153 protein-coding genes, 2 tRNA genes, 1 other RNA gene and 2 pseudogenes (1 of these 158 only partly in view) are annotated in these 163,428 nt (G+C 56.8%); 66 read left to right on the forward strand and 92 right to left on the reverse strand.

Going from position 1 to position 163,428, the window contains the following annotated elements; genetic code table 11:
• On the forward strand, nt 1-503 hold the 3' portion of the coding sequence (locus tag ACJTMZ_RS10075) for an SDR family oxidoreductase (protein ID WP_032649406.1). 382 nt of this gene lie to the left of the window's left edge; the window shows 503 of its 885 coding nt (coding positions 383-885); its start codon lies off the left edge, out of view; its stop codon occupies nt 501-503.
• A 102-nt stretch (nt 504-605) separates the two neighbouring features.
• On the opposite strand, the gene ACJTMZ_RS10080 is transcribed toward ACJTMZ_RS10075, so the two are convergent.
• The 6 genes from ACJTMZ_RS10080 to ACJTMZ_RS10105 form a co-directional block, all read right to left on the reverse strand.
• Complete coding sequence (locus tag ACJTMZ_RS10080) at nt 606-2,588, reverse strand: alkyl sulfatase dimerization domain-containing protein (RefSeq protein WP_252010996.1); 1,983 nt, start codon at nt 2,586-2,588, stop codon at nt 606-608.
• Nucleotides 2,589-3,216: 628 nt separating this feature from the next.
• Nucleotides 3,217-3,828: an outer membrane beta-barrel protein gene (locus tag ACJTMZ_RS10085; protein ID WP_017692718.1), complete on the reverse strand. Its 612-nt coding sequence runs from the start codon at nt 3,826-3,828 to the stop codon at nt 3,217-3,219.
• Between the two features lie 100 nt (nt 3,829-3,928).
• Nucleotides 3,929-4,558 carry a winged helix-turn-helix transcriptional regulator gene (locus ACJTMZ_RS10090; RefSeq protein ID WP_047057541.1) on the reverse strand — a complete coding sequence of 210 codons (630 nt, stop codon included), beginning with the start codon at nt 4,556-4,558 and terminating at the stop codon, nt 3,929-3,931.
• 63 nt (nt 4,559-4,621) lie between these two features.
• Nucleotides 4,622-5,797: an OmpP1/FadL family transporter gene (locus ACJTMZ_RS10095; protein ID WP_086524034.1), complete on the reverse strand. Its 1,176-nt coding sequence runs from the start codon at nt 5,795-5,797 to the stop codon at nt 4,622-4,624.
• Nucleotides 5,798-6,019: 222 nt separating this feature from the next.
• Complete coding sequence (locus ACJTMZ_RS10100; RefSeq protein WP_047057538.1) at nt 6,020-6,688, reverse strand: isochorismatase family protein; 669 nt, start codon at nt 6,686-6,688, stop codon at nt 6,020-6,022.
• Nucleotides 6,689-6,947: 259 nt separating this feature from the next.
• The gene (locus ACJTMZ_RS10105) at nt 6,948-7,091 is read right to left on the reverse strand and encodes a hypothetical protein (protein ID WP_015571788.1); all 144 of its coding nucleotides are present in this window, start codon (nt 7,089-7,091) and stop codon (nt 6,948-6,950) included.
• Between the two features lie 511 nt (nt 7,092-7,602).
• Between ACJTMZ_RS10105 and ACJTMZ_RS10110 the strand changes: the two genes are divergently transcribed.
• Nucleotides 7,603-8,028 (forward strand): hypothetical protein, encoded by a 426-nt coding sequence (locus ACJTMZ_RS10110; RefSeq protein ID WP_017382883.1) that lies wholly within the window; start codon nt 7,603-7,605, stop codon nt 8,026-8,028.
• A gap of 251 nt (nt 8,029-8,279) precedes the next feature.
• Here ACJTMZ_RS10110 and ACJTMZ_RS10115 read toward each other — a convergent pair.
• Nucleotides 8,280-8,353: transfer RNA gene (locus ACJTMZ_RS10115), tRNA-Gly, on the reverse strand.
• An 80-nt stretch (nt 8,354-8,433) separates the two neighbouring features.
• Nucleotides 8,434-9,174 (reverse strand): amidase activator ActS, encoded by a 741-nt coding sequence (actS, locus tag ACJTMZ_RS10120; protein WP_047733994.1) that lies wholly within the window; start codon nt 9,172-9,174, stop codon nt 8,434-8,436.
• Nucleotides 9,175-9,337: 163 nt separating this feature from the next.
• On the opposite strand from actS, the gene idi reads away from it, so the two are divergent.
• On the forward strand, nt 9,338-9,880 hold the full coding sequence (idi, locus tag ACJTMZ_RS10125; protein WP_003863454.1) for an isopentenyl-diphosphate Delta-isomerase: 543 nt from the start codon (nt 9,338-9,340) through the stop codon (nt 9,878-9,880).
• Nucleotides 9,881-9,928: 48 nt separating this feature from the next.
• On the opposite strand, the gene lysS is transcribed toward idi, so the two are convergent.
• The 5 genes from lysS to xerD form a co-directional block, all read right to left on the reverse strand.
• Complete coding sequence (gene lysS, locus ACJTMZ_RS10130) at nt 9,929-11,446, reverse strand: lysine--tRNA ligase (protein WP_003863452.1); 1,518 nt, start codon at nt 11,444-11,446, stop codon at nt 9,929-9,931.
• Between the two features lie 9 nt (nt 11,447-11,455).
• Nucleotides 11,456-12,554 (reverse strand): peptide chain release factor 2 gene (prfB, locus tag ACJTMZ_RS10135; protein WP_096147815.1). Its coding sequence is split into 2 segments (ribosomal slippage): nt 11,456-12,478 and nt 12,480-12,554, totalling 1,098 coding nucleotides; the frame shifts between segments, so codons are not numbered across the junction.
• A 90-nt stretch (nt 12,555-12,644) separates the two neighbouring features.
• On the reverse strand, nt 12,645-14,378 hold the full coding sequence (gene recJ, locus ACJTMZ_RS10140) for a single-stranded-DNA-specific exonuclease RecJ (RefSeq protein ID WP_017382886.1): 1,734 nt from the start codon (nt 14,376-14,378) through the stop codon (nt 12,645-12,647).
• 5 nt (nt 14,379-14,383) lie between these two features.
• Nucleotides 14,384-15,097 (reverse strand): bifunctional protein-disulfide isomerase/oxidoreductase DsbC, encoded by a 714-nt coding sequence (gene dsbC, locus ACJTMZ_RS10145; RefSeq protein WP_033487627.1) that lies wholly within the window; start codon nt 15,095-15,097, stop codon nt 14,384-14,386.
• 28 nt (nt 15,098-15,125) lie between these two features.
• Nucleotides 15,126-16,022, reverse strand: a complete 897-nt coding sequence (gene xerD, locus ACJTMZ_RS10150) for a site-specific tyrosine recombinase XerD (RefSeq protein WP_003863442.1) — start codon at nt 16,020-16,022, stop codon at nt 15,126-15,128.
• 101 nt (nt 16,023-16,123) lie between these two features.
• Between xerD and fldB the strand changes: the two genes are divergently transcribed.
• The gene (gene fldB, locus ACJTMZ_RS10155; RefSeq protein ID WP_015571793.1) at nt 16,124-16,645 is read left to right on the forward strand and encodes a flavodoxin FldB; all 522 of its coding nucleotides are present in this window, start codon (nt 16,124-16,126) and stop codon (nt 16,643-16,645) included.
• A gap of 1 nt (nt 16,646) precedes the next feature.
• On the opposite strand, the gene ACJTMZ_RS10160 is transcribed toward fldB, so the two are convergent.
• Together ACJTMZ_RS10160 and sdhE are read right to left on the reverse strand one after the other, a co-directional pair.
• Nucleotides 16,647-17,057 (reverse strand): protein YgfX, encoded by a 411-nt coding sequence (locus ACJTMZ_RS10160; protein ID WP_023295382.1) that lies wholly within the window; start codon nt 17,055-17,057, stop codon nt 16,647-16,649.
• Entirely contained in the window at nt 17,038-17,304 is a 267-nt protein-coding gene (sdhE, locus tag ACJTMZ_RS10165; protein WP_003863437.1) for an FAD assembly factor SdhE, read from the reverse strand. The genes ACJTMZ_RS10160 and sdhE overlap by 20 nt, the downstream gene beginning before the upstream one ends.
• Before the next feature lie 294 nt (nt 17,305-17,598).
• Between sdhE and ygfZ the strand changes: the two genes are divergently transcribed.
• The gene (gene ygfZ, locus ACJTMZ_RS10170) at nt 17,599-18,579 is read left to right on the forward strand and encodes a tRNA-modifying protein YgfZ (RefSeq protein ID WP_017692714.1); all 981 of its coding nucleotides are present in this window, start codon (nt 17,599-17,601) and stop codon (nt 18,577-18,579) included.
• A 111-nt stretch (nt 18,580-18,690) separates the two neighbouring features.
• On the opposite strand, the gene ACJTMZ_RS10175 is transcribed toward ygfZ, so the two are convergent.
• On the reverse strand, nt 18,691-19,350 hold the full coding sequence (locus tag ACJTMZ_RS10175; RefSeq protein ID WP_003863433.1) for a PAQR family membrane homeostasis protein TrhA: 660 nt from the start codon (nt 19,348-19,350) through the stop codon (nt 18,691-18,693).
• A gap of 266 nt (nt 19,351-19,616) precedes the next feature.
• Here ACJTMZ_RS10175 and ACJTMZ_RS10180 point away from each other — a divergent pair, with 266 nt between their 5' ends.
• The 6 genes from ACJTMZ_RS10180 to ACJTMZ_RS10205 all read left to right on the forward strand — a co-directional run bounded on the left by ACJTMZ_RS10180 (nt 19,617) and on the right by ACJTMZ_RS10205 (nt 25,534).
• On the forward strand, nt 19,617-20,348 hold the full coding sequence (locus ACJTMZ_RS10180) for a MurR/RpiR family transcriptional regulator (RefSeq protein ID WP_015571796.1): 732 nt from the start codon (nt 19,617-19,619) through the stop codon (nt 20,346-20,348).
• Nucleotides 20,349-20,464: 116 nt separating this feature from the next.
• A complete protein-coding gene (gene bglA / locus ACJTMZ_RS10185) occupies nt 20,465-21,898 on the forward strand; it encodes a 6-phospho-beta-glucosidase BglA (RefSeq protein WP_017382891.1) in 1,434 nt (477 codons plus the stop codon).
• Nucleotides 21,899-22,022: 124 nt separating this feature from the next.
• Complete coding sequence (locus ACJTMZ_RS10190; protein WP_032660255.1) at nt 22,023-22,382, forward strand: hypothetical protein; 360 nt, start codon at nt 22,023-22,025, stop codon at nt 22,380-22,382.
• A gap of 48 nt (nt 22,383-22,430) precedes the next feature.
• Nucleotides 22,431-24,440, forward strand: a complete 2,010-nt coding sequence (locus tag ACJTMZ_RS10195) for a protein-disulfide reductase DsbD (RefSeq protein WP_045141944.1) — start codon at nt 22,431-22,433, stop codon at nt 24,438-24,440.
• Between the two features lies 1 nt (nt 24,441).
• The gene (locus ACJTMZ_RS10200; protein WP_032669266.1) at nt 24,442-25,044 is read left to right on the forward strand and encodes a DsbA family protein; all 603 of its coding nucleotides are present in this window, start codon (nt 24,442-24,444) and stop codon (nt 25,042-25,044) included.
• The gene (locus tag ACJTMZ_RS10205) at nt 25,034-25,534 is read left to right on the forward strand and encodes a protein disulfide oxidoreductase (protein WP_017382895.1); all 501 of its coding nucleotides are present in this window, start codon (nt 25,034-25,036) and stop codon (nt 25,532-25,534) included. The genes ACJTMZ_RS10200 and ACJTMZ_RS10205 overlap by 11 nt, the downstream gene beginning before the upstream one ends.
• Before the next feature lie 2 nt (nt 25,535-25,536).
• On the opposite strand, the gene ACJTMZ_RS10210 is transcribed toward ACJTMZ_RS10205, so the two are convergent.
• The 8 genes from ACJTMZ_RS10210 to ACJTMZ_RS10245 all read right to left on the reverse strand — a co-directional run bounded on the left by ACJTMZ_RS10210 (nt 25,537) and on the right by ACJTMZ_RS10245 (nt 35,568).
• Nucleotides 25,537-26,280, reverse strand: a complete 744-nt coding sequence (locus ACJTMZ_RS10210) for an SDR family oxidoreductase (protein WP_015571798.1) — start codon at nt 26,278-26,280, stop codon at nt 25,537-25,539.
• Between the two features lie 70 nt (nt 26,281-26,350).
• Nucleotides 26,351-29,224, reverse strand: coding sequence for an aminomethyl-transferring glycine dehydrogenase (gene gcvP / locus ACJTMZ_RS10215; RefSeq protein WP_062938553.1), 2,874 nt, complete (start codon nt 29,222-29,224; stop codon nt 26,351-26,353).
• Between the two features lie 125 nt (nt 29,225-29,349).
• A complete protein-coding gene (gcvH, locus tag ACJTMZ_RS10220) occupies nt 29,350-29,739 on the reverse strand; it encodes a glycine cleavage system protein GcvH (protein ID WP_006811885.1) in 390 nt (129 codons plus the stop codon).
• Between the two features lie 23 nt (nt 29,740-29,762).
• On the reverse strand, nt 29,763-30,857 hold the full coding sequence (gcvT, locus tag ACJTMZ_RS10225; protein ID WP_003860107.1) for a glycine cleavage system aminomethyltransferase GcvT: 1,095 nt from the start codon (nt 30,855-30,857) through the stop codon (nt 29,763-29,765).
• Between the two features lie 397 nt (nt 30,858-31,254).
• Entirely contained in the window at nt 31,255-32,457 is a 1,203-nt protein-coding gene (gene ubiI, locus ACJTMZ_RS10230; RefSeq protein WP_252010997.1) for an FAD-dependent 2-octaprenylphenol hydroxylase, read from the reverse strand.
• Nucleotides 32,458-32,469: 12 nt separating this feature from the next.
• Complete coding sequence (gene ubiH / locus ACJTMZ_RS10235; protein ID WP_032669263.1) at nt 32,470-33,648, reverse strand: 2-octaprenyl-6-methoxyphenyl hydroxylase; 1,179 nt, start codon at nt 33,646-33,648, stop codon at nt 32,470-32,472.
• Nucleotides 33,645-34,958: a Xaa-Pro aminopeptidase gene (gene pepP, locus ACJTMZ_RS10240; protein ID WP_131631758.1), complete on the reverse strand. Its 1,314-nt coding sequence runs from the start codon at nt 34,956-34,958 to the stop codon at nt 33,645-33,647. The genes ubiH and pepP overlap by 4 nt, the downstream gene beginning before the upstream one ends.
• 31 nt (nt 34,959-34,989) lie before the next feature.
• Nucleotides 34,990-35,568 (reverse strand): YecA family protein, encoded by a 579-nt coding sequence (locus ACJTMZ_RS10245; RefSeq protein ID WP_003860099.1) that lies wholly within the window; start codon nt 35,566-35,568, stop codon nt 34,990-34,992.
• Between the two features lie 167 nt (nt 35,569-35,735).
• Here ACJTMZ_RS10245 and zapA point away from each other — a divergent pair, with 167 nt between their 5' ends.
• From zapA to ACJTMZ_RS10260, 3 genes are all read left to right on the forward strand, one after another.
• Nucleotides 35,736-36,065: a cell division protein ZapA gene (gene zapA, locus ACJTMZ_RS10250; RefSeq protein WP_003860096.1), complete on the forward strand. Its 330-nt coding sequence runs from the start codon at nt 35,736-35,738 to the stop codon at nt 36,063-36,065.
• A gap of 41 nt (nt 36,066-36,106) precedes the next feature.
• Nucleotides 36,107-36,290, forward strand: a non-coding RNA gene (gene ssrS, locus ACJTMZ_RS10255) — 6S RNA.
• A 24-nt stretch (nt 36,291-36,314) separates the two neighbouring features.
• The gene (locus ACJTMZ_RS10260; protein WP_193041488.1) at nt 36,315-36,911 is read left to right on the forward strand and encodes a 5-formyltetrahydrofolate cyclo-ligase; all 597 of its coding nucleotides are present in this window, start codon (nt 36,315-36,317) and stop codon (nt 36,909-36,911) included.
• 256 nt (nt 36,912-37,167) lie between these two features.
• Here ACJTMZ_RS10260 and serA read toward each other — a convergent pair whose 3' ends face one another.
• On the reverse strand, nt 37,168-38,400 hold the full coding sequence (gene serA, locus ACJTMZ_RS10265) for a phosphoglycerate dehydrogenase (protein ID WP_015571805.1): 1,233 nt from the start codon (nt 38,398-38,400) through the stop codon (nt 37,168-37,170).
• 266 nt (nt 38,401-38,666) lie between these two features.
• Nucleotides 38,667-39,326, reverse strand: a complete 660-nt coding sequence (rpiA, locus tag ACJTMZ_RS10270) for a ribose-5-phosphate isomerase RpiA (protein ID WP_003860091.1) — start codon at nt 39,324-39,326, stop codon at nt 38,667-38,669.
• Nucleotides 39,327-39,453: 127 nt separating this feature from the next.
• Between rpiA and argP the strand changes: the two genes are divergently transcribed.
• On the forward strand, nt 39,454-40,347 hold the full coding sequence (gene argP, locus ACJTMZ_RS10275) for a DNA-binding transcriptional regulator ArgP (protein WP_252010998.1): 894 nt from the start codon (nt 39,454-39,456) through the stop codon (nt 40,345-40,347).
• 43 nt (nt 40,348-40,390) lie between these two features.
• Here the strand turns inward: argP and ACJTMZ_RS10280 are convergent, their stop codons facing one another.
• A complete protein-coding gene (locus ACJTMZ_RS10280) occupies nt 40,391-41,113 on the reverse strand; it encodes an oxidative stress defense protein (protein WP_022649323.1) in 723 nt (240 codons plus the stop codon).
• A 92-nt stretch (nt 41,114-41,205) separates the two neighbouring features.
• Nucleotides 41,206-41,841, reverse strand: a complete 636-nt coding sequence (gene argO / locus ACJTMZ_RS10285; protein ID WP_126543286.1) for an arginine exporter ArgO — start codon at nt 41,839-41,841, stop codon at nt 41,206-41,208.
• Between the two features lie 200 nt (nt 41,842-42,041).
• Here argO and ACJTMZ_RS10290 point away from each other — a divergent pair, with 200 nt between their 5' ends.
• Complete coding sequence (locus ACJTMZ_RS10290) at nt 42,042-43,100, forward strand: ABC transporter substrate-binding protein (protein WP_252010999.1); 1,059 nt, start codon at nt 42,042-42,044, stop codon at nt 43,098-43,100.
• Between the two features lie 46 nt (nt 43,101-43,146).
• Here ACJTMZ_RS10290 and mscS read toward each other — a convergent pair whose 3' ends face one another.
• The 5 genes from mscS to tkt all read right to left on the reverse strand — a co-directional run bounded on the left by mscS (nt 43,147) and on the right by tkt (nt 49,942).
• Nucleotides 43,147-44,001, reverse strand: coding sequence for a small-conductance mechanosensitive channel MscS (gene mscS / locus ACJTMZ_RS10295; RefSeq protein ID WP_040118073.1), 855 nt, complete (start codon nt 43,999-44,001; stop codon nt 43,147-43,149).
• A gap of 188 nt (nt 44,002-44,189) precedes the next feature.
• Nucleotides 44,190-45,269, reverse strand: coding sequence for a class II fructose-bisphosphate aldolase (fbaA, locus tag ACJTMZ_RS10300; RefSeq protein WP_017692704.1), 1,080 nt, complete (start codon nt 45,267-45,269; stop codon nt 44,190-44,192).
• Nucleotides 45,270-45,361: 92 nt separating this feature from the next.
• Nucleotides 45,362-46,525, reverse strand: a complete 1,164-nt coding sequence (gene pgk / locus ACJTMZ_RS10305; protein ID WP_003860077.1) for a phosphoglycerate kinase — start codon at nt 46,523-46,525, stop codon at nt 45,362-45,364.
• 49 nt (nt 46,526-46,574) lie between these two features.
• A complete protein-coding gene (epd, locus tag ACJTMZ_RS10310; protein ID WP_015571810.1) occupies nt 46,575-47,594 on the reverse strand; it encodes an erythrose-4-phosphate dehydrogenase in 1,020 nt (339 codons plus the stop codon).
• 356 nt (nt 47,595-47,950) lie between these two features.
• Nucleotides 47,951-49,942, reverse strand: coding sequence for a transketolase (tkt, locus tag ACJTMZ_RS10315; protein ID WP_252011000.1), 1,992 nt, complete (start codon nt 49,940-49,942; stop codon nt 47,951-47,953).
• Nucleotides 49,943-50,212: 270 nt separating this feature from the next.
• Here tkt and ACJTMZ_RS10320 point away from each other — a divergent pair, with 270 nt between their 5' ends.
• Both ACJTMZ_RS10320 and ACJTMZ_RS10325 read left to right on the forward strand, forming a co-directional pair.
• On the forward strand, nt 50,213-50,971 hold the full coding sequence (locus ACJTMZ_RS10320; protein ID WP_119936175.1) for a M48 family metallopeptidase: 759 nt from the start codon (nt 50,213-50,215) through the stop codon (nt 50,969-50,971).
• 210 nt (nt 50,972-51,181) lie between these two features.
• Nucleotides 51,182-52,450 carry an OprD family outer membrane porin gene (locus ACJTMZ_RS10325; RefSeq protein WP_126498780.1) on the forward strand — a complete coding sequence of 423 codons (1,269 nt, stop codon included), beginning with the start codon at nt 51,182-51,184 and terminating at the stop codon, nt 52,448-52,450.
• An 88-nt stretch (nt 52,451-52,538) separates the two neighbouring features.
• On the opposite strand, the gene ACJTMZ_RS10330 is transcribed toward ACJTMZ_RS10325, so the two are convergent.
• The 14 genes from ACJTMZ_RS10330 to ACJTMZ_RS10395 all read right to left on the reverse strand — a co-directional run bounded on the left by ACJTMZ_RS10330 (nt 52,539) and on the right by ACJTMZ_RS10395 (nt 65,234).
• Complete coding sequence (locus ACJTMZ_RS10330) at nt 52,539-54,179, reverse strand: thiamine pyrophosphate-binding protein (RefSeq protein WP_252011001.1); 1,641 nt, start codon at nt 54,177-54,179, stop codon at nt 52,539-52,541.
• Nucleotides 54,180-54,192: 13 nt separating this feature from the next.
• Nucleotides 54,193-55,662, reverse strand: coding sequence for an aldehyde dehydrogenase (locus ACJTMZ_RS10335; protein ID WP_015571820.1), 1,470 nt, complete (start codon nt 55,660-55,662; stop codon nt 54,193-54,195).
• Nucleotides 55,663-55,671: 9 nt separating this feature from the next.
• Nucleotides 55,672-56,442: an aspartate dehydrogenase gene (locus ACJTMZ_RS10340; RefSeq protein ID WP_015571821.1), complete on the reverse strand. Its 771-nt coding sequence runs from the start codon at nt 56,440-56,442 to the stop codon at nt 55,672-55,674.
• 9 nt (nt 56,443-56,451) lie between these two features.
• Nucleotides 56,452-57,246, reverse strand: coding sequence for an SDR family oxidoreductase (locus tag ACJTMZ_RS10345; protein WP_015571822.1), 795 nt, complete (start codon nt 57,244-57,246; stop codon nt 56,452-56,454).
• Nucleotides 57,230-58,000 carry an alpha/beta fold hydrolase gene (locus ACJTMZ_RS10350; protein WP_047719208.1) on the reverse strand — a complete coding sequence of 257 codons (771 nt, stop codon included), beginning with the start codon at nt 57,998-58,000 and terminating at the stop codon, nt 57,230-57,232. Before ACJTMZ_RS10350 ends, ACJTMZ_RS10345 begins: the two co-directional genes overlap by 17 nt.
• Nucleotides 58,001-58,010: 10 nt before the next feature.
• Complete coding sequence (locus ACJTMZ_RS10355; protein ID WP_015571824.1) at nt 58,011-58,541, reverse strand: cupin domain-containing protein; 531 nt, start codon at nt 58,539-58,541, stop codon at nt 58,011-58,013.
• A gap of 10 nt (nt 58,542-58,551) precedes the next feature.
• Nucleotides 58,552-59,808, reverse strand: coding sequence for an MFS transporter (locus ACJTMZ_RS10360; protein ID WP_015571825.1), 1,257 nt, complete (start codon nt 59,806-59,808; stop codon nt 58,552-58,554).
• A gap of 25 nt (nt 59,809-59,833) precedes the next feature.
• Complete coding sequence (locus tag ACJTMZ_RS10365; protein WP_015571826.1) at nt 59,834-61,021, reverse strand: NAD(P)/FAD-dependent oxidoreductase; 1,188 nt, start codon at nt 61,019-61,021, stop codon at nt 59,834-59,836.
• Nucleotides 61,018-61,944, reverse strand: coding sequence for a VOC family protein (locus ACJTMZ_RS10370; protein ID WP_015571827.1), 927 nt, complete (start codon nt 61,942-61,944; stop codon nt 61,018-61,020). The genes ACJTMZ_RS10365 and ACJTMZ_RS10370 overlap by 4 nt, the downstream gene beginning before the upstream one ends.
• Nucleotides 61,945-62,022: 78 nt before the next feature.
• Nucleotides 62,023-62,811, reverse strand: coding sequence for an IclR family transcriptional regulator (locus tag ACJTMZ_RS10375; protein ID WP_026094260.1), 789 nt, complete (start codon nt 62,809-62,811; stop codon nt 62,023-62,025).
• Nucleotides 62,812-62,823: 12 nt separating this feature from the next.
• Nucleotides 62,824-63,573, reverse strand: a complete 750-nt coding sequence (locus tag ACJTMZ_RS10380) for an SDR family oxidoreductase (protein ID WP_015571829.1) — start codon at nt 63,571-63,573, stop codon at nt 62,824-62,826.
• Nucleotides 63,573-64,595, reverse strand: a complete 1,023-nt coding sequence (locus tag ACJTMZ_RS10385) for an aromatic ring-hydroxylating dioxygenase subunit alpha (RefSeq protein ID WP_017692695.1) — start codon at nt 64,593-64,595, stop codon at nt 63,573-63,575. The genes ACJTMZ_RS10380 and ACJTMZ_RS10385 overlap by 1 nt, the downstream gene beginning before the upstream one ends.
• Nucleotides 64,596-64,605: 10 nt before the next feature.
• Nucleotides 64,606-64,914 carry a recombinase-like helix-turn-helix domain-containing protein gene (locus ACJTMZ_RS10390; RefSeq protein WP_003860045.1) on the reverse strand — a complete coding sequence of 103 codons (309 nt, stop codon included), beginning with the start codon at nt 64,912-64,914 and terminating at the stop codon, nt 64,606-64,608.
• Nucleotides 64,911-65,234 (reverse strand): non-heme iron oxygenase ferredoxin subunit, encoded by a 324-nt coding sequence (locus ACJTMZ_RS10395; RefSeq protein WP_003860044.1) that lies wholly within the window; start codon nt 65,232-65,234, stop codon nt 64,911-64,913. The genes ACJTMZ_RS10390 and ACJTMZ_RS10395 overlap by 4 nt, the downstream gene beginning before the upstream one ends.
• A 415-nt stretch (nt 65,235-65,649) precedes the next feature.
• Here ACJTMZ_RS10395 and ACJTMZ_RS10400 point away from each other — a divergent pair, with 415 nt between their 5' ends.
• A complete protein-coding gene (locus ACJTMZ_RS10400; RefSeq protein ID WP_026094259.1) occupies nt 65,650-66,861 on the forward strand; it encodes an MFS transporter in 1,212 nt (403 codons plus the stop codon).
• Between the two features lie 3 nt (nt 66,862-66,864).
• Here the strand turns inward: ACJTMZ_RS10400 and speB are convergent, their stop codons facing one another.
• The 3 genes from speB to yqgB all read right to left on the reverse strand — a co-directional run bounded on the left by speB (nt 66,865) and on the right by yqgB (nt 70,176).
• A complete protein-coding gene (gene speB / locus ACJTMZ_RS10405) occupies nt 66,865-67,785 on the reverse strand; it encodes an agmatinase (protein WP_017692694.1) in 921 nt (306 codons plus the stop codon).
• Between the two features lie 274 nt (nt 67,786-68,059).
• Nucleotides 68,060-70,036: a biosynthetic arginine decarboxylase gene (speA, locus tag ACJTMZ_RS10410; protein ID WP_017382922.1), complete on the reverse strand. Its 1,977-nt coding sequence runs from the start codon at nt 70,034-70,036 to the stop codon at nt 68,060-68,062.
• Between the two features lie 8 nt (nt 70,037-70,044).
• A complete protein-coding gene (yqgB, locus tag ACJTMZ_RS10415) occupies nt 70,045-70,176 on the reverse strand; it encodes an acid stress response protein YqgB (RefSeq protein ID WP_057979949.1) in 132 nt (43 codons plus the stop codon).
• A gap of 660 nt (nt 70,177-70,836) precedes the next feature.
• On the opposite strand from yqgB, the gene metK reads away from it, so the two are divergent.
• The 8 genes from metK to ruvX all read left to right on the forward strand — a co-directional run bounded on the left by metK (nt 70,837) and on the right by ruvX (nt 77,976).
• Nucleotides 70,837-71,991, forward strand: a complete 1,155-nt coding sequence (gene metK / locus ACJTMZ_RS10420) for a methionine adenosyltransferase (protein WP_003860037.1) — start codon at nt 70,837-70,839, stop codon at nt 71,989-71,991.
• A 416-nt stretch (nt 71,992-72,407) separates the two neighbouring features.
• Nucleotides 72,408-73,805 (forward strand): galactose/proton symporter, encoded by a 1,398-nt coding sequence (gene galP, locus ACJTMZ_RS10425; protein ID WP_015571832.1) that lies wholly within the window; start codon nt 72,408-72,410, stop codon nt 73,803-73,805.
• Nucleotides 73,806-73,863: 58 nt separating this feature from the next.
• Nucleotides 73,864-74,361 (forward strand): SprT family zinc-dependent metalloprotease, encoded by a 498-nt coding sequence (locus ACJTMZ_RS10430; RefSeq protein ID WP_015571833.1) that lies wholly within the window; start codon nt 73,864-73,866, stop codon nt 74,359-74,361.
• A 94-nt stretch (nt 74,362-74,455) separates the two neighbouring features.
• Nucleotides 74,456-75,163, forward strand: coding sequence for a deoxyribonuclease I (gene endA, locus ACJTMZ_RS10435; RefSeq protein ID WP_003860034.1), 708 nt, complete (start codon nt 74,456-74,458; stop codon nt 75,161-75,163).
• 51 nt (nt 75,164-75,214) lie between these two features.
• Complete coding sequence (rsmE, locus tag ACJTMZ_RS10440; RefSeq protein WP_017692692.1) at nt 75,215-75,946, forward strand: 16S rRNA (uracil(1498)-N(3))-methyltransferase; 732 nt, start codon at nt 75,215-75,217, stop codon at nt 75,944-75,946.
• A 31-nt stretch (nt 75,947-75,977) separates the two neighbouring features.
• Nucleotides 75,978-76,925, forward strand: coding sequence for a glutathione synthase (gene gshB / locus ACJTMZ_RS10445; RefSeq protein WP_015571835.1), 948 nt, complete (start codon nt 75,978-75,980; stop codon nt 76,923-76,925).
• A gap of 74 nt (nt 76,926-76,999) precedes the next feature.
• A complete protein-coding gene (locus ACJTMZ_RS10450) occupies nt 77,000-77,560 on the forward strand; it encodes a YqgE/AlgH family protein (protein ID WP_006811924.1) in 561 nt (186 codons plus the stop codon).
• Nucleotides 77,560-77,976 (forward strand): Holliday junction resolvase RuvX, encoded by a 417-nt coding sequence (gene ruvX, locus ACJTMZ_RS10455; RefSeq protein WP_006811925.1) that lies wholly within the window; start codon nt 77,560-77,562, stop codon nt 77,974-77,976. The genes ACJTMZ_RS10450 and ruvX overlap by 1 nt, the downstream gene beginning before the upstream one ends.
• A 9-nt stretch (nt 77,977-77,985) precedes the next feature.
• Here ruvX and ACJTMZ_RS10460 read toward each other — a convergent pair.
• Nucleotides 77,986-78,971, reverse strand: a pseudogene (locus ACJTMZ_RS10460) (type IV pilus twitching motility protein PilT).
• 17 nt (nt 78,972-78,988) lie between these two features.
• Between ACJTMZ_RS10460 and ACJTMZ_RS10465 the strand changes: the two are divergent.
• From ACJTMZ_RS10465 to ACJTMZ_RS10490, 6 genes are read left to right on the forward strand one after another with little or no spacing between them, the layout of a single operon-like run.
• Nucleotides 78,989-79,690: a YggS family pyridoxal phosphate-dependent enzyme gene (locus tag ACJTMZ_RS10465; RefSeq protein WP_045347340.1), complete on the forward strand. Its 702-nt coding sequence runs from the start codon at nt 78,989-78,991 to the stop codon at nt 79,688-79,690.
• Between the two features lie 21 nt (nt 79,691-79,711).
• Nucleotides 79,712-80,278 (forward strand): YggT family protein, encoded by a 567-nt coding sequence (locus tag ACJTMZ_RS10470; protein ID WP_015571838.1) that lies wholly within the window; start codon nt 79,712-79,714, stop codon nt 80,276-80,278.
• Complete coding sequence (gene yggU, locus ACJTMZ_RS10475; RefSeq protein WP_252011003.1) at nt 80,275-80,571, forward strand: DUF167 family protein YggU; 297 nt, start codon at nt 80,275-80,277, stop codon at nt 80,569-80,571. Before ACJTMZ_RS10470 ends, yggU begins: the two co-directional genes overlap by 4 nt.
• Before the next feature lie 3 nt (nt 80,572-80,574).
• Nucleotides 80,575-81,168, forward strand: coding sequence for an XTP/dITP diphosphatase (locus ACJTMZ_RS10480; RefSeq protein WP_045327517.1), 594 nt, complete (start codon nt 80,575-80,577; stop codon nt 81,166-81,168).
• The gene (hemW, locus tag ACJTMZ_RS10485) at nt 81,161-82,309 is read left to right on the forward strand and encodes a radical SAM family heme chaperone HemW (RefSeq protein ID WP_017382926.1); all 1,149 of its coding nucleotides are present in this window, start codon (nt 81,161-81,163) and stop codon (nt 82,307-82,309) included. Before ACJTMZ_RS10480 ends, hemW begins: the two co-directional genes overlap by 8 nt.
• 56 nt (nt 82,310-82,365) lie before the next feature.
• Nucleotides 82,366-82,719, forward strand: coding sequence for a DUF559 domain-containing protein (locus tag ACJTMZ_RS10490; protein ID WP_252011004.1), 354 nt, complete (start codon nt 82,366-82,368; stop codon nt 82,717-82,719).
• Between the two features lie 67 nt (nt 82,720-82,786).
• On the opposite strand, the gene ACJTMZ_RS10495 is transcribed toward ACJTMZ_RS10490, so the two are convergent.
• Genes ACJTMZ_RS10495 through trmB form a run of 3 tightly spaced genes read right to left on the reverse strand, consistent with a single transcriptional unit; the run spans nt 82,787 to nt 84,606 of the window.
• The gene (locus ACJTMZ_RS10495) at nt 82,787-83,503 is read right to left on the reverse strand and encodes a DUF2884 domain-containing protein (RefSeq protein ID WP_003862419.1); all 717 of its coding nucleotides are present in this window, start codon (nt 83,501-83,503) and stop codon (nt 82,787-82,789) included.
• 57 nt (nt 83,504-83,560) lie between these two features.
• Nucleotides 83,561-83,887, reverse strand: coding sequence for a YggL family protein (locus ACJTMZ_RS10500; protein WP_003862421.1), 327 nt, complete (start codon nt 83,885-83,887; stop codon nt 83,561-83,563).
• On the reverse strand, nt 83,887-84,606 hold the full coding sequence (gene trmB / locus ACJTMZ_RS10505; RefSeq protein WP_015571843.1) for a tRNA (guanosine(46)-N7)-methyltransferase TrmB: 720 nt from the start codon (nt 84,604-84,606) through the stop codon (nt 83,887-83,889). The genes ACJTMZ_RS10500 and trmB overlap by 1 nt, the downstream gene beginning before the upstream one ends.
• 144 nt (nt 84,607-84,750) lie before the next feature.
• On the opposite strand from trmB, the gene mutY reads away from it, so the two are divergent.
• The 4 genes from mutY (at nt 84,751) to ACJTMZ_RS10525 (ending at nt 88,843) form a co-directional block, all read left to right on the forward strand.
• Nucleotides 84,751-85,803 (forward strand): A/G-specific adenine glycosylase, encoded by a 1,053-nt coding sequence (mutY, locus tag ACJTMZ_RS10510; RefSeq protein ID WP_169805287.1) that lies wholly within the window; start codon nt 84,751-84,753, stop codon nt 85,801-85,803.
• Nucleotides 85,804-85,829: 26 nt separating this feature from the next.
• Nucleotides 85,830-86,102, forward strand: a complete 273-nt coding sequence (locus ACJTMZ_RS10515) for an oxidative damage protection protein (protein WP_003862425.1) — start codon at nt 85,830-85,832, stop codon at nt 86,100-86,102.
• A 124-nt stretch (nt 86,103-86,226) separates the two neighbouring features.
• Nucleotides 86,227-87,303: a membrane-bound lytic murein transglycosylase MltC gene (gene mltC, locus ACJTMZ_RS10520; RefSeq protein WP_017382930.1), complete on the forward strand. Its 1,077-nt coding sequence runs from the start codon at nt 86,227-86,229 to the stop codon at nt 87,301-87,303.
• Nucleotides 87,304-87,586: 283 nt separating this feature from the next.
• Nucleotides 87,587-88,843: a nucleoside permease gene (locus ACJTMZ_RS10525; RefSeq protein WP_015571846.1), complete on the forward strand. Its 1,257-nt coding sequence runs from the start codon at nt 87,587-87,589 to the stop codon at nt 88,841-88,843.
• A 79-nt stretch (nt 88,844-88,922) separates the two neighbouring features.
• On the opposite strand, the gene citG is transcribed toward ACJTMZ_RS10525, so the two are convergent.
• From citG to ACJTMZ_RS10565, 8 genes are read right to left on the reverse strand one after another with little or no spacing between them, the layout of a single operon-like run.
• A complete protein-coding gene (gene citG, locus ACJTMZ_RS10530) occupies nt 88,923-89,726 on the reverse strand; it encodes a triphosphoribosyl-dephospho-CoA synthase CitG (RefSeq protein WP_023304409.1) in 804 nt (267 codons plus the stop codon).
• Nucleotides 89,704-90,243, reverse strand: a complete 540-nt coding sequence (gene citX, locus ACJTMZ_RS10535; RefSeq protein ID WP_022651835.1) for a citrate lyase holo-[acyl-carrier protein] synthase — start codon at nt 90,241-90,243, stop codon at nt 89,704-89,706. Before citX ends, citG begins: the two co-directional genes overlap by 23 nt.
• Nucleotides 90,240-91,763: a citrate lyase subunit alpha gene (gene citF, locus ACJTMZ_RS10540; RefSeq protein WP_252011005.1), complete on the reverse strand. Its 1,524-nt coding sequence runs from the start codon at nt 91,761-91,763 to the stop codon at nt 90,240-90,242. The genes citX and citF overlap by 4 nt, the downstream gene beginning before the upstream one ends.
• A gap of 10 nt (nt 91,764-91,773) precedes the next feature.
• A complete protein-coding gene (gene citE, locus ACJTMZ_RS10545; protein ID WP_047726770.1) occupies nt 91,774-92,649 on the reverse strand; it encodes a citrate (pro-3S)-lyase subunit beta in 876 nt (291 codons plus the stop codon).
• Entirely contained in the window at nt 92,646-92,939 is a 294-nt protein-coding gene (citD, locus tag ACJTMZ_RS10550) for a citrate lyase acyl carrier protein (protein ID WP_047062725.1), read from the reverse strand. The genes citE and citD overlap by 4 nt, the downstream gene beginning before the upstream one ends.
• Nucleotides 92,940-92,955: 16 nt before the next feature.
• Nucleotides 92,956-93,978: a [citrate (pro-3S)-lyase] ligase gene (citC, locus tag ACJTMZ_RS10555; RefSeq protein WP_032671991.1), complete on the reverse strand. Its 1,023-nt coding sequence runs from the start codon at nt 93,976-93,978 to the stop codon at nt 92,956-92,958.
• Between the two features lie 13 nt (nt 93,979-93,991).
• Complete coding sequence (locus tag ACJTMZ_RS10560; RefSeq protein WP_015571851.1) at nt 93,992-94,855, reverse strand: fumarylacetoacetate hydrolase family protein; 864 nt, start codon at nt 94,853-94,855, stop codon at nt 93,992-93,994.
• A gap of 17 nt (nt 94,856-94,872) precedes the next feature.
• A complete protein-coding gene (locus ACJTMZ_RS10565) occupies nt 94,873-96,234 on the reverse strand; it encodes a 2-hydroxycarboxylate transporter family protein (protein WP_015571852.1) in 1,362 nt (453 codons plus the stop codon).
• Nucleotides 96,235-96,579: 345 nt separating this feature from the next.
• Here ACJTMZ_RS10565 and ACJTMZ_RS10570 point away from each other — a divergent pair, with 345 nt between their 5' ends.
• Both ACJTMZ_RS10570 and ACJTMZ_RS10575 read left to right on the forward strand, forming a co-directional pair.
• Nucleotides 96,580-98,217 (forward strand): sensor histidine kinase, encoded by a 1,638-nt coding sequence (locus ACJTMZ_RS10570; RefSeq protein WP_015571853.1) that lies wholly within the window; start codon nt 96,580-96,582, stop codon nt 98,215-98,217.
• Nucleotides 98,207-98,899, forward strand: a complete 693-nt coding sequence (locus ACJTMZ_RS10575; RefSeq protein ID WP_252011006.1) for a response regulator — start codon at nt 98,207-98,209, stop codon at nt 98,897-98,899. The genes ACJTMZ_RS10570 and ACJTMZ_RS10575 overlap by 11 nt, the downstream gene beginning before the upstream one ends.
• Nucleotides 98,900-98,975: 76 nt before the next feature.
• On the opposite strand, the gene ACJTMZ_RS10580 is transcribed toward ACJTMZ_RS10575, so the two are convergent.
• Nucleotides 98,976-101,114 carry an ornithine decarboxylase gene (locus tag ACJTMZ_RS10580; RefSeq protein WP_252011007.1) on the reverse strand — a complete coding sequence of 713 codons (2,139 nt, stop codon included), beginning with the start codon at nt 101,112-101,114 and terminating at the stop codon, nt 98,976-98,978.
• A gap of 181 nt (nt 101,115-101,295) precedes the next feature.
• Between ACJTMZ_RS10580 and ACJTMZ_RS10585 the strand changes: the two genes are divergently transcribed.
• Together ACJTMZ_RS10585 and ACJTMZ_RS10590 are read left to right on the forward strand one after the other, a co-directional pair.
• Nucleotides 101,296-102,009, forward strand: coding sequence for a DUF554 domain-containing protein (locus ACJTMZ_RS10585; RefSeq protein WP_017692680.1), 714 nt, complete (start codon nt 101,296-101,298; stop codon nt 102,007-102,009).
• Nucleotides 102,010-102,104: 95 nt separating this feature from the next.
• Nucleotides 102,105-102,180, forward strand: a tRNA-Phe gene (locus ACJTMZ_RS10590).
• 76 nt (nt 102,181-102,256) lie between these two features.
• Here the strand turns inward: ACJTMZ_RS10590 and ACJTMZ_RS10595 are convergent.
• The gene (locus ACJTMZ_RS10595) at nt 102,257-104,041 is read right to left on the reverse strand and encodes a hybrid sensor histidine kinase/response regulator (RefSeq protein ID WP_023304413.1); all 1,785 of its coding nucleotides are present in this window, start codon (nt 104,039-104,041) and stop codon (nt 102,257-102,259) included.
• The gene (locus ACJTMZ_RS10600; protein ID WP_017692678.1) at nt 104,038-104,670 is read right to left on the reverse strand and encodes a response regulator transcription factor; all 633 of its coding nucleotides are present in this window, start codon (nt 104,668-104,670) and stop codon (nt 104,038-104,040) included. The genes ACJTMZ_RS10595 and ACJTMZ_RS10600 overlap by 4 nt, the downstream gene beginning before the upstream one ends.
• A 175-nt stretch (nt 104,671-104,845) precedes the next feature.
• On the opposite strand from ACJTMZ_RS10600, the gene ACJTMZ_RS10605 reads away from it, so the two are divergent.
• Together ACJTMZ_RS10605 and ACJTMZ_RS10610 are read left to right on the forward strand one after the other, a co-directional pair.
• Complete coding sequence (locus tag ACJTMZ_RS10605) at nt 104,846-105,160, forward strand: lipoprotein (protein WP_017382737.1); 315 nt, start codon at nt 104,846-104,848, stop codon at nt 105,158-105,160.
• A 116-nt stretch (nt 105,161-105,276) separates the two neighbouring features.
• A complete protein-coding gene (locus tag ACJTMZ_RS10610; protein ID WP_252011008.1) occupies nt 105,277-108,324 on the forward strand; it encodes an autotransporter domain-containing protein in 3,048 nt (1,015 codons plus the stop codon).
• 61 nt (nt 108,325-108,385) lie between these two features.
• Here ACJTMZ_RS10610 and ACJTMZ_RS10615 read toward each other — a convergent pair whose 3' ends face one another.
• On the reverse strand, nt 108,386-108,913 hold the full coding sequence (locus tag ACJTMZ_RS10615) for a LuxR C-terminal-related transcriptional regulator (RefSeq protein ID WP_045324834.1): 528 nt from the start codon (nt 108,911-108,913) through the stop codon (nt 108,386-108,388).
• 668 nt (nt 108,914-109,581) lie between these two features.
• On the opposite strand from ACJTMZ_RS10615, the gene pgaA reads away from it, so the two are divergent.
• From pgaA to pgaD, 4 genes are read left to right on the forward strand one after another with little or no spacing between them, the layout of a single operon-like run.
• Nucleotides 109,582-112,020: a poly-beta-1,6 N-acetyl-D-glucosamine export porin PgaA gene (gene pgaA / locus ACJTMZ_RS10620; protein ID WP_252011009.1), complete on the forward strand. Its 2,439-nt coding sequence runs from the start codon at nt 109,582-109,584 to the stop codon at nt 112,018-112,020.
• Between the two features lie 8 nt (nt 112,021-112,028).
• Nucleotides 112,029-113,966, forward strand: a complete 1,938-nt coding sequence (pgaB, locus tag ACJTMZ_RS10625; protein ID WP_252011010.1) for a poly-beta-1,6-N-acetyl-D-glucosamine N-deacetylase PgaB — start codon at nt 112,029-112,031, stop codon at nt 113,964-113,966.
• Nucleotides 113,959-115,290, forward strand: a complete 1,332-nt coding sequence (gene pgaC, locus ACJTMZ_RS10630) for a poly-beta-1,6-N-acetyl-D-glucosamine synthase (protein ID WP_015571860.1) — start codon at nt 113,959-113,961, stop codon at nt 115,288-115,290. The genes pgaB and pgaC overlap by 8 nt, the downstream gene beginning before the upstream one ends.
• Nucleotides 115,287-115,721, forward strand: coding sequence for a poly-beta-1,6-N-acetyl-D-glucosamine biosynthesis protein PgaD (gene pgaD / locus ACJTMZ_RS10635; protein ID WP_252011011.1), 435 nt, complete (start codon nt 115,287-115,289; stop codon nt 115,719-115,721). The genes pgaC and pgaD overlap by 4 nt, the downstream gene beginning before the upstream one ends.
• A gap of 52 nt (nt 115,722-115,773) precedes the next feature.
• Here the strand turns inward: pgaD and gss are convergent, their stop codons facing one another.
• Nucleotides 115,774-117,636, reverse strand: coding sequence for a bifunctional glutathionylspermidine amidase/synthase (gene gss / locus ACJTMZ_RS10640; protein ID WP_193042148.1), 1,863 nt, complete (start codon nt 117,634-117,636; stop codon nt 115,774-115,776).
• 183 nt (nt 117,637-117,819) lie between these two features.
• Between gss and yghU the strand changes: the two genes are divergently transcribed.
• Nucleotides 117,820-118,686, forward strand: a complete 867-nt coding sequence (gene yghU, locus ACJTMZ_RS10645) for a glutathione-dependent disulfide-bond oxidoreductase (protein ID WP_252011012.1) — start codon at nt 117,820-117,822, stop codon at nt 118,684-118,686.
• A 76-nt stretch (nt 118,687-118,762) separates the two neighbouring features.
• Nucleotides 118,763-119,524, forward strand: coding sequence for an L-fucose operon activator (fucR, locus tag ACJTMZ_RS10650; RefSeq protein WP_015571863.1), 762 nt, complete (start codon nt 118,763-118,765; stop codon nt 119,522-119,524).
• Here fucR and ACJTMZ_RS10655 read toward each other — a convergent pair.
• The gene (locus ACJTMZ_RS10655) at nt 119,514-121,061 is read right to left on the reverse strand and encodes a methyl-accepting chemotaxis protein (protein WP_032649517.1); all 1,548 of its coding nucleotides are present in this window, start codon (nt 121,059-121,061) and stop codon (nt 119,514-119,516) included. The two genes, fucR and ACJTMZ_RS10655, sit on opposite strands and share 11 nt — an antisense overlap.
• 151 nt (nt 121,062-121,212) lie before the next feature.
• Between ACJTMZ_RS10655 and ACJTMZ_RS10660 the strand changes: the two genes are divergently transcribed.
• A complete protein-coding gene (locus ACJTMZ_RS10660) occupies nt 121,213-122,253 on the forward strand; it encodes an aldo/keto reductase (protein WP_408626915.1) in 1,041 nt (346 codons plus the stop codon).
• Between the two features lie 104 nt (nt 122,254-122,357).
• Here the strand turns inward: ACJTMZ_RS10660 and ACJTMZ_RS10665 are convergent.
• The 3 genes and pseudogenes from ACJTMZ_RS10665 to ACJTMZ_RS10675 all read right to left on the reverse strand — a co-directional run.
• Nucleotides 122,358-122,555 (reverse strand): annotated as a pseudogene (locus ACJTMZ_RS10665) (YqhA family protein); the annotation flags it as partial.
• Entirely contained in the window at nt 122,531-122,989 is a 459-nt protein-coding gene (locus ACJTMZ_RS10670; protein WP_408626916.1) for a TIGR00645 family protein, read from the reverse strand. The gene ACJTMZ_RS10670 and the pseudogene ACJTMZ_RS10665, both read right to left, overlap by 25 nt.
• 43 nt (nt 122,990-123,032) lie before the next feature.
• Nucleotides 123,033-123,536 (reverse strand): ESA_00282 family adhesion-associated protein, encoded by a 504-nt coding sequence (locus ACJTMZ_RS10675; protein ID WP_023295431.1) that lies wholly within the window; start codon nt 123,534-123,536, stop codon nt 123,033-123,035.
• Between the two features lie 103 nt (nt 123,537-123,639).
• Here ACJTMZ_RS10675 and ACJTMZ_RS10680 point away from each other — a divergent pair, with 103 nt between their 5' ends.
• Nucleotides 123,640-124,044: a hypothetical protein gene (locus ACJTMZ_RS10680; RefSeq protein WP_032655029.1), complete on the forward strand. Its 405-nt coding sequence runs from the start codon at nt 123,640-123,642 to the stop codon at nt 124,042-124,044.
• 1 nt (nt 124,045) lies between these two features.
• The gene (locus ACJTMZ_RS10685) at nt 124,046-124,471 is read left to right on the forward strand and encodes a hypothetical protein (RefSeq protein ID WP_045344000.1); all 426 of its coding nucleotides are present in this window, start codon (nt 124,046-124,048) and stop codon (nt 124,469-124,471) included.
• Between the two features lie 80 nt (nt 124,472-124,551).
• Here the strand turns inward: ACJTMZ_RS10685 and exbD are convergent, their stop codons facing one another.
• Both exbD and exbB read right to left on the reverse strand, forming a co-directional pair.
• Complete coding sequence (gene exbD / locus ACJTMZ_RS10690; protein ID WP_001251472.1) at nt 124,552-124,977, reverse strand: TonB system transport protein ExbD; 426 nt, start codon at nt 124,975-124,977, stop codon at nt 124,552-124,554.
• Between the two features lie 4 nt (nt 124,978-124,981).
• Entirely contained in the window at nt 124,982-125,713 is a 732-nt protein-coding gene (exbB, locus tag ACJTMZ_RS10695; protein WP_003862482.1) for a tol-pal system-associated acyl-CoA thioesterase, read from the reverse strand.
• Between the two features lie 251 nt (nt 125,714-125,964).
• Here exbB and metC point away from each other — a divergent pair, with 251 nt between their 5' ends.
• Nucleotides 125,965-127,152 (forward strand): cystathionine beta-lyase, encoded by a 1,188-nt coding sequence (gene metC / locus ACJTMZ_RS10700; protein ID WP_003862484.1) that lies wholly within the window; start codon nt 125,965-125,967, stop codon nt 127,150-127,152.
• 142 nt (nt 127,153-127,294) lie between these two features.
• Complete coding sequence (gene yghB, locus ACJTMZ_RS10705) at nt 127,295-127,954, forward strand: DedA family general envelope maintenance protein YghB (RefSeq protein ID WP_015571869.1); 660 nt, start codon at nt 127,295-127,297, stop codon at nt 127,952-127,954.
• A 45-nt stretch (nt 127,955-127,999) separates the two neighbouring features.
• Here the strand turns inward: yghB and ACJTMZ_RS10710 are convergent, their stop codons facing one another.
• Nucleotides 128,000-128,899 (reverse strand): AraC family transcriptional regulator, encoded by a 900-nt coding sequence (locus ACJTMZ_RS10710; RefSeq protein ID WP_033487660.1) that lies wholly within the window; start codon nt 128,897-128,899, stop codon nt 128,000-128,002.
• A gap of 195 nt (nt 128,900-129,094) precedes the next feature.
• On the opposite strand from ACJTMZ_RS10710, the gene yqhD reads away from it, so the two are divergent.
• Both yqhD and dkgA read left to right on the forward strand, forming a co-directional pair.
• Nucleotides 129,095-130,258, forward strand: coding sequence for an alcohol dehydrogenase (gene yqhD, locus ACJTMZ_RS10715; RefSeq protein WP_408626918.1), 1,164 nt, complete (start codon nt 129,095-129,097; stop codon nt 130,256-130,258).
• Nucleotides 130,259-130,363: 105 nt separating this feature from the next.
• A complete protein-coding gene (gene dkgA, locus ACJTMZ_RS10720) occupies nt 130,364-131,191 on the forward strand; it encodes a 2,5-didehydrogluconate reductase DkgA (protein WP_047741518.1) in 828 nt (275 codons plus the stop codon).
• Nucleotides 131,192-131,277: 86 nt separating this feature from the next.
• Here dkgA and ACJTMZ_RS10725 read toward each other — a convergent pair whose 3' ends face one another.
• The 5 genes from ACJTMZ_RS10725 to ACJTMZ_RS10745 all read right to left on the reverse strand — a co-directional run bounded on the left by ACJTMZ_RS10725 (nt 131,278) and on the right by ACJTMZ_RS10745 (nt 138,736).
• Nucleotides 131,278-133,452, reverse strand: a complete 2,175-nt coding sequence (locus ACJTMZ_RS10725; RefSeq protein ID WP_252011013.1) for a YgiQ family radical SAM protein — start codon at nt 133,450-133,452, stop codon at nt 131,278-131,280.
• 130 nt (nt 133,453-133,582) lie between these two features.
• Nucleotides 133,583-134,995 (reverse strand): cell division protein FtsP, encoded by a 1,413-nt coding sequence (ftsP, locus tag ACJTMZ_RS10730; RefSeq protein ID WP_017384056.1) that lies wholly within the window; start codon nt 134,993-134,995, stop codon nt 133,583-133,585.
• Nucleotides 134,996-135,056: 61 nt separating this feature from the next.
• On the reverse strand, nt 135,057-135,794 hold the full coding sequence (gene plsC, locus ACJTMZ_RS10735; RefSeq protein WP_003862497.1) for a 1-acylglycerol-3-phosphate O-acyltransferase: 738 nt from the start codon (nt 135,792-135,794) through the stop codon (nt 135,057-135,059).
• A gap of 163 nt (nt 135,795-135,957) precedes the next feature.
• Nucleotides 135,958-138,216, reverse strand: coding sequence for a DNA topoisomerase IV subunit A (gene parC, locus ACJTMZ_RS10740; RefSeq protein ID WP_045341636.1), 2,259 nt, complete (start codon nt 138,214-138,216; stop codon nt 135,958-135,960).
• Between the two features lie 118 nt (nt 138,217-138,334).
• Nucleotides 138,335-138,736 (reverse strand): YgiW/YdeI family stress tolerance OB fold protein, encoded by a 402-nt coding sequence (locus ACJTMZ_RS10745; protein WP_032649546.1) that lies wholly within the window; start codon nt 138,734-138,736, stop codon nt 138,335-138,337.
• A 139-nt stretch (nt 138,737-138,875) separates the two neighbouring features.
• Here ACJTMZ_RS10745 and qseB point away from each other — a divergent pair, with 139 nt between their 5' ends.
• The 5 genes from qseB to lysM all read left to right on the forward strand — a co-directional run bounded on the left by qseB (nt 138,876) and on the right by lysM (nt 142,506).
• A complete protein-coding gene (gene qseB, locus ACJTMZ_RS10750) occupies nt 138,876-139,535 on the forward strand; it encodes a quorum sensing response regulator transcription factor QseB (RefSeq protein ID WP_017692662.1) in 660 nt (219 codons plus the stop codon).
• A complete protein-coding gene (gene qseC, locus ACJTMZ_RS10755; RefSeq protein WP_045906820.1) occupies nt 139,532-140,896 on the forward strand; it encodes a quorum sensing histidine kinase QseC in 1,365 nt (454 codons plus the stop codon). Before qseB ends, qseC begins: the two co-directional genes overlap by 4 nt.
• Nucleotides 140,897-140,985: 89 nt before the next feature.
• Nucleotides 140,986-141,567 (forward strand): NAD(P)H-dependent oxidoreductase, encoded by a 582-nt coding sequence (locus tag ACJTMZ_RS10760; RefSeq protein WP_015571876.1) that lies wholly within the window; start codon nt 140,986-140,988, stop codon nt 141,565-141,567.
• Nucleotides 141,568-141,597: 30 nt separating this feature from the next.
• Entirely contained in the window at nt 141,598-141,912 is a 315-nt protein-coding gene (locus ACJTMZ_RS10765; RefSeq protein WP_015571877.1) for a putative quinol monooxygenase, read from the forward strand.
• Between the two features lie 153 nt (nt 141,913-142,065).
• Nucleotides 142,066-142,506: a peptidoglycan-binding protein LysM gene (gene lysM, locus ACJTMZ_RS10770; RefSeq protein ID WP_014885249.1), complete on the forward strand. Its 441-nt coding sequence runs from the start codon at nt 142,066-142,068 to the stop codon at nt 142,504-142,506.
• Between the two features lie 32 nt (nt 142,507-142,538).
• Here lysM and ACJTMZ_RS10775 read toward each other — a convergent pair whose 3' ends face one another.
• Genes ACJTMZ_RS10775 through ACJTMZ_RS10785 form a run of 3 tightly spaced genes read right to left on the reverse strand, consistent with a single transcriptional unit; the run spans nt 142,539 to nt 146,866 of the window.
• Nucleotides 142,539-143,726 (reverse strand): glycoside hydrolase family 88 protein, encoded by a 1,188-nt coding sequence (locus ACJTMZ_RS10775; RefSeq protein WP_015571879.1) that lies wholly within the window; start codon nt 143,724-143,726, stop codon nt 142,539-142,541.
• Nucleotides 143,727-143,754: 28 nt separating this feature from the next.
• Nucleotides 143,755-145,020 carry an oligosaccharide MFS transporter gene (locus ACJTMZ_RS10780; RefSeq protein ID WP_015571880.1) on the reverse strand — a complete coding sequence of 422 codons (1,266 nt, stop codon included), beginning with the start codon at nt 145,018-145,020 and terminating at the stop codon, nt 143,755-143,757.
• A gap of 31 nt (nt 145,021-145,051) precedes the next feature.
• Complete coding sequence (locus tag ACJTMZ_RS10785; protein ID WP_252011014.1) at nt 145,052-146,866, reverse strand: DUF2264 domain-containing protein; 1,815 nt, start codon at nt 146,864-146,866, stop codon at nt 145,052-145,054.
• A gap of 166 nt (nt 146,867-147,032) precedes the next feature.
• Between ACJTMZ_RS10785 and ACJTMZ_RS10790 the strand changes: the two genes are divergently transcribed.
• Nucleotides 147,033-147,872 (forward strand): helix-turn-helix domain-containing protein, encoded by an 840-nt coding sequence (locus tag ACJTMZ_RS10790; protein ID WP_252011015.1) that lies wholly within the window; start codon nt 147,033-147,035, stop codon nt 147,870-147,872.
• A 41-nt stretch (nt 147,873-147,913) separates the two neighbouring features.
• On the opposite strand, the gene ACJTMZ_RS10795 is transcribed toward ACJTMZ_RS10790, so the two are convergent.
• The 5 genes from ACJTMZ_RS10795 to ACJTMZ_RS10815 are packed head-to-tail and all read right to left on the reverse strand — an operon-like array spanning nt 147,914 to nt 152,575.
• Entirely contained in the window at nt 147,914-148,789 is an 876-nt protein-coding gene (locus ACJTMZ_RS10795; RefSeq protein ID WP_015571883.1) for a MurR/RpiR family transcriptional regulator, read from the reverse strand.
• Nucleotides 148,786-149,736 (reverse strand): iron-siderophore ABC transporter substrate-binding protein, encoded by a 951-nt coding sequence (locus ACJTMZ_RS10800; RefSeq protein WP_015571884.1) that lies wholly within the window; start codon nt 149,734-149,736, stop codon nt 148,786-148,788. Before ACJTMZ_RS10800 ends, ACJTMZ_RS10795 begins: the two co-directional genes overlap by 4 nt.
• 9 nt (nt 149,737-149,745) lie before the next feature.
• On the reverse strand, nt 149,746-150,786 hold the full coding sequence (locus ACJTMZ_RS10805; RefSeq protein ID WP_017692658.1) for an iron ABC transporter permease: 1,041 nt from the start codon (nt 150,784-150,786) through the stop codon (nt 149,746-149,748).
• On the reverse strand, nt 150,783-151,766 hold the full coding sequence (locus ACJTMZ_RS10810; RefSeq protein WP_040118116.1) for an iron ABC transporter permease: 984 nt from the start codon (nt 151,764-151,766) through the stop codon (nt 150,783-150,785). Before ACJTMZ_RS10810 ends, ACJTMZ_RS10805 begins: the two co-directional genes overlap by 4 nt.
• A complete protein-coding gene (locus ACJTMZ_RS10815; RefSeq protein ID WP_017384046.1) occupies nt 151,763-152,575 on the reverse strand; it encodes an ABC transporter ATP-binding protein in 813 nt (270 codons plus the stop codon). The genes ACJTMZ_RS10810 and ACJTMZ_RS10815 overlap by 4 nt, the downstream gene beginning before the upstream one ends.
• A 384-nt stretch (nt 152,576-152,959) precedes the next feature.
• Here ACJTMZ_RS10815 and ACJTMZ_RS10820 point away from each other — a divergent pair, with 384 nt between their 5' ends.
• Entirely contained in the window at nt 152,960-155,089 is a 2,130-nt protein-coding gene (locus ACJTMZ_RS10820; RefSeq protein WP_015571887.1) for a TonB-dependent siderophore receptor, read from the forward strand.
• An 85-nt stretch (nt 155,090-155,174) separates the two neighbouring features.
• Here the strand turns inward: ACJTMZ_RS10820 and parE are convergent, their stop codons facing one another.
• From parE to nudF, 5 genes are read right to left on the reverse strand one after another with little or no spacing between them, the layout of a single operon-like run.
• Complete coding sequence (gene parE / locus ACJTMZ_RS10825; RefSeq protein ID WP_017384044.1) at nt 155,175-157,067, reverse strand: DNA topoisomerase IV subunit B; 1,893 nt, start codon at nt 157,065-157,067, stop codon at nt 155,175-155,177.
• 28 nt (nt 157,068-157,095) lie between these two features.
• Nucleotides 157,096-157,677, reverse strand: coding sequence for an esterase YqiA (yqiA, locus tag ACJTMZ_RS10830; protein WP_015571888.1), 582 nt, complete (start codon nt 157,675-157,677; stop codon nt 157,096-157,098).
• Nucleotides 157,677-158,504 (reverse strand): 3',5'-cyclic-AMP phosphodiesterase, encoded by an 828-nt coding sequence (gene cpdA, locus ACJTMZ_RS10835; RefSeq protein WP_017384043.1) that lies wholly within the window; start codon nt 158,502-158,504, stop codon nt 157,677-157,679. Before cpdA ends, yqiA begins: the two co-directional genes overlap by 1 nt.
• Before the next feature lie 27 nt (nt 158,505-158,531).
• On the reverse strand, nt 158,532-158,954 hold the full coding sequence (locus tag ACJTMZ_RS10840) for a DUF1249 family protein (protein WP_003862516.1): 423 nt from the start codon (nt 158,952-158,954) through the stop codon (nt 158,532-158,534).
• Nucleotides 158,951-159,583 (reverse strand): ADP-ribose diphosphatase, encoded by a 633-nt coding sequence (gene nudF / locus ACJTMZ_RS10845; RefSeq protein ID WP_017384042.1) that lies wholly within the window; start codon nt 159,581-159,583, stop codon nt 158,951-158,953. Before nudF ends, ACJTMZ_RS10840 begins: the two co-directional genes overlap by 4 nt.
• A 203-nt stretch (nt 159,584-159,786) precedes the next feature.
• On the opposite strand from nudF, the gene tolC reads away from it, so the two are divergent.
• The 3 genes from tolC to ACJTMZ_RS10860 all read left to right on the forward strand — a co-directional run bounded on the left by tolC (nt 159,787) and on the right by ACJTMZ_RS10860 (nt 163,288).
• Nucleotides 159,787-161,265, forward strand: coding sequence for an outer membrane channel protein TolC (gene tolC / locus ACJTMZ_RS10850; protein ID WP_023295455.1), 1,479 nt, complete (start codon nt 159,787-159,789; stop codon nt 161,263-161,265).
• A 194-nt stretch (nt 161,266-161,459) separates the two neighbouring features.
• Nucleotides 161,460-162,125: a DUF1190 family protein gene (locus ACJTMZ_RS10855; protein ID WP_003862522.1), complete on the forward strand. Its 666-nt coding sequence runs from the start codon at nt 161,460-161,462 to the stop codon at nt 162,123-162,125.
• Nucleotides 162,126-162,127: 2 nt separating this feature from the next.
• Complete coding sequence (locus ACJTMZ_RS10860; RefSeq protein ID WP_017384039.1) at nt 162,128-163,288, forward strand: glutathionylspermidine synthase family protein; 1,161 nt, start codon at nt 162,128-162,130, stop codon at nt 163,286-163,288.
• The last annotated feature ends 140 nt before the right edge of the window (nt 163,289-163,428 follow it).

The raw sequence follows: 163,428 nt of genomic DNA on the forward strand, positions 1-163,428 counted from the left end.
GGCTGGATATCCTGGTGAATAACGCAGGCCGCCAGCAGTACCGTGAGTCGCTGGAAGAACTGACCACGGAAGATTTTGACGCGACCTTTAAGACCAACGTCTATGCGCCTTTCTGGATCACAAAGGCGGCGTTGCGCCACATGAAAGCCCCTGCTTCCATCATTAACACCTCCTCCGTTCAGGCGGTTAAACCGAGCGCCGTACTGCTTGACTATGCGCAGACCAAAGCCTGTCTCGCGGTGTTCACCAAAGCGCTGGCGAAACAGCTGGGACCGAAGGGGATCCGCGTGAATGCGGTAGCGCCGGGTCCTTACTGGACCGTGCTTCAGCCCAGCGGTGGGCAGCCACAGGAAAAAGTGAAACATTTTGGCGAGAGTACCCCTCTGGGACGCCCGGGACAGCCCGTGGAGATCGCACCGCTGTATGTCACCCTGGCCTCGGATGAGTGTTCATACACCTCCGGGCAGGTGTGGTGTTCAGACGGCGGGGATGGCGTCATCTAGCGCTCAAGGCGCGCAGAGTGTAGGCCGGGTAAGGCGAAGCTGCCACCCGGCAAATTGTTGCAGGCGAAAGCTAAAGGGCTGCGAAAGCAGCCTTTTTTACGTTTAAGGGGTGACGACAGGAAACCAGAAGCTGAAGCTCTCCATGCAGCGCAGCATTTCGTTTACCTTCGCGGCATTGCCGACGATCGTCACCTCTCCTGCCTGTTGCGCCTTTTTCAACGTGGTCTCTTTGAGGATGATTTTATTCAGCGTTTCGCGGCTGAGCGTGATGGTTGCATCCGGATCTTCTGCCTGAGCGTTGGCGATATGGTTCAGCACGCCATTCTCCAGCTCCAGCTTGTACCTGCCGCCCTCGCGACCCAGATCAACGTTAAAAATCCCTCTGGCATTCGCAGCTCTGACGCCGTTAAGGTGAACGCCGAAGTAGTCAAAAATCATCTCAGTCGACATGGCACGAACCGCATCCGGGCTGGCGGTATTGGGCGTCGGCATCCTCTTCACCCCGTTACGCAACTCCTGCGCACCGGTGAGGTAGGCGTTACGCCAGGGTCCTGACTCGGCCTGGTATCCCAGCTGTTCAACCGCGTCCGCTTCCAGTTCGCGCGCCGTCTTATTATTTGGATCGGCAAAAACGACTTTACTCACTACCTGCGCCACCCAGCGGTAATTTCCCCGGGCATAATCAACCCGGGCTTTTTCAAGGATCGCGCGGGCTCCGCCCATGTAATCGACATATTTTTTCGCTGCCTCGACCGGAGGCAGTTCATTGAGCGTCGCCGGATTGCCGTCGAACCAGCCAAGATAGTAGACATAGGTGGCTTTGACATTATTACTTACCGAGCCGTAATAGCCACGGCCTGCCCAGGATTTTGCCAGCCCGTAAGGCAGGGCGAAATTAGCGGCTATCTCATCCCTCGTCAGCCCTTTATTCGCCAGCCTCAGCGTCTGGTCGTTGATATAGCGGTAGATATCACGCTGGCTTTTCATCAGCTTCACCACTTTCTTATTACCCCATGTGGGCCAGTGGTGCTGCGCGATAATAATTTCCGCTTTATCCCCCCAACGATCGAGGGCGTTATTGATGTATTTTGACCATGCCAGCGGATCGTGTATCTTCGCCCCGCGCAGCGAGTAAGTATTGTGCAGGGTGTGAGTGACGTTCTCTGCTGCTTCAATCAGCTTTTTCTCTTCCACATACCAGAGCATTTCAGACGGCGCTTCCGACCCCGGCGCCAGCATAAAATCATAGGTGAGACCGTCGATGATCTCTTTCTGCCCGTCTTCGGTAATGGCGTGAGTGGGCGCGATAAGCGTGACCGTCCCGGCTGAGGTGGTCGTCCCCAGACCCGCCCCTACCTGACCTTTTACATTGGCCTTTAACAGGTTTCCGTAGATATAACTGGCACGGCGGCTCATGGCATTTCCGGCCATGATATTTTCCGATACCGCCTCTTCCATAAAACCTGCTGGAGCATAGACTTTCACTTTGCCGGTTATCACTCCCGCTTCATCGACTACGCCACGCACGCCGCCATAATGATCGACATGACTATGGGTATAAATAACGGCAACAACCGGGCGTTTGCCACGATGTTGAACGTAAAGATCCATGCCCGCTTTGGCCGTTTCCGCAGACACCAGCGGATCGATAACCGTGATCCCCTCTTTGCCCTCTATAATCGTCATATTCGACAGATCGAGGTTACGGATCTGGTAGACGCCTTCCGTGACCTCAAACAGACCGCCAATATTATTCAGCTGCGCCTGACGCCACAGGCTCGGGTTGATGGTATCCGGCGCTTTTTGCCCTTCTTTGATAAAAGCGTATTTCTGGGGGTTCCAGATAACGGCGCCTTTTTCGCCTTTAATCACCGCGGGTGGCAGCGGGGCAATAAAGCCTTTGTGCGCATTTCGGAAATCCGTCTTATCAAAGAAGGGCAGTTGACCATAAAGTGCATCATTCATCTCTTTCGTATGGACAGTGGCTCTCTTCCCTTCCTTTTGTGCCAGGACAGGCAATGAGGTCAACGACACTAATAGCAGACCAGCAACGGCTATTGCGCTAACGAGAGTTTTAAATTTCATACTTCCTCGAGGAGTTATATTCACGCTGGCGGTACATGGGGGGAAAGGAGGCTATCACCAGGCTTATCTTTAACCTATGGAAATAACGTTTATAAATAAATTAGTTTATTCTTTCGTCGCTGCGTCCTTAAGGGATAATGCTGAGTCCAGTTATTTCCCCGGAGTGATTCGATGAAGAGCCTGCCGTTCTTTTTCGCTGTATTAACCCTCAGCACATTAACAGCCTGTAGTTCTCCCCAACCAGACAATGTTGAAAAAATTAATCATCTACAAATTCCACTGGTGTTGCCGGGGAAAAACCGCCGCAGGCACAGATATCGCATATCGCGTCTCTTTATCAGGAAAATAAACAGCAGATCGAGACCTTAACGCGCAGCGTAAAATCACAGTATCTACAGGACACCACCGCAAAAGAAATTTTTGTTGCGGACAGTGACGTTCAACGCGTCTATGCCTCGCTGACCAAACTGGAACAGTTAGATATGGTTAATCAGCAATACCTGAAAGATAATAATGTCACGGGCCTGCAAAATATTCATATCATTCTTGAACCGTTATTCACCAGCTGAAAATAAAAAACCCGGCAACATAAGCAGCCGGGTTTTTATTAATGGGCATATCACGGGCATCAGTCGTACTGACCAAAGCGATAGCTAAGCCCTGCGGTGACGGAACTCAGGTCGCTGCTCACGCCGATCTGGTTAACATTGCCCACGTTGCTTACCCACTGATATTCCAGGCGGCCCGCCCAGTTTTTATTGAAAGCGTATTCAGTACCCACGGCTGCAAGCGGGCGCACACCGGTTTCAAAACGATTGTGACCACTTACATCGGATTCAGCGCGATAGCCCATTGCGCCGGCACGGCCGTAAATATCCCAGTCATTGGTCAGGGCATAACTGGCCTTCAGAGACATTTGCAGGCCCTGCGTCTTCATTTGCGCCCCAGCGCCATGCTGACCTTTAATCTGCATGTTGCCTAAATAATCATAACCACCTTCTACCGCAAGCCATGGGGTAATCTGATAACCCGTATAAACACCCCCGCCGACATTATCATGGTTAAAATCGAAGTGATCGGAATGCGTGTTCTCAAACGCTTTTGAACCCATATTGGTATCAAAATAGTGAGACCAGCCGAATTTAGCCCCGCTATACCAGGTGCCCGCATCAGCGGCGGCGAACGCGGAAGTGGCGGTAAATGCATTAGCCATAATCAATGCGATAACTGTCTTTTTCATAAATATACCGTTTACTTGATAATGTTAAATCTGAGAAAGCAAACGATATAGAAAATTAACGGTAGCGTTAATTGCATTTCTGTTTAATTTTAAACTTCAGCTAGAATGACTCGGGTAAATGTCTGACCTCAAGCAGATATCCACCGCGCTTAAAGGCGATATATTCCCCCTGCTTAAGGGCAGATAATACATTGAGTATACTGCTGCGAGAGAGCAGAGTACGATCCTGGATATATTCCAGAATCGTGGTACGCAAACGCGTCTCTTCCGGGAGCAAAATCATTTCCTGAAGGTGGTTACGAATAACGGAATAGGTACGCTGCTGGAGTACCTGGGCATCACGGAATATTAAATAGGCCGTATGGTATGAGAGCAGCGCGGCGACATCCTCCCAGACGCCCTCGGCACGAAACAACTCAGCCGCCTTGTCCGCATCGAGACGTAAAATAGTCGACTCTCTTTCAGCACGGAGAAGGTGCCCCTGCGTAGGCTGGATCATCTCTGCAATACCAAACAAATGCGGCTCGTAAACGGTCACTACCACCAGTCCATCCGAAGCCCGCAGCAGGGACAGCTCTCCTTCCAGAAAGAGGTACATCTGCTGTTTCCCCTTCCGTAACCAGGTGAGTCGCTTACGCGGAACAACGTGCACTTTCTCCGCTAACGGCTCAAGGATGGCGGTCAGTCTTTCGATGGATTTTTCGGGTCGAACAGGCGGTAAAATATGCATGGTACAACCTTCTGACATTCAATATCTGCCATTATAGACCATATATTTTAAGCGGTTAGCCGATCAAAACTGATAGCTGTAGTTGACGCTGGCAAACCAAAGATAAGGATGATCGTAACTTCCGGCAAACGCCGTCGGGGATTTCACATGCGACGACTGCATATGAAGATACGACACGGCAATACCAATATTGCTGGCCGGGGTGATCTGATACTGGGCTCCCGTGCCAAATCGCCACTCATCCCCGGTGGGTAAAGTTAAGGCCACATCACTCTGACTCTCATACGGAGAGCTGTCGAACGCCACACCGGTATTCAGTCGCCACTGAGGTGTTGGACGATACTGCACGCCCACCGCGCCGTGCCATGTATCCTTCAGGCGGCTGACGTTGTTCAGTTGCCGATCCCCAACGACGATTTGCGGAGCACCGAACTGGCTCCAGTCCTGCCAGCCGAGATCGCCCATAACCGACCACCGAGGGTTAATATCATGCACAAGACTGAGCATGATTTGCTGCGGCGCGCTGATTTGTGCCGACACCGGGAGGTCGTAGGCACCATTCTGTACTCGAGCTTTGCCGTTAACAGAGTAGCGATAGTTCGTCTCGCTGTTCCATGTAATACCGGCTCGCGTCTGGTCGGTCAGTTGCATGAGTAGCCCAAGCCGATAGCTCATGGCCCAGTCCTCATCATGCTGCCGATAGTCATTATCATTAACGTTGCGGGTCAGCGAGAAATAACCGTAATTAACGTTGGCGGACGCCCCTATTGAGAGTAGGTCGTTGAGCTTGTATGCCAGTGACGGACTGAGCGTCATTGCAACCAGGGTACTCTTTTTAATCAGCCTGTCGCCCGCCCAGCTACCGTAATCGATCCCCAGACCGTAATTACCGTAAAGCCCGATCCCGGCATAAAGATCATCGTTTATCTTCTGGCTATAAAAGGCGCTGGCATTCGGGATGGTTTTCATCACGTCGCCGGGGCTTTGATGGGCATGGTTATCCAGCTGGTTGTCGATGGAGCCATCCATAACCTGTAACCCACCGGTGACCATATGATCCGGCAGGCGCGTCATGCCAGCAGGGTTGGTCATGATTGTCGAGGCGTCCTGCGCACGAGCCGCCTGCCCTGCTCCGGCAAGCGCGGTATCTTCGGTGCCGGCTTCATAAAAATAGAGGGCGCTGGCATGGGCACTGGAGGCGGCAAATAAGCCCGCGCACAGGAGGAGTCGTGTTTTCATCTGCGATCCGGGAAATAAAAAATTTGCCGACAGATATAACAGGGGCGCCTGATGACGTAAAAAGGAAGAGGGTTTAATTTTAAATTATGCGCGGTTCAGCCCCTCTTAATATCTCTGACAATTCAGCGACGTCCGGAATACGACGCCGCTACGTCCTGCACCTGTAATACGCTCAGGTACAGGACGATAAAATCCAGGAATTTTGTTCAGGTTTATCCGGCCTTACTTATAATGCTCCAGATTGGTTTCCGGGCCCGTTCTGGCAATTTCCTGAGCTTTGCCGAAACTTTCAATCAGGCACTTATATTCCGGACAGACATGCTCTGCCAGGATCGCAGCAAAGCGAGAACCTTCCGCGCGGTTCCAGGTTCTCATTAATTCAGCGACAATGGCAAACGTATCGGTAGGGATCGCTCCCGCCTGAGCCACGCGCGCGATGGTGGTATCGGTCGCGATTTTGGACCAGTTCCCCGAGGCATCCACAACACAGTAAACCTTATACCCCTCCTGGACAGCGCTAACCGCAGGGAACGCCATGCAGACGCTGGTGAGCGTGCCGGCAATAATCAGGGTCTTTCTGCCCGTCTTTTCCACTTCCTTCACAAACGCCGGATTATCCCAGGTATTAATCTGCCCGGTGCGTGGAACATACACGGCATGGGGTGCATATTTGTGAATTTCCGGGATGAGCGGGCCATTGGGACCGTCAGGAACAGAGGCCGTGGTGATCACCGGGATATTTAAAAGCGTGGCAACTTTGGCTATCGCTGTCACATAATTACGAAGGTCTGGTACAGGCACATCACGTACCGTGTTAAATAAGCCACTCTGATGGTCGATGAGTAAAATTACAGCGTCATCAGTATCAATCATACCGTTTGTAGCAGCCATATTTCTTTCCTCATGATTTCTTTTACATTGCCGTCAACTCTCCCGGCTCCGCGATTTTACATGCACATGGTCAGGGTATAATGCATTGATAAATCATAATGAATAGTAGTCCGATCCGGTCTGAATACCGCATCATTTCAGGACAATTTCTGGCACGGTACGCTGAGCCATCGACGCTGACGGAAAGCCCTCGTGAGGAGAAAAGATCTTTACAATGCCGTTATACGGCCATTCGTATTCGTTCGGCTGAAGGCAAGCGTTACTCACTACTGGGATCGCCCTTATCCTCCCGCATGGATTCGATAAACTCCCGTTGCTCCTCTGTGAGTTCAAGCTCATCCAGCAAGCGATCTAACTCTTCTTCAGGTGATTCCTTTTGGTTCTTTCTCTTCCCGGTAGCCATACTCACCCTTGAGTTATTAGGATTAATCTCAGGGTATCCAGGGTACAGGAAATGTGCAACTTAGCGTGTTATGCCGACAACCGATCATAACAATGAACGAAAGGGGGAAGCAGGTACGCCAGTACAGGAAAGACTGATAGGGGTATTCCTGTTCCGGCGATGAAAGATAGCCAATTGAAAGCCTTGCCAGATTACATACGGGCTTTGCAATAATCGAGAGGGTGCAATGCCTACCTTCCCTTTAGTTTAACTTAACTCAAATTTAATCACATTTAAATTAATGATTTTGTTAGATTTAATCGTTTATTGCCCTCTCACATATAGGTACACTTTCTCTATGGTTTTTTTTATAACAGCATGAGGAAAAAGTGAAAATGGCTATTCCAGCTTACCTATTGCTTAACGCAAAGCCGCGCAGGAACAACGGATCCGGCTTTTGGTGATTGGTTTGGCTCAACGCCTTACGGTGATGATCCTAACGACCAGTACTGGATAAGAGCGGGTATCGACTATGCAAAACGCACAGGTTTTTAAGAAGCGGTATCTACTTCTGATCCTGTTGGCTGTTGTCGCCTATGGGATATACAACTTGCTGCACTTTTCACCACTTGAGCAAGTGATTATTAAGAAGGCGAAAGTTAACAATCTGGCTAATCTTTACATCACAGAAGCGAGTGCAGGAGCCACCACAGGCTTTTCCTACCGTTTCTATCTCTATGATGTAACCAAAGATGATAAAGCGTTTATGGCGAGTCTGGAGAACGATCACCAGCCTTTCATGATCACCACGGACAAAGATGCATTGAAGAAGGTCGAGAATAATGCGATCTACCTTTCCGTGAAGGGAACCATTTACACCTTTCACAGCCCTGCGGATTATCTGGCAGGTGGCTCGATCTACTCCGTCCCTGTCTATTTAACCGCATCACCATACTAAAAACATAGCCAGCTGCCACGCTGGCTCTTTCTCTTCTGGTTTTAGACAACAGAAACCATTAAGCCCCTTAGAGGTTAGAAGACAAGCGTAGCACAGCGATTTCATAAGACTGTCAGAGGGTTACCTGCATTTCGTGTGCAGGGAGGACGTCAATGCTCTACAGGACATAACGCCTAAACAAGTTAGTCAGCGCTACTGAGCAACCTACTGAAATAAAGAGAGTTTTTGAACGGTTCTTCTTGGGGAAATTCTGGAGCGGGCGAAGGGAATCGAACCCTCGTATAGAGCTTGGGAAGCTCTCGTTCTACCATTGAACTACGCCCGCTTTGAGGTGCGTAAGGCATTATAGACCTTACGCCTCTTCATACAAGCCTTTCCCCCACTAAGTGGCGATTAAATAATCACTTAGCACTTCGGCTTACTGCCCTGCGCCGGAAGATAACGCTGCGGATCGATGGCCGTGGCCTTATAGCGGATCTGGAAGTGCAGCTTAACCATATCCGTCCCGGTACTGCCCATGGTCGCAATCTTCTGCCCCGCCTTCACGTTCTGCCCGTTATTGACCAACATCGTGTCGTTATGCGCATACGCCGTAATGTAGTCCTCACCATGCTTAATCATGATCAGGTTACCGTATCCACGAAGCTGGTTACCGACATAGACCACCTTCCCGGCCCCTGAAGCGTATACCGGTGTGCCGCGTGCGGCAGCGATATCAATACCTTTATTGCCACCTTCCGAGAGCGAGTACGGCGCAACCACTTTTCCGCTTGCAGGCCAGATCCAGCAGCGCTGACCGACCGGCGGCCAGGATGATTTAGGCACCTGATAGGATGGCGTGACTTTGGCTGTTTTACGCGTTGAGGACTTTTTCCCTGAGGAGGAACCGCCGTTAACCTTGAGCTTCTGCCCTACCTCAATAGTATACGGTGGAGAGATATTATTCAGGCGCGCCAGCTCCTTCACGCTGGTTCCCGTGGCGCGTGAGATGCGGTAGAGCGTGTCCCCGCGCTTAACGGTATAGACTGCACCGGAATAACTGCCCATATCCGAAGATTTACTCCCCGAGCATCCTGCTACAAGTAGCGTCAGCGTCAGGCAGAAAACGGCAATGATCGGGTTTCTCGTCAGGCTTCCTGCAAACAAAACAGCTCCTCGGTCAGCGTGAATGGCGCACTATGATAGCAGCCCAAACTGATGCCGGTCATGCCCTTTTCCGCTCTGTGGGCCAAACCGTTCGCATAAGAATGCAGTATAATAATTCCGCTGATGGTGCTGAACCATTAAGCATTTTGGCACTGGAGCATCAATGAGTATTCAAGAACACGTTATTTTGGTAAATGACCAGGGAAAGGTGATTGGCACTCAGGAGAAGTACGCCGCGCACACGTCACACACCCCGCTACACCTGGCCTTCTCTTCATGGCTGTTTAACGCTAATGGAGAATGTCTGATCACCCGGCGCGCATTAAGTAAAAAAGCCTGGCCCGGCGTATGGACCAACTCCGTTTGCGGCCATCCACAGGCCGACGAAGCGACAGAGCAGGCGATTATCCGCCGCTGCCGCTTTGAAGTCGGCGCCGAAATCACAGACATCACCCCCATTGCCCCGGAGTTCCGCTACCGTGAAGCCGACCCGTCAGGGATCGTTGAAAACGAAATCTGCCCGGTCTATGCCGCCCGCGTAACGAATACCCTCGCAATCAATGACGATGAAGTAATGGAGTATCAGTGGGTGGAGCTGGACGCGCTATTCCGCGCGCTGGACGCCACACCGTGGGCATTTAGCCCGTGGATGGTGCAGGAAGCGAACACCGCGCGTGAAAAACTCAGCGCCTTCGCGGCGCAATAAAAAAGCCCCGGCGATAAACGCACGGGGCTTTTTTTACGTCTTAAAGGCTTATTTCACCGGACGCATCGCCGGGAACAGGATCACGTCGCGGATGGTGTGGCTGTTGGTGAACAGCATCACCATACGGTCGATACCAATACCCAGGCCAGCCGTCGGCGGCAGGCCGTGCTCCAGCGCGGTCACGTAGTCTTCGTCGAAGAACATCGCTTCGTCGTCGCCTGCCGCTTTCGCGTTAACCTGATCCTGGAAGCGCTGCGCCTGATCTTCTGCATCGTTCAGCTCGCTAAAGCCGTTACCGATTTCGCGGCCACCGATGAAGAATTCGAAGCGGTCAGTGATTTCCGGGTTCTCGTCATTACGACGCGCCAGGGGAGACACCTCCGCCGGGTATTCGGTGATGAAGGTCGGCTGAATCAGGTGCGCTTCGGCCACTTCTTCGAAGATTTCGGTCACGATACGACCCAGGCCCCAGCTCTTCTCAACCTTGATACCGATGCTTTCAGCGATCGCTTTCGCAGAGTCGAAGTTATCCAGATCCGCCATGTTGGTTTCCGGACGGTATTTCTTGATCGCTTCGCGCATGGTCAGTTTTTCGAACGGCTTGCCGAAGTCGAACACCTCTTCACCGTAAGGCACCTGGGTGGTGCCCAGAATGTCCTGCGCCAGGGTGCGGAACAGGGATTCGGTCAGCTCGATCAGATCTTTGTAATCCGCATACGCCATATAGAGTTCCATCATGGTGAACTCTGGGTTATGACGTACGGAGATACCTTCGTTACGGAAGTTACGGTTGATCTCAAACACACGGTCGAAACCGCCGACCACCAGACGCTTCAGATACAGTTCCGGCGCGATACGCAGGTACATGTCCAGGTCCAGGGCGTTGTGATGGGTGATGAACGGACGGGCAGAGGCACCGCCTGGGATCACCTGCATCATCGGGGTTTCTACTTCCATAAAGTCGCGGTTAACCATGAACTGGCGAATACCGGCCATGATCTGGGAGCGAATTTTGAAGGTCTTACGGGATTCATCGTTAGAGATGAGATCCAGGTAACGCTGACGATAGCGCGCTTCCTGATCCTGTAAACCGTGGAACTTGTCCGGCAGCGGGCGCAGGGCTTTGGTCAGCAGACGCAGTTCGGTGCAGTGGATAGACAGTTCACCGGTCTTGGTTTTGAACAGTTTACCTTTCGCGCCCAGGATATCGCCCAGGTCCCACTTTTTGAACTGCTCGTTGTAGATGCCTTCCGGCAGGTCGTCACGAGAGACGTACAGCTGAATGCGGCCGCCAACGTCCTGTAAGGTCACGAAGGACGCTTTACCCATGATACGACGGGTCATCATGCGGCCCGCCACGGACACTTCAACGTTCAGCGCTTCCAACTCTTCGTTCTCTTTACCGTCGAAGTCTGCGTGCAGTTGGTCTGAGGTGTGGTCACGACGAAAATCGTTCGGGAACGGCACGCCCTGCTCGCGCAGCGCTGCCAGCTTCTCGCGGCGGGTTTTCAGTTCGTTGTTAAGATCGACTACCGCGTCAGCGCCCTGTGCTTGTTGTTCAGACATGTTGGTTCCTCATAACCCTGCTTTCAAACTTGCTTCGATAAATTGGTCCAGGCTGCCGTCCAGCACCGCCTGCGTGTTGCGGGTTTCAACCCCGGTACGCAGGTCTTTGATGCGGGAGTCATCAAGGACGTAAGAACGGATCTGGCTGCCCCAGCCGATATCGGACTTGTTGTCTTCCATCGCCTGCTTCTCAGCATTTTTCTTCTGCATCTCCAGCTCATAAAGCTTCGCTTTCATCTGCTTCATGGCCTGGTCTTTGTTCTTATGCTGGGAACGGTCGTTCTGGCACTGTGTTACCAGCCCGGTTGGAATGTGGGTAATACGCACCGCAGATTCCGTACGGTTAACGTGCTGACCACCCGCGCCGGATGCGCGGTAAACGTCGATACGCAGGTCCGCCGGGTTGATGTCGATATCGATATCTTCATCCACTTCCGGGTAGACAAACGCGGAGCTGAAGGAGGTGTGACGACGGCCGCCGGAATCGAACGGGCTCTTACGCACCAGGCGGTGAACGCCGGTTTCAGTACGCAGCCAGCCGTAGGCGTAATCGCCAATAATCTTGATGGTGACGGATTTGATACCCGCCACTTCACCTTCGGACTCTTCGATAATCTCGGTTTTGAAACCGCGCGCTTCCGCCCAGCGCAGGTACATGCGCATCAGCATGCTCGCCCAGTCCTGCGCTTCGGTACCGCCAGAACCTGCCTGAATATCGAGATAGCAGTCAGCGCTATCGTATTCGCCGGAGAACATGCGACGGAATTCCAGCTGCGCCAGCTTCTCTTCCAGCACGTCGAGCTCTGCCACGGCTTCGTTAAAGGTTTCTTCGTCGTCGGCTTCGACAGCCAGCTCCAGCAGCCCAGAAACATCTTCCAGACCCTGCGCCATTTGATCCAGCGTATCTACGATGGCTTCGAGGGAGGAACGCTCTTTACCCAGCGCCTGAGCGCGCTCAGGTTCGTTCCAGACATCCGGCTGTTCCAGCTCGGCGTTTACTTCTTCGAGACGCTCTTTCTTGGCATCGTAGTCAAAGATACCCCCTAAGAACGTCAGAGCGCTCCGTGAGGTCCTGAATGCGGTTTTTTACCGGATTAATTTCAAACATGGTCTGTTTTCTTTTATGAGCTTGTCAAAATGCGGTGATAAGAGCGGGATTGTACCGAATCCACGCCCTTTTTTATAGAGATTACTGACGCTAAATTGGCCAGATATTGTCGATGATGATCTGAAGGGAGCGGTTACCGCGGAACTCGTTAATATCCAGCTTATAGGCCAGCTCAACCTCGCGCACGCCGTTGTCCGGCCAGATGGAGGTATCAACGTTAAAGGCGATGCCATCGAGCAGCGGTCCGCCGCCGACCGGTTCCACCATCACTTTGAGATGGCGTTCGCCCACGATGCGCTGTTGCAGCAAACGAAAACGTCCGTCGAAAAGCGGCTCCGGGAACATCTGCCCCCACGGGCCAGCATCGCGCAGCATCTGCGCCACTTCCATGGTCATTTCAGCCGGTGAAAGCTCACCGTCAGAAACCACTTCACCCTGCAACAGAGCCGGATCGATCCACTCGGTGACCAGTTCGCCAAACAGACGCTGGAATTCGTCGAACTTCGCCTCTTCCAGCGACAGGCCTGCCGCCATCGCGTGACCGCCGAACTTAATCATCAGGTTCGGATGCAGCGTATCCAGACGCTCCAGCGCATCGCGCATATGCAGACCCTGAATGGAACGACCGGAGCCTTTCAGCGTGCCGTCCCCGGCGGGGGCGAACGCGATCACCGGGCGGTGGAAACGCTCTTTAATGCGCGACGCCAGAATGCCCACCACGCCCTGGTGCCATTCGGGGTGATACATCGCCAGCCCGCCCGGCAGGGTATCGCCGCTGCGCTCCAGCTTTTCGCACAGGGTCAGCGCTTCGGCCTGCATGCCCTGCTCAATCTCTTTACGGGTCTGGTTGAGTGCGTCCAGCTCACTGGCCAGCACGCGCGCTTCGCCGATGTTGTCGCACAGCAGCAGCGCAACGCCAACCGACATATCATCCAGCCGCCCCGCCGCGTTCAGGCGCGGGCCGAGGGCAAAGCCTAAATCGCTTGCCGCAAGCTTCAGCGGATCGCGGTTGGCAATTTCCAGCAGCGCCTTAATCCCCGGACGGCATTTACCTGCCCGAATGCGGCTTAAGCCCTGCCAGGTAAGAATACGGTTATTGGTATCGAGCGGCACCACGTCCGCCACGGTTCCCAGCGCCACCAGATCGAGATACTCCGCGAGGTTCGGCACGGCAATCCCGCGCGATTCGAACCAGCCCTTATCTCGCAGCAGCGTGCGTAACGCCAGCATCAGATAAAACGCCACCCCTACTCCGGCCAGCGATTTCGACGGGAAATCGCAGTCGCGCAGGTTCGGGTTAATGATGGCTTCGGCGGCAGGCAGAGTTTCGCCTGGCAGGTGGTGATCGGTGACCAGTACCGGGATCCCCAGCGCATGGGCATGATCGACCCCCGCATGAGAAGAGATCCCGTTATCCACGGTCATGATCATCTGTGCGCCACGGGCGTGGGCCTGATCGACCACTTCCGGGCTGAGGCCGTAGCCGTCTTCAAACCGGTTCGGCACCAGGTAAGTCACATTATCGCAGCCCAGCGCACGCAGGCTGAGCACGCTCAGCGCGGTACTGGTTGCGCCGTCGGCATCGAAATCGCCCACCACGACAATCCGCGTGCCTTCCCGGAACGCGTCGTAGAGCATTTCAGTCGCTTTTTCGATGCCACTCAGCGCTTGCCAGGGCAGCATGCCTTTGACGCTGCGCTCAAGATCGCTTGCCGTACGCACGCCACGGCTGGCGTACAGCCGCTTTAACAGCAGCGGAAGCGTGTCTGGTAAATCCGCGGTTTCACCCGCATCGCGGCGGCGCAGTTTTATCGGGGCTTTCACGCGAATTATTTACCACCCATCTGTTTCTGGTGCTCGTCGAGGAACGCTTTCATCTCTTTTGGCCCCTGGTAGCCCGGTACCACGTAGCCGTTACTCAGCACAATGGCTGGCGTACCGCTCACGCCAAACTGTACGCCCAGCGCGTAGTGGTTAGCGATGTCGATATCGCAGGACGCGGGCTTCACGCCTTTGCCGTTCATCGCGTCATCAAAGGCCTTGTTGCGGTCTTTCGCACACCAGATCGCTTTCATATCCTGCTCAGGCTGGCTCTGCACGCCGGCGCGTGGGAAAGCCAGGTAACGCACGGTAATGCCCAGCGCGTTGTAGTCTTTCATCTCTTCATGCAGCTTGTGGCAGTAGCCGCAGGTGATGTCGGTGAAGACGGTAATAACGTGCTTTTCCTGCGCCGCTTTGTAGACAATCATCTCTTTTTCGAGCGCGTTCAGGTTTTTCATCAGCAGCTGGTTAGTGACGTTCACCGGCTGCGCGCCGCTCACGTCGTACATAGGCCCCTGAATGATGTGCTTGCCGTCTTCGGTCACGTACAGCACGCCGCTGTTGGTCAGCACCGTTTTCATGCCAGCCACCGGCGCTGGCTGGATCTCGCTGCTGGCGACGCCGAGTTTCGTCAGAGACTGTTTAATGGCGGCATCGTCCGCATGGGCAATACCGGAAATCGAAGCTGCCAGCAGGGTGAACAGCGCTAAAGACTTTTTCATATTTGTTCCTGTAACAATTCGTCGGCACTCACGCGCGAGGGTGGTGCTGTTGGTGTAGCTGCCGCAGGCGTTCCGTCGCGACATGGGTGTATATTTGCGTCGTTGAAAGATCGCTGTGTCCAAGCAACATCTGCACCACGCGTAAATCAGCGCCGTGGTTTAACAGATGCGTCGCGAAGGCGTGACGCAAAACGTGCGGCGACAGCTTCTCACTGTCAATACCCGCCAGTGTGGCGTAATGTTTAATGCGATGCCAGAACGTTTGTCGCGTCATCTGCTGCGCGCGCTGGCTCGGGAACAATACATCGATGGAGACGCCGTTCAGCAGCCACGGACGCCCGTGTTCCAGATACGTCTCCAGCCAGTAGACCGCCTCTTCACCCAGCGGCACCAGCCGTTCTTTGTTCCCTTTACCGATAACGCGCACCACGCCCTGACGCAGGCTGATATCGCTCATCGTCAGGCCCACCAGCTCGGAAACGCGCAAGCCCGTGGCATACAATAGTTCAAGCATGGCTTTATCGCGTAACTCCAGCGGAAGGTCAACTGCGGGCGACTGTAATAATCTCTCAACTTGTGCTTCGCTGAGATCTTTTGGCAGCCGCTGAGGCAGTTTAGGCGATGCCAGCAGTGCGCTGGGGTCATCCGCGCGGATCTTCTCGCGGTACAGGTGCTGGAACAGGCGGCGCATGGCGCTCAGCAGACGTGCGGAGCTGGTGGCTTTGTACCCCCCTTCCATCCGCTCGGCCAGTAACCCTTGCAGGTCATCGCTTTGCGCGCTTTCAAGCGTCAGCCCACGATGCGCCAGCCACTCGACCAGCAGCGTGAGATCCCGACGATAGGCGCTGAGCGTATTTTCAGCGAGGTTTTTCTCCAGCCACAGCGCGTCGAGAAACTGTTCGATGAGTGCGAGATCCTTTTCCACATCAGCCCCTTTGGTTCTGCAATCTGGCCATTATGCCTGATTGCCATCGGTTTCTGGTACACTACGCGCAAAGTCATAGCAAGAATTGAGATAGTTACGCGATGAATATTGGTCTGTTCTATGGTTCCAGCACCTGCTACACCGAAATGGCGGCGGAGAAAATTCGTGACATCATTGGCCCGGAACTGGTGACGCTGCATAACCTGAAAGATGACGCGGTTGCCTTGATGGAGCAGTACGATGTGCTCATTCTGGGTATCCCTACCTGGGACTTTGGTGAGATTCAGGAAGACTGGGAAGCCATCTGGGATCAGCTCGATTCAGTCAATTTTGAAGGCAAAATCATTGCGATGTACGGCATGGGCGACCAGTTGGGCTACGGGGAGTGGTTCCTTGACGCACTCGGCATGCTGCACGACAAACTGGCGCCAAAGGGCGCGACCTTTATCGGCTACTGGCCTACGGAAGGCTATGAGTTCACCAGTCAAAAACCGATTATTGCCGACGGTCAGCTGTTTGTCGGGCTCGCGCTGGATGAAACCAACCAGTACGATCTTAGCGACGAGCGCCTCCAGAGCTGGTGCGAGCAGATTCTGGGTGAGATGGCCGAGCAGTTCAGCTGATTTACTCCTGCGTCGGCTGTTGCACGATCAACCGGCGCAGATCTCGCCACTCCGCGGGATCCATACTGTCTGCGGCCAGCCACAGGTGCTGGCGACGGTTATCCTCGACCCGACGCAGCCGTAGCATCATCCCGGTGTTAAGCATCCACGGCGCGCCCATCATCTCCCACTCTTTTCCCTGCCAGCGCAGGCGAGAATCCATCAGCAGCTTAATTTCACCCTGACGGGCGTTGATTCGACGCTGGCTGCGCACGCTGTCAAACACCACAAACGACAGCAATAGCAACCACAGAGGGGTATAGCTAAGCGGCCACGGCACCAATAACACCAGTGCCGCCACCAGACCGTGGAGCAGTAAGGACATCCACTGTGAGCGCCAGGAGACGCGAAGATCAGATTGCCACAGGACCACGTTCCTGATTCCGTGTTTGAATTAATTGCACCATCCGTTGCAACTCGGTGTCGGCGGGCTTGCCGTGATTCATCAGCCAGTTGAATAAATCCGGATCGTCAGACTCAAGCAGACGGACAAACAGGCGCTTATCGTCATCGCTTAAGCTGTCGTACTCATACTCGAAGAAAGGCATGATGGAGATATCAAGTTCACGCATGCCGCGACGGCACGCCCAGTGAATACGGGCCTTGTTGTTAATATCCATGTTCTGTTTCCTGCATTACGTTTGGCACAGTCGGTATCCCGTTTGGTATTCATTATTGCTCTCCGGGAACACCTGCTAGTGTAACGTGTTTTTGACCGTTTCTTTACTGGAATATTGCGAACCTCGAGCAGGCTCCCTGAATAATCCTTATAAAGACAGCGGATTACACTATTTTGCGTAGCGCCACGCATAACCGCGTAATGGCACGAATGGCCTGCTGAAAGCGCTTGCATTGAATACAGTCTCTTTTACCATTAGGTATTATCAAAGCGTTAAGCAATTCAGGACATCACTATGGCATTTACACCATTTTCTCCTCGCCAGCCCGCCGCCTCTGCGCGTCTGCCGCTGACGCTGATTACTCTTGATGACTGGGCACTGGCGACACTGACTGGTGCGGACAGTGAAAAATACCTGCAAGGTCAGGTCACGGCGGACGTGGCGCAGTTGACTGAGCACCAGCATCTGCTGGCCGCGCATTGCGATCCAAAAGGCAAAATGTGGAGCAACCTGCGTCTGTTCCGCCGTCAGGACGGATTCGCCTTTATTGAGCGCCGCAGCCTGCGTGACGCCCAGCTTAAAGAGCTGAAAAAATACGCGGTCTTTTCTAAAGTCACCATCGCCCCGGACGATGAACACGTTCTGCTGGGGGTCGCGGGTTTCCAGGCGCGTGCAGCGCTGAAAAACCTGTTTGCCGAGCTGCCGGATGCTAAAAAACAGCTGGTCAGCGAGGGAGCGACCTCCATTCTGTGGTTCGAACACCCGGCGGAGCGCTTCCTGCTGGTAACCGACGAAGCAACGGCGGAACGCGTCACTGACGCCCTGCGCGGTGAAGCACAGCTCAACAACAGCCAGCAGTGGCTGGCGCTGAACATCGAAGCGGGCCTGCCGGTGATTGACGCGGCAAACAGCGCGCAGTTTATCCCGCAGGCGACAAACATCCAGGCGCTGGGTGGTATCAGCTTTAAGAAGGGCTGCTACACCGGTCAGGAAATGGTGGCGCGTGCGAAATTCCGCGGCGCGAACAAACGCGCCCTGTGGACACTGGCTGGTCACGCCAGCCGTGTGCCGGAAGCGGGTGAAGATCTTGAGATGAAGATGGGCGAAAACTGGCGCCGTACCGGCACCGTGTTAGCCGCCGTCCAGCTCGATGATGGCCGCCTGCTGGTGCAGGTTGTCATGAATAATGATATGGAGCCCGACAGCGTGTTCCGCGTGCGGGATGATGCAAACACGCTCAGCATTGAGCCGCTACCGTATTCTCTGGAAGATTGATGCTGTATCGCCCGGTGGCGCTGCGTTTACCGGGCCTACGGTGTTGATATTCTCCCTCTCCCTGTGGGAGAGGGTCGGGGTGAGGGCATCAGACCGCACCTTACAAAAAAACTACACCTGCCCAACATACAGATAAATTGCCAGGAAGTGGCACACGCTGCCGCCCAGCACAAAGCCGTGCCAGATGGCATGGTTGTACGGAATACGCTTGCAGACGTAGAAAATAACGCCCAGCGAGTAGACCACCCCGCCCACCGCCAGAAGCGTCACGCCCCCCACCGCCAGCTTAATGGCTAACTGATACACCACAATCAGCGACAGCCAGCCCATTGTCAGATAGGTAACCAGCGACAACACTTTAAACCGGTGCGCAATAGTCAGCTTAAACAGGATCCCCAGCAGCGCCAGGCTCCAGATCACAATCATCAGGCCACGCGACAGCGGTGAGTTGAGCCCCACCAGCAAAAACGGCGTATAGGTACCCGCAATAAGAAGATAGATAGCGCAGTGGTCAAATTTCTTGAGCCATATCTTCGCCCGTTGATGCGGAATAGCGTGATACAGCGTTGAGGCCAGGAAAAGCAGGATCATACTCCCGCCATACAGACTGTAGCTGGTAATGGCCATCGCGCTGGCGTTGGTATCCACTGCCTGTACCAGCAATAACACTAAGCCGACAATCCCAAAAACCAGGCCAATGCCGTGGCTTATACTGTTGGCTACTTCCTCAGCCAGCGAATATCCCTGTGCGATTAATGGTCTGCTCACCATACTTAACTCCGGGAAAACAAAAGATGATTATTCATCGCCAGTCTATGCTAACTGAGAATGATTCCAGTGAACACCTGTTAGCTAAAATAAATCCACACTCAAGATTTATCCTTAAAAATCAGCATAATATAAAAACAATCCACCGCACAGGTGTAAATGATTTCATTAACATCTAAGTAATCAAGGAGATAAATCCGTCTCCCGCCCTTCGTCATCATGGTATGCTTCAGGAATAGTGTCCGACAGCGAGTTTAGCCATTGTGAGTATGTTCAGCCATTCCGCCATTGCCAGCCTCAACAATCTGGAAATGATGGTCTACAACTATGTCATTAAGAACCGCGATAAAGTGATGTACATGACCATCCGCGAGCTGGCGGATGCGGCGGGCGTTTCCACTACTACCATCCTGCGCTTCTGCCGCAAGCTTAACTGCGATGGCTACTCGGAATTTCGGGTGCGCTTTAAACTCTATCTGGAGCAGAACGAGCCGCAGCAGGCGAATTTTGGTGCCAGTGAAATTATCAGCTTCTTTAAAAGCGTAAATAACGAAGAGTTTGATGCGCTATTAGATAACGCGGTCGATATTATTTTATCATCTGAACGAATTATTTTTGTCGGTGCGGGCACCTCCGGATCGCTGGCAAAATATGGCGCACGTTTCTTTTCAAATATCGGGAAATTCAGTAACCATATCGACGATCCTTATTTCCCGGTCACTAACGACATGGCTAAAAATGCGCTGGCCATTGTACTCTCCGTCTCCGGCGAGACCGAGGAGATCCTGCGCTTCGCCAGCCAGTTCAGCCTGCACCACTGCAAGGTGCTCTCAGTCACCAGCCACGAACATTCACGTCTCGCAAAGCTGGCGGACTTTAACCTCTCCTGGCACGTACCGCAAACGCGCATTGGCGGCGTTTACGATATCACCACGCAAATTCCCGTCATCTATATTCTGGAATCATTAGGCCGGAAACTGGCGAAGAAATTAACAGAATAAAACATCCTGTTTTTTTGATGTGACAAATTACAATTTCCGCAAAATGTTATATCGTGACATTTAATTCCGCTTTGCTAGACTCGAAATCAATAAGTCCTGAATTGAGAATAGCAAAGATGAAAAAACTCACCTTACCGAAAGATTTTTTATGGGGCGGCGCGGTAGCGGCGCACCAGGTTGAAGGCGGCTGGAACAAAGGCGGCAAAGGGCCAAGCATCTGCGACGTGCTCACCGGCGGCGCACACGGCGTTCCGCGAGAAATCACGCAGGAAGTGATTGAAGGCAAATATTACCCCAACCACGAAGCCGTCGACTTCTACGGCCATTACAAAGAAGACATCAGGCTGTTTGCCGAGATGGGCTTCAAATGTTTCCGTACCTCCATCGCCTGGACGCGCATCTTCCCGAAAGGCGACGAAACTCAGCCAAATGAAGAGGGGCTGAAGTTTTACGACGACATGTTCGATGAACTGCTGAAGTACAACATCGAGCCGGTGATCACCCTCTCCCACTTTGAAATGCCGCTGCACCTCGTTCAGGAATATGGCGGATGGACCAACCGTAAAGTGGTCGATTTCTTTGTGCGCTTCTCGGAAGTGGTATTTGAGCGCTACAAAAATAAGGTCAAATACTGGATGACCTTCAACGAAATCAACAACCAGCGCAACTGGCGTGCGCCGCTGTTCGGCTACTGCTGCTCTGGCGTGGTCTATACCGAGCACGACAACCCGGAAGAGACCATGTACCAGGTGCTGCACCACCAGTTCGTGGCCAGCGCGCTGGCGGTGAAAGCCGCACGCCGCATTAACCCGGAAATGAAAGTCGGCTGCATGCTGGCGATGGTGGCGCTCTATCCGTACTCCTGCAAACCAGAAGATGTCATGTTCGCTCAGGAATCCATGCGCGAGCGCTACGTCTTTACCGACGTACAGCTGCGCGGCTACTACCCGTCTTACGTGCTGAACGAGTGGGAACGCCGTGGCTTCTCCATCAAAATGGAAGCGGGCGACGAGCAGATCCTGCGTGAAGGCACCTGCGATTACTTAGGTTTCAGCTACTACATGACCAACGCGGTCAAAGCGGAAGGCGGTACCGGTGACGCCATTTCCGGCTTCGAGGGCAGCGTGCCGAACCCACACGTCAAGGCGTCCGACTGGGGCTGGCAGATTGATCCGGTAGGCCTGCGCTATTCGCTGTGTGAACTGTACGAGCGTTATCAGAAGCCGCTGTTTATCGTGGAAAATGGTTTCGGCGCCTACGACACCGTGGAAGAGGACGGCAGCATCAACGATGACTATCGTATCGACTACCTGCGCGCCCACGTGGAAGAGATGATGAAGGCGGTGACCTGGGATGGCGTGGATCTGATGGGCTACACGCCGTGGGGCTGCATCGACTGCGTCTCCTTCACCACCGGCCAGTACAGTAAGCGCTACGGCTTTATCTACGTCAACAAGCACGACGACGGTACCGGTGACATGTCCCGCTCCCGTAAGAAGAGCTTTGAGTGGTATAAAACCGTCATTGCCAGCAACGGCGAAACGCTGTAATGGCTCGCCCTCTCTGCAAGCGGAGAGGGCAAACCGCTTATCTTCCAGACACTTCTTTACAGCTTTTGCGTTGCCAAAATATGTTCGCCCGATAATATAGGCGTCCTGAATATTTGAGGCGAACATGATCAAGCGACAACGCAACGCTATCCTGCTTGTAGCCCTGGCCTGCCTGGTGGTGCTGATATGCACCGCCCAGCGGATGGCCGGGATGCACGCGCTTGTCATGAACGTCACCACCACGAGCCAGTCTGTCCAGCAGGGACAGGAGAGTGCCGACGCACCGGTAACCCCGTGTGAGCTTAGCGCCAAGTCGCTGATGTCGGTCCCGCCTGTTTTATTTGAAGGCGCCCTGATTGCCGTCACCCTGCTGCTGGCGTTGCTGGCAGCCAGTCCACCGCGCCGCGAACGGCAGTGGCCTCCCCGCGTTATCTCCCCGCCCCGGTTAAGGGTGCATCTGCGATTATGCGTCTTCCGTGAATGAGCCTTCGCCTGTTACTTCAGGTTAATTCATCATTTACGGAGAAAATTTATGTTTACTGTATTCAGGCGACTGCTGGTCTGCCTGCTTTGGCTATGGCTGCCCCTCAGCCAGGCTGCCGACAGCGGCTGGCTGCGCGCCGCCGATAATCAGCACGCCAGCGTCAGGCTGCGTGCGCAACCCGAAAGCACTGGCGAAACCCGCCTGCTGCTGGACGTCGCCCTGCAAAAAGGCTGGAAAACCTACTGGCGCTCGCCGGGCGAAGGCGGCGTCGCCCCCGCGATTAAATGGCATCAGCCCGTCGAGGCGATCTGGCGCTGGCCTGTGCCGCAGCGTTTCGACGTCGCGGGCATCACCACGCAGGGCTACCACGGCGATGTCAGCTTTCCCATCACTCTGCGGGGCGACGTCCCGAAGATCCTGAGCGGCGTACTGACGCTCTCCACCTGTAGCAACGTCTGTATTCTTACCGACTACCCGTTTTCGCTGAACATGACCGCATCCGCAGGCGCCGGTTTTGATTACGATTTCAGTCGGGCCATGGGCACCCTTCCGCTCAGCGGCGGGTTGACCTCAACGCTTAACGCCACCTATGCCCCCGGCAAGCTGACCGTAACGGCGCAGCGTGACGCAGGCTGGCAGGCGCCGTCCCTGTTTATCGACGGTATGGATGATGTTGATTTCGGCAAACCGGCCCTCACCGTGCGCGGTGACTCGCTGGTCGCCACCGTGCCCGTGACGGACAGCTGGGGCGAGGCCGCGCCCAACCTCAGCGGCAAAACCCTGTCGCTGGTTCTGGCCGATAGCGGGCAGGCACAGGAGTCCAGCCTGAGCATTCAGCCGGGGAACGCCGCGCCGACGCTCTCGTTAGGCTGGGTGCTGCTGATGGCGCTGGCGGGCGGTCTGATCCTTAACGTCATGCCCTGCGTACTGCCCGTGCTGGCCATGAAGCTAGGCACGCTGATGCAAACCGAACGGCAGGCGCGGAGTCAGGTACGCCGACAGTTTCTTGCGTCGGTAGCCGGGATCGTGATCTCGTTCCTCGCGCTGGCGCTGATGATGACGGTTTTACGCTTAGGCAATCAGGCGCTCGGCTGGGGGATCCAGTTCCAGAATCCGTGGTTTATTGGCGCGATGGCGCTGGTGATGGTGCTTTTCAGCGCCAGCCTGCTGGGGTTGTTTGAAATCCGTCTCCCTTCCGGCGCCAGCACCTTCCTCGCCACGCGCGGCGGCAACGGGCTTGCGGGTCATTTCTGGCAAGGCGCGTTTGCCACGCTGCTGGCGACGCCCTGCACCGCGCCGTTCCTGGGTACGGCGGTCTCGGTCGCGCTGGCGGCGCCGCTTCCCCTGCTGTGGGGGATCTTCCTGGCGATGGGTATCGGCATGAGCCTGCCGTGGCTGCTGGTGGCGGCCTGGCCGGGGCTGGCCCAGCGGTTGCCGCGTCCGGGACGCTGGATGAACGTCGTACGCGTAGTGCTGGGGATGATGATGCTCGGCTCATCGCTGTGGCTGCTGAGCCTGCTGACGGTGCACATTGGCAGCCTGCCCGTCATCACGCTGGGCGTGTTCCTGATCCTTACGCTGCTGCTGGTCACCGCCTGGCGCTACCGCTGGCAAACGGCACTGCGCGCCGGGGTATTAGCTGTAGTGGTGGCCGGGGCGGTCGCGTTTGTATCCGGTTCCGGCGGCGAGGGTTCCCGCCGCGATCGTATTCACTGGCAGCCGCTCAGCGAGCAGGCCATTGCCCGCGCGCTGGCGGAGAACAAACGGGTGTTCGTCGACGTGACCGCCGACTGGTGCGTGACCTGTAAAGCCAATAAATACAACGTGCTGCTGCGCGACGACGTGCAGGATGCGCTCTCCGCCCCGGACGTTGTCGCCCTGCGCGGCGACTGGAGCCGCCCCTCAGATACCATCAGCCAGTTCTTAACCACGCGCGGCAGCGCCGCCGTGCCGTTTAACCAGATCTACGGACCGGGATTACCGCAGGGCCACGTGCTGCCTGCGTTGTTAAGCCGCGAAGCGGTGCTGAGCACCCTGTCCGATGCAAAAGGAAAATAACATGAGAGCCTTCGTTGCCTTACTTCTGCTGTCGTTATCAACGTTCGGTTTCGCCGCACCTTCTGATGACGCTTCCAGCGACCAGCTGGCAAAACTGCTGTTTAACGACCCCAACAGCCCGCGAACCGGCGCGACATCGCCGAAGCTGACCATCGTCTCCTTCACTGACTACAACTGCCCGTATTGCAAGCAGTTCGACCCAATGCTTGAGAAAATCGTGCAGGAAAATCCCGACGTGCAGCTCATCGTCAAACTGCTGCCGTTCAAGGGACAAAGCTCGGTAAATGCCGCGAAAGCGGCACTCTCAACGTGGCAGCAGGCGCCGGATAAATTCTGGGCGCTCCACCAGCGGCTGATGATGAAAAAGGGCTATCACGATGACGCCAGCATCGCCGCCGCGAAGGTAAAGACCGGAACGGACAGCATTAAAAAGGATGATAAAACCATGGACAGCCTAAAGATGAACCTCATCCTGGCGCAGGTGCTGAATATTCAGGGTACCCCGGCGACCATTATCGGCGACCAGATGGTGGCGGGCGCAATTCCGTATGACGACCTGGAGGGGCTGGTCAAAGAACAGCTGGCAAACGCCCGTGGCAAGTAAGCTTCCGCGCCTGCTGCGCGAGCTGGGCGTATGGCTGCTGATTGGCGTAGCCGTGAGCCTGGCGGTGGACTATTTCCGCCAGCCCGCGCTGCCGCAGAATTTCTCCGCGACGGCACTGCACACCCTCGACGGCCAGCCCGTCGATCTTATCGCCATGAGTAAGGAGCGACCGCTGCTGGTCTACGTCTGGGCGACATGGTGCGGCGTCTGCCGCTACACCACGCCGTCGGTGGCGGCGCTTGCCGCGGACGGGGGTAACGTGATGTCGGTTGCGCTGCGCTCGGGCGATAACGCGACGCTCGAAACCTGGATGAGGAAGAAGAAGGCGACGATGCCCACGGTCAACGACGCCAGCGGAGAACTGGCGCGTGAGTGGGACGTTAAGGTTACGCCAACGCTGGTGGTGATCTCTCACGGTGAGGTGAAGTCGATCACCACCGGCTGGACCAGCGGCTGGGGAATGCGCCTGCGGCTGTGGCTGGCGTCGTAGCGTTACTTCCCGCCAGCCAGCTCCAGGAAGCTACCGGTGACATAGGAGGCTTTGTCGCTCAGCAGCCAGACAATGGCCTGGGCGACCTCCTCCGGCTGACCGCCACGCTGCATCGGTAACATCGACTTCACCCGATCCACACGCCCCGGCTCGCCGCCGGAGGCGTGAATATCGGTATAAATCAGGCCTGGCCGCACGCCGTTAACGCGAATGCCCTGCGCCGCCACCTCCAGCGCGAGGCCGGTGGTCAGGGAATCCACCGCCCCTTTTGAGGCGGCATAATCCACATATTCCCCCGGCGCGCCCAGCCGTGATGCCGCCGAGGAGACATTCACAATCGCGCCGCCCTTGCCGCCGTGTTTATGCGACATGCGCTTAACCGCTTCACGGCAGCAGAGAAAATAGCCGGTGACGTTGGTAGCCAGCACGCGGTTAATACGTTCAGCGGAGAGGTTTTCGATGGTGGATTGTTCAAACAAAATCCCGGCGTTGTTCACCAGCGCGGCGAGCGGCTCACCTTCGCGATCGATGCTGTCGAACATCGCCATCACCTGCGCTTCATCGCTGATGTCCGCGCGTACGGCAAAGGCTTTACCGCCCGCGTCCACGATCTGATTAATGACGTCCGTCGCGGCTTTGATGTTGTGATGAAAATTCACCGCAACGGTGTAGCCTTCGCTTGCCAGCTGTAGCGCGGTGGCTTTACCAATACCCCGGCTGGCGCCGGTGACCAGTGCAATTGCCATTCTTTTCTCCCAATAAAAAAGCCGGGTAGCGGCTTCGCCTTACCCGGCCTACGTTACTACAGGAACAACGTTACTGGTATTCGCTCATCGGCACGCAGGAGCAGAACAGGTTACGGTCGCCGTAAACATCATCAAGACGTTTCACGGTTGGCCAGTATTTGTTTGCCACACCTGCCGGGAAGACAGCCAGCTCGCGGGTATAACCGTGGTTCCACTCTGCCACCAGTTCGTTCTGGGTATGCGGCGCGTTCACCAGCGGGTTATCTTCCAGCGTCCACTCGCCGCCTTTCACGCGGTCGATTTCGCTGCGGATCGCCAGCATGGCGTCGATAAAGCGATCCAGTTCCACCTTGCTTTCAGATTCGGTCGGCTCAACCATCAGCGTTCCCGCAACCGGGAAGGACATGGTTGGCGCGTGGAAGCCGTAGTCGATCAGGCGCTTGGCAATATCCAGCTCGCTGATGCCCGTCTCTTCTTTCAGAGGACGAATATCGAGGATGCATTCGTGCGCCACGCGACCGTCGCGGCCGGTATAGAGCACCGGATAGGCGTCCTTCAGACGCGTTGCGATGTAGTTGGCGTTGAGGATCGCCACCTGGCTGGCCTGCTTCAGCCCTTCCGCGCCCATCATGCGGATGTACATCCAGCTGATTGGCAGGATAGAGGCGCTGCCGAACGGTGCCGCGGAGACCGCGCCCTGACGGGTCAGCATGCCTTCAATCTGCACCACGCTGTGGCCCGGCACAAACGGTGCCAGGTGCGCCTTCACGCCGATTGGGCCCATGCCCGGGCCGCCACCGCCGTGCGGAATGCAGAACGTTTTATGCAGGTTCAGGTGCGACACATCCGCGCCAATAAAGCCCGGAGAGGTGATGCCCACCTGGGCGTTCATGTTTGCGCCGTCGAGGTAAACCTGGCCGCCGAACTTATGCACCACTTCACACACTTCACGGATAGTTTCTTCGTACACGCCGTGGGTGGACGGGTAGGTCACCATGATGCAGGAGAGTTTGTCGCCCGCCTGCTCGGCTTTGGCGCGCAGGTCGGCCAGATCGATGTTGCCGTTTTTGTCGCACGCCACAACCACCACTTCCATTCCTGCCATCTGGGCAGAAGCCGGGTTGGTACCGTGGGCAGAGCTTGGGATCAGGCAGATATCACGGTGGCCTTCGTTGCGGCTTTCGTGATAGTGACGGATCGCCAGCAGACCAGCGTATTCACCCTGCGCACCGGAGTTCGGCTGCATGCAGAGCGCGTCGTACCCGGTCAGCTTCACCAGCCAGTCGGAGAGCTGGTTGATCATCATGTGATACCCTTCCGCCTGCTCAGCCGGGCAGAACGGGTGCAGCTCAGAGAATTCAGGCCAGGTAATTGGGATCATCTCAGCCGCGGCGTTCAGCTTCATGGTGCAGGAGCCCAGCGGGATCATCGCCTGGTTTAGCGCCAGATCTTTACGTTCCAGAGAGTGCATGTAACGCATCATCTCGGTTTCGCTGTGATAGCGGTTGAACACCGGGTGAGTCAGGATCGCGTCGTCGCGCAGCATGCTTTCCTGAATGGAGCGGCTGTCGAGCGCAACCTCTTTGTCGAGCGTATCAACGTCCAGACCGTGTGCGTCACCCAGCAATACGTTGAACAGGGTCAGGATATCGTCACGGGTGGTGCTTTCGTCCAGCGTAATGCCGACCGCATTGTGAATGTCGCTGCGCAGGTTGATTTGCGCTGCCTCGGCGCGCGCCAGCACGGCCGCTTTGTCTGCCACCTCGACGCACAGGGTATCGAAATAGTGTTCATGACGCAGTCTGAGACCTTTCTGTTGCAGACCGCAGGCCAGGATATCGGCCAGACGGTGGATGCGGCTGGCAATACGTTTCAGGCCAGCCGGACCGTGGAACACCGCGTACAGGCTGGCAATGTTAGCCAGCAGCACCTGCGAGGTACAGATGTTGGAGTTCGCTTTCTCGCGGCGGATATGCTGCTCGCGGGTCTGCATCGCCATGCGCAGCGCGGTGTTACCGGCGGCATCTTTCGATACGCCGATAATACGGCCTGGCATGGAACGTTTAAATTCATCTTTCGCGCCAAAGAACGCCGCGTGCGGGCCGCCGTAGCCCATCGGCACGCCGAAACGCTGAGCTGAGCCGAAGACAATATCCGCGCCCTGTTTGCCTGGCGCCGTCAGCAGCACCAGCGCCATAAAATCAGCGGCGACGCTAACAATAACCTTACGGGATTTCAGCTCGGCGATCAGTGCGCCGTAGTCGTGCACTTCCCCGGTGGTGCCCACCTGCTGCAACAGCACGCCGAAGACGTCCTGGTGATCCAGCACTTTTTCAGCGTCGTCGACAATCACCTCAAAGCCGAAGGTTTCCGCACGGGTGCGCACCACGTCCAGCGTCTGGGGATGCACGTCCGCCGCGACGAAGAAGCGGTTGGCGTTTTTCAGCTTGCTCACGCGCTTCGCCATCGCCATCGCTTCGGCGGCGGCGGTGGCTTCGTCCAGCAGCGAGGCAGAGGCGATATCCATACCAGTCAGATCCAGCGTCACCTGCTGGAAGTTCAGCAGCGCTTCCAGACGGCCCTGGGAGACTTCTGGCTGATATGGGGTGTAAGCGGTGTACCAGCCCGGGTTTTCCAGCATATTACGCAGGATCACCGGCGGTAACTGCACGTTGGTGTAGCCCATGCCGATATAAGACTTATAGCGCTTGTTAAGGCCGGCGATGGCCTTCAGCTCCGCCAGCGCGGCGAACTCCGTCGTGGACTCGCCTACCTGCGGCGGCGTAGCAAGCTGGATGTCTTTTGGCACGATCTGGCCGATCAGTGCGTTTAATGAATCCGCGCCAACTGTCTTCAGCATCTCCTGCTGTTGCTGAGCATCCGGCCCAATGTGACGTTCAATGAAGGCGCCACGGTTTTCAAGCTGGCTTAAAGTCTGTGTCATGAGCGATGGTTCCTGAAACGTGCAGTGAATGTGTTTTCTCCCTCTCCCTAAGGGAGAGGGTTGGGGTGAGGGTGTCGTCTGTTCCCCTCACCCTACCCTCTCCCCAAAGGGGAGAGGGAAATGGCTTATTCGTCTTCCAGTAGTGCTTCGTACGCGGTCGCATCCAGCAGCGCGGCAACCTGCGCTTCGTCGCTGGCTTTGATCTTGAAGATCCAGCCGCCTTCATACGGTTCGCTGTTGACCAGCTCCGGGGAGTCGCTCAGCGCGTCGTTCACGGCAACAATTTCACCGCTTACCGGGGCGTAGATGTCAGAGGCCGCTTTAACGGATTCCGCCACCGCACAGTCGTCGCCTGCGCTCACGGTTGCGCCCACTTCCGGCAGATCAACAAACACCATGTCGCCCAGCAGCTCCTGCGCGTGCTCGGTGATCCCAACGGTGTAAGTGCCGTCCGCCTCTTTGCGCAGCCACTCGTGTTCTTTGCTGTATTTCAGTTCTGCTGGCACATTGCTCATTGAAGTTCTCCTGATAAAAATAGTTAGGCGACCGGCTTACCGGCGCGAACAAAAATCGGTTTGGTCACGTTGACCGGCATTTCGCGGTTGCGGATCTGCACCACCGCCGTTTCGCCAATCCCCGCCGGCACGCGTGCCAGGGCAATACTGTAGCCGAGCGTCGGGGAGAACGTTCCGCTGGTGATCACGCCTTCGCGATGATTGCCATCGGCATCGGTGAAGCGTACAGGCAGCTCGCCGCGCAGAACGCCTTTTTCTTTCATCACCAGGCCTACCAGCTGTTCAGTGCCCTTCTCGCGCTGCATCTCCAGCGCTTCACGGCCAATAAAATCACGGTCAGCCGGTTCCCACGCAATGGTCCAGCCCATGTTGGCCGCCAGCGGAGAGACGCCTTCGTCCATCTCCTGACCGTAGAGGTTCATCCCTGCTTCCAGACGCAGCGTATCGCGCGCGCCCAGGCCCGCAGGCTTCACGCCCGCCTCCACCAGCGCACGCCAGAAATCAGCGGCCTTCTCGTTTGGCATCGCAATTTCGTAGCCCGCTTCACCGGTGTAGCCGGTGGTGGCGATAAACAGATCGCCCGCCTGCACGCCGAAGAACGGCTTCATGCCTTCGGTGGCTTTGCGCTGCTCGTCGCTGAACAGAGAGGCGGCTTTCGCCTGGGCGTTTGGCCCCTGCACGGCAATCAGCGACAGATCGTCACGGACGGTGATGTCTATGGCGTAAGGTTCAGCGTGTTGGGAAATCCAGGAGAGATCTTTTTCGCGGGTGGCGGAGTTTACAACGAGGCGGAAGAAATCTTCGGTGAAGTAGTAGACGATGAGGTCGTCAATCACGCCGCCAGAGGCATTGAGCATGCCGGTATAGAGCGCTTTGCCCGGCGTTTTCAGTTTGGCGACGTCGTTTGCCAGCAGATAACGCAAAAACTCCCGGGTGCGGCTACCGCGCAGGTCGACAATCGTCATATGAGACACGTCGAACATACCGGCATCGGTGCGCACCGCGTGGTGCTCATCAATCTGCGAGCCGTAGTGCAGCGGCATCATCCAGCCGTGGAAGTCCACCATGCGGGCGCCGCACAACACGTGCTGTTCGTACAAAGGAGTCTGTTGAGCCATCTTTTCCTCGTTGAAAAATTCACCGTGAAACCCGGTGTCGGCCTCGCGATCGGGGGCCGACGCAAACGTTCTCTTTTACCTGAACTTACCACCGAAACCGGCGGTTAACCATAAGGTAAAACGGGTCATCACATTAGCTTATGACCAAAAATCGCTGAAAAGCCTACAGAGTTATTCACTGGGAAAATGCGATTAAACCCGCATAAAATTAACAATGATCTAACAGAATTTAGCAGATGGTGATATTTCGTGCGGAAAAACGGGCCGAATTTCCGTAACATAAAAATAGTAAGATTAGATTTTCTAATGCGAAAAATGACGTGAAATTAGATTATTTCAAACGAGGAAATTTCCCCGGCGCGGAGGCCGGGAAAATAAAGTGTGACGGGGATCGAGATTAACGTAACCAGTCGGGAAGATCGTTGAGGCCCATTGCCTGACGAAGAAGCTGCGGTTTTACGCCGGGAAGAGTGTCGGCCAGCTTGAGGCCAATATCGCGCAGCAGTTTTTTCGCCGGATTCGCTCCGGCAAACAGCTCGCGGAAACCCTGCATCCCCGCCAGCATCATCGCCGCACTGTGTTTGCGGCTGCGCTCGTAGCGACGCAGATACAGATGCTGGCCAATATCTTTGCCTTCCCGATGCAGGCGACGCAGCTCTTCAACCAGCTCAGCCGCGTCCATAAAGCCGAGGTTCACCCCCTGCCCGGCCAGCGGATGAATGGTATGCGCCGCATCCCCCACCAGCGCCAGACGGTGCGCGGCAAACTGACGCGCGTAGCGACCGGTTAACGGAAACGTCTGGCGTTCGCTTTCAAGCATGCACAGGCCCAGACGGTTATCAAACGCCACGCATAGCGCCTGACTGAAGGCATCCGGCGTCGCCTCCTGCATCTGCTGCGCTTTCTCCGGCTCTAAGGACCAGACGATGGAGCAGAGATGCGGATCGGCAAGCGGCAGGAAGGCCAGAATGCCGTCATTATGGAAAATCTGGCGCGCCACGCCGCCGTGCGGCTCTTCGGTGCGGATTGTGGCCACCAACGCGTGATGGCGGTAATCCCAGAAGGTCAGCGGAATATCCGCTTTGTTACGCAGCCAGGAATTGGCGCCGTCGGCACCCACCACCAGACGCGCGGTCAGCATGTCGCCACTTTCAAGAGTGATAAACGCGTCGTTTTCGCCCCACGCCACCTGCTGGAGTTTCGCCGGTGCGATCAGCGTGACGTCGCTGCACTGCTGTGCTTTCTGCCACAGCGCGTGGTGGATCACCGCGTTTTCAACGATGTGTCCAAGGTGGCTGTAACCCATGCTTTCATCGTCAAACGCGATATGGCCGAAGCTGTCTTTATCCCACACTTCCATGCCATGGTAACAGTTGGCACGCAGCGCCACGATTTCAGACCAGACGCCAAGGTGCGTCAGTAGCTTTTCGCTGGCGGCATTGATCGCCGAGACGCGCAGCTCCGGCGGTGCATCCTGCGCCACAGGCTGCGGCGCTTTTTGCTCAAGCACGGCCACGCGCAGGCCGCTGCCCTGTAAACCACAGGCCAGCGCCAGTCCTACCATTCCGCCGCCCACAATGGCGACATCAACATTTTGCACGGTCAATACTCCTTAACGCGCGACCCAACCCAGGGTCCGCTGCGCCAGCACGTCACGTGCCGGAATGAACAGTTCCATCGCCATCAGCCCAAGGTTGCGACCCGCAACCAGCGGTGCCCAGCGATTGGCAAACAGGTGGACTAAACCGTCGGTGACGCCAATGGTCGCCGCTTTGTCCGCCTGGCGTCGTTTCTGGTAATGGCTTAGCACCGAGTATGCGCCACAATCCTGTTGTTCGCTCCACGTCCGGGCCAGTAGCTCTGCCAGGCTTATCACGTCACGGAGGCCAAGGTTGAAGCCTTGCCCGGCGATGGGGTGCAGCGTCTGCGCGGCGTTGCCGACCAGGGCGACGCGATGGGAGACAGTCTGCGATGCGGTCGTCAGCGCGAGCGGATAGGCCACGCGTTTTCCGGCATGGGTGATGCGCCCAAGCCGCCAGCCGAAGGCTTTTTGCAGCTCGGAACAAAAACGTTCGTCGGACCAGGAGAGAACCTCATCGGCCCGATCCTGCGCATGGCACCATACCAGCGAGCAGCGCCCGTTCGACATCGGCAGCATGGCCAGCGGGCCGTGCTCCGTGAAGCGCTCAAATGCCCTGCCGTTATGCGCGCCAGCCGTAGAGACGTTAGCGATGACCGCCGCCTGCCCATAGGGTTCAGAGCGCCATTCGACGCCGCACTGCGTGGCGATCGCGGAGCGTGAACCATCTGCCGCCACCAGCAGTTGCCCCTCCAGCGTGGTGCCGTTGTCCAGCGTCACGCTGACGGCCTCGTCACGACGGCTAAAGCTGGCGACGCGCGCCGGACAGTGCAGCGTGACGCCAGGCGCGTCCTGTAACAGACGGAACAGCCGCAGCCCTACGTTATGCAGCTCGACAACCTGCCCCAGCGCCTCGATCCGGTAATCGTGGGCATCCAGCGTCACAAACCCGGCATGCCCGCGATCGCTGACGTGAACGGTGCCGATCGCCGTTGCGCAATCCGCTATCGCCTGCCAGATCCCAATACGCGCAAGCTGCTGACAGGTTCCCTGCGCCAGCGCGATAGCGCGGGCGTCGAAACCGGGATGATCGGCCGCCTGCGGCGCGACCGCCTCGACGAGATGCACCGGAAGCTGGCCCTGGGTTAACTGCGAAATAGCCAGCGCCAGAGTAGCGCCGGTCATGCCTCCGCCAACGATGATTACGCTCATCCGCGTGCCGCCGCCATCAGCGCCTCGATGTCGTCAGCTTTTTTCACCACGGTCGCGGTCAGGTTTTCGTTACCGGTTTCGGTGATGACGATATCATCTTCAATACGAATGCCGATCCCGCGGTACTGTTCCGGCACGTCGGCATCCGGCGCGATGTACAGCCCCGGCTCAACGGTCAGCACCATGCCAGGCTCCAGCACGCGCGAACGTTCCGGACCGTATGCCCCGACGTCATGCACATCCAGCCCCAGCCAGTGGCTCAGGCCGTGCATAAAGTACGGACGATGGGCGTTTTCGGTTATAAGGGTGTCCACATCGCCTTTCAGAATGCCGAGCTTCACCAGCCCGGTAATCATGATGCGCACCACCTCGCCCGTAACCTCCTGGATGGAGGTGCCAGGACGGAACTGCGTCAGCGCGGTCTCCAGAGACTCAAGCACGATGTCATAGATTTCACGCTGCGCGGAGGTGAATTTACCGTTCACCGGGAAGGTACGGGTGATGTCGCCCGCGTAACCCTGATATTCACAGCCGGCGTCAATCAGCACCAGATCGCCGTCGCGCAGTTCACTTTCGTTTTCGGTGTAGTGCAGAATGCAGCCATTTTCCCCGCCGCCTACGATGGTGTTATAGGACGGGAAGCGCGCGCCATGACGGTTAAATTCATGGTGAATTTCGCCTTCAAGCTGGTACTCGAACATACCGGGACGGCACTTTTCCATGGCGCGGGTATGCGCCAGGGCGCTGATTTCGCCCGCGCGGCGCATCACGTTCAGCTCTTCTTCAGACTTGAACAGGCGCATCTCATGCACCATCGGTCGCCAGTCCGTCAGGGTGGCGGGTGCAGACAAATTCTGACGTGAGCCTTTACGCAGCTTATCCAGCGCGGTGAAAACAATGTCATCCGCATACGCGTATTCGCCCTGCGCGTGATAGAGCACGTCCAGACCGTTCAGCAGTTGGTAGAGCTGCTGGTTGATTTCGCTGTAGGCCAGCGCGCGGTCCACGCCCAGTTTTTCTGGCGCCGCCTCCTGTCCTAAGCGGCGGCCAAACCAGATTTCCGCGGTCAGATCGCGCACGCGGTTAAAAATCACGCTGTGGTTGTGGGTGTCATTGCTTTTAATCAGCACCAGTACCGCTTCCGGCTCGTTAAACCCGGTGAAGTACCAGAAATCACTGCTCTGGCGATAGGGGTATTCGCTGTCGGCGCTGCGCGTCACTTCCGGCGCGGCGAAAATCAGGGCAGCGCTTCCCGGCTGCATTTTTGCCAGCAGCGCCTGACGACGGCGAGAATACTCTTGACTGGAGATAACCATGACACCCTCCTGTGCGTTATTTTTCTTAGTGTAATGTTGGCTTGCGAACTTCCGGCGCGGTCGGCTGCGAGCGCGTAAAGTTGTCGTGGCACAGCAGAGACGCCACGCGCACGTACTCGATAATCTCTTCGAGAGACATTTCCAGCTCTTCCTGGTCTTCGTCTTCATCGTAGCCGAGCTGAGCGATGTTTCGCAGATCGTCGATCGCTTCACCCGCTTCGCCGGTCACTTTATCCAGTTTAGGCTGGGTTACGCCCAGGCCAAGAAGATAGTGGTTTACCCAACCCGCGAGCGCATCAGCGCGATCGAAGACGCTGACATCGTCGCCTTCAGGCAGATAAAGCTGAAAAAGAAAGCCATCGTCTTCCAGGGAATCGCTGGTTGCGGCGTGCATTTTACGCAGCGCTTCCGCCAGTTCGTGGCCAAACGCCAGCCCTTCGTTGGTGAGGTCGTGGATCAGCGGCTGCCATGAGCTGTCGCTGTTTCCGCCGCACAGTATGCCGCTGATCAGACCGTGCATTTCGGCAGGGGTCAGACCGACTCCCTGCTGGTTCAGTAACTGGTTTAAATCCTTGTAACCAGGCATTTCGTTCTGTATAGACATACGCATTCGTCATCAAAGGGAGGATATTCATGATATGCTACCACTTTGGACCCTGGTGATACCAGAAAAGGGCTTGTATCTTCACATCAGGGTAGCTATAGTGTCGCCCCTTCGCAGCCCCCGGGGCAGTAAGCGAAGGCAGCGCAGTCAATCAGCAGGAAGGTGGCATGTCTGCACAACCCGTCGATCTCCAGATTTTTGGCCGTTCACTGCGAGTGAATTGTCCGCCTGAACAAAGGGATGCCTTGAATCAGGCTGCGGACGATTTGAATCAGCGGTTGCAAGATCTAAAAGAACGCACTAGAGTCACAAATACTGAGCAGTTGGTTTTCATCGCCGCGTTGAACATCAGCTATGAACTGACTCAGGAAAAAGCGAAGACCCGCGATTATGCGGCAAGCATGGAGCAGCGCATTAAAATGCTCCAGCAGACCATAGAACAGGCATTGCTTGATCAAGGTCGCAGTCCCGAAAGACCGGGACCAAAGTTTGAATAACACTTCTCAGTTGACTATGGTAGAGTAACTGTGAAGACAAAATTTCTCTGAGATGTTCGCAAGCGGGCCAGTCCCCTGAGCCGATATTTCATACCACAAGAATGTGGCGCTCCATGGTTGGTGAGCATGCTCGGTTCGTCCGAGAAGCCTTAAAACTATGACGACACATTCACCTTGAACCAAGGGTTCAAGGGTTACAGCCTGCGGCGGCATCTCGGAGATTCCCTCTCTTTTCTTCTACCGACTACCATGACTCAACTCCCTGAAGTTTCTGCTTCACGCCAGGACATCCGTCAGCTTATTCGCCAGCGTCGTCGCGCCCTAAGCGCCGAGCAACAGGCACAGTTTGCTCAGCAGGCCGCCGCCCGCATGATGGCCTATCCGCCTGTGGTGATGGCAAACACCGTCGCCCTGTTTCTCTCGTTTGATGGTGAGCTGGATACCCAACCGCTTATCGACCAGCTCTGGCGCGCCGGGAAAAAAGTTTACCTGCCGGTGCTGCATCCTTTTAGCCCGGGCAATCTGCTGTTTCTGCACTACCATCCGCACAGCGAGCTGGTGGTAAATCGTCTGAAAATCACCGAACCCAAACTCGACGTGCGCGACGTGCTCCCGCTTTCCGGGCTGGATGTGCTGATTGCGCCGCTGGTGGCGTTTGACGAGCAGGGCCAGCGATTAGGCATGGGCGGGGGGTTCTACGACAGGACGCTGCAAAACTGGCAGCAGTACGGGTTGCAGCCGGTGGGCTATGCGCATGATTGCCAGGGCGTGGAGGCATTACCCGTAGAGAAATGGGATGTGCCGTTACCGGCGGTAGTGACGCCCAGTAAAACCTGGACCTGGTAGAACAAAGCCGGGTGGCGGCTGCGCCTTACCCGGCCTACATAAATCCTCGAACATTGTAGGTCGGGTAAGCGTAAGCGCCACCCGACACACAGACCGCACGACCATTGTAGGTCGGGTAAGCGTAAGCGCCACCCGACACACAAACCGCACAACCATTGTAGGTCGGGTAAGCGTAAGCGCCACCCGACACACAGACCGCACGACAACTGTAGGTCGGGTAAGGCGCAGACGCCACCCGACGCCACAGACCGCACCATCAGTACAGCAGGCGCGCGCGAATCGTCCCCGGAATGGCCTTCATGCTCTGCAATGCTTTCTCGGCGATGTCTTCATCCGCTTCGATATCAATCACCACATAACCCATCTGCGAGTTAGTTTGCAGATACTGCGCGGCAATGTTAACACCCTGCTCGGCAAAGATCTGGTTGATGGCGGTCAGCACGCCAGGACGGTTTTCGTGGATGTGCAGCAGACGACGCCCACCGTGCAGCGGCAGAGACACCTCCGGGAAGTTCACCGCAGAGAGCGTTGAACCGTTGTCGGAATATTTGCTCAGCTTACCCGCCACTTCCAGGCCGATATTCTCCTGAGCTTCCTGAGTAGAACCGCCGATGTGCGGCGTCAGGATCACGTTGTCGAACTCGCACAGCGGAGAAGTGAACGGATCGCTGTTGGTGGCCGGTTCCGTCGGGAATACGTCAATCGCCGCACCCGCCAGATGCTTACGCTTCAGCGCGTCGCACAGCGCAGGAATGTCAACCACAGTGCCGCGCGCGGCGTTGATCAGCAGAGCGCCCGGCTTCATCAGCGCCAGCTCTTCCGCCCCCATCATGTTTTTGGTGGACGCATTTTCCGGCACGTGCAGGCTGACCACGTCACTCATATTCAGCAGATCAGAGAGATGCTGCACCTGCGTCGCGTTACCCAGCGGCAGCTTGCTTTCGATATCGTAGAAAAACACGTGCATGCCGAGGGATTCCGCCAGAATACCGAGCTGCGTACCGATATGGCCGTAACCGATAATCCCGAGCTTTTTACCACGCGCTTCGTAGGAGCCCGCGGCCAGCTTATTCCACACGCCGCGGTGCGCTTTAGCGTTAGCTTCCGGAATGCCGCGAAGGAGCAACAGCAGCTCGCCAATCACCAGCTCCGCCACGGAACGGGTGTTGGAGAACGGCGCGTTAAAGACCGGGATACCGCGTTTGGCGGCGGCATTCAGATCAACCTGGTTGGTGCCGATGCAGAAACAGCCAATCGCCACCAGCTTTTCCGCCGCAGCAATAACGTCTTCAGTCAGTTGGGTACGGGATCGCAGGCCAATGAAATGGGCATCACGGATGGACGCTTTCAGCTCTTCAGTGTCCAGCGCGCCTTTGTGAAATTCGATGTTGGTGTAGCCTGCTGCGCGAAGGCTATCGAGCGCTTTCTGGTGCACGCCTTCAACCAGCAGGAATTTAATCTTGTCTTTCTCCAGTGATACCTTTGCCATTTACCCGACCCTGTTTTTATCTGAACTGATGTTGTGCTGGATATAAATCCCGTGCAGCCAACATATCAAAAAAAACTATTGCAGCAATATGAACGTTTGCGTCGGCACTCTGAAGAAAAGTCATACAGAGCAAAATGGCAGAGGAAAATGCTGCGGAAAATTACGAACGTGGCAGGATCGGCAAAAGAGGCGGAAAAACGTGACACAAGTCACCGAATTTAGCTTTTCAAAATTTTTTTAGCGGGGGGAGCGTTCCCCCCGTCAGATCATTTTACGATGGTTTTTACACCGTCAGCCGTGCCGATCAGCGCCACATCCGCGCCACGGTTGGCAAATAACCCTACGGTAACAACGCCTGGAATGCCGTTGATCGCATTTTCCAGCGCAATGGCATCGAGGATCTCAAGGCCGTGAACGTCGAGGATCACGTTGCCGTTGTCGGTCACCACACCCTGACGGTATTCCGGACGACCGCCCAGCTTCACCAGTTGACGTGCCACGGCGCTGCGCGCCATCGGGATCACTTCGACCGGCAGCGGGAAATTCCCCAGAATGTCGACCTGCTTGGAGGCGTCCGCGATGCAGATGAACTTATCCGCAACGGAGGCAATGATCTTCTCGCGCGTCAGCGCCGCGCCGCCGCCTTTGATCATCTGCATATGGCCGTTGATTTCATCCGCGCCATCAACGTAAATGCCCAGACGGTCCACTTCGTTGAGGTCGAAAACGGTGATGCCGAGGCTTTTCAGCTTTTCCGTGGAAGCATCGGAGCTGGAAACCGCGCCCTCGATCTGCCCCTTCATCGTGCCCAGCGCATCGATAAAGTGCGCCGCCGTCGACCCCGTACCAACACCGACAATGGTGCCCGGCTGTACGTACTGGAGAGCGGCCCATCCTACTGCTTTTTTCAGTTCATCCTGCGTCATGATCGTTTTGCCTGTGGTGTGAAAACTCAGGGCGCATTATAGAACACGTCGAATGGATTTCGTCTGCCACGAAGGGAAAATTGTGTCATAGTGCAGATTAAGCAAAATTAAGGAGTCAGCCAGAGCAATGAAACGTCCGGACTACAGAACACTACAGGCACTTGATGCAGTTATTCGTGAACGCGGTTTTGAGCGCGCGGCGCAAAAGCTGTGCATCACCCAGTCCGCCGTATCACAGCGTATCAAACAGCTTGAAAACATGTTCGGGCAGCCGCTGCTGGTGCGTACCGTGCCGCCGCGTCCGACGGAGCAAGGGCAAAAGCTCCTCGCCCTGCTGCGTCAGGTTGAACTGCTGGAAGATGAGTGGCTGGGCGATGAACAGACCGGCTCCACGCCGCTGCTGCTGTCGCTGGCGGTGAACGCCGACAGTCTGGCAACCTGGCTGCTGCCGGCCCTTGCGCCGGTGCTGGCCGACTCCCCGATCCGCCTGAACCTCCAGGTTGAAGATGAAACCCGCACCCAGGAACGCCTGCGACGCGGCGAAGTGGTTGGTGCCGTCAGTATTCAGCCTCAGGCGCTGCCAAGCTGTCTGGTGGACCAGCTGGGGGCGCTGGATTATCTGTTTGTCGGTTCAAAAGCCTTTGCCGAGCGCTACTTCCCGAACGGTGTGACCCGCACCGCGCTGCTGAAAGCGCCTGCCGTCGCGTTCGACCATCTGGACGATATGCATCAGGCTTTCCTGCAACAAAACTTCGATCTGCCGCCGGGCAGCGTGCCGTGTCATATCGTTAACTCGTCCGAGGCCTTCGTACAGCTCGCGCGTCAGGGAACCACCTGCTGCATGATCCCGCATTTGCAGATTGAGAAAGAGTTGAAAAGCGGTGAGCTGATTGATTTAACCCCGGGGCTGTATCAGCGCCGGATGCTGTACTGGCACCGTTTTGCGCCGGAAAGCCGCATGATGCGCAACGTCACTGACGCGCTGCTGGCATTTGGGCATAAGGTTTTGAGGCAGGATTAAAAAGAAAAGCCGGGTGGCGGTTACGCCTTACCCGGCCTACGGGTTACTGAGCTGGCTTTTCAGTCGGTTCCAGCTGGAACACCACATCAACCTGATCGTCGAACTGAATGGTTGGCTGCTCGTAGGTTTCCTGAGCAGAAACCGGCGCGGCGTCCGCCTTCATCATCCGAACCATCGGGCTTGGCTGGTAGTTTGAAACGTGGTAGCGCACGCTGTAAACCGGACCGAGCTTGCTCTTAAAGCCGGATGCCAGCTGCTGCGCCTGATGAATGGCATCATCAATCGCCGCTTTACGCGCTTCGTCTTTATATTTCTCCGGTTGCGCAACGCCCAGCGAGACGGAACGAATTTCGTTCAGCCCAGCCTTCAGCGCACCATCCAGCAATCCGTTGAGCTTATCAAGCTGGCGTACAGTCACTTCCACAGTACGCACGGCGCGATAGCCTTTCAGGATGCTTTTGCCGTTCTGGTAGTCGTAATCCGGTTGGGTACGCAGGTTCGCAGAGCTGATGTCTTTTTTCGCGACACCGTTCTGTTCCAGGAAAGAGAGGTATTGCGCAACACGATCGTCTGCCTGTTTCTTGGCGGAAGCAGCATCTTTCGCCGCCACGTTCACTTCAATTGCCAGGGTTGCAACATCCGGTACCGCATCCACGCTTGCCGTGCCTGAAGTGACAATGTGCGGGCCGTTTGGCAGTTCATTCGCCTGCACCGACACCGCACCTAAACTTACTAATGCCGCCAGGGCCATCACCTTAAACTTCACTGTCATTCCTCCATGTTGCGAAGAGTGCCCCATCAACAGGGCTCATGCCAGCAAGCTTAGCGGGTCTTGTTCAGATGTCCATAAGACAACGCTTAGTTGAACAATCCCTGTACGTGATGAATCCCCTCTTTCGCCAGCTGGAAGGCAATAAACCACATCACTAGCCCCACCAGCGTGTTAATGATGCGCTGCGCTCTGGCAGTCCGCAGCCGTGGTGCCAGCCACGCCGCCAGGATCGCAAGACCGAAGAACCAGAGGAAGGAGGCGCTGACCGTACCGAGCGCAAACCAGCGTTTGGGCTCAACGTCCAGCTGTCCGCCCAGGCTGCCCAGCACCACAAAGGTATCAAGGTAGACGTGCGGGTTAAGCCACGTCACGGCGAGCATGGTGACGATAATCTTCCAGCGCCCCTGCTTCATCACTTCGGCGCTTGCCAGCTCAAGATTGCTGCTCATGGCCGTTTTCAGGGCGCCAAACCCGTACCACAGCAGAAACGCTACGCCGCCCCATGTCACCAGCGCCAGCAGCCAGGGCGACTGCATCAGCAGGGCGCTGCCGCCAAAAATCCCGGCGCAAATCAGTAGCAAATCGCTCACCGCGCACAGCAGGGCAATCATCAGATGATACTGGCGGCGAATGCCCTGGTTCATCACGAACGCATTTTGCGGGCCGAGGGGAAGGATCATGGCCGCACCTAATGCAAGCCCTTGAAAATAGTAAGTTAACATTGATAACTCTCAGGCAGTTTTCTCTACGTGCAGACTATACTGCGTGACCATCATTAGATAAAATTTAAAATTTTAATGATTTATTAGAATCACTAATAAAACCCAGCTGTATACAATATTAAGATTTTATAAAACCTGCCCTCTCGCGACCCGGCGTATGCTGTATTGCCCCAGGCCGAAAAATTCTCACAGGAAATCATATGAAACATCAAGGCGTTGCAATGGTCATCTCCGCCATATTTGCGCTCTTAACGGCATTTCCGGCCATAGCGAGTGCAGAAAAGATACTTCGCTACACGGACCACGAACCGTACGGCAATATGCGTACGCAATTTATCAAAAACGTTTTCTTTAGTGAGATTGAAAAAGAATCGCAAGGCCGCCTGAAAATTGAAGCCCACTGGAAAGGTGATATATCAAGTAGTTACAATGCGCTAAGTACGCTTGGCCAGGGCACCAGAGCTGATATTGGCATCGTTGTCCCTGAATATACAGCTGAGCAACTGCCGCTTCATCAAATATTCAAAAGCTTTCCCCTGGGGCCTGCAAACGGCGAGGCCCAGGTGCGCTTCTTTCATCGCGTGTTCCAGCAATATCCACAGTTTGCCCGCGAGCTTGGGCAGAATAACCTGGTGAATTTGCAGTTCTTCCTGGGTTATCCGGTCGGGTTCTTTACCCGTCAGCCAGACGTTAAGCTGAAGCAGCTAGAGGGAACAAAATGGCGAACCGCCAGCTTCTGGCACCAGTCATTTTTGCGCAATGCTGGCGGAGCTACCCTGGCAATGCCCTGGAATGACAAGATTACCGACGCGTTGCGCACGGGACAGTTGAATGGCCTTATGGTGAATCTCGACAGCGGAGATGACATACATGCGCAGCGCGCGGCGCCCTACATTCATTATTCTCCTGCGCTCTGGCTGGGGCATGTCTACCTTCTGGTTATAAATAAGGACACCTTAAACGCACTGGACGAGCGGGATCGTCTTGCTATTCGTCGTGCAGCCGAAACCACGGAGAAACAACTCGGTGCGGCGTTGGACAGCGGGCTGGCTTCTCTCACCACGCGTCTGGAAAACGAAGGCGCTAAGCTTCATCTTCTGAGCCGTGATGAGCAATTGGAATGGCAGAAAGCAACGCGATATCAAGAGGTTCAGGAGGAATGGGTACGGCAACAGGAAAGTAAGGGTAATACGGACGCAGGCAAATTGATGCACGAGCTACGCCTATTGCTGGAGGCTAACGCCCGGCAAAAGCGATAGGCTCAACGCCCGCATACAATGCGGGCGTTGTCTGAACTGACGGGCGTTAGTCAGCTTCTTTCACTTTTTTGAAGTTCACATCCATCTGCGGATAAGGGAAGCTGATACCGTTGGCGTCAAAGTCACGCTTGATGCGTTCCAGCACGTCCCAGTAAACGTTTTGCAGATCGCCACTTTTACTCCAGATGCGCACCACAAAATTAATGGATGACGCGCCCAGCTCGTTCAGGCGAACGGTCATTTCACGATCTTTAAGAATGCGGTCATCTGATTCGATGATATCGGTAATCAGCTTTTTCACCAGCTCAGTATCTGAATCATAGCCAACCCCGATAATGAGTTCATTACGGCGAACCGGCTCACGAGAGAAGTTAGTAATGTTGCCATCAATCACTTTCTTGTTTGGCACAATGACGATTTTGCCGTCTGCCGAACGCAGCGTGGTGGAGAAAATCTGCACGTTCAGCACGGTGCCCGCAGTGCCACCGAGATCAACATACTCTCCGGCACGGAAAGGACGGAACGTCACTAACAGTACGCCAGCCGCAAGGTTAGCCAGCGAGCCCTGAAGAGCGAGACCTACGGCCAGACCAGCGGCACCAAGTACAGCAATGACCGAAGCGGTCTGTACACCGACCCGCCCCATTGCCGCAATGAGGGTAAACGCAATAATCCCGTAACGCACCAGCGCAGAAAGGAAATCAGCAACGGTTGCATCGATATGACGGGATAGCATTACGCGATTAACGCCCCTGGAAACCGTACGGGCAATAATCATCCCCACGACAATGATGGCAATTGCTGCCGCAATATTCACAGCGTAACTAATCAGGAGAGCCTGATTGCGCACCAGCCAGGAGCCAGCGTTATTGATGCTATCTACAACACCGAGATCTTCCATTTATCTTTCCTTATGCTCATAAAAACCACTAAAAACCATCCCACAGAGAGACAGGCAGGTCAGTAAAGGGTAAACAAAAAGACATGATATTGCCAAACAGATCACAAAAACAGAGGCATCAGGCTATTGAAAAGGCATAAAAAAAGGCCCGCGTTTGCGGACCTTTCTGAGGCGTTTAGCAGCTCAAATTACAGAACGTCAACCGCGTTCAGTTCTTTGAATGCCTGCTCCAGACGAGTAATCATAGAAGTCTGGGCAGCGCGCAGCCATACGCGTGGATCGTAGTATTTCTTGTTCGGCTGGTCTTCGCCTTTCGGGTTGCCCAGCTGACCTTGCAGGTAAGCTTCGTTGGTTTTGTAGTATTGCAGGATACCGTCCCAGGTTGCCCATTGGGTGTCGGTATCGATGTTCATTTTCACTACGCCATAGCTTACGGAGTCTTTGATTTCCTGAGCAGAAGAACCGGAACCGCCGTGGAAGACGAAGTTCAGGCTGTTGTGCGGCAGGTTGTGTTTCTTAGACACGTATTCCTGAGAATCACGCAGGATGGTCGGGGTCAGAACCACGTTACCTGGTTTGTATACGCCGTGTACGTTACCGAAGGACGCTGCGATGGTGAAGCGTGGGCTGATTTTGCTCAGCTCGGTGTAAGCGTAATCAACGTCTTCTGGCTGAGTGTACAGAGCAGAAGCGTCCATGTGGCTGTTGTCCACACCGTCTTCTTCACCGCCGGTGCAACCCAGTTCGATTTCCAGGGTCATGCCCATTTTGGACATACGCGCCAGGTACTTAGAGCAGATCTCGATGTTTTCTTCCAGAGACTCTTCGGACAGGTCGATCATGTGAGAAGAGAACAGTGGCTTACCGGTTGCTGCGAAGTGTTTTTCACCTGCGTCCAGCAGACCGTCGATCCATGGCAGCAGTTTTTTCGCGCAGTGATCAGTGTGCAGGATAACCGGAACACCGTAGTGCTCAGCCATCTGGTGAACGTGATGTGCGCCAGAGATAGCACCCAGGATAGCAGCGCCCTGAGGAACGTCAGTTTTCACGCCTTTACCTGCGATGAACGCAGCGCCGCCGTTAGAGAACTGAACGATAACCGGTGCTTTAACTTTTGCAGCGGTTTCCAGTACGGCGTTGATGGAGTCGGTACCTACGCAGTTAACTGCTGGCAGAGCGAAGTTGTTTTCTTTAGCTACCTGGAACACTTTCTGTACGTCATCACCAGTGATAACGCCAGGTTTTACGAAATCAAAAATTTTAGACATGTTGCTTAGTCCTGTATCTTCGGCCGTTAGAAAAGGTGCGAGCTCTGATAAGCGCGCTGAAAATTGGGCAGGTTTCCCTGCCCCTGAATGGCTTACTTCTTAGCGCGCTCTTCGAGCATTGCTACTGCTGGCAGGACTTTACCTTCCACGAATTCGAGGAATGCGCCGCCACCAGTGGAGATGTAGGAGATCTTGTCAGCGATACCGAACAGATCGATAGCTGCCAAGGTGTCACCACCGCCTGCGATAGAGAACGCTTCGCTGTCTGCGATAGCGTTAGCCACGATCTCAGTCCCTTTGCGGAAGTTCGGGAATTCGAACACGCCGACAGGACCGTTCCACAGGATAGTTTTTGCGTTTTTCAGGATTTCAGCCAGTTTCTGTGCAGAAACGTCGCCCAGGTCCAGAATCTGCTCTTCATCTTTGATGTCGTTAACAGATTTCAGGGTTGCGGTAGCAGTTTCAGAGAACTCAGTTGCCACGCGAACATCAGTTGGAACCGGGATATCACAGGTGCCCAGCAGACGTTTGGCTTCGTCAACCAGATCCGCTTCGTACAGGGATTTACCCACGTTGTGGCCCTGAGCGGCAACGAAGGTGTTCGCGATACCACCGCCAACGATCAGCTGGTCAGCGATTTTGGACAGGGAATCCAGTACGGTCAGTTTGGTAGACACTTTAGAACCACCAACGATAGCGACCATTGGACGAGCAGGTTCTTTCAGAGCTTTACCCAGCGCTTCCAGTTCGTCAGCCAGCAGCGGACCTGCACAGGCGACGTCTGCGAATTTACCGATACCGTGGGTAGATGCCTGCGCACGGTGAGCCGTACCGAATGCATCCATCACGAATACGTCGCACAGCGCAGCGTATTTTTTGGACAGGGTTTCGTCGTCTTTCTTTTCGCCTTTGTTGAAGCGAACGTTTTCCAGAACAACCAGCTCACCTTCGGCAACTTCCACGCCGTCCAGGTAATCTTTCACCAGGCGAACCGGGCTGGACAGTTTGTCTTTCAGGTAATTAACAACCGGCAGCAGAGAGAACTCTTCGTTGTACTCGCCTTCAGTTGGACGGCCCAGGTGGGAGGTGACCATCACTTTAGCGCCCTGCTTCAGAGCCAGTTCAATGGTTGGCAGAGATGCACGGATACGCGCGTCGCTGGTCACTTTGCCATCTTTAACCGGTACGTTCAGATCGGCACGGATGAAAACGCGTTTACCTGCCAGATCCAGATCGGTCATCTTAATTACAGACATGGTGAATCCTCTCGTTGATTCTTAAAGTTTTGCAAGCGCAAGGTGCGCTCTACCTGAAACCTTTTGCGGCCATGGCTAACGTGGTGTCGAGCATTCGGTTAGCAAAGCCCCATTCGTTATCACACCAGACCAGCGTCTTGATAAGGTGCGCACCACTGACTCGCGTCTGCGTGCCATCCACGATGGCGCTGTGCGGGTCGTGGTTAAAATCTACTGAGACCAACGGTAATTCCGTATAGTCAACTATACCATGAAATGCTCCCTGTGCCGCTTTTTGCAGCAACAGGTTGACTTCACAGGCTTTTACCGGTTTTTTCACCGTCACGCTAAGATCGATTGCGGTGACGTTTATCGTCGGCACGCGCACGGCAATCGCTTCGAAACGGTCGTTAAACTGCGGGAAAATACGGGTGATCCCGGCAGCCAGTTTCGTATCCACCGGAATGATGGACTGGCTCGCCGCGCGAGTGCGCCGTAAATCCGGATGGTAAGCGTCGATGACCTGCTGATCGTGCATGGCGGAGTGAATCGTGGTCACGGTGCCGGATTCAATGCCATACGCATCGTCTAACAGTTTAATGACCGGAATAATGCAGTTGGTGGTGCAGGAGGCGTTGGAGACAATGCGGTGTTCAGCTTGCAGCTCGTGCTGGTTGACGCCAAACACGACGGTGGCGTCGAGGTCGTTACTGCCGGGATGGGAGAACAGCACTTTTTTCGCGCCAGCATTCAGATGCGCTTCGCCATGTTCACGGTTACCGTACACGCCGGTACAGTCCAGCACCACATCCACACCCAGTTCGCGCCAGGGCAGCCCTTCAATACTGTTCTCATGCAGCACGCGGATGGCATCGTCACCGACGAACAGCTGTTCCCTTTCCTGGCGAACGTCCCAGGCAAAGCGACCGTGGCTGGTGTCATATTTCAACAAATGCGCCATGCCCGCAGCATCCGCCAGTTCATTGATTGCCACCACGGTGATTTCCGCACGACGCCCGGATTCATATAAAGCACGAACCACGTTGCGTCCGATGCGACCGAAGCCATTAATCGCTACGCGTACGGTCATAGATCTCCTGCAAAGCTATCCCTGAGTTTGAGGTGGCTGAAAGAGTAATCCAGCGACGCCCGAAGGGGAATCCTTGCTGTCACAAACTGCGATTGATTGGTCAATTGTCGAACATTTAATCGACTGAAACGCTTCAGCAAGAATAAGCGAATCGGGGAATAAAAGGAATCTCTGTCCAGATGAATAAGCGAGCTATATGACTTGCATCACATTTTCGGTGGAATAATTTACAGAGCAGTTACATGTCTGAGGAATCGTGCATACAAAAAAGCCGGGTGGCGCTAACGCTTACCCGGCCTACATTTTATGCCATTTGTAGGCCCGGTAAGCGTTAGCGCCACCGGGCAAAACGGCAATTACAGCAGTTCTTTCGCCTTAGCGACAACGTTCTCAACGGTGAAGCCGAACTCTTCAAACAGCTGTTCAGCCGGCGCAGACTCACCAAACGTGGTCATACCGACGATAGCGCCGTTCAGGCCAACGTATTTGAACCAGTAGTCAGCGATACCCGCTTCCACTGCCACGCGAGCGGAGACCGCTTTAGGCAGTACGGATTCGCGGTACGCGGCATCCTGCTTGTCGAACGCATCGGTAGACGGCATGGAGACCACGCGCGCTTTCACGCCTTCGGCAGTCAGTTTTTCCCATGCGGCAACGGCCAGTTCAACTTCAGAACCGGTAGCGATGAAGATCAGCTCAGGCTGGCCTGCGCAATCTTTCAGCACGTAACCACCGCGCGCGATGTTTGCCAGCTGCTCTGGGGTACGCTCCTGCTGCGCCAGGTTCTGACGGGAGAGGATCAGTGCGGTCGGGCCATCATGACGCTCAACGCCGTATTTCCACGCCACCGCAGATTCAACCTGGTCACATGGACGCCATGTGCTCATGTTCGGGGTCACGCGCAGGGAAGCCACCTGCTCTACTGGCTGATGGGTAGGACCGTCTTCGCCCAGACCGATGGAGTCGTGGGTGTAGACCATCACCTGACGCTGTTTCATCAGCGCAGCCATACGCACGGCGTTACGTGCATATTCCACAAACATCAGGAAGGTAGAGGTGTACAGCAGGAAGCCACCGTGCAGAGCGATACCGTTGGCAATCGCGGTCATCCCGAATTCACGTACACCGTAATGGATGTAGTTACCGGCAGTATCTTCGTTGATTGGCTTAGATCCGGACCACAGGGTCAGGTTTGATGGCGCCAGGTCAGCGGAGCCGCCGAGGAATTCTGGAAGCAGAGGGCCAAACGCTTCGATCGCATTCTGAGATGCTTTACGGCTGGCGATCTTGGCTGGGTTCGCCTGCAACTTCGCGATGAATTCGTTCGCTTTCGCGTCGAAGTCAGACGGCATGTCGCCTTTCATACGACGGGTGAATTCAGCCGCTTCCTGAGGGAAGGCTTTCGCGTATGCCGCGAACTTCTCGTTCCAGGCCGCTTCTTTCGCCTGGCCCACTTCTTTCGCATCCCACTGAGCGTAGATTTCAGACGGGATTTCGAAGGCAGGGTGTTTCCAGCCAAGCGCTTCACGGGTCAGTGCAATTTCCGCGTCGCCCAGCGGTGCGCCGTGGGAGTCGTGAGTGCCCGCTTTGTTCGGAGAACCGAAGCCGATGATGGTTTTGCACATCAGCAGGGACGGTTTGTCGGTCACGGCGCGCGCTTCTTCTACGGCACGTTTAATCGAGTCAGCATCGTGGCCATCAACGCCGCGCACAACGTGCCAGCCGTAGGCTTCGAAACGTGCGGCGGTGTCGTCAGTGAACCAGCCTTCAACGTGACCGTCGATGGAGATGCCGTTGTCGTCGTAGAACGCAACCAGTTTGCCCAGCTTCAGGGTGCCTGCCAGGGAGCACACTTCGTGAGAAATGCCTTCCATCATGCAGCCGTCGCCCAGGAAGGCGTAGGTGAAGTGGTCAACGATGTCGTGGCCAGGACGGTTAAACTGCGCCGCCAGGGTCTTCTCTGCAATCGCCATACCTACGGCGTTAGCGATGCCCTGACCCAGCGGACCGGTAGTGGTTTCAACGCCAGCGGTGTAGCCCACTTCCGGGTGACCTGGAGTTTTGGAGTGCAGCTGACGGAAGTTTTTCAGCTCTTCGATTGGCAGATCGTAGCCAGTGAGGTGCAGCAGGCTGTAGATCAGCATAGAGCCGTGGCCGTTAGACAGCACGAAACGGTCGCGGTCTGCCCATGCCGGGTTCTGCGGGTTGTGGTTAAGGAAATCACGCCACAGGACTTCGGCGATGTCAGCCATGCCCATAGGGGCGCCCGGGTGGCCGGATTTGGCTTTCTGTACTGCGTCCATGCTCAGCGCACGAATAGCATTAGCAAGCTCTTTACGTGAGGACATTTTAACTCCAGATCGGACTGTTAAAGGCCATGCCCTTGACGACAGCGCGTTTTGGGCTACGCCGGAAAAAAGTGCCAACAATGTAACCCAAGCCGCAGGGCATGTACATGGACCATTCTTTTGCAGCTTAAGAAATCTCTGGATCATGCTCGCATGTTGCGCAATCTGCTCGCCCGCCCCTGTCGATATTCCTTATACTTAGCCTCACCGGCTTCGCTGACGGTGCACTTTTCGGATTTTATTCAGATTAACGAGTACGGAAGCAACATAATGAAAATGCGTGCAATAGTGCTGGCCCTGGGTACAACGCTCCTGCTGAGCGGCTGCCAAAATATGGATTCTAACGGTCTGATGTCGTCAGGGGCCGAGGCCTTCCAGGCGTATTCCCTGAGCGATGAGCAGGTTAAAACGCTGAGCGACCAGGCCTGTAAAGATATGGATGCAAAAGCCACCCTCGCCCCGGCTAACAGTACCTATACGCAGCGTCTGAATAAGATTGCTTCCGCCCTGGGCGACAACATCAACGGCCAGCCGGTGAACTACAAAGTCTACGTGGCGAAAGACGTGAACGCCTTCGCGATGGCAAACGGCTGTATCCGCGTATACAGCGGGCTGATGGACATGATGACCGACAACGAAGTCGAAGCGGTGATCGGCCACGAAATGGGCCACGTTGCACTGGGTCACGTGAAGAAAGGCATGCAGGTTGCGCTGGGTACTAACGCCGTTCGTGCGGCGGCGGCCTCCGCGGGCGGCATCGTCGGCAGCCTGTCTCAGTCTCAGATTGGCGACATGGGCGAGAAGCTGGTCAACTCGCAGTTCTCCCAGCGCCAGGAGTCCGAGGCGGACGACTACTCCTACGATCTGTTGCGCAAACGCGGCATCAATCCATCAGGTTTAGCCACCAGCTTCGAAAAACTGGCCAAGCTGGAAGAGGGCCGTCAAAGCTCCATGTTTGACGATCACCCGGCCTCGGTTGAGCGCGCGCAGCATATTCGCGACCGTATGGCGGCAGACGGAATTAAATAATTTCAGAAGGAGGCAGTTTTGCCTCCTTTTTATTTCGCATGAATTGTTAACTTAAAAGCACGTATCGATAAAACCCCTGAAAGCCCCGCCAACTCTGCCCTGTCACACTGAAATGTCTGGTCACATAATTATTGCAAAGGTAATTTTTTCCGGTAATTATCTCTTTCGCAGTTATTTAAATTAATATATCCAGACAGAGACGTTCCCTCCGTGAAAAAAGAATTATCATTAATTGCTTTAAGTTTATTTGCCGCATTACCTGCCGCCGCAAGCCAGCAATCCGACAGCAAGGGTTTTATTGACGACAGCCATCTGGATCTGTTTTTACGCAATGCGTATATCAGCCGCGACTACCACCAGGGCCAGCAGGACAAAGCCGAATGGGGTCAGGGGATCATCGCCACGTTTGCATCCGGCTATACCGAAGGGCTCGTGGGCTTTGGTGTGGACGGTATTGCTCAATACGGCGTGCGCCTGGACGGCGGCCGTGGAAAAAGCGGCGCAGGCGGCATCGACTTCTTTAAACAGGAAGATGATGGCCGGGCAAAATCCGATCTGGCAAAGTTTGGCGCAACCGCCAAAATGCGCATCTCGAATACCGTACTGAGCTACGGGAATCAGCGCCCTGAGCTGCCCATCGTGAATGCCGACAGCTCCCGCCTGCTGTTTGAAAGCTACACCGGCGCCATGCTGACCTCGAAAGAGATTGACGGTCTGGAAGTCAACGCCGGTTACTTCACCGACGAGCAGCGTAAAAGCGATGACCGCCACGACAGCGGACTGAAGAGCCTCTCCTTCGGCGGTGCGAGCTATCAGTTTAACGACCAGTTCAGCGGCGCGCTGTACGCCTCTCATAACGAAGAGGTGATGAACAAGCAGTACCTGGGCATGAACTTCAAACAGCCGTTCAGTACCGGGCAGCAGCTGGTGCTCGACTTCAACGGCTATAACTCCCGTCTCGACCAGGATTACGCGGACAGCCTCGACACGGGCCGCAGCAACACCATCTGGAGCCTGGCGGCGAGCTATATCTGGGACATTCACACGTTCAAAGTGGCGTACCAGCAGAGCAGCGGCAGTACCGGCTACAACTACGGCGGCTATCGCGACAAAGGCGGCGTGGGTGACGGCGGTAACACCATCTGGCTGGCGAACTCCTACTGGTCTGATTTCAACGGCGAAGATGAACGTTCCTGGCAGGCATCCTACGGTCTGGACTTTGGCGGCCTTGGCTTACCGGGCCTGAGCTGGACCACCGCCTACGTGCGCGGCGATAACATCAAAACCTCTGAAACCAGCAATGGCAAAGAGCACGAGTGGTTTAACCAGATCCAGTACCAGGTGCAGGATGGCCCGGCGAAAGATCTGAAGCTGAAGCTGCGCTACTCCGTACTGCGCGTCTCCAGCAACGCCAGCGAGTACAACGTGGGCGGGGACGAGATCCGCGCCTACGTGGAATACCCGTTTAACGTGTTCTGATGAAAAAAGCCGGGTGGCGGCTTCGCCTTACCCGGCCTACCGTTTTCTCCCTCTCCCTGTGGGAGAGGGTTGGGATCAGGGGAAACAGCTAGTAAAGCGTCTTCTGCGGCGGCCCCGCAAACTTAAGGGCGCCAATCTGCCCCATCCGCACTTCCACAACCGACGGCCCCGGCATCGCCAGCGCTTCCGTCATCACCGCATCAAAGTCCTCAGCCCGCTCAACGCTCCAGGCCTGTAGGCCAATCGCCTGCGCCAGCAGGGTAAAGTCCGGCGTATGCAGCGCGTTATAATACTGACGCCCGCCAAAATATTTATCCTGAATACCGCGCATCACCCCGTAGCCCCCGTCGTTCATGACCAGCAGCGTCACGTTGGCTTTCTCCTGCGCCAGCGTCGCCAGCTCGCCTAAATTCAGACTCAGGCCGCCGTCGCCCACCAGCCCCACCACCTTGCGCTGCGGGTTGGCAATCGCGGTGCCGATGGCCATCGGCAGCCCCATACCAATCGCCCCGGCGAGGGAGTGAATGTTCATCATCGGACCGTTAGCCCTGAACAGGCGGCTACCCCACAGGCTGCCGGACACGGTGATATCGCGCACCAGCAGGCCGTCTGTCGGCAGGGCTTTTGCTATGGCGTCGTTAAGCTTCGCATAGGCGCCGCACTGCTCGCGCAGCCCCTGTTCGGCTTGCCCGACCGCCTGCTGCACCTGCATATCCCACTGGGGACTGCCCCACTCGCGGCCCTGCACTTTTTCAGCCAGCGCGCCAAGCACCGCTGAACAATCGGCTATCAACGTGCTATCCATCAGGTAGTTACGGCTTGCCGCCGCCGGGTCGATATCGATCTGCACCCGCGGGGAAGGCAGCTCAAGCGTCCAGGAACGGGTTTCGTTGCTGCGCAGGCGTGAACCGGCGACCAGCGTAAAATCGCACTGCGCGATCAGCGCCTCAACCGACGGCGAGTTGTGGAACGCGCGAAGGCTGGCGCGGTGGCTGTCCGGCAGCACGCCGCGCGCATGGGTGCTGGAAATCACGGTGATGCCCGCATCCGCCAGCGTTTTAACCGCGTCTGCGCTGCCCAGCGCCCCGCCCCCCAGCCACAGCAGCGGCTGTTTCGCCTGTTTGAGCTGCGCCCACAGCGCGTCAACCATTTCGGTATCCACGGCTGGAACCGATGCCGGTTTAACCGGTTTAGTCACCAGCGACAGCGGAATTTTGGCGCCCTGAATATCAATCGGGATTTCCACCGAGACCGGTCCGCACGGCGGGGTCTGCGCGTCCTGGATAGCTTTATGCAGAATCGCTATCGCCTGATTCGCATTGCTGATGCGGTACGCCCGTTTTGAGCTGGCCTTCAGGAAGGTCAGCTGGTCACGGGTTTCATGGATAAACCCGGTGTCGGCGTCCAGCCAGGCTTTCTCTACCTGCCCGGTTAAATGCAGCAGCGGCGTGCAGGCATTCATGGCTTCCACCAGCGCGCCTACCGCGTTCCCGGCCCCCGCGCCGGTGCTGGTCAGCGCCACGCCGAGACCGGAAAAGCGCCCGTGGGCATCGGCCATGGTGACGGAACCGGCTTCACCGCGCGCAGGCACAAAGCGGATATGGCCCCGCTGCCCAACCGCATCCGCGATCGGCAGGTTGTGAATGGAGATGACGCCGTAGATGGCCTCAACCTGATACTGCTCCAGCGTTCTGGCGATGGCGTCGCCGACGGTTATCATTTCGCTCATTGCTCACCCTTTCTCAGTCGCACCAGTGGTTGACGCTGTTACCCGTCGCCAGATAAATGCTCTTTTGTTGCATCCAGGCTTTCAGCCCCTGAATACCCTTCTCGCGGCCCAGACCGCTCTCTTTAAAGCCCCCGAACGGGGTCGAAATCGCAAAAACCTTGTAGGTGTTGATCCACACCGTGCCTGCCTCCAGCTGCTCGCTGAGACGCAGGGCGCGTCCGGTATCGCGCGTCCAGATCCCCGCCGCCAGGCCGTAAACCGAGTCGTTCGCCTCGCGGATAAGCGTGGCTTCATCGCCAAACGGCATCGCCACCAGCACCGGGCCGAAGATCTCTTCCTGACAGGCGCGGGCGCTGTTGCTCAGCCCTTCGATAATCGTGGGCAGGAAAAAGCTGCCGTTTGCCAGAGCGGGATCGGCGGGTATCTCACCGCCGCACAGCACGCGGCCCCCTTCACGCTTCGCCAGTTCGACGTACTCGATCACGCTCTGGCGATGTTTTTCGCCGATCAGCGGTCCGACATGCACGCCGTCGGTAAACGGGTGTCCGACGCGCAGCCCGCGAGTTAATTCCAGCAGCCCCGCCATCAGCGGGGCGTAAATGCTCTCGTGGATAAACAGCCGCGACCCGGCGATACACGCCTGCCCCGCCGAGCTGAAAATGCCATAGCAGATCCCGCGCGCGGCCTGTTCGATATCAGCATCCTCCAGCACGATGGTCGGCGATTTGCCGCCCAGCTCCAGCGAGGCCGGGATCAGTTTTTCCGCCGCCACGTGCGCCAGATGACGGCCCGTGGTGGTACCGCCGGTAAAGGAAATTTTGCGCACGCGAGGATGACGCGCCAGCGCATCGCCAATCACCGAGCCTTTGCCCGGCAACACGCTCAGCAGCCCGGCGGGCAGCCCGGCCTGTTCAAAAATCCGCGCCAGCTCCAGCGCCATCAGCGGCGTGGCTTCAGCGGGCTTGAGGATCACCGCGTTCCCGGCGGCAATCGCCGGTGCGACCTTCTGCATTTCGCTGGCAATCGGCGAGTTCCACGGCGTGATGGCCGCCACCACGCCGAGCGGCTCATAGCGGCTCAGCGTCAGCAGATCCGGCTGGCGCGGCGTGGGCAGTTCCCCTTCCAGCAGCTCGCAGGCGGCGGCAAAGTAGCGCGCCGTTCCCGCCGCGCTCATCACCAGCCCGCGCGCTTCCGCCAGCGGCTTGCCGTTATCACGGCTCTGCATCTGCGCCAGCGCGTCGACGCGGGATTCAATGAGATCGGCAACCTTATACAGGATCTTCGCGCGCATATGCGGCAGGCTGTTACGCCATGCGGGATCGCGCCAGGCGCGCTCTCCGGCGTCTACCGCCTCCTCCAGGTCATCCAGACTGGCGGCGTTCAGCGTCGCGTTGATCGACCCGTCTGCCGGGAAGTGGCTCTGCATCGGGTTGCCGCCGCCGTGTCGCCACTGGCCGCCGATAAAAATCTTCAGATCGTCCATCGTCTCTCCTCAGCTCAGGGCCAGCTCGCGGCAGGCGCGCACCGCGCTCAGTGCCGCCAGGGTGGAGGTTTTAGGATTAGAAGCCAGCGGCAGTCCGCTCAGCTCCAGATGAAACTCGCCGAACAATCCTTCCACGTGGAGCGTGTGGGTGTTACGTTTCGTTGCCGGGTCAACCATCAGCTGCACGCGGGTGTCGTCCATCCCGACGCCGCCGAGCGCCACGGTCGCCGCCACGTTGGCGTTCGCCGGGAACAGGCGCGCCGCCTCGCGGGCGCTGCCCTCGAAGAAAACCTTTGCCTCTGACACCGCATTCAGATCGATAAGCTGCTCGGCATAGCTGCCGCGCCAGCTGGCCGGGCTTTTGCGCGACTGATAGGTAACGCGCTCAAGGCCGCCCTCTTTCGCCGCCGCCAGCCCGTCGATACCGGCCACCGCACCGGAAAGCAGGGTCAGTTTTCCGCCCGCAGCGAGCAGACGCTGCTCCAGCGCGCTGTCCGCCAGCGCGCCGGTGGAAATGACGGCCAGATGCCAGCCGCGACGCAGGATCTCTTCCCCGTACTGGGCCACCGCCTGCTGGCTGGCGCATTCCAGCACCAGATCCGGCGTTTGTGCGCACGCCATCGGCGACGTCAGCGCCTCGACCGCATTGCCAAACTGGTCGTGAATGGCGGCATGGTGAGACGCGCGCGCCACGATCCAGCCGATAGCCACGCCGGCGGGCAGGCGCTCAATCACCGCCTGCGCCATGGCGCCAAAACCAATCAACATTACCTTTTTCATGATGTGTCCTTACAGATGGCGGCAGAAGCCGCCGGAAACGTCCAGCGCCGCGCCGGTGGTAAACGAGGCCAGCGGCGAAGCGAGGAACAGCAGCGCCTGCGCGGGCTCCTGCGGCTTGCCGAGGCGCGCCATCGGAATTCCGCGCTTGCGCGCGATATCCGCCGTCCATTCCGGCCAGCTCTGGCTTTTGTCCGCCCGGTTTTCAAAGCGGCGCTGCCACTGGCCGGATTCCACCATGCCGAGCAGAATGGAATTGACGCGAATACCTTTGCCCACCAGCTCTTTCGACAGTGTCAGCGTCATGTTCAGCAGCGCGGCACGAGCGGCGGAGGTGGCGATCATGTGCTCCTCCGGCTGTAGCGCCAGCAGGGAGTTCACGCAGGTAACAGAGGCAATGTCGGACTGCTCCAGCAGAGGCTGAAACGCCTGCACCGGGTTAATCACCCCGAACAGTTTGAGTTCGGCTTCGTGCAGCCACGCCTCGCGCGGGGTGTCATGGAAGTGCGCCACGTAGCCCTGCCCGGCGTTGTTGATCAGCATATCCGCCGCGCCAAAACGCGCCTGCACCGCATCCGCGAAGGCCTGAACTTCGTCGGCGTTCAGCACGTCGCAGCGGTAAGCAAAAATCTCCCCGTGGGGAAATTCGTTTTGCAGCGTCGCATGGGCGCTGGCGAGCCGGTCCGGGTCACGGCCGCAGAAGGCGACTTTCGCCCCTTCACCCAGCAGCAGGCGCAGCGTTTCAAAGCCAATGCCGGAAGAACCGCCGGTAACGACCGCTACGCGCCCGTCAATTTGTGCATTCATCGCGCACCTCTTCGTTAATGCGTAAAAGCTGTTGGTTGAAAAACGCGTCGTTATCGAGATAGCTGGCGTGCCCGGCCTGCGGAATGGCGATAAACGGCATGCCGTAGCGCAGCGCCAGACCCTGAACAAGTTCCGGCTGGGTGATGGCATCCTGCTCGCCGCACCAGACTTCAAACGTGCCGGAGTAGCGTTTAAGCCAGCCGTGAATGTCGTCATGTGCCAGCATCCATGCGGCAGCGAGGTAGCCTTCCGGGCGCAGCGCCCGCATGCCCGCCGCGACGGTGGCGATATCTTCCGCGCGCGCGCCGGGGCGCAGCAGCTTCGCGGCGCGGGTCTGGGCGAGGATGTCGCCCCCCAGCGCCATCTGCTGCTCGCGGTTGCGCCAGACCTGCTCCCGCTGCTCCGGCGCGGCATTGCCGTACCCCTGCGCGGCGTCGGCCAGCACCAGATGGATGACGCGCTCAGGGAACTTCGCGGCAAAGGCGCTGGCCACCAGCGCCCCCAGGGAATGGCCGACCAGCACTGTCTGCCAGACACCGGCGCGATCCAGCATGGCCGCCAGCGCGTCGGCGTAATCCCCCGCGTTCGCCCGCGCTACGGCCAGCATCGGGCTTTCGCCGTAACCGGGCATGTCCCACGCCAGTACGCGAAAACCGTTCAGCGCCATCTGCTTGTGCCAGGAGGCGGCGCCGGAGCTGATCCCGTGCAGCAGCACCAGCGGTATGCCGCTTCCCTGTTCACGAAAACCCGTCATCATGCCCCCCTTAGTTCCGCTTCACTTTGGAAAGCGGATGGTCGGACGGATAGGTTGGGATTTCCGGCTTGTTGGTCCCCAGCATGACGCACATCAGCGCTTCTTCTTCGCCGTGGTTAAACAGCCCGCGATAGATACCCGGCGGAACGGAGATCAGATCACGCTCACGCAGCACGGTTTCGGTGTAGTTGTCGCCGTCCTGGATCATCAGCGTGATCTGCCCCTTGAGCATGAAGAACACCTCTTCCACGTCGTCGTGCAGGTGCAGCGGTCCTTCGCACTTCGACGGCAGCACCATGGTGGAGAAGGTAAAATGGTCCGCCTGCACGGTGTTGGTGTCGTTCGCGACGCCCGTTGCGCCGGTGCCGATGTAGCGCATCTGCGCCCGGCGGTATTTCGGGTCAAAATCGGCCTGGAACTTCAGCGCGTTCCAGTCGTATTTACGCCCTTCGAAGCGCGCGATGCGCGACTCGACCCACTCTTCCATCGTCAGGTGGTCAGGTTTGATGCCTGTTGTGTTGGTTACGGTTGAATCAGTCATGACACTCTCCTCAGTAACGTCTCAGCAGCGGCAGTAACAGGACGCAGCCCACCGCCGCCATCACCGCCAGAAAAATCAGCCCGGAATCCATGCTGTGGGTGAAGGCGATAAGCGCACCCATCACCGCCGGCGACAGCGCGCCCGCAAAGTTTCCCAGCCCGTTGAAGATACCGCCCGCCGTGGCGCTCACCCGGGGATGGGTGGCCTTCGCCAGCAGGGCGAAAATGTTGGGTGCGCCGGTGCCCCACATAAAGGTGCTGAAGCTCATCGCCGCGATGACGGCCAGCGGGGTATCAAGGTGCATCACCGCCGCCAGCCCGACGGCCGCCCCCGCCATGGAGATAAAGCATGCCGCCGCGCGCTTATCGACCCTGTCCGAGAGCCACGCGCCAATCACTTCCCCTGCCAGCATGGCGATGAACGGCATCGACGACAGCCAGCCCGCGTGCTCCAGATGAATGCCTTTGCCTTTGATCAGGTAGCCCGGCAGCCAGCCGTTGATGCCCCACAGATAGGTCAGGAAAGCGATGTTAAAGATGCAGATGATCCAGAAGTGCGGGCTGACGAACAGCTCACGCCGCGCCGCGCGCCGCTCGTCCCGGGACGCCTGCGAGGTGCCGGGTTTTGCCTCCAGGCGGATCCCGCGCAGACCAATGCGCACAAAGATAAGCACCGGCACGGTAAGCATGGCCATCACAAAGAAAGTGCTCTGCCAGCCAAAGGTGTTCAGCAGCCAGAGGGAAAGCGGGAAACCAATCGCCGCGCCCACCGGGGTCCCCAGCAGCCACAGCATGGTGGCGCGTGCCTGTAAATGCTGCGGGAAGTTGTGACGTACGATGGCGAAGGCCAGCGGGAACAGCGGTCCTTCCGCCACGCCCAGCAGAATACGCAGGACGATCATCAGCGTGTAGTTATGGGTAAAGCCCATCGCCACCATCAGCACGCACCACACCGCCATCATCCCGGTGAGCAGGCGCAGCGGCGCGATTTTGTCGCCTAAACCGCTTAAAAACACCGATGAGAAGCCATAGCTCAGCAGGAAAGCGCTCATCAAAATGCCGAGACGCGTGGTGTCGAAATCAATGCCCATCGCCTGCTGGAAATGGGTATCCGAAAAGAGCGCCGCGATGCTGATTTTGTCGAAAAACGCCAGCAGCACGCAGGCCAGCAGCGACAGCGGGATGGCCCAGCGCACCGCTTTTTCGGGCGTGCGGGTCCCCTCACCGCTCGCCTCAACCGGTGCGGTGTTAGTCTCGAGTGTGGTCATCTCTCCCCCTACGGGTGCGGGTTAGCTATCGCAGTGACATCAGTGAAAAGGTCGGGTCGGCGAGCGGCACGTCGGACAGATCCCGCCCCGCCGCCATCCAGCGCTTCGCCAGCTTGACGGTACGCGCATCGTCGAACGCCACCAGCTGCGTCAGCCTCCCGTTGTCGTCCAGCGAGAAGTACAGCGCCTCTTTACGCACGACCGTTCTGCTGCCTGGCTGCGGAATACCGAGGATCTGAATATTGTGCTGGTATTGATCCGACCACAGCCACGGCGCGTCGTCGTAGCCTGGCGCATCCGGGTTGAGCATCGCTTTCGCCGTCGCCACCGCCTGATTCTGGGCGAAGGCCCAGGACTGGATGCACAAGCCGTAGTGATGGTGCTGGGCGACATCTCCTGCGGCAAAGATGAATGGATCCGAGGTGCGTCCCTGGGCATCCACCACGATCCCGCGCCCGGTTTTCAGCCCCGCATCGCGCGCCAGCTCCAGATTGAGATCGACGCCGATCCCAACCACGACCGCATCAAAGGTTTCACGCTGGCCGTCGCAGTGGATGACCGGCAGGCCGCCGTCGTCCTCCAGCTCCAGCGCACCGCAGCCGGTACGGATCTCCACCCCCTGCTCGCGGTGGATGGCCTCCAGGCGCTGCGACACCTCGCCGCTCACCGAGCGCATGCAGAGCGCGGGCTGCTGCTCGAACAGGGTGACCGCCACGCCGCTTTTCCGCGCCGAGGCAGCAATCTCCAGTCCGATCCAGCCGCCGCCGACGATCGCCAGTTTTTTACTTTCCGCCAGACGACTTTTCAGGCGCTGCGCGTCCTGCCAGTGGCGCAGGGTATAGACCTGCGGATGGCTGGCCCACGCCTGCGAAGGCAGGCGCGCCCGACCGCCGGTAGCGATTAAAAGGATGTTGTAACTAAGCCGCTCGCCGTTGCTAAGAACGACTTTTTTCTCATCGCGATCGACAGATTCAGCGCGCAGCGGCCGGTACCAGGCCAGGTTCAGCGCCTGCTGCACCTCGTCGGTAAACAGCCTTGGGAGCGCCGCGTTCGGCTCCAGCAAAGACGCTTTCGACAGCGGCGGGCGCTCGTAGAAATCCCATTCTTCTTCCGCTACCACGCAAATCTCGCCGTCGAAACCCTCATCGCGCAGGGTTTTCGCCGCCCAGCCGCCCGCCTGACCGCCGCCGATAATGACAATGCGCGATGTCATACCGCCTCCGGCTTTTTCTGCTGACGGCGCGTGTCGTGGTCAATCCCGCCTTCCACCGCCCACTCGGTAAAGGAGACCAGCGAATGCTCCAGCTCGCGCGGCTGCCAGTTTTCCGTCAGATAATCATCGTTGGTGTAATACTCAAACGCCCCGCCGGTCGGGCTGTTGACGTACCAGAAGTACGCCGACGACACCGGATGACGGCCCGGCCCGATAAAGGTGCTCCAGTCATGTTTATTCATCGCGATACCGCCGCCGATCACCTCGTGGATGTCGCGCACGGTGAAGGCCACGTGGTTGAGGCCGCGCTTGCGGTTCGGCAGTTGCAGCAGGAACAGGTTGTGATGGCCGCCGCGCACGCCGCAGCGCAGGAACACGGCGCGGTTGATATAGCGGTCCGAGACCTGGAAGCCGAGCACCTCGCGGTAGAATTTCTCCACTGCCGCCAGCTCTTCCACGAAGAACACCACATGCCCCACGTTGATCGGCTGGGCGCGATCGTAAACCGGGCTGGGGGTGTCGATACGGCGGGCATCGCCCCACTGGTTAATCGGCTCGACGTTCAGCTCCACGTCAGTTTGCTGGGTCACCTGCACGCGCAGCGTCATGCCGTTCGGGTCCAGGCACTCCAGCGCGTCGCCCACTTCACGAAAACCTGGCTGTTGCGCCAGCTTCGGGCGCAGCGCGTCCAGATCAGACTGGCTGGCAACCGCCCAGGTCATGCGGCGCAGGGTGTTGCCCGCTTCAAACGCGGGCGGCAGGTCGGGGCTGTCGATCGGGTTAAGCTCCACGCGCGCGCCGCTCAGGGTGGTGAAACGCTGGCCGCTGGCATCGCCCGTCAGGCCAAAATCACGCATAAATTTGGCGCAGTGCGTCAGGTCTTCCACACCAAATTCCAGCTTTTCAATTCCGGTTACACTCATCGTTCGTTGCCTCATCTGGCCCAGATTGGGCGTAAAACATGCCCGACGCAGTCAAGCGCCTGACGTTAACTCACTGATTTAACTGGCCTGTGACAAATACCCTAAGAAGCCAGAAATTTTATCCGCCGCGAGGCGAACCTCGTTTTGCAGGCGCTCGCGGTCGCTCTGCGGGATCTCCTCCGACGGCACCAGAATGCTGACCACCGCCGCCACGCGGCCGCTTCGGTCATACACCGGGTAGACGATGGAAGAGATGCCGTGGCGGAAGAAGGATTCGCCGATGACATACCCGCGGGCTTTGTCCTGCTGCACCATCTGCCACAGGGCTTCGCGGTCGTGAAGCTGCCCCGGCGTGTTGCCCGGCAGACGCTCATGCGGGAACAGCTGTTCGAAATCAGCGCGGGAAATATCGGTCAACAGCATGCGGCCGAGCGAGGTGCAGTGCACCGGCAGACGGGTACCAATACTGACCTGGTTGATGCGCGACCCGGCGGCGCTGACGCGGGCGATGTAGATAATGTCGCGCCCGTCGCGGATCGCCAGATGGCTGCTGCACTGGCTCACGTCGCGCAATTGCTCGATCACCGGCTGGCCGACCTGCGCCACGTCCAGCGAGGCGATGTACTCAAAGCCCAGGCGCAGCACGTTCATGCCCAGCGAAAAGGTATTGGTGCGCGTGTTGCGCTCCAGAAATCCCATGAACTCCAGCGTCTGTACCACGCGGTAGGCGGTGGCCTTCGGCATATCCACCAGCCGGTGCAGCTCGGCAAAGGTCAGTTCGCGATGCTGCTCGCCAAAGGCCAACAGCAGCTGTAAACCGCGCTCCAGCCCCGGCACCAGATACTTCACTTCCCGATCGTTTGCCATCATCGCCCTACCTTAGTTAAAGACAAAACCGCCGTTGACCGGGATCAGCTGTCCGGTGATAAACCGCGACAGATCGCTTAACAGCCAGACCACGCTGCCGGTGACGTCTTCCGGCTGCTGTGCCCCGGTTAACGCGCGTCCGTTTTCGTAGAGCTGATGCCGTTCGGCGGGGACATATTCCGTCGCCTCGACGCGGGTTAGCCCTGGTGCGATGGCGTTGATACGGATACGTTTTTCCCCCAGCTCGCGCGCCATTGAGCGGGTCATGGCAATCACGGCCCCTTTACTGGCGACGTAGGCCATCAGGCGCGGCGCGCCCCACAGCGCGGTGTCGGACGCCACGTTCACAATGCCTGCCCCTTCGCGCAGCAGCGGCACGGCGGCGCGCGTCACCAGCCAGGTGCCTTTGACATTGACGCTCATCACCCGATCCCAGAGATCCGGATCGTAATCAAGCATGTTTTTGCCGCCGACGCCCGTCGCCATCGCCGCGTTGTTCACCAGGCCGTCAATCTGCCCCTGCTCGCCAATGGCGCTGAACACCTGGTCGATGGAGTGCTGATCGGCCAGATCAATAACGTGCGATTCGATCGCATAGCCCTGCTCGCGCAGCCGGTGGGCGCTCTCGGCCAGCTCGCCTTTGAGGATGTCGCACATCACCACCGCCGCGCCCTGCTCCGCGCAGGCCTGGGCAAAGTGGTAGCCCAGCCCGCGCGCGGCACCGGTCACCACGATGCGCTTGCCGCTCAGCAGCCCCTTCATCAGGCGGCTCCCTGCTGTGCTTCACGCATCGCCAGCTGCTCTTTGGCGGCTTTTTGCATCATGCGGCGCAGGCGCGAGAGGCCAACGTCGTGTTGATACAGGTATTCATGATCGCGCGCGTTTGGCGCCAGGCTCTCCAGCACCACGCGGTCCTGCTCCAGCACTTCCCAGTGCAGTTTTTCCAGCCGGTTGCGGTACATGAAGCGCCACATATCGCGCTGCCAGCCCTGTACGCGGCGGATGCGCCAGAAGAAGACGCGGCAGTTGTCGTTATCTTCCGGCACCACCATGCCGACGATAAAGAAGTGGCCGCCCGGTCCGAAGCGCTTCTTGTACGGAATGGAGAGGCGCATCCAGCAGGTGCCGCTGTTGCCCAGCTCCACCCAGTCAAAATTGACGCCGCTCTGCCCTTTTTTCTCGAAAATAAAGCCGGTTTTGGTCGGCTGGAGCACCATGTCGGCCTTGCGATCCCCTTCCGCCATCGAGTGCGACGAGGAGTGCAGATAGGTGCCGTGCATCGGGTCCATCACGTTTTCCAGCGCGTACTGGTAATTACATTTCCACGCGGCGGTGCAGAGGAAGTTGCTGAAGTTTTCCGTGTCGGCGAGTTCATCCGGGAAGGTCAGTTCGTCCGGCTGCTGGTCCGCGGTGACGCCAAACCACAGGAAGATGGCGCCGTGCGCCTCCTGCACGTTATAGCTGCGCACGCACTGCTGGCCGACCAGCGGACATTTATCCACGGCGGGCACGTCTTTCACTTCGCCGTTGCCCGCCACCTCTACGCCGTGATACCAGCAGGCAATGCGGTCCCCGAGGTTCCAGCCCATCGACAGGCGCGCGCCGCGGTGCGGGCAGCGGTCCTCCAGCGCCTGCACCTGGCCATCTTTATTGCGCCAGACCACAATCTGCTCGCCCAGGCGGGTGATGCCCACTGGCGCAGACTGCACTTCCCAGCTCGCCAGTACCGGATACCAGAGGCCGCGCAGACCTTTATCCAGATAATGTTGTACGGTCGTCGTCATCACGTTGCCCTCAGTAGCCGTTAACCTGTAAGAATGCCTGGAAACTGGCGTCGCTCCACGGCTCGCCCTGCTGATCGTGCATACGCACCGCGTTCAGCCCGCTTACCAGCTCCGGCAGGGTTTCAACGCCCTGCTCGAAGAGATCTTCCAGCGTCGCAATCAGCTTCACTTCCCAGCTTTCCGGCTCGCGGCTGCGGGTCTGCCAGATCAGGTTCTGGTACTCGCCCGGCTTGTGAATGGCGCCATTACCGCCCTCTGCCGGCGGGGTAAACTGGCGGCTTTCCGGCAGCGCCGGGTTGTAGTTCAGCGTGTCGCTCATGCCACGGTCTCCTCAACGAAGGTAATCTGAATCTGGTTTTCAAAGACCCGAACCGGGTATCGGTTGAGGTTGCGTCCTCCGGGGCCGTGCAGACACTGGCCGGTTTTGACGTCGAACACCGCCTCATGCAGCGGGCATTCCACCTTGCCGTCTTCCACGAAGCCCTGACTCAGCAGGGCATAGGCGTGCGGGCATACGTCCTCCAGCGCGTAATATTCACCGTCGATCAGGTAAACGCCGATCTCTTTACCGTCGACGTTGCCGCTAAAAGGGAAATCTTCCTGTACTTGCTCTGCGTCACATACGCCTATCCAGCTCATCACGATCCTCCAGGCTTTTGTTTCATATATGAAACTCTGTTTCTTATTTAATACGGTCAATATAAAAGCGATGAATGTTTCGTCAAGCGACAATGTGACGAATTTGTTAATCGATCGGCAATTAATTAACTAAGTGTGCAAGGGATCACGAAAAAATGCAGCGATATGAAATTTTCATTATTGCAGCGTGAGAAATAGGTTTTTTTAATGGTCTCTTATTTTCAATAAAACAGATTGACTTCTTTTCTTTTTACTCTCTAAAAATAAATGAACGTTACCTCTATCGCGTTTCACCCGTGAAACTTATTTTTTATTTATCTTTATTAAACAAAGAGTTTCACAGGCGAACCATTTTAGCTCCGTGACAATCACATTGATGAAAAATATAAGTTACAAAAAACGTAAGGCGGACATGATGACGGCAAGATGGCAAGGCACGATTGCGCTTTTATTACTCATTATTATTTCCTACGTCGATCGGGTAAATATCTCGGTAATGATTTTAAACCCGGAATTTGCCGAACATTTTCAGTTAAATGAAAACAGAATGTTACAGGGCCTGCTCATGACCTGCTTTCTTCTGGGTTATGGGTTTTCCGCTTTATTATTAACGCCAGTTATTGAAAGCAAACTTCATTATCGGCAAGGATTATTAAGCAGCATTGCGATTTGGGCCGCGGTCTGCGCGGCTTCACCTTTGCTCGGCTCGCTGACGGGAATGCTCATCGCCCGCGTGATTCTGGGGATCGCGGAGGGACCGCTTTTTTCACTGAAAACGCGCTTTATCAGCGATAACTTTAGCGCGCAAGAGATCGGCAAACCCAACGCCGTGACCGCGCTGGGCGTCTCGCTCGGGCTGGCCGTGGGCTTTCCGCTGGTGACCTGGCTGATGTCGCATCTGGGCTGGGCCGGGTCGTTTTACGCGCTGGCGGTGATGAATCTGGTGTTGGGCGGCGGGCTCATCTGGCGTTTTCTGCCCGCGCCACACAGCCCGGTGAAGATGAAAAAACCGGGGTTTGTTCACACCTTCACGCTGGCCTGGCAGACGCCGCTGCTGGGCTGGATCCTGCTGGTTGAAATCGCCACGCTGAGCTATCTGTGGGGCAGCAGCGCGTGGCTGCCCGCATGGCTGCGTGACGAGCACCACTTCTCGCTGCACGCGACGGGCATGCTTGCGGCGGTCCCCTTCCTGCTGAGCCTGGGGTCAAAGTTTCTGGGCGGCGTGCTGCTCGACAAAATGCGGCCGGAACAGGCGCCGGTACTGTTTGTGGTGGGCGGTACGTTGACGGCACTCTCCGTGATCGCACTGATGCTCAGCCATCAACCCGCATGGCTGGCGCTCTTTATGCTGTCTGCCAACGTGTTCTGGGGGCTTCAGGGAGCGGCTATTCCGGCGGTGATCCAGCATCACGCAGCGCGGGAAGCGGTGGGCAGCGCTTACGGCATTATCAATGGGATCGGCAATATCTGCGCGGCGTTTATTCCGCTGCTGATGGGGATGGTGATGAGATCGGTGGGGTCGGTCAGTTCAGGCTTTTCGGTGCTGGTCGTCTCGCAGGTTGTCACCCTGCTTGCCGGGGGAATGTTGCTGCTGCGCATGCGGCGCGCAGCAGCAATCAGCGCGTAAGGCTTATTCGCCTTTTTTCGCCGCCTGGATGTAGAGCATTTCCAGCGCCAGGGTCGCCGCGGCCAGCGCGGTGATCTCGGACTGGTCATAGGCCGGAGCCACTTCCACCACGTCCATCCCGACGATGTTCAGATCCTTCAGGCCGCGCACCAGCTTGATGGCGCGGTCTGATGACAGGCCGCCGATCACCGGCGTACCGGTACCCGGTGCGAATGCCGGATCCAGGCAGTCGATGTCGAAGGTCAGATAGACAGGCATGTCGCCGACGATCTGCTTAACCTGAGCCAGAATATCGTCCACGCCGCGATCGTTCACCTGGCCCGCGTCGAGTACGGTGAAGCCGTTGTCTTTGTCGAACTCGGTGCGGATGCCGATCTGCACGGAGTGGTTTGGATCGATCAGGCCTTCTTTCGGCGCGGTATAGAACATGGTGCCGTGGTCGAATTCACAGCCGTTCGCGTAGGTGTCGGTGTGCGCATCGAAGTGCACCAGCGCCATTTTGCCGAAGTGCTTCGCGTGGGCGCGCAGCAGCGGCAGGGTCACGAAGTGGTCACCGCCAAAGGAGAGCATGCGTTTACCGGCCGCCAGCAGCTTCTCAGCGTGCGCCTGCAATTTTTCGCTCATTTCACGCGCGTCACCGAAGGCGTACACCAGATCGCCGCAGTCCACCACGTTCAGGCGCTCGCGCATGTCGAAGTTCCACGGGAAGCGGTTGTGCTCCCAGGCCAGGTTAGTGGAAACCTGACGGATCGCCGCCGGGCCATGACGCCCACCCGCACGACCGGACGTTGCCATGTCGAACGGTACGCCGGTGATCACCCAGTCCGCATCGCTGTCGTACGGCTGGAAGTTCATCGGAAGGCGTAAAAAACCAAACGCGTTAGATACCAGAGAGTTATCGTACTGATGACCTAAAGTGCTCATGTCCTGACCTCTTATAAAGTCGATACATTAAAAACAGATGAAAAAAAATCCCCTCCGCGTCGTTAAACCCGACGAGGAAGGGATTGATTCGTAAATCGCATATTGGGGCGAATTATCGCCGTTAATTCATACGGGTTCAAGTGAGTATAGCATTCTGCCGGATGGCGGCTTCGCCTTCTCCGGCCTACATTCGTAGGCCCGGTAAGCGCAGCGCCACCGGGCATCGGCGGCACAGCGGCCTGATGCCCTCTCCCACAGGGAGAGGGAGGTTTTCTTACTCGTCTTCCAGATACGTATACCCGTACAGACCCGCTTCAAACTCTTCCAGGAACTGCTGCTGCAAGGCATCGTCCAGACCGGTGTTTTTCACCTGATCGCGGAACTGGGTGAGCAGTTTTTTCGGATCCAGCTGAACGTATTCGAGCATGTCCGCCACGGTGTCCCCTTCGTCGGACAGCTCAACCTCCACGCTGCCGTCAGGGAAGACAAACACGTCAACCGCTTCGGTATCACCGAACAGGTTATGCATGTTGCCGAGGATCTCCTGATACGCCCCCACCATAAAGAAGCCCAGCATTGGCGGGTTCTCCGGATCGTACTCCGGCATTGGCATCGTCGTTGCGATACCGTCGCCATCGACGTAGTGGTCAATTGCGCCATCGGAGTCACAGGTGATGTCCAGCAGCACGGCGCGGCGTTCCGGGGCGTGGTTCAGCCCTTCCAGCGGCAGAACCGGGAACAGCTGGTCGATACCCCAGGCATCCGGCATCGACTGGAACAGGGAGAAGTTGACGTACATTTTGTCCGCCATACGCTCCTGCAACTCGTCGATAATCGGACGGTGCGCGCGGTTGCTCGGGTCGAGCTGTTTCTGCACTTCGTGGCACATATTCAGATAGAGCTGCTCGGCCCACGCGCGCTCTTGCAGGCTGAAGGTGCCTGACGAGTAGCCGACGTGAATATCGTGCAGGTCCATCTGGCTGTCGTGCAGCCATTCGCGCAGGGAACGACGCGTGCCCGGCTCGTGCATCTCCTGCCAGGTTTCCCACATGCTTTGCAGGGAACGTGGGGCATCGTCTGCCGGAGGCGTGGCTTCGGTGATTTCGCTACGCTCAACGCCAATGATGTTAGAGACCAGTACCGTATGGTGCGCGGTGACCGCGCGGCCGGATTCGGTGATCACCGTCGGGTGCGGCAGGCCGTGCTCTTCGCAGGCATCGCCAATCGCCCAGATGATGTTGTTGGCATATTCGTTCAGGCCATAGTTTACCGAGCAGTCAGACTGCGAGCGGGTCCCTTCGTAGTCCACGCCCAGGCCGCCGCCCACGTCAAAGCACTGAATATTCACGCCGAGCTTATGCAGCTCAACGTAGAAACGCGCGGATTCACGCACACCAGTGGCGATGTCGCGAATATTGGCCATCTGCGAGCCGAGGTGGAAGTGCAGCAGCTGAATGCTGTCCAGACGACCGCGCTCGCGCAGAATTTCCACCAGCTGAAGCACCTGGTTCGCCGCGAGGCCGAACTTGGATTTTTCACCGCCGGAAGACTGCCATTTACCGGAACCCTGCGACGCCAGTCGCGCACGCACGCCAAGGCGTGGGATCACGTTCAGACGCTCGGCCTCTTCCAGCACGATCGCGATTTCGGTCATCTTCTCGATCACCAGATAGACCTTGTGGCCCATCTTCTCGCCAATCAGCGCCAGACGAATGTATTCGCGGTCTTTATAGCCGTTACAGACGATCACCGACCGGGTCATGCCCGCATGCGCCAGAACCGCCATCAGCTCCGCTTTAGAGCCTGCTTCCAGGCCCAGCGGCTCGCCGGAGTGGATCAGGGACTCAATCACGCGACGGTGCTGGTTAACCTTGATCGGGTAAACGAGGAAATAGTCGCCGTTATAACCATACGATTCCCGCGCGCGTTTGAACGCGGCGTTAATAGAACGCAGGCGATGTTGCAGGATCTGCGGGAAGCAGAACAGTGCAGGCAAGCGCTGACCCTGCGCTTCACGGGTTTTCACCAGTTTAGCGAGATCCACGCGCGCTTCCGGGACGTCCGGATCCGGGCAGACACTGATGTGGCCCAGCTCGTTAACGTCGTAGTAGTTATTGCCCCACCAGGCAATATTGTAAGTGCGCAGCATCTTGCTGGCTTCCTGGGAGCTCATCGCAACCTCCTGCATAGAACGTAGTACACCCTGTTCGCCTGCTGACGAAGGCGAAAGCGAAGACATGTCGTCAGACATAGCGAACCTCAACTCTTTGTATTAAGTGTAAAACAGTTGACTACTATCGCAGCGTTATACGGCGATAACAACCCATTAACGGCTCCATTTCCCAGCAGAGTATGCTGAAATCCAGACCGTGCGACCGGTTTCTTATTCATATCATTGTAAAACACGTATCCGAACTCTGTATGACAAGGTTCGGCGAAACCACGAGAAAACTCCTGTATTAACAAGAGCGCCCTTGTTCAGTTTTCACAAAGCGTGACCGGCTCTGGAATCCTGAGAAGCACCGAGATGGGTATAACATCGGCAGGTGTTTAGACCAGAAGTGCGGGTGGGAATCAAATGCGCGCCAGAACGGCTGCGCTGAATGAGCGGAAAACGATGGTTCATTATCTGGTATCACCTCCACGGCCGCCTCTGCTGAAACGGACCACAAGCCAAAGCTAAAAGTTCACTGCTTAACCCGGCTGGAAGTGGCGACACGATGTGTTCATCGAGCGCTTATTTTATATGAGCCGCGCGCCGCGTTTTATACCGAGAAGGTCGCTAAAAAGCAAAACAAAAATGCGCAGGTTGCCAGCGTCGTCAGGAAAAATTTCCAGCCGTGTTTTCAACGCAGTGAGAGGTGAGTCAAAAAAAACTGGAAATCGGGTGAAGAAGTGACCTAAAATAGACGTCCAGATGTTAATCCATCCATACCGATTAACACTCAGACTGCCAGTGTCAAAATCCTGTAGGCCTTGGTAGAATTATCTCCTATGGCTATTCCACACAGCAGCTTGAGCTAACCAAATTCCTCTTAGGTGAAATAAAACATGGCAAAACACCTGTTTACGTCCGAGTCCGTATCAGAAGGACATCCTGATAAAATTGCTGACCAAATCTCCGATGCGGTGCTGGATGCGATCCTCGCGCAGGATCCAAAGGCGCGCGTAGCGTGTGAAACCTATGTCAAAACCGGCATGGTTCTGGTTGGCGGTGAGATCACCACCAGCGCATGGGTTGATATCGAAGAGATCACCCGTAACACGGTGCGTGAGATTGGCTATGTACATTCTGATATGGGCTTTGATGCCAACTCCTGCGCCGTACTGAGCGCGATTGGCAAACAGTCTCCGGACATCAACCAGGGCGTTGACCGTGCCGATCCGCTGGAACAGGGCGCGGGCGACCAGGGCCTGATGTTCGGCTACGCAACCAACGAAACCGACGTGCTGATGCCAGCGCCGGTGACCTACGCCCACCGTCTGGTGCAGCGTCAGGCTGAAGTACGTAAAAACGGCACCCTGCCGTGGCTGCGTCCGGATGCGAAAAGCCAGGTGACCTTCCAGTATGACGACGGGAAAATCGTCGGTATTGATGCCGTGGTTCTTTCCACGCAGCATGCTGAAGAGATTGACCAGAAATCCCTGCAAGAAGCGGTGATGGAAGAGATCATCAAGCCGGTTCTGCCAACTGAATGGCTGAGCTCTGCGACCAAATTCTTCATCAACCCAACCGGACGCTTTGTTATCGGCGGCCCAATGGGTGACTGCGGTCTGACCGGTCGTAAAATCATCGTAGATACCTACGGCGGCATGGCACGTCACGGCGGCGGCGCATTCTCCGGTAAAGATCCATCTAAAGTTGACCGTTCTGCGGCGTACGCTGCACGTTATGTGGCGAAAAACATCGTTGCTGCCGGTCTGGCTGACCGCTGTGAGATCCAGGTTTCCTACGCTATCGGCGTGGCTGAGCCAACCTCCATCATGGTGGAAACCTTCGGTACTGAAAAAGTGCCTTCTGAACAGCTGACCCTGCTGGTGCGTGAGTTCTTCGACCTGCGTCCATACGGTCTGATTCAGATGCTGGATCTGCTGCACCCAATCTACCAGGAAACCGCAGCGTACGGTCACTTTGGCCGCGAACATTTCCCATGGGAAAAAACCGACAAAGCCGCCCTGCTGCGTGATGCTGCCGGTCTGAAATAATCGACTGCCAGTAGCTTAAACAGGCCAGCCTTTGTGCTGGCCTTTTTTATGTCGGGTGGCGGCTATGCCTTACCCGACCTACGGGTAGTGAGTTTTTGTAGGCCGGGTAAGGCGCAGCCACCACCCGGCAATGTTTGGAACCGTTTACACCTCACTCTCTATACCCCGCTTTCAGAATATTCTCTTTGCATGATCGCATTTCTTCTGCTGTTACATTCCCTTTCAGTTAAGTCTGAAATTTGTGCAAACGCGATGCACATCAATTAATTTACCTCTATATTTTCAAAGCTTTAATTATTTTTACGGTTACAAGCCAGTGTAACCGATTACACCGTTGTGATTTGACTCACATATTTTTATGAGCCGCTCACCTACTCTTAATATCGTAAAAACTGATAACCCAACTGGAGGGCATAATGCCTGACAATAATAAACAGGGGCGTACGTCCAATAAGGCAATGACGTTCTTCGTCTGCTTCCTCGCCGCTCTGGCAGGATTACTCTTTGGCCTGGATATTGGCGTAATTGCCGGTGCATTACCTTTCATCACCGATGAGTTCCAGATTAGCGCACACACTCAGGAATGGGTGGTTAGCTCCATGATGTTCGGTGCCGCCGTCGGCGCGGTCGGCAGCGGCTGGCTCTCCTTTAAGCTCGGGCGTAAAAAGAGCCTGATGATCGGCGCGATCCTGTTCGTTGCCGGCTCACTGTTCTCTGCCGCTGCACCTAACGTTGAAGTGCTGATCATCTCCCGCGTGCTGCTCGGTCTGGCAGTGGGCGTGGCGTCTTATACTGCCCCGCTGTACCTGTCTGAAATCGCTCCGGAAAAAATCCGCGGCAGCATGATTTCCATGTATCAGCTGATGATCACCATCGGTATTCTGGGGGCTTATCTCTCGGATACCGCATTCAGCTACAGCGGCGCATGGCGCTGGATGCTGGGCGTAATCATCATTCCAGCCATCCTGCTGCTGATTGGCGTCTTCTTCCTGCCGGACAGTCCGCGCTGGTTCGCCGCCAAACGCCGCTTCCATGATGCCGAACGCGTGCTCTTACGCCTGCGTGATACCAGCGCCGAAGCCAAAAACGAGCTGGAAGAGATCCGCGAAAGCCTGAAGGTCAAACAGTCCGGCTGGGCGCTGTTCAAAGAGAACAGCAACTTCCGCCGCGCGGTGTTCCTCGGTGTGCTGTTACAGATCATGCAACAGTTCACCGGGATGAACGTCATCATGTATTACGCGCCGAAAATCTTCGAACTGGCGGGCTACACCAACACCACCGAACAGATGTGGGGCACCGTGATCGTCGGCCTGACCAACGTGCTGGCGACCTTTATCGCTATCGGTCTGGTGGACCGCTGGGGACGTAAGCCAACCCTGACGCTGGGCTTCCTGGTGATGGCCGTCGGGATGGGCGTGCTGGGTACCATGATGCACATGGGCATTCATTCCCCAACGGCACAGTACTTCGCCGTGGCGATGCTGCTGATGTTTATCATTGGGTTTGCGATGAGCGCCGGTCCGCTGATTTGGGTGCTGTGCTCTGAGATCCAGCCGCTGAAAGGGCGTGATTTTGGTATCACCTGTTCTACCGCAACCAACTGGATTGCCAACATGATCGTCGGCGCAACGTTCCTGACCATGCTCAATACCCTGGGTAACGCCAATACCTTCTGGGTCTACGCCGGTCTGAACCTGTTCTTTATCGTTCTCACTATCTGGCTGGTTCCTGAAACCAAACATGTTTCACTGGAACACATTGAACGTAACCTGATGAAAGGTCGTCCTCTGCGCGAAATCGGCGCACACGACTGATCCTCCTGCGGGAGGCGCCTCTTGCGCCTCCCCGCTTCCCGCTTTATGCTCTGCCCCTATGAAAGCTCCCCGTCTCCCCATCGCCATTCAGCAAGCCGTCATGCGCAGCCTGCGGGAAAAACTCGCCCAGGCCAACCTGAAGCTCGGCCGCAATTATCCTGAACCGAAGCTGGTCTATCAGCAGCGTGGCACCGCGGCAGGCACAGCCTGGCTGGAGTCGTATGAGATCCGCCTGAATCCGGTGCTGATGATGGAAAACCAGCAGGCGTTTATCGACGAAGTGGTGCCGCACGAGCTGGCCCACCTTCTGGTGTGGAAGCACTTTGGCCGCGTCGCACCGCACGGCAAAGAGTGGAAATGGATGATGGAGGCGGTGCTCGGGGTTCCGGCCCGCCGCACCCATCAGTTCGAGCTGGAATCGGTACGCCGCAATACCTTCCCCTACCGCTGCCAGTGTCAGCAGCACCAGCTTACCGTCCGCCGCCATAACCGCGTGGTGCGCGGCGAAGCGACCTATCGCTGCGTTAAATGCGGCGAACCGCTGGTTGCGGAATAATCACTCGAACTTTCAGGAACTTTCCTGATCTGACTGATTGCATACGGGAACAACATTCGTTACGTTGCGGGCTCGTTTTGACACGGAGTGTAAGATGTCCCGTAATGTTTCTCTCGCGGTCGCTTTTCTGGCGACAGCGCTATCCGGCCATGCTCTGGCCGACGGTATTCACAGTTTCTCTCAGGCAAAAACCGCAGGCGTAAAGATTAACGCCGACGTACCGGGTGATTTCTACTGCGGCTGTAAAATTAACTGGCAGGGTAAGAAAGGGGTCGTGGATCTGGGATCCTGCGGCTATAAGGTGCGCAAGAACGAGAACCGCGCCAGCCGAATCGAATGGGAACACGTTGTTCCGGCCTGGCAGTTTGGCCACCAGCGCCAGTGCTGGCAGGACGGTGGACGTAAAAATTGCGCAAAAGATCCGGTCTACCGCCAGATGGAAAGCGATATGCACAACCTGCAACCCGCCGTGGGTGAGGTCAATGGCGACCGCGGAAACTTCATGTACAGCCAGTGGAACGGTGGCGAAGGCCAGTACGGTCAGTGCGCCATGAAGGTCGATTTCAAAGAGAAAGTCGCCGAACCGCCTGCCCGCGCACGCGGCAGCATCGCCCGCACTTACTTCTATATGCGCGACCGCTACGATCTCAATCTTTCCCGCCAGCAGACGCAGCTCTTCAATGCCTGGGACAAGCTCTACCCGGTGACGGACTGGGAATGCCAGCGCGACGAACGTATCGCCAAAGTCCAGGGGAATCACAACCCTTACGTCCAGCGGGCTTGCCAGGCGCAAAAGAGCTAACCTACACTACGGCAATTCGCTTATATCGCATGACACATGGAATTTCTGACTATGCGCATCCCTCGCATCTATCACCCTGAACTGATTACCCCAGGCGGCGAAATCGCCCTGTCTGATGATGCCGCAAACCATGTAGGCCGCGTGCTGCGCATGGGTGCAGGCCAGGCGATTCAGCTCTTTGACGGCTCTAATCAGGTTTTCGACGCTGAAATTACGCGCGCCGATAAAAAAAGCGTGCACGTGAAGGTGCTGCGTGGCGAGGTGGATGACCGGGAATCCCCGCTGCACATTCACCTGGGCCAGGTGATGTCGCGTGGGGAAAAGATGGAGTTCACCATTCAGAAATCCATTGAACTGGGTGTAAGCCTCATTACGCCACTTTTTTCTGAGCGCTGCGGCGTTAAACTGGATGCGGAACGTCTGAACAAAAAGATCCAGCAGTGGCAAAAAATTGCCATTGCGGCCTGCGAACAGAGCGGCCGCAACCGTATCCCGGAGATCCGCCCGGCGATGGATCTGGAGGACTGGTGTGCAGAAGAGGAGAGCGGGCTTAAGCTCAATCTTCATCCGCGCGCCAGCGCCAGCATCAATACGCTGCCGCTGCCCGTTGAGCGTGTACGCCTGCTGATTGGCCCGGAAGGCGGCCTGTCGGCTGACGAAATTGCCATGACGGCGCGTTACCAGTTTACTGATATTCTGTTGGGACCTCGCGTTCTGCGCACTGAGACAACGGCACTCACCGCCATTACCGCGCTACAGGTGCGATTTGGCGATCTGGGTTGAAGCAAAGCCTGACCCATAACCGGAGAAGAAGATGATTAAGCTCGGCATCGTGATGGACCCCATCGCAAACATTAACATCAAGAAAGACTCCAGCTTCGCTATGCTGCTGGAAGCGCAGCGTCGCGGCTATGAACTCCACTATATGGAGATGAACGATCTTTACCTGATCAACGGTGAAGCCCGCGCACGCACCCGCATCGTTAACGTCGAGCAGAACTACGAAAAATGGTACGAATTCGGCACCGAACAGGATATTGCCCTGGCCGACCTTAACGTGATCCTGATGCGTAAAGATCCGCCGTTCGACACCGAATACATTTACGCCACCTATATCCTTGAGCGTGCCGAAGAGAAAGGAACGCTGATCGTCAACAAGCCGCAGAGCCTGCGCGACTGCAACGAGAAGCTCTATACCGCATGGTTCTCTGACCTGACGCCGGAAACGCTCGTCACCCGCAGCAAAACGCAGCTGAAAGAATTCTGGCAGAAGCACGGCGACATCATCATGAAGCCGCTGGACGGCATGGGTGGCGCGTCGATCTTCCGCGTGAAAGAGGGCGATCCGAACATTGGCGTGATTGCCGAAACGCTGACCGAGCTGGGAACCCGCTACTGCATGGCGCAGAACTATCTGCCAGCCATTAAAGACGGCGACAAGCGTGTGCTGGTCGTAGACGGCGAGCCGGTGCCTTACTGCCTGGCGCGTATCCCGCAGGGAGGGGAAACCCGTGGCAACCTGGCGGCTGGCGGCCGTGGCGAACCGCGTCCGTTAAGCGAAAGCGACTGGGAAATTGCCCGCCGCGTCGGCCCTACGCTGAAAGCCAAAGGCCTGATCTTCGTCGGCCTCGATATCATCGGCGATCGCCTGACCGAAGTGAACGTCACCAGCCCGACCTGCATTCGTGAAATCGAAGCGGAATTCCCGATCTCGATCACCGGAATGCTGATGGACGCTATCGAAAAACGTTTACAGAAATAACCTGTGACAGCGCCTGTGTTTATCCCCATACTGGGCGCTGTCGCTTTTTAAACCAGGAAACAGTACCTCTGACAATGAATTTACAGCATCACTTTCTTATTGCCATGCCTGCTCTCCAGGATCCGATTTTCCGCCGCTCCGTGGTCTATATTTGCGAATACAACGAAGACGGCGCGATGGGGATTATCATCAATAAGCCGCTGGAAAACCTCCAGGTGGAAGGCATTCTGGACAAGCTGAAAATCCCTGCTGAAGCGCGGCTGCCGGAAATCCGTCTCGATAAACCGGTGATGCTCGGCGGCCCGCTTGCAGAAGATCGTGGTTTTATCCTGCATACCCCGCCGGTTTTCTCGTCCAGCATTCGTATCTCCGATAACACCGTCGTCACCACCTCTCGCGATGTGCTTGAAACGCTAGGCACTGCCAGTCAGCCTTCTGAGGTGCTGGTTGCGCTCGGCTACGCCTCCTGGGAAAAAGGGCAGCTGGAACAAGAAATTCTGGACAACGCCTGGCTGACAGCCCCTGCGGATATGAATATCCTGTTTAAAACCCCTATCGCCGATCGCTGGCGTGACGCGGCAAAACTGATTGGCATTGATATTCTGACCATGCCTGGCGTTGCGGGGCACGCGTAATGAGCGGCACCCTTCTCGCCTTCGACTTCGGCACCAAAAGCATCGGCGTCGCTGTGGGTCAACGAATCACCGGCACCGCTCGCCCGCTCACGGCGCTGAAAGCTAACGACGGCACGCCGGACTGGAACCTTATTGAGCGCTTGCTCAAAGAGTGGCAGCCGGACGACGTGATTGTCGGCCTGCCGCTAAACATGGACGGCACCGAGCAACCGCTTACCGCCCGCGCGCGCAAGTTCGCGAACAAAATCCATGGCCGCTTTGGCGTCTCCGTTAAGCTGCACGATGAACGTTTGAGCACCGTCGAGGCACGCGCTGGCCTGTTCGAGCACGGTGGCTTCCGGGCGCTGAACAAAGGCAGCGTGGATTCAGCTTCAGCCGTCATTATCCTCGAAAGCTATTTCGAACAGGGTTACTGAGCGCCGGGGCTACAGCCGCCCCTGCGCCCGTCGCTCCGCCAGACTCTGCTCAAAGTTCTGCATTCCCGCCTGCTGCCCCGTTTGAATAATGCCCGGCAGTTGCCAGGTTTTGCCTTCGCGGATCAGGTTTGCCGCCGCCGAGGTATTCACCAGTAGCTCATACAGCGCCACGCGCCCGCCCTGGACATCCTGACGTAGCTTCTGCGCCAGGACCGCACGCAGGCTTCCCGCCAGCTGATTACGCACCGGATCTTTCTCCTGCGCTGGAAAGGTGTCGACCAGGCGCTCGATCGCCTGCGCCGCGCCGCGCCGCGCGTATGCAGCGTGGCTAACACCAGATGGCCGGTTTCCGCCGCCGTCAGCGCCAGGCGTATCGTCTCGCTGTCGCGCAGCTCACCAAGCAGAATCACATCCGGATCTTCACGCAGCGCGCTGCGCAGCGCCTCGGCAAAGGACGGGCTGTGCTGGCCTATCTCCCGCTGCTGGATCAGGCAACGTTCGCTCTGGTACATAAACTCCACCGGATCTTCCAGGGTCAGAATATGCCCGTCCGTCTGGTGATTGAGGAAATCGACCATAGCGGCCAGGGTGGTCGATTTCCCACTGCCGGTGGCGCCGGTGACCAGAATCAGGCCATTGTCATTGGACAGTAGTTCCGGGATCGCTCGCGGCACACCTAGCGCAGAGAGCTGCGGGCACGTCAGCGGCAACAGCCGCAGCGCAATCGAAACGCCGAGCATATGCTTAAACGCACTGCCGCGCAGCCGCTGACGGTCTGCGAGGGTAACGGCAAAATCCACTTGCCCGTTTGCCCACCATGCGCCCTGCTGTTCGTCGTTGAGCCACGCTTTTAATAACGCCTCCACATCCGGGGGCGGAAACGGCGCAGGTTCAAGACGGCCTGACCTGCGCCAGCGCGGTGGCGAATCACTGCACAGGTGTAGATCGGAGACGTTATGCTTTACACTAAGGGCCACAATTTCTTCCACATCCATAGACTACTCCTCGGAAAATGAACGACATTGCGCATAACCTGGCACAGGTCCGGGACAAAATCTCAGCCGCGGCAACGCGTTGCGGCCGTGCTCCAGAAGAAATTACGTTGCTTGCAGTCAGCAAAACCAAGCCTGCGAGCGCCATCGCAGAAGCGATAGCCGCCGGTCATCGTGCCTTTGGTGAAAACTATGTGCAGGAAGGCGTGGATAAAATTCGCGCTTTCCGGGAACGGGGAAATACAGACCTGCAATGGCACTTTATCGGTCCGCTACAGTCGAACAAAAGCCGTCTGGTAGCAGAGCACTTTGACTGGTGCCACACCATCGATCGTCTGCGCATCGCTACCCGTCTGAGCGACCAGCGCCCTATGGAGATGCCAGCGCTTAACGTGCTGATTCAAATCAACATCAGCGATGAAAACAGCAAGTCTGGCATTACGCTGGGCGAACTGGAGGCGCTGGCGGCAGACGTGGCGGCGCTGCCGCGCTTAACCCTGCGCGGGCTGATGGCTATCCCGGCGCCAGAGTCAAGTTATGAAAGGCAGTTTGCCGTGGCACAGCAAATGGCTGTAGCATTTGAGGCGCTTAAGGCGCGCTATAACACGGTAGACACGCTTTCTCTGGGCATGTCGGACGATATGGAAGCCGCCATCGCGGCAGGCAGCACCATGGTGCGCATCGGCACGGCAATTTTCGGTGCGCGCGATTACCCCCAATAATAAGGAAACCTGAGGAACGCCATGAAGACGTTGACTTTCCTGCTTTCAACGGTCATTGAACTGTATACGATGGCGCTGCTGTTGCGCGTCTGGATGCAGTGGGCCCGTTGTGATTTTTACAATCCATTCTCACAATTTATCGTGAAAATCACGCAGCCCGTTGTGGGGCCGCTTCGCCGCGTCATTCCGGCAATGGGGCCAATTGACAGTTCATCTCTGCTGATGGCGTTTATTCTGAGCGTTATCAAAGCGATCGTGCTGTTTATGGTCATCACTTTCCAGCCGATTATCTGGATTTCAGCCGTTCTGATCCTGGTTAAAACCGTCGGCTCGCTGATCTTCTGGGTCCTGCTGGTGATGGCGATCATGAGCTGGGTAAGCCGGGGCCGTAGCCCGGTGGAGTACGCGTTGATTCAGCTGACTGAACCGTTGCTGCGTCCGATTCGTAGCCTGCTGCCTGCAATGGGCGGAATCGACTTCTCCCCGATGCTTCTCGTTCTGCTGCTGTACGTGCTGAATATGGGTATCGCGGAACTGTTACAGGCGACGGGTAATATGCTGCTGCCGGGGCTGTGGATGGCGTTATGAGTGCAGTTAGCCCCTGCGCCGACGGGCTGGTTTTGCGGCTGTACATTCAGCCGAAAGCCAGCCGCGACAGTATTGTTGGGCTGCATGGCGACGAGCTAAAAGTCGCCATCACTGCCCCGCCGGTTGACGGCCAGGCGAATGCGCATCTGACCAAATATCTGGCTAAACAGTTTCGCGTCGCTAAAAGCCAGGTCATCATTGAGAAAGGTGAACTTGGCCGGCATAAAAAGGTAAAAATCCTTAACCCGCAATCTATCCCGACGGAAGTCGCGGCTCTGAAAGAACAGGACTAAACCATGCAGAAAGTTGTTCTCGCCACCGGTAACGCCGGTAAAGTGCGCGAGCTGGCCTCGCTATTAAATGATTTTGGGCTGGACGTGGTGGCCCAGACCGAGCTGGGCGTCGAGTCCGCCGAAGAGACCGGCCTGACGTTTATCGAAAACGCCATTCTGAAAGCGCGCCACGCCGCGCAGATCACCGGACTGCCCGCGATAGCCGATGACTCCGGTCTGGCCGTGGATTTTCTGGGCGGTGCTCCGGGGATTTACTCCGCCCGCTATTCCGGGGTGGACGCCACCGACCAGCAGAATCTGGAAAAGCTGCTTGTGGCCCTGAAAGACGTCCCTGACGAACAGCGTACCGCGCAGTTCCACTGCGTGCTGGTCTACATGCGTCACGCGGAAGATCCCACGCCGATTGTCTGTCACGGCAGCTGGCCGGGCGTGATCACCCGTGAAGCGGCGGGCAACGGCGGCTTTGGTTACGACCCGATTTTCTTTGTCCCGACCGAGGGCAAAACCGCTGCGGAACTCACCCGCGAAGAGAAAAGCGCGATCTCCCACCGTGGACGCGCCCTGAAACTGTTACTGGAAGCACTGCGTAATGGCTAATTTGCCGCCTCTGAGTCTTTATATTCACATCCCATGGTGCGTGCAGAAATGCCCGTACTGCGATTTCAACTCGCACGCGCTGAAGGGCGAAGTGCCGCACGATGATTACGTCGCGCATCTGCTGGCCGATCTGGATGCCGATGTATCGTACGCACAGGGACGTGAAGTGAAGACCATTTTTATTGGTGGCGGTACACCGAGCCTGCTTTCAGGCCCGGCGATGCAGACGCTGCTGGATGGCGTGCGCGCACGCCTGAACCTGGCAGTGGATGCTGAAATTACGATGGAAGCCAACCCCGGTACCGTTGAGGCCGACCGTTTTGTCGAGTATCAGCGTGCGGGCGTGAACCGTATCTCTATCGGCGTGCAGAGCTTTAGCGAGCCAAAGCTGAAGCGTCTGGGGCGTATCCACGGCCCGGAAGAGGCAAAGCGCGCGGCAAACCTGGCAACGGGGCTTGGGCTGCGCAGCTTTAACCTCGACCTGATGCATGGCCTGCCGGATCAGTCGCTCGAAGAAGCGCTGGACGATTTGCGTCAGGCGATTGAACTGAATCCGCCGCATCTGTCGTGGTATCAGCTGACCATTGAGCCTAACACCCTGTTTGGTTCCCGTCCTCCGGTGCTGCCGGACGATGACGCGCTGTGGGATATCTTCGAGCAGGGCCACCAGCTTTTGACCGCGGCGGGGTATCAGCAATACGAAACGTCGGCGTATGCGAAGCCGGGCTATCAGTGTCAGCACAATCTGAACTACTGGCGTTTTGGTGATTATCTGGGAATTGGCTGCGGCGCACATGGCAAAGTGACCTTCCCGGACGGACGCATTCTGCGTACCGCCAAAACGCGTCACCCGCGCGGGTATATGGAAGGCCGCTACCTGGAGCGTCAGCACGACGTCGAGGCGGCGGATAAGCCGTTTGAGTTCTTTATGAACCGCTTCCGTCTGCTGGAAGCCGCACCGCGCGCGGAATTTACGCGTTATACCGGGCTGCCGGAGTCAGTGATTCGTCCGCAGATTGACGAGGCGCTGGCGCAGGGGTATCTGACCGAGTGTGATGAGTCCTGGCAGATCACCGAGCACGGCAAGCTGTTCTTAAACTCCCTTCTTGAGCTGTTCCTCGCTGAAAATCCTGAAGGCTGATTCAGAATTTTACATCCCGTTCTGCTGGCTGAGGGAAAGGCTGGCAGAGTGTGGGGATGGAAACAATTCGTTCATACGCAAAGCAGCTCAGACGCGAGCTGACACAGGAAGAAAGACGGCTTTGGTATTTACTGCGCAGCCGCCGTTTCGAAAATTATAAATTTCGCCGACAGCACCCGGTAGGTAACTACATTCTGGATTTCGCCTGTTGCGCGGCTCGGCTGGCCGTTGAGCTGGATGGCGGACAACATGATGAAAATCAGGAATACGATCGACAAAGGACATGGTGGTTAAACCATAAGGGCTGGCACGTCATTCGATTCTGGAACAACGAACTCTGGAATAACGAAGAGGCGGTGTTAGAAAGGATCCTTGAAGCGCTGCAACCCTCACCCCGGCCCTCTCCCTGAAAGGGAGAGGGGGCAAATCATCCCCTCGCCCCTTTGGGGAGAGGGTTAGGGTGAGGGGGGAAGTGAATTACTTCAGCGTCCCCACCAGCGCCTTCCGGCTGTCTTCCAGCGACACCACGCGTTTACACACGTCTTTGCCGAACTGCTGGAAATCGGCTTCCTGATTCTTCCACTCGTTCTGAATCGAGGTTTGCAGTCCGCCCAGGCTACCCAGTACACCCTGCAACGGATTACCGCCGCCCTTCAGCACCGCTTTGGCGCCCATCTCGTTGATGCTGTCCTGGAGAATGCCGCCCATCGCCTGGTTCACCAGCTGCTGGCCGTCGGCACGCACCTGATCGATCGCCTTATAGTGGAACGTCAGGCCATCAGAGCGCGTCTCGATAATACGGTTCATCTGCTCTTTCAGCTGTTTATCCAGCTTCGTCAGGCGGGTGCGCATATTGCTGCTCTCCCCCACCTCTTTGGTGATGATTTTATCCAGCGCCACGCGGCTCTTTTCGACGCGGGTCAGCGCGCCATCGTTGATCCAGGGCAGCGCGGTACGCAACTCGGCCTGGTAGTCCATCGCCTGCTCGCGCTGGGCGGCCGTCAGGTTTTGCGGTTTGCCGTTAAAGGTCACGTTGCCATCCGGCGTAATCACCAGATTGCCATTCTCGCCCTTAACCTGCACGGTTTGCGGACTCAGCACCACGTCATCACGCGGGGTGACGCTACATTTATACTCCGCATGGGCGGTGGATCCTATTGCCAGTAAAGCAACAGCCAGCAACGTTTTGCGCATCTTAAACACTCCCTCAGACAAAATGGGCCAGCTAATGCTGGCCCCGTTCTTGCTTTATTAGTCCCACCAAACGTCGAAAAGTTCGCTAACGCGGACATCTTCCAGTTTGTGGTCTTCAAGCCATTTGCGTACCAGCGCCTGATGCTCTTCGGTGCATTTCCCCACTTCCTGGGTGCAAATCAGACCTTCCCACGCCAGATAGCCGCTACCGTCGAAGGCCAGCTTGTTTGGCTCGATCACCTCGTTGATGAACGCATCAACGTCTTGATCGATCTGCTCAACGCTGGTGCCTTCCGGGAAACGCCAGGCAACGGAGAAACCCACTTCCTGGAATTCTTCGATGTGCATCTTTTTACGCAGACGACGGCTACGATTCTTTGCCATTATTTCACCCTCTCGAACATTAAGTCCCATACGCCGTGACCAAGACGATGGCCACGTTGTTCAAATTTTGTCACCGGACGTGAATCCGGACGCGGTACGTAGTCGTTGCTTTCAGACTGATTTTTATACCCGTCCAGGGACGACATCACTTCCAGCATATGTTCCGCATAAGGTTCCCAGTCGGTTGCCATGTGGAAAACGCCGCCCAGCTTGAGCTTACTTTTCACCAGCTCGGCAAACGGCGCCTGAACGATACGGCGTTTATTATGACGCGCTTTGTGCCATGGGTCAGGGAAAAAGAGCTGAACCATGTTCAAAGAATTGTCAGGAATCATTTTGTGCAGCACTTCCACCGCGTCGTGACACATGACGCGCAGGTTCTCAACGCCCTCTTCGTGGGCCGTTGCCAGGCACGCGCCGACGCCCGGCGAGTGTACTTCGATACCGAGGAAGTTCTGCTCCGGGCGCGCTTTCGCCATAGTCACCAGCGAGGTGCCCATGCCAAAACCAATCTCCAGCGTCACTGGCGCGTCGCGGCCAAACAGGTCGGTGAAGTCGAGCGGTTGCTCGCTGAACTCAACGCCCATCACCGGCCAGTAGTTGTCCAGCGCGTGTTGCTGCCCTTTTGTCAGGCGCCCCTGACGGCGGACAAAGCTGCGAATACGGCGCAGCGGGCGACCGTTTTCATCAAATTCCGGTGAAATGACGTCGTTTTTCATAAAAGAGTTGTCTGCTTGTGAGAATGTTCGGGAAACGGGCATTATCCAAAGTTAAGGCTTCTATGCAAGCATGGGAAAGATCCGGTTTACAGCAGATTGACGCTGTGCTGCAATCTGCGTCCCTGATTAAGCGAATCGATGACCATGCAAGCCTCTCAATTTTCAGCCCAGGTGCTGGACTGGTACGACAAATACGGGCGTAAAACCCTGCCCTGGCAAATTGAAAAAACGCCTTACAAAGTATGGCTCTCCGAGGTGATGTTGCAACAAACGCAGGTCGCGACGGTCATTCCTTACTTCGAGCGTTTTATGGCGCGCTTCCCGACAATCACCGATCTGGCCAACGCGCCGCTGGACGAGGTACTGCACCTGTGGACCGGCCTCGGCTATTACGCCCGCGCGCGCAACCTGCACAAAGCCGCACAGCAGGTCGCCACCCGCCACAACGGTAAATTTCCGGAGACCTTTGACGAGGTGGCGGATTTGCCCGGCGTCGGGCGTTCAACCGCAGGCGCAATCCTCTCCCTCTCTTTAGGCAAACATTTCCCTATTCTCGACGGCAACGTCAAGCGCGTGCTCGCACGCTGCTACGCCATAGATGGATGGCCGGGCAAGAAAGAGGTTGAGAAACGCCTGTGGGAGATCAGTGAAGCGGTCACTCCGGCGAAAGGGGTGGCGCGTTTTAACCAGGCGATGATGGATCTGGGCGCGATGGTCTGCACCCGTTCAAAACCGAAGTGCGAACTTTGCCCGGTAAACAACCTCTGCATGGCCTATGCGAACCACACCTGGGCGCAGTATCCGGGGAAAAAACCGAAGCAGACGCTGCCTGAACGCACCGGGTACATGCTGCTGATGCAGCATGGCGACGAGGTGTTTCTCGCTCAGCGCCCGCCGAGTGGCCTGTGGGGTGGTCTATACTGCTTCCCACAGTTTGAGGATGAAGCCTCACTTCGGGCATGGCTTGAACAGCGCGGCATTGCGGCCGATACCCTGACGCAACTCAACGCGTTCCGTCATACCTTCAGCCATTTCCATCTGGATATTGTGCCGATGTGGCTTCCCGTGTCCTCATTCACGTCGTGCATGGATGAAGGCAACGCTCTCTGGTATAACTTAGCGCAACCGCCATCAGTCGGGCTGGCGGCTCCCGTGGAGCGCCTGTTACAGCAATTACGTGTCGGTGCAATGGTTTAGCATCGGCAAGACAAAGAGGAATGAGTATGGCCAGAACCATTTTTTGTACTTTCCTACAGCGCGACGCTGAAGGCCAGGATTTCCAGCTCTACCCGGGCGACCTGGGTAAGCGCATTTACAACGAGATCTCCAAAGAAGCCTGGGGACAGTGGCAGAAGAAGCAGACCATGCTGATCAACGAGAAAAAGCTCAGCATGATGAACCCGGAACACCGCAAACTGCTGGAGCAGGAGATGGTGAACTTCCTGTTCGAGGGTAAAGACGTCCATATCGAAGGCTATACGCCACCGGAAAAATAATACTCTGCGGCTGCTGCCCGGCGGCGATGCGCTTGCACGGGCCTACGGTTTTGTAGGCCGGGTAAGCGCAGCGCCACCCGGCAACAGCAACCCCAAAGCAAACACAACACGCACTCCCGGAATGATGAAAAAACTTTTAGCGCTAGCCCTTGTTGCGCCGTTGCTTGTGTCTTGTTCTTCCAAAAAAGGCGATGAATACAACGAAGCCTGGGTAAAGGACACCAACGGTTTTGACATTTTGATGGGGCAGTTTGCCCACAACATCGAGAACATATGGGGATTTAACGAAGTTCTTATTGCCGGACCGAAGGACTACGTTAAGTACACTGACGCCTATCAGACCCGTAGCCACATCAACTTCGATGACGGTACGATTACGGTTGAAACCATCGCAGGGACTGAACCTGCGGCGCATTTACGTCAGGCCATCATCAAAACCCTGCTGATGGGCGACGATCCGGGGTCTATCGACCTCTACTCTGATGCCGATGACATCACCATCTCCAAAGAGCCGTTTCTGTATGGCCAGGTCGTTGACCAGACCGGTCAGCCGATCCGCTGGGAAGGCCGCGCCACGAAATTTGCCGACTACCTGCTGCAAACGCGCCTGAAAAGCCGCACCAACGGCCTGAAAGTGATCTACAGCGTCACGATCAACCTGGTGCCGAACCACCTCGACAAGCGTGCGCATAAGTATCTGGGCATGGTGCGTCAGGCGTCGCGTAAGTATGGCGTGGATGAGTCGCTGATCCTGGCGATTATGCAGACCGAGTCCTCGTTCAACCCCTACGCGGTAAGCCGTTCCGACGCGCTGGGGCTGATGCAGGTTGTACAGCACAGCGCCGGTAAAGACGTGTTCCGCGCACAGGGGAAATCCGGCACGCCGAGCCGCAGCTACCTGTTCGATCCGCAAAGCAACATTGATACCGGTACGGCCTACCTGGCGATGCTGAACAATGTCTACCTGGGCGGGATTGATAACCCAACCTCACGCCGCTATGCGGTGATCACCGCCTATAACGGCGGGGCGGGCAGCGTGCTGCGCGTCTTCTCAAATGACAAAGTGCAGGCCGCGAACATCATCAACAGCATGGCGCCGGGGGATGTCTACTCAACCCTCACCACCCGCCACCCGTCTGCGGAATCACGCCGCTATCTGTATAAGGTGAATACGGCGCAGAAGAACTACCGTCGCCGCTAGAAAACTACCCCTCACCCTGCCCTCTCCCAGAGGGAGAGGGTATTCAAGTTCCCTCTCCCTCTGGGAGAGGGTTAGGGTGAGGGGACATCAGACCGCACCCATCTCACCCCATCCATACGAAAATGCTATTTGCATCACAATCCAGACTGCAAATTAATGTGGATTGCATTTTTTTGCGGGAGGTAACAAAACATATCGTTGCCAACTGATAGAATTGCATCAAATAACAACCCTGAATGTTCCCAAAACAACATATCTCCCGCTCACTTGTGAGGAAAGTAACATGAACCTTAAGCTGCAGCTTAAAATCTTGTCGTTTCTGCAGTTCTGCCTGTGGGGTAGCTGGCTGACTACACTCGGCTCCTATATGTTTGTGACGCTCAAGTTCGATGGTGCGTCGATCGGTGCCGTTTACAGCTCGCTGGGTATTGCGGCTGTTTTCATGCCAACGCTGCTCGGTATCGTGGCGGATAAATGGCTAAGCGCGAAATGGCTGTATATGCTTTGCCACCTGGTGGGTGCGGGGACGCTGTTTATGGCGGCCGAAGTGACCACGCCGGGGGCGATGTTCATGGTGATCCTGCTTAACTCGCTGGCCTATATGCCAACGCTTGGCCTGATCAACACCATCTCCTACTATCGCCTGAAATCTGCCGGTCTGGATATCGTCACCGACTTCCCGCCAATCCGTATCTGGGGCACCATCGGCTTTATCATGGCGATGTGGGGCGTGAGCTTCGCGGGCTTCGAGCTGAGCCATATGCAGCTCTACATCGGCGCGGCGCTCTCCGTACTGCTGGCGCTGTTCACCCTGACACTGCCCACCATTCCGGTATCTAATCAGCAGAAAAACCAGAGCTGGAGCACCATGCTTGGCCTGGACGCCTTCGCACTGTTTAAAAACAAGCGCATGGCGATCTTCTTTATCTTCTCCATGCTGCTGGGCGCGGAACTGCAAATCACCAACATGTTCGGTAATACCTTCCTGCACAGCTTCGATAACGATCCGCTGTTTGCCGGGAGCTTTATCGTCGAACACGCGTCGGTGATGATGTCCATCTCGCAGATCTCCGAGACGCTGTTCATCCTGACCATCCCGTTCTTCCTGAGCCGCTACGGTATCAAGAACGTCATGCTGATCAGTATCGCCGCCTGGATGTTGCGCTTCGGTCTGTTCGCCTATGGCGACCCGAGCGCGTTCGGCACCGTGCTGCTGGTTCTGTCGATGATTGTTTACGGCTGTGCCTTCGACTTCTTCAACATCTCCGGCTCGGTGTTTGTGGAAAAAGAGGTGAAGCCTGAAATCCGCGCCAGTGCGCAGGGCATGTTCCTGATGATGACCAACGGCTTCGGCTGTATTCTGGGCGGCGTGGTGAGCGGCAAAGTGGTTGAGATGTATACCACTAACGGCATCACCAACTGGCAACCAGTGTGGCTGATCTTCGCCGGGTACTCGCTGGTGCTGTTCTTCGCGTTCATCGCGCTGTTCAAGTACAAGCACGTGCGCGAGCCGCACGGTGCACAGCCGATCGCGCATTGATTGTTGTGCCCGGTGGCGCTGCGCTTACCGGGCCTGGAAAACCAGACCGTAGGCCGGGTAAGGCGTAGCCGCCACCCGGCTATTTTATTCCAGAAAGCACCCACCCCACCGACAGCAAATCCGCGCTGCCGCCCGGGCTCAGGTTGCGTTCAATCAATGCCTTATCCATCTTCAGCAACGCCTCGCAGTCCCAGCCGTTAGCCAGTAATTCCCGCGCGTAGCCCTGAACGTAGCGCAGCCCCTCAATGCCGCCGCGCGAAACGAGATTGCTGTCCTGATTTACCGCCATCAGGCGCAACAGCAGGCCGTGAAGCGACTGACCGTTCCACGCATCCAAAGCCTTACGCACCGTGGCAAAGCCGCTTTCTGCCTCGCCACGCGCGCCGGTTAAACCGTACAGCTGAAACTGCCGCTCCCCCGCCGTTGCCTGCCCACTGCGCCCGGCCAGCTCCCTCGCCACCAGCCCATGACAGATGTTACTTACCTCACAACAGAGGCTATCCGCAGAGATATTTTTCACACGCCCGGCGGCGAAGCAGAGCAAACCGAGGGCAAAAATCCCGCCCTTGTGGGTATTTACCCCGCCCGTGGCGGCGTACATTGCCTGCTCGCAGGCCATTCCCATTGGGCGAAGAATCCGCAACTGCCGATCGGCAGGTTTGGCCGCATGTGCTTCACCCAGTTCCGCAAACCGGGCAAACCACGGCGTAATCGCCATAATGCTGCGGACAAACAAGGCATGGTCCATATCGCGATGGGAGCCGTTATTGAGCCTGTCCACCAGCCCCGGTTTTGGCGTCAGCTCCAGCTCCTGCCACAGCGCCGCTTCGGCAAGCGCAGGGAGATCAACCGGGCGCGGTTCAGTCGCGAGCAAACCAGTCATCGATCATCTTCTCCACGCGGGAAACCACCTGCTCAGCGGGGTGATTGCGCGAACGGGAACAGGCGTGGGCGGGCTCGTCACAGATCAGGCAGCGTCTGAGATTCGCCCCCAGCGACTGACGCCCGACGTGGCCGTTTTCAGGGCAGATCACATCCAGATCCCACAGCCTGCCGAGTGGGTGCGTCTGCTCCAGTTCTGCACAGTGCGCCTTAATTTCCGCCGCCGGATGCGCGATGCACCACAAGGCTTCAGGTCCGGTGGGTAGCCACAGCACCTTACGGTCCAGCACCTGCCAGCGGTTTTCCCACAGCAGCTGGTCGCACATTTGCAGCGCCACGCCCATGGTGTTGCGATAGCGAAGGCTGTCTTTGATTTCCCCGGGCGTAACCAGCGTGAGGGAGATCACCGGTTGTTGATAGTGCGCAAGCATGTCAGCCTGGCGCGCTGCGCGGCGCTCTTTCGCCGCCAGCAGTTCGTCCAGGCTGACACCCGTCCGCACGGGTGTCGCAATAGTCACACTTCCTCCTTTACCTGTCGAACGGTGTCGATCACGCTGCCGTCGCGGTAGCGGATCACCCCGACGATTTTGTCGGTGAACTCAATCGGTTTCGGTACGCCTGTCAACGAAATCGCTCGCTCATACAGCGCGTTGATATCTACAACCTTCAGCCCTGCTTCCATAAGTCGTTCGCGGATCTCCGGGCGCGCCGGGTTGACCGCAATACCGTGGTCGGTGACCAGCACGTCAATGCTCTCCCCCGGCGTGAGGCGGGTGGTAACGCGCTTCACGACGGTCGGGATGCGGCTTCGCAGCAGCGGCGCGACCACAATGGTCAGGTTGGCTGCCGCCGCCACGTCGCAGTGTCCGCCGGATGCGCCACGCATCACGCCATCGGAGCCGGTGATGACATTGACGTTAAAGTCGACGTCGATTTCCAGGGCGCTGAGGATCACCACGTCGAGCTGGTCGCAGCTTGCCGCCTTGCTGCCGGGGTTGGCGTAGACGTTGGTGGAGATCTCCACGTGGTTCGGGTTGCGCGCCAGCGAGGCCGCTGCCTGGCCGTCAAAGCACTGGGTGTCGAGCAGCTTTTCGATGAGCCCCTTCTCGTGCAGATCCACCAGGCTGCCGGTGATGCCGCCAAGGGCGAAGCGCGCCTTCACGCCGCCGCGCTCCATCTTCTCTTCCATAAAACGGGTGCAGGCGGTGGCCGCTGCGCCGGAGCCGGTCTGCATCGAGAAGCCTGGTTTGAAATAGCCAGAGTGTTCAATCACGTCCGCCGCGTAGCGGGCGATCATCAGCTCGCGCGGGTTGCTGGTGACGCGCGCCGCGCCGACGCTGATTTTCGCCGGGTCGCCCACGCTCTCCACCTGCACGATGTAGTCCACCTGATCCTGCACCAGGCTGGCGGGCATATTGGGGAATGGCACCAGCGCTTCGGTCAGAAGCACTACCTTACGGGCAAAGTGCGCATCCACCATGGCGTAGCCCAGCGAACCGCAGCACGATTTTCCGTGCGTGCCGTTGGCGTTGCCAAACTCATCGCTGCACGGCACGCCAAGAAATGCCACGTCGATGCTCAGTTCGCCGTCCTGGAGCAGCTTCACGCGCCCGCCGTGGGAGTGAATTTGTACCGGCTCGTCCATCAGCCCGTGAGAGATGGCATCCGCCAGCCTGCCGCGCATGCCGGAGGTGTAAATCCGGGTGATGACGCCACTCTCGATATGCTCGATCAGCGCGTCATTGCAGGTCATCAGCGAGCTGGAAGCCAGGGTCAGATTTTTGAAGCCCATCCGCGCCAGCAGCGCCACGACGGTGTTGATCACCCGGTCGCCTTCGCGAAAGGCATGGTGGAAGGAGATGGTCATCCCGTCCTGCAAGCCGCTGCGCTTAACCGCCTCTTCAATTGAGGCGCAGAGCTTGCGGCTGTGCTTCGCCTCGCTGTCCGCCAGCCACGGCGTCGCGCTGTGGGCGGTATCAAAGGGTTTCAGACCCCGCAGATGGGGGAAATTTACATGGAGAAGTTCTGTCTGATTCATTATGTCATCCTTACCGACGCACGCCAGAGGCCGCCGCGCGCTCCAGCACCACCTGCGCGTGGTTAATAATCGGTGCATCCACCATTTTGCCGTTGAGCGACACCACGCCCAGGCCGTTACGCTCGCCCTCTTCTGCCGCCTCAATCACCCTTTTGGCGTGATCCACCTCTTCCTGAGTCGGGGCGTAGGCGTTGTGCAGCAGGTCTATCTGGCGCGGGTTAATCAGCGATTTGCCGTTGAAGCCCATCTTGCGGATCAGGTCGACCTCGCGCAGGAACCCGGCTTCGTCGTTAACGTCGGACCACACCACGTCGAAGGCGTCGATACCGGCGGCGCGTGCGGCGTGCAGCACGGCGCAGCGGGCGTAGAACAGCTCGGTGCCGTCGCCGCGCTCGGTCTGCATGTCCATCACGTAGTCAAAGGCGGCCAGCGCGATGCCGATCAGGCGCGGGGAGCTGCGGGCAATCGCCACGGCGTTGATGACGCCAATGGCCGATTCAATCGCCGCCATCACGCGGGTGGAACCCACATCACGCCCGCACTCCTGCTCGATACGCTTGAGGTGGCCTTCCAGCTCGTAAATATCGTCCGGGGTGTCGGTTTTCGGCAGGCGAATCACGTCCACGCCCGCGCGCACGGCGGCCTCCAGATCCAGCAGGCCAAACGGCGTGCTCAGCGGGTTAATGCGCACCACGGTTTCAATATCCTGATACATCGGGTGCTGCAACGCGTGGAACACCAGCATGCGTGCGGTGTCTTTCTCGCGCAGGGCCACGGCGTCCTCAAGGTCAAACATGATGGAGTCGGGGCGGTAGATAAAGGCGGTAGAGAGCATGGCGGCATTGGCGCCTGGCAGGAACAGCATACTGCGGCGGAGTTTGCTCATTTCAGCGCCCCCCAGTTGATGGCCTGTTCATCGGCGGCACGCAGAAGCGCGCTTTGCAGGCGAGCGCGTATTACACAGTCCAGCGCCCCTTTGTCTTCAATAATGATTAATCCCTGGTGCACGTTCATGGCGCGCAATGTGTCGTTGACCACCCGGCGTATCTGCTCGCCAAACTGCTTAATCACTTCACTGTGGATGACAATCTCCAGCTCACCGTGAGCGGGGGCGATTTTCACCATCAGGTCGCTGGACTCCTGCGTTCCGGCCAGCGCCTCCCTTACAATATTCATGATAAATTCCTGATAGTTATGCGACTTCCGCACTCGCACGATAATGTGCTTCGAGGTGCGCGAAGGTGGAGTCCGGGACAATCTCCCGGATCCGGGAAAACTGCTGTGTCTTGAGTAAACGGCGCACTTCCGAGGCCGAAATGGCGTTGCCGGTGGCCTTGATGCGCGGCATCTCCACCACCTCAATATGCGAGGCCAGAAGGTCGTGCAGCGTCTGGTTGTACTGCCGCGTGATGTCGCAGAACGGCTCCGAGCCGATGAAGCGGTGCGTGATGCCCAGCGCCGGGGCGATATAGTCCCGGAAGATCAGCACGTCGATCTCGCTCCACGCCTGCTGCACTTTGCCGGTCTCCTTCAGGAAGTAGGCCGGGAAGGTGGCGCGGGAGATGATGTACTGCGAGCCTTCATGCACCACCACGTTCGGCAGATGCGCCACGCCCGCACGCACCATCTCGAGGCGCGCGCTGAACGGGAAGAACGAGGCGTCTTCACGCACCACAAACAGATGCAGGGCATCGCACTGCGTCGCCGCCTGCTCCACCAGATGACGATGGCCGAGGGTGAAGGGATTGGCGTTCATCACGATCGCGCCCGTTTTTTCCCCACACCGGCGCTTCGCGCGCAGGGATCGGCAGTAGCGCGCGATCCCCTGCGGAGTGTTCTCCATTAGCACCGCGTTGTTCCCGCTCTGGGCAATCGGCCAGAAACCGCTGCGGCCAAAGCGCTCCTTATTGCACGGACGGGTGCAGAGGAAGAGGTGAAAATGGCCGCGCTCCAGCGCCGCGTTTTCCACCTCTGCCAGCAGACGCGCGCTGAGGTTTTCCCCACGAAGCTGCTCGTTGACCGCCACGCATTTGATGACGTTGGCAGCCAGCCCGGCGCAACCCACCAGCTGCGCGCCGGACCAGGCTTCGACAAACAGCGTGATGTCGTTGTCCAGGCCGAGGCCGCTGTCTGCCAGCAGGTAGCGGATCTGGCTTAAGCGTTCTGGGTGTTTCGCCACAACGGTGTGCCGAAAATCAATGGGTTGCGATTGCATGCTGCCGCCTTACTCAGTGCGCTGCCGCGAGCCCGACGGCTGGCGCTTCCACGATCACGTTGCTCAGATGACCGATATGCTCGATCTCCACTTCAATGCGATCCCCCTCCTTCATAAACAGCGGCGGGTTGCGCTTTTTACCCACGCCACCAGGCGAGCCGGTGATGATCACGTCGCCCGGGCTGAGACGGGTGAAGGTGCTGATATACTCGATCAGCTCCGCCACCTTGTGGATCATGCTGCTGGTGTTGTCCTCCTGCACCATGCGGCCGTTCAGCCAGGTGCGGATCGCCAGGCTGTGCGGGTCCGGGATCTCATCCGCCGTCGCCATCCACGGGCCGAACGCCCCGGTCTGGCGCCAGTTTTTCCCGGCGGTGAACCAGGTGTGCTGCCAGTCGCGGGCGGAGCCGTCCATGTAACAGCTGTAGCCCGCCACGTGGCGCAGGGCGTCGTCGCGGCTGATGTTCTCCCCGCCTTTGCCGATGATCACCGCCAGCTCGCCTTCGTAGTCGAACTCGCTGGAGTGGCGCGGCTTCAGCACCGGCTCGTTGTGGCCGGTCTGTGAATCCGGGAAGCGCACAAACAGCGTCGGGGCCGGGTTGTGCTGGTCAAACTCCTTGCGCTTGTCGGCATAGTTCATGCCCACGCAGAGGATTTTTTCCGGCTGGACAATCACCGGTAAGAAGGTGATGGCATTCAGCGGTACATCCACCGCGTCGTTCAGAAAACGGGTGGCCTGCGCCAGCCCGTTCCCCTGCAACAGCGCTTTAAGGTCGCCATAGCGGTCGCCCAGGCGGCGGCCCAAATCAATCACGCCTTCGGCCTGTACGATGCCGTAGCTGCGTTTTCCCTGGTATAAAAAGCTTGCGAGTTTCATTGTTCTTTCCTGAAAACTTAAACGAGGAAGTTGCCCAGAATCAGCAGTGAGACAGACACGTTAATCGCGCCGCCGATACGGGTAGCAATCTGGGCGAATGGCATCAGGCTCATGCGGTTGCCTGCGGTCAGGATCGCCACGTCACCGGTGCCGCCCTGCCCGCTCTGACAGCAGGAGACGATGGCGACATCAATCGGGTGCATACCAATCTTTTTGCCAACGAAGAATCCGGTCGCCACCAGCGCGGAAACGGTGCTGACAATAACCAGCAGGTTGCTGACGGTGAACGCCGCCACCAGTTCATGCCATGGGGTAATCGCCACGCCGACAGCGAAGAGGATTGGGTAGGTCACGGAGGTCTGGAAGAATTTGTACACCACCTGGGAACCCTCCAGCAGACGCGGAGAGGCGCCGTTGCAGAGCTTCACCAGCACTGCCATAAACAACATGCCCACCGGCGCTGGCAGACCAATCAGCTTGTGACCGAGCATGCCCAGCATGTACAGCAGCACCGCCAGCAGCGCGCCCGAGGCGATGGTCGTCACGTCCGCTTTGCCGGAGAACGCAGGTTGGGAAACAGTGGCATCAGCGTTGGCGCGATTCGGCATCAGCTGGCCTTCACCGGTCAGGTGCGGGTAGCGTTTCCCGAGCTGGTTGAGGCAGCCGGAGATAATGATCGCCGTCAGGCCGCCGAGCATTACCATCGGCAGCACGCGGCCGAGCGCCACGCCCTGATCCATATGCAGCAGGGTGGCATAGCCGATAGAGAGCGGGATCGCCCCTTCCCCGACGCCGCCCGCCATGATCGGCAGAATGATAAAGAAGAAGATCTGGAACGGCTCGAGGCCCAGCGCCAGTCCAACACCCATGCCGACAATCATGCCGACGATTTCACCGCACAGCATCGGGAAGAAGATGCGCAGGAAGCCCTGGATCAGTACGGTGCGGTTCATACTCATGATGCTGCCGACGATAATGCAGCAGATATAGAGGTAGAGAATATTGGTGGATTTATAGAATTTGGTCGTGGACTCAACCACCACGTCCGGCAGCAGGCCGTAATAGACCAGCGCGGAAGGGATAAAGGTGGCGCAAATTGCCGCCGCACCGAGCTTGCCGACAATCGGCAGGCGTTTGCCGAACTCACCGCAGGCAAAGCCGAAGAAGGCCAGCGTGGCCACCATGACCACAATGTCGCTCGGCAGTTTTCCGCCCAGGCAATCAATCGCAATCAGCGCGCCCGCCAGAACGAACAGCGGCAGAGGAATAATCCCGATTTTCCAGGTATCCATAATATGCCACCAGCGCTCTTTGAGCGATGGCCGCTGAATATCAATCGGGTCGTGGGTAACAGAGAATGAATCGTCAGTTGTGCTCATAATAAGCCCCTTAGTTATTTTGTGCGTTCAGCTTAGAGTCACAAAGGCTTACTTTATGTGAGGGATGGCATATTAAAAGCGAAGTTTTAATGGCCGCTATGGTTTTAATGGTTTCTTTTCTTTAATGTGATTTACGCCTTATTTATTGCCGTGGTTTTTATGGTTTCTTTTCTTAACTGAACAAAGAAATAACATTTATTCATTTAACCTTAAGAGGATGAGACTTTCGGAAAAATCTTTTACAGGCTGCGCTGTGCAAGGGATCACAAGTTTTCGGCAAAGCGGGCATCCTGGCCTTAAAAGATGATATATTCAGCCGACCTGTTGATATCTCGCGTGATAGTTATGAAAGTATCGTTTCAGATCAAGCTGTTTATTTCGCTGGTCGCCTTTTTCTCAGTGCTGTTCGCATTACTGGGCGGATATTATTATGTCGATGTCGGCAGGCAGCTTTATCAGGAAATGAGCGCGCGCGCAAAAATACAGGCCGAAGAAATTGCGCTTATTCCTACCCTGCGAAAAGAAGTCGAACAAAAGGATATCCTGGGTATCCATGACTTTATGCAGAAAATAGCCGCCCGCAGCGACGCCAGTTTTATTGTGATTGGTGACAATAAGGGGCTGCATCTTTTCCACTCCGTGTTTGCCGACCGGGTAGGCAAAACGCTGGTTGGCGGAGATAACGACGAGGTATTACACGGCAAAAGCACCATCACCATCCGCAAGGGCGGGTTAGGCATTTCGCTGCGCAGCAAAGCGCCCATTTTTAATGATGCCGGGCAGGTGGTGGGGATTGTTTCGGTAGGCTATCTCACGAGCTATCTGGACACCATCACCGTCAGCAAGGTGGTTAATATCCTGATTGCCGCCGTGCTGCTGCTTATCGCCCTGTTTATTTTCTCCTGGTTCTTCACCCGCAGCATCAAGAAGCAGATATTCTCTCTGGAGCCGCGCGAAATCGGTCTGCTGGTGCGCCAGCAAAAGGCGATGATGGAATCCATTTATGAAGGGGTGATTGCCATCGACGACGATCTCCGCATTGAGGTGATCAACCAGGCGGCGCGTAAATTATTAGGCTTACGCCAGCCCGCCCGCGAACTGCGAGGTCAACTCATCAGCCAGGTGATCGCGCCCGTCCCGTTCTTCAACGCGCAAACCATGCTTGCGAAAGACACCCACGATGAGATCTGTCGCTTTAACGATCTCACGGTCATTGCCAGCCGGGTGCGGATCATGCTGGAAGATGCGTTGCAGGGCTGGGTGATCACCTTTCGCGATCGCAACGAGATCGACTCGCTCAGCGCCCAGCTCAGCCAGGTGAAGCGCTATGTTGATAACCTGCGCATCATGCGCCATGAACAGCTGAACCGCATGACTACGCTGTCCGGCCTGCTGCATATGGGCCGTTATGACGAAGCGATTCGCTACATACAGGCGCAGTCGGAACACGCTCAGGAGCTGCTGGACTTTATCTCGTCCCGTTTTAGCTCTCCGACGCTGTGTGGTTTGCTGCTTGGAAAGGCCGCCCGCGCGCGTGAAAAAGGCGTTGAGCTGAGTTTCGACCCGGCCTGCCGGGTGGATAAACCGTTCCTGCCGCTGCTCGAATCGGAACTTATCTCGATCATCGGGAACTTGCTGGATAACGCCATTGAAGCGACCCAGCGTGCACCGCTCCCGCATGCCCCGGTGGACGTGCTGATTAAGCTGAACGAGCAGGAACTGATTATTGAAGTCGCCGACCAGGGCGTCGGCATCACACCGGAGATCCGCGACCGGATCTTTGAGCGCGGCATCACCACCAAAACGCGCGGCGATCATGGTATTGGCCTGTATCTGATTGAAAGCTATGTCACACAGGCTGGCGGTGCAATTGAAGTTGCCGATAACACCCCACGCGGTGCCATTTTCTCACTGTTTATTCCCGCCACGGGAACGGCCCGGCACCCCGTACAGGAACTGGAAGATACCGACTATGCAACATGAACTTATCGACGTACTGATTGTTGAAGACGAGAACGAACTGGCGCAACTGCACGCGGAGCTTATAGGTAAACATCCGCGCCTGAGGCTGGTGGGGATTGCCGCGTCGCTGGCCGACGCGCAGGTACAACTGGAGAGCAAACAGCCGAAGCTGATGCTGCTGGATAACTACCTGCCGGACGGCAAAGGCATCACCCTTATCAGCAACCCGATGCTCACCCGCGCCAACTGCTCGGTGATTTTCATCACCGCCGCCAGCGATATGGACACCTGTAGCCAGGCAATTCGTAACGGCGCGTTCGACTACATCCTCAAGCCCGTTTCCTGGAAGCGCCTTAGCCAGTCGCTGGAGCGTTTTGTGCAGTTTGCCGAACAGCAGCGCGTCTGGAAGATTGTCGACCAGCAGAACGTGGATTCACTCTATCAATTGCAGGCGAAAAACTATCGCCTGGACAACGGCAGCAAAGGGATAGAGGAGAACACGCTGGCGCGGGTGCAAATGCTGTTTAACAACAAGGCGGCGCACTGTTTTACGGTGGATGAGGTGGTGAGCGAGACGGGCCTGAGTAAAACCACCACCCGGCGCTATCTGGAACACTGCGTGGAGGTGGGTTTTCTGACAGTGGAGATGCTGTACGGGAAGATTGGGCATCCGAGAAGGATGTACCGCCGCGCAGATGCCTGACGCAGTATTGTAGGCCCGGTAAGCTTGCGCCACCGGGCAACTCGCCGGGTGGCGCTAACGCTTACCCGGCCTACGTTCAGACATTCAATACGTATCCATACAGCCGCTTAATCCCGTCCGCATCTTTCTCGCTGTAAACGCCCTGCAACTCTGGCGAGAAACCCGGCAGCATATTAATGCCCTCTTCCAGCGCCAGGAAATAGCGCTGTACTGCTCCACCCCAGACTTCCCCGGGCACCACACACAGCACGCCCGGCGGGTATGGCAGCGCACCTTCGGCGGCAATGCGTCCTTCGGCGTCACGAATACGCACCAGTTCGACGTTCCCGCGAATGTACTCCTGGTTGGCATCCTGCGGGTTCATCACCACGGCAGGCAGGCTCTCCTGACGGAACATCGCCTTCTGTAAATCCTTCACGTTAAAGCTGACGTAGAGGTCGTGCATCTCCTGGCACAGCTGACGGATCGTGTAGTCGCGGTAACGCACCGGGTATTTCTGACAGATGGTCGGAAGCACATCCGCGAGCGGCGTATCGTCTTCAATATGCTGTTCAAACTGCCCCAGCATCGCCACCAGCTGCATCAGCTTCTCCGCGCTCTCGGCTGGCGTCAGCAGGAACAGGATGGAGTTGAGATCGCACTTCTCCGGCACAATGCCGTTTTCGCGCAGGTAGTGGGCGAGAATGGTCGCCGGAATGCCGAAATCGGTATAGTGCCCTGTTTCAGCATCAATGCCCGGCGTGGTCAGCAGCAGCTTGCACGGATCGACGAAATACTGCTCGCGGGCATAGCCTTCAAAACCGTGCCATTTTGCACCCGGTTCAAAACTAAAGAAGCGACGCTCGCTGGCGATGGCCTGCGTGGGGTGATCCTGCCATGGCCGCCCCGCCACTACCGGTGGGATAAACGGTTTGATCATATTGCAGTTGGCGATGATGGCCTTGCGCGCTTCTATGCCCAGCTCGACGCACTCCGCCCACAGCCTGCGTCCGCTCTCGCCCTCGTGGATCTTGGCGTTCACGTCCAGCGCCGCAAACAGCGGATAAAACGGGCTGGTGGAGGCATGCAGCATGAACGCGTTGTTCAGCCGCTTGTGCGGGCAGAAGCGCGACTGACCGCGAATATGGTTATCCTTTTTATGGATCTGCGACGTTTGCGAGAACCCGGCCTGCTGCTTGTGGACCGACTGGGTCACGAAAATTCCCGGATCGTTCTCGTTCAGTTCCAGCAGAAGCGGAGACGTTTCCGCCATCATCGGGATAAATTGCTCGTAGCCGACCCAGGCGGAGTCAAAGAGGATGTAGTCGCAAAGGTGACCGATCTTGTCGATCACCTGACGGGCGTTGTAGATCGTGCCATCGTAGGTGCCGAGCTGAATGATCGCCAGACGGAACGGGCGCGCCTCGGCGGCTTTCTGCGGCGCGACGTCACGGATCAGTTCCCGCAACCAGGCCTCATCAAAGCAGTGCTCATCAATCCCGCCGATAAAACCAAACGGATTACGGGCTGCCTCAAGATAGACAGGCGTTGCCCCGGCCTGGATCAGCGCTCCATGATGGTTGGACTTGTGGTTGTTACGATCGAACAGCACCAGATCGCCACGGGTCAGCAGCGCATTGGCCACCACTTTATTGGCCGCCGACGTGCCGTTCAGCACGAAGTAGGTTTTATCCGCGTTGAACACTTTCGCCGCGAACTTTTGCGCGTGCTTGGCGGAGCCTTCGTGGATCAGCAGATCGCCCAGCTTAACGTCGGCGTTGCACATGTCGGCGCGAAAAACGTTCTCACCGAAGAAATCATAGAACTGCCGCCCCGCCGGGTGTTTTTTGAAAAAGGCACCGTGCTGGTGACCCGGACAGGCAAAGGTGCTGTTTCCCATCGCCACATACTGGCTCAGGGTGTCAAAAAAGGGTGGCAGCAGGTTCTCTTCATACCGGCAGGCGGCAGATTCCAGTTCCAGCAATTCCTGTGCTTTACCCGAGATGATCGCCGTGACACCCTCTGGCACCTCTCCTGGCTCTGTTGAGAACAAAAATACCGGTAACTGAAAGCCCGTACGCTTCAGCAATGCGAGAATGCCGCTGTAGCTTTCAACAACCGTAATGACGACTGCCGCCACATCGGTGAAATCAGTGTTATCCAGCATAACTTTTTCGCGATGCGTAGAAACTTTGGATACCAGCTCACGGCTGACGGCAATTTTCATGGTTTTCATAGGCGCAAATACCCTCACCGAACGGCGAGACAGGAAGGAGAAAATTCGCGCAATCATGTCACCTTTTATTTTCAGGTGCAAGAAGGAATCAGTATGCGTTACGCCTCCCAAAGCTAAGCGTAATCAGGGACGAACGTGCCATAATCATGCAATGCCAGTGCTTAAATAACAGGAGTTAAACGTGGTAATTGGACCCTTTATCAATGCGGGAGCCGTATTGCTGGGCGGTGTACTTGGGGCAGTATTAAGTCAGCGCCTGCCGGAGCGTATTCGCGTCTCCATGCCTTCTATTTTTGGCCTGGCGTCGTTAGGGATTGGTATCCTTTTAGTGGTGAAATGCGCCAACCTGCCGGTGATGGTACTGGCGACGCTGCTCGGCGCGCTCATCGGCGAGTTTTGCTATCTGGAAAAAGGTATTAATCACGCAGTAGGCAAAGCCAAAAATCTGATTGCCCGACCAGGCAAGGCAAAGCACGGCACGCACGAGTCGTTTATTCAGAACTACGTTGCGATCATTATTCTGTTCTGCGCCAGCGGCACGGGGATATTCGGTTCGATGCAGGAAGGGATGACCGGCGATCCCAGCATATTGATTGCGAAAGCGTTTCTGGATTTCTTTACTGCCACCATTTTTGCCACCACCCTAGGCATCGCCGTCGCCGCGATTTGTGTGCCGATGTTGCTTATTCAGCTGGCGCTGGCCACCTGCGCCACGCTGATCCTACCGCTGACAACGCCAGCGATGATGGCAGACTTTACCGCCGTCGGCGGCCTGTTGCTGCTGGCGACAGGGCTGCGCATCTGTGGCATTAAGATGTTTGCAGTGGTGAACATGCTCCCTGCCCTGCTGCTCGCGATGCCGCTTTCCGCGCTCTGGACGCGCTTTTTCGCTTAAGTTTGCGACGAAATGGTGAGAGAGTGTGCAGTCTGCACCGAAAGCAACAAATTTCGTTGACGCCGGAGGGAGGATCGGGTTTAATGCGCCCCGTTGCCCGGATAGCTCAGTCGGTAGAGCAGGGGATTGAAAATCCCCGTGTCCTTGGTTCGATTCCGAGTCCGGGCACCAAATTTATATTAACGGACCTCCACGGAGGTCCGTTTTTGCATTCTGAACCCGCCAGAATCGACACTTCTGCATTCCCTTAATGACATCCCGACCACTGCGTCAGCAGCGCATGCAGTTTAGCTGGCTCAAGAGGCTTGCGGAGCACCAGGTACCCCTCCTGCTCCGCCTCCAGCAGAACCGGTGAATTAAATTCGCCGCTGACTATCGCGCCGCTCATATCCGGCAGACGTTCAAAAAGCGCCTTCAGGATATCGAAGCCGCTTTCGCCGGATCGCAGGCGCTGGTCGCACAGCACGGCGAACGGCGTAAAGCCGTCGTCGATGATGGCAAACGCTTCTTCAGCCGAGGCCGCACAGCGTACGTCGATTCCCCAGACGCTCATCAGGCTCTCCCAGGCAGACGTCACCAGCGGGTCGTCATCGACGACCAGGCAGGAACCGTGCAGCGGCGCATAGCGTACCGGCGTGGCGGTGTTGTCAGCGGCGGGCGGGATGTCCGGCGCGATGTCTTCGCCAGCATATTGGGTAAAGCGCATCCAGAAGCGGGAGCCTTTCCCTTCAATGGATTGCATTCCGTATTTCACCTTCATCAGCTTGGCACAACGGGCAACGACGGCCAGTCCCAGCCCGTGTCCGGCGCTGTCGATCTTCCATGCCAGCTCGGGGCGGTAGTAAGGTGAGAAGATTTTGCCCTTCTCTTCATCGGCGATACCGACTCCCGTGTCCCACACCTCCACCATACACTCGTCACCGCGCGGTCGGATGGCGACCAGCACCCCGCCCTGGAGCGTGTAGCGAAGGGCGTTTTGAATCAGGTTAATCAGGGACTGTCGCACCAGCAGCGGATCGCCCATCACGTCGATACGGCGTTTAGGCCGCCGGATACACAGCCTAAGCGCGCGGCTGTTGGCCTCTTCACGAAACAGCGTGATGACCGAGTCGAGCAGAGCACCGATATCCACTTTGGTCGGGGCAGAGAGGGCATTCCCGGATTCTATTTTGCTCAGATCGAGCAGAGAATTGAGCATTAAATGCACCGAGCGAACGCTCTGCTGAAGGTCAAGGAGTTGCGGCGTCAGGCTGTCGTCCCGGTTTCGGTGGAGGATGGCTTCGATCAGAAAGCCCATTGCGTGTACGGGCTGGCGCAGATCGTGACTGGCGGTGGTCAGAAACTGATTTTTATCCAGCAGTGCCTGCTCCGCGTCCTCTTTGGCCTGACGAAACTGTTCCGCAAGGCGTGAGCTTTTTTCCTCAAGCAGCGCTTGCTGAATAAAGAACGCATGGGAAGTTAACGCATGGCGGTAAATCGCGAAGCCGTAAAGCAGATTCAGCATGAGCACGATGAACATCAACTCATCCAGCCGCCAGATAATACCGAGGTTCAGCACCCCCCAGGAGGCGAAGAAAAAACGCGTAAAGGTACTGATGACAGGCGTCAGATGCGTCGCATTGGCGGCGACGATGGCGGCAATGCTGATATTAAGTAACAGGAAAAAGTCAAAATTCTGCGTCTGTGGCGTAATTAAATAGAGTGATGAAATTCCCAGCCCGTGAATAAAGGCAATATTATTAATACGCGGAAGCCAGCGTCGCAGAACGTCCCTTTCACCGTTTTCTTTCGCTTCACGCTGATAGCGTCGGTGCAATATTCGTATCGCCACGGCACATAGCAGATAAATAATTATCCAGATAATCGTTGGGCCGAGTTCATCCCCAAGCATATAAATCCAGATGGCGAAAGGAATACCAACAAAGGGCACCGCACTAAAGCTAAATACCAGCCGCAGAAAGGTGTTGTTTAGCAAACGGATCTGCGCCGGAGCAGAGATACCATCATTTTGTAAGCTCTGGAAAAACCTCATTCCGACGGTTCCTGCTTGCCATGCAGAAGCGTGATGGCTTCGACCCGGCTGTTAACGCCTATCTTTTTCAATATATTGCTGATGTGTTCTTTGACCGTGGGCTCAGAAATTGAAAGCTGGGCGGCGATGCGTTTATTTGGCAGGCCGCGCATAATCATATTTAACACGTCTATTTGTCGCGGTGTTAAGTTAAATTTACTTAACTTCTCATTATTCGTCTTAACGGAAATTTCGTTTCCCTCAGGAAACCAGGTCTGATTATCAGTGAGTGCGAAAACGGCCCGCGAGAACATCTCAGGTGGCTCGCTTTTCAATACAAAACCGTGTCCCCCGGCGGCATTAACTTTGCGCCAGATATCATTATTGTCATCCCCGCTGACCACCAGGAGTCGTACCTGTGGGTAAAGTTGCTTTACTTCTTTGAGTAATTTCAGGGCCGTTCCGGAAGAGAGCCAAAAATCGATTACCAGCAAACGTGGCGGGCCATGATCCCTAATTTGGCGGTAGCAATCATCTTCATTCGTCACCACACACGCCTGCTTAAACTGGCAATGTGTAATCAGAAAATTGGCGATGCCGCTTGCTACCAATGGATGGTCATCAACGACTAACGCATAATTCTGTCCCAAAGGAGCCTCCTTTTACCTTCGCATATCTTAGAGTACAGATGAATTATTATCTACCCACCCTACTTTAGGAGGGTTTTTTCGATTAGGAAAGAGAAATATATTATTCGCTGATTTGGGTAAAAGAAAACATAAATACAATCAGTGAAATTAACTGGTTGGATATCAAGGATAATTTATGAAAAAACCACTCATCGTTTTAACCGTTACGTTGATGCTAGCCGGTTGTTCCACGTTGAAAACCGATCAGGCTATTCCACTCCTACAGGCGGAGACCGCTAAAATGCTGGGACTGGGCTCATCGGATGAAATAACCGTATCCAACGTTAATGGCGCCCAGCCGGACGCACTGGGAGGACAAAAACTCTCTTATCGCGCCACGACAGAAAAAGGGCGTATTTTCGATTGTTCATCGATGATGATGCCGGGAATTTTAGGATCTGCACCGACGCTGAGCGCGCCAACCTGTACACCAGTTGTCACACATAAATAATTAGCACCGCATTAAAAGGCGTACTGAAATAACGCCTTTTACGTTATCTGACGTATCTGAGTTTTCATATAAAAACGATGTTCCTGACATCATGCTAATGAGTACGGAGATAGCCCGTGAATAACTCTACATCACATTCTTTAGCGGTTAAGACACCGCTTTCCAGACTTTACCTCGCTCTATTTTCCGCGCCGCTGTTACTTTTTTTACCTGCCGATGTCGCGCGTGCAGCCGATGCCTTTTTTGATGGCGAGTCGCGTATTACCGAAACGCTGGGTTACACCGGAGATGTTTATGTTGGACGTAACCAACGCGGAAACCTGCTGATCGATAATGGCAAAATCACCGCCTATAACATCAATATCGGTCGGCTGTTCGACGGCAAAATTTATGAAAGCGTGGTCACGGTCCGTGGGCCAGACGCTGAGCTTAACGCGGTGAACGATCGGTACGTCCTTCGCGGCGACCTGAATCTTGGCCTCGGCACCCTGCGAGTCGAAGAGGGCGCGCTGGCGAGCGCAAAGGAGATCGTTGTCGGCACCACCCGCGGCTACGACAGCCACCTTCTCGCCACGGGTGCCGGCTCTCGTGTGACCAGTAATTTTCTTAGCGTAGGCACCGATCTGGGCGCACGCTCCACGCTTGCGATTGAAGACGGCGCGGCGCTCAGCACCGCCTACGATGCGCGCATCGGCAACGGTACCGGACCGGGTGAAACCGACACGCTGAGCCCAAAAGCCACCGTCACGGGGAGCGGCTCACAGTGGAACGTTGGCCGTACGTTGACGCTTTATGGCGACCTGGACGTGCTGAACGGCGGAACGGTTAACGTTGGCGGCGTGCAGGTGGCGGGCGTCTCCGGGGCAGGGAAAACCGCCGAGCTGGTTATTGCGGGCAAGGACTCGCGCTTTACCAGCGGCAGCAGCGTGAGCGTGGGCGATTATGGCAATGGCGTGCTGTCTGTGATTGACGGCGGTTCATTTTCCGCTGGCAGCAATGCGCTGATCGTGGGGACATCGGGTTCCGGCTCGAACCGGGGTGCGCTCATCATCGGCAGCCGCGGCAATATGGACACCGGCACGGGTTTAACTGAGCCAACGCTTGGCACGGCGGGCGGCGCAGGTACCCTCGATGCGAAGACGGCAATCAGCCTGCGTGGCGGACTGTTCGGCAGCTATGTCTACTTCAACCATACCGACGGAAATTACCTCTTCAGCAACACGATGAGCGGTGAAGGTGATGTGATCAACACCTCCGGGCAGACGACGCTGAACGGCGATCTTTCCGCACTCAAGGCGAACGTAACCGCGCGGGGCGGTAAAGTCATTATTGCCAGCAATATTAATACCCAGCCAGAAGACGATATCTTTGACGTCCAGACCCTTAGCGCGGAGAACGGCGGCACGCTGATCCTCAATGCGACGGCGGGTTCAGACGTCAGCAACGGGGTGGGTTACAGCAGCGCCGCGTCAATCAAGTCCGGCGGCACGCTGGGCGGCAACGGGACGCTGGGCCAGACCGAGATCCTGTCCGGCGGACATATCTCGCCCGGCGACGGCAATATCGGTACGTTGACGCTGAAACGCTATCTGAACTTTATCGGCGAATCCTTCTATGACGTCGATATCGCAGGAGATGGCCGCAGCGACCAGCTACTGGTATCGGGCAAAACCACCATCAGCAATCAGGCTAAGGTACAGGTCACCGCGCTGGATCCGCAAACCAGCTATAAAACGGGCCAAAGCTACCGCATTTTGACCTCCGACGGGGGAATCGACGGTGAGTTCGCCGGAGCGATCTCCAAATCCGCATTCCTCGACGTGGCGCTTAAGCAAAGCACCAACGCCGTCGATCTGACCATCGCGCAGAAAGAGACCGGTGGCGAGAATCCTGGAGGAGAAAACCCCGGAGGCGAAAACCCTGGCGGTGAGAATCCTGGCGGTGAAAACCCCGGAGGCGAAAATCCTGGCGGTGAGAATCCTGGTGGTGAAAACCCGGGCGGTGAGAATCCTGGCGGTGAAAACCCGGGCAGCGGCAAGCCGGGCATTTTCCAGACCGTGGCCCAAAGCAGCAACCAGTGGAATACCGCTGGCGCGCTCTCCACGCTGACGCAAAGCGGCCCGTCGCTGGCGCTGTATAACTCGCTGCTTCTGCTAAGCGCACCGGAAGCGCGCGAGGCGTTCAACCAGCTTTCTGGTGAAGTTTATCCGTCAATGCAGTCCAACCTGATCGCTGGCAGCACGCAGGTGTTTAACGTGTTAAACCAGCGGATGCAGCGCGCGTTTGATAACGACAGCCTGCCGATACCACCGTTAGCCATGTCGCTGGTGCAGCAGCCGGAGCCGCAAAACAATGGCGTCTGGGGCCAGACCTTCAGCTCCTGGAGCCGAAACAGCGGCGACGGTAACGTGGGCAAGCTGGACGGCAACACCACCGGCTTCCTGCTGGGGGCAGATCGCAAACTGGCGGACCATAACGTGCGTGTCGGCGGCTACTTCGGCTACAGCCGGGGTGATTATGACGTCGACAGCCGTCGCTCTTCAACGGATACCGACAACTATCACCTTGGTCTGTATGCGGCGGGTCAACAGGATGCGTTCTCCCTTCGCGGCGCGCTGGGTTACACCTGGCACAAGATCGAAGGCGAGCGCAATGTTGATTTCAGCGGCTTCTCGGATCGGCTGAAGTCAGATTACGACGCGAACTCCCTGCTGGCGTTCACCGAAGCGGGCTACCGTTTCGGCCAGCCAGACAGGAATATTGAGCCGTTCGTCAATTTATCGTACATCCGGCTGCATACCGACAGCTTCAGGGAAGACGGCGGTGCCGCTGCGCTGAGCGTCCGTAACGAAACGATGAACACCTTCTATACGACACTCGGGTTGCGCGGTGTGACCGAGTTGCCGAAGCACGTTAACCTCTACGGTTCGTTGGGCTGGCAGCACGCCTATGGCGATAAGAATACCTCTTCGCGCATGGCGTTTGCGGGCAGCGACGCGTTCATTACTCAGGGACAGGCCGTGGATGAGGATGTGATGGTCGGTGATATCGGCGTGAGCGTACAGCTGTCGCGTGCTGCGACGCTGGATGTGGGTTACCAGGGACAATATGGTGCGGATACCCGCGTCAACTCTGTTAACGCCAATCTGCGCTGGTCGTTCTGAATTATTTCCATTAAAAGAACCCGCCCTCGTGGCGGGTTTCTGCTTTTGGCTTCTGACAAAGCTAGGGATCGTTCCCAACCACGTCCAGCAGTTTGTTTTTAAAGATAAACAAACACGCCTCGTTGAAGTTCCCTGCCCCTAACCGCTCCGACAGCACCGTTCGCTTGCGATAGAGGCTTTTAACCGACATATTCAGCTTATCTGCAATCTCTTCCATTGACCTCCCTGCCTTCAGCAACCTGATCATTATCGCTTCGTGTCGACTCAGCCGTAAGTTAAGCAGCCATTTGGTTGTCAGACGCCTGCCTTTCATATCAAGCACCAGATTGAATAACGACGCCATATCCGGAGCCGTAAGCGACGTGTTCATAAACAGCTTCATACTGAGAAGATCCTCCTCTCGAGGACGCATATCCAGCATAACGCAGCAGATCGTTTTTCTCGTTCTGGCCGGATGGCGTATCAGGTAATCATATAAACGGAGCGGCGTACGGCTATCAATCAGTACAGTATATTCATTTGCGTCGGTATCAAATATGTTTCTGTCTATCGAACTGAGGCAAATTATATCCGGGAAAAATAGCCGCATCCCCCTGACAAGGAAACAATCCTGAGTCACTAACACTATTGAAGTCGCCACTAACCATCCCTTTTAGATTAAAGCAAGCCCGCCTCTTAAGAAACAAGAACGCTTTCGTTTATAGCGTTTTACATTAACGGCAAATGTTTTCTGGCTTTGATCATCCCTCAATATGACATTGGTGAGCTAGACTTTTTGTAGACTATCACTCAATGCCTGGCGTTAATTATAAATAAAAAAGAATTTCAGAAAAGTCACTTCTCTGAACATTAAGAATTTTTGTCATGAAACTTCCCAAACATGCACCAGAAAGTACTTTAATTAACTCAGCAGAACTTCATTTCTAATATAAAAAAACAGGAAGAAGCAAAAGAAAAAACATTTAACATCAATCAGTTAAAAAGAACAATCCTGCACTGAATTATCTAAAAAACTTACTTCTTCCAGAATTATCTCAAAACCTCCCAGCCGCTTTTCAACTTATTTATCCCCCAACATATCGGGTGTACATTAAGCCCAATCAGACCACTGAGATGAGGGCTCATAATTACCTTTAAGTAAGTACCCCATAACGTAGCATCATTCAGATTTAATGTTCTCCTTTATGCCCTTTAACACAGAGTTAAAAGGCGGCCGTGTTATGCAATGGATTCACGATAAACAAATGGCAAATAGATATGGAAAGATCGCTTAGCTTCACTACGTTATTCTTTTATCGCACCACAATATTATTGCTCCTGCTTTTACTCTTTCCTGTTCTGGTTCAGGCTGATGAATCCGTTTATGAGCATCAGATACAACAGGCACGTAACGGTAATTACGCTCTGTTTCTTGATTACCTACAGCGCTATGAGCAACAGCATGCTTTAACACCCGGACAGGTTGCGGACTGGTTACAGGTAGCCTCCTGGGCAGGACGCGATGATGAGGTTATCCGGGTCTGGCAGCGTTATGGTATTTATATGCCGCTGCCCGCTCGCGCCATCGCTGCTGTCGCCCAGTCCAGAAGAAACCAAAAAGCCTGGCCATCCGCCTTATCACTGTGGAAAGAGGCGCTCAGCCTTGCGCCGGATAACGACGATTACCGCATCGGCTATGTTAAGACCCTGGCCGATGCCCGCAGAGATCGCCTCGCGCTTTCGGAAGCCCGGCAGCTGGTTAAGGACGATCCTTCTCCCGCGCACCTTGAGACGCTCTCCTATGTCTGGATGCGCCAGGGAAAAAACGGGGACCGGCTGCTGGCGGACATGCGTGCACTGAACGCCGCTCCCGGGAATAATGCCTTTCTTCGCGAGACGATCGATGCGTTAACGGAAAACCGGGTGAGCACGCCCGCACTCTGGCTGTCGCAAAGCGCGGCGATGTCTCCCGCGGAGCGCCGCCGCCTTGAGCGTAACGCCGCGGCTGAAAGGGTACGCCTGGCGGATGTGCCTGGCAGAACGGAGAAAGAGCGCCTGCGGCTGGCACAAAACGCGTTAGATCGCTATCACGCCCTGCTTTCCCGCTGGCAAAACGAACCGCAGGCGGCTGAAGACGTCGTCCTTGCACGTATCGATCGGCTTGGCGCCCTGTATGCGCAGGGTAATTACCGGCAGGTCATTAGCGAATATGAGGCGCTGACGGCCGAACAGCATCCGGTACCGGACTGGGCCATCGGCTGGGTGATCTCGGCATATTTGCAGGAGAAAAACACCGTCGCCGCCTTCTCGCTTGTTCAACGCTATCCACACTACGCCTCCGATCCGCAGGATGAGGAGCATGCGCTTTTCTACGCCTGGCTGGATACGGGGCAGTATCAGACCGCCCGCCACTACGTTGAGCGCGAGACCCGCAGCGTTCCCTGGACCCGCTACGATTTCGGATCCCCGACCGCTCAGCCGAACGATCGGTGGCTCACCGGACAGTCTCTCAAACTTAACTATTTGCTGGCGACCAACGCCCTGCCGGAGGCCGAAAAGCTGTCGTATCGTCTGGCATCAACGGCGCCGGGAAATCAGGGGTTACAGATTGATTATGCCGCCCTGCTTCAGGCCAGAGACCTGCCGCGCGCGGCCGAGCAAAAGCTTAAACGAGCAGAGGCGCTTGAACCCGCGAATCTGGAGCTTGAAAAACAGCAGGCTTACGTCGCAATGGACCTTCAGGAGTGGCGCCAGATGGATTTACTGGCTGCTGACGTAATTGCTCGCGCCCCCGCCGATCGCAGCGCCCGTCGCCTGGACAGACTCAGAGCGGTCCACCATATGTCTGAGCTGCGTCTGAACGCGGGTAAAGGATTGCACTCAGATAACCCCGTCAGCGGTAGCCACGACATGAGCTGGGACGCCACGCTCTATGGCCCGCCCGTGGCGGATAACTGGCGGCTGTTTGCCGGCGCCCGCTATGCCCAGGGGAATTTCGACGAAGGTAAAGGCATCAGCCGCCACCTGCTGGGCGGCGTTGAGTGGCGCCCCCGTGACCTCACGCTCGAAGCCGAGCTCTCCAGCAACCGCTATCACGGTACAAACAGGCCGGGCGCACGGCTCTCAACAACCTACAGCCTGAGTGATAACTGGCAGGTCAGCGGTAACCTCGAACGCTTGTCACGCGCCACACCCTTACGGGCATTACGCAATGGGATCAGCGCCAACCGGGGTGAAGGTGGGGTGCGCTGGTATCAAAACGAGCGACGTGAATACCAGTTCAACGCCGCCGTCAGCCGCTTCTCAGACCACAACCGCCGTCAGGAATACACCCTCTCCGGGAAAGAGCGTCTCTGGCAGACCCCGACCCTGACGCTGGATCTCGAACCGGGGATCGCCGCCAGTAAAAACAGCCTGCGGAATACGCTCTATTACAACCCGGCACGGGATCTGTCCGTGACGGCTGCCCTGTCCGTTGACCATGAGATGTACCGCCACTACGACACCCTCTGGAGCCAGCAGTTCGTGGCAGGAGGGGGCAGCTACTGGCAGAAAAATCAGTCTGCGGGTGCCGTTACCCTGCTGGGTTACGGGCAACGCATCCAGTGGAACAACGTTGTCGATACTGGCGTGATGCTGAACTGGGATAAGCGCCCTTACGACGGCAAACGCGAGAGCAATCTCTCCGTCACGTTAGATGCGACTTTACGCTTTTAAGGATGAATATGCTGAACACACGTTTTTCTGTAAGCCTGATCGTCATCGGCTGGCTCTGCCTCAGCGCGAGCCTCTGCGCGCAGCCGCTCTCCTTTATGGCCCCTGAAAAGAGGCCGCAGCTGGAGGCCAGCAAACCGTGGCCGGAGAATCAGTTTCTGGTCCTGGCCTACCACGACGTCGAAGATGATGCCGCCGATCAGCGCTACCTCTCCGTTCGCACCAGCGCGTTAAACGAGCAGATAAGCTGGCTTTTGCACAACGGCTATCACGCCATCAGCGTGCAGGACATTCTGGATGCGCATGAAGGGAAAAAAGCGCTGCCGCCGAAAGCCGTTTTGCTCAGCTTTGACGACGGCTACAGCAGCTTTTACACCCGGGTCTGGCCTCTGCTTCAGGCCTGGAACGTTCCTGCGCTGTGGGCGCCGGTGGGCAGTTGGGTGGATACGCCGGCAAATCAAAAAGTTAACTTCGGCGGTCTGATGACGCCCCGCGATCGCTTTGCCACCTGGGATATGGTTCGCGAGCTCAGCCAGTCCCCGCTGATTGAGATTGGCTCGCATACCTGGGCCTCGCATTACGGCATTCCGGCCAACCCGCAGGGAAGCCGTGAACCCGCCATCGCCAACCGTTTTTTCGATAACGCGACGGGGCATTACGAAACCGATGAACACTTCAACCAGCGGATCGCCGCAGACGTACGGAAAGTCACCGATAAAATCACCCAGGTGACGGGAAAAGCGCCGCGTGCCTGGGTGTGGCCCTATGGGGCTGCCAACGGTACGTCGCTCGCTATCGCCCAAAAACAGGGCTATCAGTTGGCCTTTACCCTGGAGGACGGGCTGGGAAACGTGCGCGACCTCGGCAACATCCCGCGCCTGCTGATCGCCGGAAATCCGTCGATAAAAACCTTTGCCAACACGGTTAGCCGCGTTCAGGAGTTTGACCCGGTGCGCGTCATGCATGTCGATCTCGATTACGTCTTCGATCCCGATCCGGCCCAGCAGACGAAAAACATCAACAAACTCGTCCAGCGGGTCTACGACATGAAAATCAGCCATGTGTTTCTCCAGGCGTTTTCGGATCCGCGGGGCGACGGCAGGATCGATGCGCTCTATTTCCCCAACCGCCGGCTTCCGGTCCGGGCCGATCTCTTTAATTTTGTCGCCTGGCAGCTACAAACCCGCGCGGGAGTGAAAGTCTTCGCGTGGATGCCGGTTCTCTCTTTCGATCTCAGTCCAGCCTTGCCGCGCGTGCAGCGCCGGGATCGTCAAACGGGAGAGTTGACCGTGGCCGCCGAGCCCTATATCAGGCTCTCCCCCTGGAGTCCGCAGGTTCGCCAGCAGGTGACGGAGATCTATGAAGATCTGGCCCGCTATGCCAGCTTCAATGGGATCTTATTTCATGACGATGCGGTGCTGACGGACGTTGACGATGCCGGACAGGACACGACCCGGCAGAAGAGTCAGCGACTTATCGGCTTTACCCGCACCCTGAGCCAGGCGGTGAAAAACATCCGTGGCCCGCAGATCAAAACCGCGCGGAACATGTTCACGTTGCCCATTCTCGAGCCGGAAAGCGAGGCATGGTTTGCGCAAAATCTCGATGATTTTCTGGCGGCCTACGACTGGACGGTGCCGATGGCAATGCCGCTGATGGAGTCCGTCCCGGCAGAAGAGAGCAATGCCTGGCTGACGCGTTTAGTCAAAGCCGTCGCCGCACGCCCCGGCGCGCTGAATAAAACGATTTTTGAGCTACAGGCCAGGGACTGGGCACAGAAACCGCAGCGTGCCGTAGCCGATGAACGTCTGATGGAGTGGATGCGGGTGCTCCAGCTGAACGGCATCAAAAATTACGGTTATTACCCCGACGACTTCCTCAACAACCAACCTGATATTTCACGTATCAGACCTGAATTTTCTTCGTACTGGTATCCTGACAATGACTGATCGCATTATCGCCTTCTCTATTTTGTGTCTGGTATTCGGGTTGCCGTTAGGCGTAGCCGCGCTGTTTACCGGCGAACTGATTCTGGACTTTGTCTTTTTCTGGCCGCTGTTTATGTCCGTGCTCTGGGTAACCGGCGGCCTCTATTTCTGGTTTCAGCTTGAACGGCACTGGTCGTGGGATAACGCAACACCCGCCCCCGCCTTAGCCGGTGAGCCGTTAATCTCGATTCTTATTCCCTGCTTCAATGAGGAACGCAACGCACGGGAGACCATTAGCGCCGCGCTGGGTCAGCGGTACTGGAATGTGGAAGTTATCGCCATCAACGACGGTTCTTCTGATAACACGGCGGAGGTACTGCAACAGCTGGCGCGAGAGCAACCGCGCCTGCGGGTGATTAATCTCGCGGAGAACCAGGGGAAAGCCGTGGCGCTCAAGGCCGGCGCTGCGGCGGCCCGGGGCGATTTGCTGGTCTGCATTGACGGCGACGCCCTGCTCGACCGCGACACCGCGGCGTATCTGGTGGCACCGCTGATTCAGTATCCCCACGTTGGGGCCGTCACCGGGAATCCGCGTATTCGCACGCGCTCAACGCTGATTGGCCGTATTCAGGTGGGCGAGTTTTCTTCCATTATTGGCCTCATCAAGCGAACGCAGCGGATCTATGGCCGGGTCTTTACCGTCTCCGGCGTCATCGCCGCCTTTCGCCGACAGGCGCTGGCGGATGTCGGGTACTGGAGCCCGGACATGATCACAGAGGATATCGACATAAGCTGGAAGCTTCAGCTTCGCCACTGGGATATCTTTTTCGAGCCGCGGGCACTGTGCTGGATCCTGATGCCGGAGACGCTAAAGGGGCTGTGGAAACAGCGTCTGCGCTGGGCGCAGGGGGGGGCAGAGGTGTTTCTGGTTAACCTGCGCAAGATGGCCCGCTGGGAGCATCATCGCATGTGGCCCCTGTTTCTTGAGTACGCGCTATCAACGCTGTGGGCGTTTGCCTATGGGGCAACCGTGGTGTTGTTCATTCTCAGCCATATTATCCCTCTTCCCGCGAACCTGGCCGTTGCGAGCCTGTTTCCCCCGGCGTTTACCGGGCTGCTGCTGGGCGTGATGTGCCTGCTGCAATTCCTCGTCAGTTTGTATATCGAGCGGCGCTACGAGCGGAAAGTGGCAGGCTCGCTGTTCTGGGTAATCTGGTTCCCGATGGTGTACTGGATGATTGGCCTGTTTACCACCCTCGTGGCATTTCCGAAAGTCATGCTTAAACGTAAACGCGCCCGCGCGCGCTGGATCAGTCCGGACCGGGGTAAAGGGAGCATTCAATGAACGAGAATACGTTAATTTTGACTGAACATCGGCTGGCACCGCGTCTTTTCGATGCCGCATTAACGCTGATAGCCTGGGGAGGATTCCTGTTTTTCCTGTACGCCAGGCTGTGGATGCAGTTAACCGAGGAGGGCGATCACCGCTGGAGCGTGATTATCGCCTCTTTTAATACGGTGCTGGTCTATCTGCTGATTGCCGCGTTTAACGGCTGGCTGCTGATCCTGTGGTATCAGTACAATCGCCGCCGCGCGCATGTGAGGCGGCGTCATCCGGAAATGTTGCGCCATGACGAGCTTGCCCAAAGTTTTAACGTCACGCCGCAAATTATGTCCGAGATGAGCCAGTACAACCTGCTGACGGTTTACCATGACCAGCTTGGCCGGATCATTGATTTGAAGATCAGCGAGCAGCAGGAAGAGGAAGAGCAGTAATGAAACGCCCCCGCAACATGCCCTGCGGGGGCGTTTTTATAACAGGGAGACGTTATTTATCTTTCACCACAATCAGCGGTTCAATATCGCTCTCTTTCTTCACCACCAGCGAGTCATCCCCGCGCAGACAGGTTCCGCCATAGTTCCCGCCCACGGTAAAGGTGCAGACCTGAATGTATCTGCCGTCAACTTTCGGCAGGCACCATAGCTGCTGGTAGATATTTTTGCGGTCAACAAACTTGCCGCTGGACTGGTCCAGCAGTTCGTCCTGGGCGCCGATCAGATCGATATTGCTCCCGCAGCGTCCGGCGATCGGTTTAACGGCATAACCGGTCCGTTTGAGCAGATCGTTGACCTCAAAATCGGTATCCAGCAGGTAACGGTGGTTCGGGAACAGCTGCCACAGCACCGGCAGGATCGCCTTGTTACCTGGGATCACCGTCCACAGCGGTTCAAAGACCAGCACTTCCGGGCGCAGCAGGACGTCAATCAGGCGCACTTCACCTTGCGGGTGACCGGTGCGGATAGGCACGGCGGCGTACTCGGTTTCGCTCACCTCGCGGATCTGCTCAATCGCCGTTTCCCACGCCCAGGTTTTCCATACGCAGTTGACGTGACGGCCTTCATCATCAATCAGTTGCCCGGCGGCATCCCAGCTCAGCGCCCCCAGTCCATGCAGGATTTTGGTTTCAAACCCGGCCTGGATCAGCGAGCGCTGAATAAAGAGCGCGTGGTAATCCTCTTCGATATCGTTGTCCTGCATGATATGGACGAACGGCCGCGCGTGGCTGTGCTTCCATGCGCCGGTCAGCTCCTCCAGCAAGCCTTCCGCCGGATTGTGGCCGGTGCCGCGATAGCCGTTTTTCACCCACTCTTCAAGAATGAGCCCGCCCTCGGTATGGCAGGAGGCGGAATCCGCGTTGTACTCGTAAACCTTGATGCCGCGTTCATCCATGCAGAAATCCATACGACCGGTAATCATATGGTGACGACGCCACTGCCAGGAGAGGCGCAGACGCGGCCAGAGAATTTTCGGGATGTCGAAAAGCGCGAGTAAGCTGTCGTCTTTCAGCACCTTGTCGGTGGCATGAAGGTACATCAGATGCAGTTCGTTGGTGGCTTTGATCAGCTCCTGCTCGGCGCTTTCGGTAATGGTAAAGTACTGGCAGGGATCGTTGTTAATAACGTGGCCGTTGGCGCGAACGTACGCCTGTTGCAGGGCGTCGTTTTCATTGAGCCATTTTCCGTCGAACTGACGGTTGTTCTTCAACCGCGCGCCGCTGATTTTCAGCAGCTTACCGTCGATCTCCGGCTGAGGAATACTGTGTTCCGTCTCCTCCGTCTGGATCATCCAGCCGAGGATCTCGGTATCGTTGAACGTGTCATGAAGCGTATAGCAACCGTCCTCCACGCTCAGACGAAGCTCGCGCGTCCACTGCTGCCCCATCGGCAGCGGGGAGTGAATAACGTTCTGCTCGGCAATGCGCACTCTGTCATCCAGCAGCTGGGTAATGACGGCGACGTGGCCGGTTTCATGAAACTCACCGCCCTTTTGCCAGATGAGCAGCGCACCGGCCTGCGGCGCGCGTTTTGAGCCATTAGCAAAGGCCTGTAGCGGCAAAATATTGTCGTTTACCACCTGGCGCAAAAAACGCAGGGAGAAGATCTCCCACGCCATCCCAACGTCGGTAAAAACAAACCCGTGATTGAGAAACAGGAAACGGCGCGCAAACTCAACGCACTGCCATTTATGGCCCATGTATTCGTTGCCGATATAGCTGCGGAATTCCGCGTCTTCCGGGTAGTGACGCGGATCGAGACTGCCGTAATTTGAAGAGTAAATCGCCACGCCACCCGGCGCATAACCTAATAACGTCCCGAAGGGTGCGTCACTGCTTAACGTTCCTTTACGCATGTGTCCAACCTAATACAGGCAGGCGGCAATTTTTTTGTGGGGTTGTCGTCGTCTGCACGTTGTAATTAACTGACAGAGGTAGCGTTATCATACACCCGCCCTGCCCATTACGCTCGCATCGTTAAACGGTTCCTGCATCTCCTGCTACACTGCCTCAACACAACACCAAAAAGGCAGGCCAACATGTCAGATAACACCTATCAGCCACCGAAAGTGTGGGAATGGAAACAGAATAACGGCGGCGCGTTCGCCAACATCAACCGTCCCGTCTCGGGCGCGACGCATGAGAAAGAGCTACCTGTGGGCGCGCACCCGCTCCAGCTGTACTCTCTCGGTACGCCGAATGGACAGAAAGTTACCATCATGCTGGAAGAGCTGCTGGCGCTGGGCGTGACGGGCGCGGAATACGACGCATGGTTGATCCGCATTGGTGAGGGCGATCAGTTCTCCAGCGGTTTTGTCGACGTGAACCCGAACTCGAAGATCCCGGCCCTGCGTGACCACTCCACCACCCCGCCGACGCGCGTCTTTGAATCCGGCAATATCCTGCTCTACCTGGCCGAGAAATTTGGTCACTTCCTGCCAAAAGATCCGGCAGGACGAACGGAAACCCTGAACTGGCTGTTCTGGTTACAGGGCGCGGCCCCGTTCCTCGGCGGCGGTTTTGGCCACTTCTATAACTACGCACCAGTGAAGATTGAGTACGCTATCGATCGCTTCACCATGGAAGCTAAACGCCTGTTCGACGTGCTGGACAAACAGTTGGCGCGCGGTCGTTACGTAGCGGGTGAGGAATATACCATTGCGGATATGGCAGTCTGGCCATGGTTTGGCTGCGTGGCGCTGGGCAGCGTGTATAACGCAGCCGAGTTCCTGGATGCCGGGAAGTACACCAACGTGCAGCGCTGGGCAAAAGATGTGGCGAATCGTCCGGCTGTTAAACGCGGGCGCATTGTTAACCGTACCAACGGCGAGCTGAACGAGCAGTTACATGAGCGTCATTCAGAAAGCGACTTCGATACCCAGACGGAAGATAAACGTCAGGGTTGATCCATGACCGGGCGGTTCGCCGCCCTTCTTCCGCGATGAGAAAAATGCGTCAGCACGCGTGCGCAAGGAGCCTCGTATGTCAGACCAGACGCTAAAAGCGACCCGACAGCAGAGTCTTATCACCTTGCTGAGTAAAAGCGACTGGCTGACTACCGATGTGCTGGCTGAAAAGCTCTCCGTCAGCAAAGAGACCATCCGCCGGGATCTGAAGTCGTTGCAGCAGCAGGGGAAGCTTCTGCGCCAGCACGGGCGCGCGCGTCTGATTCATCCGGACAGCCGCGACAGCGGTGAACCCTTTGGCGCACGCCTGAAAAGCCATTATGCCGACAAAGCCGATATTGCCCGCCACGCGCTGGGCTGGATCAGCGAAGGGATGACCATCGCCCTCGACGCCAGCTCAACCTGCTTTCATCTGGCGCGCCAGTTGCCGGACATCGACCTCACCGTATTTACCAACAGTCTGCCTATCTGCCACGAGATGGCAAAGCGCGAGCGGATCACGCTTATCTGCTCCGGCGGAACGCTTGAGCGTAAGTATCGCTGCTATGTTAACCCGGCGCTGGTGACGCAGCTAAAAGGGCTGGAGATCGATCTGTTCATCTTCTCGTGTGAAGGGGTCGATGAGCATGGCGTCCTTTGGGATCCGTCCGAGCACAACGCGGGCTTTAAGGCGCTGCTGTTAAACCGCGCCAGCCAGTCGCTGCTGCTGATCGACAAAAGTAAATTTATGCGGGCAAGTGAAGTGAAAATTGGTCAGCTGTCGCAGGTGACACAGATTATTCAGAGCGATAAACGTCAGGCCGCCAGAGACGGCCTGACACGAGAGGTTACGCGGTGAGACGGAATTTCTGCACTGAGCGCTGGAGTTCTTCGGTCTGCCGTTCAAGTGCGGCGGCGGCTGCGGAAACCTGCTCCACCAGCGAGGCGTTCTGCTGGGTCACGCCGTCCATCTGCGTGATGGCAACGCCGACCTGAGAAATACCTTTGCTCTGCTCCTCTGACGCGGTGGCGATCTGCTTCATAATGACGGTCACTTCCGTCACGTCGCGCAGGATCGCTTCCATCGTGGTGCCGGTATCGTTCACCAGCTGCGCCCCCTGCTCCACGCGGGCAACGGAATCTGCAATCAGCCCTTCGATCTCTTTTGCCGCATTCGCGCTGCGGCTGGCCAGATTACGCACCTCACCCGCCACGACCGCAAAGCCACGCCCCTGCTCCCCGGCCCGGGCCGCTTCCACCGCGGCGTTCAGCGCCAGAATATTGGTCTGGAAGGCGATGCTGTTGATGACGGTAGTGATTTCAGCGATTTTTTTCGAGCTGTCCGAAATGCCGCTCATGGTTGTGACCACATCTTCCACCAGCGAGCCGCCGCGGCTGGCCGTACTGGAGGCGACATCAGCAAGCTGGCTGGCCTGGCGCGCGCTTTCGGCGTTCAGCTTCACCGTTGCGGTTAGCTGCTCCATGCTGGCCGCGGTCTCTTCCAGCGCGGCGGCCTGCTCTTCGGTACGCGAAGAGAGATCGTTATTCCCGCTGGAGATCTCCGTTGCCCCGCGCCAGATATTCTCGCTGCCGGAACGAATCGTGCTGACCGCTTCCCGCAGGCTGTCCTGCATGGCGCTCAGCAGCGGCACCAGTTGCCCCACGCAGTTGCGGCCAAAGGATTCAATCGGCTGGCTGAGATCGCCCTGCGCAATCTGGCGGAACTGCTGACGGATACGATCCAGCGGTTTTACCAGTATCGCCACCAGGTAGCGGTCGGTGAACAGCAGGATCAACAGACCCACGATCGTGGCGGTGATAATCACCGTCCGGGTCATGCTGGTGAGGCCGTCGACCACCACGCGCGTGCTGTCGAGCGCCTTCGCCGCGGTGTTGTTAAAGTTCTCAGCCGCTGCCCCGAATGCACGGCTTAGCGGCGGCGTGACGTTGTTGGCATGCTGACGATAGCCTTCGAGCGTCGCCTGCTTCGCCTGCGCCATCTGCGGCGTCACGCCACGATCGAGCAGCGCCTGCCAGGTGGAAATCACCTGCGCAGACACCTTTTCATCCATCGGGCCCGGAGAGATAGCTTTCATCTCTGCCAGCTTTTTACTCATGTTATCCAGCGCCTGCTGAGCAGGAGCCAGGTCCGGCGTGCCGCCCGCCGCTTTAACTTCCATCGCCCGGCTCAGGCGGGTGACGAAACGGAAATACTGATCGTTGCCCTGGCTCAGCACCGTCATTTGCCGGACCAGCTGGCGGTCAACATCATTACCATCAGAAACACGAGACAGAGACCAGGTGCTGTAAAGCCCCACGCCTGCCCACATGACACAAAAGATCCCCAGTATCGTCAGCATGACGAAACGGATGGTGAAATTACGAAGCATCTTCATTGAGTATTCCTTGCCGTGAGGGTGAATTCGCCCAGAGGCGAGTACTACCCTCTTTATCGGCAGATACCGCAGAAAATATACTTTTTTGTTATCGAGTCGGCATAGAATGAAAACGTTGTTTCGAAAATTCACCGACAAGAAAGGAGACATCATGTCCTGGCACCCTTACACCGGCCGATACGAAAACATGCAGTACCGATACTGCGGCAAAAGCGGCCTGCGCTTACCGGCACTGTCGCTAGGCCTGTGGCACAGCTTCGGTCACGTTCAGCCGCTCGATTCCCAGCGCGCGCTGCTGCGTAAGGCCTTCGATCTCGGTATTACCCACTTTGACCTTGCCAACAACTACGGCCCCCCACCGGGCAGCGCTGAAGAGAATTTTGGCCGTCTGCTGCGGGAGGATTTTGCCGGGTATCGTGACGAGCTGATCATCTCCACCAAAGCGGGCTACGACATGTGGCCAGGGCCGTATGGTTCGGGCGGTTCACGTAAATACCTGCTCGCCAGCCTCGACCAGAGCCTGAAACGCATGGGTGTGGAGTATGTGGATATTTTCTATTCTCACCGCGTAGACGAAAACACGCCGATGGAAGAGACCGCCGCCGCGCTGGCACACGCTGTACAGAGCGGAAAAGCGCTGTACGTCGGCATTTCGTCCTACTCCACGGAACGCACGGCGGTAATGGCCGAATTGCTGCGCGAATGGAAGATCCCGCTTTTGATCCACCAGCCGTCTTACAACCTGCTTAACCGCTGGGTCGACAAGACCGGCCTGCTGGACGCGCTGGAGAAAAACGGAACGGGCTGTATCGCCTTTACCCCGCTGGCGCAGGGCCTGCTGACCGGAAAATACCTGAACGGTGTTCCGGACGGTTCACGTATGCAACGCGAAGGGAAAAAAGTGCGCGGCCTGACGGAGAAAATGCTGACGGAAGCCAACCTGAGCAGCCTTCGTCTGCTGAACGAGATGGCGCGCGCGCGCGGGCAGACGATGGCGCAGATGGCGCTAAGCTGGCTGTTGAAAGATGAGCGTGTAACGTCGGTGCTGATTGGCGCGAGCCGCCCGGAGCAGCTGGAAGAGAACGTTCAGGCGCTGAATAACCTGCGCTTTAGCGAAGATGAACTGACGCGGATTGACCAGCACGTTGCGGATGGTGAGCTGAATTTGTGGCAGGCGTCGTCGGATAAATAAATAGTGCGGCCTGCTGCCCTCACCCCGGCCCTCTCCCACAGGGAGAGGGAGATTGATATTCCCTCTCCCTGTGGGAGAGGGTTAGGGTGAGGGGCATGGTGAATTTATTTCTTACTGATCTTATCCAGATACCCCATCACAAACGCCGACAGCACAAACGTCAGGTGGATAATCACATACCACATCAGCTTGTTATCCGGGACGTTTTTCGCGTCCATAAAGACGCGTAACAGGTGTATAGACGAAATCGCCACAATCGACGCCGCGACTTTATTCTTCAGCGATGAGGCATCCATTTTCCCCNCAGGTGGATAATCACATACCACATCAGCTTGTTATCCGGGACGTTTTTCGCGTCCATAAAGACGCGTAACAGGTGTATAGACGAAATCGCCACAATCGACGCCGCGACTTTATTCTTCAGCGATGAGGCATCCATTTTCCCCAGCCAGTTGAGCTTTTCTTTGTGCTCGGCGATATCAAGCTGAGAGACGAAATTCTCATAACCGGAGAACATCACCATCACCAGTAATCCCCCCACCAGCGTCATATCCACCAGCGACAGCAGAACCAGAATCAAATCGGCTTCTGCCACGGAGAAAATGTTTGGCAGGACGTGAAATATCTCCTGGAAGAACTTGATCGTCAGGGCGACCAACGCCAGGGAGAGACCAAAATAGACGGGTGCGAGCAGCCAGCGAGAGGCATACATTGCGTTTTCAAAGAAGCGTTCCATAAAATCCTGTCTGCAAACGAAACCAGCGCTCAGTATATCTCAACTATACCTCGTTGGGATCCACATCCGGACGCGCATACTCCGGCCAGACCAGCGCGACCAGTTCCGGGTAGGCTTCCAGGCTAAACTCGCGAAAACACTGGCGCAGATTTAATACGTCTAAATCGGAGTACGACACCTTCTCGCCATTCAGACAGCGTTTTTTGATATTGTCGTAATATTTATAAACCGCCGAATTAAGGTCGCTACAACGGCGCTGCGCGTCGAACAGGCCGGGCGTATCATTAATTTCAGCCATTTTCATTCGCTTAATTGTCGCATGGAGAAAATCGATATATTCGTGATTTACCCGCCAGTACCAGACCGGCGTCACGGCGTTCATCAATACGGAGAAATGATCTTCCCCCTCCTCTTTCGACATCAATTCAGGCTGCGGCGGTTCACTGACGTCTTTTGACGCTTTCGTTTTATTTAACTCTTGCATCAATAAAAGCACACCAGCGGTCAGTAATAGTAACGTTATGACCGTAAAGAAAATGCTGTTCATGGGTAGGCTCCATTTTTTTTGATTTTAAAATTGCCTCATGTTATTGTCAACGAATCTCACCCTTTTTCCACCCCCACCTTTTTTGAAATTAAAGGAAATTAAAATGCTGCCCGACAATCTTGTCCCGGCAAAGTACCACATTACGCCTGTGGAACAGCCTTCGACGGAAGCAGATAAAGAGGCGAATTTCACTCAAGGAAAAAGAAAACTCTCCGACTATGAAGCCGACATATTAATTGGTGTTTCACGCACCGGCAAATCCCGTAATATGGTGCTGGAAGAGCACGATCGCCATTTAAAAGAGCGTTTATTTCGCGCCATCAAGATTGAAGCCTTAGTTCATCTGCTGAATGATTTACAGGCCGAAGGGGAAATAGACGCCCAGAGGCTCAGTCAAATAATGACCGAGAAAACGCAGCAAATAAATGAGGCCGGCAATGAAATTTGGCTTAATTTAATTACGCGTGAAAAAAACAATCCCATTTTTTATAACCTGGGGGAAGATTAACGTGAATGATGACAGCGGTAATAACGTTTATTTGACTTTAGATGATAAGAAAAGCGATGGATTTATCTTAAAGCAGAATCTCGACGCCCTGAAAAAGATAAAAAATGACGAGATGACGCGAATTACGCAGGATTTGGTTTCGATTCCGGCCACGCTGGTGCGCCTGAAATGGCAGAATCGTCGGGAGATTTACGCCTTGCAGGCCAAGGAGGAGATTTACGGCGCGGTGATGAACGCCATTATTGAACAGCGCCCTGAGCTTAAAGAGAAGATCCTCGGGCGACTGGAGGCGAACTATCAGTACCTGCTGGCACGCGAGACAGCCACCCTGCGCCTGACCCGTAAACTCTCGGAAGGTCATTACCGAACTTCAAACGTGACCTGTGTAGCGCTTGATGAAGAGGCGCCGACGGCGCCTTCAGTGTGAGTCAACAATGATTGTTGCGGAATGCAGGCCGGGTAAGGCGACGCCGCCACCCGGCAGGGAAGGCTGCAAAAGCCTTCGTTTTACTTCGCGGCCGCTTTCTCTTCGCCGACCAGACCAATCTTCAGGTATCCCGCCTGATGCAGCGTGTCCATTACCTTCATCATGGTTTCATAATCGACGGTTTTATCCGCGCGGAAGAAGACGGTGGTGTCTTTCTTGCCGCCGGTCAGCTGGTCCAGCGCCGGAATAACCGAGGCATCCGTTACCGGATCGTTGCCCAGGAACATGGACTTATCGGCCTTCACGGACAGGTATATAGGCTTTTCCGGACGCGGCTGCGGCTGGCTGGAGGACGCAGGCAGATTCACCTTCACGTCCACCGTCGCCAGCGGTGCGGCAACCATAAAGATAATCAGCAGAACCAGCATGACGTCGATAAACGGCGTCACGTTGATCTCATGCATTTCACCGTTATCGTCCAGATTTTCATTAAGACGCATTGCCATACAATCAACCTACGCGCAGTTTGGACGCCGCATGTACCGGTTTAACGGCGCTGGCGTTCAGGTCCAGATCGCGGCTTTGCAGCAGCAGAACCTGCGCGGCAACGTCACCCAGTGTGGCTTTATAACTGCCAATCATGCGCGCGAAGATGTTATAGATAACAACCGCCGGGATAGCGGCAACCAGACCGATAGCCGTGGCCAGCAGCGCTTCTGCGATACCCGGCGCGACGACCGCAAGGTTAGTGGTCTGCGTCTGGGCAATACCGATAAAGCTGTTCATGATGCCCCAGACGGTACCGAACAGGCCGACGAACGGGGAGATGGCGCCGATAGTCGCCAGGTAGCCGTTACCGCGGCCCATATGACGACCCACGGCCGCAACGCGACGCTCCAGACGGAAGCCGGTACGCTCTTTAATGCCTTCGTTATCTTCACTGCCTGCGGAGAGTTCCAGCTCGTTCTGCGCTTCATTCACTAACAGGGTAGTCAAACTTTTCGCATGGAAGGATGAGGTGATATCAGAAGCCTGATCCAGAGAGCGGGCTTCCGCCAGCTGCTTCTGCTCACGCTTGAGGCGGCGTTTTTGTGAAAGAAGTTCGGCGCTCTTGCTGAAGAAGATAGCCCAGGTGATCACGGACGCCAGAATCAGGCCGATCATCACAATCTTAACTACGATGTCAGCATGTTGATACATGCCCCAAACGGAGAGATCCGTCTGCATCAAATTATTACCCACTCTGTATCTCCAGGACGCAAATCACAAAATCTGAACGTAATAATATCAAAACGTCGTCGAATTGATAGTAGTTCTCATTAGTATTTACATAGTGCCGTAATTTTCGCTCACTTTCCTTGCGCTTACGCAGTAAAAATTTCTTATGCGAATTTTTGATAATATTTTCTGCTTATTCGATAAGCATCCGGATGCACATTCTGACAATCGTGGTAGTCTGGACGTCCAGACGTATAAAAATAGGGTTAGCGAACATGACTAAAAAGCAGCTTGAGACCACGCTGGTGCAGGCAGGACGCAGTAAGAAATACACGCAGGGCTCGGTCAACAGCGTGATCCAGCGCGCCTCCTCGCTGGTGTTTGATACCGTTGAAGATAAAAAAATCGCTACGCGTAATCGCGCGAAGGGCGGGCTGTTTTACGGTCGTCGTGGCACGTTAACCCATTTCTCGTTGCAGGAAGCCATGTGCGAACTGGAGGGCGGCGCGGGCTGCGCGCTGTTCCCGTGCGGCGCGGCGGCGGTCGCCAATACCATTCTGGCGTTTGTGGAACAGGGTGACCACGTCCTGATGACCAATACCGCCTACGAGCCAAGCCAGGACTTCTGCACCAAAATACTCAGCAAGCTCGGCGTCACCACCAGCTGGTTCGATCCGCTGATTGGGGCCGGTATTGCCGGGCTTATTCAGCCCAACACGCGCGTTGTGTTCCTGGAATCTCCCGGCTCCATCACCATGGAAGTGCATGACGTCCCGGCCATCGTGAAGGCGGTGCGCAGCATAGCGCCGGAAGCGATCATCATGATCGACAATACCTGGGCGGCAGGTGTGCTGTTTAAAGCCCTGGAATTTGACATCGATATCTCCATTCAGGCGGCGACCAAATACCTGATTGGCCATTCCGACGGCATGATCGGTACGGCGGTGTCTAACGCCCGCTGCTGGGATCAATTGCGTGAAAACGCCTACCTGATGGGCCAGATGGTGGATGCCGATACCGCCTACATGACCAGCCGGGGCATCCGTACGCTCGGCGTGCGTTTGCGTCAGCATCACGAAAGCAGCCTGCAAATTGCACAGTGGCTGGCGCTGCATCCGCAGGTGGAGCGCGTTAACCATCCGGCGCTGCCGGGCAGCAAGGGCCACGAATACTGGCAACGTGACTTTACGGGCAGCAGCGGGTTGTTCTCATTTGTTCTTAAAAAGCGCCTGAATGACGCCGAACTGGCAAGCTATCTGGATAACTTTACCCTCTTCAGCATGGCCTATTCATGGGGTGGGTTTGAATCGCTGATCCTGCCCAACCAGCCGGAGCAGATTGCGGCCCTGCGCCCAGGCGGCGAGGTGGACTTCGAGGGGACCTTAATCCGCCTGCATATCGGGCTGGAAAATGTGGACGATTTAATTGCGGATTTATCGGCAGGATTTGAGCGCATCGTGTAAAGTGCTGGCTGAAATGTACTCCCCGGACGCTATTCTGAACACCGCAAGCAGAAAAGTCTGTATGAGATGCGCCTGCGATCAACCCCGACAGGCAAAATTGGGAGTACAATAGCGTTATATCTGCTGTTCCACAGGAAAGTCCATGGCTGTTATTCAAAATATCATCACGGCGCTCTGGCAACACGATTTTGCCGCGCTGGCGGACCCGCATGTCGTCGGGATTGTCTATTTCGTGATGTTCGCGACGCTGTTTCTGGAAAATGGATTACTGCCAGCCTCATTTTTACCCGGTGACAGCCTGCTCCTGCTCGCAGGGGCGTTAATCGGCAAGGGCGTGATGGACTTCGCACCGACAATGGTGATCCTCACCTCTGCGGCCAGTCTCGGCTGTTGGCTGAGCTACCTGCAAGGGCGCTGGCTTGGAAACACTCGCGTGGTGAAAGGCTGGCTGGCGCAGCTGCCGCATAAATATCACCAGCGCGCGACCTGCATGTTTGACCGTCACGGCCTGCTGGCGTTACTTGCCGGGCGTTTTCTGGCGTTTGTTCGTACCCTGTTGCCTACCATGGCGGGTATTTCAGGCCTCTCTAACCGCCGCTTCCAGTTCTTCAACTGGCTGAGCGCCCTGCTCTGGGTAGGCGTGGTCACCACGCTCGGCTACGCGCTGAATATGATCCCCTTTGTTAAGCGCCATGAAGACCAGGTGATGACCTTCCTGATGATCCTGCCGATTTTCCTGCTGGTTGCAGGGCTGGTGGGTACCATTGCGGTAGTGATTAAGAAAAAGTATTGCAGCGCATAAATAAAAGCCGGGTGGCGCTACCGCTTACCCGGCCTCCGTTTCCCCTCAGGCTCCCTGCATGGTTCTTATACGTGACGCATCTTCCCCCGGCGTGACGCCGAAGTAGCGCTTAAACTCCCGACTAAACTGCGACGCGCTTTCATACCCGACCCGCATCGCCGCGGCGCTGGCCTTCATGCCATCGTGGATCATCAGCATCCGCGCCTTATGCAGACGGTAGGTTTTGAGGTACTGCAACGGTGACGTGCTGGTGACAGATTTAAAGTTATGGTGAAACGCCGAGACGCTCATATTGGCTTCCGCCGCCAGCTGGTCAACGCTGAGGTTTTCCGTGTACTGGCTCTCGATGCGCTTCAGCACGCGGCTAATCAGGCTGAAGTGCGTTTGCCGGCTTACCAGCGCCAGCAGCGCCCCGCCGCCCGGTCCCAGCAGCACATGGTAAAGAATTTCGCGGATAATCTGTTTTCCGAGAATACGCGCATCCAGCGGCCTTTCCATCACGTCTAACAGGCGTTCAATCGCGCAGAGAATTTCCTCCGACAGGGTCGCGGAGTTGATACCGCTTGCCGCCATTGACGGCCGGAAAAGTTCGTCCTCCCCAATCTCCATCAGCAGCTCCTGCAACTGGAGGATGTCGACGTTGACGCGGATCCCGGCCAGCGGTACCTCCTCTGTCGCGAAAGTTTCACATTCGAAGGGTAAAGGTACTGTCAGAAGCAGATATTCATTGGTGTCGTAACGGAACACGCGCTCATTGATATAGCCAATCTTATGGCCAGAAAAGAGAAACACGATGCCGGGCTGATACATCACCGGGGTGCGCGTCCCGGGCTGGGTACCGTACAGCAATCGGATATCCGGCAGCAGCTCAGCCGAATCATTTCCGTTATCTATCATTCTTTTAATCTGCGACGTTAGCTGGCGGCAGATGGCATCACGGTTCATTTTCAGTTACTCCGGGTACGGTTTCCGACGCTGACAGTGTGCGCATTTTCTTACCGTTTCTCCAGCGCGCTGTAGAAATGGGCAAGACATCGGCAGGAATGTGCATTGAGAGGATAGCGCCTGCCCGCCACAATGAGCAGCATCAGGTTGCCTTCTGCGCCACCACGATTTTTTACCCACTACAGGGAACAAGCCATGAACAACTTTAATCTTCATACCCCAACCCGCATTCTGTTTGGTAAAGACGCCATCGCCGACCTGCGCGCGCAAATCCCCGCTGACGCCCGCGTCCTGATTACCTACGGCGGCGGCAGCGTGAAAAAAACCGGCGTACTGGATCAGGTGTACAGCGCTCTGGAAGGTCTGGACGTGCGCGAGTTCGGCGGTATCGAGCCTAACCCGTCTTATGAAACGCTGATGAACGCGGTAAAAATCGCCCGTGAGGAGCAAATCACCTTCCTGCTGGCGGTGGGCGGCGGCTCCGTGCTGGACGGCACCAAATTCATCGCGGCGGCGGCCCATTACGCTGACGGCATCGACCCGTGGCATATTCTGGAAACGGGCGGCAGCGACATCAGCAGTGCGATCCCGATGGGCTCCGTGCTGACGCTGCCGGCCACCGGATCAGAGTCCAACAAAGGCGCGGTCATCTCCCGTAAAACCACCGGTGACAAGCAGGCCTTTATGAACGAACACGTTCAGCCCGTGTTCGCGATCCTCGATCCGGTTTACACCTATACCCTGCCTGCACGTCAGGTGGCGAACGGCGTGGTCGACGCCTTTGTTCACACCGTTGAGCAGTACGTTACTTACCCGGTAAACGCCAAAATTCAGGATCGTTTCGCGGAAGGCATTCTGCTGACGCTGATTGAAGAAGGTCCAAAAGCGCTGAAAGAGCCTGAAAATTACGACGTGCGTGCCAACGTGATGTGGGCTGCCACCCAGGCGCTGAACGGCCTGATCGGCGCAGGCGTGCCGCAGGACTGGGCTACCCATATGCTCGGCCACGAGCTGACGGCGATGCACGGCCTGGATCACGCCCAGACGCTGGCGGTGGTTCTGCCTGCGCTGTGGAACGAAAAACGTGACGCTAAACGCGCCAAACTGCTCGAGTATGCCGAACGCGTGTGGAACATCACCGACGGTTCCGACGATGCGCGTATCGATGCCGCGATTGAAGCCACCCGTCACTTCTTTGAAAGCCTGGGCGTGCCAACGCGTCTCTCTGGCTATGGCCTGGACGGCAGTTCCATCCCTGCCCTGCTGGCGAAACTGGAAGCACACGGTATGACGCAGATCGGCGAGCATGGCGACATCACCCTGGACGTCAGCCGTCGTATTTACGAAGCGGCACGCTAAGCGTTTTTAGGATCCTGACTTTCGTTTTTTGACATTTCGTCCAGACTTAATGCACATCACATCGTCGGAGGTTCCCTCCGGCGATGAGCACCTGAAGGAGGAAAAATGGCAAACCAAACCGTAATCAAGCTACAGGACGGCAACGTGATGCCCCAGCTGGGGCTAGGTGTATGGAAAGCCGGTAACGACGAGGTCGTCTCCGCCATTCATAAAGCCCTGGAAGTCGGCTATCGGTCCATCGATACCGCCGCCGCCTATAAAAACGAGGACGGCGTGGGGAAAGCGCTTGCCAGCGCCGGCGTTCCCCGGGATGAGCTTTTCATCACCACCAAGCTGTGGAACGAGGATCAAAAGCGTCCCCGCGAAGCGTTGCAGGAGAGTCTGGAGAAACTCCAGCTCGATTTCGTCGATCTTTATCTCATGCACTGGCCGGTACCGGCTATCGACCATTACGTTGATGCCTGGAAGGGGATGATTGAACTGCAAAAAGAGGGGCTGATAAAAAGCATCGGCGTCTGTAATTTCCAGGTTCATCATCTGCAACGCCTGATTGATGAAACGGGCGTCGCGCCGGTAATTAACCAGATTGAGCTGCACCCGCTGATGCAGCAGCGCCAGCTTCATTCATGGAACGCCACGCACAAGATCCAGACCGAATCCTGGAGCCCGCTGGCTCAGGGCGGCGAAGGGGTGTTTGACCAGAAAATCATCCGTGAACTGGCGGATAAGTACGGTAAAACCCCGGCGCAGATCGTCATTCGCTGGCATCTGGATAGCGGTCTGGTGGTGATCCCGAAATCGGTCACGCCATCGCGTATCGCCGAGAACTTCGACGTCTGGGATTTCCGCCTGGATAAAGACGAGCTGGGTGAAATTGCGAAGCTGGATCAGGGCAAACGGCTTGGGCCGGACCCGGATCAGTTTGGCGGGTGATCCCCTCACCCTGCCCTCTCCCCGGAGGGGAGAGGGTTAGACCTGTAGGCCCGGTAAGCGCAGCGCCACCGGGCATTGTTACAGGTTTAACCGGTCTTACGTTTTACGTTCTTCTTCGTTCCCGCAACACCGTTCGAACGCTGATGCGCAATAGGCGTGTGCTTGGTCAGCGCCGGGCGCGTGTTGCGGTTCTGGCGGCGCGCTTCGCGCATCTCTTCCAGCGTTGGCGCTGGCACCAGGCAATCACGACGCGAGCCGATCAGGTGCTTTTTCCCCATCTCTTCCAGCGCCTGACGGATCAGCGGCCAGTTTTTCGGATCGTGATAGCGCAGCAGCGCTTTATGCAGACGGCGCTGTTTATCCCCTTTCGGCACCACCACGTCTTCGCTCTTATAACCAATCTTACTCAGCGGGTTTTTGCCGGTGTAATACATGGTCGTCGAGTTGGCGAGCGGCGACGGGTAGAAGTTCTGCACCTGATCCAGACGGAATCGACGCTGCTTCAGCCACAGCGCCAGGTTCACCATGTCTTCATCACGGGTGCCGGGGTGTGCGGAGATGAAGTATGGGATCAGATACTGCTCTTTCCCCGCCTGTTTTGAATAGGTATCAAACAGCTGTTTAAAGCGGTCATAGCTGCCCATGCCTGGCTTCATCATTTTGGACAGCGGGCCTTCTTCGGTGTGCTCCGGGGCGATCTTCAGATAACCGCCAACGTGGTGCGTCGCCAGCTCTTTGATGTAGCGCGGATCTTCCACCGCAATGTCGTAACGCACGCCGGAGGCGATCAGGATCTTCTTGATGCCTTTCAGGTCACGGGCGCGACGGTAAAGATTGATAGTCGGCTCGTGGTTGGTGTCCATATGCTCGCAAATGCTCGGATAGACGCAGGAGAGACGACGGCAGGTCTGCTCGGCGCGCGGCGATTTACAGCGCAGCATGTACATGTTGGCCGTTGGACCTCCCAGATCGGAGATCACGCCGGTAAAGCCCGGCACCGTGTCGCGAATCGCTTCGATCTCGTTAACAATCGACTCTTCGGAACGGCTCTGAATAATACGGCCTTCGTGTTCGGTGATCGAACAGAAGGAGCACCCGCCGAAGCAGCCGCGCATGATGTTGATTGAGAAACGGATCATCTCGTACGCCGGAATACGGCTGTTGCCATATGACGGATGCGGCACACGCTTGTACGGCAGAGCAAAGACGCTGTCCATCTCTTCGGTAGAGAGCGGGATCGCTGGCGGGTTAACCCAGATATAGCGCTCGCCGTGCTTTTGCATCAGCGCTCGCGCGCAGCCGGGGTTGGTTTCATGGTGTAAGATGCGCGATGCGTGGGCGTAGAGTACTTTATCGCTTTTTACTTTTTCGTAAGACGGCAGCAGCACATAGGTTTTTTCCCACGGCTTCGGACGCGGCGGCTGCACCACCACGGCCTTTGCTTCCGCTTTCTTCGGCTCAACCGGTTTGTTATCCGCGCACGGCAGATCGTCACCGTACGGATGTGGGATAGGGTCGATTTTGCCCGGCATATCGATAATGCGGGAATCCACCCCGCTCCAGCTCGGCAGCGCCTCTTTCACCATGATCGCGGTGTTGCGCACGTCGCGGATCTCGCTGACCGGTTCACCCTGCGCCAGGCGATGCGCCACTTCCACCAGCGGACGCTCGCCGTTGCCAAAGATCAGCATGTCGGCTTTCGAATCCACCAGCACCGAACGGCGCACGGTATCAGACCAGTAGTCGTAGTGTGCGGTGCGGCGCAGGCTCGCCTCGATGCCGCCCAGGATCACCGGCACGTCTTTCCATGCTTCTTTGCATCGCTGGGTGTAGACGAGGGTCGCGCGATCGGGACGTTTACCCGCCACGTTGTCAGCCGTGTAAGCGTCGTCATGGCGCAGCTTACGGTCGGCGGTATAGCGGTTGATCATCGAGTCCATGTTGCCCGCGGTCACGCCGAAGAACAGGTTAGGCTTGCCCAGACGCATAAAGTCGTCTTTGCTGTTCCAGTCAGGCTGGGAGATGATCCCCACGCGGAAGCCCTGGGCTTCAAGCATACGGCCACAGATCGCCATGCCAAAGCTCGGGTGATCGACATACGCATCGCCCGTTACCAGAATGATATCGCAGCTGTCCCAGCCCAGTTGATCCATCTCTTCCCGGGACATCGGCAGGAACGGCGCCGGTCCAAAGCAGGCTGCCCAGTACTGGGGCCAGGAGAAGAGGTCGCGATCCGGCTGGATCAGGGAAATAGCGCTCATAATGCTTCCGAAGAAAAAATAGACAAAAGGAGCGGGATTATACGCTGGTTTACCGGGGGAAATGAAGGGGTATTGTGCGGGCTGTTGCCCTCACCCCAACCCTCTCCCACAGGGAGAGGGAGAAAGCGTTTTATGGTGCCGGATTCACCAGCATCTGCCCTACCGATCCCCTGTCCATCATCTCCAGCGTCTGGCTGTGGAACAGGAACGGGAAGTGCGGCCAGGAAGGCTGGCCGTAGTAGACGAGCAGTTCGACCTGGCCATCCACCCAGACGGTATCTTTCCAGCCCCTGTCTTCCGGGAACGGCATCGCCCCGTTGACGTTGCGGATCAGGAATGACACCCCTTCAATATGGAACGACTGCGGCATCTCCGAGCGGACGGTCCAGCGCTCCCATGTTCCCTGTTGGGCGGTGATATCAATGCGGTTTACGTCCCACAGCGCACCGTTGATGCCCGGATCGTCGCCAAGGCTGATATCGCGACTGCGTACTGCCGGGCCGGTCACAATCTCCTGCGGCAGCAGGCGCATCGGCAGACTGTCGGTCACCAGCGGCAACAGGCCGGTCGGGCGCAGCGTGAGCACCAGCGTGGAGACCAGAACGCTCGACGGTTCAAAGAAGCCGCGAATACGGTCAACAATGCTTGCCGCTTCGCCGCAGGTCACGGACACTTCATCCCCGTTGGTCATATCCACGAGGATCTCACGACGTTCGCCCGGTGCGAGCGCCAGCTGTTTTACCGACACCGGCGCAGGTAATAACCCCTGATCGCCTGAAATCACGTGCAGCGCGCGGCCGTCGCTCATCTGCAACTGGTAGCGGCGCGAGTTAGAGGCATTCAGCAGACGCAGGCGCACCCAGCCACGAGACACTTCGACATACGGGCTTTGCGCGCCGTTAACCAGCAGCGTATCGCCCACAAAACCACCGCTGCCCGGCTCGCTGTACTCCGGCGTGCCGAAGTTATCCAGCCGCTTGTCCTGAATAATGATCGGGAAATCATCGACGCCGTAGTGATTCGGGATCGGCAGCGTTTTGCTGACCTCATCTTCAATCAGCCACATTCCGGCCAGGCCGTTGTAGACCTGCTGGGCGGTGCGGTTCGGGGTGTTGGCGTGATACCACAATGTCGCCGCGCTCTGACGAATCGGGAGGACGGGCGCCCAGTCGGCATTCGGCGACATCATGCGTGCCGCGCCGCCAATCAGCGGCCCCGGCACCTGCAAACCACTGACGGTCATCGCGACATTTTCCGTCGTACGGTTACTGTAGATGAGCTTAACGTCATCGCCATTCCACACGCGAATGGTCGGCCCGAGGTAGCGTCCGTTAATGCCCCATACCTGCGCGCGCGTTCCCTGGGTAAAGGACCAGTGGCTACGCTGAAGCGTGAGGAATAGCGGCTGCCCGCGACGGGATTCAATCAACGGCGGAATAGGCAGCGGCTGTTGCTGCCCGGCGGCGCTGGCTGTCCGCGGCATCGCACCCGCACAAAGGGCGATACCCGAAGCCTGAATAAACTGACGCCGACTGAGTGACATATAAGCTCCATCTGAAACGACTAACAACGCGGGAATTCGTTTTCCCTTACACGACACCGGGTCAAATCTTACCGGCGGCTTCTCGCTCTGCAACTTCTTTATCGAGCTGCGCAATATGCTGAGCCATCAGCTCGCGGCAGTGCGTGGCCAGCTCGCGCACCTGGTCTTTACCGTATTTTGAGGTATCTACCGGCGGCAGCATTTCGACAATGACCAGTCCGTTATTCAGACGGTTAAGATTAATCTTATTCGATGTATTGGAAACACACACGGGAATAATTGGAACGCCTGCCGCAATTGCAGCATGAAACGCGCCGGTCTTAAACGGCAGCAGGCCGCGACCACGGCTGCGCGTCCCTTCCGGGAACATCCAGATGGAAATCCGGCGCTTTTTAAACTGATCCACCACTTCCGCAATGGTGCCATGCGCTTTGGCGCGGTTGTTACGGTCAATCAGTAAGTTACCGGTGAGCCAGTACAGCTGACCGAAAAACGGGATCCACAGCAGGCTTTTTTTACCCACGGTTACGGTCGGCGGAAGAACAATATTTGAGGCCGTCACCATATCGTAGTTGTTCTGATGGTTAGCGATATAGATGGCGTTACCGAAATTCTCCGCCCCTTCAGGCAGACGCTTTTCAACCTTCAGGCCAAACAGCGGCGCAAGACGACCAAACATGTGGCCAAACGTCGCGACATGCTTTGGGTTACGCGGGCTGAACAGGCAATAAATCGATCCGAAAATACAGACCAGAATGCAATAAATAACGGTAAGAATGAGACGAACAATGTATAGCATAGCGACCTCTGAAGCCCTGACAGCTGACAATTATACTTCACCTGTGGCCAGGTAAGGACTTTATTACGAGCGCGTATTGTTAATCGCAACGCACGAATTAACAACGTTTTTACGGGAAATTTTATGGTAATTCCCCCTCCGGAAAGAGGGGGGATGAAACAGGTTACTCTTCGCTGTCGTCCGCTTTGCTGCGCGCCGGCGAGTCGATCTCCACGCGGTCAATTCGCTGGAGGCCGCGCATCAGTGAGCCGCGACGTCCACGCTCACCCACCACCTTCTGCAACTCTTCCGGACGCAGTTTGATTTTACGCTTGCCGACATGAATGGTCAGGGTGCTCTGCGGCGGCAGCAGGAAGAGATGCGCGAGGCCATCGACGCCTTTTGCCGCTTCCGCTGACGGGATACTGATGATCTTGTTGCCCTTCCCTTTCGACAGCTCCGGCAGATCGCTGACCGGGAACATCAGCATGCGTCCGGCAGCGGTGATCGCCAGCAGCATGTCGCTTTCGTTCTCGATGATCAGCGGCGGCATGACGTGTGCGTTATCCGGCAGGCTAATCAGCGCCTTACCAGCACGGTTACGCGACACCAGATCGTTGAAGGTACAGATAAAGCCGTAGCCCGCATCAGACGCCATCAGCAGTTTTTGATCGTCGGCCTCCATCAGCATATGGTCCACCGTGGCGCCCGGCGGCAGCGTCAGCTTGCCAGTTAGCGGTTCGCCCTGGCCGCGCGCAGACGGCAGCGTGATCGGGTCGATGGCGTAGCTGCGGCCCGTGGAGTCGATGAACGCCACCGGCTGGTTACTCTTGCCCTTCACCGCCGCCTTGAAGCTGTCACCGGATTTGTAGCTCAGACCCGGCGCGTCGATATCGTGGCCTTTGGCGCTACGTACCCAGCCGCTCTGGGAAAGCACGATGGTCACCGGCTCGGAAGGCAGCATGTCGTGCTCGTTCATCGCCTTCGCCTCTTCGCGCTCGTGCAGCGGAGAACGACGGTCGTCGCCAAAGGCGTCGGCATCGGCCTGCAACTCTTTCTTCAGCAGGGTGTTCATCTTGCGCTCGGATGCCAGAATCGCCTGAAGCTGATCGCGCTCTTTTTCCAGCTCGTTCTGCTCGCCGCGGATCTTCATCTCTTCCAGTCTGGCGAGATGGCGCAATTTCAGTTCGAGGATCGCTTCGGCCTGGGTTTCGCTGATGCCAAAGCGCGACATCAGGGCAGGCTTAGGTTCGTCCTCGGTACGAATGATCTCGATCACTTCGTCAATGTTGAGGAACGCCACCAGCAAACCTTCGAGAATATGCAGGCGCTTAAGCACTTTCTCCAGGCGATGGTTCAGACGGCGGCGCACCGTATCGCGGCGGAAGGCCAGCCATTCGGTGAGGATCTCCAGCAGGTTTTTCACCGCCGGACGACCGTCCAGACCAATCATATTCAGGTTGATGCGGTAGCTTTTTTCCAGATCGGTAGTGGCGAACAGGTGGTTCATCACCTGCTCCATGTCCACGCGGTTAGAGCGCGGCACGATCACCAGACGGGTCGGGTTTTCGTGGTCCGATTCGTCGCGCAGGTCGTCCACCATCGGCAGCTTTTTATTGCGCATCTGGGAGGCGATCTGCTCCAGCACCTTCGCACCGGACACCTGGTGCGGCAGCGCGGTGATCACCACGGCGCCATCCTCTTTATTCCACACCGCGCGCATGCGCACGGAGCCGCGGCCGTTCTGGTAGATTTTGCGGATTTCCGCACGCGAGGTGATGATCTCGGCTTCGGTCGGATAGTCCGGCCCCTGCACAATATCCAGCAGATCGTCCAGCGAGGTTTTCGGCTGCTCAATCAGGGTGATGGCGGCTTTTGCCACTTCACGCAGGTTGTGCGGCGGAATGTCCGTCGCCATGCCCACGGCGATACCGGTCGTGCCGTTCAGCAGGATGTTCGGCAGACGCGCAGGCAGCATCTTCGGCTCCTGCATCGTACCGTCGAAGTTTGGCACCCAGTCGACCGTCCCCTGCCCCAGCTCGCCCAACAGCACTTCGGCATATTTAGACAGGCGGGATTCGGTATAACGCATTGCCGCGAAGGATTTCGGATCGTCCGGCGCCCCCCAGTTCCCCTGGCCATCCACCAGCGGATAGCGATAAGAGAACGGCTGGGCCATCAGCACCATCGCTTCATAGCAGGCGCTGTCGCCGTGCGGATGGTATTTACCCAGCACGTCGCCGACGGTACGGGCGGATTTCTTAAACTTGGCGGTAGCATTCAGTCCCAGTTCGGACATCGCATAGACGATGCGGCGCTGAACGGGCTTCAGGCCATCCCCGATAAACGGCAACGCCCTGTCCATGATGACGTACATGGAGTAGTTCAGGTAGGCGTTTTCCGTGAATTCATGTAGCGCGAGGCGCTCTGCCATATCGCTCATTACGTGTGATTCCTCAACTCAGAAACCGATGGGTTTCAGGCAATATTGCCGCAGATACTACCTCATCTGGCGAGTTGAGTCACAAAGAAAAAGGGCCGCATAAGCGGCCCTTTCCGGGTTATTTGTTCAGCTTGATAACCTGCTTCACGTCGATTTCAAACTCGTTCCAGTCTTTATCGATTTTACCCTGGAGTTCGACTTTATCCTGCGGGCTGACGGTCACGCCGTTCCAGCGCTTGTGGTCGATCTCCACCACCACCGTGCCGCTCTCATCGCGGAAGGTGTAACGGTCATCGGACAGGCGCTCGGTAATGTTCCCGCGCAGCTTCACCCAGGCATCGTCCTTCAGGTCTTTCACTTTAGCCGCGGTGGTGAGGTTGGCGTTGTTATCGACAAAGCCACCCTGCTGGGTTTGCGTCTGGTTCTGTGTCGCAGATGGGCCAGAGAAGCCACCCTGTGCAGCAAAGACAGGGGCCGTGGTCATCATCATGATGGCAGCAATTGCAGCGAATTTTTTCATCTTTATCTCTCCCTTTAATGTCGTTTCACAATCCATTAAACAGGGTAAACCTTAACAACTTCTTAAGGGGAAAATTTATTTATTTTTACTGTACAGCAGGCGCTTGCAGAAGGTTTACTGACGGCATCAAGGAGGAAATATGCGCATTTTACTGGTAGAAGACGACAGGCTCATCGGCGACGGCATCAAAGCGGGCTTAAGCAAAATGGGCTTTAACGTGGACTGGTTTACCGACGGTAAAACCGGGCAGGCGGCCCTGTACACCGCGCCGTATGATGCCGTGGTGCTGGACCTGACGCTGCCAGAAATCGACGGGCTTGAGATCCTGCGCGCCTGGCGCGAAAGCGGTAAGAGCGAACCGGTGCTGATCCTGACCGCGCGGGATGCGCTGAATCAGCGCGTCGAAGGGTTACGCCTGGGGGCGGATGATTACCTGTGTAAGCCGTTCGCGCTGATTGAAGTGGCGGCCCGCCTTGAAGCGCTGGTGCGCCGCAGCCACGGGCAGGCGCGCAGCGAGCTGCGTCACGGCAAGGTCACGCTCGATCCGGCAAGCCTTGTCGCCACGCTGGAGGGCGAAACGCTGGTGCTCAAACCCAAAGAGTTCGCCCTGCTGGAGCTGCTGATGCGCAACGCGGGCCGCGTGCTGCCGCGCAAGACCATCGAGGAGAAACTCTACAACTGGGATGATGACGTCTCCAGCAACGCCGTCGAAGTCCACGTTCATCATTTACGCCGCAAGCTCGGCAGCGAATTTATCCGCACCGTGCACGGCATCGGTTATACCCTGGGTGACGCATGAAACTGACCCAACGCCTGAGCCTGAAGCTGCGCCTGACGCTCCTCTTTTTGCTGCTGTCCCTGGCGGCCTGGTTTGCCGCAAGCGTGGTGGCCTGGCACCAGACGACCGACAAGCTCGATAAGCTGTTCGATACCCAGCAGATGCTGTTTGCCAAACGGCTGCTGACGATGGACGTGGACGAACTTCGCGCCCCGGAACGCATGCGCGAGGTACCGAAAAAAGCCAAACACGGCCACCTGGACGACGATGCGCTGGCCTTCGCAATCTTCACCGCCGACGGCAGCATGGTGCTTAACGACGGCGAAAACGGGCGCGACATACCTTACCTCTACCGCCGGGACGGGTTTGATGACGGTCGGTTGCAGGATGACAACGACGAATGGCGTTTCCTGTGGCTGACTTCTCCGGACGGGAAATACCGCGTGGTGGTTGGCCAGGAGTGGGAGTACCGACAGGATATGGCGCTGGACGTGGTCAGCTCGCAGCTGACGCCGTGGCTGGTGGCGCTGCCCGTCATGCTTTTGTTGCTGATTGTTCTGCTGAGCCGGGAACTGAAACCGCTGAAAAATCTGGCGCGGACCCTGCGCTCGCGCTCGCCGGATGCGACCGATACGCTGCCCACCCACGGCGTGCCGACGGAGGTTCGCCCGCTGCTTGATGCGCTTAACCATCTTTTCGCCCGTACGCAGGAGATGATGGCCCGCGAGCGCCGCTTCACCTCGGATGCCGCCCATGAGTTGCGCAGCCCGCTGGCCGCGCTGAAGGTGCAAACCGACGTGGCGCAGCTTTCCCTGGACGATCCCGGGGCGCAGTCTAAAGCGCTGGGGCAGCTGCATGCGGGCATCGACCGCGCCTCCCGGCTGGTGGACCAGCTTCTCACCCTGTCGCGCCTGGATTCACTGGATAATCTTGATGACGTCGAACCCGTGATGATGGCCGATTTGCTGCAATCCGCGGTGCTGGATATCTGGCATCCGGCGCAGCAGGCGGGCATTGATATTCGGCTCAACGTCAACGCGCCCGAGGTGATGCGTCACGGACAGCCGCTACTGCTGAGCCTTCTGGCGCGTAACCTGCTGGACAACGCCGTTCGTTACAGCCCGCGCGGCAGCGTGGTGGACGTGACGCTGCATACCCAAAGCTTTACCGTGCGCGACAACGGCCCGGGCATTTCATCCGATGCGCTGGCGCGTCTCGGCGAGCGCTTTTATCGTCCACCGGGCCAGGACGCCACCGGCAGCGGTCTGGGGTTGTCTATCGTCAAGCGTATCGCGGCGTTACATGGGATGCGCGTCTCGCTGGGCAATGCGCCGGAAGGGGGCTTTGAGGTGACCGTCAGCTGGCAGCCATTATTGCGCTGAGCGCAAAAGACTTTGCACATTCTGCTTATTTTTCCGCTCCGTCCTCGCGCGTAGAATACCCGGCATACTCTCAGCATCGAGGACAAATAATGAGCAACATTCTGATTATCAACGGCGCGAAAGAATTTGCGCACTCTAAAGGCCAGCTGAATGACACCCTGACCGAGGTCGCGGATGGTTTCCTGCGCGACGCCGGACATGATGTTAAGGTCGTGCGCGCGGACAGCGATTACGACGTGAAGGCCGAAGTGCAGAACTTCCTGTGGGCCGACGTGGTTATCTGGCAGATGCCGGGCTGGTGGATGGGCGCACCGTGGACCGTGAAAAAATACATGGACGATGTGTTTACCGAAGGTCACGGTTCGCTGTATGCCAGCGACGGTCGCACCCGCTCAGACGCGTCTAAAAAATACGGTTCCGGCGGCCTGATTCAGGGCAAGAAATACATGCTCTCCCTGACCTGGAATGCCCCGCTTGAAGCCTTCACTGAGCAAGATCAGTTCTTCGAAGGCGTGGGCGTAGACGGCGCGTATCTGCCGTTCCACAAGGCGAATCAGTTCCTGGGGATGGAGCCGCTGCCGACCTTTATCGTCAACGACGTGATTAAAATGCCGGACGTCCCGCGCTATATCGCAGAATATCGCAAGCATCTCGCGGAAATTTTTGCTTAACTGGTAGCCTGGAATTAGAAGGAGTTAATTATGCTTACCGTTATTGCTGAAATCCGTACGCGTCCTGGCCAACATCACCGCCAGGCGGTACTGGATGAGTTCGCGAAGATCATCCCGACCGTACTGAAAGAAGAAGGCTGCCACGGCTACGCGCCGATGGTGGACGCCGCCACCAGCGCAAGCTTCCAGGCGACCGCGCCAGACTCAATCATCATGGTTGAGCAGTGGGAAACCGTCGCGCACCTTGAAGCGCATTTGCAGACTCCGCACATGAAAGCGTGGAGTGAGGCGGTAAAAGGTGACGTGCTGGATACCCATATCCGTATTCTGGAGCAAGGGGTTTAAGTTCCGTGAAATTTGCCGGGTGGCACTGCGTTTACCCGGCCTACAAAACCTGACTCGTAGGCCCGGTAAGCGCTAGCGCCACCGGGCTTTTTGTATCATCTTAATACTCAACTGCTATGCTTATTCTGACTTCATTGTTAACAGGAGGATGGAATGGGACTTTTTAACTTCGTAAAAGAAGCAGGCGAAAAGCTGTGGGATAACCTGACCGATCATAAAGGTCAGGGCGACAAAATCACCGAGCACCTCAAGAAACTCAACATTCCCGGTTCCGATAAGGTTCAGGTTAACGTCACTGACGGCAAGGCCAGCGTGACGGGCGACGGGCTGACGCAGGAGCAGAAAGAAAAAATCCAGGTCGCCGTCGGCAACATCGCGGGCGTCAGCGAAGTGGAGAACAATATCACCGCGACAGATGCCAAAGATGAAGCCACCTACTATACGGTGAAATCCGGCGATACCCTGAGCGCAATCTCTAAAACCGTGTACGGCGATGCCAACCAGTACAATAAGATTTTTGAGGCTAACCGCCCAATGCTCTCCAGCCCGGATAAGATCTATCCCGGTCAGACGCTGCGTATTCCGAAAGCGTGATCCCTCTGTCGGGGGTTACCCCCCGACTGTTTTTACCAGTACAGTTTCCAGCTCTGCGTAAAACGCACCAGTGCCTCAACGTAGAAGTAATCGCCCCAGCTCGCGCACTCATCCACGCCTTTATTGCTCGCCAGGTGATACACCGAGTGCTTAAGCAGCCCGTTGCCCTTCTCTTCTTTGCCCATCAGATAGTGCTTTGTCAGCGAGGACATAATCCCTTTCGCCCATTCGAGGTAACGTTCGCGATCCGGATCTGTGACCGGCAGATGTTTCACCAGCTCCAGCAGTCCACACACCGCAATTGCCGCCGAGGAAGAGTCACGCAGTGCGTCGGTGCCCACCAGCGCCAGATCCCAGTGGCAGACGTAGTCTTCCGGCAGGCGATTGAGGAAGTAGTTCGCCAGCCGTTTTGACAGGGCGATCATCGTTTCGTCGCCGGTATAGATATAGCTCAGCAGGAAACCGTAAATGCCCCAAGCCTGCCCGCGCGACCAGCAGGAGTCGTCGGCGTAGCCCTGCTGGGTGTTGCCGTAGCGCGGTGCGCCGGTTGCCACATCCATATAGTAGGTGTGGAAGGTGGAGGCATCGTCACGAATGAGGTATGTCGCGGCCTGCATGACGTGCGCTTTTGCGGCGTCGGCAAAGCGCGGATCGCCCGTCTGCTCCGTTGCCCAGTAGAGCAGCGGCAGGTTCATGTTGCAGTCGATGATCATCCGCCCGGCCTGCTCCGGATCGGAGAGATCGCCCCACGCCTGGATGATTTTCGCCTTCTCGTGGAAGCGTTCAAGCAGGGCTTCCGCCGCCAGCAGCGAGAAGCCGCGCGCCTCGCGGCTTCCGGTCAGCCGCCACGCGGCTACGCAGGAGAGCGTGTAGAGGAAGCCTAAATCGTGGGTGTTGGTGTCGTTGCGCCCGGCGATGCGCAGGCCAAACGAGCGCACGTGTTTTTCCGCCATCGCGCGGAATTTTTCCTCGCCGCTCATCTCCCATGCCAGCCACAGCTGCCCGGTCCAGAAGCTGGTGGTCCACTCCACGTTGTCAGTCAGCGGATAAAAACCGTTCTGGCAGGTTTCCGCCGGGAATTTGTCGCCGAACTCCGTTAAATGACGGCTAATCAGGTCAAGAACGTGGCTGCGCGCCGAATTCAGTTCATCGCTGAATGCGCGGGAGTCAACGGGCGCAGCGATAACAGGCAGACGTTCTTCTTTGATACGACTTAACATATTTCGGTTCCTTCTTTGACGGCGTAATTTATCGTGTTGACGTTTCTGCTACGTTCAGCGCACGAGCCCCGCGCCATTTGCTCTGACAGGCGGATAACGTAAAAGCAGAAATAAGGGTAAAGGTCAGCGCCGTTGCGCCCATGATGATATAGGTGTGCTCAAAGCCAATACGGTCATACATATAGCCGGCAGGGGAAGAGACCACCACGTTGCCAACGTAGAGCATCGCCTGATAGCCGAGTAAATACATGGTGGCATTGACGCGCTTGTCGAAATGCTCGGCGATATATTTAAATACCGACACCAGCAGGAGACAAATTTCCAGACCGTATAGCGGCTTAAGCACTGAAATTAACAAGTGTGAATCACACATGCCGGAAATAATCAGACGCGCCCCAACCACCAGCCCGACAATTAACAGCCCGCGTTTGGCGCCAATAAAGTTCACAAACAGCGGGACCACCATATACATGACAAATTCCATGCCCGACTGTACGGTCCCGAGATAGCCGAATACGGCGTTGCCCTCATGAATATCATCGAAGAAGGTGACGAAATAGCGCGAGAATTGCTGCTCGGCGATAAACATCATCCATGCCACGCCCGCCACGTACAGGCAGAAGGCCCAGAATTTGCGGTTACGCAGCAGGGCGTAAACGTCGGACGGGGCAATTTTCTCTTTCGTCAGCACCTCGCCTGCGTGAGCGGAGTTAGTGTTCACTTTCAGGCTCAGCAGGACAATCAGCATCACCACCGACGCCACGCTGCCGAGAATAAAGTTATACGCCGGTGAGAGGTTGAACAGCAGGCCGGAGAAAGATGACGCCACCGCCCAGCCGAGCGATCCCCACATACGGATCTGCCCGAACTCCATGCCATTCAAACGGCTAAAGCGGTCGGAATAGGATTCACACGCCGCCACGCCCGCGTACCAGGCAAAGCTTAAATAGAGCGCGCCGATAATAATCCCCAGCAGGGTATTAGACATTAACAGCGGCTGGTAAACATAAATAAAGAATGGCGCCATCAGGGCCGACATGATCACCACAAAATAGAGCAGATATTTGCTCATGCCGATCTTATCGAGAATATAGCCGTAGATCGGCTTGAGAATAACGGAGAATATCCCGTTCACCGCAAAGACGGTTCCAATCACCGATCCGCTCAGGTTGGCTTTCTGACCGAGCCAGATCGCCAGCAGACCAATACTGGCAGACCAGGTAAAGAAATAGAGAAAGATAAAGCTGCTGATTTTGTAATATTCAGTTCTGTTGGTTGTCGATGTGCTTTTCATATCATCCTCGCCGGGGTGTAGGGCCAGATTTTTATAATGTGAACGACAGCTTACGTTCGCTTCCGGGTTCGCTAATCACGACCTGGTTATGGGTTATATTCAGCTGCGGCGTCGCCGCAGCGGGCTGTTTTCCGCCAGCCAGAACGGCGCAACAGAGCCAGCTTTCCCCTTGCGGGAGGTCAGCTTTTAACAGCGGAATGGAGGCACACTCCGCAAACATAATGCTGCTGTTCGGCGGCGTGACGATGCTGTCTGGCTGGCGATGAATGATCGGCGAAAGATCGACAATGACGCTGCTGCCGTTTTCAGCCAACAGATAACAACCGCGTTCGCGCACCTGGTGGGCGGTTTTCATCACCGCAAAGCCGCCCTCGACGGTTTGCAGAGTGCGCGCGCTGTTGATACGGTGCAGGCGCAGGTGCCACTCCCCGAACGGGATCTGCCAGGTCGCAATCTGCACGTCGCGCCACGGCGACCAGCGCGAGAAAATGTAATTTTCATCCACCCGAACCTCGTCGCACTCGCGACGACCGCGGAAATAGTCATCTCCGTCCGCCAGCAGCAGCATGGAATCGCAGGCGGCATGCTTCAGGCCAAAACGCCCGCGCTCAAGGGTGAATCCGAAGCGGCTGGAGTAGGCAAATTTGGTGTATTTCGCTTCGGTGTTGACGTAGTTGTTCAGCTCCAGCTGACCGGCGGTGAGCATGACGACGTGCTGCGAATCTTTCGAATGCATCAGGATCTGCTGCGCATGCGGAATCACATGTTTTTCAGCAAGCGCGGGCAGCGGTTGTTCTTCCGCCTGCCAGAACGGGTGTGCTTCCGGCAGCGCCAGGATCAGATAGGTTTTCAGCGCCCAGTACGGTGAACCGGGGGAGTTGTAATCCTCGCACATCGCCAGGTTCGGATACGCAAACCCCAGGGTAAGAATACCGTCGCGATCGACAATCGACTGCTGCTGCCACCAGCGCAGATGCCGCAGCACAATGCCCTTCACGATGCCCGGGGTGAAGACGTCCAGTTGAGAAAAGGCCACCGCGCTCCAGAAGGCAACCATGGCAAAGCGGTAGGTCAGGCTGCGGCCAAACGGCACCGAGGCGCCATCGGCGGCGGACCAGTAGATAAAGTCTTCCGCGAACAGACGCGAGCGCTCGCGCAGCACCTTCGCCCTCGCCTCGTCGTCACTCAGCGTGGCGTAAATCAGGCCGTAGAAATGGAAAGCCATGGAGATGTAGTAATCTTTCGGGCGGCCGGGACCGTCGGAATACCAGCCGTCGCCGAGGTAGTAGGCGTCCATCAGCGCAAAGCGGTGGTCAATGGCGGCCCGATCGTACGGCAGGCCGGCGCGCTTAAAGCCGAGCTGGACCATAATGGCAAAATAGTTCCAGTTGCTGTCCGGCATCTGCGCGTCGGTGATTTGGTTGAGCCACGCGTGCAGGTTCATCACCTCGCGCCCGGTTAAGTGCGCGGTGAGTTTATCCCCCAGCAGAGCGAGCCCCAGACCGTAGGCCGCCATCTCCACCAGACGTTGATCGTACGGGCCGGTTTCACCCCAGTAGCCGCTGCTTTGCGGGTCGGTACCAAGCTTAATGGCAGTAAGGTACTTCTCGCTGAACGGCGTGCTTTCGCCAGATGCCATCAGCGGAAACAGCCCCCACAGCGCGCGAGAAAGTCCCTCCATCTGCGCAATATCCGCTGTGTAATGGGCGCAGGTGTCGCCCAGCGGGAATCGTGAACGGTTCGCCGGAAATTGCGTGTCCAGCGCCTGTAAAAGTGCATTCAACGACGCCACTACCTCCTGGCGTGAAGACAACGGATTTGATTTTTCTTTGTTTGCCGCCCACATCGGTTCGCCCTCGTAATCAACTGCGGCAAAGCATAGTGAATCCGCAAGGGGCAGAAATGTTAGCCATGTCACAGGCATGAACGATGAATAAACCTCCAGTTGAGAAAATTTAAAAAGGTGGTTTATAAAGACGATCAGACGGGAAAAAGTTGAGTTTTATTGCACTATGCACGACACGCCGACATCCGACCTTCTGGAACTGATCGCCCTGAATGATACCGTGGCCTCGTTCAGCCGCCTGTTTGCCAATACGGTGCGCTACCATCACTGGCATCAGTGTCTGGAGATCCTCTATGTGGAAGAGGGCTTTGGCGTGGCGATTGTCGATAATCGTCACTACACCATGCGCCCCGGACGACTGTTTTTCTTCCCGCCTTTTACGCTGCACAAGGTCATGGTGGACGAACAGGCGGAGGCAATTTACCGCCGCACCATTATTCATCTCGACCAGCACGCGGTGCTGAAGATCCTGCGGGATTTTCCCCAGACCCGGCAGCGCCTGGAGCGGCTGTCACGCCGTGGCGGCGAAGCGTGGGTCGCCGATTTAGCCCACTGTCACCACCATATCGACCATCTGTTTAGCTGCTATAAACCGCCGATGAACGGCGAGAGCATCGCCAGCCTGCTGATCGGCCTGTTCGCGATGCTCCCCGACGATCGCGACGGTGAGCCGGGCAACAGCCAGGGGATCGCCAGCCAGGTAATGTTCTGGCTCGACGAGCATTATCAGGAGAAATTTCGTCTGGATGCGCTGGCCGAAGAGCTGGGTAAATCACGCAGTTACGTATCGCGAAGATTCCATGCGGAAACGGGCGAAAAAATTCACGACTACCTGAACACGCTAAGGTTGCGTAAGGCGTGCGAGTGTTTACTCCACACGGATTCGAGCGTGCGTGACATTGCCGCACAGGCGGGATTTTCCGACGTGACGTGGTTTATCAGCGCATTTAAAAAGGGGATTGGCGAGACGCCGTTGCAGTACAGGAAGAACCATCGTGCGGTTTGACGCCCTCACCCCCGCCCTCTCCCACGGGGAGAGGGGGAAGATCAACCGCTCTTCTTCCCCGGCTTTAATCCGCGGTGTAACTCGTTGATGCGCTTCATCGACTTGATGGTGCGCTGCGGCTCAGTGGAGGCGACGGACAGAATAATCATCTCCAGGCACAGCAGCACCGTGCCGTGCAGCGGGATTTTGCCCTTCTCGCCGCCGCGCGGGACGTGGATCACTACGCTTGCCTCTTTGCTAAAGCGCGAGTCCGTGGCGTTGGTCAGCAAAATGGTGGGAATACCCAGGCGCTTCGCTTCGCGCAGCGTGGTCTGCCCCTCCCGGTGCGCGGATTTTTGCGCCATCATTACCAGCACGTCACCGCGCTGTAGGGCAATCAGCTGTTCGGCGAGGCCAATACCGGTGCGGTTGAGCGGGATCGCAGGCAGGCCTATACGGCTAAACAGTCGCGAGGTGTACTCGGCCAGAATGCCGGATGCGCCAATGCCAAAAATAGCGACCTGTCTCGCCTGCGCCAGCAGCGACACGGCCTGCGCCATCGCGTAGCGGTTGCCCGGTTCGGACAACACCGCGCAGGTGTGCTGATGGCCTTCCAGCACAAAATCGATGCTCGCGTCGACGTCGCTGGTAAGCGTGTTTACCGTGGTGGACATCTTCTCGCTGGAGGTGACCACCGGGCCAAACCACTGCTCCAGGGTCTGCTTGAGATCCCGCAGCCCGCCAAACCCAAGCGCCTGAATGGCACGCACCACGGTGGCGTCCGAGGTGTGTAGCACAGCGGCAATCTCCATTGCCGTCTGCTCCATAACCGCTTCACGATTTTCATTGATATAGCTCGCCACCTGCAGCAGACGCGGCGTCAGCTGGTGCGCCCGCGAGCGGAGGCGGTCGCCGTAGACATCAATTTTTCGGATCATCGTGCGGCCTCCGGCAGCGGACGGCCCGCTATCTGCGACTGCACCTGCGCGGCCATCAGCCCCAGCGAGGCAAATGAATTTGAGATCGCTTCCTCGCGGGAGATGAGCACGTAATGCCCGGTTCGGCAGGCGTTGAGAAACTGACACCAGCCCGGCATCACCGCATCCATCGCCGCCAGCTCGTCCTGCGGTTTTCCGCCAGTGTCCCCGCGCCAGGTGGCAAAGACAAAATCAGCATCCAGCTCCGGCAGGCGCTCGGCGCTGACGTCGATGCGCCCGCCCTCCGGGATGCTCTCAATCAGCGGCGGGAACCTGAACCCTGCGTCGCGCAGCACGCGCCCAAGCGAGTGGTAGCTGTGCATGGCGTTGATTTTGCCCTGATTGGCCTGAATCACCGAGACGGTCAGTTTGCTCGTATCGATGGTCGCCTTTAGCGCCTCGATCTGCTCCTGATAGCGACGCTCCAGAATCTTCAGCCGCGCCTCTGTCCCGGTAAGCTGCGCCAGCTTGCGGTAGATCTCCGGCGCACCGCCGTCGAGGTGATCGATACTCACCGTCGGGGCAATTTTTTCCAGCTGTTCGACCGGCGTGTTGCGGGTCGGCTCGGTGATGATAAGATCCGGCTTCGCCGCGGCGATGGCTTCAATATCGATATCCGCGGTGCCGATGAATGTGATGTCGGAATTATCAAAATCGATGCCCGTCAGCATACCGCTGGAACGCAGAAAATGGCTGCCGTCCGGTCGGGTGCGGCCATGGCTGGCAACCGGCGGTACGCCAAGCTCGATCAGCGGAATGGTGATATCCAGGTCGTGCAGGGACACAATCCGCTTCGGGTTAACCGGCACCACCACGTTGCGGTTCAGGTCGTCAGTAAACGTCTGCGTTGGCTCTGCGGCTCCTACAGCAAAACCCACCAGCACCAGCATTGCAAAAAATACGCGCATTTTTATCCCCTAAAATCGATCCCGACGCTGCCAGAGCAGCAGCAGGAAAAACGGTCCGCCAATCAGTGAAATGACAATTCCCGCCGGCAGCTGCAACGGGAGAAATGCCAGCCGCCCGACGTTATCCGCCAGCAGCACCAGCAGCGCGCCCAGTACGGCACTTCCCGTCAGCAGTGCCGTTTGCCCTCCGCGCAGCAGCAGGCGCGCCATGTGCGGAGCAATCAGCCCGACAAAGCCGATACTCCCCACGCAGGAGACGCAGGCCGCGGTGAGCACCACGGGGGCAAACACGCGCAGCAGAGCGAGGCGTGAAGTCCGCACGCCCAGCCCCGTCGCAGTGTGGTTGCCGAGCAAGGCTACGTCTGCGGCGCGTGCGGTAAAGAGCAGCAGCGCAAACGCCGGCACCGTCCAGGCAGCAGCGATGCTGACCAGCGTCCAGCTTGCCGCATGCAGGCTCCCCGCCAGCCACAGCATCGCCGTCTGGACGTCGCGCACGTCGGCGGTCGTCATAAAGACCCCCATCGCGGCGGCAAACGCCCATGACACGCCGATGCCGATCAGGATGAATCGCGGGCGCGAGATATCACGCGCCAGCGCCACTACCAGCAGCGCGGTCAGCAACCCACCGGCCATGCCGATAAGTGGACGCCAGTACGGCCCCAATCCCGGAAACTGAAAAATCAGCAGCAGCACCGCCGCGCTACAGCCCTCTTTCACGCCGATAAGACCGGGGTCAGCAAGGCCGTTGCGGGTAATGGACTGCATGGCCGCCCCCGCCATGCCGAGCATCGCGCCGCACAGCACCGCCATCAGCAGGCGCGGCAGGCGGATATCCATCACAATGTAATGCGCATCCGCCGTCAGACGTTCAGGATAAAACAGCGCACGTCCGATGGCGGAAGCAGGAATGGGCAGCGAACCGTGCGTCAGGCCAAAACTTAGCAGCAGGAGAGCGGCAAGCGATAATACGGCCAGATACAGCAGCGCCCTCGGGCGAACCAGCGCCGAGAAGGAGAAAAATCGTACTGCCCTCAATCCAGCCCGGTTCATTTGAACATCCTTGACGCCATAAGGATAAAGACCGGCGCGCCGACTAGCGCAGTCATCACGCCGGTTGCCAGCTCATACGGCGTAAACAGCGTACGGGCGGCGATATCCGCCATCAGCAGAACCAGCGCCCCGCAGAGGGCTGAAAGCGGCACCATCACGCGCAGGTCCACCGATACCAGACGGCGAATCAGCTGCGGCACCACGAGTCCGATAAACCCGATCGGTCCGGCAACTGAAACCGCCGCGCCGCACAGCAGGGCGATGGCCAGCAGCGCGAGCAGGCGCGTTTTCAGCAGCGACACGCCAAGCCCCTGCGCCATTCTCTCGCCCAGCGCCAGCATGTTCAGCGACGGCGACAGCCAGAGCGCCAGCGCAAAACCCACGGCAGCGGCCCCCGCGGCGCTAGCGATCGTCTCGCCGATGACTCCCGCCACATCCCCCGCAAGCCAGGTCCGCATGGCCAGCAGCGTCTGTTCATCCAGAATCAACACCGTGGCGGTTATCGATGAGGCAAATGCCGACATTGCCACGCCGCACAGCGTGACCTTCATCGGCGTGAGACCGGTACGCCCGGATGAGGAGAACGTTAGCACCAGCAAAAAGAGCGCGGCGGCGCCAGCTGCGGCTATCAGAGGGCGGCCAAACGGCAGCGACAGCCCGAGGGCACTCGTCAGCACCACCGCCAGCGCCGCCCCTGCATTCAGCCCCAGGATATGCGGCTCGCCGAGCGGGTTGCGGATCACTGATTGCAGCAGCACGCCCGCGATGCCGAGCGCCGCGCCCGCCACCAGGGCGGCGCACAGCCGCATCAAGCGCAGCCTGACGATCACGCTATGCTCAAAATTGCGCGGGTCGAAGTGGAAAAATGCGTCTACTACCGTCCGGGGGGCGATAACGCGCGCCCCGATGCTCAGGTGCGCAATCGCGCCTGCCAGAAGCAGCAGCGTAAAGAGAATAAAGGCCACAGATGTGCGCATCATGGTTTGTCGTCAGCCTGACGGAACGGCATAAAGAACGGCTTGCCGGTCAGCGGGTTAACCGACATATGCACGTCGACGTCAAACACCGCTTTGATCAGCTCCGGCGTGCAGGCGTCGCCCTCATGCAGTACCCCCTCAACCTTTCCCTGACGTAAAAAGACCAGCGAATCACCGTAATTCACGGCGAAGTTGAGATCGTGCAGAACCACCACCACGGTGCGCCCGTGCCGGCGCGTCAGCGTGTGCAGCAGTTCGAGGATCTCCACCTGGTAGCGAAGATCGAGGTACGTCGTGGGTTCATCCAGCAGGATATAGGGCGTTTGCTGCGCCAGCACCATAGCGATCCAGCAGCGCTGGCGCTGGCCGCCGGACAGGCTTTCAACCAGATGATGGGCAAACTCTGCCGTTCCGGTCAGGCGTAACGCCTCTTCCACGGCCCGCTCGTCTTCCTCGCTCCACTGGCGCATCACGTTCTGCCAGGGGAAACGTCCGCGCGAGACCAGCTCAAATACGGTTAACCCTTCTGGAAGCAGCGGAGACTGCGGCAGGATCCCGAGCTGGCGGGCGACCGCTTTGGTTGGCTGCGAGTGGATGGCTTTGCCGTCCAGCACCGCGCTGCCGCCGAGCGGCTGAAGCAGCCGTGCGAGGGTACTTAACAGCGTCGATTTTCCGCAGCCGTTTGCGCCCACCAGAACAGTCATTTTCTGCTGGGGGATCGCAAGGGAGATATCATCAACGATGATTTTTTTCTGGTAACCCGCGGAGAGGTTCTCAAGAACCAGTCCCGGCTTTTTGATGTAGTGAGCCACGTGAACGCCAACGTAAGAAAAAAAACCAACAAATAAAAATAAAACTCATTCTCTTTTGTGAGTTTGCCGCCGCTCCATGTAGTAGTCAAGCGAAGATACACCCTGTAAACCCCAGGGATAATTGAGCATCACCACACAAACTAAAATTCATTTTTATTAATTATTTTCAATATCTTAAACCAGAAAAAGATGCGTATTAGTCAGAGAGAAACCTCTGTAGCGAAATTTTTATTTATTCCATTTACTACTACATGCCCTCATGCTTGAATGATTCTCAATTACAAGTCCGATGCCGTAGAGGCTAACGGACAGAGCGTAAGGGCAATGACTCACACATTCTTCCGCGAGCATTTCATCGCAGGATATTTTGGGAAAACAGATGTAATGGCTAAGTTCACACCTTCATTCGCCGGGGTAAAAGGGCGCGCGCTCTTTTCACTCCTGTTCATGGCGCCTCTGGTGCACGCAGCAGCAAAAGACGGTGAGACGCTTACCGTCACTGCCGATCCTTACGCTTCCACCGACGCCACCAGCGGCTATCAGCCCCTGAACACCTCCACCGCCACGCTGACCAACATGCCGATGCTGGACATCCCGCAGGTGGTCAATACCGTCAGCGATAAAGTGCTGGAAGACCAAAACGCGACCACGCTAGACGAGGCGCTGTATAACGTCAGCAACGTGGTGCAGACCAACACCCTGGGTGGCACGCAGGATGCCTTCGTGCGCCGTGGCTTCGGCGCAAACCGCGATGGCTCGATCATGACCAACGGCCTGCGCACCGTGCTGCCGCGCAGCTTCAATGCCGCAACCGAGCGCGTGGAGGTGCTAAAAGGCCCGGCCTCGACCCTTTACGGTATTCTCGACCCCGGCGGCCTGATTAACGTGGTGACCAAACGCCCGGAGAAAACCTTCGGCGGCTCGATTTCTGCCACATCAACCAGCTTTGGCGGCGGTAGCGGACAGTTTGACGTCACCGGTCCAATTGAAGGTACGCGTCTGGCCTATCGCCTGACGGGGGAGTATCAGGACGAGGATTACTGGCGTAATTTCGGCACCGAACGCAGCACCTTTATCGCCCCGTCTTTGACCTGGTTCGGCGATGATGCCACCGTGACCGTGCTCTATTCGCATCGCGACTATAAAACGCCGTTCGATCGCGGAACGATCTTCGATCTCAACACCAAAAAGGCCGTCGACGTCGATCGCAAAACCCGCTTTGATGAGCCATTTAACGTGACCGACGGTCAGTCCGACCTCGCTCAGCTTAACGCGGAGTATCGGCTCAACAGCCAGTGGACCGCGAAGTTCGACTACAGCTACAGCCAGGATAAGTACAGCGATAACCAGGCTCGCGTGATGGCCTACGATTCAAAAACCGGCAACCTGACCCGCCGCGTGGATGCGACCCAGGGTTCGACCCAGCGTATGCACACAACGCGGGCAGATTTGCAGGGGAACGTGGACATCGCGGGCTTTTACAATGAGATACTGACCGGCGTGTCGTATGAAAATTACGATCTGCTGCGCACGGACATGATCCGTTGTAAGAACGTTAAGGATTTCAATATTTACAACCCGAGCTACGGCAGCCTCGGCAAGTGCACCACCGTCTCGGCAGCCGACAGCGATCAAACCATCAAGCAGGAGAGCTACTCCGCCTACGCGCAGGACGCGCTGTACCTGACCGATAAATGGATCGCCGTTGCCGGACTGCGCTACCAGTATTACACCCAGTACGCGGGCAAAGGCCGTCCGTTTAACGTCAACACCGACAGCCGCGACGACCAGTGGACGCCGAAACTGGGCCTGGTATACAAGCTCACGCCGGCAGTCTCCCTGTTTGCCAACTATTCCCAGACGTTTATGCCGCAGTCGTCCATTGCGAGCTACATCGGCGACCTGCCGCCGGAAACGTCGAACGCGTATGAAATAGGCGCTAAATTCGACCTGTTCGACGGCATTACCGCCAACATCGCGCTGTTTGATATCCACAAGCGCAACGTGCTGTACACCGAGAGCGTCGGTGATGAAACCGTCGCCAAAACCGCGGGCCGCGTGCGCTCGCAGGGTGTCGAAGTGGATCTCGCCGGATCGCTGACCGAGAACACCAACATTATCGCCAGCTACGGCTATACCGATGCGAAGGTGCTGGAAGACCCGGACTACGCGGGCAAACCGCTGCCGAACGTACCGCGCCATACCGGCTCCCTGTTCCTGACGTACGATATTCACAATGCGTTTGCCGGGAATACGCTGACAATTGGCGGCGGCGGGCACGGCGTAAGCCGCCGCTCAGCGACTAACGGTGCGGATTATTATCTGCCGGGCTATTTCGTGGCGGATGCATTTGCGGCGTACAAAATGAAGCTGCAATATCCGGTGACGCTACAGGTGAACGTGAAGAATCTGTTCGATAAGACCTACTACACGTCGTCGATTGCGACCAACAACCTGGGCAACCAGATTGGCGACCCGCGTGAAGTGCAGTTTACGGTGAAGATGGAGTTTTGACGTAAAAAAGCCCGGTGGCGCTAACGCTTACCGGGCCTACGATCCTAACCCCCTCCCTGTGGGAGAGGGTTAGGGTGAGGGGACATCAGGCCTCAATATCCGCCATATCGCCTTTCTCCTGGAGCCAGTTACGTCGGTCTTCAGAACGTTTCTTGGCCAGCAGCATATCCATCACGGCGTTGGTTTGCTGTTCGTCTTCATCGCTGATGGTCAGCTGCACCAGACGGCGGGTGTTCGGATCCAGGGTGGTTTCACGCAGCTGCATCGGGTTCATCTCGCCCAGCCCTTTAAAGCGCTGAACGTTCGGTTTGCCCTTCTTGCGTTTGAGCTGCTCCAGCACGCCCGCTTTCTCTTCTTCCGTCAGCGCATAGTAGACTTCTTTGCCAAGGTCGATACGGTACAGCGGCGGCAGCGCCACGTGGACGTGACCGTTTTTCACCAGCGTGCGGAAGTGCTTCACGAACAGCGCACAGAGCAGCGTGGCGATGTGCAGACCATCGGAGTCCGCATCCGCGAGGATACAGATCTTGCCGTAGCGCAGCTGGCTCAGATCGTCGCTGTCCGGATCGATGCCGATCGCCACGGAGATGTCGTGTACTTCCTGCGAGGCCAGCACTTCATCAGACGAGACCTCCCAGGTGTTGAGGATCTTACCCTTGAGCGGCATGATCGCCTGATATTCACGATCGCGCGCCTGCTTGGCCGATCCGCCTGCCGAGTCCCCTTCCACCAGGAACAGCTCGGTGCGGTTGAGATCCTGGGCGGTACAGTCCGCCAGCTTGCCCGGCAGCGCGGGGCCGCTGGTCAGCTTTTTACGCACCACTTTCTTCGCCGCGCGCAGGCGACGCTGGGCGCTGGAGATGGCCATTTCAGCCAGCATTTCTGCGGCCTGAACGTTCTGGTTCAGCCACAGGGTAAACGCATCTTTCACCACGCCGGAGACGAACGCCGCACACTGGCGTGACGACAGGCGCTCTTTAGTCTGACCGGCAAACTGCGGATCCTGCATCTTCACGGAGAGCACGTAGGCGCAGCGGTCCCAGATATCTTCTGCGGAAAGCTTCACGCCGCGCGGCAGAATGTTGCGGTATTCGCAGAACTCGCGCATCGCATCCAGCAGCCCCTGACGCAGGCCGTTGACGTGCGTCCCGCCGAGCAGCGTTGGGATCAGGTTGACGTAGCTTTCCGTCAGCAGCTCACCGCCTTCCGGCAGCCACAGCAGCGCCCAGTCCACCGCTTCGGTGTCACCTTCGAAATTCCCGACGAACGGTTTTTCCGGCAGGGTCGGCAGGCCGTTAACCGCTTCGCACAGGTAGTCGTTCAGACCCTTTTCGTAGCGCCAGCTCTGTTCGGTGTTGTTTACGTGATCTTTAAAGGTGATTTCCACGCCCGGGCACAGCACCGCTTTGGCTTTCAGCAGGTGCGTCAGGCGAGAAACGGAAAAGCGTGGGCTGTCGAAGAAGCTTTCGTCAGGCCAGAAATGGACGCTGGTGCCGGTGTTGCGTTTACCGCACGTCCCGACGACCTGCAAATCCTGCACTTTTTCGCCGTTTTCAAACGCGATGTTATACACCTGGCCATCGCGACGAACGTTCACTTCCACGCGCTTTGACAGGGCGTTAACCACGGAGATCCCCACGCCGTGCAAGCCGCCGGAGAACTGGTAGTTTTTGTTGGAGAACTTACCGCCCGCGTGCAGACGACAGAGGATCAGCTCAACGGCTGGAACACCCTCTTCCGGGTGGATATCTACCGGCATGCCGCGGCCGTCGTCGATAACTTCCAGCGACTGATCGGCGTGCAGGATAACGTCCACGCGTCTGGCATGGCCTGCCAGCGCTTCGTCCACACTGTTATCAATTACTTCCTGGCCCAGGTGGTTTGGGCGCGTCGTATCGGTGTACATCCCCGGGCGGCGGCGAACCGGCTCAAGCCCGGTGAGTACCTCAATGGCATCAGCGTTATAGGTTTGCGTCATGATTTAAGCTAGCAATTCGCATTGATTGTCAGTGGCTGTGCAGTCCAAGAAAATCGACAATCTGGGTGAAATGATCTTCAAAGCCCGTGAAAGCATGGTTACCGCCCTCTTCTACAGTCTGGCGGCAGGATGCGTAATACGCCACTGCCTGGCGGTAATCCAGCACTTCATCTCCCGTCTGTTGCAGCAGCCAGATAAGATCGGGCGCTTCAAGCGGGTCGACCTGCATAACTTTGAGATCGTAAATATGGCGTGACTCTAGCACATATTGTTGGCCGGTGTAGGGGTTCTCGTTTTCGCCAAGAAAGTCCCTTAACAGCTCAAATGGCCGGACCGCCGGGTTGACGACGACAGCGGGTAACATAAAGCACTGCGACAGCCAGGTGGCGTAGTAGCCGCCGAGCGACGACCCGACAACGCCAAACGATTCGCCGCCGTGTTCAAGCACGATCGATTCCAGCATCTCTGCCGCATCCGCTGGATAAGGGGGCAACTGCGGAATAATCATCTCCACGTGGGGATGATTCGCGCTTAGCCACTGGCGAAGCTGCGTCGCTTTCGCCGATCGCGGTGAGCTGTTAAACCCATGCAGATAGAGAAGCGTCGACATCAATAGCCTTCCGAAGCGGTATCCGGGCGGAATTGAGCCCCGGTCAGACGGCAAACTTCGGTGGTCAGCGAGCCATCGGCATGCAGCTCCAGCCAGCGCCAGCCCGGTGCGATGGTATCCAGCGTAAAGTTGGCGCAGTGCGGCTTAAACTGCACGCAGGTAGAGGGCGTCGCGAGCAGGCGGCGACCATTCCAGTCGAGATCCTGTTCCTGGTGAATGTGCCCGCACAGCAAATTTTTCACGCGCGGAAATTTCGCCAGTACGCCGTCCAGCGCCGCAGAGTTGCGTAAGCTGTGCTGATCGAGCCAGCTACAGCCCGCCGGCAGCGGGTGATGATGCAGCAACAGCAGCGTATTGCGATTCGGTTCGGCGGCCAGTTTTGTCTCCAGCCAGTCAAGCTGATAGTCGCTCAACTCACCGTGCGGAACGCCAAACACCTGACTGTCGAGGAGCAGAATTTGCCACTGGTCCCCCGCAAAGACACATTTTGCCGGTGAAATCCCCGCATCCTGAAGCGAACTGTACATAGCGGGTTGAAAATCGTGATTGCCCGGTAGCCAGACGCAAGGCACGCTAAAGCTCGCAATCCCTTCAGCAAAATGCTGATAGGCTGCGGAGGATTGATCCTGCGCCAGATCGCCCGTCGCGACGATCAGATCGCATGGCCGCTTTTCAGCATGGATCGCGTCAAGAACCGCCTGATAACTCTCCCAGGTGTTCACGCCCAGAAGCGTCTCATGCTTTTCGGCAAAAAGGTGGGTGTCGGTGATTTGTAATATCCTGACTGGCGCCCCACCAGCAACAGTCAGGTTCAACAGGCTTTCCAAATGGTGTCCTTAGGTAGGTTTATGACGCTAACAAACCGGAATCGCCATTGCTCCATGTGCTAAACAATATCTTAGCCAGTCGGCTAAAAACTGGTTAATTTGATGCTTTTCGTCGCGTTGATGCAACTTTTTATTCGGGTAATCATACCGCGCTTTAAAGCGAAAGATCTGCTGGCTTGAACACACTTCAGCGACCATCGCGTCATGATAAAGACGTACCGTCATCGACGGCAGGCTCCAGTAGCTGATGCTCGGCGCCGTTTGCTCAATCTCCACCAGCGTAGTGTAGCGCGTTGATTCTGTTATCGTTAACCGATACTGCGCGTTGCTCACCTGATAGCTCACCGTTTCGCCGGGCGCGTCGTTTCGCGGCAGCAGGCGGCGCAGCTGGGCGAAATTGGTTTCGCACAGGCGCATCATTTCTGGGAAGTCAGGTGTATAACGCTTCATTTTTTCCACTCGTGTCGTAATGTCTGATAATGCAGCTGTAGCCATTGCAGGGCGATGACAGACGCTGCGTTGTCGATTTTCCCCTCTTCTACCCACTGGTAAGCCTGCTCCCGACTCACCACATGAACCCGAATATCTTCGTTTTCATCTGCCAGACCGTGGATCCCTTCCGCTGTCTTGGCGTCCACTTCGCCCACCATAATAGATGAACGTTCCGTTGTCCCACCCGGGCTTGCCAGGTAGCTCAACACCGGTTTCGTCCGGCCGATCGCCAGGCCCGCCTCTTCCAGCGCCTCACGGCGAGCGACGTCTTCGACCGACTCACCTTCTTCGATCATCCCGGCCACCATCTCCAGCAACCACGGCGTATCGCTGGTATCATAAGCCGCAATACGCACCTGTTCGACCAGCACCACTTCATCACGCACTGGGTCATAGGGTAGCAACACAGCCGCATGCCCGCGCTCAAAAATTTCGCGTTTGATTTCACCGCTCATCTCACCGTTAAACAGACGATGCCTGAAACGGTAAAGTTCCATTGAAAAAAAACCGCTATAAAGCGTTTCTCGTGCAATAATTTCTACATCGTTTTTGGCGAAGGTGACAGGCACGTTTTCTGGTTTTTGCATCGGTCGAGTCCTGGTAGCAATGGTGATGAAATTGTGAATTTCAAGGCTGTTTGGCTGCCGTTTGTATGGCTATATGGTAGATTGGAGCAAATTACCGCCAGATGGCACGTTACGCCAACCTTTTGGTGTGGATGATTCTGTTAGAATCGGCAATTATTTTTAATTAGATCAGCGCTAATACTGCTTCACAACAAGGAATGCAAATGAAGAAATTGCTCCCCATCCTTATCGGCCTGAGCCTGACGGGCTTCAGTGCAATGAGCCAGGCAGAAAACCTGTTACAGGTCTACCAGCAGGCACGTCTGGGCAACCCTGATTTACGTAAATCAGCGGCCGATCGTGATGCTGCGTTTGAAAAGATTAACGAAGCACGTAGTCCACTGCTGCCGCAGTTAGGCTTAGGTGCAGATTATACCTACACTAACGGTTTTCGCGATAACAATGGCATCGATTCGAATGCCACCAGCGCCTCTTTACAGCTTACACAAACCCTGTTCGACATGTCCAAATGGCGGGAACTGAGCTTGCAGGAAAAGAGCGCCGGCATTCAGGATGTCACCTATCAAACCGATCAGCAGACGCTGATCCTGAATACCGCGACCGCCTATTTCCAGGTTCTGAGCGCGATTGACGCCCTCTCCTACACCGAAGCGCAGAAACAGGCGGTTTACCGTCAGTTAGATCAAACCACCCAGCGTTTTAACGTGGGCCTGGTCGCCATTACTGACGTGCAGAACGCCCGTTCACAGTACGATACCGTACTGGCTAACGAAGTGACCGCACGTAACAACCTCGACAACGCCCTGGAAGCACTGCGTCAGGTCACCGGTAACTACTATCCTGAGCTGGCCTCTCTGAACGTGGACAGTTTCAAAACGGACAAACCGCAGGCGGTTAACGCCCTGCTGAAAGAAGCGGAAAACCGCAACCTGACCTTGTTGCAGGCACGCCTGAGCCAGGATCTGGCGCGCGAGCAGATCCGTCTTGCACAGGATGGTCACCTGCCAACTCTGAGCCTGAGCGCCTCTACCGGCGTATCGGACACCAGCTACAGCGGGTCTAAAACGACCTCTCAGGCCTATGACGACAGCAACGTTGGCCAGAACAAAGTGGGTCTGAGCTTCTCTCTGCCGCTGTACCAGGGCGGGATGGTTAACTCTCAGGTTAAACAGGCGCAGTACAACTTTGTGGGTGCCAGCGAGCAGCTGGAAAGCGCACACCGCAACGTGGTGCAGACCGTGCGTTCTTCCTACAACAACGTAAATGCCTCTATCAGCAGCATCAACGCCTATAAACAGGCCGTCGTCTCTGCCCAGAGCTCACTGGATGCGAACGAAGCGGGTTACTCCGTAGGTACGCGTACCATCGTGGACGTGTTAGACGCAACGACCACGCTGTATAACGCGAAACAGCAGCTCTCCAGCGCACGTTATCAGTATCTGATTAACCAGCTGAACATCAAGCAGGCGCTGGGTACGCTGAACGAGCAGGATCTGCAAATGCTGAACAGCACGCTGGGCAAACCGGTCCCTACGTCGCCTGACAGCGTCGCGCCGGAAAATCCACAGCAGGATGCCGCCGTTGATAATTTAACCCCTAACAGCAGCGCCCCGCTTGCGCAGCCAGCGGCAGCGCGTAGCACCGCACCTGCCAGCAGCGGTACGAATCCGTTCCGTCATTAAGCCTTGCCCGATGGCGCTGAGCTTATCGGGCCTACTTAACCGTAGGCCGGGTAAGCACAGCGCCACCCGGCGCAAAATCACACCTGAACGTAAGCCAACGTAAAGATCCCCCGCATTTCGCCCCTCTTCGCTTCATTTTCAACCACTCATCCTCTATCCTGAGCGTTATTACCACTGGGTCCTGGAAGACAAATATGAAACGGACAAAAACGATGAATCACGCGTCGTTCCGCAAAAGCTGGAACGCACGCCACCTGACACCTGTCGCGCTGGCGGTCACCGCCGTCTTTATGCTGGCAGGCTGTGAGCAAAACGACGAAACGGTTTCGCTGTATCAAAACGCCGACGACTGCGCGAGCGCAACCGGTAAAGCCGCTGAGTGTACGACGGCCTATAACAACGCCCTCAAAGAAGCGGAACGTACCGCGCCGAAATATGCCTCTCGCGAAGACTGTGTAGCCGAATTCGGTGAAGGCCAGTGCCAGCAGGCACCTGCTCAGGCGGGTATGGCACCGGAAAACCAGGCGCAGGCACAGTCCAGCGGCAGCTTCTGGATGCCGCTGATGGCGGGTTATATGATGGGCCGTTTGATGAGCGGCGGTGCGGGCTACCAGCAGCAGCCGCTGTTTAGCTCCAAAAACCCGAACAGCCCGGCCTACGGTAAATACACCGATGCCACCGGCAAGGGTTACGGTGCTGCAACGCCAGGCCGTACGATGACCGTACCGAAAACCGCAATGGCGCCGAAACCAGCCACCACCAGCACCATTACCCGTGGCGGCTTTGGTGAGTCTGTTGCCAAACAAACCACCATGCAGCGTAGTGCGACCGGCTCCTCAACTCGCTCAATGGGCGGCTGATCATGGAACGAGTCAGTATTGTTGAGCGCCCGGACTGGCGCGAAAAAGCCACCGAATACGGTTTCAACTTTCACACCATGTACGGCGAGCCGTACTGGTGTGAAGATGCTTACTATAAGCTCACGCTCGCTCAGGTCGAAAAGCTTGAAGAGGTAACCGCAGAGCTGCACCAGATGTGCCTGAAGGTAGTAGAAAAAGTCATCGACAGCGATGAGCTGATGACCAAATTCCGCATTCCGAAGCACACCTGGAGTTTTGTTCGTCAGTCCTGGAAAACGAACCAGCCTTCGCTCTACTCTCGCCTCGATCTGGCATGGGATGGCGTGGGTGAACCGAAGCTTTTAGAAAACAACGCGGATACACCAACCTCTCTGTACGAAGCCGCGTTCTTCCAGTGGATCTGGCTGGAAGATCAGGCGAATGCCGGAAACTTGCCCGAAGGCAGCGACCAGTTCAACAGCCTTCAGGAAAAGCTGATTGAGCGTTTCGTCGAACTGCGTGAACAGCACGGTTTCAACCTGTTGCACCTCGCCTGCTGCCGCGATACCGAAGAAGATCGCGGTACGGTTCAGTATTTGCAGGACTGCGCAGCCGAAGCGGAAGTGGCGACGGAATTCCTCTATATCGAAGATATCGGTTTAGGTGAAAAAGGTCAGTTTACGGACATGCAGGATCAGGTCATCAGCAACCTGTTCAAGCTCTATCCGTGGGAATACATGCTGCGGGAAATGTTCTCTACCAAACTGGAAGACGCCGGCGTGCGCTGGCTGGAACCGGCCTGGAAGAGCATTATCTCCAATAAAGCCCTGCTGCCGATGCTGTGGGAGATGTTCCCGAATCACCCGAACCTGCTGCCTGCTTACTTTGCTGAAGATGATTTCCCACCGATGGAGAAATACGTCGTTAAGCCAATCTTCTCCCGTGAAGGGGCAAACGTCTCGATTATCGAAAACGGTAAAACGCTGGAAGCGGTTGAAGGGCCGTACGGTGAAGAAGGGATGATCGTCCAGGCGTTTTATCAACTGCCGAAGTTTGGCGACAGCTATACGTTGATCGGCAGCTGGCTTATTAACGATCAGCCTGCCGGGATTGGCATTCGCGAAGATCGCGCGCTGATTACGCAGGATCTGTCGCGTTTCTACCCGCATATTTTCGTCGAGTAAGACTTGCCCGGTGGCGCTACTGTATGACCGGATACATAGGTGACAGATCAGACCGGGAACATAGGTAACACTTTTCAGTCTATCCGGAGCACACTCTGGGTTTTTCGGTCGTAGTACGCAAGCGTTATTCCGTTAAAGAT

Source organism: Enterobacter sp. DN (genome assembly GCF_046054285.1).
In the GTDB taxonomy this organism is placed as follows: domain Bacteria; phylum Pseudomonadota; class Gammaproteobacteria; order Enterobacterales; family Enterobacteriaceae; genus Enterobacter; species Enterobacter hormaechei_C.

Bases quoted from the DNA above. Each gene is read 5' to 3' on its own strand.
- ACJTMZ_RS10080 (WP_252010996.1), bottom strand. From the start codon at position 2,588: ATGAAATTTAAAACTCTCGTTAGCGCAATAGCCGTTGCTGGTCTGCTA.
- ACJTMZ_RS10085 (WP_017692718.1), bottom strand. From the start codon at position 3,828: ATGAAAAAGACAGTTATCGCATTGATTATGGCTAATGCATTTACCGCC.
- ACJTMZ_RS10090 (WP_047057541.1), bottom strand. From the start codon at position 4,558: ATGCATATTTTACCGCCTGTTCGACCCGAAAAATCCATCGAAAGACTG.
- ACJTMZ_RS10095 (WP_086524034.1), bottom strand. From the start codon at position 5,797: ATGAAAACACGACTCCTCCTGTGCGCGGGCTTATTTGCCGCCTCCAGT.
- ACJTMZ_RS10100 (WP_047057538.1), bottom strand. From the start codon at position 6,688: ATGGCTGCTACAAACGGTATGATTGATACTGATGACGCTGTAATTTTA.
- ACJTMZ_RS10105 (WP_015571788.1), bottom strand. From the start codon at position 7,091: ATGGCTACCGGGAAGAGAAAGAACCAAAAGGAATCACCTGAAGAAGAG.
- ACJTMZ_RS10110 (WP_017382883.1), top strand. From the start codon at position 7,603: ATGCAAAACGCACAGGTTTTTAAGAAGCGGTATCTACTTCTGATCCTG.
- idi (WP_003863454.1), top strand. From the start codon at position 9,338: ATGAGTATTCAAGAACACGTTATTTTGGTAAATGACCAGGGAAAGGTG.
- lysS (WP_003863452.1), bottom strand. From the start codon at position 11,446: ATGTCTGAACAACAAGCACAGGGCGCTGACGCGGTAGTCGATCTTAAC.
- dsbC (WP_033487627.1), bottom strand. From the start codon at position 15,097: ATGAAAAAGTCTTTAGCGCTGTTCACCCTGCTGGCAGCTTCGATTTCC.
- fldB (WP_015571793.1), top strand. From the start codon at position 16,124: ATGAATATTGGTCTGTTCTATGGTTCCAGCACCTGCTACACCGAAATG.
- sdhE (WP_003863437.1), bottom strand. From the start codon at position 17,304: ATGGATATTAACAACAAGGCCCGTATTCACTGGGCGTGCCGTCGCGGC.
- ygfZ (WP_017692714.1), top strand. From the start codon at position 17,599: ATGGCATTTACACCATTTTCTCCTCGCCAGCCCGCCGCCTCTGCGCGT.
- ACJTMZ_RS10175 (WP_003863433.1), bottom strand. From the start codon at position 19,350: ATGGTGAGCAGACCATTAATCGCACAGGGATATTCGCTGGCTGAGGAA.
- ACJTMZ_RS10180 (WP_015571796.1), top strand. From the start codon at position 19,617: ATGTTCAGCCATTCCGCCATTGCCAGCCTCAACAATCTGGAAATGATG.
- bglA (WP_017382891.1), top strand. From the start codon at position 20,465: ATGAAAAAACTCACCTTACCGAAAGATTTTTTATGGGGCGGCGCGGTA.
- ACJTMZ_RS10190 (WP_032660255.1), top strand. From the start codon at position 22,023: ATGATCAAGCGACAACGCAACGCTATCCTGCTTGTAGCCCTGGCCTGC.
- ACJTMZ_RS10195 (WP_045141944.1), top strand. From the start codon at position 22,431: ATGTTTACTGTATTCAGGCGACTGCTGGTCTGCCTGCTTTGGCTATGG.
- ACJTMZ_RS10200 (WP_032669266.1), top strand. From the start codon at position 24,442: ATGAGAGCCTTCGTTGCCTTACTTCTGCTGTCGTTATCAACGTTCGGT.
- ACJTMZ_RS10210 (WP_015571798.1), bottom strand. From the start codon at position 26,280: ATGGCAATTGCACTGGTCACCGGCGCCAGCCGGGGTATTGGTAAAGCC.
- gcvP (WP_062938553.1), bottom strand. From the start codon at position 29,224: ATGACACAGACTTTAAGCCAGCTTGAAAACCGTGGCGCCTTCATTGAA.
- gcvH (WP_006811885.1), bottom strand. From the start codon at position 29,739: ATGAGCAATGTGCCAGCAGAACTGAAATACAGCAAAGAACACGAGTGG.
- gcvT (WP_003860107.1), bottom strand. From the start codon at position 30,857: ATGGCTCAACAGACTCCTTTGTACGAACAGCACGTGTTGTGCGGCGCC.
- ubiH (WP_032669263.1), bottom strand. From the start codon at position 33,648: ATGAGCGTAATCATCGTTGGCGGAGGCATGACCGGCGCTACTCTGGCG.
- ACJTMZ_RS10245 (WP_003860099.1), bottom strand. From the start codon at position 35,568: ATGTCTATACAGAACGAAATGCCTGGTTACAAGGATTTAAACCAGTTA.
- zapA (WP_003860096.1), top strand. From the start codon at position 35,736: ATGTCTGCACAACCCGTCGATCTCCAGATTTTTGGCCGTTCACTGCGA.
- ACJTMZ_RS10260 (WP_193041488.1), top strand. From the start codon at position 36,315: ATGACTCAACTCCCTGAAGTTTCTGCTTCACGCCAGGACATCCGTCAG.
- serA (WP_015571805.1), bottom strand. From the start codon at position 38,400: ATGGCAAAGGTATCACTGGAGAAAGACAAGATTAAATTCCTGCTGGTT.
- rpiA (WP_003860091.1), bottom strand. From the start codon at position 39,326: ATGACGCAGGATGAACTGAAAAAAGCAGTAGGATGGGCCGCTCTCCAG.
- argP (WP_252010998.1), top strand. From the start codon at position 39,454: ATGAAACGTCCGGACTACAGAACACTACAGGCACTTGATGCAGTTATT.
- argO (WP_126543286.1), bottom strand. From the start codon at position 41,841: ATGTTAACTTACTATTTTCAAGGGCTTGCATTAGGTGCGGCCATGATC.
- ACJTMZ_RS10290 (WP_252010999.1), top strand. From the start codon at position 42,042: ATGAAACATCAAGGCGTTGCAATGGTCATCTCCGCCATATTTGCGCTC.
- mscS (WP_040118073.1), bottom strand. From the start codon at position 44,001: ATGGAAGATCTCGGTGTTGTAGATAGCATCAATAACGCTGGCTCCTGG.
- fbaA (WP_017692704.1), bottom strand. From the start codon at position 45,269: ATGTCTAAAATTTTTGATTTCGTAAAACCTGGCGTTATCACTGGTGAT.
- pgk (WP_003860077.1), bottom strand. From the start codon at position 46,525: ATGTCTGTAATTAAGATGACCGATCTGGATCTGGCAGGTAAACGCGTT.
- epd (WP_015571810.1), bottom strand. From the start codon at position 47,594: ATGACCGTACGCGTAGCGATTAATGGCTTCGGTCGCATCGGACGCAAC.
- tkt (WP_252011000.1), bottom strand. From the start codon at position 49,942: ATGTCCTCACGTAAAGAGCTTGCTAATGCTATTCGTGCGCTGAGCATG.
- ACJTMZ_RS10320 (WP_119936175.1), top strand. From the start codon at position 50,213: ATGAAAATGCGTGCAATAGTGCTGGCCCTGGGTACAACGCTCCTGCTG.
- ACJTMZ_RS10330 (WP_252011001.1), bottom strand. From the start codon at position 54,179: ATGAGCGAAATGATAACCGTCGGCGACGCCATCGCCAGAACGCTGGAG.
- ACJTMZ_RS10335 (WP_015571820.1), bottom strand. From the start codon at position 55,662: ATGGACGATCTGAAGATTTTTATCGGCGGCCAGTGGCGACACGGCGGC.
- ACJTMZ_RS10340 (WP_015571821.1), bottom strand. From the start codon at position 56,442: ATGAAAAAGGTAATGTTGATTGGTTTTGGCGCCATGGCGCAGGCGGTG.
- ACJTMZ_RS10345 (WP_015571822.1), bottom strand. From the start codon at position 57,246: ATGAATGCACAAATTGACGGGCGCGTAGCGGTCGTTACCGGCGGTTCT.
- ACJTMZ_RS10350 (WP_047719208.1), bottom strand. From the start codon at position 58,000: ATGACGGGTTTTCGTGAACAGGGAAGCGGCATACCGCTGGTGCTGCTG.
- ACJTMZ_RS10355 (WP_015571824.1), bottom strand. From the start codon at position 58,541: ATGACTGATTCAACCGTAACCAACACAACAGGCATCAAACCTGACCAC.
- ACJTMZ_RS10360 (WP_015571825.1), bottom strand. From the start codon at position 59,808: ATGACCACACTCGAGACTAACACCGCACCGGTTGAGGCGAGCGGTGAG.
- ACJTMZ_RS10365 (WP_015571826.1), bottom strand. From the start codon at position 61,021: ATGACATCGCGCATTGTCATTATCGGCGGCGGTCAGGCGGGCGGCTGG.
- ACJTMZ_RS10370 (WP_015571827.1), bottom strand. From the start codon at position 61,944: ATGAGTGTAACCGGAATTGAAAAGCTGGAATTTGGTGTGGAAGACCTG.
- ACJTMZ_RS10375 (WP_026094260.1), bottom strand. From the start codon at position 62,811: ATGGCAAACGATCGGGAAGTGAAGTATCTGGTGCCGGGGCTGGAGCGC.
- ACJTMZ_RS10380 (WP_015571829.1), bottom strand. From the start codon at position 63,573: ATGAAGGGGCTGCTGAGCGGCAAGCGCATCGTGGTGACCGGTGCCGCG.
- ACJTMZ_RS10385 (WP_017692695.1), bottom strand. From the start codon at position 64,595: ATGACGACGACCGTACAACATTATCTGGATAAAGGTCTGCGCGGCCTC.
- ACJTMZ_RS10390 (WP_003860045.1), bottom strand. From the start codon at position 64,914: ATGAGCGACACGCTGAACTACAACCCGGCGCTGCCGGAAAGCCGCCAG.
- ACJTMZ_RS10395 (WP_003860044.1), bottom strand. From the start codon at position 65,234: ATGAGCTGGATAGGCGTATGTGACGCAGAGCAAGTACAGGAAGATTTC.
- ACJTMZ_RS10400 (WP_026094259.1), top strand. From the start codon at position 65,650: ATGACGGCAAGATGGCAAGGCACGATTGCGCTTTTATTACTCATTATT.
- speB (WP_017692694.1), bottom strand. From the start codon at position 67,785: ATGAGCACTTTAGGTCATCAGTACGATAACTCTCTGGTATCTAACGCG.
- speA (WP_017382922.1), bottom strand. From the start codon at position 70,036: ATGTCTGACGACATGTCTTCGCTTTCGCCTTCGTCAGCAGGCGAACAG.
- yqgB (WP_057979949.1), bottom strand. From the start codon at position 70,176: ATGAATAAGAAACCGGTCGCACGGTCTGGATTTCAGCATACTCTGCTG.
- metK (WP_003860037.1), top strand. From the start codon at position 70,837: ATGGCAAAACACCTGTTTACGTCCGAGTCCGTATCAGAAGGACATCCT.
- galP (WP_015571832.1), top strand. From the start codon at position 72,408: ATGCCTGACAATAATAAACAGGGGCGTACGTCCAATAAGGCAATGACG.
- ACJTMZ_RS10430 (WP_015571833.1), top strand. From the start codon at position 73,864: ATGAAAGCTCCCCGTCTCCCCATCGCCATTCAGCAAGCCGTCATGCGC.
- endA (WP_003860034.1), top strand. From the start codon at position 74,456: ATGTCCCGTAATGTTTCTCTCGCGGTCGCTTTTCTGGCGACAGCGCTA.
- rsmE (WP_017692692.1), top strand. From the start codon at position 75,215: ATGCGCATCCCTCGCATCTATCACCCTGAACTGATTACCCCAGGCGGC.
- gshB (WP_015571835.1), top strand. From the start codon at position 75,978: ATGATTAAGCTCGGCATCGTGATGGACCCCATCGCAAACATTAACATC.
- ACJTMZ_RS10450 (WP_006811924.1), top strand. From the start codon at position 77,000: ATGAATTTACAGCATCACTTTCTTATTGCCATGCCTGCTCTCCAGGAT.
- ruvX (WP_006811925.1), top strand. From the start codon at position 77,560: ATGAGCGGCACCCTTCTCGCCTTCGACTTCGGCACCAAAAGCATCGGC.
- ACJTMZ_RS10465 (WP_045347340.1), top strand. From the start codon at position 78,989: ATGAACGACATTGCGCATAACCTGGCACAGGTCCGGGACAAAATCTCA.
- ACJTMZ_RS10470 (WP_015571838.1), top strand. From the start codon at position 79,712: ATGAAGACGTTGACTTTCCTGCTTTCAACGGTCATTGAACTGTATACG.
- yggU (WP_252011003.1), top strand. From the start codon at position 80,275: ATGAGTGCAGTTAGCCCCTGCGCCGACGGGCTGGTTTTGCGGCTGTAC.
- ACJTMZ_RS10480 (WP_045327517.1), top strand. From the start codon at position 80,575: ATGCAGAAAGTTGTTCTCGCCACCGGTAACGCCGGTAAAGTGCGCGAG.
- hemW (WP_017382926.1), top strand. From the start codon at position 81,161: ATGGCTAATTTGCCGCCTCTGAGTCTTTATATTCACATCCCATGGTGC.
- ACJTMZ_RS10490 (WP_252011004.1), top strand. From the start codon at position 82,366: ATGGAAACAATTCGTTCATACGCAAAGCAGCTCAGACGCGAGCTGACA.
- ACJTMZ_RS10495 (WP_003862419.1), bottom strand. From the start codon at position 83,503: ATGCGCAAAACGTTGCTGGCTGTTGCTTTACTGGCAATAGGATCCACC.
- ACJTMZ_RS10500 (WP_003862421.1), bottom strand. From the start codon at position 83,887: ATGGCAAAGAATCGTAGCCGTCGTCTGCGTAAAAAGATGCACATCGAA.
- trmB (WP_015571843.1), bottom strand. From the start codon at position 84,606: ATGAAAAACGACGTCATTTCACCGGAATTTGATGAAAACGGTCGCCCG.
- mutY (WP_169805287.1), top strand. From the start codon at position 84,751: ATGCAAGCCTCTCAATTTTCAGCCCAGGTGCTGGACTGGTACGACAAA.
- ACJTMZ_RS10515 (WP_003862425.1), top strand. From the start codon at position 85,830: ATGGCCAGAACCATTTTTTGTACTTTCCTACAGCGCGACGCTGAAGGC.
- mltC (WP_017382930.1), top strand. From the start codon at position 86,227: ATGAAAAAACTTTTAGCGCTAGCCCTTGTTGCGCCGTTGCTTGTGTCT.
- ACJTMZ_RS10525 (WP_015571846.1), top strand. From the start codon at position 87,587: ATGAACCTTAAGCTGCAGCTTAAAATCTTGTCGTTTCTGCAGTTCTGC.
- citG (WP_023304409.1), bottom strand. From the start codon at position 89,726: ATGACTGGTTTGCTCGCGACTGAACCGCGCCCGGTTGATCTCCCTGCG.
- citF (WP_252011005.1), bottom strand. From the start codon at position 91,763: ATGAATCAGACAGAACTTCTCCATGTAAATTTCCCCCATCTGCGGGGT.
- citE (WP_047726770.1), bottom strand. From the start codon at position 92,649: ATGAGCAAACTCCGCCGCAGTATGCTGTTCCTGCCAGGCGCCAATGCC.
- citD (WP_047062725.1), bottom strand. From the start codon at position 92,939: ATGAATATTGTAAGGGAGGCGCTGGCCGGAACGCAGGAGTCCAGCGAC.
- citC (WP_032671991.1), bottom strand. From the start codon at position 93,978: ATGCAATCGCAACCCATTGATTTTCGGCACACCGTTGTGGCGAAACAC.
- ACJTMZ_RS10560 (WP_015571851.1), bottom strand. From the start codon at position 94,855: ATGAAACTCGCAAGCTTTTTATACCAGGGAAAACGCAGCTACGGCATC.
- ACJTMZ_RS10565 (WP_015571852.1), bottom strand. From the start codon at position 96,234: ATGAGCACAACTGACGATTCATTCTCTGTTACCCACGACCCGATTGAT.
- ACJTMZ_RS10570 (WP_015571853.1), top strand. From the start codon at position 96,580: ATGAAAGTATCGTTTCAGATCAAGCTGTTTATTTCGCTGGTCGCCTTT.
- ACJTMZ_RS10575 (WP_252011006.1), top strand. From the start codon at position 98,207: ATGCAACATGAACTTATCGACGTACTGATTGTTGAAGACGAGAACGAA.
- ACJTMZ_RS10580 (WP_252011007.1), bottom strand. From the start codon at position 101,114: ATGAAAACCATGAAAATTGCCGTCAGCCGTGAGCTGGTATCCAAAGTT.
- ACJTMZ_RS10595 (WP_023304413.1), bottom strand. From the start codon at position 104,041: ATGAGGTTTTTCCAGAGCTTACAAAATGATGGTATCTCTGCTCCGGCG.
- ACJTMZ_RS10605 (WP_017382737.1), top strand. From the start codon at position 104,846: ATGAAAAAACCACTCATCGTTTTAACCGTTACGTTGATGCTAGCCGGT.
- ACJTMZ_RS10615 (WP_045324834.1), bottom strand. From the start codon at position 108,913: ATGCGGCTATTTTTCCCGGATATAATTTGCCTCAGTTCGATAGACAGA.
- pgaA (WP_252011009.1), top strand. From the start codon at position 109,582: ATGGAAAGATCGCTTAGCTTCACTACGTTATTCTTTTATCGCACCACA.
- pgaB (WP_252011010.1), top strand. From the start codon at position 112,029: ATGCTGAACACACGTTTTTCTGTAAGCCTGATCGTCATCGGCTGGCTC.
- pgaC (WP_015571860.1), top strand. From the start codon at position 113,959: ATGACTGATCGCATTATCGCCTTCTCTATTTTGTGTCTGGTATTCGGG.
- pgaD (WP_252011011.1), top strand. From the start codon at position 115,287: ATGAACGAGAATACGTTAATTTTGACTGAACATCGGCTGGCACCGCGT.
- gss (WP_193042148.1), bottom strand. From the start codon at position 117,636: ATGCGTAAAGGAACGTTAAGCAGTGACGCACCCTTCGGGACGTTATTA.
- yghU (WP_252011012.1), top strand. From the start codon at position 117,820: ATGTCAGATAACACCTATCAGCCACCGAAAGTGTGGGAATGGAAACAG.
- fucR (WP_015571863.1), top strand. From the start codon at position 118,763: ATGTCAGACCAGACGCTAAAAGCGACCCGACAGCAGAGTCTTATCACC.
- ACJTMZ_RS10655 (WP_032649517.1), bottom strand. From the start codon at position 121,061: ATGAAGATGCTTCGTAATTTCACCATCCGTTTCGTCATGCTGACGATA.
- ACJTMZ_RS10660 (WP_408626915.1), top strand. From the start codon at position 121,213: ATGTCCTGGCACCCTTACACCGGCCGATACGAAAACATGCAGTACCGA.
- ACJTMZ_RS10675 (WP_023295431.1), bottom strand. From the start codon at position 123,536: ATGAACAGCATTTTCTTTACGGTCATAACGTTACTATTACTGACCGCT.
- ACJTMZ_RS10680 (WP_032655029.1), top strand. From the start codon at position 123,640: ATGCTGCCCGACAATCTTGTCCCGGCAAAGTACCACATTACGCCTGTG.
- exbD (WP_001251472.1), bottom strand. From the start codon at position 124,977: ATGGCAATGCGTCTTAATGAAAATCTGGACGATAACGGTGAAATGCAT.
- metC (WP_003862484.1), top strand. From the start codon at position 125,965: ATGACTAAAAAGCAGCTTGAGACCACGCTGGTGCAGGCAGGACGCAGT.
- yghB (WP_015571869.1), top strand. From the start codon at position 127,295: ATGGCTGTTATTCAAAATATCATCACGGCGCTCTGGCAACACGATTTT.
- ACJTMZ_RS10710 (WP_033487660.1), bottom strand. From the start codon at position 128,899: ATGAACCGTGATGCCATCTGCCGCCAGCTAACGTCGCAGATTAAAAGA.
- yqhD (WP_408626918.1), top strand. From the start codon at position 129,095: ATGAACAACTTTAATCTTCATACCCCAACCCGCATTCTGTTTGGTAAA.
- dkgA (WP_047741518.1), top strand. From the start codon at position 130,364: ATGGCAAACCAAACCGTAATCAAGCTACAGGACGGCAACGTGATGCCC.
- ACJTMZ_RS10725 (WP_252011013.1), bottom strand. From the start codon at position 133,452: ATGAGCGCTATTTCCCTGATCCAGCCGGATCGCGACCTCTTCTCCTGG.
- ftsP (WP_017384056.1), bottom strand. From the start codon at position 134,995: ATGTCACTCAGTCGGCGTCAGTTTATTCAGGCTTCGGGTATCGCCCTT.
- plsC (WP_003862497.1), bottom strand. From the start codon at position 135,794: ATGCTATACATTGTTCGTCTCATTCTTACCGTTATTTATTGCATTCTG.
- parC (WP_045341636.1), bottom strand. From the start codon at position 138,216: ATGAGCGATATGGCAGAGCGCCTCGCGCTACATGAATTCACGGAAAAC.
- ACJTMZ_RS10745 (WP_032649546.1), bottom strand. From the start codon at position 138,736: ATGAAAAAATTCGCTGCAATTGCTGCCATCATGATGATGACCACGGCC.
- qseB (WP_017692662.1), top strand. From the start codon at position 138,876: ATGCGCATTTTACTGGTAGAAGACGACAGGCTCATCGGCGACGGCATC.
- qseC (WP_045906820.1), top strand. From the start codon at position 139,532: ATGAAACTGACCCAACGCCTGAGCCTGAAGCTGCGCCTGACGCTCCTC.
- ACJTMZ_RS10760 (WP_015571876.1), top strand. From the start codon at position 140,986: ATGAGCAACATTCTGATTATCAACGGCGCGAAAGAATTTGCGCACTCT.
- ACJTMZ_RS10765 (WP_015571877.1), top strand. From the start codon at position 141,598: ATGCTTACCGTTATTGCTGAAATCCGTACGCGTCCTGGCCAACATCAC.
- lysM (WP_014885249.1), top strand. From the start codon at position 142,066: ATGGGACTTTTTAACTTCGTAAAAGAAGCAGGCGAAAAGCTGTGGGAT.
- ACJTMZ_RS10775 (WP_015571879.1), bottom strand. From the start codon at position 143,726: ATGTTAAGTCGTATCAAAGAAGAACGTCTGCCTGTTATCGCTGCGCCC.
- ACJTMZ_RS10780 (WP_015571880.1), bottom strand. From the start codon at position 145,020: ATGAAAAGCACATCGACAACCAACAGAACTGAATATTACAAAATCAGC.
- ACJTMZ_RS10785 (WP_252011014.1), bottom strand. From the start codon at position 146,866: ATGTGGGCGGCAAACAAAGAAAAATCAAATCCGTTGTCTTCACGCCAG.
- ACJTMZ_RS10790 (WP_252011015.1), top strand. From the start codon at position 147,033: ATGCACGACACGCCGACATCCGACCTTCTGGAACTGATCGCCCTGAAT.
- ACJTMZ_RS10795 (WP_015571883.1), bottom strand. From the start codon at position 148,789: ATGATCCGAAAAATTGATGTCTACGGCGACCGCCTCCGCTCGCGGGCG.
- ACJTMZ_RS10800 (WP_015571884.1), bottom strand. From the start codon at position 149,736: ATGCGCGTATTTTTTGCAATGCTGGTGCTGGTGGGTTTTGCTGTAGGA.
- ACJTMZ_RS10805 (WP_017692658.1), bottom strand. From the start codon at position 150,786: ATGAACCGGGCTGGATTGAGGGCAGTACGATTTTTCTCCTTCTCGGCG.
- ACJTMZ_RS10810 (WP_040118116.1), bottom strand. From the start codon at position 151,766: ATGATGCGCACATCTGTGGCCTTTATTCTCTTTACGCTGCTGCTTCTG.
- ACJTMZ_RS10820 (WP_015571887.1), top strand. From the start codon at position 152,960: ATGGCTAAGTTCACACCTTCATTCGCCGGGGTAAAAGGGCGCGCGCTC.
- parE (WP_017384044.1), bottom strand. From the start codon at position 157,067: ATGACGCAAACCTATAACGCTGATGCCATTGAGGTACTCACCGGGCTT.
- yqiA (WP_015571888.1), bottom strand. From the start codon at position 157,677: ATGTCGACGCTTCTCTATCTGCATGGGTTTAACAGCTCACCGCGATCG.
- ACJTMZ_RS10840 (WP_003862516.1), bottom strand. From the start codon at position 158,954: ATGAAGCGTTATACACCTGACTTCCCAGAAATGATGCGCCTGTGCGAA.
- nudF (WP_017384042.1), bottom strand. From the start codon at position 159,583: ATGCAAAAACCAGAAAACGTGCCTGTCACCTTCGCCAAAAACGATGTA.
- tolC (WP_023295455.1), top strand. From the start codon at position 159,787: ATGAAGAAATTGCTCCCCATCCTTATCGGCCTGAGCCTGACGGGCTTC.
- ACJTMZ_RS10855 (WP_003862522.1), top strand. From the start codon at position 161,460: ATGAAACGGACAAAAACGATGAATCACGCGTCGTTCCGCAAAAGCTGG.
- ACJTMZ_RS10860 (WP_017384039.1), top strand. From the start codon at position 162,128: ATGGAACGAGTCAGTATTGTTGAGCGCCCGGACTGGCGCGAAAAAGCC.